The sequence below is a fragment of the Cupriavidus sp. 2KB_3 genome, from assembly GCF_052115685.1.
Lineage (GTDB): Bacteria > Pseudomonadota > Gammaproteobacteria > Burkholderiales > Burkholderiaceae > Cupriavidus > Cupriavidus campinensis.
Genome location: NZ_JBFRHD010000010.1, coordinates 1 through 190,065 on the forward strand (window position 1 = coordinate 1; position 190,065 = coordinate 190,065).

A 190,065-nucleotide genomic window follows, 5' to 3' on the forward strand; every position below is an offset into this window, starting at 1 on the left:
CTGTCTATTTCATGGCGTTTGGCGATCTCACCATAGCCTGCCTGACCGTCCAGGTAGCTCTGGATAACTGTCAGCCTGAACTGCTCCGAGTACCGATACATGAAAAAACACCCCAAAAGTTGGTGTCCAACTTTTGGGGTGCAGTTCACAACATCGGGCGTTTTTGTTTTTGGGCCTTGCGCGCGGCGCAGCGCCTCAGGGCTGGCCGCCGAGCTTCGTCAGCGCCTCCCCGGTCACGCGGCAAATGCGCCAGTCCGGCATCACATCGGCCCCCATCGCCTGATAAAAATCGATCGACGGCTGGTTCCAGTCCAGCACCGACCATTCGAAGCGGCCGCAGCCGCGCGACAGGGCGATGCCGGCCAGATGGCGCAGCAGCGCCTTGCCCAGCCCGTGGCCGCGCCATGCCGGCTCCACGAACAGGTCTTCGAGATAGAGGCCCGGCTTGGCCAGGAAGGTGGAAAAATTGTGGAAGAACAGCGCGAATCCGACCGCCTGCCGGCCGGCCGCCGTCTCCACCTCCACCAGCACTGCCTCGGCGTGCGGGCGGTCGCCGAACAGCGCGTTCTGGATTTTCTCTGGCGTGGCTTCGACCAGATGGGTCAGCTTTTCGTACTCGGCCAGCGCGGCGATCAGGCGGAACAGCGTGGCGCTGTCTGCGGGCGCGGCAGGGCGGATGGCGAAGGCGGTCATGGGAGCGGTAGTGGGCAGCAATGGTGCGAAGGAAAGCGGCAATCCTACCCCAACATCCCGGCCAGCCGGGCCACCTGGGCCACGTAGTCCGGGGCGAGGCAGTCCACGCTCACGCGCTCGGGCGTGCTGCGCAGCCAGGTGAGCTGGCGCTTGCAGAGCTGGCGCGTGGCGGCGATGCCGCGCTCGCGCATGGTGGCGGCGTCGCAGGCGCCGTCGAGGTACTCCCACACCTGCCGGTAGCCGACGCAGCGCATCGACGGCAGGCCGAGATGCAGGTCACCGCGCGCGCGTAGCCGCTGCACTTCGTCGATCAGGCCGCCGGCCAGCATCGCATCGAATCTGTCCGAGATCCGTGCGTGCAGCACCGCGCGATCCGACGGCTCCAGCGCGATCACGCGGTAGCGCGCATCGGCCGCGCCGGTGAAGGTGCGGGCGTCGGCCTGGCGGGCCAGCAGCGCGGACATCGGCTGCCCGCTCAGGCGGAAAATCTCCAGCGCGCGCTGGATGCGCTGCGCATCGTTGGGCGCCAGCCGGGCGGCGGTGACCGGGTCCACCTCGGCCAGCATCGCGTGCAGCGCCGGCCAGCCCCGTTCGGCCGCCAGCGCGTCAAGTTCGGCGCGCAGCGTGGCGTCGGCCTGCGGCAGATCGTTCAGGCCCTGCGTCAGTGCCTTGTAATAGAGCATGGTCCCGCCCACGATCAGCGGCGCCCGGCCGCGCGCGCGGATTTCGCCGATCAGCCGCTCGGCATCGGTGACGAACTGCGCGGCGGAGTAGCTGTCGGCCGGATCGATGATGTCGATCAGGTGGTGCGGCACGCTGGCCAGTTCGTCGCGCGTGGGCTTGGCGGTGCCGATGTCCATCTCGCGATAGACCAGCGCGGAGTCGAGGCTGATGATCTCCACCGGCGCGCGCGCGGCCAGCGCCAGCGCGGCGGCGGTCTTGCCGGAGGCGGTGGGGCCGAGCAGGCAGACCACGGGCGGATGGCCAGAAGGCAAGGCAGACATCGACGAACCGTTACTGGCCACGCAGGAACAGCCGGTCCAGCTCGGCTACGGTGAGCTGCACCCAGGTGGGGCGGCCGTGGTTGCATTGGTCGGCGCGCTCGGTCTGCTCCATCTGGCGCAGCAGCGCGTTCATCTCTTCCAGCGTGAGCTTGCGATTGGCGCGCACGGCGCTGTGGCAGGCCAGCGTGGCGAGCAGCTCGTTCTGGCGCTCGGCCAGCACGCGCGAGCCGCCGTAGGATTGCAGGTCGCGCAGCACGTCGCGCGCGAGCGCCTCGGTATCGGCCTGCTTGAGCAGCGCGGGAATGGCGCGCACGGCCAGCGTGGTCGGGGAGACTGGGGCGATGTCGAAGCCGAGCAGGGTCAGCGTTTCCTGATGTTCCTCGGCTGCGCCGATCTCGACCGGGCTGGCCGGCAGCGTGACCGGGATCAGCAGCGGCTGCACGGCCAGTTCGCGCGCTTCGAGCGCGGTCTTGATCTGTTCGTACAGGATGCGCTCGTGCGCGGCATGCATGTCCACCAGCACCAGCCCGCGCGCATTCTGCGCCAGCACGTAGATGCCGTGGAGCTGGGCCACCGCGTAGCCGAGCGGATGATTGGCCTCGTCGGCTTCGGCGCCGTCCGCGTCGTGCTGGACGAAGGGCGATGTAGCGCCCATCGGCAGGCGGTCGAGCAGGCTGGGCGGTTCGTCGGCGCGGGCGGCCTGGGCATCGGCCAGCCAGGCGGGCGGCTGCGTGGATGGCTGCCAGGCGCGGCCGGCGCCATCGCCGGTGGCCTCGCGCACCATGCCGAGGTAGGCCTGGCGCGGCTGGGCGATACCGAGTTCGGTCTGGCGGCCTGCGGAGTAGTTGACCCACTGCGGCGCGGCGCCGGGCACGCCGCCGTTGCCCATCGGGCGGGCGGTCGGCATCGCGGCGCTGTCCACCGCGTCGGTATGCAGGCTGTCGCCCTGTTCGCCGGCCTGCCGCGCCAGGCAGCGCTGCACGGCGTGGTAGACGAACTGGTGCACCGCGCGGGATTCGCGGAAGCGCACTTCGATCTTCGATGGATGCACGTTCACATCGACCATTTCCGGCGGCAGGTCCAGGCACAGCACGTACGACGGGAAGCGGTCGCCATGCAGGACGTCCTGATAGGCGCTGCGCACGGCGTGGTTGAGCAGCTTGTCGCGCACAAAGCGGCCGTTGACGAAGAAATACTGCTGGTCCGGCCGCCCCCGGGACGCCGTGGGCAGCCCCGCGAAGCCATACAGGTGCAGGGTGCCGGCTTCCTCGTCCAGCGCCAGCCGGGCGCGCGCGAAGTCGGTGCCCAGCACCTGCGCGGTGCGCGTGGCCACGTCGCCGCCGTTCCAGTGCTCGAGCGGCTTGCCGTTGTGATGGACCGAAATCGTGACATCGGGCCGCGCCAGCGCCACCCGCCGGATCATCTCCAGGCAGTGCCCCAGCTCGGTTTGTTCCGTTTTAAGGAACTTTCGGCGCGCTGGCGTGTTGAAGTACAGGTGCTGCACATCGACCATCGTGCCGACCCCGCCCGAGGCGGGCTGGAGGTGGCCGGTGTCGGCGCTGACCTGGGTGGCATGGGCGGCATTGGCGGTGCGGCTGGTCAGCACGAGGTGCGAGACCGACGCGATGGACGCGAGCGCCTCGCCCCGGAAGCCGAGCGTGAGCACGGATTCCAGTTCGTCGAGCGAGGCGATCTTGCTGGTGGCGTGGCGCGTGAGGGCCACGGGCAGTTCGTCGGCAGGAATGCCGCAGCCGTTGTCCGTGATGACCATGCGCCGCACGCCGCCTTCCTCGAGCCGGATGGCCAGCTGCGTGGCCCCGGCATCGAGTGCATTTTCGAGCAGTTCCTTGACCACCGAGGCGGGCCGCTCCACCACTTCGCCGGCGGCGATCTGGCTGATCAACTGGTCCGGCAGGGCGCGGATGGGACGGCTGGGCTGGGTGGTGCGGAGGGCGTCGGCAGGCATGCGGCGATTATACGTGCGGCCGGACACCTTTTCGGCACACTTCGGCCCGCCGGGTGACGGACTCGCCCGGCGGCTCTTGTATCATGGGGACCTTCTTCTAGGGGATCAGTTTGGACACCGTATTGCAACTGCTGGACATGGTCCTGCACATCGACAAATTCCTCGGCCAGTTCGTTCAGGACTATGGCGTCTGGGTGTACGGCATCCTGTTCGCCATCGTCTTTGCCGAGACCGGCCTGGTGGTGCTGCCGTTCCTGCCCGGCGACTCGCTGCTGTTCATTGCCGGCGCGATGTGCGCCACCGGCGCGATGAACGAGTGGGTGCTCTGCGGGCTGCTGCTGGTGGCCGCGATCACGGGCAATACGGTCAACTACTTCGTGGGGAGCTGGATCGGGCCGAAGGTGTTCGACCACCAATGGCGCTTCCTGGACCAGAAGGCGCTGCGCAAGACGCACGACTTCTATGAGCGGCACGGCGGCAAGACCCTGGTGATGGCGCGCTTCATCCCGATCGTACGGACCTTCGCGCCGTTCGTGGCGGGGGTGTCGCAGATGACGTTCGCGCGCTTCCAGATGTTCAACGTGCTTGGCGCGGTGGCCTGGGTCTGCGGGCTGGTGTTCGCCGGCTACTTCTTCGGCAATCTGCCCTTCATCAAGCAGTACCTGAACCTGATCGTGCTGGCGGGCATTGGCGCGGCGGTGGTGCCGCTGGTGCTGGGCGGACTGTGGAAGCTGGTGCGCGGCAAGCCGCGCGCCCGCGCGGATCTCAAGGACTGATCCGGGAATTTAACTGAGGCTGCGGCTCATCATCCGCAGCGCCGGCATGCGGTCGCGGATCTGGGTAGTATCCGCCGCATCGGGACGGGCCTGGACGTAGGCTTCCAGGTCCTCCAGCGCCGGCCGGAAGCACTCCAGGTTGGCATAGGCCAGCCCCCGGTCGCGCACTTCCTCTATCGAATTCGGCAACAGGATCACCAGGCGGTTCTGCACCGCCAGCAGCCGTTGCCAGCGCGACTCCTGCAGGTAGATCGCCTTCAGGTTGCGCAGCAGGCGGGCGACGATCTCGCGGTGGCTCGCCACCTGCAGGAACAGCCCCAGCGGCACCTGGTTCGGGTCCGAAATCCCCTCCCGTTCGAGGTAGGGGTCCAGCATCTCCTGCAATTGCTCCTTCGACAGCGTCTCCCCGGTGAGCGGGTCCAGCACCACCTCGCCGGCGGGAATGGTCATGCGCACGAGGAAATGATTCGGGAACGACACGCCCTTGAGCGGCAGCCCGATCTGCTGCCCCAGCTCCATATAGAGCACGGCCAGCGTGATCGGAATGCCGCGTCGCTGGCGCAGCACCACGTTCAGGTAGGAATTGTCGGGATCGTAGTAGTCGTTGGCGTTGGCGCCGAAACCGAGATCGCGGTAGAAGAAATGATTGAGCAGGCGCAGGCGCTGGATGGCGGGCGTGCCCTCGGCGATCCGCCGCTTGAGCCGCAGCGCCAGTACGTCGAGCGAGGCCAGTTCGGCTTGGAGGTCGAGGTCCGGGTACGCGTCCTGGGCGATGGAGAGCGCGGTTTCCGTCAGCGGGATGCCGTTTTCGTCGGCCACGAGGCTGGCGAAGTAATCCAGGACTTTCGTGGATGTCATTGCGGGTTCCTGACTAGCCGGCGCGGCGCCGGAAGGCGGCGTAACGCAGCCCCATGATCCACAGTGTACCGAAGTAGACCACCGCCGCAAGTACCAGGCACGACGCCATCAGCGCGATGCGCGCAAGCGGCGTGGCGCCCATGGCCACCCAGTCGAAGTTCCGGGCAAACCACAGCAGCATGCCCGCCAGGATCAGCACCGCCGCGAGCAGTCGGGCGAGGAACAGGCCCCAGCCCGGGGCCGGCCGGTAGAAACCGCGCCGGCGCAGGCCGAAGAACAGCAGCAGTGCGTTGACCGTGGCGCCGAAGCTGATCGACAGCGCCAGCCCGGCGTGGCCCAGCAGCGGCACGAAGACATAGTTCGAAGCCTGCGTGATGACCAGCACCAGCAGCGCGATCTTGACCGGCGTGCGGATGTCCTGCCGCGCGTAGAAGCCTGGCGTCAGGATCTTGATCAGGATCAGCGCCACCAGGCCGGCGCCGTACGACACCAGCGCCTGGCGCGTCATTTCCACCGCGTGGGCGTCGAACTTGCCATAGTGGAACAGCACGGCCGTCAGCGGCGTGCCGAACACGAACAGGCCCACGGCGGCGGGCACGGCCAGCAGGAAGGTCAGGCGCAGGCCCCAGTCGAGCAGGCCCGAGTACTCCTCGCGGTCGTCCGTGGCGCTGGCGCGCGAGAGGCTCGGCAGCAGGATGGTGCCCAGCGCCACGCCCAGCAGCGCGGTCGGGAATTCCATCAGGCGGTCCGCATAGGTCAGGTACGAGACGCTGCCGGCGGCCAGGTGCGAGGCGATATTCGTGTTGATGATCAGGCTGATCTGCGCCACCGACACGGCCAGCAGCGCCGGCAGCATCTGGCGGATCACCCGCCGCACGCCGGCATCCGACCAGGCCGCGCGCAGGTTGAACGAGAGCCGCGGCATCACGCCAAGCCGGCGCAGCGCCGGGACCTGGATGACCAGCTGGAGCACGCCGCCCGCCAGCACGCCCCAGGCCTGGGCATAGATTGGCTGGCTCATGTGCGGGCCGACGAACAGCGCCGCCACGATCAGGCAGAGGTTCAGCAGCACCGGCGTGAAGGCCGGCACGGCGAAGTTGCGCCAGGTATTGAGGATGCCCGACGCCAGCGCCACCATCGAGATCAGGCCGATGTAGGGAAACATGACGCGCGTCATGAACACGGCGGCGTTGTAGGTCTCGGAATCGCCCCGGAAGCCGGTTGCCACCACCGTCATCACGACCGGGGCGCCGATCACGCCCAGCACGGACACCGCCACGAGCACCCAGGACATCACCGTGGTCACCGCGTCGATCAGGTGGCGGGTCTCGTCCGGCCCGCGTTTGCCGTGGTACTCATTCAGGATCGGCACGAAAGCCTGCGAGAATGCGCCCTCGGCAAAGACCCGGCGCAGCAGGTTGGGTATACGGAACGCCACATTGAAGGCGTCGGTCATGTCCGAGGCACCGAAGGCCCGGGCAATCAGGATTTCGCGCACCAGCCCCGTGACGCGGGAGAGCATGGTCAGGCTGCTGATGGTGGCGAGCGCTTTGAGCAGGTTCAAGATGGGCCGTGAAAGTTGCTGCGGCGCCACGTATGAGGCGGGGGCCGGCTGGGAATGTGGCGGCTATTATACGGATCGGGCCGCGCGGCACGTCCAGGATGCGGCAGGCGCGTATCGGTCTTGCCCACCGCGCCGGCATGTGTGTATAATCGCCGATTCGCAAAGGACAGTCGCGTTCCGGATTCGTGTGTCAGAGCATCCCGGGTCGCACGATGTGACTTAATTGTTGCGTCCCAAATTATTGCGTCGCCCCGGGCGCGCATTCTGAATTCAGGAAGAAATTACATGGCAAATTCCGCACAAGCCCGCAAGCGCGCGCGCCAGGCCGTCGCCCAGAACGCCCACAACTCCAGCCTGCGTTCGCGCCTGCGCACCGCCGTCAAGGCCGTTCGCAAGGCAATCGACGCTGGTGACAAGGCCGCCGCTGCCGAGATCTTCAAGCAGTCGCAGACCGTGATCGACAGCATCGCCGACAAGAAGATCGTGCACAAGAACAAGGCTGCACGTCACAAGTCGCGCCTGTCGGCTGCTATCAAGTCGATGGCTGCCTGATTGCCGCATGGGCCGCTCCGGCGGTCCTGTTGCAGTCCAAGGAGTATGCAGTGCGCCGGATCGGCATCGGTCCGGTATGAAAAAAGCTCGTCATCGCGACGAGCTTTTTTGCGTTCTGGCGCCAGCCTGGCCCGGGTGTCCGGGCCGGCCAGGGACCTTCAGTCGTTCAGGAAGCAGGCTTCCACCACCTGGAGGTTGTTGTCACGGGCGAAGTTGAGGACGAAGTCGAGCGCCTTCGGCTCGATGTCGCGCAGGCGGGTATCGACCACGACGTTTTTCACGCCGGCGACGATCACGGGCCGCACATAGGGCGAGTAGGTCAGGCGGGGGTCGCCGGTGTCGCCCTCGGGGCGAAATTGCGCCATCACGCCGCACAGCCGCTCCGCCCAATCGCTCGGTCGAAAGGTCTTGCCTTCCTTGGTGACGCCTTGGATGAAGTATTCGCGAACGTTGGGGGTGGTCATGAGACTGCGGGGATAAGACGGTGACTCGACGGTAAACCCGCTGGACGGGCGCCCGTTTGACGTGTCCGGCTGGCGATTGGTTCGCACGCATCCGGATGGGAGAGCGGGGCGCTTTGTCTGCGGGGGCACTTTTGATGCCGACGGCGGGCGGTGGCATGGGTATGCCCGGGGCCCCGCGTGAATCAGCCAGTATTATATCTTATATAAGACCTGCGCATAGGGGCGAATCCTGTCGGGAAGCTGTCAGCGGGCGCATGCGGGCGGGTCTGCCCGGGCTCGCCAAAGCTGAAATAATCCCTTATGATTCTTGCAATTACATTGCGTAAGCGACGCGAAAGGCGGCTCCGCGACACGCTCCGACCCTCAGGGACAGCCAGTTCCGGCTTCCGGGTTGCGTGTCCTGATCGAGCCGCCTTCTTTGTTTTATGAGCCCAACCCCGATCAAGCATTACCTCCAGTTCAGCGATTTCGGACCCGAAGAGTACGAATACCTGCTGGACCGCGCGCGGATCCTCAAGGCCAAGTTCAAGAACTACGAGACATGGCACCCGCTGCACGACCGCACGCTGGCCATGATCTTCGAGAAGAATTCCACGCGCACGCGCCTCTCGTTCGAAGCCGGCATCCATCAGCTCGGCGGCCATGCGGTGTTCCTGAACACGCGTGATTCCCAGCTGGGCCGTGGCGAGCCGATCGAGGACGCCGCCCAGGTGATCTCGCGCATGGTGGACATCATCATGATCCGCACGTTCGGCCAGGAGATCCTGGAGCGCTTTGCCGCGCATTCGCGCGTGCCGGTCATCAACGGGCTCACCAACGAATACCATCCGTGCCAGGTGCTGGCCGATATCTTCACCTACATCGAGCAGCGCGGCAGCATTGCGGGCAAGACCGTGGCGTGGATCGGCGATGCCAACAACATGGCGTACACCTGGATCCAGGCCGCCGAGCGTCTGGGTTTCACGTTCCATTTCTCGGCCCCGCCGGGGTATCAGCTCGAGCCGGCCATGGTGCCGGCCACGGCCGCGCACCTCGTCAAGGTGTTCGATAATCCGCTCGATGCCTGCCAGGGCGCGCACCTGGTGACCACCGATGTCTGGACCAGCATGGGCTTCGAGGCCGAGAACGACGTGCGCAAGCGCGCGTTCCAGGACTGGATGGTGACCACGGCGATGATGGACCGCGCCACCGATGACGCGCTGTTCATGCACTGCCTGCCCGCCCACCGTGGCGAGGAAGTGGAAGCGGCGGTCATCGACGGCCCGCGCAGCGTGGTCTGGGAGGAAGCCGAGAACCGTCTCCACGTGCAGAAGGCGCTGATGGAATTCCTGCTCTGCGGCCGTTACTGAACACCGCACCACACCCGACGAAATGGGGCCCGCAAGGGCCCCGTTTTTACGTCCGCCGTCATTCGGCCAAATTCCGGTCAAGTCAATCGATATTCATCCAAATCCCTGAGGAGAGTGAACAAATGAGTCAGTTCGACAATGTTTCCGTGGTCAAGAAGGCCAACCTGTACTTTGACGGCAAGTGCGTGAGCCACACGGTGGTGTTTCCCGATGGCACGCGCAAGACGCTGGGCGTGATCTTCCCGGCCACGCTGAACTTCAACACGGGCGCGCCGGAGATCATGGAGATCAACGGCGGCAGCTGCCGCGTGCGTCTGGCTGGCTCGGAGGAATGGAAGACCTATGGCGCGGGCCAGCAGTTCGACGTGCCCGGCAACAGCAATTTCGATATCGAAGTGACCGAGACGCTGGACTACGTCTGCCACTTTGGCTGATTTGCCAGGGTGAGGGGGCCGCGCGGCGGCCTCAGAGGATCACCGGCTCCGGCTCGATCCGCACGCCGAAACGCGCCTGGACCGTATCGGCGATGCGGTCCGCCAGCTTGAGCAGCGCGGCACCCGTGCCGCCGCCGTGGTGCACCAGCACCAGCGCCTGCTTGCCGTAGACGCCCACCGGGCCGTCATCGAACCCCTTGAACCCGCATTGATCGATCAGCCAGCCCGCCGCGAGCTTGTAGCCGCCGTCGGGCTGTGGATAACTGACCAGCGACGGGTGCGCGGCCAGCAGCGCGTTGCGCAGCGCGGCATCGACCACGGGATTCTTGAAGAAACTGCCAGCATTACCGATCTGGGCCGGGTCCGGCAGCTTGCGTGAGCGGATGGCCACCACGGCGTCGCGGACCTGGGCCGCATCGGGCGCGGCTACCGACTCCAGTTCCCGCGCCAGTTCGCCATAGTTGAGTACCGGCGCCCACGCCTTTGGCAGGCGCAGCGTGACGGTGGTGATCAGGTAGCGGTCGCGCCCGTCGCGCTTGAACAGGCTGTCACGGTAGCCGAAGGCGCATTGTTCGCGGTCCAGAGTGACGAAGGCGCCAGTCTGGCGGTCATAGGCACGCAGGCTGGCGAAGCGCTCGCGCAGCTCCACGCCATAGGCGCCGATGTTCTGGATCGGCGCCGCGCCGGCCGTGCCGGGGATCAGGGCGAGGTTTTCCAGCCCGGGCAGGCCGTCCGCAATGGTGCAGCCTACCAGCCCGTGCCAGTTTTCGCCGGCGCCGGCGGTGACCAGCCAGTCGTTGCCGTCATCCGCCACCGCGTAGCCGGGGATTTCCATCAGCAGCACCAGCGCGTCGAGGTCGCCGGTCAGCACCACGTTGCTGCCGCCGCCCAGCACCACCAGTGGCAGGCCCTGCGCGCGCGGGTCGGCCAGCGCGGCCAGCAGGTCGGCTTCGGTGCGAATGTGGGCCGCGAGTCGCGCCCGGACATCGAAACCGAATGTATTGTGCCGGCGCAGGGGATAGAATTCGTGGAAATCTGCCATCAAGGGAAGGGTTTGCGGCCGCCGCGGCGGGCGACCCGGACTGCGGGGTAGGCCCGATTATACGTAGGAGAATCGAAAATGCCGTCGTTCGACGTAGTGTGTGAAGCCAATATGGTGGAAGTGAAGAACGCCGTGGAGCAGTCCAACAAGGAAATTTCCACGCGCTTCGACTTCAAGGGCTCCGACGCCCGTGTGGAACAGAAAGAAGGCGAGCTGACCGCGTTTGCCGATGATGACTTCAAGCTCGGCCAGGTCAAGGACGTGCTCATCAACAAGATGGCCAAGCGTAACGTGGACGTGCGCTTCCTCGACTACGGCAAGACCGAGAAGATGAGCGGCGACAAGCTCAAGCAGGTCATCACGATCAAGAAGGGCGTGACCGGCGACCTGGCCAAGAAGATCGTCCGCATGATCAAGGACAGCAAGATCAAGGTGCAGGCCAGCATCCAGGGCGACGCCGTGCGCGTCTCCGGCACCAAGCGGGACGACCTGCAGTCGGTGATCGCGCTGCTGCGCAAGGATGTTTCCGACGCGCCGCTGGACTTCAACAACTTCCGCGACTAAGCGCCCGCCGGCGTGGCGGTCTGCGCCGCGCCCGGGAACGTGTGATTGCGCCGGCTTATTGCGCCATCTTATTGCGCCTGCCGCGCCTGCGGCAGGCCGCCGATCTTCGCGCCCGGCTTGATGCCCTTCTGCGCGAACCACCCCTTGTTCATCTCGAGCGCATAGCGCACCGCCGCGCGCGGGCAGTGGTTGTCCTCGCTCTGCGGGGCCATGTCCTCGATGTTCACGATGCTGCCGTCGTCGGCCAGGAAGGCGATCGAGAGCGGAAGGTTCGTGTTCTTCATCCAGAAGCAGTGACCGGCTTTTTCATCGAAAACGAATAGCATGCCGGCGTTGGCGGGCATGGTCTTGCGATACATCAGGCCGCGCTCGCGCGCCTCGGGCGAGGCGGCCACCTCGGCCTGGATGGCATACATGCCGGCCGTCAGCGGAATCACGGGCAGCGCGGACTGCCCCTGGGCGAGGCTGGCGAAGGACGTCAGCGCGGCGGCGGCGGCGGCCAGCAGAATCTTGGGCACGAGTTGCATGGCTTGGGAGGAGATTTGGAAGTTCGACCGCCGAGAGCATAGCGCAGCCCGGCGTCCCCGCGCTTGCGCGGACGCACCGGCGCATGAAAAAAGGCAGGCCGCCGATGCGCGCCTGCCTTTCCCAGGGGCGGCACGCCGGGCTTGCGCCGGGCCGCCGCAGCACCGCCCTTATTGGGTGGTGGTTGCCGAAGGTGCCTTCTTGGTGGAGGCGTGCTTCGTGTGCTTCTTCTTGCTGGTCTTCGCGGGCTTGGTGGCTTCCTTGGCGGCCGGCGCAGCGTCCGTGGCGGGAGCGGCCGGAGCCTGGGCAAACGCGCCGGTGGCGAACAGTCCGACAACCAGGGCAGCGATCAGTTTTTTCATTGCGAGTACCTCAAAGTGGGTTCTGCGTAAGGGATTCGACGGGGCGGTGCCTGACCCGTCTGCCCTCTGAAACGGCGTGCGCAATCGTGCCGTTGACGTCGCGCTTGTCACTATTTGTAACGGCGCCTTACCGGTGGGCGCGCCTGCGGGCGAGGGGGTGGCCTCGGCGACGGCTGCGGCAGCCCGAGCACGGCCGGGTCGATCTCGCACCAGGCGCCCGGCGCCAGTCCCAACTCAGGCAAGGCCAGCGCGCCGATGCCCACGCGCACCAGCCGCAGCGTGGGAAACCCTACGGCGGCGGTCATCCGCCTGACCTGGCGGTTCTTGCCTTCGCGGATCTGCAATTCCACCCAGGTGGTGGGGATGGCCGCACGGAAGCGGATCGGCGGATCGCGCGTCCAGAGCCAGCTTGGGGCGTCGATGATGCGCGCCGAGGCCGGCTGCGTGCGGAAATCGCCAAGATCGACGCCGGCGCGCAGCGCGGCCAGCGCGGCGGCATCGGGCACCCCCTCGACCTGGGCCAGGTAGGTCTTGGCTAGCTTGTGGTGCGGGTCCGCGATGCGGGCCTGGAGCGCGCCATCATCGGTCAGCAGCAGCAGGCCCTCGCTGTCGGCGTCGAGCCGGCCGGCGGGATAGACGCCGGGCACGCGCACGCAGTCCGCCAGCGTTGGCCGCGTAGGATGCGCGGAGAACTGGCTCATCGTATTGAACGGCTTGTTCAGGGCAATCAGGGTCATGGGCGCGAAGTATGCCAGCCGCCGGCGTGCAGCGGCAGCGGCCCGATTTGGCGAATCCCAAATCCCTGTTGCATAATAATAAGATTAGTCTTATGTCTTATATAAGACTCATTTGACAATATCCATGCTGACCGAGCGGCGCGGCGGGGTTCCCCTCTACAATGCTTCGCATCAGTCACGCATTGACACTGCCGGGCACTGGCCGGGCAGCGACACAACCCGCAAGTGGAGACGTTCATGTACCAGCACATCAAGGTCCCGGCAGGCGAGAAGATCACGGTCAACGCCGATTCCTCGCTCAACGTGCCGGACAATCCCATCATTCCGTACATCGAGGGCGACGGCACGGGTGTGGATATCACCCCGGTGATGCTCAAGGTGGTGGACGCCGCCGTGGCAAAGGCCTACGGCGGCAAGCGCAAGCTGGCCTGGATGGAGATCTACGCCGGCGAGAAGTCCACGCGCCTCTACGGCCCGGACGTGTGGCTGCCGGACGAGACCCTGCAGGTGGTGAAGGACTACGTGGTGTCGATCAAGGGCCCGCTGACCACCCCGGTGGGTGGTGGCATCCGCTCCCTGAACGTGGCGCTGCGCCAGCAACTCGACCTCTACGTCTGCCTGCGCCCGGTGCGCTACTTCAAGGGCGTGCCCTCGCCGGTGCGCGAGCCGGAGAAGATCGACATGGTGATCTTCCGCGAGAATTCGGAAGATATCTATGCCGGTATCGAATGGGAAGCGGGCAGCGAAGGCGCCAGGAAGCTGATCAAGTTCCTGCAGGACGAGATGGGCGTCAAGAAAATCCGATTCCCGGAGACATCGGGCATCGGCGTGAAGCCTGTGTCGCGCGAGGGCACCCAGCGGCTGGTGCGCAAGGCAATCCAGTATGCCATCGACAACGACAAGCCGTCGGTCACGCTGGTGCACAAGGGCAACATCATGAAGTTCACCGAGGGTGGCTTCCGTGACTGGGGCTACGAACTGGCGCTGCAGGAATTCGGCGCGGAACTGGTGGATGGCGGTCCGTGGTGCAAGCTGAAGAACCCGAAGACGGGCCGGGACATCGTCATCAAGGACGCCATTGCCGATGCCTTCCTGCAGCAGATCCTGCTGCGTCCGGCCGAGTACTCGGTCATCGCCACGCTCAACCTGAATGGCGATTATGTCTCCGACGCGCTGGCAGCCCAGGTGGGCGGCATCGGCATTGCGCCGGGCGCGAATATGTCCGACACGGTGGCCATGTTCGAAGCCACCCATGGCACCGCGCCGAAATATGCCGGCAAGGATTATGTGAATCCGGGCTCGGAGATCCTCTCGGCGGAAATGATGCTGCGCCACATGGGCTGGACCGAAGCGGCCGACCTGATCATCGCGTCGATGGAAAAATCGATCCAGTCGAAGAAGGTGACCTACGACTTCGCACGGCTGCTGGAAGGCGCCACGCAGGTGTCCTGCTCGGGGTTCGGGCAGGTGATGATTGACAATATGTAAGGAGGTTTCGGGCGTTATCGGCCGATTCCAAGCAAAGAACCCCGGTGGCTGACAGGCGACCGGGGTTTTTTGTTGGCTTGGGGGAGTGCCACAGCACGCCCTCGCTGTATGGTGGCGTGGTCAGGCTGCCGGTGTAGACGGCATGGCCCCTTCTGGCGATTGACCTCGCCATCCGCTACAACATCAGAAGTCAGTGTTTTACGAGGAGACAGTCATGGATGACCCGTTTGGGAGACGCGCGCTTGGCGCTGCGCTGTTCTACAAGGATCCGCTGACCGCGCTCGACTGGCTCGAACGCGCGTTTGGCTTCGAGCGCGTGATGGTGATTACCGACAAGGAAGGCCATCTCGTGCATTCGGAAATGCGCTATCGCGACAGCTACCTGATGGTGGGCAGCGAGTGGGCCGACTACACGGCCAGCCCGGCGTCGGTCGGCGGCAAGAACACGCAGGCGGTGCATGTGCACATGCCGGATGGGCTCGACGAGCATTGCGAGCGGGCGCGTGCTGCCGGTGCGGTGATCGTGCGGGAGCCGGAAGACCAGTTCTATGGGGACCGCGTCTATTCGGCGCGCGACCCGGAAGGGCATGTCTGGAGTTTCGGGCAGTCGGTGCGCAAGGTCAGTCGCGAGGCGGCCGAGCTGGCCAGCGGGCTGAATATCGAGGGGTGGACGGGCTGACGCAAGCCGCGCCGACCGTACAAAGCGACGGTACAAAGCAAGACGCCCGGTTCTCACCGGGCGTCTTGTTGGATGCGTGGCGTATCGCTTGTGAACCGCTACTGCAGCGTGCCGCGCTGGCGGGCCAGCGTGGCACAGGATCCCGTTCCGGGGGAGCGCGTCCCCCCGCATCCGTTTGACCGCCGCGGCTCTGGGGCCCGTGCGGTCGCGGCGCGACTTTTACTGTGCGTCCTGGATATTCGTGGCCTGCTTGCCCTTAGGGCCCTGCACCACCTCGAACACCACGCGCTGGCCTTCCTTCAGCGTCTTGAAACCCGCCATCTGGATCGCCGAAAAGTGCGCAAACAGTTCTTCCTCGCCATCGTCCGGCTTGATAAAACCGAAACCCTTGGCGTCATTGAACCATTTGACGATACCGCTAGCCATAAACTCCCCCAACGAAAAAACAGATTTTCAAGCGGGGAAACCTGTGGCCAGCCGCATGACGCCGGCACGCCCGCCGGGCCGGTCCTTGTCGGATCCGGCCGGTGGGAATCGCCAGGTCTTGTGGAGCGCGTGGCAAGACATTGCGATCCGCCTGATAATCAGGTGGAAAACGTCATGCCGACGCCGGTCGTGGGCCTCCCTGCTCACGGAATCATCCGGGCCGGCCTTGTACGTTTGGCTCGCCGGCCGGGCCTGGATGTGCGACCGATTTTTCTGGCAAACCACCATACTGTCAAGCTGGCAGATTCCCCACTCGGCGTAGGGTGTGGCGGGATTGAAACGGCCCGGAATGGTACCTTTGGGGAGGCGTGCAGCCCGCCCGAAGGCCGGGCGCGGTGCACCACGGACGTGCGGCGTAAGTCGTTTGCGGCATTTCCGTGCGTTCGGACACGTTGGAACTTTCCGAAGGTGTGGCCCTTGAATACGTGGCCATTTCCCCAAATTGCAGACTTGTGAGTAAGGGTTAGAATAAAGCCATGGCGACACGGCTGGCGAATACCCCACAACGCGAGACAGGCACCGTCATCGAACGGAAGGAGCAACAGCTCAAACCCCCGGCGATGTACAAGGTGGTCCTGCTCAACGACGACTACACACCGATGGAGTTCGTCGTGATGATCCTGCAGCAGTATTTCAGCAGGGACCGGGAAACGGCGACGCAGATCATGCTCACCGTGCACCGGGAAGGCAAGGGCGTTTGCGGTATCTACACGCGGGATATCGCAGCGACCAAGGTCGAGCTTGTATCAACCCATGCGCGGCAGGCGGGCCACCCGTTGCAGTGCGTGATGGAGGAAGCATGATTGCGCAAGAATTGGAAGTAAGCCTGCACATGGCTTTTGTCGAAGCCCGCCAGGCGCGCCACGAGTTCATTACCGTGGAACACCTGCTGCTGGCGTTGCTCGACAACCCGACGGCAGCCGAAGTGCTGCGCGCGTGCGCAGCCAACATCGAGGACTTGCGCACCAGCCTGAAGAACTTCATTGCCGATAACACCCCGGTCGTCCCGGGGTCGGACGAGGTGGACACGCAACCCACGCTGGGCTTCCAGCGTGTGATTCAGCGCGCCATCATGCACGTGCAGTCCACGTCCAACGGCAAGAAGGAAGTCACCGGCGCCAACGTTCTGGTAGCTATCTTCGGCGAAAAGGACTCACATGCGGTCTACTACCTGCAACAGCAGGGCGTAACACGCCTCGATGTCGTCAATTTCATCAGCCACGGCATCCGCAAGGACCAGTCCGAGCCGGCCAAGCACGGCGAGGGCAATGCCGAGGGCGAGGGCGGTGACGGCAAGGAAAGCCCGCTCGAGCAATACACCCAGAACCTGAACGCCCTGGCCAAGGCCGGCAAGATCGATCCGCTGATCGGCCGGGATTCCGAGGTGGAGCGCGTGGTGCAGGTGCTGTGCCGCCGACGCAAGAACAACCCGCTGCTGGTGGGCGAGGCTGGCGTGGGCAAGACCGCCATCGCCGAGGGCCTGGCGTGGCGCATCACCAAGAACGAGGTGCCCGACATCCTGGAAAAGGCAGTCGTGTACTCGCTCGACATGGGCGCGCTGCTGGCCGGCACCAAGTACCGGGGTGATTTCGAGCAGCGCCTGAAGGGTGTGCTGAAGTCGCTCAAGGACAATCCGAACGCGATCCTGTTCATCGACGAAATCCACACGCTGATTGGCGCGGGCGCCGCATCGGGCGGCACGCTGGACGCCAGCAACCTGCTCAAGCCGGCGCTGTCGTCGGGGGCGCTCAAGTGCGTTGGTGCGACCACGTTCACCGAATATCGCGGCATTTTCGAGAAAGATGCGGCGTTGTCGCGTCGTTTCCAGAAGATTGACGTGGTCGAGCCCTCCGTGGACCAGACCGTGCAGATTCTGCGCGGCCTGAAGTCGCGCTTCGAGGAGCACCACGGCGTCAAGTACGCGGCGGCGGCGCTGACTGCGGCCGCCGAGCTGTCGGCGCGCTTCATCACCGACCGTCATCTGCCGGACAAGGCCATCGATGTGATCGATGAGGCAGGCGCTGCGCAGCGTATCCTGCCGAAGTCGAAGCAGAAGAAGACCATTGGCAAGGGCGAGATCGAGGACATCGTCTCGCGCATCGCGCGCATCCCGCCGCAGAGCGTGAACCAGGACGACCGCAGCAAGCTGCAGACGCTGGATCGCGACCTGAAGTCGGTGGTGTTCGGGCAGGATCCGGCCATCGAGGCGCTGTCGTCGGCCATCAAGATGTCGCGGGCTGGCCTGGGCAAGACGGACAAGCCGATCGGCTCGTTCCTGTTCTCCGGCCCGACCGGCGTCGGCAAGACCGAAGTCGCCAAGCAACTCGCGTTCATCATGGGCATCGAGCTGCTGCGCTTCGACATGTCCGAATACATGGAACGCCACGCGGTCAGCCGGCTGATTGGCGCGCCTCCGGGCTATGTCGGCTTTGATCAGGGTGGTTTGCTGACTGAAGCTGTGACGAAGAAGCCGCACTGCGTGCTGCTGCTCGATGAGATCGAAAAGGCACATCCGGATATCTTCAATATCCTGCTGCAGGTGATGGACCATGGTGCGCTGACCGACAACAACGGCCGGCGCGCTGACTTCCGCAACGTGATCATCATCATGACCACGAACGCGGGGGCGGAAACCATGAACCGCGCCACGATCGGCTTCACGAGTGCGCGCGAGCAGGGCGACGAGATGGCTGACATCAAGCGCATGTTCACGCCGGAGTTCCGCAACCGCCTGGACGCGACCATCAGCTTCCGCTCGCTGGATGAGGAGATCATCCTGCGCGTGGTGGACAAGTTCCTGATGCAGCTGGAAGAGCAGCTGCATGAGAAGAAGGTGGAAGCGAGCTTCACCGAGAAGCTGCGCAAGTTCCTGGCCAAGAAGGGCTTCGATCCGCTGATGGGTGCGCGGCCGATGCAGCGCCTGATCCAGGACATGATCCGCAAGGCACTTGCCGACGAGCTGCTGTTCGGCAAGCTTGTGACCGGCGGCAAGGTGGTCGTGGACCTGGACGAGGGCGATCAGATCAAGCTGACGTTCTCCGAGGCTGATCCGGAACCGCCGGAAGCACCGGAAAGCGAACAGCGCGCCGAGGCCTGAATCTCTCACCGGGCTTGGCGGGCCGGCCTCAGTGCCGGCCCGTTTGTTCGTGGATTGTTCCATTTCTGGGCGATCAACGACGCCCGCGCCAGCAACGTGGGCGATCATCGGGCAAAATAGTGGGCGGCGGCGTGCCGCCCTTTCTTTTTTTGTACGCGGTCGGTTGACCGCCCAGCCTGAGTTATCGATGTCTTCTCCCGAACGCGCGCGGCTTCGCCGCCTGCTGCTCAAGACGCTGCCGATGGGGGCCCTGCCCACGTCCCTGGCGTCCTTCGCCGCCGTGACCCATGCCGAAACCGGTGCCGGGAACCGGCCGATTGCGATGGTGTTGCCGTTCCCGCCGGGTGGCAGCGTGGACATCGTGGCGCGCCAGTTGCAACCGGGGCTGAAGACTGGCCTCGGCCAGACCGTGGTGGTCGACAACAAGCCCGGCGCAGGCGGCCTGATCGCCAGCAGCACCGTGGCGCGCGCCAAGCCGGACGGCACGACGCTACTGATGGCGTTCGATACGCACGCGATCAACCCATTTGCGTACAAGAACCTGCCGTACGACACCTTCAAGGACTTCACGCCGATTACCCAGCTGGTGCGCTTTCCGCTGGTCATTGCCGCAAATCCGGCACTCGGCGCATCGAACGTCAAGGAATTGATCGAACTGGCCAAGGGCAAGCCGGGCGGCATTCGCTATGCCTCGTCGGGCATTGGCAGCCTGAACCAGCTGGCCGCCGAGGCACTGGCCACCGAGGCCGGCGTGCAGTTCCTCCACGTGCCCTACAAGGGCGGCGGCCCGGCTGTGCAGGCCGTGCTGGCGGGCGAGGTGGACGTGTTCTTCAGCAGCTTCGCGGCGGTGCAGGCGCACGTGGCGGCCAAGACCATCAAGGTGCTTGGCGTGACCGGCACGAGCCGCATCCGGCAGTTGCCGCAGGTGCCGACCGTGGCCGAGCAGGGCTTCAAGGGCTTCGAGGCGTATTCGTGGATCGGCGTGTTCGGCCCGGCCGGCATGCAGTCCGCCACGGTGACGCGGCTGCACGACGCGCTGGCGGAATCGATCCGCCAGCCCAAGGTGGTCGAGGCGTTGTCGGCCCAGGGTTTCGAGATCGCCGTGGGCACGCCGACGGACCTCGGCAACCTGGTGCGGCACGAGCACGACAAGTGGCAAGCCGTGGCCCGCAAGGCCAATATCCAGTTCGAATAAGCGATGACGGCTGTCTCCGAACCGTTTGACCACGCCGTGGTGGTCTGCGGCGATCTCGATACTGCCGCCGCCAATTGGCGTGCCCTTGGCTTCACATTGACGCCGCGCGGCTATCACACGCTCGGTTCGCAGAACCACTGCATCATGCTGGCGCGCGATTATCTCGAGCTGCTCCACGTGACCGCGCCGAGCCCGAGCCGCCAGTACTACTGGGACGCCCAGCAGCGCGGCGACGGTTGCGCGGCGATGTCCTGCAAGAGCCGCGATGCCTTCGCCACGGCGGCGCGGCTGCGCGCGGCGGGCTACAAGACATCCGATCCGATCGAGTTCTCCCGGCCAGTGCGCCTGGACGACGGCTCGGAGCACCCGGCTACCTTCCGCGTGACGGCCCTCGACGAGGCCCCTGGCGCGCGTTACTTCGTCTGCGAGCACCGCACGCCGGAATTGCTGTGGCGTCCGGAGTGGATGGCGCACGCGAACGGCGCCACTGCCATCGAGGCGGCCTATCTGGTCGTGGAAGCGGGGCAGGTGGGGGCGGCGGCTGCCGCCTATGCGGAGATGACCGCCGGCACGCCGATTTCTGCCGATGATCGCGTCGCGCGCATCGCGGTGGATGGCGCCGAACTGGTCATCGCGACGGCCGATGCGCTGGCTGAGGTGACGGGTACGCTACACATCAGCGCCAAGACGACGGGTTACGCCGCAATTCGGCTTAGCACGCCGGATCTGGCGAAAGCGCTCACTCACTGGGGCACGCAGTCGATTGCCACGGTGGACCTTGGCCAACAGGCCACGCTGATCCCGGCGGCCAGCGCCAACGGCGTGGCGCTGATCTTCGCGCAGGCCTGATCGGGCCTTAAGAACGAGACCTAAGATCGAGCCTTAAAGCGTCGCTCAGCCGGCCTTGGCGTGATGCACGCCGGTCGAGCCGAAGCCGCCCGCGCCGCGGGCGGTGTCCGCCGAAAACTCGGTCACGGTCGTGAACACGGGCCGCAGCACCGGTACGAACATCATCTGGGCGATGCGCTCGCCGGGCTGGATCACGATCGGCTCGGTGCCGGGCGCGTTGCGGTTCCACACACTCACCATGATTTGCCCTTGGTAATCGGCGTCGATCACCCCGATCGAATTGCCGAGTACGAGACCTTTCTTATGGCCCAGGCCCGAGCGCGGCACGATGGTGGCGGCCATGTAGGGGTTGCCCATGTGCACGGCGATGCCGGCCGGCACCAGTTGCGCGGCGGTGCCGGGGGCGATGCTGACCGGGCCGTCCACGCAGGCGTGCAGGTCGATGGCCGCGGCCATGTCGCTCTGGTAGGCCGGCAGACCCCAATCATTGAGACGGGCGTCCAGGACCTTGATTTCGACGGCGGGGTTCAGGGGTGCGGTCATGTGCGAATCCGGGTAAATGGCCTGCAAAGGGCCAGGAAAAATCTGAAGAAGGCGGGGTGGGATGATAACTGCGCGCGGGACTCAGTCGGCCGCTTCGCCGGAGAGGTCGAACGCCTCGGCGAGCAGCTGGTAGGTGCGCAGCCGCGCCGCGTACGACGCTGTCACGCTCAGCACCACCAGCTCGTCGGCCGCGAAGCGCTCGCGCAGCGCCAGCATGCGCTCGGCCACCACCTCGGGCGTGCCGCAGATGGTTCGCGGACGTTCGCGCTCGATAATCATGCGATCGCGCTCGTTCGGTGTGAAATCAGTTGCCTGGGCCAGCGAAGGAATCGGCGCGTTGACGCCATACGCCATCTGCAGGCGGCGGATGTCCACGGCGCGTTCCAGTTCGGCCGCTTCCGCCTCGGTATCGGCGCAGATCACGAAGACGGCGGCCGCGCTGTAGGGGGCATCCTCGTAGCCGGGCTCGAATCCGGCCCGGTACTGCTGGGCCACGGCGTGCCCGCCATGGGCATTGATGAAGTGGGCGAACGCAAAGCGGAGGCCGAGTTTCGCGGCCAGCGCGCCGCCGAAATCGCTCGAGCCGAGCACCCAGAGTTCCGGCCGGGTGTCGATGGCGGGTTGCAGCAGCACGCCTTCGGCCACGTGGCCGGGCGGCACCTCGCCGCGCAACAGCCAGGCCAGGTCCTGCACCTGCTGCGGAAACTGGTCGCCCCGGTTGTACTGGCCCATCGCCACGGCTTGTGCCGTGCGCATGTCGCCGCCGGGCGCGCGGCCCACGCCAAGATCGATCCGGTTGGGAAACAGGCCCTCGAGCATGCGGAACTGCTCGGCCACCTTGAAGGGGCTGTAGTAGGGCAGCATCACGCCGCCCGAGCCGAGCCTGATACGGCTTGTCACACTGCCGAGCCGCGCCAGCATGACCTCGGGCGCCGGGTTGCACACGCCCTGCAGGCCATGGTGCTCGGCGCACCAGTAGCGTGTGTAGCCCAGGTCGTCGGCGAGTTGGGCCAGCTCGACGGTGGCGGCCAGCGCGTCGCGCGCGCTGTGGCCGGCAATCACCGGGCTCTGGTCGAGCACCGACAGGCGCAATTTGGGACGATTCTCAGCAGTCATGCGGTCGGAGGCTCAGACGGGTTTGCGCGGCAGGCGCTGGCCGATAGCGGCCACGAGGTCGCGTGCGAGGGAGAGTTTGTCGGCGCGCGGCAGCCGCGTCATGCCGCCTGCATCGAACAGCACGATCTCGTTGTCGTCCATGCCGAAGGTGTGGTGGCCGATATTGCCCACCAGCAGCGGCACGCCTTTGCGCTGGCGCTTCTGCTCGCCGTATTGCTCCAGGTTCTCGCTTTCGGCGGCGAACCCCACGCAATAGGGCGCATCGGCGCGCGCCGCCACGGCGGCCAGGATGTCCGGATTCTGGACGAATTGCAGCGTCGGCGTGTCAGTGTCGTTGGCCTTCTTGAGCTTCTGCCGGGACACCTCGGCAGGGCGCCAGTCGGCCACGGCCGCCACGGCGACGAAGACGTCGACATCGCGCAGTTGCGCCATCACCGTGTCGTGCATCTGCTGGGCGCTGCGTACATCGGTGCGCACCACCCCGCGCGGCGTGGGCAGCGCGGTGGGGCCGGCCACCAGCAGCACGTCGGCGCCGGCCTCGCGGGCAGCGCGGGCAATCGAGAAGCCCATCTTGCCCGACGACAGGTTGGTGATGCCGCGCACGGGGTCGATCGCCTCGAAGGTCGGCCCGGCCGTGATCAGCACGCGCTTGCCGACGAGCGGCTTGGGCTGGAAGAAGGCGACGAGATCCTCGACGATCTCCGCCGGTTCCAGCATCCGGCCATCGCCGATCTCGCCGCAGGCCTGGTCGCCGGTGCCCGGGCCTAGAATCGCCACGCCGTCCGCGCGCAGTTGCGCGGCGTTGCGCTGGGTGGGCGCGGCCGCCCACATCTGGCGGTTCATCGCTGGCGCCACGAGCAGCGGGCATTCGCGCGCGATGCAGAGCGTTGTCAGCAGATCGTCGCACAGGCCGTTGGCCAGCTTGGCCAGGAAATCGGTGGAGGCCGGGGCGATCAGGATGGCATCGGCCTCGCGCGAGAGGTCGATGTGGGCCATGTTGTTGTCGATGCGCGCGTCCCACTGCGACAGGAACACGGGCCGCCCCGACAGCGCCTGCATGGTCACGGGCGTGATGAAATGCGTTGCCGCCTCGGTCATCGCCACCTGCACGGTGGCCCCGGCCTTGGTCAGCAGCCGGACCAGCTCGGCCGACTTGTAGCAGGCGATGCCGCCGGTCAGGCCAAGGACGATGTGCTTGCCTCGCAGATCCATGGGTAGGCTCTCAGGGTTCCAGTCAGTGACGACGAACGCGTCGCAGTTCGTCCAGAATCAGCAGCACCGCGCCGACCGTGATGGCGCAATCGGCCACGTTGAACGCCGGGAAATGCATGTTGCGCCAGTGGAAGTCGAGGAAGTCGATCACATGGCCGTACAGCACGCGATCCACGACATTGCCGATGGCGCCGCCGAGGATCAGCGACACCGCCAGGCAGAACAGCTTCTGCCCCGTATGGCGGTACAGCAGCCAGACGATGAACCCGCCCACCACCACGCCCAGCAGCGTGAAGAACCAGCGCTGCCAGCCGCCGGCATCGGCCAGGAAGCTGAACGCCGCGCCCTTGTTATAGACCAGCACGAGGTTGAAGAAGCGCGTGACCGGGCGCGACTCGCCATATTGGAACGACCGTGTGATCAGGATCTTGAAGAACTGGTCGATCAGGACCACCAGCAGCGCGAAGGCCATCCAGAGCCAGGGCGTGACGTTGGCACTGCCTCGGCTCTTGGCACTCTTGCGGGCCGGCGTGGCGCGCGTCGATCGGGTGGAGGACGATGCCATCAGGCGTGGCTCCTGTGTTCACCGGCGCCGAACAGGTTGCTGTCGCAGCGGCCGCAAAGGGTCGGATGTTCGGGGTTATGGCCCACATCGGCGCGGTAGTGCCAGCAACGCTCGCACTTCGCGTGTGCCGACGGCGTGACCGTGACGAGCAGGTCGCCGCCTTCCGGCGCGGCCGTGACCTTGGCCGCCGAGGTCAGCAGCACGAAGCGCAGGTCGTCGTGCAGGCTTTGCAGGGCCTCCAGCACCGGGCCGCCGGCCGCGATCGTGACTTCGGCCTGCAGCGACGAACCGATCTCGCCTTCCACACGCACCGACTCCAGCTGCTTGGTCACCTCCGCGCGCACGGCGCGGATTTCGTGCCATTTTTGTAGGAGATCGTCGGCGTTGTCGACGGCGGGCACCGCGTAGTACGTGCTCGTGAAGATGGTGTCCGTGTGCTCGGTGCCGTGGGCGAAGACCTGCCACGCTTCCTCGGCCGTGAACGACAGGAACGGCGCCATCCAGTGCAGCATGGCCTGGGTGATGTGATACAGCGCGTTCTGGGCGGCGCGGCGGGCCTGCGAATCGGGCGCCGTGGTGTACAGACGGTCCTTGAGCACGTCCAGGTAGAAGCCGCCCAGGTCTTCCGAGCAGAAGGTCTGGAGCTTGGCCACCACCGGGTGGAACTCGTACGCCTGGTAGTGCGACAGCACTTCCTTCTGCAGGCGGTCCGTCAGCGCCACGGCGTAGCGGTCGATCTCGAGCCATTCCGAGGCCGGCAGCGCATGCTTGGCGTGGTCGTAGTCGGTCAGGTTCGACAGCAGGAATCGCAGCGTATTACGAATCCGGCGATAGCCTTCCACCACGCGCTTCAGGATTTCGTCCGAGATCGACAGTTCGCCGGAGTAGTCCGTGGAAGCCACCCAGAGGCGGATGATCTCGGCGCCCATCTTGTTGGAGATGTCCTGCGGCGACACGGTGTTGCCGACCGATTTGGACATCTTGCGACCTTCGCCGTCCACGGTGAAGCCGTGGGTCAGCAGCGCCTTGTACGGCGGCTTGCCGTACAGCATCGAGGCGGTCAGCAGTGACGAGTGGAACCAGCCGCGATGCTGGTCCGAGCCTTCGAGGTACAGGTCCGCCAGGCGGCCATCGGGGGTGTCGGCAGCCGGATCGTAGAGGTCATCGCGGTGCGAGCCCCGGATCACGGTCCAGTGCGTGGTGCCGGAGTCGAACCAGACGTCGAGCGTGTCGCGGTTCTTTTCGTAGACGGCGGCCTCATCGCCTAGCAATTCCTTCGGATCGAGCGCCTGCCAGGCCTCGATGCCGTGCGCCTCCACGCGCTGGGCAATCTGCTCCAGCAACTCCGGCGTGCGCGGATGCAGGGCGCCCGTTTCCTTGTGGACGAAGAACGCCATCGGCGCGCCCCATTGGCGCTGGCGCGAGAGCGTCCAGTCCGGGCGGTTGGCGATCATGTTGTGCAGCCGCTGCTTGCCCCAGGCGGGGTAGAACTCGGTGGCCTCGATGCCGGCCAGCGCGGTCGCGCGCAGCGTGGGGCCGTTGTCGACCGGCTCCACGTCCATCCCCGCGAACCACTGCGAGGTGGCGCGGTAGATGATCGGCGTCTTGTGACGCCAGCAGTGCATGTAGCTGTGCTCGTACTTATGCGAGTTGAACAGGTTGCCGGACTCGCGCAGCACCTCCACGATCTTGGGATTCGCGGCCCAGATCGACAGCCCGCCGAACAGCGGCAGCGTGCTGGCGTAGACGCCATCGCCCATCACCGGACTGATGATGTCCGCGTCGGGCATGCCGTGCGCCTTGCACGACTGGAAGTCTTCCACACCATAGGCGGGCGCCGAGTGGACGATGCCGGTGCCGGTATCGGTGGTCACGTAGTCGCCGAGGTAGACCGGCGAGGTGCGCGCGTAGCCGGCATCGACCTTGGCCAGCGGGTGGTGGAAGCGGATTTCCGACAGCGCGTCGCCGCGCGCAGTGGCCACCACGCTACCTTCCAGCGCATAGGTCTTGAGTTGTTCCTCGACGCGATCCTTGGCCAGGATCAGGAAGCCGCGCGGCGTGTCCACCAGCGCGTATTCCACTTCCGGGTGCATGTTCAGCGCCTGGTTGCTCGGGATGGTCCACGGCGTGGTGGTCCAGATCACCACCCAGCCGGGCTTGCCTGCGAGCTGCGCCACCGGCACGTGGAAGGCATGCGCGAGCTTCTCAGGCTCCGCGAACGGGAAGCCCACGTCGATCGACAGGTCGGTCTTGTCCTTGTACTCGACCTCGGCCTCGGCCAGCGCCGAACCGCAGTCGAAACACCAGTTCACGGGCTTCAGGCCACGGAACACGTACCCCTTCTCCATGATCTTGCCCAGCGCACGCAGCTCATCGGCCTCGTTGCTGAAGTTCATGGTCAGGTAGGGGTGGTCCCAGTCGCCCAGCACGCCCAGGCGCTCGAAGTCCACCTTCTGGCGGGCGATCTGCTCGGTGGCGTAGGCACGTGCCTTGGCCTGCACTTCCTGCACCGGCAGGCCCTTGCCGAACTTCTTCTCGATCTGGATCTCGATCGGCATGCCGTGGCAGTCCCAGCCCGGCACGTACACGGCGTCCAGGCCGGTCAGCCCGCGCGCCTTGATGATCATGTCCTTGAGGACCTTGTTCACGGCGTGGCCGATGTGGATGTCGCCGTTGGCATACGGGGGGCCGTCGTGCAGCACGAACTTCTTCGCGCCCTTGCGCGCGGCGCGGATCTTCTTGTACAGCTGCTTGTCCTGCCACTGCTTCACCCATTGCGGCTCGCGCTTGGGCAGGTCGCCACGCATGGGGAAGGGGGTATCCAGCAGGTTCACCGGATACTTGCTTTTCTCGGGCTTGGCGCGTTTCTCGTCGGACATGTTCGATTCTCGGGGCAATTCGGTTGGGCGCGGCGGGTGGATGGCCGGCGCGCTGGTCATGGGCTACGGCGGGGCGGGTCCCGGCTGCTGCAACCTCTGGCAGCGGCCGGCCGCTAGCTAATTCGGTCGGTGGCGGAGGTGGCGAAGTCGCGCCGGCCCGGGCCGGCCTCGGTGCCGCCGGGGGCGGCCAGGCCGAAGAAGGCGCGGGCGTCGAGGGTGTCCTGGGCGATGGCGGCCGTCAGGGCCTCGAGCGTGTCGAAGCGCGCTTCGTCGCGCAGCTTCTTCATGAATTCCACGCGGACCAGCTTGCCGTACAGGTTCTCGTTGAAGTCGAACAGATGCACTTCCAGCAGCACGCGGCCGGCATCCTCGACGGTGGGCCGGACGCCGATGCTGGCCACGCCGGGCAACGGATGTTCGGCCAGCCCGTGCACCTGCACCACGAAGATGCCGTTCACGGCGGGCCGCTTGTGCGAGATCTTGAGGTTCAGCGTCGGGAAACCGAGGTCACGGCCGAGCTTGCGGCCGTGGATCACGTGCCCGCTGATGGCATAGCCATGGCCGAGCAGGCGCCGGGCGTGCTCGAGGTCGCCGTCGGCCAGCGCCTGGCGCACGGCCGAACTGGAGATGCGGATGCCGCCTTCGGAGACGGAGCCCATCTGCTCGACGTCGAACCCGAACTGGCGGCCCGCTTCCTGGAGATAGGCAAAGTCGCCGGCGCGGCGGGCGCCAAAGCGGAAGTCATCGCCCACCAGCACCCAGCGCGCGTGCAGCCCGTGCCAGAGCACGTTCTCGACGAATGCCTGCGGGGACTGGGCGGCGAAATGGGCGTTGAAGTGTTCCACGACCACGCGGTCTACCCCGTTGCGGCGCAGGGCGTCGAGCTTGTCGCGCAACAGCGCGATGCGCGTGGGCGCGTGCTCGGGGGTGAAGAATTCGCGCGGATGCGGCTCGAACGTCATCACACAGAGCGGCAGGCCGCGGGCATCCGCGGCAGCGCGGGCGCGGGCGAGCAACGACTGGTGGCCGCGATGCACACCGTCGAAATTGCCGATGGTGAGCGCGCAGGGCGCCCGGCTTTCGGCGTTGGGCAGGCCGCGGAAGACTTTCACGAGGACGGCGGACTTAGCGTTTTGGGGAAAGGGAGCATTATAAGGCGAATGGGGCGGCTTGCCCCGCTTTGGGGGTGGACCGGGCCAGCCGGGGGCCGGGCAGGGCGGCACCTTGCCCGCAAGCGTTGATTTTGTGCGTCATCCGGCCCGCCGGGCGTGGCGCCCTCAGGCAAAAGCCGGCATGATATGCGCGACTCGGACATGCCAGGGCCCCCTTTGAACGCGCTGCTCAACAAGATATTGCCCCCGCCCGGGCCACAACTCGACACCGAGACGCGGGCCAAGCTGCTTGCCACCGTGCACCGCGTTTCGCCCACCGGCATCGCCGCGTCCGTCCTGCTGCCGTGGCTGACCGCCGCTGCCTTCTGGAACGAGGCCAACCATATCGCCCTGCTGGCCTGGTGCGCGATCATGGCCGTGCTGACCGCCGGCGGCACCTGGTTCTACCTCGGCTACCAGCGCGACGCCGGCAAAATGAGTCGTTCAGTGCACACGCGCAAGTGGTGGAACCACATGCGTGCCATCGCCTTCCTCACCGGCCTGACCTGGGGCAGTTCTGCGCTGCTGCACCTGTATTCCAGCTCCGTGGTGTTCTCGAGCGTGCTGTACCTGCTCACGCTCGGCGTGCTGGCGGGCGGCGCTACCTCGCAATCGCCCATCCCGTCGAACCTTGTCTTCGCGGGCGTGCCGATCCTCGTGCCGAACGTATTGCTGGCCGATTTCGCCTTCCCGAACCACGGCGGCTACGTGCAGGTGCTGCTCGCCCTGTACGCGTTGATGCTGGCGCGCCACGCGCTGAACCTGCAGCAGACGCTGGTGCGCGCCATCCAGCTGGAGAGCGAAAGCCGCCGGCTGGCCAAGCAGTTCCAGGAGGAAAAGGAGCGCGCGCTCCACGCCAGCGAGGAGAAATCCCGCTTCCTGGCCGCCGCCAGCCACGACCTGCGCCAGCCCGTGCATGCGCTGGTCATGCTCGTGGAAGCGTTGCGTGCGCGCAACCAGTCGAGTTCGCTCCATCCGCTGGTGGAACAGGTCGCGGCCGGCACGCAGACCATCGACCTGCTGTTCCGGTCCTTGCTCGACCTCTCCAAGCTCGAAGGCCGCAAGGTGCTGCCGACGTTGGAGCCGTGCGAGCTGAGTTCGCTGATCAACGATGTCATGAGCCAGTTTGCCGCCGATGCGCGCGACAGCGGCCTGACCCTGAGCCCGCGCGTGCCGAGCGAGCTGTACGCGATGGCCGAGCCGGTGCTGCTGCGCCGTGCGCTGTTCAACCTCGTGCAGAACGCGCTGCGCTATACCAAGCGCGGCGGCGTGCTGGTGACGGCGCGGCAGCGGCGCAAGCACATCCGGCTCGAGGTCTGGGACACCGGGGCCGGCATCACGCCGGAGCACCTGCCGGACATTTTTTCGCCGTATTACCAGGTTCATAACCCGCAGCGCGACCCCTCGCAGGGTCTGGGGCTGGGTCTGGCGATCTTCAAGGAATGCGTGCGCCTGATGCGCGGCACCTATGGCGTGCGCTCGGTGCCAGGCAAGGGTTCGGTGTTCTGGTTTGCGCTGGCGCCGGTGCCGGCGGAGACCGTGGAGGCCGTGCGCGCCATGCGCGCCAACATCCAGGCGCAGGAGGCCAAGCCCGAGCGGCTGCGCGGCACGGTGCTGGTGGTGGACGACGACAGCCAGATCCGCAAGGCCTGGATCGCGCTGATGGAGGCGTGGGGCATCCGCGTGGCCTGCGCCGCCCATGGCGCCGAGGCCGACGCGCTGTTCGCCAAGGGTCTGAAGCCGGACATCATCTTCTGCGACCTGCGCCTGCCCGGCAGCGAAAATGGCCTGGATCTGCTCGAACGCTGGCAGACCACGCAGCCCCAGGCGCGCAGCGCACTGCTGACCGGAGACCTGAAATCGGCGGCGCTCCAGGCCGCCGAGGAGGCGGGCTACTTCGTGCTGCCCAAGCCGGTGGACCCCAGTAATCTGCGCATGCTGCTGCGGCGCTGGCTCCATCCGGCCTGACCATCGTTCGTGTTGCAATGCAAAACGCCACCGCTCGGGGTGGCGTTATGGCTTGAAGATCCTACGATGGATTACTGGCGAAGCCGGAACCGTTCCATGCGCGACATGACCTGCATCCGCGTGCGCACGCCCAGCCGTTGCAGGATGGCGGAGACGTGCTCCTTGACCGTATTCTCGGTGAGCCCCAGCTTGCGGGCGATGACCTTGTTCGGCAGTCCTTCCAGCACCAGCGCGAGCACCGAGCCCTGGCGCGGCGTCAGGCCCAGCTCGGCCGGCGTCACGGGAATGCCGTGGGCGGGGCCGAAGGACTGGGAGCGGCCGGAGAGCGCCTCGTCGGTGGGGAAGCTGGTATCGCCGGCCAGCACCTTGCGCACGGCGGCCGTGAAGGCGTTGGCATCGAGGTGCTTGCCCACGAAGCCGCAGGCGGAGAGCGCCCGCGCGCGGCCCACGATCTCTGGTGTGGCCTCGGCGGACATGAAGATGAAGCGCGCGCTCGGGATCACGGTCTTGAATGCCAGCATGGCATCGAAGCCGGTACCGTCGTTCAGCCAGATATCGAGCAGCACGATATCGGGGCGCAATCCCTGGTTCAGCGAGTGGAGAGCTTCCTTGGCACTGCCCGCCGCATGGACGGCAACATCAGGCATTACCTCCGCGAGAAATGCGGTGGTGCCTGAGAGGGCCATAGGATGATCATCGACCACCAACAAAGTCGGTGCAGCGTTCGACATGCGTATTCCCGTCTAATTTCCCGTCTCGTCCTTGTTGTCACCTACTTGCACAGTGGCGCGTGGACGTAGTGACCACTCTATCAGAGCGGGGAAGGCGTCACAATCCATCACACAGGGGTATATGCATCGTACTGGGCACCGCGCGCCCGCGCCGGAGGTCGGTTTCGCGTGAATTAAGTACCTAATGTGCTCGCTTTGCAAGCGTTTGGACGACAGCTTGGTAGAATCGCGCCGATGAAAAATATTGTGATCCTGATTTCCGGGCGTGGCAGCAACATGGAAGCCATCGTCCGGGCCTGTGCCGCCGAGCAGTGGCCGGGGCGCGTGGCGGCGGTGCTGTCGAATCGTCCCGACGCCAGCGGTCTGGCGTTTGCGGCGGAACACGGCATTGCCACGGGCGTGGTGGACCACAAGCAGTACCCCGATCGTGCTGGTTTCGACGCGGCGATGCGCGATGCCATCGATGCGCACCAGCCCGATCTCGTTGTGCTGGCAGGCTTCATGCGCATTCTGACGCCAGAGTTCGTGGAGCATTACGCGGGCCGCATGCTGAATATCCACCCGTCGCTGCTGCCCAGTTTCCCGGGCCTCCATACCCATCGCCAAGCCCTCGAGGCCGGCGTCAAGTTTCACGGGGCGACGGTCCATTTCGTCACTCCGGAGCTCGATCATGGTCCGATCGTGCTGCAAGCAGCACTCGATGTTCTGCCTGGCGACACTCCGGAGTCGCTCGCCACGCGTTTGCTCGACTGCGAGCATGTGATGTATCCCCGCGCCGTCCGCTGGTTTGTGGAAGACCGTCTGCAGGTACGCGACGGCGTGGTTCAAGTTCAACCGGCCGAACCCCAGTGGTTGCTGGCCCTCTCCGCTCCGGCGGCAGGCATCTCTCAATGAGTCGTAATCCCGCAACACCTCAGGACAACCGCCAGCGTTCGCGCAGCAGCAAAGGCAAGGGCAGCCCCATCCGCAAGGCCGCCACGCCGCGCCCGCAAGGGGTGGATGGCGCACATGGGCGCTCGGGTAGCGGTCTGCAGGCGTTCCACCTGCAACACATCGAGCGGCTGCTGGGCAAGGTGCTGCTGTTCGCGCGTCCGGCCGACGCCGTGGTCAGCTACTACTTCCGCGAAAACGCGAAACTCGGCCATCGGGATCGCGGCATCATCGCCGAAGCGATCTACGCAGTGTTGCGCCGACGCGTCGAATTCGGCCAATTCGCCGAAAGCGGTACCGGTGCGGCCACCCGCCGGCTGGGCCTGCTCGGCCTCGCCGCAACGCTGGGCCGCGATGTCCTGAGCCCGTTCCTCTACCCGGACGAAGCCGAGTGGCTGGACCGGCTGACGACGATCGAGCGCTCCAGCCTCTCGCCGCGCGTGCGCGCCAACCTGCCGGAATGGCTCTACGACGACCTCGTCGCGCGCCATGGCGAAGCCTTCACCACTGCCCTCGGCGATGCGTGGCTGCGCCCCGCGCCACTGGACCTGCGCGTGAATACGGCAAAGATCTCCCGCGAAGAGGCCCTGGCCGAGCTGGAAACGGCTGGTATCGCCGCCGAAGTCGCCCCGATGTCGCCCGCCGGCATCCGCCTCAAGGGCAAGCCCGCACTGAACCAGTTGCCGCTGTTTATCAACGGCGGCGTGGAGGTGCAGGACGAAGGCAGCCAGCTGCTGTGCTACCTCGTGGCGCCCAAGCGTGGCGAAATGGTTGTGGACTTCTGCGCGGGCGCGGGCGGCAAGACGCTCGCGCTGGGCGCCGCCATGCGCTCGACCGGCCGGCTTTACGCCTTCGACGTCTCCGAGAAACGGCTGGCCAACCTGAAGCCGCGCCTGGCGCGCAGCGGGCTGTCGAACGTGCATCCGGTGCTGATCGATTCCGAACGCGACGCCAAGATCAAGCGTCTGGCCGGCAAGATTGACCGCGTGCTGGTGGACGCGCCTTGCAGCGGCCTGGGCACCCTGCGCCGCAACCCCGACCTGAAGTGGCGCCAGTCGCCAGAGTCTGTGCTTGAGTTGACGGCCAAGCAGTCGGCCATCCTCGATTCGGCTGCCCGGCTGGTGAAGGGTGGTGGACGTGTTGTGTACGCCACGTGCAGCGTGCTCCAAGCCGAAAACGAGGCGATCATCCGCGATTTCTTGGCAACCCACGAGAATTTCCGTCTGGTGCCCGTAGCCGAGGTGCTGGCCGAGCAGAAGATCGAAGTGCCGGAATTGCCGGCAGAAGGCGGCATGTTGGCGCTGTATCCGCACATCCATCAGACCGATGGCTTCTTTGCGGCGGTGCTGGAACGTACCCGATAAGCCCCGGTTTCCATGGAGCATTCTGGATTTGGCAAGATGCTGGACGACCTGCTCCGCGATGCGGGCGGGCCGGGCTTCTTCTGGCAGTTGGGGGTCCTGGCTGCCTGCCTGCTGGTGGCATGGCCGCTTGCGCGCCATGTGACCGGACGGCTGGAAGCGCGCTACGAATCGTCGAGTTTCTCGCTCAGGCTGGCCGCCGTCAGCCTTGAGCGGGCGATGTTTCCGCTGATTGGCTGGTTGCTGGTCCTGACGGCGCGCTTCGCGCTGGCGCCGTTCCTGTCAATCAGCGTGCTGCGGCTAGCGCTGGTGCCGCTGTTCGGTATCAGCTCGCTTTATGTCGGCTTCTACATCCTGCGGCGCGTATTGTCGGGCAACGGGCAGTTGCACGGCATGCTGGTGCTGGTGGAGAAGGTGCTCACCACGGTGGTCTGGCTCGGCATGGCGCTGTATGTGCTGGGCGTGCTGTCCGACGTGATGGCGTGGATGCATGCGGTGCGCTTCTCGATTGGTGGCAAGCACGACGTCAGCCTGGCCAGCACACTGATGGGCGTGGTCTGGATTCTGCTGACCGTGCTCGCGGCGATGTGGTTCGGCTCCTGGCTCGAGGAGCGGCTGATGCGCGCGCCGAGCCTGGATTCGAACCTCAAGGTGGTGCTCACGCGCATCGCCAAGGCGCTGCTGCTGCTGGTGTCGCTGCTGCTGAGCCTGTCGCTGGTCGGCATCGACCTGACCGTGCTGTCGGTCTTCGGCGGCGCGCTGGGTGTGGGCCTCGGCCTGGGTCTGCAGAAGATCGCCAGCAACTACATCTCGGGCTTCATCATCCTGCTGGACCGCTCGGTCAAGCTCGGCGACCAGATCACGGTGGACAAGTACACCGGAATCGTCTCGCAGATCCGCACCCGCTACACCGTGGTCCGCAATGGCGATGGCGAGACGCTTGTGCCGAATGAGCAACTTGTCGCCCAATCGGTGCAGAACCATTCGTTTTCGGGCACCAATGTGCGCGTGGCGACACGCGTGCAGGCTGACTACGCCGCCGACCCCGAAACCGTGATCACCCTGCTCCAGGATTGCGTGCGCGGCCTGCCGCGCGTGCTGCCCGAGCCGGCCCCGGCAGCCTTTCTCGTCATGTTCGCGGACAGTGGCATCGAATACGAGGTGGCGGTCAACATCGCCGACCCGCAAAACGGCAAGCTCGGCGTGCAATCGGCGATGAATCGTGCCATTTGGCGCACTTTCCGCGAGCATGGCATCTCGATTCCGTATCCGCAGCGGGAAATGCGTGTCCTGGCGGCGAATGCGGCGTCCGCGCCACCCCTTGCATGAAAGGGGAACGAAAGCCACGGGGGCTACTCAAAGTCGGGGAAAAAGCGGATGTTCGAGTCGCGCCGATCCGGTAGAATACCGGGTTGACGCGCGCCTGCAGAGCAAGCCGCAGCCCCACATCAGACAGCCGCCAGATTGCAGCGGCTCGTGCCTTCGCCCGGCTCCCATACTGTCTCGACAGGTTGCGCCAGGCGCCAGTAATAATCGCAATCGCCTGATTTCGCAGTCTTTTTTCTGCGCGTTCGCCGCGCCGCACCATCGTGCCGCGCTGCAAGACCTTCGATTCACAGACGGAGAACAGTTTGTTCGACTCAATTCTTGACTGGGCCGCCAACGGCCTTGCCAACTGGTCCTGGTGGGAGATCGTGATCTACACCCTCGTGGTGACGCACATCACGATCGCCGGCGTGACCATTTTCCTGCACCGCTGCATGGCGCACCGGTCGCTGGATCTGCACCCTATTGCGCAACACTTCTTCCGCTTCTGGCTGTGGCTGACGACGGGCATGGTGACCAAGGAATGGACCGCCATCCACCGCAAGCACCACGCCAAGTGCGAGACCGAGGACGATCCGCACAGCCCGCAGACCCGCGGCATCCGCAAGGTGCTGCTGGAAGGCGCGGAGCTGTATCGCGCGGAAGCCAAGAACAAGGAAACCATCACCAAGTTCGGCCATGGCACGCCTGACGACTGGGTCGAGCGCAACGTGTACTCGCGCTTCGCCTGGCAGGGCGTTGGCCTGATGCTGATCATCGACGTGGCGCTGTTCGGCGTGATCGGCCTGTCGGTCTGGGCCGTGCAGATGCTCTGGATCCCGATCCACGCGGCCGGCATCATCAACGGCCTGGGCCACTGGTGGGGCTATCGCAACTACGATTGCGAGGATGCTTCGACCAACGTGTCGCCGTGGGGCTTCATCATTGGCGGCGAAGAGCTGCACAACAACCACCACACGTACCCGACGTCAGCCAAGTTCTCGATCAAGTGGTACGAGATCGATGTCGGCTGGTGGTACATCCGCGCGATGCAGTCCGTGGGGCTGGCCAAGGTCAAGAAGACCCCGCCCAAGGCCCGTCTGGTGGATGCCCGCCCGGTGGACCACAACACGCTGGAAGCGATCATCGCCAACCGCTACGACGTCATGGCGCGCTACGCCAAGGCCGTGAAGAGCGCGTACAACGAGGAACTGGAGAAGCTGAAGGAAGGCCGCGCGGCCGACTACAGCCACTTCGAGCTTGCCCGCAAGTGGTTCCATCGCGAGGAAGGCAAGCTGGCCGCGCCGCAGCGCCAGCAACTGGCCAGCATCGTCGAGCAGAACAAGGCGCTGCATACCTTCGTGGAAATGCGCCGCGAGCTCGCCGCAATCTGGGGCCGTTCGAGCCTCACGCGCGAACAGCTGCTCCAGCAACTGCAGGCGTGGTGCCATCGCGCCGAAGCCAGCGGTATCCAGGCCCTGCAAGAGTTTTCGCTGCGCCTGCGCCGGTACGCCTGATACAATTCTCGTCGCGCCCGCATGGTAAAAGCCCCGCCCCTGGCGGGGCTTTTCTTTTCGCTACACTCCCCCATGTCCAGGTCAGACCGCGTGCTTCCAAGCGCGGCGGCCCACGGGTGCCCCGAGGAGTACTGCTGAGATGACCCCACAAACGATCAAGGCCGTCGAGTTCGAGAAACCGAACCTGACGGATACCGAAAGCGCAGCCGGCGGCAGTTGCGTGGCTCATGCCTGGGCCAAAGTGCCGCCCGCGCTGACCCGCGACGAGCGCCAGGCGCTCAAGGCCCGCATCCGCAAGCTGCTCAAGGAGCGCAACGCGGTGCTCGTGGCGCACTATTACGTCGATGCCGACCTGCAGGACCTGGCCGAGGAAACCGGTGGCTGCGTGTCGGATTCGCTGGAAATGGCGCGCTTCGGCCGCGATCATGCCGCCCAGACGCTGGTCGTGGCCGGCGTGCGCTTCATGGGCGAGACCGCCAAGATCCTGAGCCCCGAGAAGACCATCCTGATGCCGGACCTGGACGCTACATGCTCCCTGGACCTCGGCTGCCCGGCGGACGAATTCTCGGCATTCTGCGATGCTCACCCGGATCGCACGGTGGTGGTCTATGCCAATACCAGTGCGGCCGTGAAGGCCCGTGCGGACTGGATGGTGACGTCCAGCATCGGCCTGAAAATCGTCGAACATCTACACGCGCGCGGCGAAAAAATTCTCTGGGCGCCGGACAAGCACCTCGGCAGCTACATCCAGAAGGAGACCGGTGCCGACATGCTGCTGTGGCAGGGCTCCTGCCTGGTGCATGACGAGTTCAAGGGCATCGAACTGGACCTGCTGCGCAAGGACTATCCGAACGCCAAGATCCTGGTGCACCCCGAATCGCCGGCCAATGTGGTGGCGCAGGCGGACGTGGTGGGTTCCACGAGCCAGCTGATTGCGGCGGCCCAGCACCTCGACGCCAACGAATTCATCGTGGCCACTGACAACGGCATCCTGCACAAGATGCGGATGGCCGCGCCGGGCAAGCATTTCATCGAGGCCCCCACGGCCGGCAACAGCGCCACCTGCAAGAGCTGCGCGCATTGCCCGTGGATGGCCATGAATGCACTGACGAATCTGGCCGAAGTGCTGGAAACGGGGCGCAACGAGATCCATGTGGACCCGATCATCGGCCAGCGCGCTGTTACCTGCATCGAGCGGATGCTCGACTTTGCCGCACAGCAGAAGGCCAATGTGCGCCCGGCCAGCGATCTGGCCCAGGCGGGCGCGCTGTTCCAGGGAGTGGGCCCGGCATGACCGTGAGTTCCGTGTTCGAGAGTTATGGCCCGGCGCTGCAAGCGGCGCTGGCGGCCAACGTACAGGCTGCAATTGCCGAGGATGTGGGCAGCGGCGACCTGACGGGCCTGCTGATTCCGGCCGACAAGCCCGTGCGGGCGCGCGTGATCGTGCGTGAGAGCGCGGTGCTGTGCGGCCAGCCCTGGTTCGACGCATGCATGGCGGCCGTCGACGCGCGGCTTCAGGTGCGTTGGCTCAAGGAAGAAGGCGCGCGGATGGCACCCGATGACGTGGTGTGCGAGATCGCCGGTCCGGCGCGCGCGCTGCTGACGGCGGAGCGCCCATCGCTGAACTTCCTGCAACTGCTGTCCGGCGTGGCCACGGCCACCCGGCGCTATGCGGATTTGATTGCCGGCACGCGGGCCCGCGTGCTCGACACCCGCAAGACGCTGCCGGGCCTGCGCCTGGCGCAGAAGTACGCGGTGCGCATCGGCGGCGGCGAGAACCAGCGGCTCGCGCTCTATGACGGCATCCTGATCAAGGAAAACCATATCGCGGCGGCGGGCAGCATCACAGCGGCCATGCAGGCCGCGCTGGCGCTGGGCACGGACGCTTCGGTGCAGATCGAGGTGGAATCGATCGCCGAACTGGAAGAGGCGCTGGCTGCCGGCGCCAAATCGGTCCTGATCGACAACTTTACGGTGCCGATGATGCGTGAAGCGGTGGAGATCAACCGTGGGCGGGCGCTGCTGGAGGTGTCGGGCGGAGTCAATGCCGAGTCGATCCGGGAATTCGCCGAGACAGGCGTGGACCGGATCTCGGTGGGCGCGCTGACCAAGGATGTGCGCGCGACCGACTATTCGCTGCGGATCGTCGGATAACGCCTGCCAAGATCGGCAAAGCGTGCAGCGAGGAAGCAAGGGAGGGGGCCGTATCGGCCCCTTTTTCACGTCTGCTTTACGACTTTTCCTTGTGGCGTCGATGCTGCGCCGCGCGGCCCAGCAGCGGCTGGAGCACGGTCGGCAGCGCCTTGGGCAGGGTATCGGGATAGTCGCGGCTGAAGTGGAGGCCCCGGCTTTCGTGACGCGAGTACGCGCTGTCGACGATCAGCGAGGCCACTTCGACCAGATTGCGCAGTTCCAGCAGGTCGCGCGTCACGCGGAAGTTGGCGTAATACTCAGCAATTTCCTCGCGCAACAGGCCAATCCGGTGCTGGGCGCGCTCCAGGCGCTTGTCCGTGCGGACGATGCCCACGTAATTCCACATCATGCGGCGCAGTTCGTCCCAGTTGTGGGACACCACCACTTCCTCGTCCGCATCGGCCACGCGGCTGGCGTCCCAGGCTGGCAGCCGGATGTCCGGTGCACCGGCCTTGTCCTGCCGGGCGATGTCTTCGGCGGCCGCGCGCCCGATCACCATGCATTCGAGCAGCGAATTGGAGGCCAGCCGGTTCGCGCCGTGCAGGCCGGTGCAGGCGGTCTCGCCCACGGCATAGAGGTTCGACAGGTCCGTGCGGCCCGCTGTGTCAGTCACCACGCCGCCGCACGTGTAGTGGGCGGCCGGCACCACGGGAATCGGCTCGCGGGTGATATCGATGCCCAACTCCAGGCAACGTGCGTAGATCGTCGGGAAATGTTCCTTCAGGAACGCTTCCGGCTGGTGCGTGATGTCGAGGTAGACGCAGTCGAGGCCGCGCTTCTTCATCTCGAAGTCGATAGCCCGTGCCACCACGTCGCGCGGTGCCAGTTCGGCGCGCGGGTCATGGTCCGGCATGAAGCGGGTACCGTCGGGCAGCTTCAGCAGGCCGCCTTCGCCACGTACCGCCTCGGAAATCAGGAACGACTTGGCGTAGGGGTGGTAGAGGCAGGTCGGATGGAACTGGATGAATTCCATGTTCGACACCCGGCAGCCGGCGCGCCACGCCATGGCAATGCCGTCGCCGGTCGCGGTGTCCGGGTTGGTCGTATAGAGATAGACCTTGCCCGCGCCGCCGGCGGCCAGCACCGTGTGGGTGGCCGTGATCGTGCGCACGGCGCCCGTGGTGTCATCGAGCACATAGAGGCCGTAGCAGCGGTTGCCCGGCAGGCCGAGCTTGGCGGCCGTGATCAGGTCGATCGCGAAATGGTCTTCGATGATCGTGATGTTCGGGTGCTGCCGCGCCTGCTCGGTCAGTGTAGTGACCACGGCATGGCCCGTGGCGTCCGCCGCGTGGATGATGCGGCGGCGGCTGTGGCCGCCTTCACGCGTCAGGTGGAAGCCCAGTTCGGCCTGCGCGTCGCGCGTGAAGGGCACGCCTCGGTCGATGAGCCACTGGATGGCTTCGCGCCCGTGCTCCACGATGAAGCGTGTTGCCCCTTCGTCGCACAGGCCGGCGCCGGCAACCAGCGTGTCTTGCGTGTGCTCGTCGTGGCTGTCGCCGGAGTCGAGCACTGCGGCGATGCCGCCCTGGGCCCAGTCGCTGGCGCCCTGGGTCATGGCGCGCTTGCTGAGGATAACAACCCGGTGGCTATCGGCCAGTTCCAGCGCGACGGTGAGGCCGGCCAGCCCGCTGCCGACGATCGCGACGTCGAAGTTCATGGTGCAGGTCGCGCGGAGCGAATGCGCGTCAGGGAAAGCGGGAAAGTGTACACCCGCATACGGGTTCGCGGATGTCGCAGCCCTTATGGCGCAAGGGTTTGCGGCCAATAAAAGTGGGCAACAAAAAACCCCGCGAAGCGAAGTGCTCGGCGGGGTTCTTCATTGGAGACCGGATCAATTACTTGATCTTGGTTTCCTTGTAAGGCACGTGCTTACGGGCGACGGGATCGAACTTCGAGATCTCCATCTTTTCCGGCATGGTGCGCTTGTTCTTGGTGGTCGTGTAGAAATGACCCGTACCTGCGGTCGATTCCAGCTTGATCTTGTCGCGTCCGCCTTTGCTGGCCATGTTGTACTCCTATTTAGACTTCGCCACGTGCGCGCAGGTCGGCGAGCACGGAGTCGATGCCTTTCTTGTCGATCAGGCGCAGGCCGGCGTTCGAGACGCGCAGGCTCACCCAGCGGTTTTCCGATTCAACGAAGAAGCGGCGGTTCTGCAGGTTGGGCAGAAAACGGCGCTTGGTCTTGTTGTTTGCGTGGGAAACGTTGTTGCCGACCATCGGCGCTTTCCCGGTCACTTGACAGACGCGTGCCATGAAGCACTCCTAAATCTTATTCGTGGACAATGTTCGCAACAGATCAACAAAAGGCGCGCGGGCCCGGACTGCAGCGGATTGAGACTTCAGCAAAACGAACATTATAGACCGGAAACGACTGGCGAATCAACGCCTTCCGCGCTGAGGGGAAGACTAAGTGTTGTGCCGCAGGCTTGCCGTGCTGCCGGGATCACGTGGACGCGCTCACGTGGGCGGGACGGCGGGCAGCCGGTCATGTTCGGCGAACGAGTAGATTTCGCTGCCGGCCACAATGTAATGGTCCAGCAGCCCGATGTCCAGCACGGCGAGCGCCCGCGCGAGGTGCCGTGTGGTGGAAAGGTCAGCGAGGCTGGGTTCCGGGGGGCCGTGTGGGTGGTTGTGCGCGACGATGATATAGGCGGCGTTGTACGAAAGCGCTTCGCGCGCCACTTCTCGCGGGTAGACCGTGACCCCGCCCAGTGATCCGCGCCCGAGCTCCACATTGGCGAGCAGGCGGTACGTACTATCCAGATAGAGGGCGATGAAGACCTCGTGCGGCAGGCGCGACAGCGTCAGCCGCAGGTAGGCACGGACGGCGCGCTCGGAATCCAGGCTGCGCGGGGCCTTGAGCGTCTCGGCCAGCGCGCGCCGGGTCAGCTCCGGCACCACGCGCAGCTGGGCCTGCTTGGCGGCGCCCATGCCCTTGATCGTGGCGAGGGCATCAGTATCGGCGGCGAACAGCCGCGTCAGCGAGCCAAAGCGCACCAGCAGCTCCCGGGCGAGGTCCACGGCGCTCTTGCCGGGGCTTCCCACGCGTAGGAAAACAGCGAGTAATTCCGCGTCGGACAATGCTCCCGGGCCGCCTAGCGCCAGCTTTTCTCGGGGACGCTCCTGGGCGGGCCAGCGGGGAATTGGCATCATCGACATCGAATCGTCTCCAGAAATTGCCACACTGTCAGTCATGCCGGCTGCGACGGAGGCCGGCGCCGGACGGGCCAGTCGAATACAATACGGGTTGTTGGTGCGACACGCACTCTCGTGTCCGGGCAGCTCCAACGTAAGGAGCATCGACCTTGTCGGGACAAGGGGAGGGCCTCGGCCTGAACCGTCCAATCCTGACCATTACTTGCTTTGACAAGCCCAGCCGTAAGGCTGGGGGAGTCCATGATGGTGTGAAGAAGGCCAGCGTATCGGCTAACTTTGCAGCTTGCTTTCTGCTGGATGGATTTCCAGCCATTGCCCAAAGGCGGGGACGCTCGCCTTTGGGCGAGTTCTCGTTAGGCGCTCCTCTTCGGGGGGGGCGGGTGGCCGCGATGCAGTCTGATCGCTCGAGCACCACATATCGTTCTTTGGGACGGAGGCATACGCTCGCAAGAGTCCGCCGCCGTCAGGCGCCTGCTGTCACAGGGGCACGTGAAGTAAGAAGTGAGGTCCCGGAGCGGAAGCTCTGCGCGCTATGGTTCGGTCAGATACACCCGTGAGGGTGCTCCGATAGAGAACCTGCTATGCGGCTAGCAGTAGCCTAGGGAGACATGCGTTACTGGCAACGGTGGGGTATGAAGCTCTCCTGACAATGTAGCCCCCGTAAGGGTGTCACTTGGCCGTGAGGACGAGTGGCAGAGACTCCGAGCAGCAATGGGGTTGAGGAGCTAGGCTGGCTGGTATGGGTAACGTAAGTGAACTGCTGATAAACGTCGTGAGTATTGCGGTGCCAAAGCTGCTGATAGGCACTAACCAAAACGGTATTTGGTCGGTTGCTCCGCTCAACATTCGGGGCACGTCGTCACTGGACCATCGGCGAATAGGCAGACCCTAACCCGGTCTTGTAACGCGCAGGGAACGTGGTAAGCCCGTATGGCTGCCGGAGCGCAGTAAGGGCTCAGGCAGGCGGACCGCAAGGAACGCTGTTGGCTGTGCGGGTATGGGAGGTTGGAGAAAGCGAATGCCGGGTTGTAATGATCCGGATAGGGGTTGAGACATCACCCCACGCGAAAGCGGGCAGACTTCCAACTGGTCTTTCGTCGCAAGACGGCTGACTAAACTCGCTTGTTTAAATTTTCTTCCCATGAGGGGCAACTGTCCCTCATGGGGCATGTTGTCTCTCGATCGTTGGGGAAGATCCTCAAGACTGGAGAGCAGCATGGAAGCATTTCTCCGTAAGGACGAATCTGCGCTCTCCGGCGTACCGCAACGGTGGGGCGACATCAATTGGCGCCGCGTCGAACGGAACGTTCGGGCAATGCAGATTCGAATTGCGAAGGCGACACAGGAATGTGACTGGCGCAGGGTGAAAGCTCTGCAACGGTCGCTGACCCGCTCGTTCTCTGCCAAGGCATCGGCAGTAAAACGGGTGACCGAGAACCAAGGTAAGCGAACGGCAGGCGTCGATCGCGAACTGTGGGACTCGCCTGAAGTCCGATGGGCAGCCATTGGGCGGTTGAAGCGCCGGGGGTATAGACCTTTGCCATCACGGAGGGTCTTCATTCCCAAAGCCAACGGAAGAGAACGCCCTCTGGGTATTCCCACTATGTTGGATAGAGCCATGCAGGCGCTGTATCTGCTGGCGCTGGAACCGGTTTCCGAAGCAACGAGCGATCCGAACTCCTACGGGTTCCGGGTCAATCGTTCAACTGCGGACGCCATGTCACAGCTATTCGTCAACCTGTCTAGGAAGGCTTCGGCTCAATGGATATTGGAGGCGGATATCAAAGGGTGTTTTGACCATATCAGTCACGATTGGCTGGTGCGTAATGTCCCAATGGACAAAGCAATCCTACGAAAGTGGCTGAAGGCTGGCGTTGTATTCCAGGGCCAGTTTCAGGCGACTGAGGCCGGAACGCCGCAAGGGGGGATCATTTCCCCCACGCTGGCAAACGTGGCGCTGAACGGGTTGGAGCGGCAGCTAGAGGACTTCTTCGTGAGGTCCCGCGGCGTCGCCAACACGCGGAAGTTGAAGGTAAACGTTGTGCGTTATGCGGACGACTTTGTGATCACCGGCAGTGAGCCGGGGGTGTTAGAGCACGAAGTGAAGCCGTGGATAGAAGAGTTCCTTGCAGTTAGGGGCCTGTCGCTCTCCACGGAGAAAACGCGGATCGTCAACATAGCCGACGGCTTTGACTTCCTTGGGTGGAATTTCCGAAAGTACTCGGGGACGCTACTCATTAAACCGAGCAAGAAGAACGTGCAAGCGTTCTACCGCAAGGTGAAGGAGGTGATCAGCGCAAACAAGACGGTGAAGCAGTCCGAGCTTATACGGCTGCTAAACCCGATGCTGCGGGGTTGGGCGCAGTACCACCGACCCGTAGTTGCGAAGGCGGCGTTTTCGCGTCAAGAGCACGATATTTTCCGCGCGCTCTGGCGTTGGTCGAAGCGAAGGCATCCGGGCAAGAAAGCCGATTGGGTACGGAGGAAGTACTACTCCACAGTCGGACAACGAACTTGGGTGTTTGGCACCACGGTAGTGAAAGGCGTCGACAGCAAGGTATGGACGGAGTTGTACTCGCTTGCGGGTACGCCCATTCAACGACATCGGAAAATCCGAGGGGACTACAACCCCTTCGACCCAGCGCAGGAACTGTATGGGGAGACATTGCGACAAGAGCGTTTGCTGGAAAGCATGGCGCACAAGAAGCAGTGGATCAAACTCTACATGTCGCAGCGGGGCCTTTGCGCGTTGTGTCAGTGCAAGATGACCAAAGAGACGGGGTGGCATGACCATCACATTGAGTACCGCACTCGTGGCGGCTCAAACGCTCTAGGAAATCGCGTGCTGCTGCATCCAAACTGTCACGTCCAAGTACACAGCCTAGGTCTCTCTGTTGAGAAGCCGGTACCATACGGTTGATGGTATTTTGAGTAGGCTTGAGCCGTATGCGGGGAAACTCGCACGTACGGTTCTTAGGGGGGGATGGGTCAGCAATGACCTGTCCCTACCCTACACCGGTTGATCACCCATGAATTTGCAAACTTTTGCGTCGGAAGCGGAAGGCGGCGGCGCGGCCGCCCGCAAGACAGTCCTGGCGGACTCCTTCCTGACCCTCCACTACAGTATCTCCCTCGAGAACGGCACCGAAGTCGTGAGCACGTTCGAGGAAAAACCCGCCACGCTGCTGCTTGGCCAGGGCCAGCTCGCGCCCAATCTCGAGGCGGCGCTGCTCGGCATGCCCGAGGGCCAGCGCATGACTTACCGCCTGGCGCCGGAGCATGCCTTCGGCCCGCGCAACCCCGAACTGCTGCAATGGGTCTCGCTGGCTACGCTGCGCGAGAACAGCTCGTTCGAGGAAGATTATTCGCCCGGCGACCTCGTTGAATTCAATGCACCGAACGGCGGCAAGTACGCTGGTGTGCTGAAGGAATTCGGCGAGACCGCCGCGCTGTTCGACTTCAACCACCCGCTGGCCGGACAGACCATCCTGTTCGATGTCCAATTGATCGGAATTCTCTGATGTCAGCCGTTGTGACGGACCCCAGCATGCCCGAGCTCACCCTCCCCATCGACGCCGAGATCCTGATGGCGCAGCCGCGCGGCTTCTGCGCCGGCGTGGACCGCGCGATCGAGATCGTCGAACGCGCGCTGGCGCTGTTCGGCGCGCCGATCTACGTGCGCCACGAGATTGTCCACAACGCCTACGTGGTGGCAGATCTGCGCAACAAGGGCGCGGTGTTCGTCGACGAACTGGACGAAGTGCCACCCGGTTCCACCGTGATCTTCAGCGCGCACGGCGTGTCGAAGGAAGTGCGCGCGGACGCCACCGCGCGTGGCCTCACCGTGTTCGACGCCACCTGCCCGCTGGTGACCAAGGTGCACGTCGAGGTGGGCAAGATGCGCGCCGAAGGCTGCGAGATCATCATGATCGGCCACAAGGGGCATCCCGAGGTGGAAGGCACGATGGGCCAGGCCGAGCGGGGCATGCTGCTGGTGGAGTCGGTAGAGGACGTCAACCGTCTGGCCGTGTCCGACCCGTCGCAGCTGGCCTACGTCACGCAGACCACGCTGTCGGTGGACGAGACCGCCGAGATCGTGGCGGCGCTGAAGGCGCGCTTCCCGGATATCCGCGAACCCAAGAAGCAGGACATCTGCTATGCCACGCAGAACCGCCAGGACGCTGTGAAGTTCATGGCGCCGCAGGTGGAGGTGGTGATCGTGGTGGGCAGCCCGAACAGCTCCAACTCGAACCGCCTGCGCGAACTGGCGGACCGCCTCGGCGTGCCAGCCTACATGGTCGACGATCCTGACCAGCTCAAGCCGGAATGGGTGGCGGGCAAGCGCCGGATCGGCCTGACCGCGGGGGCCTCGGCGCCCGAAGCACTGGCCCAGGCCATTGTCGAGCGCCTGCGCACGTTTGGCGTGCGCAATGTGCGTGCGCTGGAAGGCGTGGAGGAGAACATGTCCTTCCCGCTGCCGCGCGGCCTCGCCAGCGTGTCCGTGCAGTCCTGATCCCGCCTGTTACCGTCTGATTGCCGGACATCGACCTGAAGCGGGTCGGTGTCCGCGCCCGCCGTCCCCCCCGCCTTCTCTTCCTTCCCGTTTTTCGCTGCTCCGCCATCGCACCGCGCTGGTGCGCCTCTGTGCGCCGCCATTTTCGTCGCGACGTGCGCTGCCGCACTATCGTCGACATTTAAGAGTTTGCAAACCCATGCCCCGCGCCATAATGCCGCAATACGTGTCTTAACACCCAGACAATATCAGGGTAATCCCCGATGATGGGGTTTTCCCTATTATGGTGCGGCGCTACATTCTGCACATTAGAGTGGCCGCCCGATATTTGAAATGAAATACCTAATTAATACCTGGCCATTATATGTGGCGCGGCGCAGGCTTATGACGTGGCGCAAGCGCCTCCGGAGAGACTCGGGCACGATTCTTGTAAGCACGGGGGACAGGTCTGCCAAATGGGCGGAGATTGCCCCAATCTGTGCATTGGGGAAATTCCCTAGCGCAATTGGTGGGTAAATGGTTCAGGTTGTTGCGTCGCGTATTGCATCCGCGGAGAAAGGGGATACAATGCGCGCGTTTCAAATTGAAACTAAACAAAGGGCGGTCCAGGGAATACGTCCGGGAGGCGTAGTATTTCCCTGTTTTTGTGAATCCTAGGAGATCACTCATGCAATTCACGTTTGCCAAGATTCTGCCGATCGCGGCCGCTGTGGCGCTGGTCGCTGCATGTGGCAAGAAAGAAGAAAAGCCGGCTGATGCGGCAGCATCGGCACCTGCCGCGGCGGCGCCGGCTGCAGGTGGAGGTGAAACCATCGTCAAGATCGGTCACGCGGCTCCGCTGACGGGCGGCATTGCCCACCTTGGCAAGGACAACGAGAACGGCGCGCGCATGGCCGTGGAGGAAGTGAACAAGACCGGTCTGGAAATCGGCGGCAAGAAGATCAAGCTCGAACTGGTGGGCGAAGATGACGCCGCCGATCCGAAGACCGGCACCGCCGTGGCCCAGAAGCTGGTGGACGCCAAGGTCGTCGCCGTGGTGGGTCACCTGAACTCGGGCGTGTCGATCCCGGCCTCGAAGATCTACAGCGATGCCGGCATCGTGCAGATCTCGCCGTCGTCGACCAACCCCGACTACACCAAGCAAGGCTTCAAGACCACGTACCGCGTGGTGGCCACCGACGCCCAGCAGGGTCCGGCACTGGCCAACTACGCCGCCAAGAGCCTCGGCGCCAAGAGCGTGGCCATCGTCGACGATGCCACCGCCTACGGCAAGGGTCTGGCCGACGAGTTCGAGAAGACCGCCAAGGCTTCGGGCGTGAACGTGGTGGCACGTGAAGCCACCAACGACAAGGCCACGGACTTCAAGGCCATTCTGACCAAGATCAAGGGCAAGAAGCCGGACGTGATCATGTACGGCGGCATGGATGCCACCGGCGGTCCGTTCGCCAAGCAGGCCAAGGAACTGGGCATCACCTCGAAGATCGTGGGTGGCGACGGCGTGTGTACCGACAAGGTGGCCGAGCTGGCCGGCGATGCCGTGACCAACATCATCTGCTCGGAAGCTGGTCTGGCCCTGTCGAAGATGGAAGCCGGCGACGACTTCCAGAAGCGCTACCAGGCCCGTTTCAACGCCCCGGTGCAGATCTACGCACCGTTCACGTATGACGCCGTGATGGTGATTGTCGATGCCATGAAGCGCGCCAACTCGTCCGAGCCGGCCGCCATCCTGGCCGAAATGCCCAAGACGAACTACAAGGGCGTGATCGGCAACATCGCCTTCGACGAGAAGGGCGACATGAAGGAAGGCACCATCACGCTGTACGAGTACAAGGACAAGAAGAAGTCCGTCCTCGACGTCGTGAAGATGTAATTCCGGGCTTACCGGCCCATCCGAACGGCACCGTGAGTATTTTGCGGTGCCGTTCTTTTTAGTCTCGCCAACGGTTGACAGCATCCTTACCATGGATGGAACAGGGCGGGCAGCACACCAGCAACTCATCACCTCTCTACCCGAACCATCCAACATTACCGTCCCACCCACGGCATCCACACCATGCCGCGCGGCGCGGGGCTGAAGCAGGAGTTTTCATGGATATCTTTATCCAGCAGATCGTGAACGGTCTGGTGCTCGGCAGCATCTATGCGCTGATCGCACTGGGCTACACCATGGTCTACGGCATTCTGGGCATCATCAATTTCGCGCACGGTGACGTGCTGATGATTGGCGCGCTGACCGCGTTGTCGGCCATCATGGGGCTGCAGAAGTTCGCCCCCGGCCTGCCCGAGTGGCTGACGCTGGTGATCGCCACGCTGATCGCCATGCCGGTCTGTGCAGTACTGTCCTTTTCGATCGAGCGGATTGCCTACCGGCCGCTGCGCAATGCGCCGCGCCTGGCCCCGCTGATCACCGCCATCGGTGTCTCCATCATCCTCCAGACGATGGGCATGCTGATCTGGTCGCGCAACCCGCTGACCTTCCCGCAGCTGCTGCCCTCGAGCCCGATCGACATCGGTTCCACGGGTGCCACCATCACTGGCAAGGAAATCGTCATCATCGGCATGGCCGTGATGGTGATGGCCGGCCTGCTGGCCCTGGTCAACCGCACCAAGCTCGGCCGCGCCATGCGCGCCACCGCCGAGAACCAGAAGGTGGCGGGCCTGATGGGCGTGAACCCCAACTTCGTGATTTCGGCCACGTTCATGATCGGCGCCGCCCTGGCAGCGCTGGCGGGCGTGATGATGGCCACCAACTACGGCAACGCGCACTTCTACATGGGCTTCATCCCCGGGCTGAAGGCGTTCACTGCCGCAGTGCTGGGCGGCATCGGCAACCTGGCCGGCGCAATGGTGGGCGGCATGCTGCTGGGCCTGATCGAGGCACTGGGCGCCGGCTACATCGGCGACCTGACCAACGGGGTGTTCGGCTCGAATTACCAGGACGTGTTCGCGTTCATCGTGCTGATTACCGTACTTGTGTTCCGTCCGTCCGGCATCATGGGCGAACGCGTGGCCGACCGCGCCTGAGGAGAGCGAATCCATGAATACCCCGATTCCATCCACGGCTGTCGCGGCACCGTCCCGCGTGCCGGCCAAGACGCTGGCGGCCCTGCTGGGCTTCCTCGTCGTGGCGCTGTGCGCGCCATTCTTCGTCCAGACCTTCGGCGGCAACTACTGGGTGCGCGTGCTCGACTTCGCGCTGCTCTACATCATGCTGGCGCTGGGCCTGAACATCGTGGTCGGCTTTGCCGGCCTGCTGGACCTGGGCTACATCGCGTTCTACGCGGTGGGCGCCTACCTGATGGCGCTGCTCGGTTCGCCGCACCTGGCCAACCAGTTCGAATGGATCCAGCAGCTGTTCCCGAACGGGCTGCATCTGTCGATGTGGTTTGTGCTGCCGATTGCACTTGGGGTGGCGGCGCTGTTCGGCGTCATGCTGGGCGCGCCAACCCTCAAGCTACGCGGCGACTACCTGGCCATCGTGACGCTGGGCTTCGGCGAGATCGTTCGTATCTTCATGAACAACCTGGACCGTCCGATCAACATCACCAACGGCCCCAAGGGCATCACGGCGGTAGACCCGGTGCACATCTTTGGCTTCGATTTCTCGAAATCCCACGAGATCTTCGGGCTGAAGTTCACGCCGGTGTTCATGTACTACTACCTGCTGGTGTTCCTGGTCATCGTGATCGTGTTCATCTGCCTGCGCCTGCAGAACTCGCGTATCGGCCGCGCATGGGTAGCGATTCGTGAAGACGAGATCGCCGCCAAGGCGATGGGCATCAACACCCGCAACGTGAAGCTGCTGGCCTTTGCCATGGGCGCCTCGTTTGGCGGCGTGTCGGGTGCAGTATTCGGCGCATTCCAGGGCTTTGTCTCGCCCGAATCGTTCACGCTGTGGGAATCGATCTACATCCTGGCCATCGTGGTGCTGGGCGGCATGGGCCATATCCCGGGCGTGATCCTGGGCGGCATCCTGCTGGTGGGCTTCCAGGAACTGCTGCGCGTGGTGGCGGAGCCGATGCAGACCGGCCTGTTCGGCCATGTCATCGTCGATGCCGAGGTGCTGCGCCAGCTGATGTTCGGTCTGGCACTGGTGGGGGTGATGCTGTATCGCCCGGCCGGCCTGTGGCCGTCGCCGCGCAAGGAAGACCGTCCGGTGGTGCGCCGGGCGGGCAGCGTTGGCCGTTTCTGACCAGGAGGACATCATGAGCAACAACGAAATCCTCCTGTCCGTACAGGGGGTCAACAAGCGCTTCGGCGGCCTGCAGGCCCTGTCCGACGTGGGCCTGCAGATCCGCAAGGGCGAGATCTACGGCCTGATCGGCCCCAACGGCGCCGGCAAGACCACGTTCTTCAACGTCATCACCGGCCTGTACACACCCGATTCGGGCGAGTTCATGCTCGGCGGCAGCGCCTACCAGCCCACCGCCGTGCATGAGGTGGCCAGGACTGGCATCGCCCGCACGTTCCAGAACATCCGCCTGTTCGGCGAGATGACCGCGCTGGAGAACGTGATGGTGGGCCGCCACGTGCGGACCAAGGCTGGCGTGTTCGGCGCGATTTTCCGTCCGCCTTCGGTGCGGCGCGAGGAAGAGGGCATCGAGGACATGGCCCACGACCTGCTGGACTACGTCGGCATCGGCAAGTACGCCAACTTCACCGCGCGCAACCTCTCCTACGGCCACCAGCGCCGCCTGGAGATTGCCCGCGCGCTGGCCACCGAGCCCAAGCTGCTGGCGCTGGACGAGCCCGCGGCCGGCATGAACGCCACCGAGAAGGTGGAGCTGCGCGGTCTGCTCGACAAGATCCGCAACGACGGCCGCACCATCCTGCTGATCGAGCACGATGTGAAGCTGGTGATGGGCCTGTGCAACCAGATGACCGTGCTGGACTACGGCAAGGTCATCGCCCAGGGCCTGCCGCAAGACGTGCAGAACAATCCCGCGGTGATCGAGGCTTACCTCGGCGCATCGGCACACTAAGGCGGGAGAGACGCGCAATGAAACAGACAGTACTGAAGATTTCCGGCCTGAAGGTGGCCTACGGCGGCATCCAGGCCGTCAAGGGCGTGGATCTGGACATCCACGACGGCGAGCTGGTGACGCTGATCGGCGCCAACGGCGCGGGCAAGACCACCACCATGAAGGCCATCACCGGCCTGCAGGGCTGGGCCGGCGGCGACGTGGAGTACATGGGCAAGTCCATCAAGGGCGTGCCCAGCTACACGCTGCTGAAGCAGGGTTTGGCGATGGTGCCGGAAGGCCGCGGCGTGTTCGCGCGCATGACCATCACCGAGAACCTGCAGATGGGCGCGTACACGCGCAACGATGACGCGGGCATCAAGCGCGACATCGACCGCATGTTCGAGACCTTCCCGCGCCTGAAGGAGCGGGCGGACCAGCTGGCCGGCACCATGTCCGGCGGCGAGCAGCAGATGCTGGCCATGGCGCGCGCGCTGATGAGCCAGCCCAAGCTGCTGCTGCTGGACGAGCCGTCGATGGGTCTCTCGCCGATCATGGTCGAGAAGATCTTCGAGGTGGTGCGCACGGTGTCCGCGCAGGGCGTGACCGTGCTGCTGGTGGAGCAGAACGCGCGCCTGGCGCTGCAGGCTGCCCACCGCGGCTACGTGATGGAGTCCGGCCTGATCACCATGAGCGGCGACGCCAAGCAGATGCTGGACGACCCCAAGGTGCGGGCGGCCTACCTGGGCGAGTAATCGCCCGACAGGTTCCCGGCAGGCAAAAAGCCTCGCGATTCGCATCGCGAGGCTTTTTTTCATCGTAGAAACTTCAAATCAGGCCAGCTTCTTCAACAGCGTGCGCAGCATGCCGATCATCTGGTCGATCTCGGCGCGCGTCACGTTCAGCGCCGGCATGAAGCGCAGCAGGCCCGGACGCGGGGCGTTCAGCAGCAGGCCTTCCGGCGCCATTTCGCGCGCTTCTTCCACGATCTGCGCACCGATCTCCTTGTTCAGCACCAGGGCGCGCAGCAGGCCCTCGCCACGCTCGCCGCCCAGGCCGAACTCGTCCGACAGCGCCAGCAGTTGCTCGCGCAGATACTGTCCCTTCGCCTTCACGTCGTCCAGGAAGCCCGGCGCGGTCAGCTGGGCAATCACGCTGCTGCCCACGGCCGTCATCAGCGGGTTGCCGTTGTAAGTGCCGCCCTGGTCGCCGGCCTCGAAGCTGGCCACCTCGGCCTTGCAGAGCAGGGCGGAGAGCGGCACGCCGCCGCCGATGCCCTTGCCCAGCGTCATGATGTCCGGCTCCACGCCCGACAGCTCGTAGGCGAACAGCGTGCCGCAGCGGCCGCAGCCGGTCTGCACTTCATCGACGATGAACAGCAGCTTGTGCTTGTCCGCCAGCGCGCGCAGGCCCTGCATGAACTCGCGCGTGGCGGGAATCACGCCGCCTTCGCCCTGCACCGGCTCCAGCATGATGCCGACGGTCTTGTCGGTGATCAGGGCCTCCACCGAGGCCAGGTTGTTCAGCTCCGCCTTCGGGAAGCCCGGCACCTGCGGCGCGAAGATGGTGTCCCAGCCGGCCTTGCCCGACGCGCTCATGGTGGCCAGCGTGCGGCCATGGAAGCTGTGGTCCATGGTGATGATCTCGTACGCGCCGTTCTTGTGCTTGCGCCCCCATTTGCGCGCCAGCTTGATGGCGCCTTCGTTGGCCTCGGCGCCGCTGTTGGCGAAGAAGACCTTGTCGAAGCAGCTGTTGTCGGTGAGCTGCTTGGAGAGCACCAGCATCGGCTCGTTGTAGAAGGCCGGGCTCGGGTTCAGCAGCTTGCGGGCCTGCTTTTCCAGCGCCTCGATCATGCCTTCGTTCGAATGGCCCAGGCTGTTCACCGCCCAGCCCTGCACGAAGTCCAGGTATCGCTTGCCGTTGTGGTCCGTCAGCCAGGAACCCTTGCCTTCGGTGAAGATCAGCTCGGGGCGGTTGGTGATGTACATCAGGGATTGGACGGGAAAATCGGCAAATGCCATGGCGGACTCCTGGGTTCGGCGAGTAAGGGGTGAGAGGATCAGACCGGCAAAAACAAAAAGCCACGGGGGTTGCCCGTGGCTTGTTGACCTGAACAGATACGATGGACGGTCAGCCGCGAGGCACCCTGGGAGGGAGCGACGTACGTGCGCGGCGTCGGAGCATGATCGTGTTCATGTCGGCCAATATAAGGCGCATGCACCCGGGTGTCAAAACCAATTGCGGAAAGTCTGGCAGACCCGGGTGGCATTGTTGTGTCGACGGAACGGCGGGGGGCGGTCAGGCGGCCCCGGCCGGGTGCATGTCGGCCTCGGACGTGAACGAATCGGCGAAGAACGCGTCCTCGTGCAGCTGGCACTGGGCGGTGAAATCCGTGCGGGCCGCGTTGACCATCACCGGGGCGCCGCAGGCGTAGACCTCGTGGCCGGACAGGTCCGGATGATCGTCGATCACGGCCTGGTGCACGAAGCCGGTGCGGCCCGCCCAGTTGTCCTCGGCCTGGGCGTTGGAGATCACCGGCACGTACTGGAAGTTTGGCAGGTCGCGCGCCCACTGCTCGCACAGCGCGTGCATGTACAGGTCGGCCGGGCGGCGGCCGCCCCAGTACAGCGTCATCTTGCGGTCGATGCCGGTATAGGCGGCATGCTCGACGATGGCCTTGATCGGCGCGAAGCCGGTGCCGGAGGCCAGCAGGATGATCGGCTTGTCCGAGTCCTCGCGCAGGAAGAAGCTGCCCAGCGGGCCTTCGAAGCGCAGGATGTCGCGTTCCTTCATGGCCGGGGCGCCTTCCTTGGCGCCGAACACGTAGTCGGTGAATGCGCCGCCGGGCATATGGCGGATGTGCAGCTCGATCGGGCCTTCCTCGTGCGGCGGCGTGGCGATGGAATAGCTGCGGCGCTTGCCGTCCCGCAGCAGGAATTCCACGTACTGGCCGGCCAGGTACTGCATGCGCTCGGTGGCGGGCAGTTGCAGGCGGATGGCGATCACGTCGTCCGCCAGGCGCTCCAGCGTGCTCACGCGGCAGGGAATCTTCTTGATGGGGATGTCGCCGGCGCCGTGCACTTCCCGGCACTCGATGGTGATATCCGAGGTGGCGTTGGTGCAGCAGAACAGCGCGCGGCCTTCGGTCTTTTCCTGGGCCGTCAGCGCCGAGGCGGCATGGTCGCCCTGGACGAAGCTGCCTTCGACCACGCGGCCCTTGCAGGAGCCGCAGGCGCCGTTCTTGCAGCCGTAGGGCAGGCCGATGCTGTGGCGCAGGGCCGCGCCGAGGATGGTTTCATCGGCAGCCACCTCGAACTTGTGGCCGCTGGGCATGACGGTTACTTGATAAGCCATAATCAGGTCTATGAGCCAAATTCTGTCGCCGCATGCGGCATTGTCTTACTCCCGGGCGGGTCGCCGCCTGGGCCGTCCGCGCCTGCTGATCGTGGGCTGCGGTGATGTCGGTTCGCGTGTGCTGCGCCTGCTGGCGGCACGCATGCGCGTGTTCGCCGTGACGTCGCAGCCGGCCCGGCGGGCCGAGTTGCGCGCCGCGGGCGCGGTGCCGCTGGTGGCCGATCTGGACCGGCCGACCACGCTGGCACGGCTGCGCGGACTGGCGGACCGGGTCATCGACCTGGCCCCGCCGCCCGCACAGGGGAGCGGCGATCCGCGCACACGTGCCTTGCTGGCTGCGTTGCGCCGCACGGCATGGCGCCGCGCCCGGTCCGGGCGCATGGCTGCCCACGCCGCCAGCGAGGCCGCCATTCTACCCGAGCGGGGCTGGCACCGCGCGTTTGAGGCGGCGGCCCGGCACCAGTCTGCCGGCGTCTTCGTCTATGCCAGCACGACCGGCGTCTACGGCGACCGGGGCGGCGCCCGCGTCCAGGAATTCCACGCGGTGCGTCCGCAGACGCCCCGGGCGCGCCGGCGCGTGGCGGCCGAGTCCGCCGTGCGCCATTTCGGGCGCGATGCGGGCTGGCGCGCCAGCATCGTCCGCATTCCGGGCATCTACGCGGCGGATCGCCTGCCCGTGGCCCGGCTGCACAAGCGCACGCCGGCGCTGGCGCCGCAGGACGACGTCTACACCAGCCATATCCACGCCGACGACCTCGCCCGCACCATGATCGCGGCGCTCTGGCGCGGCCGGCCCCAGCGCGTGGTGCACGCCAGCGACGACACCGAGCTGCGCATGGCCGATTACTTCGACCTCGTGGCGGACCGCCGGGGCCTGCCCCGGCCGCCGCGCATCACCCGCCAGCAGGCGCATGAGGTGATAGAGCCGGCACTGCTGAGCTTCATGAGCGAGTCGCGTCGGCTCGACAACGGCCGGCTCAAGCGCGAGTTACGGCTGCGGCTGCGCTATCCCACCGTCACGGACTTCTTTGACGCCTGACCCGGCCTGACCGGGTTTGAGGCTCCCCTGGCACACCGCTTGCGATCCATGTCGCCGCGGTGCTGCTGTCTATACAGGATTGTGCACAAACACCCCATATCGGTGCGATACAAGGCGTATCCGGCGCTTTTTCGGGGCCTTGCCTAGTGCAAACCCTTCGTTGACTTGTATAGACAGGCATAGCACCATTTGCCCGACCACAAAGGAGCCGACAGCATGACCCTGCACCGCCGCGCAACGCTCGCCGCCATCGCCCTCGCATCCCTCGTCACCACGCTCGCCGCCCCGGCCCACGCGCAGAACACGCCCGTGACCCTCGGCATGAGCGGCTGGACCGGCTTCGCCCCGCTCACGCTCGCCGACAAGGCCGGCATCTTCAAGAAGAACGGCGTGGACGTGGACATCAAGATGATTCCGCAGAAGGACCGCCACCTGGCGCTGGCCTCGGGCGCGATCCAGTGCGCGGCCACCACGGTGGAGACCCATGTGGCGTGGAACGCCAACGGCGTGCCGATCACGCAGATCGTGCAATTGGACAAGTCCTATGGCGCGGACGGCCTGGCCGTGCGCGGGGATGTGAAGTCGTTCGCGGACCTCAAGGGCAAGACCATCGGCGTGGATGCGCCGGGCACCGCGCCGTATTTCGGGCTGGCGTGGATGCTCAAGAAGAACGGCATGACGCTCAAGGACGTGAAGCTGACCACGCTGTCCCCGCAGGCCGCCGCGCAGGCCTTCGTGGCCGGCCAGAACGATGGTGCGATGACCTACGAGCCGTATCTGTCGACGGTGCGCGCCAATCCCGACAAGGGCAAGATCCTCGCCACCACGCTCGACTACCCGATGGTGACCGACACGCTCGGCTGCGCGCCGAAATGGCTAAAGGACAACCCGAAGGCCGCCCAGGCGCTGGTGGACAGCTACTTCGAGGCCCTTGAGATGATTCGCAAGGATCCGGCCAAGTCGAACGAGATCATGGGCGCGGCGGTCAAGCAGACCGGCGAGCAGTTCGCCAAGTCGTCGGCCTACCTGCGCTGGCAGGACAAGGAAGCCAATCGCACCTTCTTCGCGGGCGAGCTGGCCAGCTTCAGCAAGGAGGCCGCGGCCGTGCTGCTCGATATTGGCGTGATCCGCCAGGCGCCGGACGTGACCACGCTCTATGACGCCCGATTCCTCAAGTAAGCCGGAGGCCGCCATGACTCAGGTGACCCAGGTTTCCACGCCCGCCGGCCGCATGCCCGCGCCGGCCACCAGTGCAAGCGGCGCCGGCGACGACACCGCCCCGCGCCGCCGCCATCCGTGGCTGTCGCCGCTGGTGCCGGTGGGCGGCCACGCGCGCTGGCTGCTCGGCCTGTCGTTCTTCGCGGTCTTCTTCGCGCTGTGGGCGGCGGTCACGCTGGGCGGCTTCGTGCCGCGTACCTTCCTGGCCGATCCGCTGACCATGGCGCGCGAAGGCGTGACCCTGTTCACGCAATACAACTTCCTCGGCGACATCGGCATGACGGTGTGGCGCGTGGTGGGCGGCTTCGTGCTGGCCGCCGTGCTGGCCGTGCCGCTCGGCATCTTCATGGGCGCGTACAAGGCGGCGGAGGCATTCTTCGAGCCCTTCGTCTCGTTTTGCCGCTACCTGCCAGCCTCGGCCTTTATCCCGCTGCTGATTCTCTGGGCCGGCATCGGCGAGACGCAGAAGCTGCTGGTGATCTTCATCGGCTCGTTCTTTCAGATTGTGCTGATGGTGGCGGTGACGGTGGGCGGGGCCCGCAAGGATCTGGTGGAGGCGGCCTACACGCTCGGCGCCACGCCGCGCGGCATCGTCCGGCGCGTGCTGATTCCGGGCGCGGCGCCGGAGATTGCCGAGATCCTGCGGCTGGTGCTGGGCTGGGCCTGGACCTATGTGATCGTGGCCGAGCTGATCGGCTCGTCGTCAGGCATCGGCCACATGATCACGGACAGCCAGGCGCTGCTCAACACCGGCCAGATCATCTTCGGGATCATCGTCATCGGCTGCATCGGGCTGGTGTCCGACCTTGTCTTCAAGCTGGCCAACCAGCGCCTGTTTCCGTGGAGTTCGATCAAATGAGCGCGCTGTCGATCCAGCAGGTTTCTCGTACTTTTTCGAATCCGCGCGGTGGCGTCACGCAGGCGCTGCTGCCGGTGGACTTCGACGTGCGCGACAACGACTTCGTGACCATCCTCGGCCCCTCGGGCTGCGGCAAGTCCACCCTGCTGCGCATCGTGGCGGGGCTGGACACGCCTTCGGGCGGGCGCGTGCTGCTCGACGGCCAGCCGGTGGCCGGCCCGGGCGCCGATCGCGGCATGGTGTTCCAGTCGTACACGCTCTTTCCGTGGCTGACCATCGAGCAGAACGTGCGCTTTGGCCTGCGCGAGCGCGGCATGAGCGCGGCGGACCAGAAAGAACGGAGCGACTTCTTCATCGCCCGCGTGGGGCTGCGCGGCTTCGAGCACCATTATCCGAAGCAGCTCTCGGGCGGCATGCAGCAGCGCACGGCGATTGCGCGGGCGCTGGCCAACGACCCCAAGATCCTGCTGCTCGACGAGCCGTTCGGTGCGCTGGACAACCAGACCCGCGTGCTGATGCAGGAACTGCTGCTGGGCATCTGGGAGTCTGCGCGCAAAACGGTATTATTCGTCACGCACGATATCGACGAGGCCATCTTCATGGCCAACCGCGTGGCGGTGTTTTCCGCCAGGCCGGGTCGGATCAAGAGCGAGATCGCGGTGGATTTCCCCCATCCGCGCCATTACACGATCAAGACTTCGCCCGAGTTCTCCGCGCTGAAGGCGCGGCTGACCGAGGAAATTCGTGCCGAGGCCATGGCCGCGGCCGAGCACTGACCGCCATGAATCACCCCGCTGCCGGCTCCACCCCCGCCAACCCCGCCACGCCTTCGGCCCCTTCGGCCCCTTCCGCGCTCTACCAGCAGGTGAAGGAGTACATCGCCCGCCAGATCCAGAGCGGCGCGTGGCAGCCGGGAGACCGCGTGCCGTCGGAGCAGGAGCTGGTGACCCGCTTCTCGGTCTCGCGCATGACCGTCAACCGGGCGCTGCGCGAACTGTCGGAGCAGGGCAGGGTGGTGCGCGTGGCCGGCGTGGGCACCTTCGTGGCGGAGCACAAGCCGCAATCGACCCTGCTGTCGGTGGTCAACCTGCAGGACGAGATCCGCATGCGCGGCCACGACTATGCGTGCGATGTGATCCTGGTGGAGCGCGTCTCGGCGTCGATCGAGGTGGCGGCGGCGCTCGAGCTGCGCACCGGCGAGTCGGTCTATCACTCGGTCTGCGTGCATCGCGAGGACGGCGTGCCGGTGCAGCTGGAAGACCGCTACGTCAATCCGCGCGTGGCGCCGGACTTCATCACCCAGGATTTCCGCGATACGCAGCCGGGCGAATACCTGCTGCGCAACGTGCCTTACGATCAGGTGGAACACGTGGTCGATGCGATTGCCGCCACCCCGGAGCAGGCCGCGCTACTGGAAATGCCGCCGACCCAGCCGTGCCTGCTGCTCACGCGGCGCACGTGGACGAATGGTGTGCCGGTCACGTTCGTGCGCTGCCTGCACCCGGGCAACCGCTATCGCCTCGGCAGCCGCTTCCGCGCCGACGGTAATCCGGCCTTCGGCTAAAACTGAGTAGCTGAGGCCAGTTAGTGCTGGCCTTCGGCCCCCATTTTCGACTAACCTGTATAGACAGGCTCATACAACTGATTTTGACCTCGTTTGAGCCGATTCTCAAAAGATCCAACAGGACGATGCAGCACATGACAGCCATTTCTGATTCCCGCCTCGATTCCCGCCCCGTACTGACGCTGGACCCCGGCCACGTCTCCCTGGCCGACTTGCGCCGCATCTACCGGGGCGAAGTGCGCCTGGCGATGGCGGACGCGGCCTGGGCCGGCGTGCGCGCGGCGCAGGCCACCGTGCAGGACATCATCGACGCCGACGCCGTGGTCTACGGCATCAACACCGGCTTCGGCAAGCTGGCCCAGTCGCGCATTCCGCATGACAAGCTGGCCGAGCTGCAACGCAATCTCGTGCTCTCCCACAGCGTGGGCACCGGCCCGGACCTCGCGGCGGACACCGTGCGCGTGATCCTGGCGATGAAGGCCATCAGCCTCGCGCGCGGCCATTCGGGCGTGCGCCCGGCCGTGATCGAGGCGCTGCTGGCGCTGGCCAACCACGGCGTCACGCCGTGTATCCCGGCCAAGGGCTCGGTGGGCGCCAGCGGCGACCTCGCCCCGCTCGCGCATATGTCGTGCACGCTGATCGGCGTGGGCGATGTTTATCTCGATGGCCGCCGCGTGCCGGCGGCGCAAGGGCTGGCCCACGCCGGGCTGGAGACCTTCGCGCTCGGCCCCAAGGAAGGGCTGGCGCTGCTCAACGGCACGCAGGTGTCCACCGCGCTGGCGCTGGCCGGCCTGTTCGCCGCCGAGGACGCCTTCGCGGCCGGGCTGGTGGCCGGGGCGCTCTCGCTCGAAGCCATCAAGGGCTCGGTCAAGCCGTTCGATGCGCGCATCCACGCCGCGCGGGGCCAGGTCGGCCAGATCGAGGTGGCCGGCGCCGTGCGGGCGATGCTCGACGGCAGCGAGATCGTCGATTCCCACAAGGGCTGCGGCCGCGTGCAGGACCCGTACTCGATCCGCTGCCAGCCGCAGGTGATGGGCGCCTGCCTGGACAACCTGACCCATGCCGCGCGCATCCTGCGCATCGAGGCCAACGCGGCGTCGGACAACCCGCTGGTCTTCCCCGAACAGGGCGACGTGGTCTCGGGCGGCAACTTCCACGCCGAGCCGGTGGCCTTCGCCGCCGACATCCTCGCGCTGGCCATCGCCGAGATTGGCGCGATTTCCGAACGCCGGCTGGCGCTGCTGCTCGATACCGGGCTGTCCGGCCTGCCGCCGTTCCTGGTGCGCGATGGCGGCCTGCACTCCGGTTTCATGATCGCGCAGGTGACGGCAGCGGCACTCGCCTCAGAGAACAAGTCGCTCTCGCATCCGTCCAGCGTGGACAGCCTGCCCACCTCCGCCAACCAGGAAGACCATGTGTCGATGGCCACCTACGGCGCGCGCCGGCTTGGCGAGATGGCCGCCAACACGGCGGTGATCGTCGGCATCGAGGCGATGGCTGCCGCGCAGGGCATCGAATTCCACCGGCCGCTGAAGTCGTCGCCGCTGGTGGAGCAGGAACTGGCGCGCATCCGCGCCCGCGTGGACTTTGTCGAAGGTGACCGCTACCTCGCGCCCGACATCGAGGCCATGAAGCAATGGGTCGTGCAGGGCGATGCCGGGGCCGGCTGGCCCGAGGCCGTGCGCGCGATCCTGCCGACCAATGCCGGCTGATACCAGCCGTCGATCCCTATCTGACAAATTCGAATCTCCCAGCACGGAGCCCCCGACCATGAACGCTAACGAACGCCAATTCGACACTCCCCAGCGCGGCCAGCGCGAGATCCGCGCACCGCACGGCAGCCAGCTGCATTGCAAGAACTGGCTGATCGAGGCCGCCTACCGGATGATCCAGAACAACCTCGACCCCGATGTGGCCGAGCGCCCGCAGGACCTGGTGGTCTACGGCGGCATCGGCAAGGCCGCGCGTAACTGGGAATGCTTCGACGCCATCCTGGACAGCCTGCGCCGCCTGGGCGAGGACGAATCGCTGCTGGTGCAGTCGGGCAAGCCGGTGGGCATCTTCCGCACGCACGCGGACGCGCCGCGCGTGCTGATCGCCAACTCCAACCTCGTGCCGCACTGGGCCAACTGGGACAAGTTCAATGAACTGGACCGCGCCGGACTGATGATGTACGGCCAGATGACCGCCGGCTCGTGGATCTATATCGGCACGCAGGGCATTGTGCAGGGCACCTTCGAGACCTTTGTCGAGGCCGGCAACCAGCACTTCGGTGGCGACCTCGCCGGCAAGTGGATCCTGACGGCCGGGCTGGGTGGCATGGGCGGCGCGCAGCCGCTGGCTGGCGTGCTGGCCGGGGCCTGCGTGCTGGCCATCGAGTGCCAGGAGTCGCGCATCGACTTCCGCCTGCGCACGCGCTATGTGGACAAGAAGGCCACCACGCTGGACGAGGCGCTGGCCATGATCGCCGAAGCCACCGCGAAGAAGGAAGCCATCTCGGTGGGCCTGCTCGGCAACGCGGCAGAGATCGTGCCGGAACTGGCGCGCCGCGCCCAGGCCGGCGGCATGCGGCCGGACATCGTCACCGACCAGACTTCGGCCCACGACCTCGTCAACGGCTACCTGCCCGAGGGCTGGACCGTGGCGCAGTGGGAAGACCTGCGCCAGCGCGACCCGAAGGCGGTGGAAGCCGCCGCGCGCGCGTCCATCGTCAAGCATGTGAAGGCGATGCTGGCCTTCAAGGAGATGGGCGTGCCGACCCTGGACTACGGCAACAACATCCGCCAGGTGGCCTTCGACGAAGGCGTGAAGAACGCGTTCGATTTCCCGGGCTTCGTGCCGGCCTATATCCGCCCGCTGTTCTGCCGCGGCAAGGGGCCGTTCCGCTGGGTGGCGCTCTCGGGCGACCCCGAGGACATCTACAAGACCGACGCCAAGATGAATGAGCTGTTCCCCGAGGACAAGCACCTGCACCGCTGGCTGGACATGGCGCGTGACCGCATCGCCTTCCAGGGCCTGCCGGCGCGGATCTGCTGGGTGGGTTTGGACGAGCGCCATCGCGCCGGGCTGGCGTTCAACGAGATGGTGAAGTCGGGCGAACTCAAGGCGCCTATCGTGATCGGGCGCGATCACCTCGACTGCGGCTCGGTGGCCTCGCCGAACCGCGAGACCGAGGCCATGCGCGACGGTTCCGACGCCGTGTCAGACTGGCCGCTGCTCAACGCGCTGCTGAACACTGCCGGCGGCGCCACCTGGGTCAGTCTGCACCATGGCGGCGGGGTGGGCATGGGCTTCTCGCAGCATGCCGGCGTGGTGATCGTCTGCGATGGCACGGACGCCGCCGCGAAGCGCATCGAACGTGTACTCTGGAATGATCCGGCCACGGGCGTCATGCGTCATGCCGATGCCGGTTACGAGAGCGCCATCGCCTGCGCCCGGGAGAAGGGCCTGGACCTGCCGATGGTAAAAGGTTGAAGGGTTGAACGCTTGAAAGGTTGAAGCGAGCATGAAGGAACTGGAGCCGGGTGTTAAGCGGTTTGCCCTCGACGCCATTGCCCCCACGCCGTGGAAGAACGGCGGCGGCACCACGCGCGAAATTGCCGTGTGGCCGCCGGGCGCGGGCATGGACGCCTTCGCGTGGCGCGTGAGCGTGGCGGACATCGTTGCCGATGGGCCGTTCTCGGCCTTTCCCGGCATCGACCGCCAGATCGCGCTGCTGGAAGGCGCTGGCGTGCATCTGCAGGCCCACGACGATTCGTTCTGCCACAAGCTCACGGCCATCGGCGAGCCATTCGGGTTTGCCGGCGATACGGCCGTGCACGCCACGCTGGTGGAGGGCCCCACGCGCGACTTCAACGTGATGGCGCGGCGCGGGGTGTGCCACGCCGACGTGGCCCTGCAGCGCCAGCCGTTCGCGGTGGAAACCGGCAACGATGCCGTGATGGTGTTCGTGATCCGGGGCGAATGGCGCAGTGCCGATGGCCTGTCGCTGCGGGATGGCGAGGGCCTGCTGGTGTCCGCCGGGGCTGGCGGTGCATCGGGCCGGCTGGCGCTGGCCCCCGCCGAAATCTCCGCGCTGTGCCTGCGCGTATTGCTGCAAATGGAGCCTGCTCAATGACGATTTCCCACGCGCCGTCCGCCGATGGCGTCTGGCACCACTGCCACCTGCTGCCCGAGCCCGGGCAGGACACGGCGCTGCGCGATGGCGCCATCGTCGTGGCCGATGGCCGCATCGTCTGGCTCGGCGCCCACGCGGCGCTGCCGGACAGTTATCGCCACCTGCCGCGCCACGACGCCGGCGGGGCGTGGATCACCCCCGGCCTGGTCGATTGCCATACCCATCTGGTCTATGGCGGCCAGCGTGCCGACGAGTTCGCGATGCGGCTGGCCGGTGCCAGCTACGAGGAGATCGCCCGGGCCGGCGGCGGCATCGTCTCCACGGTACGCGCCACGCGCGAGGCCGACGAGGACACGCTGTTCGCCCAGGCCGCCGGGCGGCTGCGGCCGCTCTTGGCCGAAGGCGTGACCGCCATCGAGATCAAGTCCGGTTACGGGCTCTCGCTGGACGCCGAGCGCAAGCAGTTGCGCGTGGCGCGCCGGCTCGGCACGGCCTTCGGCGTCACCGTCCACACCACCTTCCTGGGCGCGCACGCGCTGCCGCCCGAGTATGCGGGCCGGGCGGATGACTATATCGATCTGGTCTGCGACACCATGCTGCCGGCGCTGGCCGCGGAAGGGCTGGTCGATGCCGTGGACGCGTTCTGCGAGGGCATCGGCTTCTCGCCCGCGCAGACCTCGCGCGTGTTCAAGGCCGCCAAGCGGCACGGCCTGCCCGTCAAGCTCCATGCCGAGCAGCTGAGCAACCTGGGCGGCGCGGCGCTGGCGGCCAGCCATCAAGCGCTGTCCGCCGACCATCTCGAACATCTGGACGAGGCCGGCGTGCGCGCCATGGCGGCTGCCGGCACGGTGGCCGTGCTGCTGCCGGGCGCCTACTACTTCCTGCGTGATACCCACCTGCCGCCGCTGGCGCTGCTGCGCGAGCACGGCGTGCGGATTGCGCTGGCGACTGACCATAACCCGGGCACCTCGCCCACCACCTCGCTGCTGCTGATGATGAACATGGCCTGCACGCTGTTCCGCATGACCGTGCCCGAGGTGCTGGCCGGGGTAACCACCCACGCGGCGCACGCGCTGGGCGCGGCGGACCGGCACGGCACGCTCGCCGCCGGGCGCGTGGCGGACTTCGTGCTGTGGCAGGTGGCCACGCCGGCCGAGCTGGCGTACTGGTTTGGCCGCAATCCCTGCGCGGCCGTGGTGCGGCAGGGACGAATCTATCCAGCCGGGACCGGCGCGGGAGTCACGGCATGAGCGCCGGCCACCTGTTCGCGCCATCGGCCCTCCTGCCCGAAGGCTGGGCGCGCAACGTCCGCCTGGGTTGGGATGCGCAGGGCCGGTTGACCGAGGTCACGCCCGACGCCGCCGCCGCCCCGGGGGACGAGCACGCGGCTGGCCCGGTGCTGCCGGGCATGCCCAACCTCCATTCGCACGCATTCCAGCGCGGCTTTGCCGGGCTGACCGAGTACCGCAGCATCACGGCGGACGAAGACCCGGCCGGCGGGGACTCGTTCTGGAGCTGGCGCACGCTGATGTACCGCTTCGCGCTGCGGCTTTCGCCGGACGCGCTCGAGGCCATTGCCACCCAGCTCTATATAGAGATGCTGCGCGCCGGCTATACCAGCGTCTGCGAATTCCATTACGTCCATCATGATCCGGACGGCCAGCCGTACGCCACGCCCGCCGAGATGTCGCTGCGGCTGCTGCGCGCGGCGCGCCGGGCCGGCATCGGCATGACGCTGCTGCCGGTGCTGTACCAGACCGCCGGCTTCGGCGGCAAACCGGCGCAGGCGGACCAGCGGCGCTTCCTGCACGGGACGGATGCCATGCTGGCGCTGCTCGGCGACCTTGCCCCGGCCTGCGCCGAGCACGGCGCGCGGCTCGGGCTGGCGCCGCACTCGCTACGCGCGGTGCCGCCCGAGAGCCTGGCCCGCGCCGTGGCCGGGCTGCACGCGATGGACGCCACCGCGCCGGTGCATATCCACATCGCCGAACAGCAGAAGGAGGTGGATGACTGTCTGGCCTGGTGCGGCGTGCGGCCGGTGGAGTGGCTGCTCGATCACGCGCCGGTCGATGCGCGCTGGTGCCTGATCCACGCCACGCATATGGATTGGGACGAGCGCCGGCGGCTGGCCCACAGCGGCGCGGTGGCCGGCATCTGCCCGACTACCGAGGCCAATCTGGGCGACGGCGTGTTCGACGCCGCGCCCTACCTCGCCCAGCACGGCGCGTGGGGCATCGGCTCGGACAGCCACGCGAGCGTCAGTGTGGCCGAAGAACTGCGAACCTTCGAATACGGCCAGCGGCTGGGGCTGCAACGGCGCAACGTGCTGGCCTCCGCGCGGCATGCCCAGGTGGCGGACCGGCTCTGGCTCGAAGCCGTGGCAGGCGGCGCCCGCGCGGCGGCGCGCCCCGTAGCCGGGCTGGCGGTGGGCCAGCAGGCCGATTTCCTGGTGCTGGACGGTGCCCACGCCACGCTGGCGGGGCTGGACGGCCCACGCGCGCTGGCGACCCACGTGTTCGCCAGCCACGGGCATGAGACACTAGCGGAGGTCCGCACCGCCGGCATCCGCCGGGTGCAGCATGGGTCGCATCCGCAACAGGCGGAGGCAGCCCGGTTGTTCGCCGCCACGCGCGCCGGCCTGCTGGCCGACTGATTCCCTGAAGCAGCCCCCTGGATCACGATGTCTTTCTCCACCGATACCCCCGCTTTCACCCTGCATCGCGGTACGCGCCCGCTGCTGGTGTCGATGCCGCACGTCGGCACGTACCTGCCCGCGCCGCTGGCCGCCCGCCTCACGGCCGAGGCGCGCACCGTGCCCGATACCGACTGGCACATGGACCGGCTCTACGCATTCGCGCGCGAGCTGGGCGCCTCCGTGCTGATGGCCACCCATTCGCGCTACGTGGTGGACCTGAACCGCCCGCCAGACAATGCCAACCTGTACCCGGGCCAGGACACCACAGGCCTGTGCCCGGTCGACACCTTCGACAAGACGCCGATCTACGCCGATGGCTCGAACGGCCCCGACGACGCCGAGATCGCCCAGCGCCGCGACGCGATCTGGCATCCGTACCACGCCGCCCTGCAGGACGAACTGAAGCGCCTGAAGACCGAGCACGGCACCATCGCCCTGTGGGACGCCCACTCGATCCGCTCGGTGCTGCCGCGCTTCTTCGAAGGCAAGCTGACCGACTTCAACCTCGGTTCGGCGGACGGCGCCAGCTGTGACAAGGGCCTGGCGGCCGATGTGCTGGCGATTGCCAGCGCGGTGCCGGCGCACACCGCCGTGCTCAATGGCCGCTTCAAGGGTGGCTACATCACGCGCCAGTACGGCGACCCGGCCAACGGCGTGCACGCGATCCAGCTGGAGCTGACGCAGTCGTCGTACATGGAAGAGGTCTACCCGTTCGCCTACGACCCGTCCAAGGCCGGCGCCATCCAGCCCGCCATCCGGCAGATGCTGGAGACCGCGCTGGGGTTTGTGGAAGCGCGTTAAGCCACTATCGCTCGGGGAGGATTGCATTCCCATTGCAATGAGGAAGTCGCCCCGAGCGATTCCATTGGTTCGGTCGCATTCAAGAGAATTGCTATAGACGTTGGTGATCGCATTACGTCAGCCTTTTGGCTTCTGCCAGAAAGGGAGACGTAAGGTGAAGCAAAACGACGCGCCGAATGCAAGGCCATGCAGGCACATCCTGCATACGGATCCACCTCTCTACGTGTTCGTCACGTACTGCCCGCGGCACTGTCAACCGGACTTCGTCCGGGCCTCCTGCGAAGCCATCGACGAGACGTATCACGGGCGTCCTGGTAACGCCCTCACCTTGACATCGGTCGACGTCAAGCCAGCACAAAGCCAGCACAAAGCCAGCACAAGGCCAACCATAGGGACACCGCGACGGCGTCGGCAGATCATGTCACGCTGATCGGCCCGAACATGACCAATGAAGCTCCCTCGCGCTTGCGCGCGCCAGGCATCCCGCATGCATCACGAACGCAGACAACGTGGCGGGGTATGTTGTCGTGCATGGCCCGATCCCTGATAGCTTCGGTGTTGGTATGCGGTAGCGCCGTCGCATTGGCATGCAAGCCGGGCGAGCAGTTTAACGCGTGGTTTTCCACCGAGGCCGATCAGTTAGCCGGCGCGGAGGCTGGCAGGCTAGGTGCCTGGGTTGCGGAGATGCAGCGCAGCTACCCAAAACGCGATCTGTTCATCCTGGTGAGCTATATCAAGGAACGGGGAGCATCCGAGGCCATTGCGGAGCGGCGCGCCGACTGGATAAAGGATTTCCTTGTCAGCATGGGCGAGGAGCCGAAGACCATCGTCTACGGCGGGGCGACGGTGCGCCTGAATCCGACAGGGCGGGACTACAGCGGCGCCACCGATTCGTCGGTAGCCATAGAATTTGGGCCGGGGTGCCCGAATCGATGCTGCAAAGCGAAGAGCGAGTAGGGCGCTTCGCCGGAGGGAATGGGCGGGGCAATCCCCCGCCCATTCCCTCTACTTCTTCGTCACCTTCGCATCGGCCTTGTTGCCGGTCGCCTCGTTGTACCGTTTGACGTATTCCTCGAACAGTTTCCGGATCGAGCGGCCGATCTTCACGTAGTCCGATTCGTTCAGGTTCGCCAGCGACACCCGGCCAGACGGGTGGCGCGTGCCGAAGCCCCGGCCCGGCAGCAGCACCACGCCAGCTTCCTCCGCCAGGCGGAACAGCAATTCCACGGGCTCGGCCGAGTCCAGCACCCACTTCACGAACTCGGGCCCGATGGCCTTGCCGCCGAGCTGCTCGATGTCCAGTAGCGTGTAGTAATCCACCGCATTCGGATCGTCGGCGTTATCCGGCGCGATGCCGATCTCGCGGAACAGGGCGGCCTTGCGGTTGCGGATCAGCCGCTTCATGGCCTGCTTGTAGGCGTCCGGCGTGTCCATCAGCGAGAACAGCGAGAACAGCACCATCTGCACCTGCTGCGGCGTGGAGAGCCCCGCCGTGTGGTTCAGCGCCACGGTGCGGCTGTCCGCCACGATGCGGTCGATGAACTTGAGCTGGTCCGGTGTGGTGGTGATGGAGTTGTAGCGCTTGTGCAGTGCCTTGCGCTGCGCCTCCGGCAGCTTGGCCAGCTGCTCGTCGAAGATGTTCTCGCGGTGCGTGGCAATCACGCCCAGCCGCCAGCCCGTGGCGCCGAAATACTTCGAGAACGAATAGACCAGGATGGTGTTGCGCGGGCAGAGCGCGAACAGCGAGACGAAGTTATCTGCAAAGGTGCCGTACACATCATCCGTGAGGATGATCAGGTCCGGGCGGGACTCGACGATGGAGGCCAGGTACTCCAGGCTCTCGTCGCTCATCCGCACGGACGGCGGGTTGCTCGGGTTGACCAGGAAGAACGCCTTGACCTTGGGGTCGCGCAGCTTGTCCAGCTCCTGTTTCGAGTACTGCCAGCCAGCCTTCGGGTCGGCATCGACCATCAACTCCACCAGCTGGTAGTCGTTCAGCTCGGGGATCTCGATGTACGGCGTGAAGATCGGCATGCCCAGCGCGATGGTGTCGCCGGCCTTGATCAGGTGGTTCTCGCGGAACGAATTGAACAGGTAGGTCATGGCAGCCGTGCCGCCTTCCACCGCGAACAGGTCGAACTCACCGATGAACGGATGGCTGCCGATCATCTCCTTGCGGATGTACTGGCCGACGACGACCTCGGACAGCTTCAGCATGCGGTCCGGCACGGGGTAGTTGCAGGCCAGGATGCCTTCGCACATCCCCGGCGTTCAGGCCGAGCTGGTCGCGCACGTAGGACACCGCGCCGGCCAGGAACTTCACCCCGGGCACATCCTCGAATTCGCGCGCGAACAGGTCGAAGCGTTCCTCGATGCCGGCCCGCCGCGGAAAGCCGCCCACGCCCTCGGGCATGTACGAGAACGACCGCTCCGACTCGCGCATGGCGAACAGCCCAAGCTGCCAGAAGCCATGGCGCGGCACGGTGGCCAGGAAGTTCGGATTGCCGCGCCCTGCGTTGAGCATCAGGCGGTTGGCGTCGCCGCTGGCCAGCTGGATCAGTTCGTCCTTGAGTTCGAACGGCGAGAGGCTGGAGAGTTTTGCAAGATCCGGTTTGCTCATCAATCGCTCCTTCAGGAAATCAGACCAGTCCGACCACGAGCGGACCCAGCAGGGTCAGCAGCACGTTGGCCAGCGCGTAGGTGATGGCGAACGGCACGGTGGGCACCGGGCTTTCCGCCTTGTCCAGAATGCCGCCGAAGGCCGGGTTGGCGCTGCGCGAGCCAGACAGCGCGCCAGCCAGCAGCGCGGCGTTGTCGTAGCGCAGCACATAGCGGCCGAACAGCATGGTCAGGAACAGCGGCAGCAGGGTGACCACGGCGCCGAGCAGGAAGATGGTCAGCCCGCTGTCGCGCAATGTGTGTACGGCCTGGAGGCCCGAGTTGATGCCGACGATGGCCACGAAGGCGGCCAGGCCGAAGTCCTTCAACAGCTGGCACGCGGCAGTCGGCATGGCGCCGTACATCGGATGCTTGGAGCGCGCCCAGCCGAACACCAGACCGGACAGCAGCGCGCCGCCGCCCGAGCCCAGCGTGAGCGGGATATCGCCGATCCGCACCACCAGCAGGCCGATCAGCAACCCCACCAGCACGCCGGCGCCGAAGTAGACGAAATCGGTTTTCTCGCTCGGCACCAGCTCGTAGCCGGCGCGCTCGGCGGCGCGCTTGGTGTCCGCCGGGGTGCCGTAGAAGGTGATGATGTCGCCGTGCTGGAGCTTCAGGTCCGGCAGGATTGGCAGCGTGTGGTCATAGCGCTCGATGCGCTCCAGGTACACGCCGTGACGCATCTCGCGCTCCACGCCGGCCACGATCTCGCCCAGCGCCTTGTTGTTCATGCCCTTGGCCGTGAACACCGCGCGGCGGGTCTGCATGACCATGCCCATGCCCTCCGCGTCGGGAATTTCCTCGCCGATCTGGAGCGCCGTGGGCACCATGGCGTCGCGCCGGCCCACCAGCAGCACGATGTCGCCCTCGTGCAGCACGGTGTCCTGCCTGAACTCGAGCGCCTTGCCGCCACGCTGGATCTTCTCCACCGTGACAAGATCCTCGCCGCTCATCTCGATCTGGGCTACGGTCTGGCCTGCCGCCCCGGCCACGCGGAACAGCCGGCCCACCAGCCGCGGCAGCGCGCCCGCCTGGCCCGGCCCGAACTGCGGCAGGCCGCCGTGCATGGCCGCCTCCACCTTCTTGGAGTCGGTCTTCAGGTCGCTGCCCATGAAGCGCGGCAGGATGTTCACGCAGACGATGATCGCGCCGAGCGAGCCGAACACATAGGTCACCGCGTAGCCGATAGCGACGTTGGCCTGCATGATCTTCACCTGGTCCGGCGGCAGGCCGAGCTTGGTAATGGCGTCCCCGGCCGTACCGATGATGGCGGACTGGGTCATGCCGCCCGCCGCCAGCCCTGCCGCGATGCCCTTGTCGAGGTGGAAGATCTTGGCCAGCACCACCACCGTGACCAGCCCCGCCACGGCCATGAACACCGCCATGGCAATCTCGCGCAGCGAACTGCGGTTGAGCGAGTTGAAGAACTGCGGGCCGCTTTCATAGCCCACCGCGTAGATGAAGACCGCGAACATCACGGCCTTCACGCCGTTGTCGATCTCCACGCCCACCTGGCTGATGATCACGGCCGCCAGCAATGAGCCGGCCACGCCACCTAGCTGGAACTTGCCAAATGTGATCTTGCCGATGGCATACCCCACCGCCAGCGACAGGAACAGCGCCGACTCGGGTGATTTCTGGAAAATGGTGTGCAACCAATCCATGGGGCCTCCTGAAACGCGACACAGGGTCAAGAGTTGACGGGGAACGACAGGGGAGGTGTGCGGCGCGCGGGAGGCGAACCGGGAGGGCGGGGGAAATCCATGGCGCGGCGGGGGCTCCTCGTCGGACGCCTGCCGGGGGCGGCAGACGTGGAGGATTATCCGCTTGGCCCTATTCAGCCTGTACTGAATTGTTTTGAGTGCGTATTAAACGCATTGGGTGGAATGTGACGGATGTGACGCGGCGCCGGGGGTGGCGCCGCGTCCATCGTCAAACATCCATCGTCAAGCGTCCAGCCTTACTTGCCGCTGGCAAGCCGCTCCTGGATGTGCTGGGCGCGCTGGGCCGAGCCCGGGTGCGAACTCAGCATGCTGGACTGCCCGCCATCGAGCGTGGCCATCTTCTGGAACGCGGTGACCAGGGCCTGGCGATTGGCGCCGTTCTTCGTCAGCAGGTCGAACGAGTAATCGTCGGCGGCGCTTTCCTGGCGCTGCGAGAACTGCGCGTTGACGAACTGCTCGCCGATGGCCGCCAGTTGCGACGAGGACAGCGCGGTCAGCGTGGCGTTGCCGGTGGAGCCGAGCAGCCCGCGCGCGGCGGCGGTGGTGTAGGCCACCTGCATGGCCGACTTGGTGTGGCCGAGCGCCACGTGGCCCACTTCGTGGCCGAGCACGCCGCGTACCTCGTCGTCGGTCATCATGTCCATCAGCCCGCTATAGACGCGCACGCAGCCGTTGGCCATGGCCCAGGCGTTGACGTCCTTGGTCACGTAGACCTTGGCATCGAGCGGCAGGCCGGTGTTCTGCAGGCCGCTCATCACGGTGGCGAGCCGCTTGGTGTACGGGCTGTCCGGCGGGGCGAGCGTGTTCTTCTTGTCCATCTCGGCGCAGGACTGGTCGGAGAGCTGCTTGACGCTCATGTCGGAGAGCGTGGCGGCGGTGAACAGGCTGCCGCCGGCCTGCGTCAGGCTGTCCATGTTGGCGCCGGCACAGCCGGCGAGCAGCAGCGCGCAGCCAAGGGCCGCGCTGGCTGCGGCGGGGGCGGTGAAGCGGTTCATAGTCTTCCCTGATTCGTCAAATGTCATGTCTTGCAGACAACATCCGCGGGGGATGCGGCGCAGGGAAAGGATAGGCAAGCCGGCGGGGGGCTGGCTAGTGGAGTTCGTCCGACATGGCAGGCAGCGCGGGCGCCTCAGGTGTACCGCTCGTGCAGCACCATCACGGAGAGCCGCTTGTTCTTCCAGTACATGTCGTGGATGCGCGGGCGCAGCAGCTGGAGCGCGTCGGCATCCACCGCGTGGAAGGTCAGCATGACCGAGGGGCGCGAGCCGTCGCCCTCGATATGCTCGATCTCGTCCGGTGCCGGAATGCCGTACTTGGCGAGGAAGGCGAGCAGTTCCTCGTCCGAGGTGCCGTCCGGCACGTTGGTCAGCATGAATAGGGCCATGATCGCGCCTCCTGGCGGAACCGGGTGAATGGCGGGTCGGCGGCGCCCGCACTCGAACCTTAGCCCCACGCGCCGCGCGCGGCAACCGGGGCGGGCCCAAAGGCCAATCTGTTTCCGATTGCCTCCGCCCGGCATAGCCACCACACTGTAAAGGGAATGCTCCCTGTTTCTCCCCCTGCCACAGGAGGGCCGCGCATGAGCAAGTCATCGAAGAAGGGCAAGCGCGATGAAGCGCTGCACGACACCCCGGAGCCCACGCCGGACGCCCCGCCGCCGCCGCAGGCGGATGGCGCGCGCATGTCGAACAAGGACTATCTCGCGGCGCTGCGCGAACTCCATGTGGAGCTGGTCAAGCTCCAGCAGTGGGTGGTGCACAGCGGCAGCAAGATCTGCATCGTCTTCGAGGGGCGCGACGGCGCCGGCAAGGGCGGCACGATCAAGGCGCTGACCGAGCGCGTAAGCCCGCGCATCTTCCGCGTGGTGGCGCTGCCCGCCCCGACCGAGCGCGAGAAAAGCCAGATGTATCTGCAGCGCTACCTGCCGCACCTGCCGGCCGCCGGCGAGGTCGTCATCTTCGACCGCAGCTGGTACAACCGCGCCGGCGTGGAGCGCGTGATGGGCTTCTGCACGCCGGAAGAGGTGGATACCTTCCTGCGCTCGGTGCCGCTGGTGGAGCGCGCCATCGTCGCCTCCGGCGTGATCCTGATCAAGTACTGGCTCGAGGTCAGCCAGGCCGAGCAGACCCGGCGGCTCCAGGCGCGCATCCACGATGGCCGCAAGATCTGGAAGCTGACCGGCATGGACCTGAAGTCCTACAGCCGCTGGTACGACTATTCGCGTGCGCGCGACGCCATGTTCGCCGCCACGGACACCGCCGACAGTCCCTGGTATGTGGCCGACTCGAACGACAAGCGGCGCGCGCGCCTGAACATCATCAGCGACCTGCTGGACAAGATTCCGTACCAGGCGCCGGCGCGCAAGGCGCCCAAGCTGCCCGCGCGCCAGAAGCGCGGCGGCTACCGGGAGTCTGACCACCCGTTCCGCCATATCGCCGCGCGGTTCTGACGATGTTGGCGGTCAGGCCGCCCCGGTGCGCGCGGCGGCCTGCGCGCGCCATGCCGACGGCGCCATGCCGAATTCCCCCGAGAACCAGCGCGTGAACGTGCTCGGCGAGCCGTAGCCGAGCAGCACCGCCACCTGCGCGAGCGGCACCCGGGGGTTCTCCACATGGCGCGGAGCCTGCTCGCGCCGTACCGCGTGCAGGATGTCGTGGAAGCTCGCGCCTTCGTCGTCGAGCGCGCGCTGCATGGTGCGCAGGCTCATGCCGAGCCCCTGCGCCACGGAAGCACCGGTGGCGCGTCCCATCGGCAGCAGCAGGGCGATGGCGCCGCGCACCTCATGGGCGACGGACGGCGCGGCGGGCCGGGGCAGCGCGTCCACCACGCGCTGCGCGTGGCGCGCCATGGCCGGATCGGCGCCCGGGTTCGGCACGTCGAGGTCGGCGGCGCGGCAGACGATGCCGTTGTATTCGTCGTTGAAAGCCAGCCCGCAGCGGAACAGCCGCCGGTGCACGCTTTCGTCGGCGGGCGCCGGGTGCGTGAAGCACACGCGCAGCGGCTGCCAGCGCGCGCCCAGCAGCGCGCCGCACAGGCGGAAGACCACGCCCATCGCCAGTTCGCCGGCCTGGCGCGAGGGCGCCTCGCCCACCACTTCCACGCGGATGATGACCGAGCTGCCGGCCTCCTCAAGCAACATCGCCACGGATTCATTGACCAGGTGGCGGTAGCGGATGATGGTGGCCAGCGCCGCGCGCAGGTTGGGCTGGTGGGCGATCAGCAGGCTGATGACGCCGAAGTCCGCCAGCTGGCGCGACTCGGCCATGCGCAGCGCGAAGTTGTCGCAACCGCTTTCTGCCGCCGCGTCTTCCAGCAGGGTCACGCAGGCCGCCAGCGGCACGCGGAAGTCCGGATCGGCCAGCAGGCTGCGCTTCAGGCCGACCTTGCGCAGCAGGGGCTGCACATTGAGCCCGCGCGCCTGCGCCACTTCGAAGAAATTGGTGAGCGCCGCGGCGCGTATCCGTGTTTCCAAGCCGTCTCCCCGGGCTGCGTGCCCGGTGTGATCCCGGACATCCGTGCGCCGATGATAGGCGCGCGTGGCGCGAATTGCAAAGTCGATGGAAGGAATTGTCACGCGTGCCGCGACCCCCGGGGCCTACATTGGGCTCGACGCGGCGCAAGGTGTGCCGCTCCGCCTGACAGGAGAGTTGGCATGGCAAGAATCGTACGCATGATGGAGACCGGTGGCCCCGAGGTACTGCGGCTGGAAGAGGTGGAGGTGGGCGATCCCGGCCCGGGCCAGGTCCGCATCCGGCACGTGGCTGTCGGCCTGAACTACGCCGACACCTACTTCCGCAACGGCACCTATCCGGTACCGCTGCCGTCCGGCATCGGCGTGGAAGCGGCCGGCGTGATCCAGGCCGTGGGCGAGGGCGTGCGCAACGTTGCCGTGGGCGACCGCGTGACCTACACCGGCTTCCTGAACACGCTCGGCGCGTACAGCAGCGAGCGCATCATGCCGGCGGCGCCGCTGATCCGGCTGCCCGAGTCGATCGGCTTCGAGACGGCCGCCGCGATGACCATGCGCGGCCTGACCGCCGCCTACCTGCTGCGCCGCATCCACGCGTTCCGGCCCGGCAACACCATCCTGCTGCACGCGGCCGCCGGTGGCGTGGGGCTGATCGTCTCCCAGTGGGCCAAGCTGCTCGGCCTGACGGTGATCGGCACGGTGTCCACCGACGCCAAGGCCGCCATCGCCGCCGCGCACGGCTGCGACTACACCATCAACTACAGCCACGAGGACGTGGCCCAGCGCGTGCGCGAGCTGACCGACGGGCAGGGCGTGGACGTGGTGTTCGACAGCGTCGGCAAGACCACCTTCATGTCCTCGCTCGATTCGCTGCGCCGGCGCGGCACGCTGGTCTGCGTGGGCACGGCTTCCGGCCCGGTGCCGCCGTTCGACCCCGTGCTGCTGGCGATGAAGGGCTCGCTGTTCCTCACGCGCCCGGCGCTGGCGGACTACATCGCCGATCCGGCCGAGAAGGCGGAACTGGCGGGCGAGCTGTTCGACCACGTGGGCGCCGGCCGCATCGGCATCGAGATCCACCAGACCTATGCCCTCGAAGATGCCGTGCAGGCGCACCGCGACCTGGAGTCGCGCCGCACCACCGGTTCGTCGATTTTCGTGATTTGAAGGAGACCGCCATGCGAGTGGAACCCCTGACCTGCCATATCGGCGCCGAACTGTCTGGCGTCAACCTGGGCGAGGCGTCGCGCGACGCCGGCCTGTTTGCCGAGATCAAGTCGGCGCTGCTCCAGCACAAGGTGCTGTTCCTGCGCGACCAGGACATCACCCGGGCCGAGCACGTGGCCTTCGCGCGCCGCTTTGGCGAGCTGGAGGACCACCCGGTGGTGGGCAGCGACCCGGAGCACCCGGGCCTGGTGCGCATCTACAAGTCGCCCGACAGCAAGGTGGAGCACTACGAGAACGCCTTTCACTGCGACGCCACCTGGCGCGCCGCGCCGCCGATGGGCTGCGTGCTGCGCTGCGTGGAAACCCCGCCCGTGGGCGGCGACACGATCTGGGTGAACATGGCCGAGGCGTACCGCCGGCTGCCGGACGACATCAAGGTCCGCATCCACGGCCTGCGCGCCAAGCACAGCATCGAGCACACCTTCGGCGCCAACATGCCGCCGGAGAAGCGCGCCGCGCTGGCGGCCCAGTTCCCGATGGCGGAGCACCCGGTGGTGCGCATCCACCCGGAAACCGGCGAGCCCGTGCTGTTCGTCAACGCCTTCACCTCGCACTTCGCCAACTACCACCGGGGTGACACGATTCGCTTCGGCAAGGACTTCATGCCCGGCGCCGGCGACCTGCTGCACTACCTGTGCGCGCAGGCCGAGATTCCCGAATTCCAGGTGCGCTGGCGCTGGACGCGCAACAGCGTGGCGATCTGGGACAACCGCTGCACGCAGCACTACGCCGTGCAGGACTACGCGCCCACGGTGCGCAAGATGGAACGCGCCGGCATCATCGGCGACGTGCCCTACTGACAGACCGCGAGATTTCCCACATGACAGATTCCACGACCGATGCCCGCATCGTCTCCACCCCCTCGGCCTACGCGTATCCGCTGCTGGTCAGCCAGCTGCTGGTCAACGCGCTGAGCCTGAGCCCGGAGCAGGAGATCACCTACCAGGGCACCACGCGCTACACCTACCGGGCCTTCCGTGGCCGCATCGGCCAGCTGGCCTCCGCGCTGGGCACGCTGGGCGCCCGGCACGGCAGCACCGTGGCCGTGATGGACTGGGACAGCCATCGCTACCTCGAATGCTATTTCGGTGTGCCGATGATGGGCGCCACGCTGTTCACCGTGAACGTGCGGCTCTCGCCGGCACAGATCCTGTACACGCTCAATGACTCTCAGGCCGAGATCGTGCTCGTACACCGGGACTTCCTGCCGCTGCTGGAGGAAATCCGCGACCAGCTGCCTGGCGTCAAGCGCTTCGTGCTGATGGCCGATGGCGAGCCGGCGCCGGCCACTACGCTGCTGCTCGACGGCGAGTACGAGGCGCTGCTCGCTGCGGCCTCGCCGGACTACCCGTTCGCGGACTTCGACGAGAACACCCGCGCGGCGATGTTCTACACCACCGGCACCACGGGCGACCCCAAGGGCGTGTCGTACAGCCATCGCCATATCGTGCTGCACGCGCTGACCACGGCCACCACGCTGTGCTCGCCGCGCACGGGCCAGCGCCTGCACCGCGAGGACGTGTACATGCCAATCACGCCGATGTTCCACGTGCTGGCGTGGGGTATCCCGTACGTGGCCATCCTGCTCGGGTTGAAGACCGTGCTGCCGGGCCGCTACGTGCCGGCGCAGCTGCTGGCGCTGCGCGCGTCCGAGGGCGTGACGTTCTCGCACTGCGTGCCGACCATCCTCCAGATGCTGCTCCATACCGCCGGCGAGACCGGGCAGGACCTGTCCGACTGGCGCGTCATCATCGGCGGATCGGCCCTGCAGCCGGCGCTGTGCGCGGCGGCGCTCGATGCCGGCATCGACGTGTTCTCGGGCTACGGCATGTCCGAGACCGGGCCGATCGTCGCGCTGGCCCAGCTGGCGCCCGGCGCCCGCCCGGCCAGCCGCGAGGCCGAGATCGCCATGCGCTGCGCCACGGGCCGCCCGGTGGCGATGGTGGACTTCCGCATCGTCGACGAGCAGATGCGCGACGTGCCGCACGACGGCCGCCACCAGGGCGAGATCGTGCTGCGTGCGCCGTACCTGACCGAGGCGTACCACGGCAAGCCGGAGGCCTCCGAGGCGCTGTGGGCCGGTGGCTACCTGCATACGCAGGACATCGCCGTGATGGGCGAGGATGGCGGGGTCCGCATCGTCGACCGCATCAAGGACGTGATCAAGACCGGCGGCGAGTGGGTGTCGTCGCTCGAGGTGGAGGGCCTGGTGGCGCAAGTGCCCGGCGTGCGCGAGTGCGCGGTGATCGGCGTGCAGGACGCGCGCTGGGGCGAGCGGCCGATGGCCTTCGTGGTCAGCCAGCCCGGCCACGCGGTGGATGCGGCTGGTATCCGCCAGCGCCTGCTGGACCATGTGGCCGGCAACCGTCTCAGCAAGTTCGCCGTGCCGGAGGCGGATCGCATCGTCTTCGTCGCGGAGATCCCCAAGACCAGCGTCGGCAAGATCAACAAGAAGCATCTGCGCGAGTCCTTGCTCGGCTGAGCCCCGGCTGGGGAAGGAGAATGGAAAAGGCCAGCCGCGAGGCTGGCCTTTCTCGTTGCCGGACTGGGCCGGACCGGACCGGACCGGACCGGATCGGATCGGATCAGGGCTGGATATTGAACGTCTTGACGATGCCGGCGTTGCGGTCGAACTCGGCGCGTACGGACTGGGCCAGCTGCGGCAGCGGCAGTTCGGCGATGGGCTCGTAGCCCAGTGCTTCCATGCGGGCGCGGACCTTGGGCGTCTGCGCGGCCTTGTCCACGGCGGCCTGGATCTTGCGCGCCAGGTCTTCCGGCATCTGGCCCGAAGCCACTACGCCGACCCAGTTGCTGAAATCGACGTCCGGATAGCCGAGTTCGGTGAACGTCGGCACGTCCGGCAGCAGCGGCGAGCGCGTCTTGGCGGCCAATGCGTAGGGCTGGAGCTTGCCGGCCTTGATCAGCGGCAGCGAGGTGACCATGCCGTCGTACATCACGGCGATCTGGCCGCCCATGACCTGCGTCAGCGCCGGGCCCGAGCCCGCGAACGGCACGTGCTGGAGGTCGATGCCGGCCTTCTGGTTGACGATCATCCCCGCATAGTGGGAGGCCGTGCCGGCGCTGTACGAGGCAAAGCCGAGCTTGCCCGGATGCGCCTTGGCGTAGCTGACCAGGCTCTTGAAGTCCTTGGCCGGCAGCTGCGGCGCGCCAACCATCAGCAGCCGCGAACGCGCAATGGCGGCCACGGGGCGAATGTCCTTGAGCGGATCGAAAGTGCTCTTCAGCACGTGCGGTACCTCGGTCAGCACATTGCTGGCCGTGACCATGATGGTCTGGCCATCGGCCGGTGCGGCGATCAGCGTGTGGATGGCGATGCCGCCACCCGCGCCGGGCTTGTTGTCCACCACGACAGGCTGGCCGATATCGGCGGAAAGCTGTTCCGCCAGCAGGCGGGCGACCACGTCCATGGTGCCGCCGGCGGGGGCCGGCACGAGCATGCGTACCGGCTTGTTGGTCCAGGCAAACGCGGCCGGCATGGCCAGCGCGAGCAGGACAGCCACGGCGGTGCGCCGCGGTATCAGGTGGGCAAGGCGTTGGGCCATGCGGGTCTCCGTTCGATGTATTGGAATAGTAGGGCAGGCACGCTCAGGCGGCGTGCCCTGTTCCCGCATTGCACGGGTTGCAGGGGGGGCAGGGGGTGCCGGCATCGCTGCCGGGATTGCTGCCGGGATTGCGGCGCTGGGCGATGGCCGCCAGCGTGGCGGTGCGCTCCAGCAGCGTCATGCGGGGCCAGCGGCCGATCTCCAGGGGTGTGCGGCGACACCCCTGGCAGAACTGGCCGGACAGGTCCATGCGGCAGATATTGATGCAGGGATCGGTCAGTGCGTCCATGTCGTGCGCCAGCGCATGTCAGGCAGGGCGGCGCGGCAGGTTGCGCTCGCCGGCCCGGCGGTTCGGGGCCATGCCGTGCGCGCGCAGCGTTTCTTCGGCGCTGTCGTACCAGGTGCCGATGCGGTAGATCTCGCGGGCTTCCTTGCCGCTGGCGATCTCGCGGCCCAGTTCATTGGCCACGCGCACGCACTGCTGGATCTGCTGCACCGAACTCATGCGCCGGCCGTGCTGGTCGATGATGGTGTCCTCGATGCCGCAGCGCGGGTGCAGGCCCATCGCCATCGCCATCATGTTGAACGGCAGCACATTCTTGAGCAGCGACTCGGCCGTCAGCGTGCAGCCATCGGGCGCGCGGTGGATGAAGTTGAAGAAGTTGAACGGGTTGGGGCCGTCGAAGCCGCCGCCGATGCCGATCCACGTCAGGTTCAGCGGGCCCATGTAGACCCCGGCGCGCACCAGGCGCTCGAGCGTCTCCAGCGCGTGCATGCCGGTCAGCTGGAAGTGCGGCTGCACGCCGGCGCGTTGCAGGCGGCGCAGGTGCTCGGCCACCCAGGCCGGGCCGGCCGGTACGGTCATCTCGCTGTAGGCCGCCTGGTACGCCGGGTTCTCGAGCGAGGTGCCCGCCACGTACTCGGGGTACAGCAGCTCCATGATGTTCATCTGCGTGGTGTTGATGGCCACGGTCACCTGGTCGGGCTTCGGCGTGAGTTCGGCCAGCATGTGGCGCGTGTCGTCCGAGAGCCATTTGGCGGCCTCGCCTTCGTCCTCCGGCGCGAACGAGATCGACCCGCCCACCTGGATGATCATGTCCGGCACGGCCTTGCGCACGCCGGCGATCAGTTCGTTGAACTTGGACAGGCGCTTGGAGCCCTTGCCGTCGAGTTCGCGCACGTGCAGGTGCAGCACGGTGGCGCCGGCCTCGTAGCAGTCCACCGCCTTCTGGATCTGGGCGTCCATGGTGACGGGGATGTCTTCCGGGAAGTCCTCGGGCATCCACTCGGGGCCGTACGGCGCCACGGTGATGACCACTTTGTCCATGTTCTCGGGGTGAAGGGAATCGTCAAGAAACTGCATGTTGTCTCCTCGCTCGGTGCGGTGGGATTGTGCGGACGGCGCGCGGGGCGCCGGTGTCCGAAGTATCGGTCAGCGGGTATACGCGGTTTGACATGGCGGGACATTGAATTAACCTGTGGGGACACCTCGGGAAAGCACGCATCCATCCTTTTATGTGCCTATGTCCTATACGTTGCGCGGCGCCAGCCTGACCCATTACGTGGATGTGGCGCGGGCCGTCGGGCTCGACCCCTACCAGCAACTGCGCGCGGCGCGCATCGCCCGTGCCGCGCTGCTCGACCCCGACCTGCGCATCCGGGCCGAACTGGTGGGCGGGCTCCTCGATGCCTCGGCGGAGGCGGCCGGCGTGGACGACTTCGGCCTGCGCATGGCGGCGCTGCGCGAGTTCTCGAACCTCGGCCCGCTGGCCTTCGTGGTGCGTGAGGCGCCCACGCTGCGCGAGGCGCTGGCGTCGATGGTCCGCTACATGGGGCTGCAGAACGAGGCGCTGGGGATGTGGGTGGAAGAGGCGGGGCCGCTGGTGGTGATCCGGCTCCAGATCCTGAGCGAGCGGCCCGGCACGATGCGCCAGGCCACCGACCTGGCGGTGGGGGTGATGTTCCGCATGCTGCGGCTGTTCCTCGGCACCGGGTGGCGCCCGCGCAGCATCAGCTTCACGCACGCGGCGCCGGCCAGCACGGCCACCTCGCTGCAACTGTTCGGCATGGCGGCGGACTACGGGCAGGATTTCGATGGCATCGTCTGCCAGGCGGCGGATTTGCAGGCGCCGCTGCCGTCCTACGACCCGGTCATGGCGCGGCAGGTGAAGCAGTACCTCGGCACGCTGCTGGCGCAGTCGTCCGCGACGATGCAGGACCAGGTGCGCAAGCTGGTCTACGCGCTGCTGCCCACCGGCCTGTGCTCGGTAGACCGCGTGGCCCAGCATCTCAGCGTGGACCGGCGCACCGTGCACCGGCGGCTGGCGCAGGAAAAGACGACCTATTCCGATGTGCTCGATACGGCTCGCGCGGACCTCGTGCTGCGGTATATCGAAAACGCCACGCGGCCACTCTCGGAAGTGGCCACGCTGCTTGGGTTTTCATCGCTCAGTGCTTTCTCGCGCTGGTTCACCGGCCGCTTCGGCTGTAGCGTCACGGCTTGGCGCATGGGCAAAAAGAACGCCGCCGGCTGAGGGCATGCAGGAGGGGCCGGCGGCGCGATGGGCAAGGCGCCTCAGAAGCGGTGGCGGATGCCCACGGCGGCGCCGATCATCGACCGTTCGCCGTTGCCCAGCGCGTAGCTGTTGCCGAGCGAGAGGCTGTTGGCGTAGACCGTGGCCAGCGACTCGAGCATCAGGCCGGCGTTCTTGGCGTAGGCCGTGGACAGGTACACGTCCGTGCGCTTGGAGAACGCGTAGTTGGCCACGAAGCCGATCTGCCACGGATTGGCGAGCTGCGTCGCGCCGGCCAGGCTCTTGAGATCGTCATAGTGATATTCGAGCGTCAGGCCGACGGCCGGCGTGAGCTGGTAGAGCGCACCGATCCAGTACAGGTCGTCGCGCTGGATCACCGTGCCGCCCGCGTTCTTGTTCTGGCCCCAGCGGTAGCCAGCCATGATCTTGGCATTGCCAAAGCCGTAGCTGCCGCCGATGGCCGCCTTGCGCAGCGTGCCGCTGCTGGTGCCGATGGTCGGGTTCCACTGGTCGTAGCCGACGGTCAGGCCGAACGGGCCCGCCGCGTAGGCCACGGCCGCGCCGTAGGCGGTGTCACGCCGGAACGAGCCCGGCACCTCGCCGTTGCCGCCGATCGGCGTGGCCACGCCCACCGTGGCCGGCAGCGCCAGGCCGGTGCCGAACGACCAGTGCGCCAGCGCCGTGACCGGGCCGAACTGGCCTGTGTACTTGATGGTGTTGTCCTCGCGGAAGTTGGCGCCGGACTGCAGCACCACCGGCTCGTACTGGGTGGCGTAGGCGGTGGGCGAGAAGTTGGCGAGCGCTTCGAACATCGACGTGTACTGGCGCCCGAAGGTCAACTGCCCGAGCCCCGCGCGCTGCAGGCCGACAAACGCCTGGCGCCCGAACATCCGGCCCGACTGCTGCAACGTGCCCGAGTCGAGGCTGAAGCCAGATTCCAGCACGAACATGGCCTTCGCGCCGCCGCCCAGGTCCTCGGTGCCGCGAATACCCCAGCGGGAGCCGGCAAGGCCGCCCGAATTCATGCGCACCACGTCGTGACCCTGCCCACGGTTGAACTGGTTCGTGGCGACCGGCACCGCGCCCACGTGATTCGCGTATTCGACGTTCACGTCGGCCACCCCATACAGCGTGACCGTCGATTGTGCTTGTACTGCACCCGTTCCCGCAGCGGTCATCAGCGCCGCTACGGCAATATTCCTGGCCTTCATGTTGTCTCCGTGTCTCGGTTCGAGTTATGTGCAACCGGGTCGGAGTATTGGCGGAACGGCCGCCGCCGATTTGACCGTGGGGGACAATCCTTTTTCATTTCGGGACAGATCGGGAAAACACGAATCTGCCCTGCAGGACGGACGCGGCGCCCGCTTCACAACTGCGATTCGATCGGAAACAGCCCCATGAACCACACGCCAACGCGCCGCAGCACCGAGGACTCGGGCTCGGTGGTCAGCGGGGCGGCGTCCGGGTTCGCTTCGTCGATCCAGATCAGCCGGCGGCCCTGTTCCCGGTCGTCCTCCTCTGCGAGCCGCCATGCGATGCGCCCCAGGTTCGGCAGGATTGCGCCGGTCACCTGCGCGGCCAGCGCCGGACTCACGCAGACCACGCCCAGCTCCGTGTTGAGCTGCACCGAGCGCGGGTCCAGGTTCATCGAGCCGATAAAGACCGTGCTGTCGTCGGCGACGAAGGTCTTGGCGTGCAGCGACGCGCGCGAGCTGCCGAACGCCGACAGCCTGGTGTTGGCGGATTTGCCCGATTTGGTCGAGGTTCCCGAGGTTCCCGATGTTGCCGAGGTTCCCGGCAGCGCGTCCGGGTCGCGCATCGGCTTGACCTCGTACAGCGTCACGCCCATGCGCAGCAGGGTCTCGCGGTAGCGCTTGTAGCCGGCGTGCACGGCTGCCACGTCGGTGGCCGCGAGCGAGTTGGTCAGCACTGTCACGGCCACGCCGCGCTCGCGCAGCGCCTGCAACCACGCTACGCCGGCCTCGCCCGGTACGAAGTAGGGCGAGACGATCAGCAGCGTGCGCTGCGGCTGCATGTTCAGCGCGCGCAGCTGGGGCACCAGATGCCCCGCCGTGTCGTCGGCGGCGCGGGTGATCTTGCCGGGATCGTCATAGAGCAGCGCGGCGCGGCCCCACGTGGCGGCGGCGGGCGGCTCGGCGAGTACCTGCCGGAGCCGCTCGCGCGCGTGCACGGCGTAGGGGTGGTCCTGCTGCGCCGCCGCCAGCGCGTCCAGCCGCTCGCGCAAGGTGGCCACCGCCTCCGGGTCGGCGCTGCGGCCGGTCAGCGTGCCCACCGGATAGGCCGCCGCGCTGTTCCAGTAGGCGTCGAACGCGCCCGAGACCTCGCGCACGATCGGGCCGTGCGTCAGCACGTCCAGATCGCCAAAGCTGACGTTGGGCGAGGCGCCGAAGTACTCGTCGCCGATATTGCGCCCGCCGACGATGGCGGCCTGGTTGTCGGCGATCAGCGCCTTGTTGTGCATGCGCCGGTTCACGCGCGAGAAATCCATCAGCGCGCCGGCACGCCGGAAGGCGCGGCTGGCTACGGGATTGAAGATGCGCACCTCGATGGCCGGATGGGCGTCCACGGCCAGCAGCAGGTTGTCGTCGGCGGCCACGCCGATGTCGTCCAGCAGCACCCGCACACGCACGCCCCGATCCGCCGCGCGCAGCACGGCGTGGGCCAGGTAGCGGCCGGTGGCATCGTCGTGCCAGATGTAGTACTGGAGGTCGAGCGAGCGCTCGGCGCGCTCGGTCAGCAGCACGCGGGCGATCAGCGCGTCGACGTTGTCCGCCAGCAGGTGGAAGGCGCTCTGGTCTGGCGGATCGGGGCGACGCTGCGCGGCTAGGCGGCCGAGCGTGGTTTGCGCAGTGTCTGTCATCGCGTGGCTCGGTTCGCCATCCGCGGGGGGCAGGCTGGCGCAGGCGGACAGCAGGGCGGCTGCCGCCATCGCGACCATTGCTACCCGGGCCAGCGCGCGCGCGGCAGCGGTCATGCATGTCTCCCGGGAAAGGACAGGCCGCCGGCGCCGGCCAAGTCCAAAGGCCAATACAAAATGGCGCCGGCGGAACCGAAAATGGGAATGCTTGCCCCGGGAAAAGCAAGCGTCACGGCTACGCAAAGTGGTGCTAAGAACATAGTCCGGCATCGCGGAGATTGCAAACCGCTTCCCGGAGAGAGGAGGCAGCCATGGCTCGTTGGCTCGAGCGACTGATGTCCTGCGTGCGCGTGCTGGTCGCCGTTGCGTGGCTTGCCATGTTCGCCGCACCCGGCGTCACGGCGGCGCAGACCCCTGCACCCGCCGCGCCCACCTTCAAGCCCGAGGAACTCGAGTCCCTCGTCGCGCCCATCGCGCTCTATCCCGATTCCGTGCTCTCCCAGGTGCTGATGGCGTCCACGTATCCGCTGGAGATCGTGCATGCCGCGCGCTGGGTCAAGGCCAATCCCAACGTAAAGGGCGACGCCGCGGTCAAGGCCGTGGAGAACCAGACGTGGGACGTCAGCGTGAAGTCGCTGGTGGCCTTCCCGCAGGTGCTGGAGCCGATGAGCGACAAGCTGGACTGGACGCAGAAGCTGGGCGACGCGTTCCTGGCCCAGGAGCGCGACGTGCTGGCGGCGGTGCAGCGCCTGCGCGCCCGCGCCCGTGACTCCGGCAACCTCAAGACCAACGAACAGCAGAAGGTGATGGTGGAGCCGGCGCCGGCGCCGGTGCAGGGCCAGCCGCCGCCGATTTCCGAGACCATCATCCGCGTCGAGCCGGCCAATCCGCAGGTTATTTATGTGCCCGCTTACAACCCCACCGTGGTCTACGGCTCGTGGGGCTATCCGAGCTATCCGCCGTATTACTGGCCGCCTTATCCAGCTTATTACCCGGGCGCGGCGCTGGCCACCGGCTTTGCCTGGGGCGTGGGGCTGGCGGCGGCGGGCGCGATCTTCGGTGGCTGCAACTGGGGCGGCGGCGACGTGAATATCGACGTCAACCGCGCCACCAATATCGACCGCAACTTCGACCGCACCAAGGTGCAGGGCGGCGGCAAGTGGCAGCACGACGCCAGCCACCGGCAGGGCGTGGCGTACCGGGACAACGCCTCGCGCGAGAAGTACGGCAAGAATTCGGGCGGGGCGGACCGCCGCAACGACTATCGCGGCAGGGATGGCGGGCGCGAAGGCGGGAGAGAGGCTGGGCGCGATGGCGGACGCGAAGGTGGCCGTGAGGGCGGACGCGATGGCGTCGGCGGCGATCGGGCAACAGCTTCTGATCGGTCAGCGAATCGGGGCGACCGCCAGGGCGGTGCCGGTGACCGCGCGCAGGCCGGCAATCGCCAGGCCAGCGACCGCAGCCTCAGCACGGACCGCAGCCGGGGCGACATGGGCTCGGGCAGCGGGGCAGGCCGGGACAACGCCTTCCAGGGCGTGGGCGGCGGGCAAAGCGCACAGCGCGACATGGACCGTGGCCGCGCCAGCGCGCAGCAATCGAGCTTTGGCGGCGGGCAGGCGAGCAGCCGTGGCGGGGGCGGTAATTACGCGGGCAGCCGTGGCGGCGGGGGAGGCGGCGGCTTCAGCGGCGGCGGCGGCGGCCGTGGCGGCGGTGGGGGTGGCCGTGGTGGCGGCGGCAGGCGCTGAAAAGGGGAGACGATGACCGCGCGATCAACGCGCCGCCAGGGGCGGCTTGCCGGAAGGGCCCGCTGGATGGCGGGCATGACAGCCATCGTAATGGCCTTGACATGGCCATGGGCGGGCCCGGCGTGGGCCGCCAGCCAGCGGCATTTCCCATCGCCCGAAGCCGCCATGCTGGCGTTTGGCGACGCCGTGGCCACCAGCGACGACGCCGCACTGGGCACCCTGCTAGGTGCCGACTACCGGCGCCTGATCCCGCCCGTTGGCGCGGACGCGCGCTACCGCTTCCTGAGCGCCTGGAGTGTGTCGCACAAGATACTTCCCGAGGGCACCGACCGCGCCCACGTGGCGGTGGGCAACGACGGCTGGACCTTGCCGGTGCCACTGGTGAAGTCGGCGCAGGGCTGGTACTTCAACGTGCCGGCCGGCGTGCAGGAGATGCGCGTGCGCCGCATCGGGCGCAATGAGCTGGCCGTGATGCAGACCATGCTGGCCATCTGCGACGCCCAGCGCGACTACGCGAGCGTCGATCATGACGGCGACGGCGTGCTGGTCTATGCCGGCAAGCTCTCCAGCTCGCCGGGCAAGCGCGACGGCCTGTACTGGCCCGCGCGCGGCGGCGAGCCGCCGAGCCCGCTGGGGCCGGCCTTCCTGGCCGCCGGCAAGGGCAATACCACGCAGGACGGCTACCACGGCTATCGCTATAAATTGTTGACGGCGCAAGGACCGGCGGCGCCGGGCGGTGCGTACGACTACGTGGTCAACGGCCGGCTGTTCGGCGGCTTTGCCATCGTGGCGTGGCCCGTGCGATATGGCGACACCGGCATCAAGAGCTTCATGGTCAACCACGAGGGGCAGGTGTACGAAGCCGACCTCGGCCCCAACAGCGCGGCGCGCGCGCAGGCCATGACCCGCTTCGATCCGGGCCCGGGATGGGTGAAGGCGTCACCTTGAGCACCCCGGCGCCGCCACGTGTCGGCGCCGCCCAAGTGCAGGTAAGGTTTGCAATTGCGTAAGCTGCCCACTAATGTGAAAGCCGAACCATACATAGATCACGAATCTGGCGAATTCGCTTTGTCGTCTTTCTTGACGATTCCTGGCCGTTACCGGGGTGCAGCGCAACGTATATCCGGGCGCAGTACGCGCACACCGCGCAATCAGCAAAACATGGACGCACAGGCTCCAGGGGGTAATTGCCATGAATCGTCGCTCGTTCACGTCCCTGCTCGGCGTGGCCGCTCTGGCCGGTCTCAACGCCGCATGCACCACCACATCCGGTTCCTCCTCGGATAACGCCAACAAGCGCAAGGAAATCGACGCCGCCGCCGACGGTGCGCTGAACCGTCTCTATGGCTCGGTCAACGGCGCGCAGACACTGGCCAGCAAGGCCAGCGGGATTCTCGTCTTTCCCAAGATCATCGCCGCCGGGCTCGGTGTCGGCGGCGAGTACGGCGAGGGGGTGCTGCGCGTTGCCGGCCAGCCGGCGGGCTACTACCGCACCTCCACCGCGGCGTTCGGGCTGATTGCCGGCGCGCAATCCAAGATGCTGGTGATGATGTTCATGACGCCGGAGGCCTTGCAGGGCTTCCAGCAAAGCAAGGGCTGGACGGCCGGAGTGGACGGCTCGGTCGCGCTGGCGAAGATCGGCGCCAACGGGCAGATCGATACCAACACGGCGCGCGCGCCGATCGTCGCCTTCGTGGTGACGAATGCTGGCCTGATGGCGAATCTCTCGCTGGAAGGGACCAAGATCGGCAAGCTCGACATCTAGCCGAGCCACGCGGAGAGACCGCATGAGCCGATCCCCCCGTTTGCCGCATGGTCCGACCTGGCTGCTGGCGCTGGCCAGCGTGGCCGCTGGGTGCCTGGTAGCGGACGCGCTGTGGCGCGTGCTGCCGCACAGGCGCACCGCGCCACGTGCGCGCCCGCCGGCGCAGCGCCCCGGCCGGCTGCGGCGGCGCGGCGAGAACGGCCCCGATGCCGACTATGCCTCGCTGATGCGCTCGTCCCGGCTCTCCAGCATGGGCGAGCTGGCCGGCTCGCTGGCCCACGAACTCGACCAGCCGCTGACCGCCATCGTCAGCAATGCGCAGGCTGCGCGCCAGTACCTGGCGTCCGACGTCATCGACCTGGACGAGGTGCGCGAGATCCTCAAGGACGTGAACGACGAAGCGTGCCGCGCCAGTGCCACGGTGCGGCAGATTCGCGCGCTGATCAAGGGCGAGTCCCGCGTGCTGGGGCCGTTGGACATCGGCACCGCCATCGACGAGGCCGTGGCACTGGTGCGCGGCAACGCGCTCGGGCGCGGCATCGTGCTGACCCGGCAGGTGGCGTCACCGCTGCCGCGTGTCAATGGCGATGCGGTGCAGATCCAGCAACTGCTGCTCAACGTGCTGCTCAACGCCTGCGATGCCGTGGACCGGGGCATGCCCGGCAGCGGCACCCCGCGCGAGGTCACGGTGATCGCGCGCGTGGAGGACGGCATGGTGCAGATCGCGGTGCGCGACAGCGGCGCCGGCGTGGACCCCGGCGACCTTGAGCACATCTTCGAGCCGTTCGTCACCTCGAAGCCGCAGGGCATGGGGCTCGGGCTGTCGATCAGCCGCGCCATCGCCGCGCGCCACGGCGGCACGCTGGAGGCGTGGAACAACGCGGACCGTGGCATGACATTCCAGTTTTCACTGCCCCAGGAGGGCATGCCCACACGGCGCGGCGTGCGCATGCCGCGCGGGCATGCCATGGCCGAATCGTCTTTCAAGGGATAGCGCCATGAGCGAACACGTTCCCACGGTGTATATCGTCGACGATGACCCGGGCGTCGTGCGCGCGCTGGTGCGGTTGGTCAAGGCGCACGGCTACCAGGCGGTGGGCTTTGGCGATGCCTGGGCCTTTCTCGACGCCCGCGCCGCGGACCCGGGCCCGGCCTGCGTGATGCTCGACCTCCAGATGCCGGGCATGGACGGTATCACGCTCCAGCGCCGGCTCGACGGCGAGCTGCCGGTCATCTTCGTCACGGGCCATGCCGATGTCCCGTCCACGATCCTGGCCATGCTCGCCGGCGCCACGGATTTCCTGCTCAAGCCGGTGCAGGAAGACGCGCTGCTGGCGTCGCTCGAACGGGCCTGCCGCTGCGCCGTGGCGCGCCATCTCGAGCATGAGGAAATGGCCAGCCTGCGCGAGCGGCTGGAGCGCCTGACCCCGCGCGAGCGCGAGGTGATGGCCTGGGTGGTCACCGGCCGTCTGAACAAGCAGGTGGCCAGCGAACTGGGCACGGTGGAGAAGACCATCAAGGCCCATCGCGCCAGCGTCATGCGCAAGCTCGAGGTCGGCTCGCTGGCCGAACTGGTGCGCATGGCCGACAAGCTCGGCCTGCCCGCGGTGGCCGCCGCGCGAACACCGCATCGCGCCGGTGCGGGCGCCGGGGCCTGAGCGTGATCTGAACCTGAACGCTCCCGACGCATACGGGTGAAGGCAGGTGTAGGCGGGGGCTCCCCCGTGGCATGGTGCGCCGCATGGGCGGGACCATGGCCCAATATCGCGCGGGCGGGGCATCTCGTAGGCTACGAGCAGGAGCGATGCTTGCGCGATTGCCGATCCTGCCGATGGTCAACCTGTGGTCAATCTATGGGGCCTACCGAGACCTTTGTCGTCATTGTCGATGACGACGACGCCGTAGCCCGCGCGATTGCGCGGCTGCTGCGCGCCGCCGGCGTCGTCGTGGACACCTACGCCAGCGGTCTGACGCTGCTGGAGCGGCTCCACGCCGACCCCGGCTACCGCCCCGACTGCGTCATCCTCGATGTCTGCATGTCCGATATTGACGGCCTGGAAGTGCAGCAGCGGCTGATGCCGATCGGCCTGCCCGTGCTCTTCATCACCGCCTACGACGTCCCCGAGGCCCGCACCCGCGCGCTGGCCAATGGCGCGCTGGGCTACCTGCGCAAGCCGTTCATCGCGTCCCAGCTGCTCGCCCTGATCCCGCCCCCCCGGGCCTGAGGCGGGGTGGCCCTTGGTCCAATTGCCAATGATTGCGGCGCGGCACAAGCTAGGTCGAGAAGCGCCCACTGCATGGCGTGGGCGTGGCATGTGTGGATGGGAGACCGCGATGCGCAGCAGGATCAGCCGAGGGGGAGTGACGCTGCTGGCGGCGCTGGTGCTGGCCGCGGGCTGCGGCAAGGAGGAGCGCAAGGCCGCGGCGCCGCCGGTGACCGACGTGGGCGTGATCACCGTGACGCTGCGTGACGTGCCGCTGAACTTCGAGTTCGTGGGCGAGACGCAGAGTTCGCAGCAGGTGGAGATCCGGGCCCGCGTGAACGGCTTCCTGGAGCAGCGCACCTATACCGAGGGCTCGCTGGTCAAGGCCGGCGACGTGCTGTTCCGTATGGACCAGAAGCCATTCCAGGCCGCACTGTCCGCTGCCAACGCGGAGCTGGCGCAACAGCAGGCGCGGCTGACCACGGCGCGCGCCAACCTGAACCGCGTGCGCCCGCTGGCCGCCAAGAACGCCTTGAGCCAGAAGGACCTGGACGACTCCGTCGGCCAGGAACAGGCCGCGGCGGCGGCGGTCGAGCAGGCCAAGGCCAACGTCGTCAACGCGAAGCTGAACCTCGGCTATACCACCATCACCTCGCCCGTGAACGGGCTGTCCAGCTTCGCCAAGAAGCAGGTGGGCTCCTATATCGATCCCACCAACAGCCTGCTCACCTACGTGGCCAAGCTGGACCCGATGTGGGTCAACTTCAGCCTTTCCGAGAACGAGGTGCTGCAAACGCGCTCCCAGCAGGCATCGGGCGCGCTGCGCATGCCCGAACGCGGCGCGCTGGAGGTGGAGGTAGTGATGGCCGACGGCAGCATCTATCCGAGCCGGGGCCGTATCGCGTTCGCGGACGCCTCGTTCAGTGCCGAGACCGGCACCTACCTCGTGCGGGCCGAGGTGGCCAACCGCGATGGCCAGTTGCGCCCGGGCCAGTTCGTGCGGGTGAGGGTGATCGGCGCCCAGCGCACGCGTGCCATCACAGTGCCGCAGGAGGCGGTGATTCAGGGCCAGCGCGGCGAATCGGTCTGGACCGTGGACAAGGACAACAAGGCGCAGTCGCGCGCCATCGAGGTGGCCGAGTGGACCGAGGGCAACTGGGTGGTGCGCTCCGGCCTGCGTGAGGGCGACGTGGTGATCGTGGACGGCACGGTACGGCTCGCGCCCGGCGCGCCGGTGCGGCCCACGCCGGCTGCGGCGAAGCCGGCTTCGGCCTCGGCGCCGGCGGCCCAGCCCGGGCCCGGCGGGAAGGCCGCGCCATGACGCTGTCGCACTTCTTCATCGACCGGCCGATCTTCGCATCGGTGCTGTCCATCATCATCGTGGTGGGCGGGCTGGTGGCGATGTTCAACCTGCCGGTGGCACAGTTCCCCGACATCACGCCGCCGAGCATCACGGTGACCACCACCTACCCCGGGGCGAGTTCGGAGGTGGTGGCGCAGAACGTGGCCGCGCCGATCGAGCAGCAGGTGAACGGCGCGGACAACATGCTCTATATGTCGTCCACCAGCTCGTCCACGGGCAACATGACGCTGACGGTGTACTTCGAGATCGGTACCGATCCGTCGCTGGCCCAGGTGGACGTGCAGAACCGCGTGAACCTGGCACTGCCCACGCTGCCGGACGCGGTGACCAAGCAGGGGGTGTCGGTCCAGAAGCGGTCGTCGGCGTTCATGATGGTCATCGCGGTCTACTCGCCGGACAACAGTTATCCGCAGACCTTCGTCGACAACTACACCAACATCTACATCCTTGACGCGCTGAAGCGGATTCCCGGCGCCAACCAGGCCGCGATCTTCGGCACGCCGGACTACGCCATGCGCATCTGGCTGCGGCCGGACCGCATGGCGCGGCTCGGCATCACCGTGGAGGACGTGAAGAACGCGGTGGCGGCGCAGAACGAGCAGTTCTCGGCCGGGCGCATCGGCTCCTCGCCGACTGACGGGCCGGTCAAGCAGACCTTCCCGGTGGCCACCAAGGGTCGCATGACCGAGCCGGCCGAGTTCGAGAACATCATCCTGCGCGCCGCCTCGGGCGACGCGGCCATCGTGCGGCTCAAGGACATCGGCCGGGCCGAGCTGGGTTCGAAGGACTACTCGCTGCGCAGCCGCTTCAAGGGCAAGACCGCCACGCTGATGGCCGTCTACCAGCAGCCGGGCGCCAACGCGCTGGACGTGGCCAAGCAGGTGCGCACCACGCTGGAAACCATGAAGAAGTCGTTCCCGCCCGGGCTGGAGTACGAGGTGGCGCTGGACACCACCGAGTTCGTGCAGGAGTCGATTACCGAGGTGGTGCACACGCTGCGCGACGCCGTGATCCTGGTGATCCTGGTGGTCTACCTGTTCCTGCAGAGCTTCCGCGCCACGCTGGTGCCGATCCTGGCCGTGCCGGTGTCGATCATCGGCACCTTCATGGCGATGTCGGCGTTTGGCTTCTCGGTGAACATGCTGACGCTGTTCGGGATGGTGCTGGCCATCGGCATTGTGGTGGATGATGCCATTGTGGTGATCGAGAACGTGGAGCGGAACATGGTGGAGTTCCACATGCCGCCCAAGATCGCCGCCAAGCACGCCATGGACGAGGTGGGCGGGCCGGTGGTGGCCATCGTGCTGGTGCTGCTGGCCGTGTTCATCCCGGTGGCCTTCCTCTCCGGCATCACCGGGCAGCTGTACAAGCAGTTCGCCATCACGCTGGCGGTGTCGGTATTCCTGTCGGGCATTGTGGCGCTGACGCTGTCGCCCGCGCTGGCGGCCATCCTGCTCAAGCCCGGCACGCACAAGAAGAACCGCTTCTTCCAGTGGTTCAACCGCAGTTTCGACCGCATGGTGGAAGGCTACGGCAGCAGCATCCAGCTGGTGATCCGGCGCGTGTTCATCTCCGCCATGCTGGTGGTGGCGCTGATCGTGGTGAGCGTGCTGCTGTTCATGCGCATTCCGTCGTCGTTCCTGCCCGTGGAGGACCAGGGCTACCTGTTCGGCGCGGTGGTGCTGCCGGATGCCGCCAGCCTGGACCGCACCGGCGATCTCTCCAAGCGCGCCGAGCAATGGTTCGCGGCGCAGCCGGGCGTGAAGTCGGTGGCCACGCCGGACGGCTACAGCCTGATCGACTCCCAGAACAAGTCCAACGCCGGCACGCTGTTCATCACGCTGAAGAGCTTCCACGAACGCGGCAAAGGCGAGAGCGCCGAAGACCTGATCACCAAGGCCAACCGAGAGTTCTCCACCTGGCGCGAGGGGCTGGTGATTCCGGTCAATCCGCCGTCCATCCCCGGCCTGGGCACCACGGGCGGCTTCGAGTTCTGGCTGCAAAGCACCGGCGACGGCACCTACCAGCAGCTGGAGGCGCGCGCGCGGGCCTTCATCGCCAAGGCGCGCCAGCGGCCCGAGCTGCGCAGCGTGAGCACGACGATCAACACGCGCTCGCGCCAGCTGCTGGTGGACCTGGACCGCGAGCGCTCCGAGACACAGGGCGTGCCGGTCGATCAGGTGTACTCGGCCCTGCAGACCATGTTCGGCTCGCTCTACGTGAGCCAGTTCCCGAAGAACAGCCGGCTGTTCCAGGTCATCCTGCAGGCCGAGCCGCAGTTCCGCTCGCGCCCGGAAGACCTCGACAAGGTCTACGTGCGCAATACCCATGGCGACATGGTGCCGATCAAGGCCGTGACCACCTCGCGCTATGTGGCCGGCGCGGACCTCGTCACCCGCTTCAACAACTTCCCGGCCGCCAAGATCACCGGCGACGCCGCGCCGGGCTACAGCTCCGGGCAGGCGCTGGCCGCCATGGAGGAAGTGGCTGCCGAGGTGCTGGGCGAAGGCTACAGCTACGCGTGGAGCGGGCAGGCGTATGAGGAGAAGAAGGCCGGTTCGACGGCCGCCATGGTGTTCGCCTTCGCGCTGCTGATGGTGTTCCTGATCCTGGCCGCGCAGTACGAAAAATGGTCGCTGCCGATTGGCGTGCTGCTGGCGGTGCCGTTCGCGCTGTTCGGCGCGCTGGTCGCCATCCTGATACGGGGCATGCAGAACGACGTCTACTTCCAGATCGGCCTGACGGTGCTGATTGCGCTGGCGGCCAAGAACGCCATCCTGATCTTCGAGTTCGCGGTGGAGATGCGCATCAAGGAGGGGCTGAGCGCCTACGACGCGGCGGTCAAGGCGTCCAAGCTGCGGCTGCGGCCGATCATCATGACCTCGCTGGCCTTCATCCTGGGCTGTATTCCGCTGGCCATCGCGAGCGGGGCCTCGGCGGCGAGCCGGCAGTCGCTGGGCACGGGCGTGATTGGCGGCATGCTCGGCGCCACGGTGATCGCCGTGTTCTTTATCCCGATGTTCTTCTGGGCACTGGAGCGCCGCACCGCCGGCAAGGTGCCGGACCAGCCGGCGCCGGGCCATCCGCCGGAACCGGGGCTGGAGCCGCCCGCCGATGCGCCGGCCGCACCGGTGCGCCGGGGAGACCCGCCATGAGCAGCGGCCTGCGCTGGCGGGCGCTGGCCGGCGTCTCGGTGGGCGCCCTGGTGGGTGCCCTGATGGCAGGCGGCTGCGCGGTGGGGCCGGACTACGAGCGGCCCGCCGTGGACGTGCCCGAGACCTACCGCTTTGCGGAGCCCCCGCCGGCCTCGGCTGCGGTTACGGCTACGGCTACGGCTACGGCCGCCACGCCCGCGCCGCCAGCCATCGACCCGCAATGGTGGGGCCAGTTCGGCGACCCGGTGCTCGACGCGATGATCGCCCAGGCGCTGGAACGCAACCGCGACATCCTGATCGCCGCGGCCCGCGTGGACGAATACTACGGGCGCGTGATGTCCACGCGCGGCCTGATGTTCCCGCAGGTGGGCGTGGAGGCTGCCGCGAGCCGGCAGCGCCTGAGCAACAGCGGCGGCACGCTGTCGTCGGTGGGCAATCCGTTCAACCAGGTGCAGGCCGATGTGTTCGCCTCGTGGGAGATCGACCTGTTCGGCCGGCTGCGGCGCCTGACCGAGTCGGCGCGCGCGCAGTGGGCGGCGTCCGACGAGGCGCGCCGCGCCGTGGAGATCAGCGTGGTGGCGGCCGTGGCCTCGGGCTACGTTACGCTGCGCGATCTGGACAACCGCCGGCTGGTGGCCGGCGACACGCTGGACAGCCGGGCCGGGGCGCTGGAGCTGTTCCGGCAGCGCTTCGAGGGCGGGGTGGTGTCCGAGGTGGAGGTGGCGCAGGCGCAGTCCGAGTACGCATCGGCGCAGACCTCGGTTGCGCTCTACGACCAACTGGTGTCGCAGCAGGAGAACCTGCTGTCCGTGCTGATTGGCGAGAACCCGCGCGCCATGCCGCGCGGCCTGCCGATTGGCGAGTTGCGCCCGCCGACGATTCCGTCCGGCCTGCCGTCCGACCTGCTGGAGCAGCGCCCCGACCTGTTGCAGGCCGAACAGCAACTGGTGGCCGCCAACGCCGAGATCGGCGCGGCACGGGCCGAGTACTTTCCAACCATCACGCTGACCGGGCTGTTCGGCGCGGCCAGCACGGCGCTCTCCGGGCTCTGGGTGGGCGCGGCGCAGACGTGGTCGTATGGCGCATCGGTGGCGATGCCGATCTTCAGCGCGGGGCGCATTGCCGGCGATGTCCGGCAGGCGGAGGCGCGCCAGCGGCAGGCGCTGCAAGGCTACCAGCAGGCCATCCAGACCGCGTTCCGCGAGGTGGCGGACGCGCTGGTGGGCGTGCAGCGCACGCGGGACCAGCTCGCGGCGAAGACCGCGCAGGTCGATGCGCTGGCGCGCTATGCCGCGCTCGCGCGCGACCGCTACGAGGGCGGCTATACCAGCTACCTGGAGGTGCTCGACTCGGAGCGCGCGCTGTTCTCGGCCCAGATCGACCAGTCGAGCCTGCGCGGCACCGAGTTCGGACAGATCGTGCAGCTTTACAAGGCGCTCGGCGCCGGCTGGCCGCTGCGCGCGGCCGGCAACCCGCAAGCCGGGCGCCGGGATCAGGCATCCACAACGGAGTGATGACATGCAAAAACGAGTGCTGGTGATAGTGGCGATGATGGCCATGGCAGGCGCGGCGCAGGCCCAGCCGGATACCAAGGTGGATGTCACGCGGGCGCCGGGTACGGCGACGATGACGGGCACCGCCAAGGTGAACGCAACGATCACGAAGATCGACGCGCCCACGCGCACGGTGACGCTGAAGACCCACACGGGCAAGGTCGTCGACCTGGCCGTGGGCCCCGAGGCGCGCAACTTCGACCAGCTCAAGGTGGGCGACAAGGTGGCGGTGGAATACCGCGAGGCGCTGACACTGAAGCTGGAGAAGGGCAGCGGGCCGCTGTCGATGGAAACCAAGCCCATCGAGGAGCGTTCGGCGGCGGGTGCCAAGCCGGGCGGCGTGATTGGTCAGGAGGTAACCGTGGTGGCCGATGTGGTGGCGGTCAGCCCGTCCAAGCACACCGTGACGGTGAAGGGGCCCAAGGGCAATGTCATGGACCTGATGGTGGAGGACCCCGCCCAGTTGGCCGAGGTGAAGAAGGGCGACCGCATCAAGGCCGTCTACACGCAGGCCGTCGCCGTGAACGTGCAGGCGGCGGCGAAGTAGCCGCCACCACGCCGCCACCACGTCGCCGCCGACAAGAAGGAGGACATCGTCATGTCGCGCCGCTTTGTTGCCCAGGTCCACGCCTGCGTCTGCCTCGCCATGTGTGCCGTGGCCTGGCCGGCCCAGGCGTATTTCGACCATTTCCTGAACAACACCATCGTCGGCCGCCTGAGCCGCCCGCAGACGGAGAAGCTGGCCGCCATCTACCGCACGGCGCTGTCCGAGAAGGACGATGGCAGCACCACGCCGTTCCAGCTGGAAGCGGACAAGGATGCGAAGGCCGCCGAGGGCAGCATGACGCTGGTCAAGACCACCCAAAAGGGTGACCAGCGCTGCCGGCAGGTGAAGTCGGAGTTCCGGCAGGCGGGCAAGACCGAGAAGTGGACGGGCTGGTACTGCCGCAAGGGCGATGGCGACTGGCGGCGCACGCAGATGAAGGAGTAGCCGGGCCGCCCCTCACTTGGGTGATGCGCGCACCGCATGGTGGACCATGGTCCAATACCGGCCCGCGCCCCGGTTGAATATCTTGTTCAAGAGGCAGTGTCCGCGCCTGGCGCGGGCGCTTTGACCATCGTCACCCCCTTGCGAGGCATTGCACCATGAGCCGACACGATACGTCGAAGCTGGCGAGCCTTTCGCCCTTCGAACTCAAGGATGAACTGATCAAGCTGGCCGGGAGCGTGTCCAACCGGCTGATGCTCAACGCGGGGCGGGGCAACCCCAATTTCCTGGCCACCGTGCCGCGGCATGGCTTCCTGCAGCTGGGGCACTTTGCCATGATCGAGTCGGAGCGCGCGTTCTCGTACCTGCCCGTGGGCGTGGGCGGGTTTCCGCGCCGGGCCGGCATCGAGGAGCGCTTCGACCAGTTCACGCGCCAGCACCAGGGCGTGCCCGGCGTGAGCTTCCTGACCGGCGCGGTCTCGTATGTGCGCGACCAGCTCGGGCTGGACGGCGGCGACTTCCTCTACGAGATGTGCGAAGGCTTCATGGCCTGCAACTACCCGGTGCCGGACCGGATGCTGCGGCTCAGCGAAAAGATCGTCAAGCAGTACATCCGCCGCGAGATGATCGGCACGCATCCATTCGATGGGGACTTCGACCTCTATGCCGTGGAAGGCGGCACGGCGGCGATGACCTACCTGTTCAACTCGATGCGCGTGAACGGGCTGCTGAAGGCGGGCGACACCATCGCGCTGGGCATGCCGATCTTCACGCCGTATATCGAGATTCCCGAGCTGAAGGAGTACAGCCTCCACGAGGTGAACATCAACGCCGACCCGGCGGCCGGCTGGCAATACCCGGACAAGGAACTGGACAAGCTGCGCGACCCCAAGGTCAAGGCGTTCTTCCTGGTGAATCCGAGCAACCCGCCCTCGGTGCGGGTGAGCGACGCCAGCCTGGAATACCTGGCGGGCATCGTCAAGGAGCGCCCCGACCTGATCATCCTGACCGACGACGTGTACGGCACCTTCGCCGACAACTTCGTCTCGCTGTTTGCCATGTGCCCGCACAACACCATCCTGGTGTACTCGTACTCGAAGTACTTCGGCGCCACGGGCTGGCGGCTGGGGGTCATCGCCACACATAAATCGAACCTGTTCGATGCGCAGATCGCCGCGTTGCCCGAGGCCGAGAAGAAGGCGCTGAATGAGCGCTATTCGTCCATCACCACCGAGCCGGCCAAGCTGCCGTTCATCGACCGCATCGTGGCGGACAGCCGCACCGTGGCGCTGAACCACACGGCGGGGCTTTCCACGCCGCAGCAGGTGCAGATGGTGCTGTTCTCGCTGTTCTCGCTCATGGATACGGCGGATACCTACAAGGACACCGTGAAGCGGCTGATCCGCAGCCGCAAGGCCGCGCTGTACCGCGGCATGGGGGCCAAGGCGGAGCCGGTGGACGAGAACGTGGTGGATTACTACACGCTGCTCGATGTGGAGCGCGAGAGCCGCGAGGTGGGGCCGGAGTTCGTGAAGTGGCTGCTGGCCTCGATCCAGCCGCACGAGCTGCTGTTCCGGCTGGCCGAGGAGGCCGGCGTGGTGCTGCTGCCGGGGGGCGGATTCGGTACCCAGCATCCGTCCGGGCGGGTCTCGCTGGCCAATCTCAACGAAGAGGACTACGTGAAGATTGGCCGCTCGGTGCGCAAGCTGCGCGACGAGTACCTGGAGAAGTACCTGGCACAGGGCGGCAAGACGAACAAAGCGGATAAGGCAGGCAAGGCCGGCAAGGCGGGCAACGGCAAGTCAGGCAAGTAGCCGCCCGTCCTCCACAAGAACAATCTGAAGGAGGTGCCCCATGAACTGGTTCGTGACGACCCTTAAGGCCTATCCCGAGATCTCGATTTTCCTGGCGCTGGGCATCGGGTACTGGGTGGGGGGGAAGAGCTACAAGGGCTTCAGTCTCGGGGCGGTGACGTCGACGCTGCTGGTCGCGATCGTGATCGGCATCCTCGGCGTCAAGATCTCGCCGAACGTGAAGTCGGTCTTCTTCCTGATGTTCCTGTTCGCGGTGGGGTATGGCGTGGGGCCGCAGTTCGTGCGGGGCATCGCCAAGGACGGCGTGCCGCAGGCGATCTTCGCGGTGATCCTGGCGGTGCTGTCGCTGGCGGCGTCGGTGGCGGCGGCGATGATCGCCGGCTACGACCTCGGCTCGGCCGCGGGGTTGTTCGCCGGCTCGCAGACCATCTCGGCGTCGATGGGGCTGGCGACGGACGCCATCAACCGGCTCGGCCGCTCGCCCGAGGAAACCAAGGTGCTGCTGGACGGCATGCCGATTGCCTACGCGGTGACGTATATCTTCGGCACGGTCGGCTCGGCCATCATCCTCGCGCAGATCGGGCCGAAGCTGCTGGGCATCGACCTGGTGGCCGCCTGCAAGGAATATGAGCACCTTCTGGGCGCCAGCGACGGCGAAGACGCCGGCATGCAATGGCACAACTTCGAGCTGCGCGCCTACAAGCTGGCAGCTGACGCGCCATACATCGGCAGGACCGTGGGCGATGTGGAATCCCACACGCAGGCGGGCTTCCGCGCGTTCATCGAGCGCATCCGGCGCGACGGCAAGATCATCGAGACAGACCCCTCCACGGTCCTGCAGGCGGGCGATGTGGTGGCGATTGGCGGCAAGCGCAACCAGCTGATCGAGTTCCTCGGCCCGCGCGGCGCGGAGGTGGAGGACCGCGAGCTGCTGGACACGCCCACCGAGGGCGTGGACATCTACATCACCAACAAGGCCGTGGATGACAGGACGCTGGAGGACCTGGCGCGCGACCCCAGCGCGCGCGGGGTGTTCTTGAGGAAGATCAAGCGCGGCCCGACCGAGACCGTGATTCCGGTGCTGCCAAAGACCAAGCTGTATCGCGGCGATGTGGTCACGCTGGTGGGCCGCACGCGCGACATCAACGCCACGGCCAAGACACTCGGCTATGTGGACCGGCCCACCACGGTGACCGACGTGGCCTTTATGTCGCTGGCGATCACGGCGGGCGCCCTGATCGGCGCCATTGTGCTGAACGTGTCCGGCATTCCGCTGACGCTGTCCACGGCCGGCGGCGCGCTGATCGCGGGCATCATCTTCGGCTGGTATCGCGCCATTCACCCGACCTTCGGCCGCATCCCGGAGCCGACGGTCTGGTTCATGAACTCGGTGGGCCTGAACGTGTTCATCGCGGTGGTGGGCATCTCCGCCGGCCCTGGCTTCGTCGCCGGCCTCCAGAAGCTCGGCATCAGCCTGTTCCTGTGGGGCATCTTCGCCACGGCGGTGCCGCTGTTCATCGGCATGTTCATCGCCAAGTACGTGTTCCACTTCCACCCGGCGCTGCTGCTGGGCGTCTGCGCCGGCGCGCGCACCACCACGGCGGCGCTCGGCATGATCTGCGAATCCGCCAAGAGCCAGGTGCCGGGGCTGGGGTACACGGTGACCTACGCGGTGGGCAACACGCTGCTGACGATCTGGGGGATGGTGGTGATCATGATTCTGGCCTGAGCGGTGGCGGGAGGCCGCTCAGACCGTGTTGAGCGGAATCTTCAGGTAGCGAATGCCGTTCGCTTCGGCGGGCGGCAGCTCCCCCGCGCGGATATTGACTTGCACCGCCGGCAGTATCAGTGTCGGCATGGCCAGCGTCGCATCGCGCGCCTGGCGCATGGCAACGAACTGTTCCTCGCTCACGCCATCGTGCACGTGGATGTTGCCTTCACGTTGGGCTCGGACTGTTGTTTCCCACGCGGGCCCACGGGATTCGGGTGGATAGTCGTGGCACATGAAGAGGCGGGTATCCGGGTCCAGGTCCAGCAGCGTGTGGATGGAACGGTACAACGCGTGGGCATTCCCACCGGGAAAGTCGCAACGGGCCGTGCCAACGTCAGGCATGAACAGCGTGTCGCCGACGAAGACTGCATCCCCAATCTGGTACGCCATGTCAGCGGGTGTATGGCCGGGCACATGGAGCGCCTTGCCCTTCAGGCCGCCAATGACGAATTCCTCGTTCTCCTCGAACAGGTGGTCGAACTGTGAACCGTCGAGCCGAAACTCGGGCTCCAGGTTGAACAGTTTCTTGAAGACGCCCTGCACACTGCGGATGTGTTGGCCGATAGCAATCTTGCCGCCCACCTGACGCCGGAGATACGGCGCGGCTGACAAGTGGTCAGCGTGCGCATGCGTTTCCATAATCCACTCGACCTGCAGTGCATGCTCCCGCACGAAGGCGACGACCTTGTCGGCACTTGCCGTCGAGGTGCGCCCCGCTTTGGGGTCATAGTCCAGGACAGCGTCGATGATGGCGCACTCTGGGCGCCCCGCCTGATAGACCACGTAGGTCACGGTCCAGGTCGCGGGGTCGAAGAATGGCTGAATGGTGGGTTGCATGCGGGCCTCCTTGGGTGCAACACATTCTATTCACAAACAATATATAATTCAATATAATGTAAGTATCGAAATTGAAGGCTCATCCATGAGCGAGACCCATCCCGCTATCGACCTGGGCGCCATGCAAGCTGCTGCAGCGCAGGCCTGCGCGCTGCTCAAGCTGCTTGCAAACCAAGACCGGCTGCTGCTGATGTGCCAGCTCTCTCAGGGCGAGCGATGCGTAAGCGACCTGGAAACACAACTGGGCATTCGGCAGCCTACGCTCTCCCAGCAGTTGGGCGTGCTGCGCGAGAACGGTCTGGTGACAACGCGCCGCGAGGGGAAGAGCATCTTCTATTCCATTGCCAGCCAGGAGGCGCTTGCCGTGATGGCTGTGCTGTATGAGCAATTTTGCGCCAACACAAAGTAGAGGCGATATGTCGATTGACCTAGCTAACTTCACCCCCGGTTTGTCGCTGGCCGGAGGGCTCATCATTGGCGCAGCCGCTGCCGTGCTCGTCCTGTTCAACGGCCGGATTGCAGGCATCAGCGGCATCCTTGGGGGCCTGCTCAGCTTGCCGCGCCATGACATGACGTGGCGCGTGGCCTTCCTCGTCGGGTTGGTCAGCGCCCCTGTCCTGGGCAGCCTGCTCGGTCACCCGACGACGCCCGATATTCAGGCGAGCTGGGGCGAGATTCTGGTTGCCGGCTTCCTGGTCGGCCTCGGTACCCGCTACGCCAGCGGCTGCACAAGCGGTCACGGCGTCTGCGGCATCTCGCGTGGGTCCGTCCGCTCGCTGGTCGCGACCATGACGTTCATGACTGCGGGATTCCTGACCGTCCTCGTACAACGGCACATGATTGGAGGCTGACATGATGGCATTCGCTGCATTGCTGGCCGGACTGCTATTCGGCGTCGGCCTGATGGTTTCCGGCATGGCCAACCCGGCAAAAGTTCTGGGCTTTCTCGATCTGGCGGGACGCTGGGATCCATCGCTGGCCTTTGTCATGCTCGGGGCGATAGGCATTGGCACACTCGCATTCTTTGTCGCCAAACGTCGCAAACGCTCGTTACTGGGACTGCCCATCCAACTCCCGGCCAGCACCGAGGTAACGCCGAGGCTCGTTCTGGGTAGCATCGCGTTCGGCATCGGCTGGGGTCTGGCCGGCTTCTGCCCGGGCCCCGCGCTGGTTGCCATGGGTGCGGGTTATCCGAAGGCCGTGGGCTTCGTTGCCGCCATGGTGGCGGGCATGGTGGTCTTCGAGCTGATTGAGCGGATGAAATCGGGCATGCAACGCGCTTGAGCTGCGCAGCGCAGGCTTGACGGACAGTAGACCGGATTGACGCAACAGGACACGGCGAATGCTAAGAAAAAACATGCCTGCCTTTCAACCCCAGTTGGCGTGGCTTTACTTGCAAGGCCTGGCGTTTGCCATCGTGTTTGGCGCCGTTGGGGCATGCGCTGCCCACGCGTTCCGCTGGGCGTTGGAGCGGGCCAGTGCGAGTCTATTCAGGAGCGAGGACGATGTCTCGGTCGTGCTTGCGCATTTGGGCTGGCATTGGAAACTCGCCGTTCCGATTGCCGGTGGGGTGCTCGCGGGCGTCATCCTGCTCGCAGCGTTGCGCTACGAGAAGCGTAGCGGCACCAGCGGTGATTACCTGGAGGTCATCGACGGGCGCATGTCATCCATTCCGACGGCGCCTTCGCTATTGCGCTGCCTGTCGTCCTTTTTCTCCATCCTGTCTGGCGGCTCAGTGGGCAAGGAAGGGGCGATGGTGCAGCTATCGGCCACTATCGGGTCCATCTGCTCGCGCTGGATCGGCGGCCTGCACGGTGATCGCTTCCAGTTGGCCATTGCGACCGCTGCGACGGGCGGGCTGGCCGCGGTCTATCACACGCCGCTCGCCGCGGCGATCTTTATTGCCGAGATTGCCTTTGGCGGCATTGAATTTCGACGCCTGGCGCTACTCTTCGCTGCGGCGGTCGCGGCAACCTGGCTGACCACGCTGCTGGGGCAATTCAGCCAGCCATACCTCTTGCCGGTACATGAGTTCAAGCTCGATACCGCCGCACTGCTTGTCGTCATGTTCGTAGGGGTTTCCTGCGGCCTGACTGGCTCCCTGCTGCTCACGGCGATTCGATTCGCGAAGATTGGCTTCGCCAAAGTACCGGGTGGCCTTGTGATGCGGATGGCATTGGGCGGGCTGCTCGTCGGCGGTCTTATCGTGATCGCCCCGGAAGTCGCGGGGAATGGCTTCGCGCCAATTTCCCAACTGTTGCGCGATGAACCCGTGTCGGCCGCATTGTTCGCGTTGCTGGTGCTGAAGATATTGGCGACCGCGGCAACTGTCGGATCAGGCGCCGTGGGCGGGTTGTTCACACCATCGCTGCTGATTGGCGCGCTGACAGGAATGGGGTGCGTATCGTTGGTCAACGATGTGCTGCCCATTGCGCAGAACCCCATTCTGTTCGGCGTGGTGGGTATGGCGGCCGCGCTCGCGGCGACCACCCAGGCCCCGCTGATGTCCACGCTCATGGTCTTTGAGATGACGCGCGAACCCCTGCTGATTTTTCCGATCATGCTCGCTACCGTCGTTGGCTACGGCACAACCAGCATCCTTGGGCAGACAGGAACCTATGCCGTAGTAGGGCGACACCGCGAACGGTTTGCCAGTCGCAGTCGCTTGATGGAGATCTCGGTCGACAAGGTCATGCGGCCACTGGCGCGCTTTGTCCTCGAGAGTGCGTCCGTGGAGGAAGCGAGAAATCAAGGACTCGCGGAGAAGAATCGGTTCGTATTCGTCCTGGATCAACATCATGCCTTTGTCGGCGCCGTCTGGATGCACGATCTGATGGCCGTCAGAAATACGGGCACGGCAGAGACCTCGATAGCGGCGCTAGTCTCCCGTGACTTCCCGACGGTGTGCGCAAATGAGCGGCTTCGGGACGTTTGGGAAACGGTGGTGGCGTCGCCTGCGGAGCGGATTCCAGTACTCGCCGACCCGACGACAAGGCGGGTGGTAGGCGTCTTGCACAAGAGCGTCGTGCTCGAGCACGCAAGAGAGTTGCTGGGCTGAAGCGCATTCGCGTCTTCCTGGGCGCCACGTTCCAACGCATGCGCCAGGGCAGGATGTCCCTGGCAGGAAGTCGCGGCCGGTTTGCCGGCAGCGACGATTTTGCGGCGGTTACGCAACCCTGCGGATGTGGTTGCCCGGGACGCATCCCGCTTCGCGGCCGGGCCCGCCTGTTACAGGCCGGCCTGGAAACAAAAAACCCCGCAATCCTATGATTGGCGGGGTTTGGCGGACCTTGTGGAAAGGTCGGGGTCTTGCTGGTGCCCGGGGTCGGACTCGAACCGACACGCCTTGCGGCGGGGGATTTTGAGTCCCCTGCGTCTACCTGTTTCACCACCCGGGCATTTGGGCGGCGATACCCGGACGGGCATCGCACGGCGATGAACCGCGGATTATGCCGGAAATCCCCCCGCCGAACAACCGCCCCGGGCTTGCGGTAGCATAGCGCGCAGCGCCGCCCGCTTCAGCCCCCGTCCTCGTCGCGGCGTCTCCATCGGAGCACCGTGACATGTCAGACCAGCCGTCCCTGGCCAGCCTTGCCGAGTTGCCATCCCAAGATCCCGCGTTCTACGCGCACGCCTACAACAACCGCGCCCGCGTGCCGGACAACGCCACGCACATGGCCCGCTGGGCCGCCGATTCGGCGCTGGTGCGGGCCGCCGCGGCGTCTTACCTCGAGAACTTGCCCTATGGCGATCCGGCGTCGCCCCATGCCGACGACGAGCGCCTCGACTACTTTCCCGCCACGGGGGTGCCCGCCGGCACCCGTCCGCCGCTGCTGGTGTTCGTCCACGGCGGCTACTTCCGGGCGCTCGACAAGCGCGACCACAGCTTCGTAGCCGGCGTGCTGCCCCGGCGCGGCGTGTCGGTGGCGATCATCAACTACTCACTGTGCCCGGCGGTCACCGTGGAAACCATCGTCCGGCAGGTGGTGCAGAGCGTGGCGTGGCTGTACCGGCAGGGCGATGCCCTCGGCCATGACCGCGACCGCATCTTCGCGGCCGGGCATTCGGTGGGCGGCCATCTGGTGGCCATGCTGATGACGGCGCTGTGGCCGCAGGTGGGTGTGGACCTGCCAGCGGGCCTGATCCGGGGCGGGCTGTCGATCAGCGGCCTCTACGACCTCGAACCGCTGCGCCGCGCCGACTTCCTCCAGGTGGATCTGCGCCTGACCGAGTCAGATGTGGTGCGCCTCTCGCCGGCCTTCCTGCCGCCGGCCACGCGCGCGCCGCTGCTGACGGCGGTGGGCGAGATCGAATCGAGCGAATATCACCGCCAGAACGCGCTGATCCGCGCCGCCTGGCCGGACAACGTGCGCGAGGACATCCTGCTGCCGGGCCGCCATCATTTCAACGTGATGGACGACCTGGCGCGCGACGGCAGCCCGATGCTGCGCGCGCTGCTGGCGATGATTGGCGGGGTGTGAGCGGGATGTAGGCGGGAGGGCTTCAGGACGCGTCCGGCGCCTGTTCGAGCAGGCGCAGCAATGACGACGTGTCGTCGCGTCCCCAGCCGTTCGCCATCATCTGGTCGAGCTGGGCCGAGGTGACGCGCATCGCGGGCAGGTCCAGCCCGATCTGGTCGGCGATGTCCTGCGCCAGCCCGAAATCCTTGGCGTGGAGCCGCGACTCAATGCCGGCGGCGAAGTCGCGCGCGACCATCTTGGGCCCCATCAGGTCGAGCATGCGGCTGCCGGCATAGCCCGTGGAGAGCGCCTGGAACACCTTGCCGGTGTCCACGTTCTGCGCGGCGGCAAAGCGCATGGCCTCGGCGATGCCCTCAATATTGACCACCTGGGCGATCTGGTTGCACAGCTTGGCGACCTGGCCCGCGCCGTGGTCGCCGATATGCGTGATCGACTTGCCGAGCAGGTTCAACAGCGGCCGCACGGCCTCCAGGTGCTCGGCCTTGCCGCCGACCATGATGGTCAGCGTGGCGGCCTGTGCGCCGGTCGTGCCGCCCGACACCGGGCAGTCGAGCGCGTGGATGCCGCGTGCCGCCAGCGCCTGGGCAATCTCGCGCGTGACGATCGGCGAGATCGTGCTGTGATCGACGCAGATGGTGCCGGGCGCGGCGCCCTCGATCACGCCATCCTTGCCGAGCAGCACTGCACGCACGTCTTCCGACGAGGTGACGTTGGTGAACACCACGGCCGCCCCGCGTGCGGCGTCGGCGGGTGTGAAGCAAGGTTCCGCGCCAAGCTGGCGGGCCGCCTCGGCGGCCTCCGGGCGGCGCACGAAGGCCCGTACCGTGTGGCCGCCGGAAATCAGGTGGCCGACCATCGGTGCGCCCATCGCGCCGAGGCCAATAAATGCAAGGGTGGTCATCTGCGGTTCCTTATCCCCATCGTAAAAAAGCCATGTGTCGCCGGCTTGGGCGACACATGGCGAGGATAGCCGAGGACGCCGCGCGGCGCCATGCAGGCGCCTGCGCGGTGCCGGGGGCTCAGAACGGCAGCGGCTGGATGGCGCGCAGGATCAGCAGCGGGCTGTGGGGCCCTTCCTTGCTGCTGAAGGCGAAGGCATGGCCGGGGCGCACGGCCTTCACGCAGAACGAGATCGTCTTTTGGCCCGCCGCGAGCGCGTTGGCCACTGCCGCGCTGACGTCGATGTTCCGATATTGCGCCACATGGTTGAGGTGAAGCCGTCCCACGAACCGGCCGCCGCACGCTGGTGCGTTGGCCATGGTCAGCGTGTCCTCGTGCCACGCCGTGTCGGTCACGAACACCTGCAACATGTCGGCGGCCGTGCCGGTGACGTTGCCGCCATGCAGCATGATCTTGTACTCGGGCCTGAAGCGGGCAGCCAGCGCCTGCGCGCCTTCCGGGATCTGGAACTTCATGTAGAAGCGCAGCGGCGGCGTGGCGCCTTGCGCCGCCTCGGTGGCCAGCTTCACGTCGCGGCCGAATGTCGTGTTGACATCGTCGCCCCCGCTGACCAATGCATCAGCCTCGGGCGCGGTGTAGTCGTACGGTATTTCCCGGGCGCAGGCGCGCTCCTTGTTCAGGCAATGCTCGGTCATGTAGCGCATGGCCTTGGGCTGCCAGCCGTTGAAGAAGTCGGCATGCCCGGAATAGAGCGAACCCCAGTTCTCCTGGGAGACGTTGCCATGGGCGTTCAGCGATGGATCCTTCGAGAGCTGCGCGTGCGTGAGATCGCGCACCTGGCCCAGCGCATAGGCGAGGTTGATGCTCAGGTGCGGCACACGCACCGGATAGCCGACCGGGCAGGCGCCGCTGCGGTCGGCATAGGCCATGTTGTTATAGCCGCCGTGATGGGAGCGCAGCGTCGGATTCAGATTCGTGCCGTCCCAGCAGGTGGGGAAGCTGATGCCGATGTTGAGTTGCGTACCCCTCACCGGATCGGGCACGCAGTCGGTCGGAATGGTGTTGGTGTAGCCCCTGCGGCTGCCGGTGCACAGGAAGGAGATGCGCGGGTTGGGCTGCGTGCCGGTGTGGTTGCCGGCCAGCATCTGCAGGCCGGTTGGCATGGCGCTGACCGGATAGCGGTTGGAACTCGGCACCGCCGCGTTCGAGTAGTAGGTCTTCTTGTAGGTGGGCGGCACGATCCTGCCGTCGGCCAGCTTCAGCGAGGGGGCCCAGTACGAGCTGGAGTCCGCCGCGTTCTCGCAGGTGGTGCCGGGCTGCGCCAGCAGGTCGGCGCCCGTGGTGTAGGCGTTTGCCGCCGTGTTGCCGAAGAAGTCATGCCACATTGCCGTGCCTGGGCGCTTCGGGTGGACGATGGGGTCGTCCGCCAGCGTGTGCGAGTACAGGCAGAGCGCATTGGCGCGGCCGTCGCGCAGGGTGCCCTGCGCCATCGCAGAGAAGCTGGCGGCCAGGCCGCCCACCAGCACAAGGGTTTTGAGACAGGAAGCGTTCATCGGTCGTTGTTGGTATCGGAATGGGCCGCCTGACAGGAACAGGCGCCGCCGATTCTAGCGACGATAAACGCAATAAATTACCTCAATATCTCTCGTATTGTTGCGGTTTGGAGAATCAACGATTCTGCGATGCCGCGAGTCGCCACAGCGACGTCACTTCGGCCTTGCGAGCCTGATGCAGCGGGTCGTCCGGATCACTCGCCTTGGGATGGCGCGGGCGGATGTCGGAGCGGCCCAGCACCTTCAGCCCCGCGTCTTCGATCCAGCCCAGCAGTTCCTCGCGCGTGCGCAGGCCCAGGTGCTCGGCGAAATCGGAGAGCAGCAGCCAGCCCTGGCCGGCCGGCTCCAGATGGTCGGCCAGGCCGGCGAGGAAGCCGCGCAGCATGCGGCTTTCCGGATCGAACACGGCATGCTCGACCGGCGAACTCGGTCGCGCGGGCACCCATGGCGGGTTGCAGACCACCAGCGGGGCGCGGCCAGCCGGGAAGAGGTCGGCCTCGACCACTTCCACCCGGTCGGCCAGACCCAGCCGGCCGAGGTTGTCGCGGGCGCATTGCAGTGCGCGCGGGTCCTGGTCCGTGGCCACCACGCGGCGCACGCCGCGCTGGGCCAGCAGCGCCGCCAGCACGCCGGTGCCCGTGCCGATGTCGAAGGCGAGCTTGTCTGACGGCAGCGCTTCCTTGGCGACGAGATCGAGGTATTCGCCGCGCACCGGCGAGAACACGCCGTACCACGGGTGAATCCGTTCGCCCAGGGCCGGGATCTCGACGCCCTTCTTGCGCCACTCGTACGCGCCGATCAGGCCGAGCAGTTCGCGCATCGACGCCACATAGGGCGCCGTGGCCGGGCCGTAGACCTGCGTGCATGCCTCGGCCACCTCGGGCGCGCGGCGCAGCGGCACCACGTGGCCGGCGTCGAACGGCAGCAGCAGCATGCCCAGCGTGCGCGCGCGCTGCGACTGCGCCAGCCGGTGCTTGTGGAACGCCTCGGTCATATTGGCCGGCGGCTTGGGCGCGCGCTTGGGTTTGCGGTCGGTGCGGCGGGCCATGGCCTGGAGCAGCTGGCGCGCGTTCTGGAAGTCGCCGCGCCAGAGCAGGGCCACGCCTTCGCTGGCCAGCCGGAACGCCGTGTCGGCGGGCGTCTGGTCATCGGCAATCACCACGCGCTTCGGCGGCGGCAGGCCGGCCTCGGAGCGCCACAGCGCGCTGCGCTCGGCGCCGTCTTCGGTCCAGTGGATGGTCGGGAGGGAGGAGGAGTCAGACATATCTATATAGAGGGAGGCGTGCGCCACATCGGCAGGCAAACTTAAATGTGCCGATTACAGCTCATAGGCCTCGTGATCGCCCGACATCGCCTGTTCCACGAGCTTGCGGTTCAGGGTGGGCGAGAACAATTCGATGAAGGTATAGACGAAGCTGCGCAAATACGCGCCCTGTTTGACGGCCAGGTGCGTCACATTGGTGCCGAACAGATGGCCGACCGGGATGCCGCGCAGGTTGCGGTCGCGCTCGGCGTCGAACGCCACGCCGGCCACGATGCCGATGCCCAGGCCAATCTCGACATAGGTCTTGATCACGTCGGCGTCGATAGCCTCGAGGATGATGTCCGGCTCCAGTTGCCGCAAGGCGAACGCCTTGTCGATCTTGGGGCGGCCCGCGAAATTCGGATCGTAAGTGATCAATGGGTAACTCGCGAGATCCTCGAGCGCGATGTGCTTCTTTTCCAGCAGCGGATGGTCGGGCGGCGTGATGACCATGTGCGACCACTGGTAGCCCGGCAGCGAGACCAGCCCTTTGTCGCCCGAGATGCCCTCGGTGGCGATGCCGATGTCGGCCTGGTCGTGCAGGATCATGTCCGCGATCTGCGCGGGGTTGCCCTGCTGGATCGACAGCCGCACCTTGGGGTAGCGCTTGGTGAACTCGCCAATCACGCGCGGCAGCGCATAGCGCGCCTGGGTGTGCGTGGTGGCGATGGTGAAGTTGCCCTGGTCCTGCGCCGCGTAGTCCTTGCCCACGCGCTTCAGGCTTTCCACCTCCTGAAGAATCTTCTCCACCGAAGTCAGGATGCGGCGCCCCGGCTCGGTCAGGCTGCGGATGCGCTTGCCGTGCCGCGTGAAGATATCGACGCCCAGCTCTTCCTCCAGCTCGATGATGGCCTTGGAGACGCCAGGTTGTGACGTATAAAGCGCTTTAGCGGCCTCGGTCAGGTTGTAGTTCTGACGGACGGCCTCGCGCACGAAGCGGAACTGGTGCAGGTTCATATAACTCGGTGCGTATAAACAAACAACTTCTTATTAGTTTGAGATATGAGGCCAGTTTATTACGATTTTCGAACTTTGTTAAATAACGGCCTGCCCGTATTGCGTCCGCGCCCAGCCTGACCCCCGGCGAAGCGTGAAAGTGATGGGAAAGGCATTGTCGAGACCCCCCGAATGTCCCTTGCGTACACCGCTTCCGGTCTGATGGTAGGTATCCTGGTCGGCCTGACCGGGGTAGGCGGGGGCTCGCTCATGACCCCGCTGCTGACCCTGCTGTTCGGCTTCTCGCCGGCCACGGCGGTGGGTACCGACCTCGCGTTTGCCTCCATCACCAAGGGCTTCGGCACCATCGCGCACCGCGCCCATGGCCACGTGCAGTGGCAGGTGGTGCGCCGTCTCTGCATCGGCAGCCTGCCTGCCGCGCTGGTCGCCATCCTCGTGCTCAAGAGCGCCGGGGAGCTGGACGCGCGCTGGCTGCATGGCATTCGGCTGATGATCGGCGTGTCGGTGCTGCTGACCGTAATGTCGCTGCTGTTCCGCAAGCAGATGCTGGCCTGGCTCGAACGCAACCCGCGCTTCCAGCTGGAAGGCCGCCGCCAGATGGTGGCCACCGTGGTGGTGGGCGCCGTGATCGGCGTGCTGGTCACGGTGTCGTCGATCGGCGCCGGCGCGGTTGGCGCCACGCTGATCCTGCTGCTGTACCCCCATATGAAGCCGGCCGAGGTGGCCGGCACCGATATCGCCTACGCCGTGCCCCTCACGGCGGTGGCTGGGCTGGGCCACGTGTGGCTCGGCACCGTCGACTGGAATTTGCTGCTGGCGCTGCTGGTGGGCTCGATCCCCGGCATCTGGCTGGGCGCGCAACTGTCCCGGGCGCTGCCCGAGCGGCTCGTGCGCGCCGCCCTGGCTACCACGCTCACGCTGGTCGCCATCAAGCTCGTTTCCTAAGCATTCAACGAATACTGAACGGACCCACACCATGTATCAGTACGATCAATACGACCAGCGCATCGTCCAGGAGCGCGTTGCCCAGTTCCGTGACCAGGTGCGCCGCCGCCTTGCCGACGAACTGACCGAAGAGGAATTCCTGCCGCTGCGGCTGCAGAATGGCCTGTACATGCAGCGCCATGCCTACATGCTGCGCGTGGCCATTCCGTACGGCCTGCTGTCGTCGAAGCAGATGCGCATGCTGGCGCACATCGCGCGCGAGTACGACCGCGGCTACGGCCACTTCTCCACGCGCCAGAACATCCAGTACAACTGGATGGACCTCGAGCGCGTGCCGGACGTGCTGGCCGACCTTGCCAGCGTGGAGATGCACGGCATCCAGACTTCGGGCAACTGCGTGCGCAACATCACCACCGACCACTTCGCCGGCGTGACGCCGGACGAGACCGTGGACCCGCGCGTGCTGGCCGAACTGCTGCGCCAGTGGAGCACCTTCCAGCCCGAATTCGCCTTCCTGCCGCGCAAGTTCAAGATCGCGATCTCGGCCTCCGCCAACGACCGCGCCGTGGTGCAGATGCACGACATCGGCATCTACGCCTACCGGAACGCTGCCGGCGAGACGCGCCTGCGCATCCTGGCCGGTGGTGGCCTGGGCCGCACGCCGATCCTGGGCACGATCATCAAGGACGACCTGCCGTGGCAGCACCTGCTGACCTACGTGGAGTCGGCAATTCGCGTGTACAACCGCTACGGCCGCCGCGACAACAAGTACAAGGCGCGCATCAAGATCCTCGTGAAGGCCATCGGCGCCGAGAAGTTCGCCGCCGAGGTCGAGGAAGAGTGGCAGCACAGCAAGGACGGCCCGGGCACCATCACGCAGGACGAATTCGACCGTGTGGCGCAGTACTTCACCCCGCCGACCTACGAGAAGCTGGCCGACACCGATGCCGGCTATGAGAAGCACCTGCTCGAGGACAAGGCGTTCGCGCGCTGGGTCAGCCGCAGCGTGCATGCCCACAAGGTGCCGGGCTACGCCGCCGTGACGCTCTCCACCAAGCCGGGCCCCGTCTCGCCCCCGGGCGATGCCACGGACAAGCAGATGGAAGCCGTGGCCGACCTGGCCGACCGCTACGGGTTTGGCGAGCTGCGCGTGGCGCACGAGCAGAACCTGGTGCTGCCCGACGTGAAGAAGCACGACCTGTTCGCCCTCTGGCAGGAAGCGAAGCAGGCCGGCCTGGCGACGGCCAACATCGGCCTGCTGACCGACATCATCGCCTGCCCGGGCGGCGATTTCTGCTCGCTGGCGAATGCCAAGTCGATCCCGATCGCGCTGGGTATCCAGGAGCGTTTCGACAACCTCGACTTCGTGCACGACCTGGGCGAGATCTCGCTGAACATCTCCGGCTGCATTAACGCGTGCGGCCACCACCACGTAGGCAACATCGGCGTGCTGGGCGTGGACAAGGACGGTTCCGAGTGGTACCAGGTGACGCTCGGCGGCGCCCAGGGCAACAACACCGCGCTGGGCAAGGTCATCGGCCCGTCGTTCAGCGCCGAGGAAATGCCCGACGTGGTGAGCCGCATCATCGAGACCTTTGTCGCGCACCGCGTGGAGGACGAGCGCTTCATCGACACGTTCGCCCGTATCGGCATCGCCCCGTTCAAGGAACGTGTGTACGCCGACAAGCAGCGCGAAGAGCGCGCCGAAGCCTGACGACCCCGGAGAGACTGAACATGGCAAAGATCATTCAACTGCAACGCAACGCCGCCGACCTCCGCCCCGTGATCGTCGAGGACAACTGGACCGTGCTGCGCGCCACCGAGACCGAGCCGCTGGACGAGGCCCGCGTGGCCGCGGCCGCGCAGGGCACGGGCGCCGTGCTGTTCCCGCTGTCGGTGTGGAAAGCGCACGAAGCGCTGCTGGCCGGCCGCGACAAGGCCATCACCGGCGTGTGGCTGGCGCCCGAAGACGAGCCGGGCGATGCCGAGGCGTTCTTCGGCCGCGTGTCGCTGGTGGCCGTGGATTTCCCGGTGTTCCGCGATGGCCGCGGCTTCTCGTCGGCCTACCTGCTGCGCACCCGCTACCACTGGGACGGCCAGCTCCGCGCCATCGGCGATGTGCTGCGCGACCAGCTCAACTTCATGAAGCGCTGCGGCTTCGACGCCTTTGCGGTGCGCGCCGACAAGAACATCGACGACGCCATTAAGGGCTTCACCGAGTTCACGGTGGCCTACCAGGCCTCGGTGGACGAGCCGCTGCCGCTGTTCCGCCGCAACCGCGCGGAAGTGACCGCCCGGGGCGCTGCATGAGCACGGTGATCTCCGACATCCCAGTGGTGGAGATGGGTGCGCCGGTGTCCGGCCTGCGCCCGCCCGCGCTGTGGACCCAGCCGGTCTACACCGGCACCGTGGAGGCGCTGGAAGCCAAGGAACGCGCGCTGGCCGAGCGGCTGGCCGGTATCGCGGGCCGCTTCTTCCGCGCCCGTTTCGCCACCAGCCTGGCCGCCGAGGACATGGTCCTGACCGATGCCATCCTGCGCGGCGGCGACGCCGTGCGCGCCGGCATCCGCGTGTTCACGCTGAACACGGGCCGCCTGCACGCGGAGACGCTGGCCGTGCTGGACCAGGTGCATGCGCACTACGGCTACGCCATCGAGCAGTTCACGCCGGATCAGGACGCGGTGGAGAACTACCTGAAGAACCACGGCCTGAACGCGTTCTACGACAGCGTGGACCTGCGCAAGAGCTGCTGCGGCATCCGCAAGGTGGAGCCGCTGAACCGCGCGCTGTCCCACGCCGATGCGTGGATGACCGGCCAGCGCCGCGAGCAGGCCGTCACGCGCGCCGAGCTGCCGTTCGAGGAACTGGACGAAGCGCGCGGCATCCCCAAATTCAATCCGCTGGCCGACTGGACCGAGGCCGAGGTCTGGGCCTACCTGGTGCGCCACAACGTGCCGGTGAACGCGCTGCATGCCAAGGGCTACCCGAGCATCGGCTGCGAGCCGTGTACACGCGCCGTGAAGCCTGGCGAAGACGTCCGCGCAGGACGTTGGTGGTGGGAGAGCAAGGACTCGAAAGAGTGCGGGCTCCACGAACAGAACATCAAGCATTAACGGATTCAACGAGGCCGAGAACGACATGGGCATCATGAACGACATCGCAGAAGCAGGGGTTGAACACCTGCTCCAGGTCCAGAACGACCACCTCGACCGGCTGGAAGCCGAGTCGATCTACATCATCCGTGAAGTGGTGGCCGAGTGCCGCAACCCGGCGCTGCTGTTCTCCGGCGGCAAGGACTCGATCGTCATGCTGCACCTGGCGCTGAAGGCCTTCCGCCTGGGCGACCGCAAGGTGGAACTGCCGTTCCCGCTGGTGCACATCGACACCGGCCACAACTATCCGGAAGTGATCGCCTTCCGCGACCAGCGCGTGGCGGAACTGGGCGCGCGCCTGGTGGTGGGCCATGTCGAGGATTCGATCAAGCGCGGCACGGTGCGCCTGCGCAAGGAAACCGACTCGCGCAACGCGGCGCAGGCCGTGACGTTGCTGGAAACCATCGAGGCCCACAAGTACGACGCCCTGATGGGCGGCGCCCGCCGCGACGAAGAGAAGGCCCGCGCCAAGGAACGGATCTTCTCGTTCCGCGACGAGTTCGGCCAGTGGGACCCCAAGGCCCAGCGTCCCGAGCTGTGGAGCCTGTACAACGCCCGCATGGCGGCAGGCGAGCAGATGCGCGTGTTCCCGATCTCGAACTGGACCGAGCTGGACGTGTGGCAGTACATCGCCCGGGAAAACCTGGCCCTGCCGCCGATCTACTACGCGCACCAGCGCGAAGTGGTGCGCAAGAACGGCCTGCTGGTGCCGGTGACGCCGATCACGCCCAAGCAGGATGGCGATGTGAGCGAGGTGCTGTCGGTACGCTTCCGGACCGTGGGCGACATCTCCTGCACCTGCCCGGTGGCCAGCACGGCCGCCAACCCGGTGGACATCATCGCCGAGACCGCGGTGACCGAGATCACCGAGCGCGGCGCCACCCGGATGGACGACCAGACCAGCGAGGCGTCGATGGAGCGCCGCAAGAAGGAAGGCTACTTCTAAGCCGCAGCCAAGGACCAGAGGGACCAAATATCATGACTCGACAAGCATCTCACCAGGGCCTGCTGCGCTTTATCACCGCGGGTTCCGTGGACGACGGCAAGAGCACGCTGATCGGCCGCCTGCTGTATGACAGCAAGGCTGTGCTCTCCGACCAGCTGACCGCGCTGGCCAACGCCAAGAACAAGCGCACCGCCGGCGAGCAGATCGATTTTTCGCTGCTGACCGACGGCCTGGAAGCCGAGCGCGAGCAGGGCATTACCATCGACGTGGCCTACCGCTACTTCTCCACCGCGCGCCGCAAGTTCATCATCGCCGACACGCCCGGCCACGAGCAGTACACCCGCAACATGGTGACCGGCGCCAGCACGGCGCACGCCGCCATCGTGCTGGTGGACGCCACGCGCGTGACCGTGCAGGACGGCCGCGCCGAGCTGCTGGCCCAGACCAAGCGCCACTCGGCCATCCTGAAGCTGCTGGAGATCCAGCACGTGATCGTGGCCATCAACAAGATGGACCTGGTCGAGTTCAGCGAACAGCGCTTCAACGAGATCCGCGCCGCCTACACCGAACTGGCCGCGCAACTGGGTCTGAAGGATGTGCGATATGTGCCGGTATCGGCGCTGCGTGGCGACAACATCGTCCACGCCAGCGAGGCGATGCCGTGGTATCAGGGCGAGCCGCTGTTGCCGCTGCTCGAGGCCCTCCCCGTGGAGGAGCCGGCCCCCGTGGGTGACGCCGCGCTGCGCTTCCCGGTGCAGTTGGTGATCCGCCAGGACGGCGCCCAATCGGACGATTTCCGGGGCTACGCGGGCCGCGTGGAAGCGGGCACCGTGCGCGTGGGCCAGAAGCTGCGCGTGCTGCCGGCCAACCGCGACGCCGTGGTGGCCGAAGTACTGACCCCGAACGGCGCGGCGGACGCGGCCAACGCGGGCGACACCGTGACGGTGCGCCTGTCGGAAGATGTCGATGTATCACGCGGTGACATGTTCGTGGCGGCCGATGCCGCGTCGGTCTCGGCCAAGAAGCTGCAGGCCGACCTGTGCTGGTTCGACGACGAATCGCTGAACCCGGCCCGCAAGTACGTGCTCAAGCACACCACGGCCAGCGTGTTCGCGCGCGTGTCGTCGGTGGATCGCGTGCTGGACGTGCACACGCTGTCGCACGAGACCGGCCGTCACGACATCCGCCTGAACGACATCGGCTCCGTGCAGATTTCGCTGCAGAAGCCGATCGTGTGCGACGCCTACGGCGATAATCCGGCGACGGGCGCGTTCGTGCTGATCGACGAAGCGACCAACCACACGGTGGCGGCGGGCATGATCCGTGCGTATAGCTGACATCGATATCGTCAGACGGCGAGCAGAACAGTGAGCGAGATGAACCCGCATCAAGACAAACGGACCGGACGCGTGACCCTGATTGGTGCAGGCCCCGGTGCGGCCGACCTCATTACGGTGCGTGGCGCACGCCTGCTGGGCGAGGCCCAGGTGGTGCTGCACGACGCGCTGGTGTCGCCCGAGATGCTGGCCTGGTGCCCCCAGGCGCAACTCGTGGAGGTGGGCAAGCGCTGCGGCCAGCGCAGCACCGCGCAGCTGTTCATCAATCGCCAGATCGTGGACCTGGCCACCAAGTACGAGCGCGTGGTCCGGCTCAAGGGCGGCGACCCGATGCTGTTCGGCCGCGCCGACGAGGAACTGCAGGCGCTGGAAGCGGCGGGCATCGAGTATGAGGTGGTGCCGGGCATCACGGCGGCGCTGGCGGCGGCTTCGGCCATCCGCAAGCCGCTGACCAAGCGCGGCGTCTCGCGCAGCGTGGCCTTCGCCACCCAGGCCAAGGCGGCCGATGCGGTGGACGTGGAAGCTGACGTCCGCGCCGATACCATCGTCTATTACATGGGCCGCGACCAGGCGGCCAACATCGCCGCCCAACTGATTGCCCACGGTAAGCCTGGCACGACGCCCGCGTGGGTGGTGGAAGCGGCCACCACCGCGAAACAGCGCAGCCACCAGTTCACGCTACGCCAGATGGCGGCCGGGGAGGCCGCAGCGTGGATGGACCCGGTGCAGCCGAGCCTGCTGATGATCGGCGAGGCCCTGGCGGACCGGGCGACGGAGGCGGTGGAAGAGGCCGGGACGGACGAACACCATCACGAACGCGCCGCCTGAATTGGCGGGGGCGGATGAAAAAGGCCAGAGCGATGCTCTGGCCTTTTTTTTGGTCATCGCCGATCACGAACCCAGTTTGCAAATCCGTACATCGACGCATAGTATACCGATATCGCTATCTTGAATGCATACAAGCAAATGAGTTGTATGGATTCGGGCATGCTCAGCCATCAAACTGGAGTGATGACGTGTTGTACCGTGGTACGAAGGATGAAACATTTGTACGTCAGGCGCTTAGCCAGGCGGACTATTCCTGCGGTAGATGGATCGCAAACCAGAGGTTCTTCGACAAGCCAGAAGACTCGGAATTGGATCCGCAGGCGAAAGCGGCAATCGTCATAGCCGTGGCCATTTACGTGGAAACTGCGCGGCTGGACCAGAATGAACTTCAAGGCGCGCTCGCCCTGCGGACGGTAGGGGAGGCGCATCGGCTTATCGACAGACTCCATCCCCTCACGTTCGGAGGCTGGAACGGATTGAGTGGGCTGAGCCGGCGTCTCAAATAACCTGAAACTCGTCGCGCACCGGCCTTCGCGCGAGAAGCCCTGACAGCTTCTTGAGCGCAAGCGACAACTGCCCGCGTTCGGCGACCCCCCCGAGCGAAATCCGGATCGCGCCTGGCGCGGACGTGCCGTCCGCAAAGGCGTCGGCGCCCGTCACGCGGAGATCTTCTGCACGCGCGGTCCGGGTGAAGTCTGCTGATGTCCAATAGCTCGGCAATGGATGCCAGATGTGAATTCCCAGGGCAGGATTGGCATCGAAGCCCGCCAACCATTGCCTGGCGATCTGCTGCCGCGCGTCAGCCTCCGCCCGAATGCCGTCGAGGAGCGTCTTCGCGGCACCATCGAGGATCCACTGCGTCGCGAGTGCCGTCGCCAGCGGCGACGCCATCAGCGTGATGGCCCGGAGTGCGGTCAGCATCGCGTTCTGAACTGCCGGATCCTTCACGACAACATAGGCGGTCCGCAACCCTGGGCTCAGACACTTCGATAGCGTCGATACGTAGGCGGTCTGCTGCGGAGCCAGTGTCGCGATGGGTGGGGGCGCGTCGGGCGTGAGCAGCCAGTAGGGGTCGTCTTCGATAATCAGGATGCCCTGCCGCTCAGCGACACGGGCGATGTCTCGACGCCGCGTCTCGGGCATCGTATGCGTCGTGGGGTTCTGTAGCGTCGGATTGAGGTAGACCAGCCGGACCCCTTCCGTCTGACATGCCGCTTCAAGGCTGTCTGGGCGCATGCCGTCGCCATCGACCGCAATCGTGACGATTCGCCTCCCGAGTTGCGATGCGGCGGCCCGTACCCCGGGATAGATCAAGGGCTCGGCGGCAATGGCGCCGCCGTGTTCCGTGCCAGCCATGATCAGGGCTGCCAGAGCCGTCTGGGCGCCGGGGCATGCCACTACGTCGTCTTCGGCTACCGGCCCCAGCATCGGCGCAAGCCACCGCGCGCCGGCGGACCGGTCGGTTGTGGTGCCGCCACCCAGGTGGTAGGTCATCAACAGTGCAGGATCCGCGCGCAGGGTGAGTTGTCCGATCCCCCGTCGCAGCATCTCGCCGACATCGATGCCGGGCGCCGGTGGCGGCACGTTCATGCTGAGATCCACCGCCTGGGACAGCTCGTAAGCCGGTAGCGCGACGAACGTCCCTTGAGAGCCGCGGGCGACGGTAAGACCGCGCCGGGCCGCCTCGTTCAGGCCACGGGTCACCGTCGTCAGGTCGACGTGGAACAGGGACGCGAGCTGTCTCTGCGAGGGCAGGCGGTCTCCTGGGGCAAGGCTGCCGTCTCGCATCGCCGCCTCGATCAGATCGGCGATCTGCAGATATCGCGAACCGCCTCCTTCCCGAAGTGGCCGGGCCCAGTCGGGCCGGGCGGGTGCCTCGCTCGGGCGTTGTTTCGACATCAAAATCTCTTGTATGGGCGTTGTCTTACATTAGCATGCCTCGCGGTTCGGGTAAATCCATACAACACCGGATAACCCGTTTTTCTTGCGAAGGTGGTTGTTATGCATGTGTGTGTGGCCGATACGCGGCGCGTCCGTCGGCGAAAGTCCCCCCGTTTCCTTTCTCCTGTTCTCTGGCGTTGGCTGATCCTCGCCGCCCTCCCGCTAAGTCTGGCCGGTTGTTCGTGGGATCTGCTCAATCCCAGCGGGTCCATCGGCGTGCAAACGCGCGATCTGATCGTGCTGGCCACGGCGCTGATGCTGATGGTGGTGATCCCCGTGATCATCCTTACGCTGGTGTTTGCGTGGCGGTATCGCGAAGGCAATACCAAGGCCGAGTACGCGCCACGCTGGTCGCACTCGACCAGGATTGAAGTGGTGGTGTGGGGTATCCCGTGCGTGATTGTGGCGCTGCTCGGCATCATCATCTGGGACACCACGCACAAGCTCGACCCGTTCCGCCCAATCGAATCGAAGGTGGTGCCGCTGGAAGTGGATGTGGTGGCGCTCGACTGGAAGTGGCTGTTCATCTATCCGCAATACGGCGTGGCATCGCTGAACGAGCTGCCCGTGCCGGTCGGGACGCCGATCAACTTCCGCATCACGGCCGAATCGACCATGAACGCGCTGTTCATCCCGCGCCTGGGCAGCATGGTCTACGCAATGGCCGGCATGCAGACAAAGCTGCATCTGATTGCCGACGAGCCTGGCGTGTTCGATGGCCGGTCCGCCGCGTATAGCGGCTCCGGCTTCTCGGACATGCATTTCCGCACCGTCGCCACGTCGCGTGTCGAATTCGATGCATGGATCGCGCGTGCCCGGGCATCGGGCCACACGCTTGACGAACAGACCTACCGCAAGCTGGAGCAACCGAGCAGCAAGGACCCCGTCACGCTCTACGCCAAGGTGGACCCGCGTCTGTTCCAGGGCGTGGTGGACCAGTACATGGCCAGCAATGGCGAAATCTGCCGCGCTGACAGCCCGGTGACCATCAGCGCCATTGCCGGCGCCAACATGCCGCCGCTCCCGGCGCAGCAGCAGACCCTGGAGCGCTAATCATCATGCTTGGAAAACTCTCTCTCGACGCCATCCCCCTGCACGAGCCCATCATCATGGGCACGCTGGTGGTGGTGCTGCTGGGCGGCGCCGCGCTGCTAGGCGCCATTACGTACTACAACAAATGGTCCTACCTCTGGAAAGAGTGGATCTGCTCCGTCGACCACAAGCGCATCGGCGTGATGTACATCATCCTGGCGCTGGTCATGCTGCTGCGCGGCTTTGCGGATGCCATCATGATGCGCACCCAGCAGGCCATCGCCGTCGGTGAGGCAGCCGGCTACCTGCCCCCGCATCACTACGACCAGATCTTTACCGCGCATGGCGTGATCATGATCTTCTTCGTGGCTACGCCGTTCATCCTCGGTTTGATGAACGTGATTGTGCCGCTGCAACTCGGCGCGCGCGACGTGGCTTTCCCGTTCGTGAACTCGCTGAGTTTCTGGATGTCGGCGATGGGCGCGGTGCTGGTCATGATGTCGATGTTCGTCGGCGATTTTGCAGCCACGGGGTGGGTCGCCTATCCGCCCTTGAGCGGGCTCGGCTACAGCCCCACGGTGGGCGTCGACTACTACATCTGGTCACTGCAGATATCAGGGCTGGGCACCACGCTGACCGGCATCAACTTCATCGTCACGATCCTGCGCATGCGCGCGCCGGGCCTGAACCTGATGAAGATGCCGGTGTTCACGTGGACCGCGCTGATCACCAACATACTGATTGTCGCCATCTTCCCGGTGCTGACCGCCACGCTGGCGCTGCTGGCCGCCGATCGCTACCTGGACATGCACTTCTTTACCAGCGAGCTTGGCGGCAACGCGATGATGTACGTGAACCTGATCTGGATCTGGGGCCACCCGGAGGTCTACGTGCTGATCCTGCCGTGCTTTGGCGCGTTCTCGGAGATCATCGCCACGTTCTCGCGCAAGCCGCTGTTTGGTTACTCGTCGATGGTGTATGCCACATCGTCGATCGGTGTCCTGTCGTTCTTCGTCTGGCTGCACCACTTCTTCACGATGGGCTCCGGCGCCAGCGTCAATGCCTTCTTCGGCATCATGACGTCGATCATCTCCATTCCGACCGGCGTGAAGCTGTTCAACTGGCTGTTCACGATGTACCGCGGACGCATCCGCTTCCATTCGTCGACGCTGTGGACAATTGGCTTCATGGTGACGTTTGCCGTGGGCGGCATGACCGGCGTGCTGCTGGCCGTGCCGGGCGCGGACTTCGTGCTGCACAACAGCCTGTTCCTGATTGCCCACTTCCATAACGTGATCATCGGCGGCGTGGTGTTTGGCTGCCTGGCCGCGATGACGTTCTGGTTCCCGAAAGTGTTCGGCTTCACGCTGAACGAGTTCTGGGGCAAGGTCGCGTTCTGGTGCTGGCTGATCGGCTTCTACCTGGCGTTCATGCCGCTGTACGCGCTGGGCCTGCAAGGCATGACGCGCCGCATGAACCACTACGACAACCCCGAATGGCAGCCGTACCTGATCGTTGCACTGGTTGGTGCGGTGGTCATCGGCTGCGGCATCCTGGCGATCCTGTGGCAGCTGTTCGTCAGCGTGCGCGACCGGAACGAGAACCGCGACCTGACCGGCGATCCATGGGATGGCCGGAGTCTGGAGTGGGCTACCGCCTCGCCGGCGCCGTTCTACAACTTTGCGCACGTACCGCGCATCACGTCGCTGGAACAGCATTGGGATGACAAGGAAGCGGGCCGCGCCTACCTGGCGCCTGCCGCGTACGAAGACATCCATATGCCGCGCAATACGTCGGCGGGTTTCATCGTATCGGTGTTCGGGCTGGTGCTGTGCTTTGGCCTGGTCTGGCACATCTGGTGGATGGCGGGCTTTGGCCTGGCCGCGATGATCTTCACTTTCATCGCCCGCGCCTATGACCGTGACGTGGACTACTACGTCCCTGCCGCCGAAGTGGAGCGCATCGAGCGCGCCCGCTTTGCGCAACTGAAAGGGGCCAACTGATCATGACGACGACCTTGAAACTGCGCGCCGAGGCCGCGCAGGCACCGCATCACGAGACTCACGCCGCGCATGCGCATGACGACGATCACGCGCATCACGCCGAACACGCGCAGGGCAGCCTCAAGCTTGGTTTCTGGCTGTACCTGATGAGTGACTGCCTGATCTTCGCCTCGCTGTTCGCGACGTTTGGCGTGCTTGTCAATGGCACAGCCGGGGGCCCGACTGGACGCGAGCTGTTCGATCTGCGCTTCGTGCTCGGCGAAACGATGCTCCTGCTGACCAGCAGCCTGACCTTCGGCGTGGCGATGCTGAAGGTACGGAACGGCAAGGGCAACCCCAACGAAGTCATCCGCTGGATGGTGCTGACATTCGCGCTCGGCGCCGCCTTCGTCGGCATGGAGATCTTCGAGTTTCACGAACTGCTGCACGAGGGCGCAGGCCCGAACCGCAGCGCCTATCTGTCGGCGTTCTTCATGCTCGTGGGCACGCACGGCCTGCACGTCAGTGCCGGGCTGCTCTGGATCATCGTGATGGTCAACCAGGTGCAGGTGTTCGGTCTCGATGGCATCGTGCGTCGCCGCCTGGCCTGCCTGAGCCTGTTCTGGCACTTCCTGGACCTGGTCTGGATTGGCGTTTTTACCATTGTCTACCTGCGGGAGTTCCTGTGATGGCCAACCAACCACATGCGCATGAGGATGACCATGGCAGCCTGCGCAGCCACCTGACCGGCTACGTACTCTCGCTGGTGCTGACGTTCATCTCGTTCGGTGCGGTGATGGGCAAGCTGTTGCCGCCGCGCGCGGGGCTGCTGATGATCGTGACGCTGTGTATCGTCCAGTTGCTGGTGCAGCTGGTGTTCTTCCTGCACCTGGGTCCGCGCAAGGGCCAACGTGGCAACACGGCCATCTTTGCGTGTACCGTATTCCTGATCGCCATTGTCGTAGCGGGGTCGTTGTGGGTCATGCACAACGCCAACCTGAACATGATGCCGATGCAGTCGGTGCCTGTTGGCAGCAATCGATAGACTGCAGGCAACTGACACGTCCATCGGTGAAGCTGATGGACGTGTCTTCAGATCATTCCCCTATTGGCGACTGCCGCGATGGTGTTGTTGCCACCGCCCCCACGCAGTACGCCGCAATCGCGTCCAGCACGCTCTCGGCCTCGCCCACCGCCGCGGCGCAGCCAATCCGCATCGCCGGATATTGCTCCCGGCATTGATCGATCAGCGCCGGCAGGTCGCGGCGGATGTGGCCGCCCTGGCCGAAGAACACCGGTACGACGGTGACTTCCTCCACGCCGGTGCTGGCCAGTTCGCCCAGCGCCACGGGCAGCGACGGCTCCATCAGTTCCAGGAACGCCAGCCGCACGGCGGTGTCCGGCAGCAGGGCGGTCAGCTTGGTCTGCAAGCGGTCGAACGGTTCGCGCCAGCGCGCGTCGCGCGCGCCGTGGGCGAAGAGGACCATGCCGGTGGTGGCCATGGCCGTCAATGCCGGTCCACCCAGCGCAGGGCGCTCAGCGCCAGTGCCAGGTAGAGCGTGCCGGGGACGAGCGCCGAGACGATCGGCGGCCAGGTGTGCAGCAGGCCGACGTGCGAGAACAGCGTGTTCGACAGATGGAACGACAGCCCCAGCATGATGCCGCCGAACACCTTCACGCCCACCGCACCGGCACGCGCGTGCAGGTACGCGAACGGCAGCGCCAGCGCCACCATCACGAACAGCGTCAGCGGATAGACCACCTTCTTCCAGAAGGCGATCTCGTAGCGCTGCGTGTCCTGCTTGTTGTCGCGCAGATGGCGGATATAGCGGAACAGGTCGAGCGTGGACATCCGCTCCGGCGTGACCAGCAGCACTGACAGGATCTGCGGCGTCAGCTCCGAATGCATCACCATGTTCGGGAACTTGGCCTGCTCGGCACGGAAGTCCGGCGCCAGGGCGTCACGCTGGGCGCCGTCAGGGTGGGGCAGTTCGATGAAGCGGGTCTCGTTGACGTCATTGAGCTGCCACGCCTGGCCGCCCTGGTAGCGGCCTTCCTTGGCAACGCGGATCACGCGCAGGCGGTATTGCTGGTCGAATTCGTAGATGGTGATGTCGCTGATGCTCTGGTCCGGCTTCAGTCCCTGCACGTTGACGAAGCGGGTGACCTCGCCGCCCGCGCCTTCGGGCGTGTTGTCCTTGTCGCGGTCCTTGACCCAGACGCCGGAGCGGAAGCCTGCGGACACCGTGGCGCCAATCGCCTCCAGCTTCACCTTCTGGGCGTACTGCTCGGCCGCCGGTCCGATGAATTCGCCGAAGATGAAGGTGACGATGGCCAGCGGCACGGCCAGCTTGAACAGCGAGAACAGCGCCTGGCGCGTGTTCAGGCCGGCCACGCGGAAGATCGTGTATTCCGACTGGCTGGCCAGCTGCGAGAAGACGTAGATCGCACTGATCAGCACCGCGATCGGCAGCACTTCATACACCCGGGTGGGCGCTTCCAGCATGACGTGGAAGAACGCCACCAGCGAGGTGTAGCCGCCCTGCACGCTCTCCAGTTCATTGAGCAAGTCGAAGAACACGAACAGCGAGAGCACCGCGAAGAGGATGAACGCGAACACGCCATAGATCAGGCGGCCGAAATACCGCTCGTAGACCTGGAGGATCCTCATGCCCGGCTCCCCTTGGTGTCCTTGCGGCGCATGCCGAACACGGCGCGCCAGCCGCCCAGGCTGCGGTTCTGCCGGTATCGGAACATGCCCACGGCACCGAGGAAGGCCACCAGGTGGATCGGCCAGAGCGCCATCCAGAACGAAAGTGTCCCCGAGCGCACCCAGGCCTGCGCCAGGTTGATCATGTTGCTGTAGGTCAGGTAGATCAGCACGGCGAAGACGAGCGGCGTATAGCGGCCCAGGCGCGGGTTCACGTACGCGAGCGGGATGGCGATCATCACGAAATTGAAGGCGAGGATCGGCAGCGAGACACGCCAGAGCAGTTCGCCCAGGTTCTCACGGGTGGGATTGCGGATCAGGTCGAGCGTGTCGCGGGACTTGGGCGGGATGTCGCTCTCGCTCTCGGGCGGCTTGTTGTCCACCTTGACGGCATAGCGGTCGAATTCCAGGATGCGGTAGTCGAGCTGGCCCGGCGTGCCGGCGTAGCGCCGCCCGTGCTCCATCACCACCAGGCGGTCGCCGTTCGGCATGGTCTGGAACTGGCCCTGGTGGGACAGCGCCACGCCGATCTTGCCCGCCTCGGCGTTGGCCACGAAGACATTGCGCGCGTACTTCATGTCCGCGTCGATCCCTTCGATGAACAGCACATAGTTGCCGTTGGCCGGCTCGATGAAACGGCCCGAGGCGATCATCGACAGCACGCCGCGCTGCTGGAAGCGGTCGCGGAACAGGCTGCTCTGCTGGTTGGCCCACGGCCACGCGAACATGCCCAGCAGCAGCGCCATGACAAAGAACGGCGCGGCGAACTGGAGTACCGGCTTGATCAGGTCGCGCAGGGAGATACCTGCCGAGAACCACACCACCATCTCGGAGTCCTTGTACCAGCGGGTCAGGACGATCAGCGTGGAGATGAACAGCGTGGCCGACAGCAGGATCGAGAGGTAGCCGATCGTGGCCAGGCCGATCAGCATCAGCACGTCATTGGGGCTGGCCTTGCCATTGGCGGCCATCCCCAGGATGCGGATCACGAGCGACGTGAGCATGAAAGTCAGCATCACCAGGAACACCGCGCCGGCGGTGTAGGCGAGCTCGCGTCGCAGGGCTTGTTGAAAAATCATGCGGAATCGCTTCCGGCTGCCGGCCGGAGCGGGCGATGTACCGGGGGCCGAGGGACTGGCAGGACCGCGGGCTGTCAGCGTGGCGGATCGGCGGCGGCAGATCGCGGATGAAAATCGCGGATAATGGGGCCTTTCTTTTCGACGAGCCCCTGAAGGAAGCGCGATGGAATTTAGCACAAAAGCCCTGGATTGGAGCAAAGCCGGCCAAAATGGTTTCCTGGCCACGAAGACCGACTGCCTGGTGGTTGGCCTGTTCGAGGGCCAGAGCCTGGCGGGCGTGGCCAAGGCACTGGATGTCGCCACCAAGGGGCTGGTGGCGCGTCTGGTCAAGCAGGGCGACTTCGAAGGCAAGCGCGGCACCCAGCTGATGCTGCACGAAGTGGCCGGGATTGGCGCCGCCCGCGTGCTGCTGGTGGGCCTGGGCAAGGAAGCCGAGTTCTCGGACAAGGCCTTCGTGGAGGCCGTGCGTACCGCCGTGCGTGCGCTGTCCGGCACGCGCACCGCGTCCGCCCTCTGGTGCCTGGCCCAGCAGCCGCCGGCCCTGCGCGACGTGGCCTGGGCCGTGATCACCACCATCACACTGGTGCGTGACGCCGGCTACCGCCTGCTGGAGCGCCATCCGGAACTCAAGCGCCCGCCCAAGGGCGTGGGCGCCGACAAGCCGTCGCTGCGCAAGATCGTGCTGGCCGTGGACGCCGCCGACGCCAAGCAGGCCACCCAGGCCGTGGTGCGCGGCACCGCCATCGCCAACGGCATGGAGCTGACCCGCGACCTCGGCAACCTGCCGTCGAACATCTGCACCCCGACCTACCTGGCCAATACCGCGCGGGCCATGGCCAAGCGCCACAAGCTCAAGGCCGAGATCCTGGGCCGCAAGCAGATCGAGGCCCTGAACATGGGCGCTTTCCTGGCGGTGACCAAGGGCAGCGTCGAGCCGCCGCAGTTCATCGTGCTGCGCTACGACGGCGCCGCCGCCAAGCAGGCCCCGGTGGTGCTGGTGGGCAAGGGCATCACCTTCGATACCGGCGGCATCTCGCTGAAGCCGGGCGAGGGCATGGACGAGATGAAGTACGACATGTGCGGCGCCGCCTCGGTGCTCGGCACGATCCAGGCCGTGGCCGAAATGGGCCTGAAGATCAACGTCGTGGCCGTGGTCCCGACCTGCGAGAACATGCCCAGCGGCATCGCTGCCAAGCCGGGCGACGTAGTGACCAGCATGTCCGGCCAGACCATCGAGATCCTGAATACGGACGCCGAAGGCCGCCTGATCCTGTGCGATGCGCTGACCTATGTGGAACGCTTCAAGCCCGCCGCCGTGGTGGACGTGGCCACGCTGACCGGCGCCTGCATCATCGCGCTCGGCCACGTGAACAGCGGCCTCTACGCCCGTAACGACCTGCTGGCCGACCAACTGCTCGACGCCGGCCGCAAGGCCATGGACACCGCCTGGCGCATGCCGCTGGACGATGACTACCAGGACCAGCTCAAGTCGAACTTTGCGGACATGGCCAATATCGGCGGCCGCCCGGCGGGCAGCGTCACGGCGGCCTGCTTCCTGGCGCGCTACACGGAAAAGTACGACTGGGCTCACCTGGATATCGCCGGCACGGCCTGGAAGAGCGGGGCGGCCAAGGGCGCCACCGGTCGTCCGGTACCGCTGCTGACGCAGTTCCTGATGGATCGCGCGTCGTAATCGACGGAAAAGGCAGCCGGGATGACGCGCATCGACTTCCACAGCAACGTGCCGGACACGCTGGCCTACGTCTGCCGCCTGGTTCGCAAGGCGTACGGCGCGGGCCAGAAGGTGGTGGTCTACGGCACGGCGCAGCAGCTGACGCAGCTCGATGCGCGGCTGTGGACGTTCTCGCCGCTCGACTTCCTGCCGCATTGCGGGCTGGACAGCCCCAACGCGGCGGTGACGCCGATCATCCTGGCCGCCACGCTCGAGGGCGTGTCGCATCACCAGATCCTCGTCAACCTGTCGCCCGAGGCTCCGGCGCAGTTCGCCAGCTTTGAGCGGCTGATCGAGGTGGTGGGGGCCGGCGAGGCCGAACGCGCCGCCGGGCGCGACCGTTACCGTTTCTATCGTGAGCGCGGCTATCCGCTCACCCACCACGACATTGGCCAGTCCGCCAAGGGAGAATCCGCATGAGTGAACGTACCACCTCGCGGGTGATTCCGCGGCTGGGCCCGAACGACAGCGTGCCGTTGCTGACCGAGGTCGTGGACCTGCCCGACCTGCCGGAGAGCGCCTTCGCGCCGCCGGGGCCCGCCTCGGCAGGCGTCGGCACGGTCATCGACACGGCAAACATGCCCGAGTCGGGCCTGGTGTCGTCGGTGGGGGATACCGAGGGTGGGGTGGAGGACGATCCGGAAGCGCCGATGATCGACCCGGTGCCCTTCCTGCCAGGCGAGGATGACCTGCGCGCGGTGCGCTCGGAATTGCTGACGCGCGTGATGATGCGTTTCCGCACCGAGTGGCCGCAGGTGGTGGAAGCCCATACCGAAGCCACGCTGCAATCGCGGCTGGCCCCGCTGACCGCGCAACTGGCCAGCGAGCTGACGCAGGCGCTGGAGGCGAGGCTGGTGGAATGGCTGGATGCGACGCTCGAGGAGATCGAGCGCGATCCGGGCGGGATGTAGCAGGGAAAGCAGGGAAAGCAGAGAATTTTCCCCTCTCCCACAGGCGGCAGAGGGGAGAGGGGAGAGGGGAGTCGGAGACCCCCAACAGGGTCAGTCCGTCACGGCGCCCTTGCTGGCCGTCGAGGCCAGTTTCGAGAACTTCGCCAGCACGCCACGCGTGTAGCGCGGCGCCGGCTGCTGCCACGTGGCGCGGCGCTTGGCCAGTTCCTCATCGGACACGTTCAGTTGCAGCTTCAGCTGGTGCGCGTCGATCGTGATCGAATCGCCTTCCTTCACCAGCGCGATGGTGCCGCCCACGAACGCCTCGGGCGCCACGTGACCCACCACCATGCCCCAGGTACCGCCCGAGAACCGGCCGTCGGTGATGAAGCCCACCGACTCGCCCAGCCCCTTGCCGATGATGGCCGAGGTCGGTGCCAGCATTTCCGGCATGCCCGGGCCGCCCTTCGGGCCCAGGTAGCGCAGCACCAGGATGTCGCCGGCGTTGATCTTGTCGGCCAGGATGGCGTCCATCGCGCTCTGCTCGTCCTCGAACACGCGTGCCGGGCCGGTGATGACCGGGTTCTTCAGGCCGGTGATCTTGGCCACCGCGCCTTCTTCGGCCAGATTGCCCTTCAGGATGGCCAGGTGGCCCTGCTCGTACAGCGCCTTGTCGAGCGGCAGGATCACGTCCTGGTCCGCGCGCGGCTGGTCGGGCACGCCTTCCAGTTCCTCGGCCAGCGTGCGGCCGGTGATGGTCAGGCAGTCGCCATGCAGCAGGCCGGCGTTCAGCAGCAGCTTCATGACCTGCGGAATGCCGCCCGCGCGGTGCAGGTCGGTGGCCACGTACTGGCCCGACGGCTTCAGGTTGCAGATCACCGGCACGCGGCGGCGGATGCGCTCGAAGTCGTCGATGGTCCACTCCACCTCGGCCGAGTGCGCGATGGCCAGGTAGTGCAGCACCGCGTTGGTCGAGCCGCCGGTGGCCATGATCAGCGTCACGGCGTTCTCGATCGACTTGCGCGTGATGATGTCGCGCGGCTTGATGTCCTTCTTGATCGCCTCGACCAGCACGCGCGCCGATTCCGCGGCGCTGTCCACCTTTTCCTGATCCGGGTTGGCCATCGTCGACGAGTACAGCAGGGACATGCCCAGTGCCTCGAACGACGAGCTCATGGTGTTGGCCGTGTACATGCCGCCGCACGAGCCCGTGGACGGGCAGGCGTTCTTCTCCACGCCCTCGAAGTCTTCCTGGCTCATGCGGCCGGCGGTGAATTCGCCCACGGCTTCGAACGACGACACGATGGTCAGGTCCTTGCCCTTCCAGTTGCCCGGCTTGATGGTGCCGCCGTAGACGTAGATGCCCGGCACGTTGGTGCGCGCCAGCGCGATCATGCCGCCCGGCATGTTCTTGTCGCAGCCGCCGATCACGACCACGCCGTCCATCCACTGGCCCTGGGCCGCGGTCTCGATACAGTCAGCGATCACTTCGCGCGAGATCAGCGAGTACTTCATGCCCTCGGTGCCCATCGACATGCCGTCCGAGATGGTCGGCGTGCCGAAGATCTGCGGGTTGGCGTCGGACGCCTTGATGGCTTCCACGGCCGCATCGGCCAGGCGCTGCAGGCCGGCGTTGCAGGGGGTGATGGTCGAATGGCCATTGGCGATGCCCACCATCGGCTTGTCGAAGTCTTCCTTCTGGTAGCCGAGCGCGTAGTACATCGAACGATTGGGGGAGCGCGCCACGCCTTGCGTGATGTGCTTCGAGCGTTTGTTGAATGCCATGGTGGGGGTCTCTCCGGGGAGTTTGCGGCGGGCTTGGACGTGGGCCATGCCACGGCCTGCCGTGTTTGTGGCCTGAAGAATGCCGCCTGCGTAGTATCATGTCAAATATATTATTTGACCTGTATTGAGTCGAAAAACATATCACAGCGACGACCGGGAGCGTGCGTGGATCTGCGGCAACTGCGGTATTTCGTAACAGTGGCGGAAGAGTTGCATTTCGGCCGCGCGGCACGGCGGCTGGCCATGACCCAGCCGCCTCTCTCGCAACAGATCCAGGCGCTGGAGGAGGAGATCGGCGTGCAGCTGTTCGCGCGCACGCGCCGGTCCGTGACGCTCACGCCCACCGGCCAGCAGTGGCTGCCCGAGGTGCGCCGCGTGCTGGCGGATGCCGCCGCGCTGCCCGGGCTGGCCCAGCGGCTGGCGCGGGGCGAGGTGGGCTCGCTGGTGCTGGCCTTCGTCAGCACGGCCGACTACGGCATCCTGCCCGAGCTGCTGCGGCATTTCCGCGCCCGGCACCCCGAAGTGCAACTGCAACTGCGCGAAGCCACCAGCGACGTCCAGCTGGAGGCGCTGGCCGAGGGGGCCATCGACGCGGGCCTGGTCATCCGTCCGCAGCTGGCCGTGATGCCGCACGGGCTCTCTTACCTGCCGCTGGTGCGCGAGCAGCTGGTGCTGGCCGTGCCCGATGGCTGGCGGCCCCCCAGTCTCGCCGCCGATGCTCCCGCGCCAACCGAGATCGCCCTGCGCGACGCCGCGCACGAGCCGCTGATCATCTTCCCGCGCCGTAGCGCGCCCGCGTTTTATGACATCATTACGGGCTACTATGCGCGGGACGGCCTGACGCCGGCGATTGCCCAGGAGGCCATCCAGATGCAGACCATCGTGAGCCTGGTATCGGCTGGCATGGGCGTGGCGCTGGTGCCTGAATCGCTGTGCAACCTGCGGCGCACGGGCGTGTCCTACCTGACGCTGCGCGATGCCGGCCCGCTGATCGAGACCGGCCTGGTCTGGCGCGAAGGCGCCGCCGGGCCTTCGGCCGGGCAATCGGGGATGGCGCCGGTGCTGCGGTCGTTCATCGACATCGCAGCCGGGCTGGCCACCGCCATCGGCCTGTCGCAGGACGATGGCATCAAGGCAGCATGACCCAGACGGCATCACCCCAGAACCGGCGCGCCGCGCATCCGCACACTATATAAATACCTCTCCTCCGCCATGCTCGTTCATCCGCAATTCGACCCGGTCGCGATTCACCTGGGCCCGCTGGCCATCCGCTGGTACGGCCTGATGTACCTGGCCGGCTTCATCATGTTCCTGTGGTTCGGCCGCCTGCGCGTGCGCCAGCCGCATATCGCCGCGCGCGGCTGGGCCACGCGCGACCTCGACGATATGCTGTTCTACGGCGTGCTCGGCGTGATCCTGGGCGGGCGGCTGGGCTATGTGCTGTTCTACAAGCCGACCTACTACCTCACGCATCCGCTCGAGATCTTCAAGGTCTGGGAAGGCGGCATGGCGTTCCACGGCGGCTTCCTCGGCGTGGTCGTGGCGATGTGGGTGTTTGGCAAGGTACGGCGCCGGCACTGGCTGGAAGTGACCGATTTCATCGCGCCGATGATCCCGTGCGGGCTGGCCGCCGGCCGCATCGGCAACTTCATCAACGGCGAACTCTGGGGCCGACCGACCGACCTGCCGTGGGGGATGATCTTCCCGCAGGCCGGCGACAACATCCCGCGCCATCCGTCGCAGCTTTACCAGTTCGCCCTGGAAGGCGTGGCGCTGTTCATCATCCTGTGGCTGTTCTCGCGTAAGCCGCGCCCGATGGGCGCGGTGTCCGGCGCGTTCCTGATCGGCTACGGCGGCTTCCGCTTCCTGGCCGAGTTCGCGCGCGAGCCCGACACCTTCCTCGGCCTGCTGGCGCTGAATTTCTCGATGGGCCAGTGGCTGAGCCTGCCGATGGTGCTGGCCGGCGTGCTGATGATGGTCTGGGCCTATCGGCGGCAGGGCAACGGCGCCGCGGCTGGCGCGGCGCGCTGATCGCCGTCAGTTCCCGGCGCCCCGGATGGCCTCGATCCGCTCGCGCGTGAGCGGGTGGGTCGAGAAGAAGCTGGCATCGTCCTCGGACTTGTCCGAAGGCTTGCCGCCATGGGCGCCTTCCAGCCTGGCCAGCACATCGGCAAGGGCGGAGACCGGCAAGCGGTTCCGCTGCATCACCTCCACCGCGTAGGCGTCCGCCTCGCGCTCATGGTCACGGGAATAGCGCATGGTCAGCATCGCGGCTGGCACCGTGGCGAGCACCGTCGAAAAATCCCCGAAGAAGTACGCCGCCAGCGCGCCCACGGCCGACGCCTGGATCACCTGCTGCAGGCCGTGGCGCTGCACCACGTGGCCGGCCTCGTGCGCCAGCACGCCCATCATGCCGGCGCCGGTGCCGATCAGGGCCACCAGTTCGTCCGTGACCACGATGGTGCCGCCCGGCAGGGCCAGCGCGTTCGCGCCGAGCCGGCCGCCGTGGCGGAACAGCAGTTGGTAGGCGTGGTCCGGATCGTCGGGGCGGCGCAGCGCGGCGAAGTTGTCGCGAATCCGTTGCTGATCGGCGGCGGGCAGCTGGCTTGGCGTCACGAGGCCGTGGTCGAGGCTGTCGAGCGTGGCCTGGCCCAGTTGCCCCTCGATGGACGCCGGCACGGTTGCCGCCAGCAGGCCGGCGCTCCACGGCAGCAGGTAGAAATAGGCGGCCAGCACGAAGGCCACCATCCCCAGCAGCGCGAGCCCCGTGAGCCGCCAGCTGTTCTGCGCGCGCGACACCCAGCCCTCGCGGTGGCCGGTGCTGGCCAGCATGGCCTCGAAGGTGGCGTGGTCGGCCACCTCGCAGTACGCGCCGTCATCGAAGGTCACCAGGCGCGGCGCACGCTTGTTGCGCTCGGAGACCCGCAGCGAGGCCAGCGGCGCGCGGCGCACCTCCTCGCCTTGGGCATCGTGCAGGATGGCCAGCCCGCCCTGCACGATCAGCACGACGGGGTGGGCGCGCGACGAGCGCGTGTCGAAATACCGGGCCGCTACCATGGCAATGCTCCGCGTCGCGCTCAGAGCGCGATGTCGATGTCGTACCAGTCCACGGCGGCGTCGCCCAGCGCGCTGACCTGCTCGGCTTCACCGGCCACGTAGGCGTCCAGTGGCCCGGCGGCGAACATCGTCACCGATTCCACGCGGTAGCGGGTGGAGCGGACTTTCGCGAAAGGCAGGAACAGGCCGCAGGTGAGGGCGATGGCGATCCAGTTCGTGAGGGTGATGAAGATCATGCGGCCCGCGCCCACGCGGCTCTCGAAGCGGTGCGGGGCCAGCGTGGTGTGGCTCCAGACCAGGTTCTGGAGCTTGGCCGTGAAGTAGGGGCCGGTCAGCATGAGGCCGAAGTAGGTGAACGCGACCGTTCCGCCGAGCACGATTGCCACGCCGCCTTTCGTACCGGCGCCGGCCGGGATGGCGATGGCGCTGAGCACGGCGCCCACGATCATGAACAGCGCCGTCACCATGCCCGTACGCAGGTACACGCCATAGAAGTGACTGGACGTTGCATCGAACGCGAACGGTGCCGTGCCAAAGCGCGTGTGATTGTGCTGGTAGTGCTTGAAGCGCTGGTGCGCCAGCGGCGCCAGCAGGCCGAGCGTCAGCATCGACAGGATCGGCCACAGCAGGAACACCTTGTAGGCTTCCCTGTCGCCGCCGGTGAAGGCGAAGCGCAGTCCACGATAGCTCGAATTCGCCATGCGGAAGCGCAGCGAGCGCACCAGCAGGAACGGCCACACCGCGCCAAAGACCACGGCGAACACCAGCGGCAGCACCGGGCTCACCGCGCCGCTGAACTGGACCACCATGGCCAGCACCAGCACGATGGCGCGGCCCTTGAGGATCGCACCCGGCTTGCCGTGGTAGTCGAACGCGGCGTCATCGAGCCGCGTGTTGCGGTAGAAATACTGGAGCGTGCGGACCTTGGCCCAGGCGGAGTAGATGCCGAGCGTGAGCACCGTGAGCAGCGCGTTGACGATCCAGATACGGAAGTATTCCGAGCCCGATCCGGTGAACGAGAGCCGCAGCGGTGCCGGTGGCGGTGGGGTATGCCCCAGATCCGATGATCCCGCACCGATGAAGTGCTCGCCCTTGTGATCCCATGCCATGTTTGACCTCCCTGGTCGTCGGGGCGTTGTGGGTCGGCATTATGGCGCCCACCGCCCTCGTTTCATATTTGCAACCGATTTGCCCAGGCCTTTCGTGCGCTGTGCGGCACATTGTGGCACTGCGGTGACGGCTGTCCATCACAAAACGCGGGAATAGACGGGTCAGAGAGTGTTGGTTCGCCAACGGCCCTCGTAACGATGGAGAAACATCCTGTTACATGCTCGATGAAATGTAACAAGTCGCCAATCGTCCACCTCAATTAAATCAACGGCTTAGCGTGGATGGCACGGTATTCGCTTCATGACTTGTTACAAGAAGACGGGTGGCATGGCGAAGCTGCCCGCGGCGATGGACCGAGGGAGGACATCGACCGGATGACACGCCACGCAGCAGAAAAGCAACGGGAAAGTCCGCGTCCCAACGGGGCGCTTCAGCGGGGGCAGGCGCGGACCAGCGCCAGGTAGCAATTCTGGTCCACGCACGTCGGCACGAACGCCGGCAAGCGATGAGATGTCCGACGGCGGTTCTTTCAGGCGCGGACGATTTCCCCGGCAGGGAGGCCTGGGGAGATCGTCCGCCGCACCTCTTTGTGCTCCGCGAACTCCTGCAATATTCCTGCAAAACGGCTTGCGAGGCTTGCGCGCCACGCCTTCTGTGGCTTTCCGCAATGCAGCATCGAAACCGCTTGCCACGCTGTCGGCACTCTCCATAATTATGAATTATTGCGGCGCATACGCCGCGTGGGCAGTCTTCCCCGGCATCCCCGGGACCGGAGGCATCGTGCGAATCATCCGGCAGGCGCTGTACCTCGAAGTGGCAGACCGTTTGCGGGCGATGATCGACGATCACACGCTGATGCCCGGCGCATGGATTGACGAGGTGGCGCTGGCCGCCTCGCTCGGCACCTCGCGCACGCCGTTGCGCGAGGCGCTCAAGGTGCTCGCGGCCGAAGGGCTGGTGCGGCTGGAGCCCCGGCGCGGCTGCTTTGTCAACGCGCTGACCGAGCAGGATCTCGATGAGATCTTTCCGCTGATGGCGCTACTGGAAGGCCGCTGCGCCTACGAGGCCGCGCGCAACGTCTCGCAGGCCGATCTCGACGCGCTGGAGGGCCTGCACGCCGACCTCGCGCGCTACGCCCAGGCCGGCGACATCGACGCCTATTACGAAACCAACTACCAGATTCACGAGGCGCTCCAGCGCCTGGCCGGCAACCGCTGGCTGTCCGGCGTGGTCAGCGACCTGCGTAAGGTGCTGCGCCTGTCGCGCCACAAGAGCCTGAAGCTGCCGGGCCGGATTCACGAATCGTGCGCCGAGCACATGTCGGTGTTTTCCGCGCTCAAGGCGCACGACCCGGAAGGGGCGGAGGCGCTGATGAAGACCCACGTGCTGCGCCAGCGCGGCGCGCTGCGGGCACTGGATCGCGCCGATCCGGCCCCGGAGCCGGCCGGGCCAGCTGACAACGCCGCCGCCCCCGTTCTTCGCAACGTTCTCGCCGCAGGAGTCTCATGAGCGCCCTCGATCCCGCCGAACAGAAAGTCAGCGCCCCGCTGGAAGCCACGGAACCGGTCGGCGATACCTTGCTGTCGCGCTTTGGCCGCTGGTGGAGCCGCAAGGGCGACGCCGAAGCGGCCCCGGCCAAGCGGTCCAAGGCGGAGGAGGGCGACGCCCCGGCGCTGTCCACGCGCGCGATGAAGCGCCAGCGCGAGCAGCTTCGCCCTTGTTTCGATGCCCGGCTGACCGATGGCGCCGCCAACGCCGCCGCGCAGGCGTGGCAGGCCGAGTACGAGGCCGCGTCGGAGCCGGTGCGCCAGGCGATGCTGACCGTGCTGGCCGAAGTGGCCGCCGGTGCCGATGGCCTTGGCGCGAAATCCGGCACGCATTCGGGAACACAAGCGGGAACACAAGCGGGATCGCACTCGGGATCGCATTCGGGCGCCCAGTCGGGCGCGGCGTCCGGGCTGTCGCAGGCGCTGTCCAACGCGCGCATCCGCTTCTTCAAGCGGTTGGCCGCGCACCACGGCAAGAGCGACAACAGCGCGTGCGGCCTGCACTTCCTGATCCAGTTGCGCGCGGACATGCTCCGCTGGCACAAGCGCGTGCCGGGCCTGCGCGTGCTCGACGAAGACCTGGAGGCGCTGTTCTCGAACTGGTTCGATGTGGGCCTGCTCGAGTTGCAACCCATCACCTGGGACTCGCCCGCCTCGCTGCTGGAAAAGCTGATCCGCTACGAGGCCGTGCACGAGATTGCCTCGTGGACCGACCTGCGCAACCGGCTCGACTCGGACCGCCGCTGCTACGCGTTCTTCCACCCGCGCATGCCGCGCGAGCCCCTGATCTTCGTCGAGGTGGCCTTCGTGCCCGAGATGGCGGCCAATGTGCAGGCGCTGCTCGACGAAGCCGCGCCGCTGGAAGACCTGCGCCGGGTCAAGTGGGCCATCTTCTATTCGATCTCGAACACGCAGGCCGGGCTGCGCGGCGTGAGCTTCGGCAATTTCCTCTTGAAGCGGGTCATCGAGGAGTTGCAGCGCGAGTTCCCCAAGCTGAAGCAGTTCGCCACGCTGTCTCCGCTGCCCGGGTTTGCCGACTGGCTGCGCAAGCAGCACGGCGAGGCCATCGCGACGATCCTGGGCGAGAAGCGCCTGGCGCGCTGGACCGAGCGCCACGGCGCGCCGCCTACGGATGGCGCCGGCTGGCTGGCCGCGCTGCCCGCTGACGCGCCGGACCCCGTAGTGCGTGATACCGCGCTGACGCTGGCCGCGCACTACCTCGTGCGCGAAGGCGCGCCGGGGCAGCCGGCGGACCCCGTGGCGCGCTTCCACCTGGGCAACGGCGCCTGCGTGGAGCGGCTGAACTGGGCTGCCGACCTGTCGCGAAAAGGCCGCGCCCAGTCATGCGGCATGATGGTGAATTATCTTTACGTGCCGGAGGCGCTGGATGACAATCTGGCACGCCTTGGCGATGGCAATCCCCGCATGAGCCGTGCGGTGGGCAAGCTGCTGTGACCCCTGGGTCGGGCACGGATGGCGCCGGGCAATCTTGTCGGGTGAATGTAGTACTTCGATTGACTTTCCGCAGCAAGTAGAGAGAGGAGACAGTACATGAATCGTCGTCAGTTCCATCTGACCGCGTGCGCGCGTGCGTTCGCGGTTGTGGCGGGTGTTGCCGCCGCGTCGGCAGGGTCGATGTATGCGCCGGCCGCCCTGGCCGATACGTGGCCGAGCAAGCCGGTCACCGTGATCGTGCCGTTCCCCGCCGGCGGCGGCACCGATGCCTTCGCGCGTCCGCTGACCGCCCAGTTGTCCAAGCAGCTCGGCAAGCAGTTCGTGATCGACAACCGTGGCGGCGCGGGCGGCACCGTGGGCGCCAGCATCGCCGCCAAGGCCGCGCCGGATGGCTACACCATCTTCATCGGCGGCGCGCACCATGCCATCGCCCCGTCGTTCTACAAGAAGCTCGATTACGACATCGAGAAGGATTTCATCCCCGTCACCGTGATTGCCCAGCCGCCGCAGGTGGTGGTGGTGAATCCGACCAAGGTGCAGGCCAACACGCTCAAGGAGCTGATTGCCTACGCCAAGGCCAATCCGGGCAAGCTGAACTACGGCTCGGCCGGCAATGGTTCCTCGCACCATCTGGCGGGCGAGCTGTTCAAGCTGCAGACGCAGACCTTCATCACGCACATCCCCTACAAGGGTGCGGGTCCGGCGCTGTCGGACCTGATCGCCGGCCAGGTGGACATGCTGTTCGACGGCCTGGGTTCGTCGGCGCAACACATCCGCGCGGGCCGCATCAAGGCGCTGGCGGTGGCGTCGAACAAGCGCTCGCCGGCTTTCCCGAACGTGCCGACGGCGGCCGAGGCGGGCGTGCCGAACTACGAGGTTTCCACGTGGTATGCGCTCTGGGCGCCGAAGGGCACGCCGAAGGAAGTGATCGACCGGCTCTACACCGAGACCACCAAGGCGCTGAACTCGCCGGAAATGAAGCAGGTCTGGCTCCAGAACGGCTCGGAGACGCCGGCGTTCACGCCTGAACAGTTCGCCACGTTCCAGCATGCCGAGATCAAGCGCTGGGCCGAGGTGGTGCAGCGCTCCGGCGCCAAGATCGACTGATGGGCGGCACCGTCACGTTCGCGCGGGACGGCGCCGTGGCCACGGTCACGCTGTCGCATCCGGGCAAGCTCAACGCGATCTCGACCAGCATGTGGCAGGCGCTGACCACGGGCTTCGCGGAGCTGGCGGCGGATACGTCGCTGCGCTGCGTGGTGGTGCGGGGCGCCGAGGGCAATTTTGCCGCCGGCGCCGACATCGCCGAATTTCCGGTCGTGCGGGGCGACGAGGCGTCGGTGCGCCGCTACCACACGGAGATCCTCGCCCCGGCGCTGGCGGCCATCGCCACGTGCCCGCATCCGACGCTGGCGATGATCGAGGGTGTCTGCGTGGGCGGCGGGCTGGAAATTGCCTGCCACTGTGACTTGCGCATCGCCGCGGCGGGCAGCCGCTTCGGCGTGCCGATCAACCGGCTGGGTTTCCCGATGGCGCCCGGCGAACTGGGCGGGCTCCTGGCGCTGGCCGGGCGCGCCGTCACGCTGGAAATCCTGCTGGAAGGCCGCGTGTTCGATGCGGCCGAGGCCGAGCGCAAGGGCCTGCTCACGCGCGTGGTGGCCGAGTCCGCGCTCCAGGACGAGGTGGCCGCCACGGTGCAGCGCCTCTGCGCTGGCGCACCGCTGGCCGCCCGGATCAACAAGGCGACGATCCGTCGCCTGTCGCCCGATCCCGCGCCGCTTACGGCGGCCGAGATCGACGCGCATTTCGCCTACGCCGGCAGCCGCGATCACGCCGAGGGCGTGGCCGCCTTCCTGGCGCACCGGCGGCCCGAGTTCACCGGGGAGTAAGATGGCGGCCGGCCGGCACGTCCGCGTGCCGGTTTCGCCACCGTAATCCCGTCTTATTCGCCGGCATCCTATTTCCTTCGATTCCGTACCATGAACGCCAATCTGTTCGCCCTGTTCGAATCCCGCTTTCCCGTCGACCGCAGCGCGTGCTGCATCGAGACCCATGACGGGCTGTACTACAGCTGGGATGACCTGGACCGCGCCACCGCCAAGATCGCCAACCTGCTTGCCGCGCTGAAGCTGCCGGCCGGCGCGCGCGTGGCCGTGCAGGTGGAGAAGTCGCCCGAGGCGCTGTTCCTGTACCTGGCCACGCTGCGCGCGGGCTACGTGTACCTGCCGCTGAACACCGCGTACCAGGAATCGGAAATCGATTATTTCGTGGGCAATGCCGAGCCCGCCGTGGTGGTCTGCGGCAGCAAGAACTTCGGCTGGGTGTCGAAGGTGGCGTTCCGCCACAACACCGCGCACGTGTTCACGCTGGATGAGGACCGCAGCGGCTCGCTGCTGGCCCGCGCGGCCGCCCAGCCGGACACCTTCGAGACCGTGACGAAGGGCGACGATGACCTCGCGGCCATCCTCTATACCTCCGGCACCACGGGCCGCAGCAAGGGCGCGATGCTGACGCACCGCAACCTGGCCTCCAATGCCCAGACGCTGCACGAGTACTGGGGCTGGCGCAGCGACGACGTGCTGCTGCACATGCTGCCCATCTTCCACGTGCACGGGCTGTTCGTGGCCTCCCACGGCGCGCTGCTGGCCGGGGCCAAGATGATCTGGGCGCCCAAGCTCGACATGGCGCAGATTCTTGCCTTCCTGCCGCGCGCGACGGTGATGATGGGCGTGCCGACCTACTACGTGCGCATGCTGCAGGAGCCGCGCTTCAACCGCGAGGTGTGCCGCAACATGCGGCTGTTCGTGTCCGGCTCGGCGCCGCTGCTGCTGGAGACGTTCGACGGCTTCCGCGAGCGCACCGGCCACACCATCCTGGAGCGCTACGGCATGAGCGAGACCGTGATGCTGGTCTCGAACCCGTACGATCCCAAGCTCGGCGAGCGCATCGGCGGCACGGTGGGCATGCCGCTGCCGGGCGTGTCGGTGCGCGTGATGGACGGCGAGGGCAACTCCTGCAAGCCGGGCGCGATCGGCAATGTGGAGGTCAAGGGCCCGAACGTGTTCAAGGGCTACTGGCGCATGCCGGAGAAGACCGCCGAGGAATTCACCGCCGACGGCTGGTTCAAGACCGGCGACGTGGGCCGCTTCGGCGGTGCCATCGTCAGCCAGGCCGGCGAGCGCAAGGTGCCGGACAACTACCTGACGATCGTGGGCCGCAGCAAGGACCTGATCATCTCGGGCGGCTACAACGTCTATCCGAAGGAAATCGAGAGCTTTATCGACGAACTGCCGGGCGTGGTGGAATCGGCCGTGATCGGCGTGCCGCATGCCGATTTCGGCGAGGCCGTGGTGGCCGTGGTGGTGCGCAAGCCGGGGGTGGAGATCGACGAGGCGGGGATGATTGGCACGCTGCGTGGGCGCATCGCCAACTTCAAGGTGCCCAAGCGCGTGCACGTGGTGGACGAGCTGCCGCGTAACACGATGGGCAAGGTGCAGAAGAACGTGCTGCGGGAGCAGTTCGCCGCGCTGTGATGGATTTCCCCCTCGCCTTGTAGAAACGGGGGAGGGGGAAGCCGGACTGGCTGGTTACTTCACCATCTGCACCGACCCATTGACCGACACGGTCACATGGGCCTTGCCACCTTCCATCGGGATCGGCGCGCCGGCATCGGCGGACATCGCCTTGGCGGCATACATGCGCGGCGTCGGCGGCACCACGCCGCCGCTGTCATTCATCGACACTTCACGAATCGTATAACCGCTATAGCCGAACAGCTTGGTGCTGACCTGGGCCTTGTCGCGGAATGCCGACACGGCTTGCTCGGCCAGCTTGGCCTCGGTGGCCTGGCGTGCCTCGCGCGAGAGCGAGAAGGCAACGTTCTGCACCTGCATCTGGTTGGCCAGTTCCCCGGCCAGCTTCGACACCGCCGCGAAATCCTTCGACTTCAGGATCACTTCCGAGCGCCCGCGCCACGTGCTGATGCGGCCGTTGCGGTCCGTGCTCGGATGGATCGTGAAGCCGCCCGACTGGGCCTCCACACCCGAAGTGCGCTTGGCCTGCGCCAGCACGGCCTGCGTGCGCGCCGACAGCGCCGACGAGATGGCCGACGGCTCGGCGCCTTCCTGTTCCGCGGCCAGCGTCAGTTGCACCACGTCGGTAGGTACTTCGGTGACCGCCTCGGCGGACAGCGACAGCACGCCGGCGGGCGGCGGCAGGGTCTGGGCCGATGCCACGGCAGCCGTGGTAGTCAGCAGAGAGGCCGCAAGCAGATGCTTCATGTTTTGTTCTCCCGATCAAAGTGATGGCTTTCAGACGCCTTTCCGCGCACTTCGTTCCGTGCGCGGATCCCATGACTGTATCCGGGTGTTTCGCCGTGTAATACGGGGGAGCCGGGCAGTCAGAACGTCTGCCACGCCTTCCAGAGCATGTACGAGGCCAGGCAGGCCAGCAGCGCGGCGAACACGCGCCGCAGCGCGTTCACGTCCATGCTGTGGGCCGCCCGGGCGCCCAGCGGCGCGGTGAGCACGCTGGCGATGGCGATGATGCCCAGCGCCGGCAGGTACACATAGCCGAGCGAGCCGGCCGGCAGCCCGCCCACATTCCAGCCGCCCCAGACGTAGCCGACCACGCTGGCGAGCGCAATCGGAAAGCCGAGCGCGGCCGAGGTGGCCACGGCGTTGTGGATCGGCACATTGCACCAGGTCATGAACGGCACGGAGATGAAGCCGCCGCCGGCGCCGACCAGGCTCGAGATCAGGCCGATGACCGAGCCCACGCCGACCATGCCCGGCGTGCCCGGGAGCCGGCGCGAGGCGGGTGGCCGGCGGCTGCGCAGCATCTGGAGCGCCGAGAAGCCGACGAAGACCGCGAACAGCAGCGACAGCCAGCCGGTCTTGAGCACGCTGAAGATCTTGCCGCCACCGATCAGGCCACCCAGCAGGATGCCCGGCGCCAGCGCCAGCACAATGCCCCAGCGCACCGCGCCGCGCTTGTGGTGGGCGCGCACGGAGGAGAGCGAGGTGAACAGGATGGTCGCCATCGACGTGGCGATGGCCATGTGGACGATGTGGCTGTCGGAGACCTGCATGGCCGTGTAGAACAGCGTCAGGAATGGCACCATCAGCATGCCGCCGCCCACGCCGAGCAGCCCGGCGCAGAAGCCGGTGAAGGCGCCGAGGATCAGCAGCCCGGGAATCAGGACAGGACTCATGGCAGGTCCGTCATTTCATCAGCCGTTCGGTGATATAGCGCCATTCCGCCGGTGTGACCGGCGTGATGGAGAGGCGGTTGCCGCGCCGGAGCACGACCATGTCCGCCAGCGCCTCGTGCTCGCGCAGCGCGGGCAACGGGACCAGCGCGCTCTTGCGCACGAAACGCACATCCACGAGCGACCAGCGCGGTTCCTCGGGCTTCGAGGCCTTGTCGTAGTAATCGCTCTTGGGATCGAACTGCGTGGGATCGGGGTAGGGCTGGGAGCAGACCTCGGCCAGTCCGGCGATGCCGGGCTCGGGGCAGGAGGAGTGGTAGAACAGCACGCCATCGCCGATGCGCATCTGGTCGCGCATGAAGTTGCGCGCCTGGTAGTTGCGCACGCCAGTCCATGGCAGCGTGCCGCGCGTGGCAAGATCGTCGATGCTGGCTTCGTCCGGCTCGGACTTCATCAGCCAGTACTGGGGGGCGCGTTGGCCCGGTTTGGCGGCGGGTGGCGTCACGATACCAGTGTCCGTCGATCAAGAAAAAAGGCGGTGGTTCTAAAAACCACCGCCTTCTGAGGGGTCCCCGCCTCGGCCGCTGGGTCGGCATCCTGAACCCAAGTGAGGTTCAGAGTGGCTGCGGAAGTCGTATTTTGGGTACATCACCCACTCAGGGAGTCCAGGCGAACCCAGACTATGAATGCGGTGACGCGCTCGCCCACACGACATAATCCCGCACCATGCAATGCATATCGGTTCAAGGAGTTATGACCCTCACGAACCAGGCAGGGAAACTGTCAAACGTCTGACTTTATATTCACCTTACGCTGCGAGCAGCTTGGGTGTTGTCAGACGTTTGCCGTTTCGAAACAGGATGGGATGAAAACGGCGGCCGGGCGCGATAACCTGACCAATATGCTGCACCGTTGAGGCGTTGTGCAGTCTGGCTACACTATACACCGCGTCGTCTGGCATACCAAGTTCGGCATGTTGCATCGTTACATTTTCAACACCGGACATCGGGCAAATCCGACATTGCGCCATCGGCTTCACATCGCTGTCATGTGCGGCCGAGGCGGTGTGATTTCAAGTCCGGCCAGATTCGGCCTATTCAATTTCAGCCCTGCGCGCGCGGGTCGGTGCCCACGTGCGCGTACTGCCGCAGTGCCTCGTCGGCGCGCTCGTTCAGCTCGCGGATGCGGGCCCGCACGGCGTCCACGGGAATCTGCCCGTCCTCTTCCTGCTTGCGGCGCATGGCCAGCAGGTCCGAGGCAATGCTGATGGCGGCCATCACGGCCACGCGCTCCACGCCCTTGGCGGAGACGTTGCCCTTGAGCTTGTTCATCTGGTTGTCCACCAGCGCCACGGCTTCCAGCAGCGCGGCTTCATTATCCGGCGCGATGGCGAAGCGGTAGGGCTGCCCCGCGATGTTCACTTCGACTTGCTTGTTGCTCATGCGTGTTCTCCGGGGGCGGGGTGCGCGCCGCTGGCGTCGGGGTCGGTGCCGGTGGCCGGGGCGCCTTCACCCAGCAAATCGAGCTGGCGCGCATCGCTGGCCGTGGGCAGCTTGTCCAGGATCGACTGGATGCGCAGCTGGGCTTCCTCGATCTTGATATTGAGCAGTTCGCGGTCGGCCGCCATGGCTTCGCGGTCCGTGCGCAACTGGCTCGCCTCGGCCCGCAGGCGGTCGATCTCCGCGCGCAGCCGCTGGTTTTCCGCCGCCAGGGTGTCTGCGTGATGCAGCACGCGCCCGATCTTGGCGGCCAGTTGTTCGAGTTCGTTGAGCATAGTGCCTGTCTGTCCGATGGATTGTGGGTCAGGTTTCGGGATTCTAGCCGATGCCGGATCGGCCACGTCGTCAACGAGACGTTTCTGACTGTAGCGTCGCCCGGAAGTTGCATCGATCGTCACGCAACGTGCGGGCAAACGGTGCCGGAGTGGACGGTTCCGCACCACGTCGGCCAGATTGACGGCCCCGGTGAAACTGCCTACACTCGCGCACGTTCCAGGTGCTCGCGACCCTGCCCACAGGGCCGCAGTTCAACGGGAAACAGGGAGTCCGGGGCGCGCCGCGCACTGGGCCAACCTGTGCTGCCCCCGCAACGGTAAGCGACCGCGCACGCGCCATGCGCCGCGCAAGGGCCTGCCAGCATGCCACTGATCCACCCCGCCATTTGACGGGGATCCACCGATCGGGAAGGCGGCCGGCCTGATGTCGTCAGCCCGGATACCGGCCTGAACGCGGGCGCACCGCTCCACACGGCGGCGCGCCACTTCGCCATATGGCCCGCGGGGGAACGGGCCCGGCCGTGCTTCCATCCATCCAGCAACATGCGTTCCTCGCTCCACAGGCCGACCGCCGCGACACAGCCGCCGGTCCGCCCACTCGTGCCCGCCATCCTGGCGGCCATCGCCGTTTTCTCGTCCGCTTTCTCGCCCGCCATGGTCCACGCGCAAGCCGCGCCGGATGCGGGCGGCGCCGCCCCTGGCCAGACGCTCGCCCCGGTGGTCGTCACCGCCTCGCGCACCGCGCAGGCCGTGACCGAGGCGCTGCCGCACACCACGGTGGTCACCCAGGAAGACATCGTCAATGCCCAGTCGCCGGACCTGCGCTCGCTGCTGCGCGGCCAGGCGGGCGTGGAATTTGCCACCACGGGCGGCATGGGCGCCAACACCACGCTATTCATGCGCGGCGCCAATTCCAACCAGGTGCTGATCCTGGTGGATGGCGTGCGCATTGCCGGCGCCAGCGGCGGCACCGCGCAGCTCGCCAATATCCTGCCGGACCAGATCGACCATATCGAGGTGGTGCGCGGCAACGTCTCGGCCCTGTATGGCTCCGACGCCATCGGCGGCGTGGTGCAGATTTTCACCAAGAGCGGCGCCGGCCAGGCCCCGGCGGCCAATGCTTCGGTGGAGTACGGCAGCAACAACACGCGCCAGGGCACCGTTGGCTATGGCGGGCAGGTGGGCGATACCTCGTTCAACGTCACCGGCTCGATCTTCAAGACCGACGGCTATTCGTCGATCGACGCCGCGGCATGGAATCGCGACAACCCCACGCGCGCCCGGCAGGGTATCGGCCCGAACCCGGCCGACAACCCGTACGAGAACAAGAGCGTCTCCGGCCAGGTGAAGCACAAGTTCAGCCAGGACTGGGACGCCGGCGTGGCCGCGTACTACTCCAACAGCCAGCTGTCGTACGACAGCACCAGCGGCAAGCCGACCGACGACCTGCGCATGGATAGCGAGCTGTACACGCTGTCCGCCTTCGTCAACGGCAAGGTGCTGCCCGACTGGCGCACCCATTTCAAGGTCGCCCAGAGCGAGGACCGCGCCGAGACCACCAAGAACGGCCTGTTCGACAGCCTGTTCAGCACCCGTTCCCGCCAGTTCAACTGGCAGAACGAGTACGCGCTGACGCCTGACCACACGCTGCTGTTCGGCACCGACTACCTCCAGCAGGAACTGTCGTCCAGCGCCTACAACGCGCCCACGCGCAATGTGTTCTCGGTCTACGGCGGCTACGAAGGCAAGATCGGTCGCCACCAGCTGCAGCTGAACGCGCGCAACGACCATTATTCGGACTTCGGCAACCAGGGCAGCTTCTTCGCCGGCTATGGCTTCAACCTGACCCAGGCGGTCAAGCTGATCGCCAACGTCAGCAACGCCTTCCGGGCGCCGACCTTCAACGAACTCTATTACCCGAACTTCGGCCAGCCGAACCTCCAGCCCGAGCGCGCCAAGTCGGCCGAACTGGGCGTGCAGGTGGAAACCGCCGCCACCGGGCTGCTGCGCGTGACTGCGTTCGAGACCCGCTACAACGACCTGATCGTCTCCACGCAGCAGGCCGGCGGGCTGTTCCTGGCGCAGAACGTCAACAAGGCCAAGGTGCAGGGGGTGGAGGCGTCCTGGCGCGCCAACCTGCTCGGCACGGATGTCGGCGCCAGCGTGACCTTCCAGAATCCGGTCGATGAAACCAACGGCACCCAGCTGCTGCGCCGCGCGCGCCGCCATGCGTCGGTCGATGTAGGCCGGAATTTCGGCGATTTCCGATTCGGGGGCGAGTGGCTGGTGTCGTCGTCGCGGATGGACAATGGCTCGCGCCGGCTGGGCGGATACGGTATCTTGAACCTCACCGCCCGCTACAACATCGACAAGCAATGGTTCGTCGCCGCCCGCGTGGAAAACCTGTTCGACAAGAACTACCAGCTCGCCTATCCGTACGCCACGCAGGGCCGGGCGGGGTTCGTCACGCTGGGATGGCGCCAGAAATGAGGCCCGGCAAGGCGCCGCGCGGGGACGGTGCCCGCCATGGCTGAGGCGCGCCGCGCGCTGGCCGTCTGGCTGGTCCTCGCCCTGGCGGGGCTGGCCGTGTTCGGGCTGTCGCTGGCGCTGGGCAGCGTGTCGCTCGATGCCGCGCAGCTCTGGCAGGCCCTGAGCGCCACCGATGCTGGCATGGCCGGCGCCATTGTCAGGGAATTACGACTCCCCCGCGCCGTCGCCGCGTTCGCATGCGGCGGCCTGCTGGCGCTCTCCGGCGCGCTGATGCAGGTGCTGCTGCGCAACCCGCTGGCCGAGCCCTATGTATTAGGCGTCTCGGGCGGCGCCGCCACCGGCGCGCTGCTGGCGATGCTGCTGATGCTGCCGCTGTGGACCGTGCAGGCCGGCGCCGCTGGCGGGGCGCTGCTGTCGATGGTGCTGGTGGCCTCTCTGGCGCGCCGGGACCTGCTCCACCCGCGCGTGCAGGGCGGCCACCACGAGGCCGGCGCCCGCCTGCTGCTGACCGGCGTGATCCTCGCCGCCGGCTGGGGCGCGCTGATCACGCTGATCCTGGCCATCGCGCCGGAGTCGCGGCTGCGCGGCATGCTGTTCTGGCTGACCGGCGACCTTGGCGGCACCGCCAGCTATGGCGCCGCGCTGGCCACGCTGGCCGTGGCGCTGGTACTGGCCATGCCGATGGCCCGCTCGCTCAACGTGATGCTGCTTGGCGAGACCGTGGCACAATCGCTGGGCGTGCAGGTGGGCCGGGTGCGGCTGGCCACGTTCCTGATCGCCTCGTTCGCCATTGCGGCGGCGATCACCACCGCCGGGTCGATCGGCTTCGTCGGTCTGGTTGTGCCGCACATGGTGCGGCTGGCCTGGGGCAACGACCAGCGGCTGCTGCTGCCGGCGTCGGTGCTGCTGGGCGGCACGCTGCTGATGGCGGCGGATCTGATCGCCCGTACCGTGATCGCCCCCACACAACTGCCGGTGGGCGTGATTACCGCGCTGCTCGGCGTGCCGACCTTCCTCTATCTGCTGCTGCGGAGGCCGCGATGAACCACTGGTCTACGCCGCTTGCGCCCTGTCCCAGCCTGCACCTGCGCGACGTCGCCCTGCGCGCCGGCCCGCGCGTGCTGGTGGAGCATCTGTCGATGACCATCGCGCCGGGCGAGTTCTGGTGCGTGGTCGGCCCGAATGGCGTGGGCAAGTCCACGCTGATGGGCGTGCTGGCCGGCCTGCGCGCGCCCGATGGCGGCGAGGTCCGCATCGACGACACCCCGGTCACCCGCGCCGCGCCGGCCGCGCTCGCGCGCCAGCGGGCCTACCTGCCGCAGGCCGTGCATGACACCTTCTCGATGGCCGTGCAGGACGCCGTGCGCGTGGGACGTCATCCGCACATGAGCGGCTGGGGCTGGGGCCAGGGCGATGACGACCGCGTGGTGCGCGACGTCATGACCGAACTCGACCTCGACGCCCTGACCACCCGCGACGTCCTCACGCTCTCCGGCGGCGAACGCCAGCGCGTGTCGCTGGCTGCCGCCATGGCCCAGCAGGCGCCACTGCTGCTGCTGGACGAACCGGTGGCTCACCTCGACCTGCGCCACCAGATCCTCGTGCTGGAACTGCTGCGCCGCCTGACCACGGCGGGCCGCCACGCGGCCATCGTGATCCTGCACGATCTCAACCTGGCGCGCCGCTACGCCACGCATGCGCTGCTGATGTCCGAAGACGGCCAGGCGCTGCATGGCCCCGCGCCGGATGTCCTTACCCCCGCGCAGTGCTCCCGGGCGCTGCGCACCCCCATTGTCAGCGTCAGCGACGGCCTTTATACGGCGCTGATCCCGAATGGGACGACTGGAAATTCGTAAATGAACGATATCGACAACAACACGCCGGACACCTCGGAAGACGATGGCCGCGACGCCCGCCACAAGGCCCGCATGGCGCGCAAGAAAGAGGTGGTGGATGCCAAGATCTCCGCCGCGCAGACCGAGCGCGGCGTGATCGTGATCACCACCGGCAACGGCAAGGGCAAGTCCAGCTCGGGTTTCGGCATGGTCGTGCGCGCAATGGGGCACGGCATGCGTACGGGCGTGGTCCAGTTCATCAAGGGCGCCATCCCGAGCGGCGAGGAAATGTTCCTCCAGCGCTTTCCGGAAGCATGCGAGTTCCACGTGATGGGCGAGGGCTACACCTGGGAGACCCAGGACCGCGCGCGCGACGTCGCCAAGGCCGAGGCCGCCTGGGACATCGCCCGGCGCATGCTGCAGGACCCCGCCATCGGGCTGGTCCTGTTCGATGAACTGAATATCGCGCTGAAGCTGCATTACCTCGACGTGGAGCAGGTCATTGCCGACCTGCGCGCCCGTCCGCCGATGCAGCACGTGGTCATCACCGGCCGCGGCGCCCCGCCGGCGCTGATCGAGGCCGCCGATACCGTGACCGAGATGACCCCGGTCAAGCACGCGTTCCAGCAGGGCATCAAGGCCCAGCGCGGCGTGGAAATGTAAAGACACTGCGGAAATATCGATGTCCACCTTCACCGACACCCCCCTGCAACGCCCCCCGATCGCCCCGCTCGACGATTCCCTGCGCGCCGCGCTCCAGGCCGCCATCGACCACAAGACCAAGCCGCCCGGCTCGCTGGGCCGGCTGGAGTCGCTGGCGATGCAGATCGGCCTGATCCGGGGCGAGACCCAGCCGGTGCTGACCCGCCCGACCATCATCGTGTTCGCTGGCGACCATGGCGTGGCCGATGCCGGCGTAAGCGCCTTCCCGCCTGAAGTCACGGCCCAGATGGTGCTGAACTTCCTCGGCGGCGGCGCGGCGATCAATGTCTTCACGCGCCAGCACGGCATGGTGCTGGAAGTGGTGGATGCCGGCGTGCGTGCGCCGCTGCCGGCCGCGCCGGGGCTGGTCAACTGCCGTGTGGCCGATGGCACGCGCAATTTCGTCGAGGAAGCCGCGATGACGCCGGCGCAGGCGGGCGCGGCCATCCAGGCCGGCATGGCGCGCGTGCTGCGCCATGCGGAGCAGGGCACCAATGTGATCGGCTTCGGCGAGATGGGGATCGCCAACACCTCCGCCGCGGCCTGCCTGATGAGCCGGCTGACCGGCCTGCCGCTGGCCGACTGCGCCGGACGCGGCACCGGGCTGGACGAGGCCGGCGTGGCCCGCAAGCGCGAGATCCTCGAGCGCGCGCTGGCCCGCCACGCCGAGGTGACCGCGCCGCTCGACGTGCTGGCCACCTTCGGTGGCTACGAGATCGCGGCGATGACGGGCGCCTACCTGGCTGCCGCCGCCTGCCGCATGGTGATTCTGGTCGATGGCTTCATCGCCTCCGCCGCGCTGCTGGTGGCGGCGCGGATCGACCCGACCGTGCTCCAGTACTGCGTGTTCTCGCATTGTTCCGATGAGCGCGGCCACAAGGCCCTGCTGGCCGAATTCGGCGCCGAGCCGCTGCTGGCCCTGAACCTGCGCCTGGGCGAAGGCACCGGCGCGGCGCTGGCATGGCCGCTGGTGGCCTCGGCGGCGGCGTTTCTCAAGGACATGGCGACGTTCAGCGGTGCCGGCGTGAGTGCCGGCACGGCCTGATCGATCCCCCGCCGACCCCGGACCCGACCATGGCCGACGAACTGCGCTTCTTCCTGACCGCCCTCGGCTACTTCACGCGCGTGCCGCTGCCACAGCGGCTGGCCGGCTGGGTTGGCTTCCAGCCGCACTTCCTCAACGCGGCGGCGCGCTACTTTCCGCTGGTGGGGCTGCTGGTGGGCGTGGGCGGCGCGCTGGTCACCTGGGGCGCGCTGGCCTTGTGGAGCGCGCCCGTGGCCGTGGTGCTGGGCATGATCGCCACGCTGCTGCTGACCGGCGCGTTCCATGAGGATGGCCTGGCCGATTGCGTGGATGCCTTCGGCGGCGGCTACCGGCGCGAGGACGTGCTGGCCATCATGCACGACTCGCGCGTGGGCGCCTTTGGGGCCATCGCCATCGTCATGGCGCTGCTGCTCAAGTGGCAGCTGCTGCTGGCCACGGGCGACGCGGGCGGGCTGGCCGTGCTGCTGGCGGTGCTGGTAGCCGGCCATGGCGCGAGCCGGGCGATGGCGATCTCCTTCCTCGCCACGCACGACTATGTGCGCGCCGAAGGCAAGGCCAAGCCGGTGGCGCAGCGGCTGGCCGGGGCCGGTCTGCTGTTTGCGCTGGTCTGCGGGGTGGCGCCGCTGGTGCTGCTCGGGCCGATGTTCGCGGGGGTGGCCATCGCCGTGCTGGTGGGGGTGCGCGCGGCACTGGGCGCGTACTTCGTGCGCCGGCTTGGCGGCTATACCGGCGATTGCCTCGGCATGGCGCAGCAGTGTGGTGAACTGTCGATCTACCTCGTGGCGGCCGCATGGACGTGGTCCTGATCCGCCACGCCCGGCCGGAAGTGGCGCCGGGCATCTGCTACGGCGCGCTGGACCTTGCGCTGGCGCTGCCCGTCTCGCCGCCCGCCGAGCGGATCGTCGCCACACTGGAAGGGCTGCGGCCGGACCGCATCCTGACCAGCCCGGCGGCACGCGCGCGCGACACGGCGACAGCGCTGGCCCACGGCATCGACACCCGCATCAATCTGGAAATCGAACCGCGCCTGCGCGAGCTGGACTTCGGCCAGTGGGAAGGGCGGGAGTGGGCCACCATCGACCGCGCCGATCTCGACCACTGGGCCGCGAACCTGATGGCGGCGCGGCCCCACGGTGGCGAGAGCGCCGCGCAGGTCATGGCGCGCGTGGTGGACTGGGCCGGTTCGCTGCCGGGCGAGGAGGGCGAGGGGGGCGGCTGCCTGTGGGTGGTGACCCACGCCGGCCCCATCCGCATGCTGGCCGCGCACTGGCTGGGCCTGCCGCTGGCGCGCACGCTGGCGTGGGAACTGGGCTTTGGCGCTACGTGCCGTTTCCATCTGGAGGGTACGGATGGCAGCGGCGCCCGGCTCGGCTGGTGGAACCGGCTGCCGAACTAGATCGAATTCGGTCGAACGAGTACGAATCTGAGTCAGGACGGCCGGCGGGAGCGCGCGATATCGAGATCCTTGCAGATCTCCGCCGCGCCCTGCACCACGCGCGGACCGGCGCGGTTGACCAGATCACCGTCGATGATGAACAGGTTGTTGCGCGCCACCGCCGTCACTGACTTCCATTTTTCCCACATCGCAAAATCCGCCAGCGGCTTGTCCGGCCGCGTGGCGCCCATGCCCGCCGTCATCATCGCCTCGGGGTTGCCGGCCACCACCGCTTCCACGGACACGGTCGGCACCAGCGGCGGTTCGTTCCCGAACAGGTTGCGGCCGCCGCACAGCGCCAGCATGTCGCTGACCATGTGCTGGCCGTTCAGCGTCATCAGCGGCTGCTGCCAGACCTGATAGAAGACCGTCACCGGGGGCCGGTTGGCGTAGGTCTTGCGCAGCGTCTCCACCTGCTGGCGGAAGTCCGCGGCGGCGCGCGTGGCCACCGGGCCGGTGTCCATCAGCTTGCCCAGCTTCTCAAGGTTTTCCGGGATCGATGCGAGCTTGCGCGGCTCGCTCAAGTACAGCGGCAGGCCTAGCGCGCGCAGGCGGTCGGTCTGCTTCTGCGCGTTGCCGTGGCGCCAGACCACGATCAGGTCCGGCTTCAGCGCGGCAATTCGTTCGAGGTCCAGCGCCTTGTTGTCGCCCACGCGCGGCAGGTCGCGCGCCTGCGGGGGGTAGTCGCTGTACGAGACCGTGCCGACGATGCGATCGCCGCCGCCAGCCGCGTAGAGCAGCTCCGTCACATGCGGGGCCAGCGAGACGATGCGGCGCGCGGGCTGGGCCAGCGTCACGGTGTTGCCGGCATCGTCGATTACGGAGATGGCCGCGTGGGCGGGGCAGGTCAGGAGTGCGGCGACCGCGGCGGTCAGCGCGGCAATGGACTTCGTCATGTCAGGGGGCGAGAGAGGAGGTGGCGTCGGCCAGCGCGCGGTCGAGCCGGCGCCAGCAGGGTTCGTTATCGGGCGGCAGGCCCAGGCGCAGGCTGGCGGGGCAGCCGCCGGCCGCATCGAACAGCCGGGTCCACACGCCTTGTTGTGCCAGCGCCGCGTGCAGGGCCGGCGCGCGGGCATCGGGCATCCAGCTGAACAGCGGCTGCGACACCGGGGACAGCCCGTGCTCGCGCAGCAGCATGGCCAGCCGCTGGCCGGCGGTGGCGAGCCTGGCGCGCGTGGCGTGCTGCCAGTCGGTATCGGCAAGGGCATGCTGGGCGACGGCGCGCGCCGGGCCGGAGACGGTCCAGTGGCCGAGCTGGTCGCCGAGTGCCGCTAGCAGGTCCGGCGCCGCGAACACGAAGCCGCAGCGCACGCCCGCCAGCCCGTAGAACTTGCCGAGCGAGCGCAGCACGACCAGGCCCGGCGCGGCGGCGTCCGCCACCAGCGACGGCGCGGCCAGCGCATCCATGAAGGCCTCGTCCACGACCAGCGTGCCGTGCCGGCTTGCCACTTGCCGATGCCAGTGGCGCAGCGTCTGCGCCGGCAGCAGCCGCGCGGTGGGGTTGTTCGGGTTCACGACCACCAGATGGTCGAGGTCATCGGCCAGATCGGCACGGGCGAAATCGGCCTCATCGAGCGGGACGACGGTGTGCCCGGCCAGCGCAAAGGCCGGCGCGTACTCGCTGTAGCCCAGCGCGGCAATGCCCACGCGCCCCGGGTGCAGCAGGCGCGGCAGCGTGCGGATGGCCGCCTGCGAGCCGGCCACCGGCAACGCGTGCGCACCGCCGTAGGCGCGCGCGGCGATGTCCGCCAGGGCGTCATCGTCCTGCGGCAGCCGTTGCCAGACCTCGGCGGGCAGCGGCGGCACCGGGTAGCCATCGGGATTGATGCCGGTGGACAGGTCGAGCCATTCGGCCACGGGCCGGCCATGGCGGCGCGCGGCCGCGAGCAGGTTGCCGCCGTGGCGGATCGGGGGGAGGGCGCTCATGCGGCCATCCGCATTGTCATCGCCATCCCGATCGGCACGCTCAGCATCGCCAGCCCGAGCCAGAGCCACAGCGTGCGCTGCACCAGCCGCAGGCAGGCATCGACATGGGCCGCGCCGGGCGGGTCTCCAACGCCAAGCGGCGGACGTTCCTCCCACTCGCCGTGATAGCGCGCGCCGCCACCGAGCGCCACGCCTACCGCGCCGGCGCCGGCGGCCATCACCGGGCCCGCGTTGGGGCTGGACCACGCGGGCGCCTGCGTGCGCCAGCAGCGCAGCGCCTGCCCCGTGGCACCGAGCAGCGCGTAGGTCAGCGCGGTCAGCCGCGCCGGGATCAGGTTGAGGCCGTCGTCGAGCCGCGCGGCGGCCCAGCCGAAATGCAGCAGGCGCGGCGTGCGATAGCCCCACATCGCGTCGAGCGTATTGGCGAGCCGGAACACGATCACCGCCGGCGCGCCGCCGATAAAGAACCAGAACAGCGCGCCGAAGATCGCATCGTTGCCGTTCTCGAGCGCCGATTCGCAGGCGGCGCGGGCCAGCGCCTCGGCGTCGGCATCGGTGGTGTCGCGGGAGACGATGCGCGCGGTCAGCCGGCGGGCATTGGCAAGGTCGTTGCGCGCCAGCGCGGCGGCAATCGGCGCGATGTGCTGGGCCAGGCTGCACGCGCCCAGCGCCGCGTAGAGCGCCACCGCATGCAGTGCCCACGCCAGCGCCGGGTGTGCGCGCTGGGCGAGCACGACCAGCCCCCAGGCCAGCGCAGCCGGCACGAGCACCATCGTCGCCCAGGCCAGCAGCCCGGCGGTGCGTTGGCGAAGTGAGGAGTGGGCGGGACGATTGAGGCGCGCTTCCAGCGCGGCGGCCAGACGGCCGAAGCCGACCAGCGGATGCCAGCGGCGCGGCTCGCCCAGCCAGCGGTCCAGCAGCACGCCGGCCAGCGCGGCGGCCACGCAGGCCGCCCAGGACATCATCAACATGGTGGGAAGATCACGCGGGGTCGGCGCCCTTGACCGCAACCGGAATGCCGGCCACGAGCAGGCGCACGCGGTCCGCGGCGGCGGCCAGCTTCTGGTTCAGGCGGCCCAGTTCGTCCACGTAGAAACGGGTGATGGCGCCCGTGGGCACCACGCCGAAGCCGATCTCGTTGGAGACCAGGATCACGTGGCCCGGCAGCATCGGCAGCGCGGTGAGCAGCGCGTCGATTTCCTCGGTGAAGGCGGGCGGCGGGGTGATGACGCCGTACTCGGGGTAGGCGCGGTTCTCGTCGAAGATCAGGTTGTTGAGCCAGAGCGTGACGCAATCGACGAGGATGCAGCCGTCATGGCGCGCGTGCGCGTAGAGGGCGTCGGCAAGGTGCACCGGCTCTTCCACCAGCGCCCAGTCGGCCGGGCGGCGGGCGCGGTGCAGCGCGATGCGCAGCTCCATTTCCTCGTCGGCCGGCTCGGCGTCATGGCGCGCGGTGGCGATGTAGGTCACCGGGCCGCACGTCAGCATGGCGTGGTCCGTGGCGAGCTGTTCGGCGAAATGGCTCTTGCCCGAGCGCGCCCCGCCCAGCACCAGCGTGAGCGTGCGCGGGGCGGCCGTGCCGGCCTGCGGCTGCGGCGCGGTCTCCGTCTCGGGCTTGCTGGCAACGGCGGCGCCGGCCGACGCGGGATCGGCGGGGCCCGTGATGCCGAGTGACTTGACGATGGCCTTGGTTTCCATCCGGCGTATTGTAGCGGCGGCATGCGGTGCCCGCACGCATGGAACTTGCAGGGCCGCCGCGCGTGGCGCCCCGGCGGGACGGCGACGCTGCGATAATCGCGCCATGCAATCGAAAACTGTTTCCAGCGGTGCGCCGCTGCCCGGCGGGCGTGCCCTGCGCGGCACCCTGATGGTCCAGGGCACGACCTCCGATGCGGGCAAGAGCACCATCGTCGCCGGCCTGTGCCGCGTGCTGGCGCGTGCCGGCGTGCAAGTGGTGCCGTTCAAGCCGCAGAACATGGCGCTGAACAGCGCGGTGACCGTCGATGGCGGCGAAATCGGCCGCGCGCAGGCGCTGCAGGCGCAGGCGGCAGGGCTCGCCCCGCACACCGACATGAACCCGGTGCTGCTCAAGCCGAGCAGCGACATCGGCGCGCAGGTCATCATCCACGGCCGCGCCCGCATGGACCTGGACGCCCGCGCCTACCACGCCTACAAGCCGCAGGCGATGGCCGCCGTGCTGGAGAGCCACGCGCGCCTGAAACAGGCGTACGAAGTGGTGCTGGTGGAGGGCGCCGGCAGCCCCGCCGAAATCAACCTGCGCGACCGCGATATCGCCAACATGGGGTTTGCCGAGCGGGTGGACTGCCCGGTGGTGCTGGTGGCCGATATCGACCGGGGCGGCGTGTTTGCCCATCTGGTGGGTACGCTCGATTGCCTGTCCGAGACCGAGCGCGCGCGCGTGACCGGTTTCATCATCAACCGCTTCCGGGGGGACATCCGCCTGCTGGAGCCGGGGCTCGACTGGCTCACCGCGCGCACCGGCAAGCCGGTGTTCGGCGTGCTGCCTTACCTGCACGGGCTGCACCTCGATGCCGAGGACGCGATCATCGACGCCCAGCCCGCCCGGGATGGCGAGGGCGGCGAGGTGCTGCGCGTGATCGTGCCGGTGCTGCCGCGCATCTCGAACCATACGGATTTCGATGCCCTGCGCGCGCATCCCGGCGTGGACCTGCGCTTTATCGGCCCGGGCATGCCGGTGCCGCCGGCGGACCTCGTGATCCTGCCCGGCAGCAAGAGCGTGCGCGCGGACCTGGCCTTCCTGCGCGCCAACGGCTGGGACCACGCGCTGGCGCGCCATCTGCGCTATGGCGGCAAGCTGATCGGCATCTGCGGCGGCATGCAGATGCTGGGCCGGCGGATTCATGACCCGGATGGCCGCGAAGGCCCGGCCGGCAGCAGCGATGGGCTCGGCTGGCTCGACTTCGACACCACGCTGGCCCCGGAAAAGCAGCTGCGGCAGGTGAGCGGCCGGCTGGCGGGCGACGCTGCGGCGCCGGTGCGCGGCTACGAGATCCACCTGGGCGTGACCGAGGGGCCGGCGCTGGATCGGCCTGCTTTGTGGCTGGAAGACAACATTTCGGGCGATGGCGCCCAGCGGCCCGATGGCGCCCGTTCGGATGACGATCAGGTGCTGGCCACCTACGTCCACGGCCTGTTCGACGACCCCGCCGCGTGCGGCGCGCTGTTGCGCTGGGCCGGTTTGCGGCAGGCGGAGGGGGTGGACCTCGACGCGCTGCGCGAGGCATCGATCGACCGGCTGGCCGACACCATGGCCGCCCATCTCAACCTCGCTGCGTTGCTCGGACCGCTTTCGCCCCCTAGTCCTGATCCCTCCTGATCCCTCCTGATCCCTCCTGACCGTTCAGCCCGGGGCGCCGACCCGGTAGACTATCGCAGCCATCGGTTCCTGGAGCTTTTCATGCCGGTAGTCGTGATCGCGAATCCCAAGGGCGGCGTGGGCAAAACCACGCTGGCCACCAATCTGGCGGGCTATTTCGCCCGCCACGGCCATGCGGTGATGCTGGGCGACACGGATCGCCAGCAGTCCTCGCGCGCCTGGCTGGGACTGCGTCCGGCCGCGGCGCCGCCCATCCGCACCTGGGAGATCAACGGCGACCACATCGCCCGGCCCCCGAAGGGCACCACCCACGTGGTGCTGGACACCCCGGCCGGCCTGCACGGCTGGCGCTTTGCCGATGTCATGAAGCTGGCGCACCGCGTGGTGGTGCCGCTGCAGCCCTCGATGTTCGATATCCTCGCCACCCAGGACTTCCTCACCAAACTGGCCGACGAGAAGCGCGTGCGCCACGGCGAGGTGGCCGTCGGCGTGATCGGCATGCGCGTGGACATGCGCACGCGCGCGGCCGAGCAATTGCAACGATTTGTCGAAGGTCTGGGCCTGCCAGTGCTCGGGTACCTGCGCGATACGCAGAACTACGTGCAACTGGCCGCGCACGGGCTGACGCTGTGGGACGTGGCACCGTCCCGCGTGGCGCGCGACTGGGAGCAGTGGCAGCCCATCCTGCACTGGCTCGATGGCGGGGCAGCGACGCAGGCTGCTGCGCCTTCCTCCCCCTCAGCCGCCTGAGCTGCCCGTCAGCCGCCGCAGCAGCGCTTCCACATCGACCCACGTCACCCGGCGGATCGGCATCATCAGGTCGGTGCCGGGAAACGGGTCGTCGAAACACGCCGATTCCTCGCCGCCCAGCGCCCGGTAGAACGCCCGCGCCTGGGTGTTGCCGTCCAGTACATAGAGAAACAGCGGCTTGCCGGGCCATTCGTAAGCCACGCGCGCGGCGCAGTGGGTCATCAGCCGCTTGCCGAGGCCGAAGCCCTGGTAATCGGCCATCACATGGAGGTTGTCGAGGTAGATGCCGTAGCCCGGTTCGGCCAGCGGCATCAGGCAACTGAAGCCGGCCGGCTTGCCGTCCACCCGCAGGATGGTCACGAGCAGCGGCGCCTCGGCGTCCTCCAGCATGCGGGCGCGCCAGGTGGCCAGCCGTTCGGCCGGCGCGTGGTTTTCGAGGTATTCGGCGGGAATCAGGCCGGCATAGGCGTGGCGCCAACTGTCGGTGTGCAGCGCGGCCAGCAGGTCTGCGTCAGCGGCTGTGGCGGGGGCGAGTTCGATATCGGACATGGCAGGGCAGGTGTGGACGGCGCACGACGGCAACGCCACCGCACGGCCACCGATCTTAACTTGCCACTGTTAGAATCGCGAATTCTTCGCATTTGCATTTGCGGGCTGGCCCACAGATGCCGAGCGATCACCCTTGGTGTGGTGCATCGGCATGTCTTTAGGTGCCTTATAAAGCACTATATCAATCCTCCAATCCGCCCCTGACACCATGGTCTCCGGCCGTCTTCGTACCGTCTTCCTCAAGCTGCATCGCTATATCGGCCTGACCTTCGGCCTGCTGTTCGTGCTGATGGGCCTGACTGGCACCACGATCACCTGGCGCGAGGAACTGGACACCTGGCTCAACCCGGATTTGCTCGAGGCGTCCTCCGCCGCGCGGATTCCGGTGGGGGCGGCCACGGTGGAGTCGGTCACCGCCAAGCTGATGGCCGACCCGCATTACGGCAAGCCGAACCTGCTGATGCTGCCGATGCACGAGCACGGCGTGTTCATCGCCTATTACCCGCTCAAGGGGCCAGAGGCCGGGCCGGGGCGCTCGCGGCAGGTGATGATCGACCCGATCACGCTGGCCGTGAAGGGGGAACGGTTCTGGGGCGTGCCGGGGCTGTCGCGCCAGCAACTGATGCCGACGCTGTTCCACCTCCACCGCTACCTGCTGAGCGGCGATACCGGCAAGACCATCACCGGCGTGGCCGGCATGATGCTGCTGTTCCTGGTGCTGGTGGGGATCGTGCTCTGGCTGCCAAAGCTGACGGCGCGCGCGCTGAGGCAGTCGGTGCGCATCGCGCACGGCGGCTCGTGGTCGCGCTTCACCTACACGCTGCACCGGGCGGGCGGCATCTTCTTGGCGCCGGTGCTGGCCACCATCGCGTTCTCGGGCTGGTACCTGAATCTGCCGAAGTGGGTCACGCCGATCATCAGCAGCGTGATGACGGTGAGTGCCACCGAGAAACCCCACTCGGCCGCGCCGCCCGAGGGCGTGCACGCGATCACCCCGGCCCAGGCCATGACCGCTGCCCAGCGCGAGTATCCGGGCGCGCTGGTCACGCGCATCGGGCTGCCCCGCAAGCCGGGCGATGTCTACGAGATCCGCCTGCGCCAGTCCGGCGAGATCCGTGGCGACAGCGGCGCCACGCGGCTCTGGCTGGATGCCTATACGGGCCAGCGCCTCGGCGCCCGCGACCCGCTGGCCAAGGACGCGCCGTCCGGCGATACCCTCATCAACTGGCTGTTCCCGCTGCACACTGGCGAAGCCTTCGGCACGCCGGGGCGCGCCTTCATCACCGCATTCGGCCTGACCCCGCTGATCTTCGCCATCACCGGCGTACTGATCTGGTGGAAGCGCCGCAGCGGCCACCGCCGCCATCTGGCGCGGGAACGGGAGCGGCTGCGGCGGGCAGGGTGAGCGGGCGGCCTTAGTTCACGGAGACACTGCGGAGCGGCGTGACGATGCCGGCGAGGTCTCGCTCGGCCAGCCGCGCCGCGGCCAGCAGGCTGTCCCAGTCGTCGGGTGGATTGCCGTTCGCCAGCATCTTCGCGAACACACGGTATGCGTCGGTCTTGCTTTCGTAGGCGCGCTTGGTGGTCTCGTCGTTGACCCAGCCAAAGACGATGACCTTCTGCTGCGCGTTGAAGCGGTAGAAAAGCCGGTACTGCTGGAAGAAGCGCGCGCGGCACCAGTGCTTGTGTGTGTCGCCCAGCGTGCCCCCGAGCCGGTAATCGGCGTTCGCCGGGTCGGACGGAATCCTGTTCATCATCAATTCGAAGATCGCCATGAGCCGCTTCGTGGCGTTCTTCTGCCGATAGCCTTCCGGATCTTTCCTTGCCAGCGCCTCGACGGTGTTGGCCAGCGACGTCAGTTGATCGATGAACAACGGATGAGCGTACAACCGCCACCCGTTGACGACCGGGGTTTCGGTTTGCGGTGCTGCCATCAGTCTTCGTCCGGCAGCGGGGCGTCGAGGTCGATCTCGATTCGATTCGTCAGCTTGTCGATCCGGGCCAGCAGTTCCACGCTCAATGCACGCAGGCGTTCCGGATGCTGCGCGATGTCGCGTTCCAGCAGGTCCAGGAAGGGTTCGAGCGCCGGGTCATGGGATACCACCGCGCCCGTCGCGCGTTGCATGACGACTTCGCCACTTGGCCGCACCACGTAACGGATCTTGTCGCGCCGCTCCAGCTTCAACGCGCGCCGGACGACGTCCGGCACGGTGGTCTGGAAGCGGTCGGTTAGGGTTGACTCCGCCTCGACAATGGCCTCATCAGGGGCGTGGAACACGAGCGGCATGGTGGAACTCCTCAGCACAATGCCACGATGGTAATGCATACGCATTACTTGGGCAATGCAGTTGCATTGCTGATAAGGCGGGAAAAATCCCGCGCAGTGGCGGGCTCATTCGGCAGCGGAGTCGGATACTCAGATTTCGAGGTTATCGATCAACCGCGTGGCGCCCAGTTTGGCGGCGGTCAGCACGACCAGCGGTTCGCCGGCGGCGAATTCCTCGCGGGTGGGGGCCTGGAGGTTTTCGCGTTTGCGGATGGACACGTAGTCGGGCTTCCATCCCCGCGCCGCCAGCTTGGCCACGGCGTCGGCTTCCACCTGGAGCAGGTCGACCTTGTCACCGGCGAGTACCGTATCACGCACTTCGTGGAGTGACTTGTAGAGCATTGGCGCCTCGGCGCGCTCGGTCTCGGTCAGGTAGCGGTTGCGCGACGACAGGGCGAGGCCGTCTTCGGCGCGGATGGTTTCCGCCGGGATGATGTCGATTGGCAGCGCAAACTGCTTGACCATGCGGCGCACGATCATCAGCTGCTGGTAATCCTTCTTGCCGAACACGGCCACGCGCGGCTGGGCGCACGAGAACAGCTTCATCACCACCGTGCACACGCCCTTGAAGAAGCCGGGGCGGAATTCGCCTTCGAGGATATCGCCCAGGTCGTGCGGCGGCTCCACGCGGTATTCCTGCGGCTCCGGGTACATGTCGCGCTCGGTGGGCGCAAACAGCACGTAGACGCCTTCCCTCTGCAGCTTCTCGATGTCGTCCTGCAGCGTGCGCGGGTACTTGTCGAAGTCCTCGTTCGGGCCGAACTGCAGCCGGTTGACGAAGATCGACGCCACCACCGGGTCGCCATGCTGGCGGGCCAGCCGCATCAGCGACAGGTGGCCTTCATGCAGGTTGCCCATGGTGGGGACAAACGCCGCGCGATTCTGCCCGCGCAACTGGTCCCGCAGCTCTTGGATAGAGGAAATGACTTTCATGTACGTGGTGTGCTGTCGTGGTAGGAGAGCGCCCGGGTGCGTGCCCGGGATGCACCGGCTCTTGAAATCGCTGAAACGGGGGATGGCCGGTTGTCGGCGGATTGTAGAGCATCCGCGTCATTCGAAATGCCGCCGTGGCGGCCTGACCTACGGGAATCAGGTCGGCGTGTACGTCAATCGCACATAAATTGGTGCGAACGGCTCGGCCTGCGTGATCTCGACGAGGGCCTCGCGCGACAGTTCCAGCATGGCGATGAAGTTCACCACCACCACCGGCACGCCCTTGCCCGAGCGGATGGCATCGTCGAACAGCTCGGTGAACTCCATGAACCGCGAGTGCTGCAGGCGCCGCAGGATCTGGCTCATGTGCTCGCGCACGGACAGTTCCTCGCGCGAGATCTTGTGATGCTGGTTGAGCTTGGCGCGCCGGAGCACGTCGGCCCAGGCGGACTGGAGGTCGATCGTTTCCACGTCCGGGAAACGCGGCGACAGGCTTTGCTCGATATAGACCTGCGAGCGCAGGAAGTCGCGGCCGAGTTGCGGCACGGTATCCAGCCGCTGCGCGGCCAGCTTCATCTGCTCGTACTCCAGCAGGCGGCGCACCAGTTCGGCACGGGGGTCCTCGGCTTCCTCGTCGCTGTCGGCCTTCTTCACCGGCAGCAGCATGCGCGACTTGATCTCGATCAGCATCGCGGCCATCAGCAGGTATTCGGCAGCCAGCTCGAGGTTGGTCTTGCGGATCTGCTCGATGTACAGAAGATACTGACGCGTCACCTGGGACATCGGAATGTCCAGCACGTTGAAGTTCTGCTTGCGGATCAGGTACAGCAAGAGGTCCAGCGGCCCTTCGAAGGCTTCCAGGAAGATCTCGAGCGCGTCCGGCGGGATGTAGAGGTCCTGCGGCAGCTTGAACAGCGGCTCGCCGTACAGGCGCGCGAAGGCCATGCCGTCGACCATGTCGCCGGGGGCCGCGCCGCCGGCGGGCGCCACGGTCGGCAGCTCCACGGGCAGCGTCAGCTTGTCCTGTGCGTCTTTCTCGCTCGGATGCATCCGGTCAGGTCGGGTTCGGGGTCGGGCGGGTCGGGATCGGGCTCAAGCTGGCTCAAACGGGCTCAGTTGCCCGACGAGTACACGTACGGCTTCTGGGCCACGCGCGAGTCGTTGGCGCGGGCGCGTTCCTCGAGGTCGATCGGGGTCTTGTCCCACAGCAGGGCGCGGCCTTCGCGCTGCTCGGCTTCCAGGGCAGGACGTTCCTGCTTGAGCGACTTGATGAACTGGGTGATATCCGATTCGTACATGGCCATGATGAAACTCGCCGCCCGGTGGCGGAGTGGGGGAATAGTGGGGCACGATTTTACCGTATCGGCGACCGGGCAAGGAGGAATCGGCGGGCAATGCCCGGAAACCGGCCCCGGGCGCCGGTTTCCGGTGTAATTTGACGCGATTCCGGCGTCGGACGCGCCGCCGGGTGTGGTCAAATAGCGACTTTGCCGGATCGACACGGACGGATGAGGATCGACTTGGGTCACGTGGCCACAAGGAGCGCCGCAAGCCGGGCGTTGCAATGCCCCCCACAGCCCCCCCAAGCCGGGGACGGTTGCCGCGCGCGCCTGCGCCGGGCGGGCCTGGCCCTGGTGCTCGGGCTGGCCGGGTTGTTGATCCAGATGCTGGCGTCCGAGGCGCTGGCCGCCCGCGCTGCCTACAAGGTGGAGATCGAGGCACCCAAGGTCCTCAAGGACATCCTCGAGGAACACCTCGACCTCGCCCGCTACGCCACCCGCACCGATATCTCCGAAGACCAGTTCGCCTACATGGTGGAAACCGTGGGCGAGCAGGTGCGCCAGTTCGCCTCCACGGAGGGCTGGTTCGATCCTGAAACCAAGGCCACCGTGACCGGCGAGGGCGACAGCCGCGTGGTCCATGTCAGCGTGGACCCCGGCGCGCGCACGCTGATCCGGCGCGTGGACCTGGAGGTGACCGGCCCGGCCGCCACGCAGAACCCGCAGCAGGTAAATGAGATGCGCGCCAAATGGGGCCTGCCGGTCGGCGACCCGTTCCGCCAGGCAGATTGGGACAAGGCCAAGGAAGACGCGCTGGTTGCCCTGCAAAGCCATACCTACTATGGCGCGAAGCAGACGGCATCGCGCGCCCGGGTGGAGCCGGACGAGCATGCCGCCGATTTGTCGGCGCGCTTCGAGAGCGGGCCGGCCTATGTGCTCGGGGCGCTCGAGGTGGAGGGCACGCGCCGCTATCCCGAGCAGATCGTCCGCAATGTGAACCCGCTCCGCGAGGGCGAGCCGTACCGCGTGGAGCGCCTTCTCGAGTTGCAGCGCGCGATCCAGAACCAGCCGTACTTCTCTAACGTGCAGGTGGACCTGGCCGAGCCCACGCCAGCCGAATCGGCCGAGGCTGCCGCCAAGGACGAGACCGTGGTGGCGCCGGTGAAGGTGCGCGTGCGGGAATATCCGACGCACCGCGTCTCCTCCGGCGTCGGCTTCACCACCGATACCGGCGCGCAGGTGGAAGGCCGCTACTCGTACTACAACCTGTTCAACCGCGCGTGGGTGCTCGACACCCAGGCGCGCATCGAGCAGAAGCGCCAGTATGGCTTTATCGAGGCGGCCATGCCGCCGGACTCGCACACCTACCGCAACAGCATCTACACCAGCTACGAGCGCACGATCGACGTCGAGAGCACCGACCTGACCAGCTGGCGGGCCGGCCTCAAGCGCTCGCGCTCGCGCGAGAAGTACGACACCACGGTGTCGCTCGACTTCTATTACGACAACCTCGTGCCGTTCGGCCAGCCGGCGCAGATCTCGAAGGCGCTCGTGCCAGCCTTCGCCTGGACCCGCCGCGACGTGGACAACCCCGTGTTCCCGCGCCGGGGCAACGTCATCAGCACGCAGATCGGGGTGGCGGCCAAGAATATCCTGAGCGATGCCACCTTCCTGCGCATGTATGGCCGGATTCGCCAGTACGTGCCGGTGGGCAACCGCGACCTGTTCATCGCGCGGCTGGAGCTGGGCGCCAACATGACCTCGGCCGATCCGGCGCTGATCCCGGCTTCTCTGCGCTTCCGCGCGGGCGGCACCGATTCCATCCGTGGCTACAGCTATCAGTCGATCGGCACGCCCAACGGCGCCAGCGTGCTGCCGGCGCGCTTCCTCGGCACCGGCAGCCTGGAGTACCAGTACTGGTTCAAGCCCGAGTGGGGCGTGGCGACGTTCTGGGACATGGGCACGGCCACCAATGACCTGCACGGCGTGAAGCTCTATCACGGCGTGGGCGTGGGCGCGCGCTGGCGCAGCCCGGTGGGCCCGGTGCAGCTGGATATCGCCTATGGCATCCAGCAGAACCAGTTCCGGCCGCATATTTCGCTGGGGGTGGCGTTCTGATGCATATGGACATGCCACCCGTGCCCCGCCGCAATGACGATGCGCCGCGTGCGCCTCGCCCCCCTCGACCAATACGTCGCGTCTGGCGGGTGATTGGCTGGACGCTGGCCGTGCTGCTGGCGCTGCTGATCGCCGCCATCGCCACTGCCGTGGTGGCGCTGCGCACCGAGGCCGGCACGCGCCAGCTCTGGACGCTGGCGACGCGCTTCTCGGCCGGCATGCTGGCCGGCACCTTCGAGGGCGGCACGGTCGCCAGCGGCCTGCGGCTGCGCGACGTGGTCTATGCCAGCGGCGACACGCGCGTCAGCATCGACAGGATCGACAGCCGATGGAGCGCGACGTGGTCCCCGGCGCGGCTGCATGTGGAATGGCTGCGCCTGGGCAAGATCGACGTGCGCCTGCCGCCGTCCGCGCCCACGCCGGACACCGGGCCGGCACAGATGCCGAAGTCGCTGGAACTGCCGCTGGCCATCGACGTCGACACGCTGACGATTGCCGAACTGTCCCTGCTGCAGGGCCCGCCCGCGACGGCCACGCCGCAGGTGTTTTCCGATCTTTCCGGCGCGCTCCATTCCGATGGCATGCGCCACCGCGTGGTGGTGGACAAGCTCGTCACGCCGTACGGCACGCTGCAGGCCAATGCGCAGATTGCCGGGCAGGCGCCGTTCGCGCTGTCCGCCGAGGCGCTGCTGGAGGGCCGCTGGCAGGAGGAATCGTTCGCGGTGTCGGCCACCGCCAGCGGCGCGCTGGACGCCCTGCGCGCCGAGGCCGAAGCCACCGGCGACCGCATCCGCGCGCGGGCCGGCATCGACCTGACGCCTTTCGGCAAGGTGCCGTTCACCCATCTGCTGATCGATGGGGACCGCATCAACCCGCGCCTGTTCAGTCCCACGGCGCCGCAGGCCAACCTGACCGTGCACGCCGAGCTGCGCCCCGTGGAAGCGGTGGCGCCGCCGCCGCAGATCGCCCGGCCGGCGCCGGGGCAGTCCACGGCCAGCGCGGTGGCGGCGGCTTCGGCGGCATCCGCCTCCGCGCCGGTGCCGCAGCCGGCGCCGCCCACGCGCAATCCGCTGGCCGTGGCCGGCGAGGTCACCGTGCGCAACCTCGATCCCGGCCCCATCGACAAGGAACGGCTGCCGGTGCACAGCGTGCGGGCGCGCGTGGAGGTCAGCGAGATGGCCCAGACGCTGCGCGACCTGCGCATTGCGCTGCCGGGCAAGGCCGAGATCGTCGGGCAGGGCGCGCTGCGGGAGGGGCGCGGCGGCTTCGACCTCGACGTGCACCGGCTCAACGCGGCCGATCTCTATACAACGCTGGTGCCGACCAACCTCTCCGGGCCGGTGATCCTGCGGCTGGAGCCGGGCCGCCAGAGCGTGGCGCTGGACCTGGCCGGCGGCGAGCTGAAGCTGTTCGCCGATGCACGCGTGGACGAAGACGCCGTGACGGTGTCCGCCCTGCGCGCCGGGCTGGGCGCCGGCACGCTGACCGCCGAGGGCAAGCTCGGCCTCAAGGACACCCAGCCGTTCAGCTTCAAGGGCAAGCTGGCCAATTTCGATCCGGCGCGGCTGGCCAAGGTGGCGCCGGGCCGCATCAACGCGGATTTCTCGACCACAGGCTCGCTGGCCAAGGTACTCCGGGTGGCGCTCGATTTTGGCCTGCACGAGAGCGAGTACGCCGGACTGCCGATGACCGGCACCGGCAAGATCCGGCTTGAGGGCGAGCGCCTGCTGCCCAGCGAGGCGTCCCTGCTGATGGCTGGCAACCAGGTCAACCTGCGCGGCAGCTTCGGCGCGCGCGGAGACCGGCTCAAGGTCAATGTCGATGCCCCCCAGCTGGAGCGGCTCAAGTTCGGCGTGGCTGGGCGCGCCAAGCTGGACGCCGAGGTCACCGGCACGCTCAAGCGTCCCGAGGTGGTGGGCGACTATAGCGCGCAGGCGCTGGTGATCGGTCCGCACAAGGTGGCCAGCGCCAGCGGGCATGCCGAACTGCGCGGCGGGTTGGACGGCACGGTGGCCGTGCAACTCGCCGCGCGCGACTATCAGGGGCCGCAGGCCACCATCCGCACGCTGGACGCCAACCTCAGCGGCACGCAGGGCAATCACACCTTCGACGCCAAGGCGGCCGGCACGCTGAACCGCCAGCCGATGCAGCTGACGCTGGCCGGGCAGGGCGCGTGGCAGGGCGACAAGGGCTGGAACGGCACCATCCGCACGCTCGACTTGCGCGGCACGACCGCCGTGCGCCTGGCGGCGCCGACGCAGCTGCTGGTGGCGGACCAGCATATCCGGCTCGGGTCCGCGCGGCTGCTGTTCGAGCGCGCCACGGCCAATATCGACGGATTCGAGTTCGACCATGGCCGCATCCGCACGCAGGGCAATCTCGATGGCGTCGAGGTGGCCAATGTCTTGAAACTGATGCAAACCTTGACCGGGGAGACGCCGCCGCTGCGCTCGGACCTCGTGCTGGACGGCCGGTGGAACCTGAATCTGGCCGAGACCGCGACCGGGTTTGCCGAGATCCGCCGGCGTAGCGGTGACGCTTCGATCAACGCCGGACGCGGCTGGACCACGCTGGGCCTGGGCGAAACCGCGCTGCGCGCCGAGTTCGCCGGCAACCGGGTCACGCTGCGCGGCGGCACCACGGCGGCGCGGATCGGCAAGATCGATGTCGATGCGTCGGCAGGGCTGGTGCAGGAGCAGGGGCTGCTGACCGTGGGGCCGGCCTCCACGCTGGCCGGCACGGTGTCGGCGGACATCCCCCGGCTGAAGTCGCTGGAATCCCTGACCGGTCCGCAATACGCGTTCGAGGGCAAGCTGGCCGCCGCGATGCGGCTGGGTGGCACGGTCGGCAATCCTCTGCTGACCGGCACCGTGGATGGCAGCGACATCGCCATCACGCTGTACGACCAGGGCATCCGCCTGACCGATGGCGTGGTTCATATCGTGCTGGACCAGAACACGGTGGAAATGAAGGAAGTGCGATTCCGGGGCGGCGACGGCACGCTGGTGGCCACCGGCAACGTCAAGCTGGGCGAGACCGACCCGAACCTGACCGCCAAGATCGTGGCCGACAAGCTCCAGCTGTTTGCCAGCCCCGAGCGCACGCTGATCGTCTCGGGCGAGGCCGGCATCGCCAACGAAAACAAGCAGATTGCGATTCGCGGCAAGTTCCGCGTCGATCGTGGCCTGTTCGACCTGCCCAAGTCCAGCGCACCGGTGCTCGGCGACGACGTGGTGGTGGTGCGCCGCCGCGACCAGCGCGAACTCAAGACCGCGGCCACGCCGGTGGTGCCCGAGTCCCAGCCGGCGAGCCGCTTCAGCCCGGTGATCGACGTCACCGTGGATCTGGGCGACGACTTCCGCTTCCGCGGTGCCGGGGCGGATATCAAGCTCGCGGGCCAGCTCGCCGTGAAGAGCGAGCCGCTGGCGCCGATGCGCGCCACGGGCACGGTGCGCGTGGTGGATGGCACGTACGAGGCGTTCGGCCGCAAGCTGAACATCGAGCGCGGCATCATCAACTTCAACGGGCCGATCGACAATCCGAACATCAATATCCGCGCCATGCGCCGCAACCAGGAGGTGGAGGCCGGCGTGGAGGTCACCGGCACGGTGCGGATTCCGCGCGTGCGGCTGGTGTCGGAGCCGAACGTGCCGGAGGAAGACAAGCTGTCGTGGCTGATGTTCGGCTACGGGGCGGAGAGCGCCGGGGCGGGCCAGCAGCGCCAGCTGAGCGGCGGCGCGCTGGGCGGCGCGGCGCTGGGCATGATGGGTGGCCGGGCGGGCAAGGGCATCGTCTCGCACCTCGGCATCGACGAATTCTCGATCGGGCCGTCCACGGCGGGCCTGAATGACCAGCAGGTGGTCAGCGTCGGCAAGGCCGTGACCGAGCAGATCTCGGTGGGTTACGAGCAGAGCCTGACGTCGGCGTCGAACGTGGTGAAGCTCACCTGGGCGTTCTCGCGCCGCTGGTCGCTGATTGCCAAGGGCGGCTCGATCAACGGGCTGTCGGTGCTGTTCAACCGCCGCTTCAATAACTGGAGTAGCCTGTTTGCCGCCGAACCGGCGCGCCGATCCACGGCTGGCGGCGCCGGCAGCGCGTCGGCCAGCGAACCGGCCGGCGACCCCGTGGAAGCCATCAAGCGATAACCATCATGACCTTCACTCACGCGTCGCGCAGACGCCTTGCCACCATGGGACTGATTGCCTCCTTGCTTGCGCTGGTCGGCTGCGACCAGCAGAAAGTGGACGAAGCGATGAAAAAGGCCGGCAACGTGGCCCGCAACACGTGGAACAGCGTGAAGCCGGACAGCCAGCTGTTCAAGGGCATCGAGATCGGCAAATCGACCGAGGATGACGTGCGCCGGCAGGCGGGCAAGCCCGAGATCGTGTGGGAGGAGGCCGATGGCGGCAAGCGGCTGGAGTACCCGCGCGGGCCCGAGGGCGTGACCACGTGGATGGTGACCACCGCGGCGGATGGCACCGTGCGCAGCATCGAACAGGTGCTGACGGCTGAGAATTTCCAGCGCGTGCGGCCGGGCATGAGCCAGGACGGCATCCGGCGCTTGCTCGGCAAGCCGACCAAGGTGGAGGCGTTCGCGCTGAAGCAGGAGGAGGTGTGGGGCTACCGCTGGCTGGAATCGCCCACGGACCGGGCGTTCTTCAACGTCCACTTCAACAGCCAGGGCGTGGTGACGACTACGTCACGCAGCGACGACCCGTCGCGGCAGGGGGGATGAGGGGGTGAAGGGGTGAGGGTGTGAGGGGTTCGCTCCCCCTCCCGCAGGCGGGAAGGGGAGTCGGCAGAGCCGACCGGGATCAGCCGATCCGCATGCCCGGTACCGCACCGCTGTGCGGTTCCAGGATGTACAGGCCCGGATTGGCCTTCTCGTCGGCTGCCGAGGCCGCCAGCACCATGCCCTCGGACATGCCGAACTTCATCTTGCGCGGCGCCAGGTTGGCCACCACCACGGTCAGCTTGCCCACCAGCTGCTCCGGCGTGTAGGCCGACTGGATGCCCGAGAACACGTTGCGGGTCTTGCCTTCGCCGAGATCCAGCGTCAGCTGCAGCAGCTTGCTGGAGCCTTCCACCTTCTCGCACGCCACGATCTTCGCCACGCGCAGGTCGATCCTGGCGAAATCATCGATCGTGATGGTGTCGCCAATCGGCTCGATGCCGGCCGGGGCGCCCTGTGCGCCCTGAGCCTCGCCAGCCGGAGCGGCGGTGGCCTGGAGCGAGTCGCGGTTGGCTGCCACCAGCGCCTCGATCTGCTTGGTATCGACGCGGGTCATCAAGTGGGCGTACGGCTGCACCGGGCGGTCGGCCGACAGTTGCTTGTCGATGGCGCGCCAGTCCAGCGGCTCGATGTTCAGGAAGCGCTCCACGCCCGCGGCCATGGCCGGCACCACCGGCTTCAGGTAGATCGTCAGCAGGCGGAAGGCCTCGAGCGAGACCGAGCAGGCCGCGTGCAGGGCATCGCGCTTCGCCTCGTCCTTGGCCAGCTCCCACGGCTTGTTGGCGTCCACGAAGCCGTTCACGGCATCGGTCAGCTCCATCACCAGGCGCAGTGCCTTGCTGTACTCGCGGCCCTCGTAGAAGGCGGCCAGTTGCGGCGCGGCCTGGCGCAGCTGCACCAGCAGCGGGTTGCCGAGCGCGGCCTCGTTGACCTTGCCGTCGAAGCGCTTGACCAGGAAGCCCGCCGCGCGGCTGGCGATGTTCACATACTTGCCGATCAGGTCGCTGTTCACGCGGGCGACGAAGTCGTCCAGGTTCAGGTCCAGGTCTTCCATGCTCGCGTTGAGCTTGGCCGCGAAGTAGTAGCGCAGCCATTCCGGGTTCATGCCGGTGTCGATATAGCTCTGTGCCGTGATGAAGGTGCCGCGCGACTTGCTCATCTTGGCGCCATCCACGGTCAGGAAGCCGTGCGCGAAGACGTTGGTCGGCGTGCGGTAGCCAGAGAAACGCAGCATGGCCGGCCAGAACAGCGTGTGGAAGTACAGGATGTCCTTGCCGATGAAGTGGTACTGCTCGGCGGTGGAGTGCGGACCGACCCAGGCGTCGAAGTCGATGCCCTTCTTTTCCGCCAGGTTCTTGAAGCTGGCGTAGTAGCCGATCGGGGCGTCCAGCCAGACGTAGAAGTACTTGCCCGGGGCGCCCGGGATCTCGAAGCCGAAGTAGGGGGCGTCACGCGAGATGTCCCAGTCACTCAGCGTGGAGGCCTCGCCTTCGCCGCCCAGCCATTCCTGCATCTTGTTGGCGGCTTCCGGCTGGGCCAGGTCGGCCACCCATTCCCGCAGGAACGACTCGCAGCGCGCATCGGACAGCTTGAAGAAGAAATGCGTGGACGACTTGCGCACCGGCGTGGCGCCCGAGACCACCGAATACGGGTTTTTCAGGTCCGTCGGCACGTACGTTGTGCCGCATACTTCACATGAATCGCCGTATTGGTCCTTGGCGCCGCACTTCGGGCACTCGCCCTTGATGAAGCGGTCCGGCAGGAACATGTTCTTGACGGGGTCGTAGAACTGCTCCACCTCGCGCTCGGCGATCAGGTCCTCGGCCTTCAGGGCCAGGTAGATCTTCTCGCAGAGCTGGCGGTTTTCGTCGGCGTCGGTGCTGTAGTAGTTGTCGAACGAAACCAGGAAGCTGTCGAAATCACGCTTGTGCTCGGTCCAGACGCGGTCGATCAACTGTTTCGGGCTGATGCCTTCCTTCTCGGCGCGCAGCATGACCGGCGTGCCGTGGGTGTCGTCGGCGCCCACGTAATAGACCTCGTTACCCATCATGCGCTGGAACCGGACCCAGATGTCGGTCTGGATGTATTCCACCAGGTGGCCGATGTGGATCTGGCCGTTGGCGTACGGCAGGGCGGATGTGACGAGGATGCGACGTGCGGTCATGAAGGAGGCCGGGGAATGATGATGAGGTCCGGCGGGCCGCCGGAGGGCGGGCGCGAGGACGGAAAGCGGCTATTTTAGCAAGCGGGGCGCCGGCGCGTCCGGAATCGGCATGGCAAACCGTTCGACCAAAAAAAAGCGCCGGTTGGTACCGGCGCAGCTTTCCACAACGGAAAAGGAGGAGAAATCAGATACCGCCCGGGAGGTCAGCCACCCATCGCGAGCCAGCAACGGTGGCAAGCGGTATCTGAACGGTATGACCGGCCTACCCCTGAATTGGTTTCAAGAAAATTTCGACTCGTCGATTTTGGGCCCGGCCGGCCTCGGTGGCGTTGTCCGCCACCGGCTGGGTCTGGCCCCGGCCCTCGGCGCTCAGGCGGTTCCGGGCGACGCCTCGGTCACCCAGGTAGGACGCCACGCTCTGGGCGCGGCGCTGCGAGAGCTGCATGTTGTAGTTCGGGTTGCCGGTGCTGTCCGTGTGGCCTACCACGTTGGCAACCACGTCCTGGTGCTGGCCCAGGGTCTGCGCCACCTGGTCGAGCACCGAGCGGAACGACGGCTTGATGCTCGCGCTGTCCGTATCGAACGTCACCTGGCTCGGGATATTCACCTTGAGCGAGCCATCCGGCTGCTCGGTGATCTGGGTGCCCGTGCCCGCCGTGTCCTTGTTCAGCTTGCCGCGGATGGCATTCCAGTTGTAGCCGGTGGCCCCGCCCACGGCGCCGCCCACCGCTGCGCCCACGAGCGTGCCAGTGGTGTTGCCGCCGATCAGGTTGCCCAGGCCGGCACCCACGGCCGCGCCCACGCCAGTGCCGACCGCGGTATGGGTCTGCTGCTCCGTGGCGCAACCGGCCAGAGCTGCGGCAACGGCGAGCGAGACGGTGACAAGCTTGAATCTCATGCTTTCTCCTTCTGATGACATGCTGGGATATTTCACAAATGTTCGGCCAACGGCATACCGCATGGTAACTGCATCCGCCGGATTGACGTAGCGAGCGCCCACAAGTTTCATCATGCGTTTGAAAACAAGCAGGACGAGAGGGGGCGGGGCCTTGCCGGCGTTGCCACGGGCGGGAGGCCGGGCACAGGCGCACTACAATAGGGACATGGCAGCACCCGCACAAGGGCAAACGTGTCAGAGATGTAAATGTCTGTAATTCCACACTCGATGGAGGGGATCTCGCCCCGCGCTATCGCACCCCTGGCTGCTCCTTCATACTTTGATACATTACGCGCCTGATCCCCACCGACCTATATATAAAGAAGCGGAGTCTGCCTTGAGCCTCACCATTGAACAGGTAACCGATGCCCTGCGCACCGTGATCGATCCCAACACGGGCCGCGACCTGGTGTCCACGCGCTCCGCCCGCAACGTGCGGGTGGACGGCGGCGATGTCTCGGTGGAAGTGGAACTGGGCTATCCGGGCAAGAGCCAGTTCGAGCCGATCCGCAAGCTCGTGATCGGCGCGCTGCGCAGCCTGCCGGGCGTGACCAATGTCAGCGTGGCCGTGACCATGAAGATCGTCGCCCACGCGGTGCAGCGCGGCGTGAAGCTGCTGCCGGGCGTGAAGAACGTGATTGCGGTGGCCTCGGGCAAGGGCGGGGTGGGCAAGTCCACCACGGCCGTGAACCTGGCGCTGGCGCTGGCCGCCGAGGGTGCCCGCGTGGGCATGCTCGACGCCGATATCTACGGCCCGAGCCTGCCGATGATGCTGGGCATCGACGGCCGCCCCGAGTCCGCCGACGGCCAGACCATGGAGCCGCTGGAGGGCCACGGCCTGCAGGCCAACTCGATCGGCTTCCTGATCGAGCAGGACAATCCGATGGTGTGGCGCGGCCCGATGGTCACGTCCGCCCTGGAACAACTGCTGCGCCAGACCAACTGGCACGACCTGGACTACCTGATCGTCGACATGCCGCCGGGCACCGGCGACATCCAGCTGACGCTGTCGCAGAAGGTGCCCGTGACCGGCGCTGTGATCGTGACCACGCCGCAGGACATCGCGCTGCTGGACGCCCGCAAGGGGCTCAAGATGTTCGAGAAGGTCGGCATTCCGATCCTCGGCATCGTCGAGAACATGGCGGTCTACTGCTGCCCGAACTGCGGCCATGTCGAACATATCTTCGGCGAAGGCGGCGGCGACAAGATGAGCAGCGAGTATGGCGTGGACCTGCTCGGCAGCCTGCCGCTGAACCTGTCGATCCGCCAGCAGGCCGATTCGGGCCGCCCCACCGTGGTGGCCGAGCCGGACAGCCCGATTGCCGGCATCTACCGTGAAGTGGCGCGCAAGGTGGCCATAAAAGTGGCGGATAAGGCGCGTGATATGACCAACAAGTTCCCCAGCATCGTCGTGCAGAACACCTGAGGCCACGCCGCCATGGACGAACCGCTTCCTGCCTCGCCGGTCTCCCCAGAGACTCCGCCCGCCGGCCGTCCTGCGGTGACCATGGCCGTGGTAATGCGCAAGGTGCCGCTGGCCAACCGCTGGCAGCCCTGGAAGTGGGAGCTGGACGCGGTGCTGCCAGACCTTGGCGAATACGGCGCGGCGCCACTGCGGCTCGATGCCGACAGCCACGGCGCGCGCTGGCTCTATCCGGGCCATCCCGTGACGCTGTATCGCGACGAGGGCGAGGGCTACTACCTCAACCTGACCTCGACCACGCCGTGCTGGTTCGTGCTGTGGCGCATGGCCGAGGAGCCCGATGCCGATGGCGAGACCCGCGCCGTGCCGGTGACGGTGACGCTTTCCTACAACGAGGCCGGGCGCTGGCTCGATGCTGGCGAAAGCGTGGAAAACGTGCCGCTGGAGCCCGCGCAGCGGGAGTGGCTCGAAGCGTTCACGCACGAGAACTATCGCCCCGAGCCCAAGAAACGGCGCCGTCCGGAGTCGTTCAAGGCGCCGGAAGACCGTGCGCGGTACTGACCGGCGCCGGAGCCTGCCATGAGCGACGCCGATTCCTCCTTCCTCTCGCGCTGGTCGCGCCGCAAGGCCGCCGTGCGCGAGGGCCAGCCGGTGCCGGCCGAGCCCGTGCTGGCGCCCGATGCCGCCCCGGTGGCGGTCACGGAAGGCCCCGCTGCGCCGCCTGCCGATCCTCAGGAAGCCGCGCCGCTGCCCACCCTGGCCGACGTGGCGCTGCTGCAGCCGGGTGACAACATCGCCCGCTTCGTGGCGCGTGGCGTGGACGAGACGGTCAAGCGCGCCGCGCTGAAGACCCTGTTCGCCGATCCGCACTTCAATGTGATGGACGGGCTGGACACCTATATCGACGACTACGGCAAGCCAGACCCGATTCCGCTCGATGTGCTGCGCCGGCTGACCCAGTCGGAGACGCTCGGGCTGTTCGACCCGATCGAGGAAGAAGAAGGGGAAAAGGAGGAGGAGGGCGAGGTAGCGGCCGATCCCAAGGCGCTGGAGGCCCCGCCATCCCCGGAAATCGAAGTCGCGCAAGCCCAGCCCCAGCCTGACACACTCGCCGACGATACCCCCATCCCATCCCTCCCTGCGGATAAACGCGCGTAGCCCTGCGCCGCGTGTGGGCCTAGAATGGGCCACCCCTACAAATCCGCCGGCCGGAAGACCCTCCGCAACGAAGAGGGCGCCAGGCCGGCAAGCAGTCTTGCCCCATGCCGACGCTGATCTGCAATTGCAACGACACCATGCCGCTTGACGGGGCGGCACTGTCCGATGCCTCTGGTTCCCTGAAGGTCCACCGCCTGCTGTGCCGGCGTGAAATCGGCGATTTCCGCCAGGCGCTCGATGGCGCGGAAGACGTCATCGTGGCCTGTACCCAGGAAAGCCCGCTGTTCACCGAGGTGGCTGGCGCCGCGCGCGAGGGCGGTGTGGTCACCGCGCCGGTGCGCTTCGTCAATATCCGCGAGACCGGCGGTTGGTCGCAGGGCGCACGCCGCGACCCGGCCACCGCGAACGCCAAGATCGCCGCCCTGCTGGCCGTCGCGGCGCTGCCCGAGCCCGATCCGGTGGCCGTGGTGGACTACCGCTCGCAGGGCACCGTGCTGGTACTGGGCCCCGCCGCGCGGGCGCTGCCATGGGCGGGCCGGCTCACCGAGGCCGGCCTCGAAGTCACCGTGCTGCTGACCGGCGCATCGATCAGCGATGTGACACCGCCCGCCAGCCGCGCGTGGCCCGTCCACAGCGGCACGCTGGCCAGCCTGACCGGCTGGCTCGGCAACTTCACGGCCAGCTGGCGGACCGGCGCCGGCCAGAGCAACCCGATCGACCTCGACCTCTGCACGCGCTGCAACGCCTGCGTGGATGCCTGCCCGGAAGGCGCGATCGACTTCAGCTACCAGATCGACCTGGACCGCTGCCGCGACCATCGCGACTGCGTGAAGGCCTGCGGCGCGGCGGCGGCGATCGACTTCGACCGACCTGCCGCCACCGCCGAGGCGCGCTTCGACCTCGTTTTCGACCTCAACGACACCCCGGCCTTCGCGATGCACCAGCCCCCGCAGGGCTACCTGCATGCGGGCGCCGACGTGGCGCGCCAGCATGCCCACGCGCTGCAACTGCAACAGCTGGTGGGCGAGTTCGAGAAGCCCAAGTTCTTCCGCTACAAGGAAAGCCTGTGCGCCCACGGCCGTAACCAGACCACGGGCTGCACCGCATGTATCGACATTTGCTCGACCCAGGCGATTGGCTCGCGCTGGCGCGATGGCAAGGGCTCCATCGAGGTCACGCCCAACCTCTGCATGGGCTGCGGGGCCTGCACCACGGTCTGCCCGACCGGCGCCATCAGCTACGGTTACCCCGGCCCGGAGACGCTCGGCGAGCGCCTGCGTACGCTGGTCACCACCTACAACGCCGCCGGCGGCCGCGATGCCGTGCTGCTGTTGCACGGTGAGGAGCATGGCACCCCGGCCATCCTGGCGCTGGGCCGCGCGGCCCGAGCCGGGCAGGCGCGCGGCGTGCCGCCCAACGTGATCCCCGTGCCGGTATTCCACCCGGCCGCCACCGGCATCGAACTCTGGCTGGCGGCGCTGAGCTGGGGCGCGAACGGCGTGGCCGTGTTGCTGACGGGCGATGAGGCCCCGCAGTACCGCGCCGCGCTGGTCGAGCAGATGGGCGTGGCGCGCGCCATTGTCGAAGGCCTGGGCTATCGCGGATTGCGGCTGACGCTGGTGGAAGCGAGCGACGTGGGCGGGCTGGATGCCGGCCTGGCCGCGCTCGCCAGCCCGCCGGCGCGCGTGACGGCGCCGCCGCCGGCCAGCTTCCGCGCCGCGCTGGCCAAGCGCGAGACGCTCGACTTCGCTATCGACCATCTCGCCCGCCATGCCCCGGTGCCGGCCGAGGCGGTGCCGCTGCCCGCCGGCGCGCCGCTGGGCGCCATTACCGTGGATACGGGCCGCTGCACGCTGTGCATGGCCTGCGTGGGGGCGTGCCCGTCCAACGCGCTGCGCGACAACGCGGAGCGTCCGCTGCTGGCCTTTATCGAACGCAACTGCGTGCAGTGCGGGCTGTGCGAGACCACCTGCCCGGAGGACGCCATCGCGCTGGTGCCGCGCCTGCTGACGGGCGAGGGCGCCCGCCGCACGGTGACGCTGAACGAGACCCAACCGTTCCACTGCATCCGCTGCGCCAAGCCGTTCGGCACCGCCCAGATGGTGCAGTCGATGCTGGTCCGGCTGGCTGGCCATCCGGCCTTTGCGGGCGCCAACGCGGACCGGCTGAAGATGTGTGCCGACTGCCGCGTGGTGGACATGATCGAAAAAGACACCGGCGCGACGCGCGGGGCCACGCTCCAGTAGCACGCATCGCCCCTGGAGTGCGGCCGACCATACCTATCAAGACATGACAGATTTCCAGCCGATTCAGCTGATCCCGCCCGTGCCGGCCCCCGGCGAGCCCGACGCCGAGGACATGGCCCGTGCAGACCTCTACGGCCTGCTGGCCACGCTGTTCTTCCAGCCGCCCGATGCCGCGCTGCTCCACCATATCGCCGCCAACCGCGCCAGCGACGAGGACGCCCGTACGGTGCTGGGCCAGGCCTGGAACGCATTGTGCGACGCAGCATCGACGACCACCGCCGAGGAGGCCGCCGACGAGTACGCGCGCCTGTTCGTCGGCGTGGGCAAGCAGGAGGTCTTCCTGTACGGCTCCTATTACCTGGCCGGCTTCCTGAACGAGCGCCCGCTGGTGGCGCTGCGCGACGACCTGGCCCGCTACGGGCTGACCCGGCACGAGGGCATCAGCGAGACCGAGGACCACATCGCCACGCTGTGTGAGGTCATGCGCTTCCTGGTGGCGGGGGACGATGTGGCGATCTGCAACCCCGGCGAGCAGCAGCGCTTCTTTGCCCGCCATATGCAGCCGTGGATGGAGCGGCTCTGCGACGCGCTGGTCGCGCACCCGCAGGCACAGTTCTACCGCAGTGCGGCAGAGCTGCTGCGTGCGTTCAGCGGCGTGGAGGCGGTAGCGCTGGAGATGCACTGAGGCAGGGCGATTGTGTGAAAGCCGTGTGAAAGGCCAACGCAAGCATCGGGTTTATCCGCAGTTTGAGGATTTTCCGATTGACAGTGTGGTCTTTCAATTAGCTTCAATCTAGAATATGCAAGACAAGGCATAAATAGATCATCCATCGGTAGCGCAAAACCGACAGGAGCCCCCTATGAAAGACAAGCAATCCCGGGTCGCACGCCGCACCTTTCTGGCAGGGGCTGGCGTGGTTGCCGCTGCCGGTGCTGCCGCCGTGGCCACGCGCGGGCAGTCGGCGCTGGCCGATGCCATCGCGCCGCCCACTGCCGCCGATGCGGCCGATCCCGCGCCCGACAGCCAGGGCTACCGGGTCTCCGCCCATATCCGCAAGTACTACCGCACCACGCTGATCTAGACGACGCGCACGGCGTGCCGGCTGGCGCGCCCTGTGTGTCGTCCCCCTCTTTCGCCGAGGCAAGACATGATCCTGACCCGCAAGCGCGCGGACCAAGGCCAGACCGACCGGGTTGCGAACCGGCTCGCCGACCCGACCCTTCCGCAGGGCCATTCCTCCAGCAACGGCAGCAGCAATGCCAATGGGCGCCTGGCGTCCCGCCTGGCCGCCGGGCTGGCCGGAGCGATGCCGACGATGGATCGGCGCAGCTTCCTCAAGCGGTCCGGCATCGGCGTGGGCGCCGGGCTGGCTGCCACGCAACTGACCCTGATCCGCAAGGCCGATGCCGATGACGGCAAGGCCGGCGCCGGGGCCGGCAAGGGCGAGATCGTGGTGCGGCGCACCGTGTGCGGCCACTGCTCGGTGGGCTGCGCGGTGGATGCCGTGGTGCAGAACGGCGTCTGGGTGCGCCAGGAACCGGTTTTCGACTCGCCGATCAACATGGGCGCGCACTGCGCCAAGGGCGCCGCGCTGCGCGAGCACGGCCACGGCGAGTACCGGCTCAAGTACCCGATGAAGCTGGTCAACGGCAAGTACCAGAAGATCAGCTGGGACCAGGCGCTGGACGAGATCACGGCGAAGATGAAGGCCATCCGCCAGGAGACCGGCCCCGATTCGATGTTCTTCGTCGGCTCCTCCAAGCACAGCAACGAGCAGGCGTACCTGCTGCGCAAGTGGGTGTCCTTCTTCGGCACCAACAATACCGACCACCAGGCGCGCATCTGCCACTCCACCACCGTGGCCGGCGTGGCGAACACCTGGGGCTACGGGGCGATGACCAACTCGTACAACGATATGCAGAACGCCAAGGCGGCGCTGTATATCGGCTCCAACGCGGCGGAGGCGCACCCGGTGTCGATGCTGCACCTGCTGCACGCCAAGGAGAACGGCTGCAAGGTGATCGTGGTGGATCCGCGCTACACCCGCACGGCGGCCAAGGCGCACCACTACGTGCGCATCCGCTCGGGCACCGACATCGCCTTCCTGTTCGGCGTGCTGTACCACATCTTCCAGAACGGCTGGGAAGATCCCAAGTACCTGAACGACCGTGTCTACGGCATGGACAAGGTCAAGGCCGAGGTGCTGGCCAAGTGGACCCCGGACAAGGTGGAGGAAGTCTGCGGCGTGCCCGAGGCCCAGGTGAAGCTGGTGGCCGAGACCATGGCGAAGAACCGCCCGTCCACGCTGGTCTGGTGCATGGGCCAGACCCAGCACACCATCGGCAACGCCATCGTGCGCGCTTCCTGCATCGTGCAGCTGGCGCTGGGCAATATTGGCGTGTCGGGCGGCGGCGCCAACATCTTCCGTGGCCACGACAACGTGCAGGGCGCCACCGACGTGGGCCCGAACCCCGACTCCCTGCCGGGCTACTACGGCCTGGCCACCGGCGCGTGGAAGCACTACGCGGCGGTGTGGGGCGTGGACTACGAATGGATCAAGAAGCAGTTCGTCTCGCAGACGATGATGGAGAAGTCCGGCACCACGGTGTCCCGCTGGATCGACATCGTGACCGAGAAGAGCGACCTGATCGACCAGGACAACAACGTGCGCGGCGTGTTCTTCTGGGGCCACGCCCCGAACTCGCAGACGCGCGGCCTGGAGATGAAGCGCGCGCTGGACAAGCTCGACCTGCTGGTGGTGGTGGACCCGTACCCCTCCGCCACGGCCGCCATGGCCAACATGACGCCGGCCGAGGGCGACAAGATCAACCCGAACCGCGCCGTCTACCTGCTGCCGGCGGCCACCCAGTTCGAGACCTCGGGCTCGTGCACGGCCTCCAACCGCTCGCTGCAATGGCGCGAGAAGGTCATCGAGCCGCTGTTCGAGTCGATGCCCGACCACACCATCATGCAGGCCTTCGCCGATAAGCTCGGCTTTGGCAAGGAGCTGTCCAAGCACTACAAGATGATCGAGGTCAAGCGCGCCGGCCGCACCTGGCAGGAGCCCGAGACGGAATCGATCTTGCGCGAGATCAACGCCAGCAACTGGACCATCGGCTATACGGGCCAGTCGCCGGAGCGGCTCAAGTCCCATATGCGCAACATGCAGATGTTCGATGTGCGCACGCTGCGCTGCAAGAGCGGCAAGGACCCGGTCACCGGCTACGACCTGACTGGCGATTACTTCGGCCTGCCGTGGCCGTGCTACGGCACGCCCGAACTCAAGCACCCGGGATCGCCCAATCTGTATGACACCTCGAAGCACGTCATGGAAGGCGGCGGCAACTTCCGCGCCAACTTCGGCGTGGAGCGCGATGGGGTGAATCTGCTGGCCGAGGATGGCTCCTGCTCGGCCGGGGCGGAGATCACCACCGGCTACCCCGAGTTCGACCACGTGCTGCTCAAGAAGCTGGGCTGGTGGGACGACCTGACCGACGCCGAGAAGAAGGCCGCCGAGGGCAAGAACTGGAAGACCGATCTTTCGGGCGGGATCCAGCGCGTGGTCATGAAGAACCACGGTTGCCATCCGTTCGGCAACGCCAAGGCGCGCGCCGTGGTCTGGAACTTCCCCGACCCGATCCCGCAGCACCGTGAGCCGCTGTACTCCACGCGGCCGGACATGGTCGCCAAGTATCCGACCCACGACGACAAGATGGCGTTCTGGCGCCTGCCCACGCTGTACAAGTCGGTGCAGCAGCGCAACATCGAGAACAAGATCTACGAGAAGTTCCCGATCATCCTGACCTCGGGCCGGCTGGTGGAGTACGAGGGCGGCGGCGAGGAAACCCGCTCCAACCCGTGGCTGGCCGAGCTGCAGCAGGAGAACTTCGTCGAGATCAACCCGCAGGCGGCGTCGGCGCGGGGTATCCGCAACGGCGACTACTGCTGGGTGCGCACGCCTACCGGCGCCCGCCTCAAGGTGCGCGCGCTGGTGACGGAACGCGTGGGCGTGGACACGGCGTTCATCCCGTTCCACTTCTCGGGCTGGTGGGAAGGCAAGGATCTCAAGCAGTTCTATCCCGACGGCGCGTACCCGATCGTCCGGGGGGAGGCCGTGAACACGGCCACCACCTACGGCTACGACTCGGTGACGATGATGCAGGAAACCAAGACCACCGTTTGCCAGATCGAGCGGTTTGCCTGAGCCTGAGAGACGGAGAGACACATGGCACGCATGAAATTCATCTGTGACGCCGAGCGCTGCATCGAATGCAACAGCTGCGTCACCGCCTGCAAGAACGAGCACGAGGTGCCCTGGGGCGTCAACCGACGCCGCGTGGTGACGATCAACGATGGCGTGGTCAACGCCGAGAAGTCCATCTCGGTGGCCTGCATGCACTGCTCGGACGCGCCCTGCATGGCCGTCTGCCCGGTGGACTGCTTCTACCGCACCGACGACGGCGTGGTGTTGCACGACAAGGACGTGTGCATCGGCTGCGGCTACTGCTCCTACGCCTGCCCCTTCGGCGCCCCGCAGTTCCCCAGCGAGGGCACCTTCGGCGTGCGAGGCAAGATGGACAAGTGCACGTTCTGCGCCGGCGGCCCGGAGAAGAACGGCAGCGAGGAAGAATTCGAGAAGTACGGCCGCAACCGGCTGGCCGAGGGCAAGCTGCCGCTCTGCGCGGAAATGTGCTCGACCAAGGCCCTGCTGGGCGGCGATGGCGACGTGATTGCCGACATCCTGCGCAACCGCGTGGTCAAGCGCGGCACGGGCGGCGATGTGTTCGGCTGGGGCACGGCCTACGGCAAGCCACAGGCGCCGGCCAATCCCGCCAATCCCGGATCGCCGGCGGCCCCCGGCACCCCGCAGGGCAGCGCGCCCGGCACCCCGGCCGGCGGAGGGCAGCCGTCATGACCCGCACCGCGCTCATCGTATCGATGCTGGCCGCCGCCGCGCTGCTGGCCGCGTGCAGCGAGAAGCCGCAGACCGTCTCGTCCACGCACAAGAAGGCGGATTCCGTCGCCTGGCAAGGCGCCCCCGGCGACCCGTTCGTGGCCAAGGGCTGGACGGCGGGCGACAAGGACAGCTGGCAGCGTCAGATCCATCAGCGCAACCAGTACCAGAACGAGTACAACCGCACCCAATGAGCGGGGGAGGCGCCATGACCCTCATCCAGACCCTCAATTCCCTGCTGGCCGGGGTGGTCCTTGCCGCCGGTGTCGCGGGCGCGGCGCTGGCGCAGACGCCGGCCTCGCCGCCTTCTGCGCCAACCTCGGCGCCAACCTCGGCGCAGACCCCGGGCCAGGCCCAGGCGGACGCCAACAATCCCGCCACGCACCCGGTGCAGCCGTTCGCGGGCGTGGCCAGCGAGAACATCTTCAACATACCCCGGCGCGACGTGGCCGCCGAGGCCCGCTCGCAGCAGGAGCGCTCGGTGACCCAGCCGGGCAACAACGCGCCGGTCTGGCGCGAGGTCAACTCGGACCAGCACCACTACAGCAGCCTGCCCGCCAAGGAAGCCGGCGTGCTGATCCAGCGCACCGGCCAGCAATGGCGGCTGTTCCGCAATGGCGTGCTGACGGTCTGGGGCGGCTGGATCCTGATCCTCGTGCCGGCGGCGATCCTGGCCTTTTTCGCCTGGCGCCGGACCATCCCGCTGAAATCCCCGCGCACGGGCCGGATGATCGAGCGCTTTACGCCCACCGAGCGCTTCGTGCACTGGGCCGTGGCCATCTCCTTCGTGATCCTGGCGATCTCGGGCATCGTGATCCTGTTCGGCAAGCACTTCCTGCTACCGATCATGGGGCACACGCTGTTCGGCTGGCTCACCTACATTCTCAAGAACCTGCACAACCTGACCGGGCCGGTGTTCACGCTGTCGATCATCGCCACCTTCGTGGTGTTCGTGCGTGACAACGTGCCGAACCGCTCGGACGTGCTCTGGGTGCGCAAGCTCGGCGGGCTCGCCACGGGCGCCCATGTGCCCAGCGCGCGCTTCAACGCCGGCGAGAAGATGTGGTTCTGGGGCGGCATGGTGCTGCTGGGGCTGGTCCTCTCGGCCTCCGGCTGGGTGCTCGACATGATCGTGCCGGGCCTGGACTACTACCGCGCCACGATGCAGATCGCCCACGTGATCCATGGGGTCTCCGCCGTGGTGATGATCGTGCTGGCCTGCGGCCATATCTATATGGGCACCATCGGCATGGAGGGCGCCTACCGTGCCATGCGCGATGGCTACGTGGATGAGGCCTGGGCCCGGGAGCACCATCAGATCTGGTACGACGACATCCAGTCCGGCAAGATTCCCGCCCAGCGCTCCACGCCCCGGGACGACACGCCGCGCGCGCGGCCGCGTCCCGGCGAAGTGTGACGGATTTCCGCAGCGCACCATGCACCCGGCCGGGGCGGCGTTACAATCGCCACGGCAGTCATCTCTAGAGGAGGGTTTGGCATGAAACGTGTACTTTGCGGTTTGGCAGTGGGCACCGCCGTGGCAATGATGGCGGGTTGTGGAACCTCGGGCACCAGCAGCGAAGCGGCCAGCGCCAGCGCGGCCCCGGCTGCCGCGCCGGCAGCGGCACGGGTGACCGTGGGCGCCAAGGCGGCGGCATCGTTGCAGTCCAAGAGCGGCACCAATACCGCGGGCCGCGTCACGTTCGACCAGCAGACGGCCGGCGTGATGGTGGTGGTGACGGTCACGGGCCTGCCGCCGGGCACCTCGCATGGTTTCCATGTCCACGAGAAGGGCGATTGCTCGGCCCCTGACGCGATGAGCGCTGGCGGCCATTTCAACCCGTCCGGCAAACCGCACGGCCAGATGACCATGCCCGAGCACCATGCCGGCGACATGAACAACCTGACCGCCGACGCCAGCGGCAACGCACGCGTGCAGTTCCTGATGCCGGACGTGACCGTCGGCGCGGGCCCGAACAGCGTGATCGGCAAGGCCGTGGTGGTTCACAAGGACCCGGACGACTATCGCACCCAGCCGACCGGCAATTCCGGTGGCCGGATCGCGTGTGGCGTGATCGCCGCCTCCTGATCGTTCACCGTATCTCGCTATAGCCAGTCGTTCCGCGGTACGAAACGCCCCCTGAAACCGGCCCGATGGCGGCAACCCGCCACGGGCCGGCACCTATCCCGCCCCTGCCCCCCAGCCCCATGTCCCTGCGCCCCGAGTTGACCCATGCCGCCGTGCCGCTGATCGAGGAGGTGGAGGTCGTTGACGAACAGGGCCGCGTGCGGCCGGCCTGGCTGCCGGGCGAGCGGCCGCTGACGGTCTACCTCGACAAACGCGAACTGGTGACCCTGATGACGCTGGGCGGCTCGCCCGAGCACCTGGTGCTGGGCTACCTGCGCAACCAGCGGCTGGTGGAATCCATCGAGGATATCGCCGCGATCCAGGTGGACTGGGAGACCGATTCGGCCGCCGTGACCACCCGCACCGGCGTGGACCGCATCGAGGAACGCACCGCGCGCCGCGTGGTGACCACGGGATGCGGGCAGGGCACGGTGTTCGGCTCGCTGCTGGACGAGGTGGACAACATCCGCCTGCCCGGCGACGCCACGCTCACCCAGGAAACCCTCTACGCGATCATCGACACCATCCGCCTGCAGCAGTCGGTCTACAAGCAGGCCGGGTCGGTGCACGGCTGCGCGCTGTTCCGGGGGAGCGAGCTGCTGATGTTCGTGGAGGACGTAGGCCGGCACAACGCGGTGGATGCCATCGCCGGCAGGATGTGGCTGGAAGGCATGACCGGCGAGGACAAGGTCTTCTACACCACGGGCCGGCTGACCTCCGAGATGGTGATCAAGGGTGCGCAGATGGGCATTCCATTCCTGCTGTCCCGCTCCGGCGTGACCCAGATGGGCTACCAGATGGCCCAGCGGGTCAACCTGAGCCTGTTCGCGCGCTGCACCGGCAAGCATTTCCTGCTGTATACCGGGCGCGAGCGGTTCCGCCACAGCCAGCCCGAGGCGGCCGCGCCGGCCTGAGGGGTAGCCGGACGGGTGGCCGGAGGGGCGGCCCGCGGCGGGCGGCGCCCGGATTGGTTGTACAATGCGGCCCATTCCAGCGGCACCGGCCCGGCCGGGCTGCCCATCGTCCATTCCGCCAGCCTATATGAGCATCAAATCCGACAAGTGGATCCGCCGCATGGCGGAACAGCACGCCATGATCGAGCCGTTCGAGCCCGGTCAGGTGCGGGAGCAGGACGGCCGCAAGATCGTCTCCTACGGCACATCGAGCTACGGCTACGATATCCGCTGCGCGGACGAGTTCAAGATCTTCACCAATATCAACAGCACCATCGTCGATCCGAAGAACTTCGACGAGAAGTCCTTCGTGGACTTCAAGGGCGATGTCTGCATCATCCCGCCGAACTCGTTCGCGCTGGCCCGCACGATGGAGTACTTCCGCATTCCGCGCAGCGTGCTGACCATCTGCCTGGGCAAGAGCACGTACGCGCGCTGCGGCATTATCGTCAACGTGACCCCGTTCGAGCCGGAGTGGGAAGGCTACGTGACGCTGGAGTTCTCGAACACCACTCCGCTGCCCGCCAAGATCTACGCCGGCGAGGGCTGCGCCCAGGTGCTGTTCTTCGAGAGCGACGAAATCTGCGAGACCTCGTACGCTGACCGCGGCGGCAAGTACCAGGGCCAGCACGGTGTCACACTGCCCAAGACCTGACCGCATTACAATGCCGGCGTCCGGACCGACGGCCGCCACTATTTGACGAAAGAGCCACATGACGCCGCCTGGGAGAACCTTCCGGCGGCCATGTGGCTCAAGTCTTTCCAAAGCCTTCTCATCAAGGATTGCCCGATGAAATTCCGCTTCCCCGTCATCATCATCGACGAAGACTTCCGCTCCGAGAACATTTCCGGCTCGGGCATCCGCGCGCTGGCAGAGGCCATCGAGCGCGAAGGCATGGAAGTGATGGGCCTGACCAGCTACGGCGACCTGACGTCGTTCGCCCAGCAGTCCAGCCGGGCATCGTCGTTCATCGTCTCGATCGACGACGACGAGTTCGTGCGCGCCGACGACCAGCCCGAAGCCGCCGCCATCGAGAAACTGCGGGCGTTCGTGAATGAAGTGCGCCGTCGCAATTCGGACCTGCCGATCTTCCTGTATGGCGAGACGCGTACCTCGCGCCATATCCCCAACGATATCCTGCGCGAGCTGCACGGCTTCATCCACATGTTCGAGGACACGCCCGAGTTCGTGGCGCGTCACATCATCCGCGAAGCCCGCGTCTACCTGGACACCCTGGCGCCGCCGTTCTTCAAGGCCCTGATCGCCTACGCGCAGGACAGCTCGTACTCGTGGCACTGCCCGGGACACTCTGGCGGCGTGGCGTTCCTGAAGAGCCCGGTGGGGCAGGTGTTCCACCAGTTCTTCGGCGAGAACATGCTGCGCGCCGACGTCTGCAACGCCGTGGACGAACTGGGCCAGCTGCTGGACCACACTGGCCCGGTGGCGGCATCCGAGCGCAATGCCGCGCGGATCTTCAACTCGGACCACATGTACTTCGTGACCAACGGCACGTCGACCTCGAACAAGATGGTCTGGCACGCCAACGTGGCCCCGGGGGACATCGTAGTGGTAGACCGCAACTGCCACAAGTCGATCCTGCACGCGATCATGATGACTGGCGCGATTCCGGTGTTCCTGATGCCGACGCGCAACCACTACGGCATCATCGGCCCGATCCCGAAGAGCGAGTTCGACCCGGAGACCATCCGCCGCAAGATCGCCAACCACCCGTTCGCCAGCAAGGCCAAGAACCAGAAGCCGCGTATCCTGACGATCACCCAGGGCACCTACGACGGCGTGCTGTACAACGCCGAGCAGATCAAGGAGATGCTGGCGAGCGAGATCGACACGCTGCACTTCGACGAAGCCTGGCTGCCGCACGCCGCCTTCCACGACTTCTACCGCAACATGCACGCGATTGGCCGCGACCGCCCGCGCAGCAAGGACGCGCTGGTGTTCGCCACACAGTCCACCCACAAGCTGCTGGCAGGGCTGTCGCAGGCGTCCCAGATTCTGGTGCAGGACTCCGAGACCCGCAAGCTGGACCGCTACCGGTTCAACGAGGCCTACCTGATGCATACCTCGACGAGCCCGCAGTACTCGATCATCGCCTCGTGCGATGTGGCGGCGGCGATGATGGAAGCCCCCGGCGGCACCGCGCTGGTCGAGGAAAGCATCCAGGAGGCGATGGACTTCCGCCGTGCCATGCGCAAGGTGGAGGGCGACTACGAGGCCGGCAACAACGGCGACTGGTGGTTCAAGGTCTGGGGCCCGGACGCGCTGATCGAAGACGGCATCGGTGACCGCGAGGCCTGGATCCTGCAGGCCAACGAGCGCTGGCACGGCTTTGGCGACCTGGCCGACGGCTTCAACCTGCTCGACCCGATCAAGGCCACCCTGATCACCCCGGGGCTGGACGTGGACGGCGAGTTCAGCGAGCGCGGCATCCCGGCGGCCATCGTCACCAAGTACCTGGCCGAGCACGGCATCATCATCGAGAAGACGGGCCTGTACTCGTTCTTCATCATGTTCACCATCGGCATCACCAAGGGCCGCTGGAACTCGCTGGTCACTGAATTGCAACAATTCAAGGACGATTACGACCAGAACCAGCCGCTCTGGCGCGTGCTGCCGGAGTTCGTCGGCAAGTACCCGCAGTACGAGCGCATGGGCCTGCGTGATCTCTGCGACGCGATCCACAGCGTCTACAAGGCCAACGACGTGGCGCGTGTGACGACGGAGATGTACCTGTCGGACATGGAGCCGGCCATGAAGCCGTCGGACGCCTGGGCGATGATGGCCCACCGCGAGATCGAGCGCGTGCCCGTGGACGAGCTGGAAGGCCGCGTCACCGCCATCCTGCTGACGCCGTACCCGCCGGGCATTCCGCTGCTGATTCCGGGCGAGCGCTTCAACCGGACCATCGTCCAGTACCTGAAGTTCGCACGTGAGTTCAACAAGCTGTTCCCGGGCTTCGAGACAGACATCCACGGTCTGGTGGAAGACGATGTGGATGGCCAGAAGGCTTATTTTGTGGATTGCGTGAAGCAGTAAGCCGGGCCTCACTCGAACCAAGAAAGACGCCTCGCGATTGAACTGCACCCCAAAAGTTGGACACCAACTTTTGGGGTGTTTTTTCATGTATCGGTACTCGGAGCAGTTCAGGCTGACAGTTATCCAGAGCTACCTGGACGGTCAGGCAGGCTATGGTGAGATCGCCAAACGCCATGAAATAG

General features: G+C 66.7%; 173 protein-coding genes, 1 tRNA gene, 1 other RNA gene, 1 pseudogene and 1 riboswitch. Of the genes and pseudogenes, 110 read left to right on the forward strand and 66 right to left on the reverse strand.

The genetic code is table 11. The features are described 5' to 3' along the window. Positions 1 to 195: 195 nt before the first annotated feature. The 3 genes from AB4120_RS12480 to mutL are packed head-to-tail and all read right to left on the reverse strand — an operon-like array spanning position 196 to position 3,663. Positions 196 to 693, reverse strand: a complete 498-nt coding sequence (locus tag AB4120_RS12480) for a GNAT family N-acetyltransferase (RefSeq protein WP_149135236.1) — start codon at positions 691 to 693, stop codon at positions 196 to 198. Positions 694 to 737: 44 nt separating this feature from the next. Continuing rightward, a complete protein-coding gene (gene miaA / locus AB4120_RS12485) occupies positions 738 to 1,697 on the reverse strand; it encodes a tRNA (adenosine(37)-N6)-dimethylallyltransferase MiaA (protein ID WP_149135237.1) in 960 nt (319 codons plus the stop codon). 10 nt (positions 1,698 to 1,707) lie between these two features. After that, positions 1,708 to 3,663, reverse strand: coding sequence for a DNA mismatch repair endonuclease MutL (mutL, locus tag AB4120_RS12490; protein ID WP_149135238.1), 1,956 nt, complete (start codon positions 3,661 to 3,663; stop codon positions 1,708 to 1,710). Between the two features lie 110 nt (positions 3,664 to 3,773). On the opposite strand from mutL, the gene AB4120_RS12495 reads away from it, so the two are divergent. Further along, the gene (locus AB4120_RS12495) at positions 3,774 to 4,439 is read left to right on the forward strand and encodes a DedA family protein (protein ID WP_144202431.1); all 666 of its coding nucleotides are present in this window, start codon (positions 3,774 to 3,776) and stop codon (positions 4,437 to 4,439) included. Positions 4,440 to 4,448: 9 nt separating this feature from the next. On the opposite strand, the gene AB4120_RS12500 is transcribed toward AB4120_RS12495, so the two are convergent. Both AB4120_RS12500 and murJ read right to left on the reverse strand, forming a co-directional pair. Next, the gene (locus tag AB4120_RS12500; protein ID WP_092301038.1) at positions 4,449 to 5,297 is read right to left on the reverse strand and encodes a SirB1 family protein; all 849 of its coding nucleotides are present in this window, start codon (positions 5,295 to 5,297) and stop codon (positions 4,449 to 4,451) included. A 13-nt stretch (positions 5,298 to 5,310) separates the two neighbouring features. Further along, entirely contained in the window at positions 5,311 to 6,861 is a 1,551-nt protein-coding gene (murJ, locus tag AB4120_RS12505; protein ID WP_149135239.1) for a murein biosynthesis integral membrane protein MurJ, read from the reverse strand. A gap of 285 nt (positions 6,862 to 7,146) precedes the next feature. Between murJ and rpsT the strand changes: the two genes are divergently transcribed. After that, the gene (rpsT, locus tag AB4120_RS12510) at positions 7,147 to 7,413 is read left to right on the forward strand and encodes a 30S ribosomal protein S20 (RefSeq protein WP_149135240.1); all 267 of its coding nucleotides are present in this window, start codon (positions 7,147 to 7,149) and stop codon (positions 7,411 to 7,413) included. A gap of 158 nt (positions 7,414 to 7,571) precedes the next feature. On the opposite strand, the gene AB4120_RS12515 is transcribed toward rpsT, so the two are convergent. Beyond that, positions 7,572 to 7,877 (reverse strand): DUF3579 domain-containing protein, encoded by a 306-nt coding sequence (locus AB4120_RS12515; protein ID WP_092301029.1) that lies wholly within the window; start codon positions 7,875 to 7,877, stop codon positions 7,572 to 7,574. Between the two features lie 425 nt (positions 7,878 to 8,302). Between AB4120_RS12515 and argF the strand changes: the two genes are divergently transcribed. After that, complete coding sequence (gene argF / locus AB4120_RS12520) at positions 8,303 to 9,226, forward strand: ornithine carbamoyltransferase (protein ID WP_144202425.1); 924 nt, start codon at positions 8,303 to 8,305, stop codon at positions 9,224 to 9,226. A 122-nt stretch (positions 9,227 to 9,348) separates the two neighbouring features. After that, positions 9,349 to 9,660 carry a pyrimidine/purine nucleoside phosphorylase gene (gene ppnP / locus AB4120_RS12525; protein ID WP_144202423.1) on the forward strand — a complete coding sequence of 104 codons (312 nt, stop codon included), beginning with the start codon at positions 9,349 to 9,351 and terminating at the stop codon, positions 9,658 to 9,660. A 31-nt stretch (positions 9,661 to 9,691) separates the two neighbouring features. On the opposite strand, the gene murB is transcribed toward ppnP, so the two are convergent. Continuing rightward, the gene (gene murB, locus AB4120_RS12530) at positions 9,692 to 10,702 is read right to left on the reverse strand and encodes a UDP-N-acetylmuramate dehydrogenase (RefSeq protein WP_149135241.1); all 1,011 of its coding nucleotides are present in this window, start codon (positions 10,700 to 10,702) and stop codon (positions 9,692 to 9,694) included. Between the two features lie 78 nt (positions 10,703 to 10,780). Here murB and AB4120_RS12535 point away from each other — a divergent pair, with 78 nt between their 5' ends. Continuing rightward, the gene (locus tag AB4120_RS12535) at positions 10,781 to 11,266 is read left to right on the forward strand and encodes a YajQ family cyclic di-GMP-binding protein (RefSeq protein WP_092301017.1); all 486 of its coding nucleotides are present in this window, start codon (positions 10,781 to 10,783) and stop codon (positions 11,264 to 11,266) included. Between the two features lie 68 nt (positions 11,267 to 11,334). Here AB4120_RS12535 and AB4120_RS12540 read toward each other — a convergent pair whose 3' ends face one another. The 3 genes from AB4120_RS12540 to AB4120_RS12550 form a co-directional block, all read right to left on the reverse strand. After that, complete coding sequence (locus AB4120_RS12540) at positions 11,335 to 11,793, reverse strand: DUF192 domain-containing protein (RefSeq protein ID WP_149135242.1); 459 nt, start codon at positions 11,791 to 11,793, stop codon at positions 11,335 to 11,337. A 168-nt stretch (positions 11,794 to 11,961) separates the two neighbouring features. Continuing rightward, positions 11,962 to 12,153 carry a hypothetical protein gene (locus AB4120_RS12545; RefSeq protein WP_149135243.1) on the reverse strand — a complete coding sequence of 64 codons (192 nt, stop codon included), beginning with the start codon at positions 12,151 to 12,153 and terminating at the stop codon, positions 11,962 to 11,964. A gap of 110 nt (positions 12,154 to 12,263) precedes the next feature. Next, positions 12,264 to 12,890, reverse strand: a complete 627-nt coding sequence (locus AB4120_RS12550; RefSeq protein WP_149135244.1) for a pseudouridine synthase — start codon at positions 12,888 to 12,890, stop codon at positions 12,264 to 12,266. Between the two features lie 237 nt (positions 12,891 to 13,127). On the opposite strand from AB4120_RS12550, the gene icd reads away from it, so the two are divergent. Together icd and AB4120_RS12560 are read left to right on the forward strand one after the other, a co-directional pair. Next, the gene (gene icd / locus AB4120_RS12555; RefSeq protein ID WP_149135245.1) at positions 13,128 to 14,378 is read left to right on the forward strand and encodes an NADP-dependent isocitrate dehydrogenase; all 1,251 of its coding nucleotides are present in this window, start codon (positions 13,128 to 13,130) and stop codon (positions 14,376 to 14,378) included. A gap of 214 nt (positions 14,379 to 14,592) precedes the next feature. Further along, entirely contained in the window at positions 14,593 to 15,057 is a 465-nt protein-coding gene (locus AB4120_RS12560; RefSeq protein ID WP_149135246.1) for a VOC family protein, read from the forward strand. Between the two features lie 219 nt (positions 15,058 to 15,276). Here the strand turns inward: AB4120_RS12560 and AB4120_RS12565 are convergent, their stop codons facing one another. Next, positions 15,277 to 15,483 carry a cold-shock protein gene (locus AB4120_RS12565; protein WP_144202409.1) on the reverse strand — a complete coding sequence of 69 codons (207 nt, stop codon included), beginning with the start codon at positions 15,481 to 15,483 and terminating at the stop codon, positions 15,277 to 15,279. Positions 15,484 to 16,019: 536 nt separating this feature from the next. Here AB4120_RS12565 and clpS point away from each other — a divergent pair. The 4 genes from clpS to AB4120_RS12585 all read left to right on the forward strand — a co-directional run bounded on the left by clpS (position 16,020) and on the right by AB4120_RS12585 (position 20,684). Continuing rightward, complete coding sequence (gene clpS, locus AB4120_RS12570; RefSeq protein WP_008644942.1) at positions 16,020 to 16,346, forward strand: ATP-dependent Clp protease adapter ClpS; 327 nt, start codon at positions 16,020 to 16,022, stop codon at positions 16,344 to 16,346. Continuing rightward, positions 16,343 to 18,640: an ATP-dependent Clp protease ATP-binding subunit ClpA gene (gene clpA, locus AB4120_RS12575; protein ID WP_144202404.1), complete on the forward strand. Its 2,298-nt coding sequence runs from the start codon at positions 16,343 to 16,345 to the stop codon at positions 18,638 to 18,640. Before clpS ends, clpA begins: the two co-directional genes overlap by 4 nt. 187 nt (positions 18,641 to 18,827) lie before the next feature. After that, complete coding sequence (locus AB4120_RS12580) at positions 18,828 to 19,835, forward strand: Bug family tripartite tricarboxylate transporter substrate binding protein (RefSeq protein WP_149135247.1); 1,008 nt, start codon at positions 18,828 to 18,830, stop codon at positions 19,833 to 19,835. 3 nt (positions 19,836 to 19,838) lie between these two features. Further along, positions 19,839 to 20,684, forward strand: coding sequence for a VOC family protein (locus AB4120_RS12585; protein ID WP_149135248.1), 846 nt, complete (start codon positions 19,839 to 19,841; stop codon positions 20,682 to 20,684). A gap of 45 nt (positions 20,685 to 20,729) precedes the next feature. Here AB4120_RS12585 and dut read toward each other — a convergent pair whose 3' ends face one another. From dut to AB4120_RS12615, 6 genes are all read right to left on the reverse strand, one after another. Then, positions 20,730 to 21,227, reverse strand: coding sequence for a dUTP diphosphatase (dut, locus tag AB4120_RS12590; protein ID WP_144202397.1), 498 nt, complete (start codon positions 21,225 to 21,227; stop codon positions 20,730 to 20,732). Between the two features lie 81 nt (positions 21,228 to 21,308). Then, positions 21,309 to 22,343: an LLM class flavin-dependent oxidoreductase gene (locus tag AB4120_RS12595; protein WP_149135249.1), complete on the reverse strand. Its 1,035-nt coding sequence runs from the start codon at positions 22,341 to 22,343 to the stop codon at positions 21,309 to 21,311. A gap of 12 nt (positions 22,344 to 22,355) precedes the next feature. Then, positions 22,356 to 23,555 (reverse strand): bifunctional phosphopantothenoylcysteine decarboxylase/phosphopantothenate--cysteine ligase CoaBC, encoded by a 1,200-nt coding sequence (coaBC, locus tag AB4120_RS12600; RefSeq protein WP_149135250.1) that lies wholly within the window; start codon positions 23,553 to 23,555, stop codon positions 22,356 to 22,358. Positions 23,556 to 23,577: 22 nt separating this feature from the next. Continuing rightward, a complete protein-coding gene (gene lspA, locus AB4120_RS12605; RefSeq protein WP_149135251.1) occupies positions 23,578 to 24,120 on the reverse strand; it encodes a signal peptidase II in 543 nt (180 codons plus the stop codon). Then, entirely contained in the window at positions 24,120 to 26,999 is a 2,880-nt protein-coding gene (gene ileS / locus AB4120_RS12610; protein ID WP_149135252.1) for an isoleucine--tRNA ligase, read from the reverse strand. The genes lspA and ileS overlap by 1 nt, the downstream gene beginning before the upstream one ends. Before the next feature lie 113 nt (positions 27,000 to 27,112). Next, entirely contained in the window at positions 27,113 to 28,111 is a 999-nt protein-coding gene (locus AB4120_RS12615; protein ID WP_144202389.1) for a bifunctional riboflavin kinase/FAD synthetase, read from the reverse strand. 201 nt (positions 28,112 to 28,312) lie between these two features. Between AB4120_RS12615 and AB4120_RS12620 the strand changes: the two genes are divergently transcribed. After that, positions 28,313 to 30,118: an ATP-binding response regulator gene (locus AB4120_RS12620; RefSeq protein WP_441642313.1), complete on the forward strand. Its 1,806-nt coding sequence runs from the start codon at positions 28,313 to 28,315 to the stop codon at positions 30,116 to 30,118. Between the two features lie 71 nt (positions 30,119 to 30,189). Here the strand turns inward: AB4120_RS12620 and AB4120_RS12625 are convergent, their stop codons facing one another. After that, on the reverse strand, positions 30,190 to 30,849 hold the full coding sequence (locus tag AB4120_RS12625) for a response regulator (protein WP_092300966.1): 660 nt from the start codon (positions 30,847 to 30,849) through the stop codon (positions 30,190 to 30,192). A gap of 234 nt (positions 30,850 to 31,083) precedes the next feature. Here AB4120_RS12625 and purN point away from each other — a divergent pair, with 234 nt between their 5' ends. The 6 genes from purN to nadC all read left to right on the forward strand — a co-directional run bounded on the left by purN (position 31,084) and on the right by nadC (position 38,116). Then, entirely contained in the window at positions 31,084 to 31,743 is a 660-nt protein-coding gene (gene purN, locus AB4120_RS12630) for a phosphoribosylglycinamide formyltransferase (protein ID WP_149135254.1), read from the forward strand. After that, a complete protein-coding gene (locus AB4120_RS12635) occupies positions 31,740 to 33,143 on the forward strand; it encodes an RsmB/NOP family class I SAM-dependent RNA methyltransferase (RefSeq protein ID WP_149135255.1) in 1,404 nt (467 codons plus the stop codon). The genes purN and AB4120_RS12635 overlap by 4 nt, the downstream gene beginning before the upstream one ends. A 12-nt stretch (positions 33,144 to 33,155) precedes the next feature. Next, a complete protein-coding gene (locus tag AB4120_RS12640; RefSeq protein ID WP_149135256.1) occupies positions 33,156 to 34,469 on the forward strand; it encodes a mechanosensitive ion channel domain-containing protein in 1,314 nt (437 codons plus the stop codon). Positions 34,470 to 34,771: 302 nt separating this feature from the next. Then, on the forward strand, positions 34,772 to 35,962 hold the full coding sequence (locus AB4120_RS12645; RefSeq protein WP_149135257.1) for a DesA family fatty acid desaturase: 1,191 nt from the start codon (positions 34,772 to 34,774) through the stop codon (positions 35,960 to 35,962). Between the two features lie 139 nt (positions 35,963 to 36,101). Continuing rightward, positions 36,102 to 37,256: a quinolinate synthase NadA gene (gene nadA / locus AB4120_RS12650; RefSeq protein ID WP_441642314.1), complete on the forward strand. Its 1,155-nt coding sequence runs from the start codon at positions 36,102 to 36,104 to the stop codon at positions 37,254 to 37,256. After that, the gene (nadC, locus tag AB4120_RS12655; protein WP_149135259.1) at positions 37,253 to 38,116 is read left to right on the forward strand and encodes a carboxylating nicotinate-nucleotide diphosphorylase; all 864 of its coding nucleotides are present in this window, start codon (positions 37,253 to 37,255) and stop codon (positions 38,114 to 38,116) included. The genes nadA and nadC overlap by 4 nt, the downstream gene beginning before the upstream one ends. Positions 38,117 to 38,192: 76 nt before the next feature. Here nadC and nadB read toward each other — a convergent pair whose 3' ends face one another. From nadB to radC, 4 genes are all read right to left on the reverse strand, one after another. After that, positions 38,193 to 39,812 carry an L-aspartate oxidase gene (gene nadB / locus AB4120_RS12660; RefSeq protein ID WP_441642315.1) on the reverse strand — a complete coding sequence of 540 codons (1,620 nt, stop codon included), beginning with the start codon at positions 39,810 to 39,812 and terminating at the stop codon, positions 38,193 to 38,195. A gap of 178 nt (positions 39,813 to 39,990) precedes the next feature. After that, entirely contained in the window at positions 39,991 to 40,161 is a 171-nt protein-coding gene (gene rpmG, locus AB4120_RS12665) for a 50S ribosomal protein L33 (RefSeq protein WP_008644909.1), read from the reverse strand. A gap of 13 nt (positions 40,162 to 40,174) precedes the next feature. After that, positions 40,175 to 40,408 (reverse strand): 50S ribosomal protein L28, encoded by a 234-nt coding sequence (gene rpmB, locus AB4120_RS12670; RefSeq protein ID WP_006575661.1) that lies wholly within the window; start codon positions 40,406 to 40,408, stop codon positions 40,175 to 40,177. Positions 40,409 to 40,612: 204 nt separating this feature from the next. Next, a complete protein-coding gene (radC, locus tag AB4120_RS12675) occupies positions 40,613 to 41,305 on the reverse strand; it encodes a RadC family protein (RefSeq protein ID WP_149137461.1) in 693 nt (230 codons plus the stop codon). Between the two features lie 1,222 nt (positions 41,306 to 42,527). Between radC and ltrA the strand changes: the two genes are divergently transcribed. The 8 genes from ltrA to AB4120_RS12715 all read left to right on the forward strand — a co-directional run bounded on the left by ltrA (position 42,528) and on the right by AB4120_RS12715 (position 51,540). Then, complete coding sequence (ltrA, locus tag AB4120_RS12680) at positions 42,528 to 44,231, forward strand: group II intron reverse transcriptase/maturase (RefSeq protein ID WP_441642316.1); 1,704 nt, start codon at positions 42,528 to 42,530, stop codon at positions 44,229 to 44,231. A 109-nt stretch (positions 44,232 to 44,340) separates the two neighbouring features. Continuing rightward, positions 44,341 to 44,832: an FKBP-type peptidyl-prolyl cis-trans isomerase gene (locus AB4120_RS12685; RefSeq protein ID WP_092300942.1), complete on the forward strand. Its 492-nt coding sequence runs from the start codon at positions 44,341 to 44,343 to the stop codon at positions 44,830 to 44,832. Positions 44,833 to 44,858: 26 nt separating this feature from the next. Then, positions 44,859 to 45,824 carry a 4-hydroxy-3-methylbut-2-enyl diphosphate reductase gene (gene ispH, locus AB4120_RS12690; protein ID WP_186296833.1) on the forward strand — a complete coding sequence of 322 codons (966 nt, stop codon included), beginning with the start codon at positions 44,859 to 44,861 and terminating at the stop codon, positions 45,822 to 45,824. Positions 45,825 to 46,491: 667 nt separating this feature from the next. After that, the gene (locus AB4120_RS12695) at positions 46,492 to 47,694 is read left to right on the forward strand and encodes a branched-chain amino acid ABC transporter substrate-binding protein (RefSeq protein WP_149135261.1); all 1,203 of its coding nucleotides are present in this window, start codon (positions 46,492 to 46,494) and stop codon (positions 47,692 to 47,694) included. 218 nt (positions 47,695 to 47,912) lie between these two features. Beyond that, entirely contained in the window at positions 47,913 to 48,848 is a 936-nt protein-coding gene (locus AB4120_RS12700) for a branched-chain amino acid ABC transporter permease (protein ID WP_144197841.1), read from the forward strand. Positions 48,849 to 48,861: 13 nt separating this feature from the next. After that, entirely contained in the window at positions 48,862 to 50,016 is a 1,155-nt protein-coding gene (locus tag AB4120_RS12705) for an ABC transporter permease subunit (protein ID WP_441642317.1), read from the forward strand. 13 nt (positions 50,017 to 50,029) lie between these two features. Continuing rightward, positions 50,030 to 50,806 (forward strand): ABC transporter ATP-binding protein, encoded by a 777-nt coding sequence (locus AB4120_RS12710; protein ID WP_144197843.1) that lies wholly within the window; start codon positions 50,030 to 50,032, stop codon positions 50,804 to 50,806. 17 nt (positions 50,807 to 50,823) lie between these two features. Beyond that, a complete protein-coding gene (locus AB4120_RS12715; RefSeq protein WP_092300924.1) occupies positions 50,824 to 51,540 on the forward strand; it encodes an ABC transporter ATP-binding protein in 717 nt (238 codons plus the stop codon). A gap of 78 nt (positions 51,541 to 51,618) precedes the next feature. Here the strand turns inward: AB4120_RS12715 and AB4120_RS12720 are convergent, their stop codons facing one another. Beyond that, positions 51,619 to 52,806 carry an acetylornithine transaminase gene (locus tag AB4120_RS12720; protein WP_149135263.1) on the reverse strand — a complete coding sequence of 396 codons (1,188 nt, stop codon included), beginning with the start codon at positions 52,804 to 52,806 and terminating at the stop codon, positions 51,619 to 51,621. A gap of 277 nt (positions 52,807 to 53,083) precedes the next feature. Next, positions 53,084 to 54,139, reverse strand: a complete 1,056-nt coding sequence (locus AB4120_RS12725) for a CDP-6-deoxy-delta-3,4-glucoseen reductase (protein ID WP_441642318.1) — start codon at positions 54,137 to 54,139, stop codon at positions 53,084 to 53,086. Positions 54,140 to 54,149: 10 nt separating this feature from the next. On the opposite strand from AB4120_RS12725, the gene AB4120_RS12730 reads away from it, so the two are divergent. The 12 genes from AB4120_RS12730 (at position 54,150) to AB4120_RS12785 (ending at position 67,389) form a co-directional block, all read left to right on the forward strand. Next, positions 54,150 to 55,178, forward strand: coding sequence for an NAD-dependent epimerase/dehydratase family protein (locus AB4120_RS12730; protein ID WP_149135265.1), 1,029 nt, complete (start codon positions 54,150 to 54,152; stop codon positions 55,176 to 55,178). A gap of 216 nt (positions 55,179 to 55,394) precedes the next feature. Beyond that, the gene (locus tag AB4120_RS12735; protein ID WP_149135266.1) at positions 55,395 to 56,357 is read left to right on the forward strand and encodes an ABC transporter substrate-binding protein; all 963 of its coding nucleotides are present in this window, start codon (positions 55,395 to 55,397) and stop codon (positions 56,355 to 56,357) included. Positions 56,358 to 56,409: 52 nt separating this feature from the next. Beyond that, positions 56,410 to 57,255: an ABC transporter permease gene (locus tag AB4120_RS12740; RefSeq protein ID WP_262389697.1), complete on the forward strand. Its 846-nt coding sequence runs from the start codon at positions 56,410 to 56,412 to the stop codon at positions 57,253 to 57,255. Continuing rightward, positions 57,252 to 58,031, forward strand: coding sequence for an ABC transporter ATP-binding protein (locus AB4120_RS12745; protein WP_441642319.1), 780 nt, complete (start codon positions 57,252 to 57,254; stop codon positions 58,029 to 58,031). The genes AB4120_RS12740 and AB4120_RS12745 overlap by 4 nt, the downstream gene beginning before the upstream one ends. 5 nt (positions 58,032 to 58,036) lie before the next feature. Further along, positions 58,037 to 58,819, forward strand: coding sequence for a histidine utilization repressor (gene hutC / locus AB4120_RS12750; protein ID WP_149135269.1), 783 nt, complete (start codon positions 58,037 to 58,039; stop codon positions 58,817 to 58,819). A gap of 134 nt (positions 58,820 to 58,953) precedes the next feature. Continuing rightward, the gene (hutH, locus tag AB4120_RS12755; RefSeq protein WP_441642320.1) at positions 58,954 to 60,531 is read left to right on the forward strand and encodes a histidine ammonia-lyase; all 1,578 of its coding nucleotides are present in this window, start codon (positions 58,954 to 58,956) and stop codon (positions 60,529 to 60,531) included. Positions 60,532 to 60,589: 58 nt separating this feature from the next. Further along, positions 60,590 to 62,293, forward strand: a complete 1,704-nt coding sequence (gene hutU, locus AB4120_RS12760) for a urocanate hydratase (protein WP_441642321.1) — start codon at positions 60,590 to 60,592, stop codon at positions 62,291 to 62,293. A gap of 31 nt (positions 62,294 to 62,324) precedes the next feature. Beyond that, complete coding sequence (locus tag AB4120_RS12765) at positions 62,325 to 62,936, forward strand: HutD/Ves family protein (protein WP_149135271.1); 612 nt, start codon at positions 62,325 to 62,327, stop codon at positions 62,934 to 62,936. Continuing rightward, positions 62,933 to 64,186, forward strand: a complete 1,254-nt coding sequence (hutI, locus tag AB4120_RS12770; RefSeq protein WP_441642322.1) for an imidazolonepropionase — start codon at positions 62,933 to 62,935, stop codon at positions 64,184 to 64,186. Before AB4120_RS12765 ends, hutI begins: the two co-directional genes overlap by 4 nt. Next, positions 64,183 to 65,589 (forward strand): formimidoylglutamate deiminase, encoded by a 1,407-nt coding sequence (locus AB4120_RS12775; RefSeq protein WP_149135273.1) that lies wholly within the window; start codon positions 64,183 to 64,185, stop codon positions 65,587 to 65,589. The genes hutI and AB4120_RS12775 overlap by 4 nt, the downstream gene beginning before the upstream one ends. Before the next feature lie 27 nt (positions 65,590 to 65,616). Continuing rightward, complete coding sequence (gene hutG, locus AB4120_RS12780) at positions 65,617 to 66,432, forward strand: N-formylglutamate deformylase (RefSeq protein ID WP_149135274.1); 816 nt, start codon at positions 65,617 to 65,619, stop codon at positions 66,430 to 66,432. A 531-nt stretch (positions 66,433 to 66,963) separates the two neighbouring features. After that, positions 66,964 to 67,389 carry a hypothetical protein gene (locus tag AB4120_RS12785; RefSeq protein WP_441642323.1) on the forward strand — a complete coding sequence of 142 codons (426 nt, stop codon included), beginning with the start codon at positions 66,964 to 66,966 and terminating at the stop codon, positions 67,387 to 67,389. A 48-nt stretch (positions 67,390 to 67,437) separates the two neighbouring features. Here AB4120_RS12785 and AB4120_RS12790 read toward each other — a convergent pair. The 4 genes and pseudogenes from AB4120_RS12790 to AB4120_RS12805 all read right to left on the reverse strand — a co-directional run bounded on the left by AB4120_RS12790 (position 67,438) and on the right by AB4120_RS12805 (position 72,201). Then, a pseudogene (locus AB4120_RS12790) lies at positions 67,438 to 69,052 on the reverse strand (bifunctional aspartate transaminase/aspartate 4-decarboxylase). 19 nt (positions 69,053 to 69,071) lie between these two features. Then, the gene (gene aspT, locus AB4120_RS12795) at positions 69,072 to 70,757 is read right to left on the reverse strand and encodes an aspartate-alanine antiporter (protein WP_149135277.1); all 1,686 of its coding nucleotides are present in this window, start codon (positions 70,755 to 70,757) and stop codon (positions 69,072 to 69,074) included. Between the two features lie 296 nt (positions 70,758 to 71,053). Continuing rightward, entirely contained in the window at positions 71,054 to 71,812 is a 759-nt protein-coding gene (locus AB4120_RS12800; protein WP_149135278.1) for a M48 family metallopeptidase, read from the reverse strand. Positions 71,813 to 71,946: 134 nt separating this feature from the next. After that, complete coding sequence (locus tag AB4120_RS12805) at positions 71,947 to 72,201, reverse strand: RNA-binding protein (RefSeq protein ID WP_144197860.1); 255 nt, start codon at positions 72,199 to 72,201, stop codon at positions 71,947 to 71,949. A 297-nt stretch (positions 72,202 to 72,498) separates the two neighbouring features. On the opposite strand from AB4120_RS12805, the gene ppk2 reads away from it, so the two are divergent. Beyond that, positions 72,499 to 73,266, forward strand: a complete 768-nt coding sequence (gene ppk2, locus AB4120_RS12810; RefSeq protein ID WP_441642362.1) for a polyphosphate kinase 2 — start codon at positions 72,499 to 72,501, stop codon at positions 73,264 to 73,266. A 12-nt stretch (positions 73,267 to 73,278) separates the two neighbouring features. On the opposite strand, the gene AB4120_RS12815 is transcribed toward ppk2, so the two are convergent. Continuing rightward, positions 73,279 to 74,289 carry an AraC family transcriptional regulator gene (locus tag AB4120_RS12815; protein WP_222944709.1) on the reverse strand — a complete coding sequence of 337 codons (1,011 nt, stop codon included), beginning with the start codon at positions 74,287 to 74,289 and terminating at the stop codon, positions 73,279 to 73,281. A gap of 180 nt (positions 74,290 to 74,469) precedes the next feature. Here AB4120_RS12815 and AB4120_RS12820 point away from each other — a divergent pair, with 180 nt between their 5' ends. Genes AB4120_RS12820 through AB4120_RS12830 form a run of 3 tightly spaced genes read left to right on the forward strand, consistent with a single transcriptional unit; the run spans position 74,470 to position 77,992 of the window. Next, positions 74,470 to 75,450, forward strand: a complete 981-nt coding sequence (locus AB4120_RS12820) for a quinone oxidoreductase family protein (RefSeq protein WP_149135281.1) — start codon at positions 74,470 to 74,472, stop codon at positions 75,448 to 75,450. An 11-nt stretch (positions 75,451 to 75,461) separates the two neighbouring features. Next, complete coding sequence (locus tag AB4120_RS12825) at positions 75,462 to 76,310, forward strand: TauD/TfdA dioxygenase family protein (RefSeq protein WP_149135282.1); 849 nt, start codon at positions 75,462 to 75,464, stop codon at positions 76,308 to 76,310. A gap of 20 nt (positions 76,311 to 76,330) precedes the next feature. Beyond that, on the forward strand, positions 76,331 to 77,992 hold the full coding sequence (locus tag AB4120_RS12830) for a fatty acid--CoA ligase (RefSeq protein WP_441642324.1): 1,662 nt from the start codon (positions 76,331 to 76,333) through the stop codon (positions 77,990 to 77,992). A gap of 103 nt (positions 77,993 to 78,095) precedes the next feature. Here AB4120_RS12830 and AB4120_RS12835 read toward each other — a convergent pair whose 3' ends face one another. The 3 genes from AB4120_RS12835 to AB4120_RS12845 are packed head-to-tail and all read right to left on the reverse strand — an operon-like array spanning position 78,096 to position 80,436. Then, positions 78,096 to 79,073, reverse strand: a complete 978-nt coding sequence (locus AB4120_RS12835; protein WP_149135283.1) for a Bug family tripartite tricarboxylate transporter substrate binding protein — start codon at positions 79,071 to 79,073, stop codon at positions 78,096 to 78,098. A 43-nt stretch (positions 79,074 to 79,116) separates the two neighbouring features. Next, positions 79,117 to 79,362, reverse strand: a complete 246-nt coding sequence (locus AB4120_RS12840) for a DUF1289 domain-containing protein (RefSeq protein ID WP_149135284.1) — start codon at positions 79,360 to 79,362, stop codon at positions 79,117 to 79,119. 18 nt (positions 79,363 to 79,380) lie between these two features. Continuing rightward, positions 79,381 to 80,436, reverse strand: coding sequence for a 3-keto-5-aminohexanoate cleavage protein (locus AB4120_RS12845; RefSeq protein WP_149135285.1), 1,056 nt, complete (start codon positions 80,434 to 80,436; stop codon positions 79,381 to 79,383). A 160-nt stretch (positions 80,437 to 80,596) separates the two neighbouring features. Here AB4120_RS12845 and AB4120_RS12850 point away from each other — a divergent pair, with 160 nt between their 5' ends. Continuing rightward, a complete protein-coding gene (locus AB4120_RS12850; RefSeq protein WP_149137462.1) occupies positions 80,597 to 81,607 on the forward strand; it encodes an AraC family transcriptional regulator in 1,011 nt (336 codons plus the stop codon). Positions 81,608 to 81,648: 41 nt separating this feature from the next. Here the strand turns inward: AB4120_RS12850 and AB4120_RS12855 are convergent, their stop codons facing one another. Together AB4120_RS12855 and AB4120_RS12860 are read right to left on the reverse strand one after the other, a co-directional pair. Continuing rightward, complete coding sequence (locus AB4120_RS12855) at positions 81,649 to 82,818, reverse strand: porin (protein WP_441642325.1); 1,170 nt, start codon at positions 82,816 to 82,818, stop codon at positions 81,649 to 81,651. Positions 82,819 to 82,973: 155 nt separating this feature from the next. Beyond that, on the reverse strand, positions 82,974 to 84,602 hold the full coding sequence (locus AB4120_RS12860) for a phospholipase D family protein (RefSeq protein ID WP_262389540.1): 1,629 nt from the start codon (positions 84,600 to 84,602) through the stop codon (positions 82,974 to 82,976). A gap of 194 nt (positions 84,603 to 84,796) precedes the next feature. Here AB4120_RS12860 and AB4120_RS12865 point away from each other — a divergent pair, with 194 nt between their 5' ends. From AB4120_RS12865 to aspT (AB4120_RS12925), 13 genes are all read left to right on the forward strand, one after another. After that, positions 84,797 to 86,230 (forward strand): DUF3300 domain-containing protein, encoded by a 1,434-nt coding sequence (locus AB4120_RS12865; RefSeq protein WP_441642326.1) that lies wholly within the window; start codon positions 84,797 to 84,799, stop codon positions 86,228 to 86,230. A gap of 66 nt (positions 86,231 to 86,296) precedes the next feature. Continuing rightward, the gene (locus AB4120_RS12870; protein WP_149137464.1) at positions 86,297 to 87,178 is read left to right on the forward strand and encodes a DUF2950 domain-containing protein; all 882 of its coding nucleotides are present in this window, start codon (positions 86,297 to 86,299) and stop codon (positions 87,176 to 87,178) included. Between the two features lie 244 nt (positions 87,179 to 87,422). Beyond that, on the forward strand, positions 87,423 to 87,995 hold the full coding sequence (locus AB4120_RS12875; RefSeq protein ID WP_149135288.1) for a BPSL1445 family SYLF domain-containing lipoprotein: 573 nt from the start codon (positions 87,423 to 87,425) through the stop codon (positions 87,993 to 87,995). A gap of 22 nt (positions 87,996 to 88,017) precedes the next feature. Continuing rightward, positions 88,018 to 88,989 (forward strand): sensor histidine kinase, encoded by a 972-nt coding sequence (locus AB4120_RS12880; protein ID WP_149135289.1) that lies wholly within the window; start codon positions 88,018 to 88,020, stop codon positions 88,987 to 88,989. Positions 88,990 to 88,993: 4 nt separating this feature from the next. Next, positions 88,994 to 89,653: a response regulator transcription factor gene (locus tag AB4120_RS12885; protein WP_149135290.1), complete on the forward strand. Its 660-nt coding sequence runs from the start codon at positions 88,994 to 88,996 to the stop codon at positions 89,651 to 89,653. Positions 89,654 to 89,848: 195 nt separating this feature from the next. Beyond that, positions 89,849 to 90,220, forward strand: coding sequence for a response regulator transcription factor (locus AB4120_RS12890; protein WP_441642327.1), 372 nt, complete (start codon positions 89,849 to 89,851; stop codon positions 90,218 to 90,220). A 109-nt stretch (positions 90,221 to 90,329) separates the two neighbouring features. Continuing rightward, complete coding sequence (locus tag AB4120_RS12895) at positions 90,330 to 91,520, forward strand: efflux RND transporter periplasmic adaptor subunit (RefSeq protein ID WP_441642328.1); 1,191 nt, start codon at positions 90,330 to 90,332, stop codon at positions 91,518 to 91,520. After that, the gene (locus tag AB4120_RS12900; RefSeq protein ID WP_149135293.1) at positions 91,517 to 94,717 is read left to right on the forward strand and encodes an efflux RND transporter permease subunit; all 3,201 of its coding nucleotides are present in this window, start codon (positions 91,517 to 91,519) and stop codon (positions 94,715 to 94,717) included. The genes AB4120_RS12895 and AB4120_RS12900 overlap by 4 nt, the downstream gene beginning before the upstream one ends. Further along, positions 94,714 to 96,231, forward strand: coding sequence for an efflux transporter outer membrane subunit (locus AB4120_RS12905; RefSeq protein WP_149135294.1), 1,518 nt, complete (start codon positions 94,714 to 94,716; stop codon positions 96,229 to 96,231). The genes AB4120_RS12900 and AB4120_RS12905 overlap by 4 nt, the downstream gene beginning before the upstream one ends. 4 nt (positions 96,232 to 96,235) lie before the next feature. Further along, entirely contained in the window at positions 96,236 to 96,817 is a 582-nt protein-coding gene (locus AB4120_RS12910) for a DUF1344 domain-containing protein (protein ID WP_149135295.1), read from the forward strand. A 51-nt stretch (positions 96,818 to 96,868) separates the two neighbouring features. Further along, positions 96,869 to 97,261: a hypothetical protein gene (locus AB4120_RS12915; protein WP_149135296.1), complete on the forward strand. Its 393-nt coding sequence runs from the start codon at positions 96,869 to 96,871 to the stop codon at positions 97,259 to 97,261. A gap of 155 nt (positions 97,262 to 97,416) precedes the next feature. Further along, positions 97,417 to 99,072: a bifunctional aspartate transaminase/aspartate 4-decarboxylase gene (locus tag AB4120_RS12920; protein ID WP_441642329.1), complete on the forward strand. Its 1,656-nt coding sequence runs from the start codon at positions 97,417 to 97,419 to the stop codon at positions 99,070 to 99,072. Positions 99,073 to 99,112: 40 nt separating this feature from the next. Further along, complete coding sequence (gene aspT, locus AB4120_RS12925) at positions 99,113 to 100,801, forward strand: aspartate-alanine antiporter (RefSeq protein WP_149135297.1); 1,689 nt, start codon at positions 99,113 to 99,115, stop codon at positions 100,799 to 100,801. A gap of 18 nt (positions 100,802 to 100,819) precedes the next feature. Here the strand turns inward: aspT (AB4120_RS12925) and AB4120_RS12930 are convergent, their stop codons facing one another. Continuing rightward, positions 100,820 to 101,680 carry an MBL fold metallo-hydrolase gene (locus tag AB4120_RS12930; RefSeq protein ID WP_149135298.1) on the reverse strand — a complete coding sequence of 287 codons (861 nt, stop codon included), beginning with the start codon at positions 101,678 to 101,680 and terminating at the stop codon, positions 100,820 to 100,822. Between the two features lie 85 nt (positions 101,681 to 101,765). Here AB4120_RS12930 and AB4120_RS12935 point away from each other — a divergent pair, with 85 nt between their 5' ends. From AB4120_RS12935 to AB4120_RS12950, 4 genes are all read left to right on the forward strand, one after another. Further along, positions 101,766 to 102,089, forward strand: a complete 324-nt coding sequence (locus AB4120_RS12935) for a metalloregulator ArsR/SmtB family transcription factor (RefSeq protein WP_441642330.1) — start codon at positions 101,766 to 101,768, stop codon at positions 102,087 to 102,089. 7 nt (positions 102,090 to 102,096) lie between these two features. Then, on the forward strand, positions 102,097 to 102,531 hold the full coding sequence (locus tag AB4120_RS12940) for a YeeE/YedE family protein (protein ID WP_149135300.1): 435 nt from the start codon (positions 102,097 to 102,099) through the stop codon (positions 102,529 to 102,531). Between the two features lies 1 nt (position 102,532). Next, the gene (locus AB4120_RS12945; protein ID WP_149135301.1) at positions 102,533 to 102,964 is read left to right on the forward strand and encodes a YeeE/YedE family protein; all 432 of its coding nucleotides are present in this window, start codon (positions 102,533 to 102,535) and stop codon (positions 102,962 to 102,964) included. A 73-nt stretch (positions 102,965 to 103,037) separates the two neighbouring features. Next, the gene (locus AB4120_RS12950; protein WP_187645119.1) at positions 103,038 to 104,738 is read left to right on the forward strand and encodes a chloride channel protein; all 1,701 of its coding nucleotides are present in this window, start codon (positions 103,038 to 103,040) and stop codon (positions 104,736 to 104,738) included. A gap of 255 nt (positions 104,739 to 104,993) precedes the next feature. On the opposite strand, the gene AB4120_RS12955 is transcribed toward AB4120_RS12950, so the two are convergent. Continuing rightward, positions 104,994 to 105,078, reverse strand: a tRNA-Leu gene (locus tag AB4120_RS12955). A 165-nt stretch (positions 105,079 to 105,243) separates the two neighbouring features. Here AB4120_RS12955 and AB4120_RS12960 point away from each other — a divergent pair. Next, the gene (locus tag AB4120_RS12960) at positions 105,244 to 106,161 is read left to right on the forward strand and encodes an alpha/beta hydrolase (RefSeq protein ID WP_149135303.1); all 918 of its coding nucleotides are present in this window, start codon (positions 105,244 to 105,246) and stop codon (positions 106,159 to 106,161) included. 22 nt (positions 106,162 to 106,183) lie between these two features. On the opposite strand, the gene AB4120_RS12965 is transcribed toward AB4120_RS12960, so the two are convergent. The 4 genes from AB4120_RS12965 to AB4120_RS12980 form a co-directional block, all read right to left on the reverse strand. Continuing rightward, positions 106,184 to 107,062 (reverse strand): NAD(P)-dependent oxidoreductase, encoded by an 879-nt coding sequence (locus AB4120_RS12965; protein WP_149135304.1) that lies wholly within the window; start codon positions 107,060 to 107,062, stop codon positions 106,184 to 106,186. Positions 107,063 to 107,180: 118 nt separating this feature from the next. Next, a complete protein-coding gene (locus AB4120_RS12970) occupies positions 107,181 to 108,614 on the reverse strand; it encodes a DUF1996 domain-containing protein (RefSeq protein ID WP_441642331.1) in 1,434 nt (477 codons plus the stop codon). Between the two features lie 115 nt (positions 108,615 to 108,729). Further along, positions 108,730 to 109,878: a methyltransferase gene (locus AB4120_RS12975; RefSeq protein ID WP_149135307.1), complete on the reverse strand. Its 1,149-nt coding sequence runs from the start codon at positions 109,876 to 109,878 to the stop codon at positions 108,730 to 108,732. A 54-nt stretch (positions 109,879 to 109,932) separates the two neighbouring features. Next, positions 109,933 to 110,874 carry a CysB family HTH-type transcriptional regulator gene (locus tag AB4120_RS12980; protein WP_149135308.1) on the reverse strand — a complete coding sequence of 314 codons (942 nt, stop codon included), beginning with the start codon at positions 110,872 to 110,874 and terminating at the stop codon, positions 109,933 to 109,935. Positions 110,875 to 111,045: 171 nt separating this feature from the next. Between AB4120_RS12980 and AB4120_RS12985 the strand changes: the two genes are divergently transcribed. The 8 genes from AB4120_RS12985 (at position 111,046) to AB4120_RS13020 (ending at position 118,588) form a co-directional block, all read left to right on the forward strand. Beyond that, positions 111,046 to 111,819, forward strand: a complete 774-nt coding sequence (locus AB4120_RS12985) for a sulfite exporter TauE/SafE family protein (RefSeq protein WP_441642332.1) — start codon at positions 111,046 to 111,048, stop codon at positions 111,817 to 111,819. A gap of 31 nt (positions 111,820 to 111,850) precedes the next feature. Further along, a complete protein-coding gene (locus AB4120_RS12990) occupies positions 111,851 to 113,533 on the forward strand; it encodes a nitrite/sulfite reductase (protein WP_149135309.1) in 1,683 nt (560 codons plus the stop codon). Positions 113,534 to 113,553: 20 nt separating this feature from the next. Then, positions 113,554 to 114,129, forward strand: coding sequence for a DUF934 domain-containing protein (locus tag AB4120_RS12995; RefSeq protein ID WP_149135310.1), 576 nt, complete (start codon positions 113,554 to 113,556; stop codon positions 114,127 to 114,129). Then, positions 114,126 to 114,932 carry a phosphoadenylyl-sulfate reductase gene (locus AB4120_RS13000; RefSeq protein ID WP_441642333.1) on the forward strand — a complete coding sequence of 269 codons (807 nt, stop codon included), beginning with the start codon at positions 114,126 to 114,128 and terminating at the stop codon, positions 114,930 to 114,932. The genes AB4120_RS12995 and AB4120_RS13000 overlap by 4 nt, the downstream gene beginning before the upstream one ends. A 25-nt stretch (positions 114,933 to 114,957) precedes the next feature. Further along, positions 114,958 to 115,917, forward strand: a complete 960-nt coding sequence (gene cysD / locus AB4120_RS13005) for a sulfate adenylyltransferase subunit CysD (RefSeq protein ID WP_144197898.1) — start codon at positions 114,958 to 114,960, stop codon at positions 115,915 to 115,917. A gap of 32 nt (positions 115,918 to 115,949) precedes the next feature. After that, positions 115,950 to 117,254, forward strand: coding sequence for a sulfate adenylyltransferase subunit 1 (locus AB4120_RS13010; RefSeq protein ID WP_149135312.1), 1,305 nt, complete (start codon positions 115,950 to 115,952; stop codon positions 117,252 to 117,254). A gap of 39 nt (positions 117,255 to 117,293) precedes the next feature. After that, positions 117,294 to 118,082, forward strand: a complete 789-nt coding sequence (cobA, locus tag AB4120_RS13015) for a uroporphyrinogen-III C-methyltransferase (protein ID WP_441642334.1) — start codon at positions 117,294 to 117,296, stop codon at positions 118,080 to 118,082. Between the two features lie 188 nt (positions 118,083 to 118,270). Further along, positions 118,271 to 118,588 carry a hypothetical protein gene (locus AB4120_RS13020; RefSeq protein WP_149135314.1) on the forward strand — a complete coding sequence of 106 codons (318 nt, stop codon included), beginning with the start codon at positions 118,271 to 118,273 and terminating at the stop codon, positions 118,586 to 118,588. Here AB4120_RS13020 and AB4120_RS13025 read toward each other — a convergent pair. After that, positions 118,581 to 119,981 carry an aminotransferase-like domain-containing protein gene (locus AB4120_RS13025; RefSeq protein ID WP_441642335.1) on the reverse strand — a complete coding sequence of 467 codons (1,401 nt, stop codon included), beginning with the start codon at positions 119,979 to 119,981 and terminating at the stop codon, positions 118,581 to 118,583. The genes AB4120_RS13020 and AB4120_RS13025 overlap by 8 nt on opposite strands. Before the next feature lie 102 nt (positions 119,982 to 120,083). Between AB4120_RS13025 and cyoA the strand changes: the two genes are divergently transcribed. The 4 genes from cyoA to cyoD are packed head-to-tail and all read left to right on the forward strand — an operon-like array spanning position 120,084 to position 124,082. Then, complete coding sequence (gene cyoA / locus AB4120_RS13030; RefSeq protein WP_441642336.1) at positions 120,084 to 121,076, forward strand: ubiquinol oxidase subunit II; 993 nt, start codon at positions 120,084 to 120,086, stop codon at positions 121,074 to 121,076. Between the two features lie 5 nt (positions 121,077 to 121,081). Then, the gene (cyoB, locus tag AB4120_RS13035; protein WP_149135317.1) at positions 121,082 to 123,058 is read left to right on the forward strand and encodes a cytochrome o ubiquinol oxidase subunit I; all 1,977 of its coding nucleotides are present in this window, start codon (positions 121,082 to 121,084) and stop codon (positions 123,056 to 123,058) included. A 2-nt stretch (positions 123,059 to 123,060) separates the two neighbouring features. Beyond that, positions 123,061 to 123,726 carry a cytochrome o ubiquinol oxidase subunit III gene (gene cyoC, locus AB4120_RS13040; RefSeq protein ID WP_149135318.1) on the forward strand — a complete coding sequence of 222 codons (666 nt, stop codon included), beginning with the start codon at positions 123,061 to 123,063 and terminating at the stop codon, positions 123,724 to 123,726. After that, positions 123,726 to 124,082: a cytochrome o ubiquinol oxidase subunit IV gene (gene cyoD, locus AB4120_RS13045; protein WP_144197906.1), complete on the forward strand. Its 357-nt coding sequence runs from the start codon at positions 123,726 to 123,728 to the stop codon at positions 124,080 to 124,082. Before cyoC ends, cyoD begins: the two co-directional genes overlap by 1 nt. Before the next feature lie 52 nt (positions 124,083 to 124,134). Here the strand turns inward: cyoD and AB4120_RS13050 are convergent, their stop codons facing one another. The 3 genes from AB4120_RS13050 to lptF are packed head-to-tail and all read right to left on the reverse strand — an operon-like array spanning position 124,135 to position 126,826. Continuing rightward, positions 124,135 to 124,539, reverse strand: a complete 405-nt coding sequence (locus tag AB4120_RS13050; protein ID WP_441642337.1) for a sirohydrochlorin chelatase — start codon at positions 124,537 to 124,539, stop codon at positions 124,135 to 124,137. Positions 124,540 to 124,544: 5 nt separating this feature from the next. After that, positions 124,545 to 125,708 carry an LPS export ABC transporter permease LptG gene (gene lptG / locus AB4120_RS13055; RefSeq protein WP_149135320.1) on the reverse strand — a complete coding sequence of 388 codons (1,164 nt, stop codon included), beginning with the start codon at positions 125,706 to 125,708 and terminating at the stop codon, positions 124,545 to 124,547. Next, positions 125,705 to 126,826 (reverse strand): LPS export ABC transporter permease LptF, encoded by a 1,122-nt coding sequence (lptF, locus tag AB4120_RS13060; RefSeq protein WP_149135321.1) that lies wholly within the window; start codon positions 126,824 to 126,826, stop codon positions 125,705 to 125,707. Before lptF ends, lptG begins: the two co-directional genes overlap by 4 nt. Before the next feature lie 163 nt (positions 126,827 to 126,989). On the opposite strand from lptF, the gene AB4120_RS13065 reads away from it, so the two are divergent. From AB4120_RS13065 to AB4120_RS13075, 3 genes are read left to right on the forward strand one after another with little or no spacing between them, the layout of a single operon-like run. Then, a complete protein-coding gene (locus AB4120_RS13065) occupies positions 126,990 to 128,519 on the forward strand; it encodes a leucyl aminopeptidase (protein WP_441642338.1) in 1,530 nt (509 codons plus the stop codon). A 21-nt stretch (positions 128,520 to 128,540) separates the two neighbouring features. Continuing rightward, a complete protein-coding gene (locus tag AB4120_RS13070; protein ID WP_441642339.1) occupies positions 128,541 to 128,978 on the forward strand; it encodes a DNA polymerase III subunit chi in 438 nt (145 codons plus the stop codon). Beyond that, the gene (locus AB4120_RS13075; RefSeq protein WP_149135323.1) at positions 128,975 to 129,469 is read left to right on the forward strand and encodes a hypothetical protein; all 495 of its coding nucleotides are present in this window, start codon (positions 128,975 to 128,977) and stop codon (positions 129,467 to 129,469) included. The genes AB4120_RS13070 and AB4120_RS13075 overlap by 4 nt, the downstream gene beginning before the upstream one ends. 90 nt (positions 129,470 to 129,559) lie before the next feature. Here the strand turns inward: AB4120_RS13075 and ilvD are convergent, their stop codons facing one another. Then, positions 129,560 to 131,233 (reverse strand): dihydroxy-acid dehydratase, encoded by a 1,674-nt coding sequence (gene ilvD / locus AB4120_RS13080; RefSeq protein WP_144197913.1) that lies wholly within the window; start codon positions 131,231 to 131,233, stop codon positions 129,560 to 129,562. A gap of 165 nt (positions 131,234 to 131,398) precedes the next feature. Between ilvD and AB4120_RS13085 the strand changes: the two genes are divergently transcribed. Together AB4120_RS13085 and lgt are read left to right on the forward strand one after the other, a co-directional pair. Continuing rightward, the gene (locus AB4120_RS13085) at positions 131,399 to 132,376 is read left to right on the forward strand and encodes a LysR family transcriptional regulator (RefSeq protein ID WP_441642340.1); all 978 of its coding nucleotides are present in this window, start codon (positions 131,399 to 131,401) and stop codon (positions 132,374 to 132,376) included. A 69-nt stretch (positions 132,377 to 132,445) separates the two neighbouring features. After that, positions 132,446 to 133,264: a prolipoprotein diacylglyceryl transferase gene (gene lgt / locus AB4120_RS13090; RefSeq protein ID WP_144197915.1), complete on the forward strand. Its 819-nt coding sequence runs from the start codon at positions 132,446 to 132,448 to the stop codon at positions 133,262 to 133,264. A gap of 6 nt (positions 133,265 to 133,270) precedes the next feature. On the opposite strand, the gene AB4120_RS13095 is transcribed toward lgt, so the two are convergent. Then, positions 133,271 to 134,290, reverse strand: coding sequence for a M48 family metallopeptidase (locus tag AB4120_RS13095; RefSeq protein WP_441642341.1), 1,020 nt, complete (start codon positions 134,288 to 134,290; stop codon positions 133,271 to 133,273). 20 nt (positions 134,291 to 134,310) lie between these two features. Beyond that, entirely contained in the window at positions 134,311 to 135,399 is a 1,089-nt protein-coding gene (locus AB4120_RS13100) for a YjgN family protein (protein WP_149135327.1), read from the reverse strand. 781 nt (positions 135,400 to 136,180) lie between these two features. Between AB4120_RS13100 and AB4120_RS13105 the strand changes: the two genes are divergently transcribed. From AB4120_RS13105 to AB4120_RS13125, 5 genes are all read left to right on the forward strand, one after another. Then, positions 136,181 to 136,909: a GntR family transcriptional regulator gene (locus tag AB4120_RS13105; protein WP_441642342.1), complete on the forward strand. Its 729-nt coding sequence runs from the start codon at positions 136,181 to 136,183 to the stop codon at positions 136,907 to 136,909. Continuing rightward, complete coding sequence (locus AB4120_RS13110) at positions 136,906 to 138,402, forward strand: malonyl-CoA decarboxylase domain-containing protein (protein WP_149135328.1); 1,497 nt, start codon at positions 136,906 to 136,908, stop codon at positions 138,400 to 138,402. Before AB4120_RS13105 ends, AB4120_RS13110 begins: the two co-directional genes overlap by 4 nt. Positions 138,403 to 138,498: 96 nt before the next feature. Further along, positions 138,499 to 139,509, forward strand: a complete 1,011-nt coding sequence (locus AB4120_RS13115; RefSeq protein ID WP_144197920.1) for a Bug family tripartite tricarboxylate transporter substrate binding protein — start codon at positions 138,499 to 138,501, stop codon at positions 139,507 to 139,509. Further along, entirely contained in the window at positions 139,509 to 140,291 is a 783-nt protein-coding gene (locus AB4120_RS13120) for an enoyl-CoA hydratase/isomerase family protein (RefSeq protein ID WP_149135329.1), read from the forward strand. The genes AB4120_RS13115 and AB4120_RS13120 overlap by 1 nt, the downstream gene beginning before the upstream one ends. Positions 140,292 to 140,381: 90 nt before the next feature. Then, a complete protein-coding gene (locus AB4120_RS13125) occupies positions 140,382 to 141,935 on the forward strand; it encodes a malonate--CoA ligase (protein ID WP_149135330.1) in 1,554 nt (517 codons plus the stop codon). Positions 141,936 to 141,989: 54 nt separating this feature from the next. Here AB4120_RS13125 and AB4120_RS13130 read toward each other — a convergent pair whose 3' ends face one another. From AB4120_RS13130 to AB4120_RS13160, 7 genes are all read right to left on the reverse strand, one after another. Next, positions 141,990 to 142,682, reverse strand: a complete 693-nt coding sequence (locus AB4120_RS13130; RefSeq protein WP_144197923.1) for an SIMPL domain-containing protein — start codon at positions 142,680 to 142,682, stop codon at positions 141,990 to 141,992. A 119-nt stretch (positions 142,683 to 142,801) separates the two neighbouring features. Then, positions 142,802 to 143,614, reverse strand: a complete 813-nt coding sequence (locus AB4120_RS13135; RefSeq protein ID WP_149135331.1) for a sulfite exporter TauE/SafE family protein — start codon at positions 143,612 to 143,614, stop codon at positions 142,802 to 142,804. A gap of 10 nt (positions 143,615 to 143,624) precedes the next feature. Beyond that, entirely contained in the window at positions 143,625 to 144,065 is a 441-nt protein-coding gene (locus tag AB4120_RS13140; RefSeq protein WP_149137465.1) for an EVE domain-containing protein, read from the reverse strand. A 111-nt stretch (positions 144,066 to 144,176) separates the two neighbouring features. Next, positions 144,177 to 144,392, reverse strand: a non-coding RNA gene (gene ssrS / locus AB4120_RS13145) — 6S RNA. A 27-nt stretch (positions 144,393 to 144,419) separates the two neighbouring features. After that, positions 144,420 to 144,617: a hypothetical protein gene (locus AB4120_RS13150; protein ID WP_149135332.1), complete on the reverse strand. Its 198-nt coding sequence runs from the start codon at positions 144,615 to 144,617 to the stop codon at positions 144,420 to 144,422. Between the two features lie 97 nt (positions 144,618 to 144,714). Next, positions 144,715 to 145,053 (reverse strand): cell division protein ZapA, encoded by a 339-nt coding sequence (locus AB4120_RS13155; protein WP_144197925.1) that lies wholly within the window; start codon positions 145,051 to 145,053, stop codon positions 144,715 to 144,717. Next, positions 145,050 to 145,385, reverse strand: coding sequence for a hypothetical protein (locus tag AB4120_RS13160; protein WP_144197926.1), 336 nt, complete (start codon positions 145,383 to 145,385; stop codon positions 145,050 to 145,052). Before AB4120_RS13160 ends, AB4120_RS13155 begins: the two co-directional genes overlap by 4 nt. Positions 145,386 to 145,586: 201 nt before the next feature. Further along, positions 145,587 to 145,850: riboswitch (cobalamin riboswitch) on the forward strand. Between the two features lie 78 nt (positions 145,851 to 145,928). On the opposite strand from AB4120_RS13160, the gene AB4120_RS13165 reads away from it, so the two are divergent. Genes AB4120_RS13165 through AB4120_RS13195 form a run of 7 tightly spaced genes read left to right on the forward strand, consistent with a single transcriptional unit; the run spans position 145,929 to position 152,853 of the window. Continuing rightward, entirely contained in the window at positions 145,929 to 147,875 is a 1,947-nt protein-coding gene (locus AB4120_RS13165) for a TonB-dependent receptor plug domain-containing protein (protein WP_441642343.1), read from the forward strand. 36 nt (positions 147,876 to 147,911) lie between these two features. Beyond that, a complete protein-coding gene (locus tag AB4120_RS13170) occupies positions 147,912 to 148,919 on the forward strand; it encodes a FecCD family ABC transporter permease (protein ID WP_149135334.1) in 1,008 nt (335 codons plus the stop codon). Next, positions 148,916 to 149,731: an ABC transporter ATP-binding protein gene (locus AB4120_RS13175; RefSeq protein ID WP_441642344.1), complete on the forward strand. Its 816-nt coding sequence runs from the start codon at positions 148,916 to 148,918 to the stop codon at positions 149,729 to 149,731. The genes AB4120_RS13170 and AB4120_RS13175 overlap by 4 nt, the downstream gene beginning before the upstream one ends. Continuing rightward, positions 149,732 to 150,373 (forward strand): cob(I)yrinic acid a,c-diamide adenosyltransferase, encoded by a 642-nt coding sequence (gene cobO, locus AB4120_RS13180; RefSeq protein WP_149135336.1) that lies wholly within the window; start codon positions 149,732 to 149,734, stop codon positions 150,371 to 150,373. Between the two features lie 19 nt (positions 150,374 to 150,392). Beyond that, positions 150,393 to 151,457: a nicotinate-nucleotide--dimethylbenzimidazole phosphoribosyltransferase gene (gene cobT / locus AB4120_RS13185; RefSeq protein WP_441642345.1), complete on the forward strand. Its 1,065-nt coding sequence runs from the start codon at positions 150,393 to 150,395 to the stop codon at positions 151,455 to 151,457. 29 nt (positions 151,458 to 151,486) lie between these two features. Continuing rightward, positions 151,487 to 152,263, forward strand: a complete 777-nt coding sequence (locus tag AB4120_RS13190) for an adenosylcobinamide-GDP ribazoletransferase (protein ID WP_149135338.1) — start codon at positions 151,487 to 151,489, stop codon at positions 152,261 to 152,263. Then, a complete protein-coding gene (locus AB4120_RS13195; protein WP_149135339.1) occupies positions 152,248 to 152,853 on the forward strand; it encodes a histidine phosphatase family protein in 606 nt (201 codons plus the stop codon). The genes AB4120_RS13190 and AB4120_RS13195 overlap by 16 nt, the downstream gene beginning before the upstream one ends. Positions 152,854 to 152,885: 32 nt before the next feature. Here AB4120_RS13195 and AB4120_RS13200 read toward each other — a convergent pair whose 3' ends face one another. Genes AB4120_RS13200 through cobU form a run of 4 tightly spaced genes read right to left on the reverse strand, consistent with a single transcriptional unit; the run spans position 152,886 to position 156,516 of the window. Beyond that, positions 152,886 to 153,788, reverse strand: a complete 903-nt coding sequence (locus AB4120_RS13200) for a cobalamin-binding protein (protein WP_441642346.1) — start codon at positions 153,786 to 153,788, stop codon at positions 152,886 to 152,888. 1 nt (position 153,789) lies between these two features. Beyond that, positions 153,790 to 154,818 carry a threonine-phosphate decarboxylase CobD gene (gene cobD, locus AB4120_RS13205; RefSeq protein WP_441642347.1) on the reverse strand — a complete coding sequence of 343 codons (1,029 nt, stop codon included), beginning with the start codon at positions 154,816 to 154,818 and terminating at the stop codon, positions 153,790 to 153,792. Continuing rightward, positions 154,815 to 155,789, reverse strand: a complete 975-nt coding sequence (gene cbiB / locus AB4120_RS13210) for an adenosylcobinamide-phosphate synthase CbiB (RefSeq protein WP_441642348.1) — start codon at positions 155,787 to 155,789, stop codon at positions 154,815 to 154,817. Before cbiB ends, cobD begins: the two co-directional genes overlap by 4 nt. A 10-nt stretch (positions 155,790 to 155,799) precedes the next feature. Next, positions 155,800 to 156,516 (reverse strand): bifunctional adenosylcobinamide kinase/adenosylcobinamide-phosphate guanylyltransferase, encoded by a 717-nt coding sequence (gene cobU / locus AB4120_RS13215; RefSeq protein WP_149135341.1) that lies wholly within the window; start codon positions 156,514 to 156,516, stop codon positions 155,800 to 155,802. A gap of 169 nt (positions 156,517 to 156,685) precedes the next feature. On the opposite strand from cobU, the gene AB4120_RS13220 reads away from it, so the two are divergent. After that, positions 156,686 to 158,176 carry a cobyric acid synthase gene (locus tag AB4120_RS13220; protein ID WP_441642363.1) on the forward strand — a complete coding sequence of 497 codons (1,491 nt, stop codon included), beginning with the start codon at positions 156,686 to 156,688 and terminating at the stop codon, positions 158,174 to 158,176. Positions 158,177 to 158,257: 81 nt separating this feature from the next. Next, entirely contained in the window at positions 158,258 to 158,926 is a 669-nt protein-coding gene (locus AB4120_RS13225; protein WP_149135342.1) for a ParA family protein, read from the forward strand. Here AB4120_RS13225 and AB4120_RS13230 read toward each other — a convergent pair. Continuing rightward, a complete protein-coding gene (locus tag AB4120_RS13230; RefSeq protein WP_441642349.1) occupies positions 158,915 to 159,475 on the reverse strand; it encodes a GNAT family N-acetyltransferase in 561 nt (186 codons plus the stop codon). The genes AB4120_RS13225 and AB4120_RS13230 overlap by 12 nt on opposite strands. 208 nt (positions 159,476 to 159,683) lie before the next feature. Here AB4120_RS13230 and AB4120_RS13235 point away from each other — a divergent pair, with 208 nt between their 5' ends. Further along, positions 159,684 to 160,880: a PepSY-associated TM helix domain-containing protein gene (locus tag AB4120_RS13235; RefSeq protein WP_441642350.1), complete on the forward strand. Its 1,197-nt coding sequence runs from the start codon at positions 159,684 to 159,686 to the stop codon at positions 160,878 to 160,880. Between the two features lie 10 nt (positions 160,881 to 160,890). Here AB4120_RS13235 and AB4120_RS13240 read toward each other — a convergent pair whose 3' ends face one another. The 5 genes from AB4120_RS13240 to AB4120_RS13260 form a co-directional block, all read right to left on the reverse strand. Next, positions 160,891 to 161,409, reverse strand: coding sequence for a type II toxin-antitoxin system YhaV family toxin (locus AB4120_RS13240; protein WP_441642351.1), 519 nt, complete (start codon positions 161,407 to 161,409; stop codon positions 160,891 to 160,893). Next, a complete protein-coding gene (locus AB4120_RS13245) occupies positions 161,409 to 161,762 on the reverse strand; it encodes a type II toxin-antitoxin system PrlF family antitoxin (protein WP_441642352.1) in 354 nt (117 codons plus the stop codon). Before AB4120_RS13245 ends, AB4120_RS13240 begins: the two co-directional genes overlap by 1 nt. Before the next feature lie 129 nt (positions 161,763 to 161,891). Beyond that, positions 161,892 to 162,734, reverse strand: a complete 843-nt coding sequence (gene panC, locus AB4120_RS13250; protein WP_144197942.1) for a pantoate--beta-alanine ligase — start codon at positions 162,732 to 162,734, stop codon at positions 161,892 to 161,894. Positions 162,735 to 162,890: 156 nt separating this feature from the next. Continuing rightward, entirely contained in the window at positions 162,891 to 163,784 is an 894-nt protein-coding gene (locus AB4120_RS13255) for a segregation and condensation protein A (protein ID WP_149135346.1), read from the reverse strand. 62 nt (positions 163,785 to 163,846) lie between these two features. Further along, positions 163,847 to 164,038 (reverse strand): DUF3460 family protein, encoded by a 192-nt coding sequence (locus AB4120_RS13260; RefSeq protein WP_144197944.1) that lies wholly within the window; start codon positions 164,036 to 164,038, stop codon positions 163,847 to 163,849. Positions 164,039 to 164,242: 204 nt separating this feature from the next. On the opposite strand from AB4120_RS13260, the gene AB4120_RS13265 reads away from it, so the two are divergent. Genes AB4120_RS13265 through bamE form a run of 3 tightly spaced genes read left to right on the forward strand, consistent with a single transcriptional unit; the run spans position 164,243 to position 170,867 of the window. Further along, positions 164,243 to 166,132: an autotransporter assembly complex protein TamA gene (locus AB4120_RS13265; protein ID WP_441642353.1), complete on the forward strand. Its 1,890-nt coding sequence runs from the start codon at positions 164,243 to 164,245 to the stop codon at positions 166,130 to 166,132. Positions 166,133 to 166,137: 5 nt separating this feature from the next. Next, a complete protein-coding gene (locus AB4120_RS13270; protein WP_441642364.1) occupies positions 166,138 to 170,277 on the forward strand; it encodes a translocation/assembly module TamB domain-containing protein in 4,140 nt (1,379 codons plus the stop codon). Positions 170,278 to 170,321: 44 nt separating this feature from the next. After that, entirely contained in the window at positions 170,322 to 170,867 is a 546-nt protein-coding gene (gene bamE / locus AB4120_RS13275; protein WP_441642365.1) for an outer membrane protein assembly factor BamE domain-containing protein, read from the forward strand. 79 nt (positions 170,868 to 170,946) lie between these two features. Here bamE and metG read toward each other — a convergent pair whose 3' ends face one another. Together metG and AB4120_RS13285 are read right to left on the reverse strand one after the other, a co-directional pair. After that, entirely contained in the window at positions 170,947 to 173,028 is a 2,082-nt protein-coding gene (metG, locus tag AB4120_RS13280; protein WP_441642354.1) for a methionine--tRNA ligase, read from the reverse strand. Between the two features lie 262 nt (positions 173,029 to 173,290). Next, complete coding sequence (locus AB4120_RS13285; RefSeq protein WP_149135349.1) at positions 173,291 to 173,926, reverse strand: OmpA family protein; 636 nt, start codon at positions 173,924 to 173,926, stop codon at positions 173,291 to 173,293. 376 nt (positions 173,927 to 174,302) lie between these two features. On the opposite strand from AB4120_RS13285, the gene apbC reads away from it, so the two are divergent. The 14 genes from apbC to AB4120_RS13355 all read left to right on the forward strand — a co-directional run bounded on the left by apbC (position 174,303) and on the right by AB4120_RS13355 (position 189,883). Further along, on the forward strand, positions 174,303 to 175,391 hold the full coding sequence (gene apbC, locus AB4120_RS13290) for an iron-sulfur cluster carrier protein ApbC (RefSeq protein WP_144197948.1): 1,089 nt from the start codon (positions 174,303 to 174,305) through the stop codon (positions 175,389 to 175,391). Positions 175,392 to 175,403: 12 nt separating this feature from the next. Next, positions 175,404 to 175,949, forward strand: a complete 546-nt coding sequence (locus AB4120_RS13295) for a DUF3305 domain-containing protein (RefSeq protein ID WP_149135350.1) — start codon at positions 175,404 to 175,406, stop codon at positions 175,947 to 175,949. An 18-nt stretch (positions 175,950 to 175,967) separates the two neighbouring features. Next, positions 175,968 to 176,546: a DUF3306 domain-containing protein gene (locus AB4120_RS13300; protein WP_149135351.1), complete on the forward strand. Its 579-nt coding sequence runs from the start codon at positions 175,968 to 175,970 to the stop codon at positions 176,544 to 176,546. Positions 176,547 to 176,650: 104 nt separating this feature from the next. Then, positions 176,651 to 178,792, forward strand: a complete 2,142-nt coding sequence (locus AB4120_RS13305; RefSeq protein WP_441642355.1) for a 4Fe-4S dicluster domain-containing protein — start codon at positions 176,651 to 176,653, stop codon at positions 178,790 to 178,792. A 43-nt stretch (positions 178,793 to 178,835) separates the two neighbouring features. After that, on the forward strand, positions 178,836 to 179,477 hold the full coding sequence (locus AB4120_RS13310) for a TorD/DmsD family molecular chaperone (RefSeq protein WP_149135353.1): 642 nt from the start codon (positions 178,836 to 178,838) through the stop codon (positions 179,475 to 179,477). A 175-nt stretch (positions 179,478 to 179,652) separates the two neighbouring features. Continuing rightward, positions 179,653 to 179,874, forward strand: coding sequence for a formate dehydrogenase (locus AB4120_RS13315; RefSeq protein WP_144197953.1), 222 nt, complete (start codon positions 179,653 to 179,655; stop codon positions 179,872 to 179,874). A gap of 66 nt (positions 179,875 to 179,940) precedes the next feature. Continuing rightward, positions 179,941 to 182,997, forward strand: coding sequence for a molybdopterin-dependent oxidoreductase (locus AB4120_RS13320; RefSeq protein WP_441642356.1), 3,057 nt, complete (start codon positions 179,941 to 179,943; stop codon positions 182,995 to 182,997). A gap of 21 nt (positions 182,998 to 183,018) precedes the next feature. Next, positions 183,019 to 183,708, forward strand: coding sequence for a formate dehydrogenase FDH3 subunit beta (gene fdh3B / locus AB4120_RS13325; RefSeq protein WP_441642357.1), 690 nt, complete (start codon positions 183,019 to 183,021; stop codon positions 183,706 to 183,708). Further along, positions 183,705 to 183,941, forward strand: a complete 237-nt coding sequence (locus AB4120_RS13330) for a hypothetical protein (protein WP_441642358.1) — start codon at positions 183,705 to 183,707, stop codon at positions 183,939 to 183,941. The genes fdh3B and AB4120_RS13330 overlap by 4 nt, the downstream gene beginning before the upstream one ends. 14 nt (positions 183,942 to 183,955) lie before the next feature. Then, positions 183,956 to 185,164 (forward strand): formate dehydrogenase subunit gamma, encoded by a 1,209-nt coding sequence (locus tag AB4120_RS13335; protein ID WP_441642359.1) that lies wholly within the window; start codon positions 183,956 to 183,958, stop codon positions 185,162 to 185,164. Positions 185,165 to 185,245: 81 nt separating this feature from the next. After that, entirely contained in the window at positions 185,246 to 185,836 is a 591-nt protein-coding gene (locus AB4120_RS13340; protein ID WP_441642360.1) for a superoxide dismutase family protein, read from the forward strand. Between the two features lie 119 nt (positions 185,837 to 185,955). Further along, positions 185,956 to 186,789 carry a formate dehydrogenase accessory sulfurtransferase FdhD gene (locus AB4120_RS13345; RefSeq protein WP_441642361.1) on the forward strand — a complete coding sequence of 278 codons (834 nt, stop codon included), beginning with the start codon at positions 185,956 to 185,958 and terminating at the stop codon, positions 186,787 to 186,789. Between the two features lie 127 nt (positions 186,790 to 186,916). Continuing rightward, entirely contained in the window at positions 186,917 to 187,483 is a 567-nt protein-coding gene (gene dcd / locus AB4120_RS13350) for a dCTP deaminase (protein WP_149135358.1), read from the forward strand. A 135-nt stretch (positions 187,484 to 187,618) separates the two neighbouring features. After that, on the forward strand, positions 187,619 to 189,883 hold the full coding sequence (locus AB4120_RS13355; RefSeq protein ID WP_149135359.1) for an arginine/lysine/ornithine decarboxylase: 2,265 nt from the start codon (positions 187,619 to 187,621) through the stop codon (positions 189,881 to 189,883). Positions 189,884 to 190,065 lie beyond the last annotated feature (182 nt).

Excerpts from the sequence above, each read along its gene's own strand:
- AB4120_RS12480 (WP_149135236.1), bottom strand. The coding sequence starts at position 693 with ATGACCGCCTTCGCCATCCGCCCTGCCGCGCCCGCAGACAGCGCCACG.
- miaA (WP_149135237.1), bottom strand. The coding sequence starts at position 1,697 with ATGTCTGCCTTGCCTTCTGGCCATCCGCCCGTGGTCTGCCTGCTCGGC.
- mutL (WP_149135238.1), bottom strand. The coding sequence starts at position 3,663 with ATGCCTGCCGACGCCCTCCGCACCACCCAGCCCAGCCGTCCCATCCGC.
- AB4120_RS12500 (WP_092301038.1), bottom strand. The coding sequence starts at position 5,297 with ATGACATCCACGAAAGTCCTGGATTACTTCGCCAGCCTCGTGGCCGAC.
- rpsT (WP_149135240.1), top strand. The coding sequence starts at position 7,147 with ATGGCAAATTCCGCACAAGCCCGCAAGCGCGCGCGCCAGGCCGTCGCC.
- AB4120_RS12515 (WP_092301029.1), bottom strand. The coding sequence starts at position 7,877 with ATGACCACCCCCAACGTTCGCGAATACTTCATCCAAGGCGTCACCAAG.
- argF (WP_144202425.1), top strand. The coding sequence starts at position 8,303 with ATGAGCCCAACCCCGATCAAGCATTACCTCCAGTTCAGCGATTTCGGA.
- ppnP (WP_144202423.1), top strand. The coding sequence starts at position 9,349 with ATGAGTCAGTTCGACAATGTTTCCGTGGTCAAGAAGGCCAACCTGTAC.
- murB (WP_149135241.1), bottom strand. The coding sequence starts at position 10,702 with ATGGCAGATTTCCACGAATTCTATCCCCTGCGCCGGCACAATACATTC.
- AB4120_RS12535 (WP_092301017.1), top strand. The coding sequence starts at position 10,781 with ATGCCGTCGTTCGACGTAGTGTGTGAAGCCAATATGGTGGAAGTGAAG.
- AB4120_RS12540 (WP_149135242.1), bottom strand. The coding sequence starts at position 11,793 with ATGCAACTCGTGCCCAAGATTCTGCTGGCCGCCGCCGCCGCCGCGCTG.
- AB4120_RS12545 (WP_149135243.1), bottom strand. The coding sequence starts at position 12,153 with ATGAAAAAACTGATCGCTGCCCTGGTTGTCGGACTGTTCGCCACCGGC.
- AB4120_RS12550 (WP_149135244.1), bottom strand. The coding sequence starts at position 12,890 with ATGACCCTGATTGCCCTGAACAAGCCGTTCAATACGATGAGCCAGTTC.
- icd (WP_149135245.1), top strand. The coding sequence starts at position 13,128 with ATGTACCAGCACATCAAGGTCCCGGCAGGCGAGAAGATCACGGTCAAC.
- AB4120_RS12560 (WP_149135246.1), top strand. The coding sequence starts at position 14,593 with ATGGATGACCCGTTTGGGAGACGCGCGCTTGGCGCTGCGCTGTTCTAC.
- AB4120_RS12565 (WP_144202409.1), bottom strand. The coding sequence starts at position 15,483 with ATGGCTAGCGGTATCGTCAAATGGTTCAATGACGCCAAGGGTTTCGGT.
- clpS (WP_008644942.1), top strand. The coding sequence starts at position 16,020 with ATGGCGACACGGCTGGCGAATACCCCACAACGCGAGACAGGCACCGTC.
- clpA (WP_144202404.1), top strand. The coding sequence starts at position 16,343 with ATGATTGCGCAAGAATTGGAAGTAAGCCTGCACATGGCTTTTGTCGAA.
- AB4120_RS12580 (WP_149135247.1), top strand. The coding sequence starts at position 18,828 with ATGTCTTCTCCCGAACGCGCGCGGCTTCGCCGCCTGCTGCTCAAGACG.
- AB4120_RS12585 (WP_149135248.1), top strand. The coding sequence starts at position 19,839 with ATGACGGCTGTCTCCGAACCGTTTGACCACGCCGTGGTGGTCTGCGGC.
- dut (WP_144202397.1), bottom strand. The coding sequence starts at position 21,227 with ATGACCGCACCCCTGAACCCCGCCGTCGAAATCAAGGTCCTGGACGCC.
- AB4120_RS12595 (WP_149135249.1), bottom strand. The coding sequence starts at position 22,343 with ATGACTGCTGAGAATCGTCCCAAATTGCGCCTGTCGGTGCTCGACCAG.
- coaBC (WP_149135250.1), bottom strand. The coding sequence starts at position 23,555 with ATGGATCTGCGAGGCAAGCACATCGTCCTTGGCCTGACCGGCGGCATC.
- lspA (WP_149135251.1), bottom strand. The coding sequence starts at position 24,120 with ATGGCATCGTCCTCCACCCGATCGACGCGCGCCACGCCGGCCCGCAAG.
- ileS (WP_149135252.1), bottom strand. The coding sequence starts at position 26,999 with ATGTCCGACGAGAAACGCGCCAAGCCCGAGAAAAGCAAGTATCCGGTG.
- AB4120_RS12620 (WP_441642313.1), top strand. The coding sequence starts at position 28,313 with ATGCCAGGGCCCCCTTTGAACGCGCTGCTCAACAAGATATTGCCCCCG.
- AB4120_RS12625 (WP_092300966.1), bottom strand. The coding sequence starts at position 30,849 with ATGTCGAACGCTGCACCGACTTTGTTGGTGGTCGATGATCATCCTATG.
- purN (WP_149135254.1), top strand. The coding sequence starts at position 31,084 with ATGAAAAATATTGTGATCCTGATTTCCGGGCGTGGCAGCAACATGGAA.
- AB4120_RS12635 (WP_149135255.1), top strand. The coding sequence starts at position 31,740 with ATGAGTCGTAATCCCGCAACACCTCAGGACAACCGCCAGCGTTCGCGC.
- AB4120_RS12640 (WP_149135256.1), top strand. The coding sequence starts at position 33,156 with ATGGAGCATTCTGGATTTGGCAAGATGCTGGACGACCTGCTCCGCGAT.
- nadA (WP_441642314.1), top strand. The coding sequence starts at position 36,102 with ATGACCCCACAAACGATCAAGGCCGTCGAGTTCGAGAAACCGAACCTG.
- nadC (WP_149135259.1), top strand. The coding sequence starts at position 37,253 with ATGACCGTGAGTTCCGTGTTCGAGAGTTATGGCCCGGCGCTGCAAGCG.
- nadB (WP_441642315.1), bottom strand. The coding sequence starts at position 39,812 with ATGAACTTCGACGTCGCGATCGTCGGCAGCGGGCTGGCCGGCCTCACC.
- rpmG (WP_008644909.1), bottom strand. The coding sequence starts at position 40,161 with ATGGCCAGCAAAGGCGGACGCGACAAGATCAAGCTGGAATCGACCGCA.
- rpmB (WP_006575661.1), bottom strand. The coding sequence starts at position 40,408 with ATGGCACGCGTCTGTCAAGTGACCGGGAAAGCGCCGATGGTCGGCAAC.
- radC (WP_149137461.1), bottom strand. The coding sequence starts at position 41,305 with ATGCCAATTCCCCGCTGGCCCGCCCAGGAGCGTCCCCGAGAAAAGCTG.
- ltrA (WP_441642316.1), top strand. The coding sequence starts at position 42,528 with ATGGAAGCATTTCTCCGTAAGGACGAATCTGCGCTCTCCGGCGTACCG.
- AB4120_RS12685 (WP_092300942.1), top strand. The coding sequence starts at position 44,341 with ATGAATTTGCAAACTTTTGCGTCGGAAGCGGAAGGCGGCGGCGCGGCC.
- ispH (WP_186296833.1), top strand. The coding sequence starts at position 44,859 with ATGCCCGAGCTCACCCTCCCCATCGACGCCGAGATCCTGATGGCGCAG.
- AB4120_RS12695 (WP_149135261.1), top strand. The coding sequence starts at position 46,492 with ATGCAATTCACGTTTGCCAAGATTCTGCCGATCGCGGCCGCTGTGGCG.
- AB4120_RS12700 (WP_144197841.1), top strand. The coding sequence starts at position 47,913 with ATGGATATCTTTATCCAGCAGATCGTGAACGGTCTGGTGCTCGGCAGC.
- AB4120_RS12705 (WP_441642317.1), top strand. The coding sequence starts at position 48,862 with ATGAATACCCCGATTCCATCCACGGCTGTCGCGGCACCGTCCCGCGTG.
- AB4120_RS12710 (WP_144197843.1), top strand. The coding sequence starts at position 50,030 with ATGAGCAACAACGAAATCCTCCTGTCCGTACAGGGGGTCAACAAGCGC.
- AB4120_RS12715 (WP_092300924.1), top strand. The coding sequence starts at position 50,824 with ATGAAACAGACAGTACTGAAGATTTCCGGCCTGAAGGTGGCCTACGGC.
- AB4120_RS12720 (WP_149135263.1), bottom strand. The coding sequence starts at position 52,806 with ATGGCATTTGCCGATTTTCCCGTCCAATCCCTGATGTACATCACCAAC.
- AB4120_RS12725 (WP_441642318.1), bottom strand. The coding sequence starts at position 54,139 with ATGGCTTATCAAGTAACCGTCATGCCCAGCGGCCACAAGTTCGAGGTG.
- AB4120_RS12730 (WP_149135265.1), top strand. The coding sequence starts at position 54,150 with ATGAGCCAAATTCTGTCGCCGCATGCGGCATTGTCTTACTCCCGGGCG.
- AB4120_RS12735 (WP_149135266.1), top strand. The coding sequence starts at position 55,395 with ATGACCCTGCACCGCCGCGCAACGCTCGCCGCCATCGCCCTCGCATCC.
- AB4120_RS12740 (WP_262389697.1), top strand. The coding sequence starts at position 56,410 with ATGCCCGCGCCGGCCACCAGTGCAAGCGGCGCCGGCGACGACACCGCC.
- AB4120_RS12745 (WP_441642319.1), top strand. The coding sequence starts at position 57,252 with ATGAGCGCGCTGTCGATCCAGCAGGTTTCTCGTACTTTTTCGAATCCG.
- hutC (WP_149135269.1), top strand. The coding sequence starts at position 58,037 with ATGAATCACCCCGCTGCCGGCTCCACCCCCGCCAACCCCGCCACGCCT.
- hutH (WP_441642320.1), top strand. The coding sequence starts at position 58,954 with ATGACAGCCATTTCTGATTCCCGCCTCGATTCCCGCCCCGTACTGACG.
- hutU (WP_441642321.1), top strand. The coding sequence starts at position 60,590 with ATGAACGCTAACGAACGCCAATTCGACACTCCCCAGCGCGGCCAGCGC.
- AB4120_RS12765 (WP_149135271.1), top strand. The coding sequence starts at position 62,325 with ATGAAGGAACTGGAGCCGGGTGTTAAGCGGTTTGCCCTCGACGCCATT.
- hutI (WP_441642322.1), top strand. The coding sequence starts at position 62,933 with ATGACGATTTCCCACGCGCCGTCCGCCGATGGCGTCTGGCACCACTGC.
- AB4120_RS12775 (WP_149135273.1), top strand. The coding sequence starts at position 64,183 with ATGAGCGCCGGCCACCTGTTCGCGCCATCGGCCCTCCTGCCCGAAGGC.
- hutG (WP_149135274.1), top strand. The coding sequence starts at position 65,617 with ATGTCTTTCTCCACCGATACCCCCGCTTTCACCCTGCATCGCGGTACG.
- AB4120_RS12785 (WP_441642323.1), top strand. The coding sequence starts at position 66,964 with ATGGCCCGATCCCTGATAGCTTCGGTGTTGGTATGCGGTAGCGCCGTC.
- aspT (WP_149135277.1), bottom strand. The coding sequence starts at position 70,757 with ATGGATTGGTTGCACACCATTTTCCAGAAATCACCCGAGTCGGCGCTG.
- AB4120_RS12800 (WP_149135278.1), bottom strand. The coding sequence starts at position 71,812 with ATGAACCGCTTCACCGCCCCCGCCGCAGCCAGCGCGGCCCTTGGCTGC.
- AB4120_RS12805 (WP_144197860.1), bottom strand. The coding sequence starts at position 72,201 with ATGGCCCTATTCATGCTGACCAACGTGCCGGACGGCACCTCGGACGAG.
- ppk2 (WP_441642362.1), top strand. The coding sequence starts at position 72,499 with ATGTCGAACAAGGACTATCTCGCGGCGCTGCGCGAACTCCATGTGGAG.
- AB4120_RS12820 (WP_149135281.1), top strand. The coding sequence starts at position 74,470 with ATGGCAAGAATCGTACGCATGATGGAGACCGGTGGCCCCGAGGTACTG.
- AB4120_RS12825 (WP_149135282.1), top strand. The coding sequence starts at position 75,462 with ATGCGAGTGGAACCCCTGACCTGCCATATCGGCGCCGAACTGTCTGGC.
- AB4120_RS12830 (WP_441642324.1), top strand. The coding sequence starts at position 76,331 with ATGACAGATTCCACGACCGATGCCCGCATCGTCTCCACCCCCTCGGCC.
- AB4120_RS12835 (WP_149135283.1), bottom strand. The coding sequence starts at position 79,073 with ATGGCCCAACGCCTTGCCCACCTGATACCGCGGCGCACCGCCGTGGCT.
- AB4120_RS12840 (WP_149135284.1), bottom strand. The coding sequence starts at position 79,362 with ATGGACGCACTGACCGATCCCTGCATCAATATCTGCCGCATGGACCTG.
- AB4120_RS12845 (WP_149135285.1), bottom strand. The coding sequence starts at position 80,436 with ATGCAGTTTCTTGACGATTCCCTTCACCCCGAGAACATGGACAAAGTG.
- AB4120_RS12850 (WP_149137462.1), top strand. The coding sequence starts at position 80,597 with ATGTCCTATACGTTGCGCGGCGCCAGCCTGACCCATTACGTGGATGTG.
- AB4120_RS12855 (WP_441642325.1), bottom strand. The coding sequence starts at position 82,818 with ATGAAGGCCAGGAATATTGCCGTAGCGGCGCTGATGACCGCTGCGGGA.
- AB4120_RS12860 (WP_262389540.1), bottom strand. The coding sequence starts at position 84,602 with ATGACCGCTGCCGCGCGCGCGCTGGCCCGGGTAGCAATGGTCGCGATG.
- AB4120_RS12865 (WP_441642326.1), top strand. The coding sequence starts at position 84,797 with ATGGCTCGTTGGCTCGAGCGACTGATGTCCTGCGTGCGCGTGCTGGTC.
- AB4120_RS12870 (WP_149137464.1), top strand. The coding sequence starts at position 86,297 with ATGGCGGGCATGACAGCCATCGTAATGGCCTTGACATGGCCATGGGCG.
- AB4120_RS12875 (WP_149135288.1), top strand. The coding sequence starts at position 87,423 with ATGAATCGTCGCTCGTTCACGTCCCTGCTCGGCGTGGCCGCTCTGGCC.
- AB4120_RS12880 (WP_149135289.1), top strand. The coding sequence starts at position 88,018 with ATGAGCCGATCCCCCCGTTTGCCGCATGGTCCGACCTGGCTGCTGGCG.
- AB4120_RS12885 (WP_149135290.1), top strand. The coding sequence starts at position 88,994 with ATGAGCGAACACGTTCCCACGGTGTATATCGTCGACGATGACCCGGGC.
- AB4120_RS12890 (WP_441642327.1), top strand. The coding sequence starts at position 89,849 with ATGGGGCCTACCGAGACCTTTGTCGTCATTGTCGATGACGACGACGCC.
- AB4120_RS12895 (WP_441642328.1), top strand. The coding sequence starts at position 90,330 with ATGCGCAGCAGGATCAGCCGAGGGGGAGTGACGCTGCTGGCGGCGCTG.
- AB4120_RS12900 (WP_149135293.1), top strand. The coding sequence starts at position 91,517 with ATGACGCTGTCGCACTTCTTCATCGACCGGCCGATCTTCGCATCGGTG.
- AB4120_RS12905 (WP_149135294.1), top strand. The coding sequence starts at position 94,714 with ATGAGCAGCGGCCTGCGCTGGCGGGCGCTGGCCGGCGTCTCGGTGGGC.
- AB4120_RS12910 (WP_149135295.1), top strand. The coding sequence starts at position 96,236 with ATGCAAAAACGAGTGCTGGTGATAGTGGCGATGATGGCCATGGCAGGC.
- AB4120_RS12915 (WP_149135296.1), top strand. The coding sequence starts at position 96,869 with ATGTCGCGCCGCTTTGTTGCCCAGGTCCACGCCTGCGTCTGCCTCGCC.
- AB4120_RS12920 (WP_441642329.1), top strand. The coding sequence starts at position 97,417 with ATGAGCCGACACGATACGTCGAAGCTGGCGAGCCTTTCGCCCTTCGAA.
- aspT (WP_149135297.1), top strand. The coding sequence starts at position 99,113 with ATGAACTGGTTCGTGACGACCCTTAAGGCCTATCCCGAGATCTCGATT.
- AB4120_RS12930 (WP_149135298.1), bottom strand. The coding sequence starts at position 101,680 with ATGCAACCCACCATTCAGCCATTCTTCGACCCCGCGACCTGGACCGTG.
- AB4120_RS12935 (WP_441642330.1), top strand. The coding sequence starts at position 101,766 with ATGAGCGAGACCCATCCCGCTATCGACCTGGGCGCCATGCAAGCTGCT.
- AB4120_RS12940 (WP_149135300.1), top strand. The coding sequence starts at position 102,097 with ATGTCGATTGACCTAGCTAACTTCACCCCCGGTTTGTCGCTGGCCGGA.
- AB4120_RS12945 (WP_149135301.1), top strand. The coding sequence starts at position 102,533 with ATGATGGCATTCGCTGCATTGCTGGCCGGACTGCTATTCGGCGTCGGC.
- AB4120_RS12950 (WP_187645119.1), top strand. The coding sequence starts at position 103,038 with ATGCCTGCCTTTCAACCCCAGTTGGCGTGGCTTTACTTGCAAGGCCTG.
- AB4120_RS12960 (WP_149135303.1), top strand. The coding sequence starts at position 105,244 with ATGTCAGACCAGCCGTCCCTGGCCAGCCTTGCCGAGTTGCCATCCCAA.
- AB4120_RS12965 (WP_149135304.1), bottom strand. The coding sequence starts at position 107,062 with ATGACCACCCTTGCATTTATTGGCCTCGGCGCGATGGGCGCACCGATG.
- AB4120_RS12970 (WP_441642331.1), bottom strand. The coding sequence starts at position 108,614 with ATGAACGCTTCCTGTCTCAAAACCCTTGTGCTGGTGGGCGGCCTGGCC.
- AB4120_RS12975 (WP_149135307.1), bottom strand. The coding sequence starts at position 109,878 with ATGTCTGACTCCTCCTCCCTCCCGACCATCCACTGGACCGAAGACGGC.
- AB4120_RS12980 (WP_149135308.1), bottom strand. The coding sequence starts at position 110,874 with ATGAACCTGCACCAGTTCCGCTTCGTGCGCGAGGCCGTCCGTCAGAAC.
- AB4120_RS12985 (WP_441642332.1), top strand. The coding sequence starts at position 111,046 with ATGTCCCTTGCGTACACCGCTTCCGGTCTGATGGTAGGTATCCTGGTC.
- AB4120_RS12990 (WP_149135309.1), top strand. The coding sequence starts at position 111,851 with ATGTATCAGTACGATCAATACGACCAGCGCATCGTCCAGGAGCGCGTT.
- AB4120_RS12995 (WP_149135310.1), top strand. The coding sequence starts at position 113,554 with ATGGCAAAGATCATTCAACTGCAACGCAACGCCGCCGACCTCCGCCCC.
- AB4120_RS13000 (WP_441642333.1), top strand. The coding sequence starts at position 114,126 with ATGAGCACGGTGATCTCCGACATCCCAGTGGTGGAGATGGGTGCGCCG.
- cysD (WP_144197898.1), top strand. The coding sequence starts at position 114,958 with ATGGGCATCATGAACGACATCGCAGAAGCAGGGGTTGAACACCTGCTC.
- AB4120_RS13010 (WP_149135312.1), top strand. The coding sequence starts at position 115,950 with ATGACTCGACAAGCATCTCACCAGGGCCTGCTGCGCTTTATCACCGCG.
- cobA (WP_441642334.1), top strand. The coding sequence starts at position 117,294 with ATGAACCCGCATCAAGACAAACGGACCGGACGCGTGACCCTGATTGGT.
- AB4120_RS13025 (WP_441642335.1), bottom strand. The coding sequence starts at position 119,981 with ATGTCGAAACAACGCCCGAGCGAGGCACCCGCCCGGCCCGACTGGGCC.
- cyoA (WP_441642336.1), top strand. The coding sequence starts at position 120,084 with ATGCATGTGTGTGTGGCCGATACGCGGCGCGTCCGTCGGCGAAAGTCC.
- cyoB (WP_149135317.1), top strand. The coding sequence starts at position 121,082 with ATGCTTGGAAAACTCTCTCTCGACGCCATCCCCCTGCACGAGCCCATC.
- cyoC (WP_149135318.1), top strand. The coding sequence starts at position 123,061 with ATGACGACGACCTTGAAACTGCGCGCCGAGGCCGCGCAGGCACCGCAT.
- cyoD (WP_144197906.1), top strand. The coding sequence starts at position 123,726 with ATGGCCAACCAACCACATGCGCATGAGGATGACCATGGCAGCCTGCGC.
- AB4120_RS13050 (WP_441642337.1), bottom strand. The coding sequence starts at position 124,539 with ATGGCCACCACCGGCATGGTCCTCTTCGCCCACGGCGCGCGCGACGCG.
- lptG (WP_149135320.1), bottom strand. The coding sequence starts at position 125,708 with ATGAGGATCCTCCAGGTCTACGAGCGGTATTTCGGCCGCCTGATCTAT.
- lptF (WP_149135321.1), bottom strand. The coding sequence starts at position 126,826 with ATGATTTTTCAACAAGCCCTGCGACGCGAGCTCGCCTACACCGCCGGC.
- AB4120_RS13065 (WP_441642338.1), top strand. The coding sequence starts at position 126,990 with ATGGAATTTAGCACAAAAGCCCTGGATTGGAGCAAAGCCGGCCAAAAT.
- AB4120_RS13070 (WP_441642339.1), top strand. The coding sequence starts at position 128,541 with ATGACGCGCATCGACTTCCACAGCAACGTGCCGGACACGCTGGCCTAC.
- AB4120_RS13075 (WP_149135323.1), top strand. The coding sequence starts at position 128,975 with ATGAGTGAACGTACCACCTCGCGGGTGATTCCGCGGCTGGGCCCGAAC.
- ilvD (WP_144197913.1), bottom strand. The coding sequence starts at position 131,233 with ATGGCATTCAACAAACGCTCGAAGCACATCACGCAAGGCGTGGCGCGC.
- lgt (WP_144197915.1), top strand. The coding sequence starts at position 132,446 with ATGCTCGTTCATCCGCAATTCGACCCGGTCGCGATTCACCTGGGCCCG.
- AB4120_RS13095 (WP_441642341.1), bottom strand. The coding sequence starts at position 134,290 with ATGGTAGCGGCCCGGTATTTCGACACGCGCTCGTCGCGCGCCCACCCC.
- AB4120_RS13100 (WP_149135327.1), bottom strand. The coding sequence starts at position 135,399 with ATGGCATGGGATCACAAGGGCGAGCACTTCATCGGTGCGGGATCATCG.
- AB4120_RS13110 (WP_149135328.1), top strand. The coding sequence starts at position 136,906 with ATGAGCGCCCTCGATCCCGCCGAACAGAAAGTCAGCGCCCCGCTGGAA.
- AB4120_RS13115 (WP_144197920.1), top strand. The coding sequence starts at position 138,499 with ATGAATCGTCGTCAGTTCCATCTGACCGCGTGCGCGCGTGCGTTCGCG.
- AB4120_RS13120 (WP_149135329.1), top strand. The coding sequence starts at position 139,509 with ATGGGCGGCACCGTCACGTTCGCGCGGGACGGCGCCGTGGCCACGGTC.
- AB4120_RS13125 (WP_149135330.1), top strand. The coding sequence starts at position 140,382 with ATGAACGCCAATCTGTTCGCCCTGTTCGAATCCCGCTTTCCCGTCGAC.
- AB4120_RS13130 (WP_144197923.1), bottom strand. The coding sequence starts at position 142,682 with ATGAAGCATCTGCTTGCGGCCTCTCTGCTGACTACCACGGCTGCCGTG.
- AB4120_RS13135 (WP_149135331.1), bottom strand. The coding sequence starts at position 143,614 with ATGAGTCCTGTCCTGATTCCCGGGCTGCTGATCCTCGGCGCCTTCACC.
- AB4120_RS13140 (WP_149137465.1), bottom strand. The coding sequence starts at position 144,065 with ATGAAGTCCGAGCCGGACGAAGCCAGCATCGACGATCTTGCCACGCGC.
- AB4120_RS13150 (WP_149135332.1), bottom strand. The coding sequence starts at position 144,617 with ATGTCCGGTGTTGAAAATGTAACGATGCAACATGCCGAACTTGGTATG.
- AB4120_RS13155 (WP_144197925.1), bottom strand. The coding sequence starts at position 145,053 with ATGAGCAACAAGCAAGTCGAAGTGAACATCGCGGGGCAGCCCTACCGC.
- AB4120_RS13160 (WP_144197926.1), bottom strand. The coding sequence starts at position 145,385 with ATGCTCAACGAACTCGAACAACTGGCCGCCAAGATCGGGCGCGTGCTG.
- AB4120_RS13165 (WP_441642343.1), top strand. The coding sequence starts at position 145,929 with ATGCGTTCCTCGCTCCACAGGCCGACCGCCGCGACACAGCCGCCGGTC.
- AB4120_RS13170 (WP_149135334.1), top strand. The coding sequence starts at position 147,912 with ATGGCTGAGGCGCGCCGCGCGCTGGCCGTCTGGCTGGTCCTCGCCCTG.
- AB4120_RS13175 (WP_441642344.1), top strand. The coding sequence starts at position 148,916 with ATGAACCACTGGTCTACGCCGCTTGCGCCCTGTCCCAGCCTGCACCTG.
- cobO (WP_149135336.1), top strand. The coding sequence starts at position 149,732 with ATGAACGATATCGACAACAACACGCCGGACACCTCGGAAGACGATGGC.
- cobT (WP_441642345.1), top strand. The coding sequence starts at position 150,393 with ATGTCCACCTTCACCGACACCCCCCTGCAACGCCCCCCGATCGCCCCG.
- AB4120_RS13190 (WP_149135338.1), top strand. The coding sequence starts at position 151,487 with ATGGCCGACGAACTGCGCTTCTTCCTGACCGCCCTCGGCTACTTCACG.
- AB4120_RS13195 (WP_149135339.1), top strand. The coding sequence starts at position 152,248 with ATGGACGTGGTCCTGATCCGCCACGCCCGGCCGGAAGTGGCGCCGGGC.
- AB4120_RS13200 (WP_441642346.1), bottom strand. The coding sequence starts at position 153,788 with ATGACGAAGTCCATTGCCGCGCTGACCGCCGCGGTCGCCGCACTCCTG.
- cobD (WP_441642347.1), bottom strand. The coding sequence starts at position 154,818 with ATGAGCGCCCTCCCCCCGATCCGCCACGGCGGCAACCTGCTCGCGGCC.
- cbiB (WP_441642348.1), bottom strand. The coding sequence starts at position 155,789 with ATGTTGATGATGTCCTGGGCGGCCTGCGTGGCCGCCGCGCTGGCCGGC.
- cobU (WP_149135341.1), bottom strand. The coding sequence starts at position 156,516 with ATGGAAACCAAGGCCATCGTCAAGTCACTCGGCATCACGGGCCCCGCC.
- AB4120_RS13220 (WP_441642363.1), top strand. The coding sequence starts at position 156,686 with ATGGTCCAGGGCACGACCTCCGATGCGGGCAAGAGCACCATCGTCGCC.
- AB4120_RS13225 (WP_149135342.1), top strand. The coding sequence starts at position 158,258 with ATGCCGGTAGTCGTGATCGCGAATCCCAAGGGCGGCGTGGGCAAAACC.
- AB4120_RS13230 (WP_441642349.1), bottom strand. The coding sequence starts at position 159,475 with ATGTCCGATATCGAACTCGCCCCCGCCACAGCCGCTGACGCAGACCTG.
- AB4120_RS13235 (WP_441642350.1), top strand. The coding sequence starts at position 159,684 with ATGGTCTCCGGCCGTCTTCGTACCGTCTTCCTCAAGCTGCATCGCTAT.
- AB4120_RS13240 (WP_441642351.1), bottom strand. The coding sequence starts at position 161,409 with ATGGCAGCACCGCAAACCGAAACCCCGGTCGTCAACGGGTGGCGGTTG.
- AB4120_RS13245 (WP_441642352.1), bottom strand. The coding sequence starts at position 161,762 with ATGCCGCTCGTGTTCCACGCCCCTGATGAGGCCATTGTCGAGGCGGAG.
- panC (WP_144197942.1), bottom strand. The coding sequence starts at position 162,734 with ATGAAAGTCATTTCCTCTATCCAAGAGCTGCGGGACCAGTTGCGCGGG.
- AB4120_RS13255 (WP_149135346.1), bottom strand. The coding sequence starts at position 163,784 with ATGCATCCGAGCGAGAAAGACGCACAGGACAAGCTGACGCTGCCCGTG.
- AB4120_RS13260 (WP_144197944.1), bottom strand. The coding sequence starts at position 164,038 with ATGGCCATGTACGAATCGGATATCACCCAGTTCATCAAGTCGCTCAAG.
- AB4120_RS13265 (WP_441642353.1), top strand. The coding sequence starts at position 164,243 with ATGAGGATCGACTTGGGTCACGTGGCCACAAGGAGCGCCGCAAGCCGG.
- AB4120_RS13270 (WP_441642364.1), top strand. The coding sequence starts at position 166,138 with ATGGACATGCCACCCGTGCCCCGCCGCAATGACGATGCGCCGCGTGCG.
- bamE (WP_441642365.1), top strand. The coding sequence starts at position 170,322 with ATGGGACTGATTGCCTCCTTGCTTGCGCTGGTCGGCTGCGACCAGCAG.
- metG (WP_441642354.1), bottom strand. The coding sequence starts at position 173,028 with ATGACCGCACGTCGCATCCTCGTCACATCCGCCCTGCCGTACGCCAAC.
- AB4120_RS13285 (WP_149135349.1), bottom strand. The coding sequence starts at position 173,926 with ATGAGATTCAAGCTTGTCACCGTCTCGCTCGCCGTTGCCGCAGCTCTG.
- AB4120_RS13295 (WP_149135350.1), top strand. The coding sequence starts at position 175,404 with ATGGACGAACCGCTTCCTGCCTCGCCGGTCTCCCCAGAGACTCCGCCC.
- AB4120_RS13300 (WP_149135351.1), top strand. The coding sequence starts at position 175,968 with ATGAGCGACGCCGATTCCTCCTTCCTCTCGCGCTGGTCGCGCCGCAAG.
- AB4120_RS13305 (WP_441642355.1), top strand. The coding sequence starts at position 176,651 with ATGCCGACGCTGATCTGCAATTGCAACGACACCATGCCGCTTGACGGG.
- AB4120_RS13310 (WP_149135353.1), top strand. The coding sequence starts at position 178,836 with ATGACAGATTTCCAGCCGATTCAGCTGATCCCGCCCGTGCCGGCCCCC.
- AB4120_RS13315 (WP_144197953.1), top strand. The coding sequence starts at position 179,653 with ATGAAAGACAAGCAATCCCGGGTCGCACGCCGCACCTTTCTGGCAGGG.
- AB4120_RS13320 (WP_441642356.1), top strand. The coding sequence starts at position 179,941 with ATGATCCTGACCCGCAAGCGCGCGGACCAAGGCCAGACCGACCGGGTT.
- fdh3B (WP_441642357.1), top strand. The coding sequence starts at position 183,019 with ATGGCACGCATGAAATTCATCTGTGACGCCGAGCGCTGCATCGAATGC.
- AB4120_RS13330 (WP_441642358.1), top strand. The coding sequence starts at position 183,705 with ATGACCCGCACCGCGCTCATCGTATCGATGCTGGCCGCCGCCGCGCTG.
- AB4120_RS13335 (WP_441642359.1), top strand. The coding sequence starts at position 183,956 with ATGACCCTCATCCAGACCCTCAATTCCCTGCTGGCCGGGGTGGTCCTT.
- AB4120_RS13340 (WP_441642360.1), top strand. The coding sequence starts at position 185,246 with ATGAAACGTGTACTTTGCGGTTTGGCAGTGGGCACCGCCGTGGCAATG.
- AB4120_RS13345 (WP_441642361.1), top strand. The coding sequence starts at position 185,956 with ATGTCCCTGCGCCCCGAGTTGACCCATGCCGCCGTGCCGCTGATCGAG.
- dcd (WP_149135358.1), top strand. The coding sequence starts at position 186,917 with ATGAGCATCAAATCCGACAAGTGGATCCGCCGCATGGCGGAACAGCAC.
- AB4120_RS13355 (WP_149135359.1), top strand. The coding sequence starts at position 187,619 with ATGAAATTCCGCTTCCCCGTCATCATCATCGACGAAGACTTCCGCTCC.